The organism is Mesorhizobium sp. M1428 (assembly GCF_040317515.1).
In the GTDB taxonomy this organism is placed as follows: domain Bacteria; phylum Pseudomonadota; class Alphaproteobacteria; order Rhizobiales; family Rhizobiaceae; genus Mesorhizobium.
On sequence record NZ_JAMYKT010000004.1, the window covers coordinates 1 to 223607 of the forward strand.

222 protein-coding genes, 2 tRNA genes and 4 pseudogenes (1 of these 228 running past the window's edge) are annotated in these 223607 nt (G+C 63.4%); 119 read left to right on the top strand and 109 right to left on the bottom strand.

All coding sequences use genetic code 11. The features are described 5' to 3' along the window. Positions 1–333: pseudogene (locus NKG60_RS07060) on the bottom strand (transposase); the annotation flags it as partial. A 182-nt stretch (positions 334–515) separates the two neighbouring features. Here NKG60_RS07060 and NKG60_RS07065 point away from each other — a divergent pair. From NKG60_RS07065 to NKG60_RS07085, 5 genes are all read left to right on the top strand, one after another. After that, positions 516–1028: a hypothetical protein gene (locus tag NKG60_RS07065; protein ID WP_352862898.1), complete on the top strand. Its 513-nt coding sequence runs from the start codon at positions 516–518 to the stop codon at positions 1026–1028. 281 nt (positions 1029–1309) lie between these two features. Continuing rightward, positions 1310–1681, top strand: coding sequence for a hypothetical protein (locus tag NKG60_RS07070; RefSeq protein ID WP_352863084.1), 372 nt, complete (start codon positions 1310–1312; stop codon positions 1679–1681). 235 nt (positions 1682–1916) lie between these two features. After that, a complete protein-coding gene (locus NKG60_RS07075) occupies positions 1917–2543 on the top strand; it encodes a CDGSH iron-sulfur domain-containing protein (protein WP_352862899.1) in 627 nt (208 codons plus the stop codon). A 326-nt stretch (positions 2544–2869) separates the two neighbouring features. After that, complete coding sequence (locus NKG60_RS07080) at positions 2870–4897, top strand: hydantoinase/oxoprolinase N-terminal domain-containing protein (RefSeq protein WP_352862900.1); 2028 nt, start codon at positions 2870–2872, stop codon at positions 4895–4897. 300 nt (positions 4898–5197) lie between these two features. Further along, a complete protein-coding gene (locus tag NKG60_RS07085) occupies positions 5198–7372 on the top strand; it encodes a malate synthase G (RefSeq protein ID WP_352862901.1) in 2175 nt (724 codons plus the stop codon). Between the two features lie 237 nt (positions 7373–7609). Here the strand turns inward: NKG60_RS07085 and NKG60_RS07090 are convergent, their stop codons facing one another. From NKG60_RS07090 to NKG60_RS07105, 4 genes are all read right to left on the bottom strand, one after another. Continuing rightward, positions 7610–9142 (bottom strand): YifB family Mg chelatase-like AAA ATPase, encoded by a 1533-nt coding sequence (locus NKG60_RS07090; protein ID WP_352862902.1) that lies wholly within the window; start codon positions 9140–9142, stop codon positions 7610–7612. A 160-nt stretch (positions 9143–9302) separates the two neighbouring features. Continuing rightward, positions 9303–10244 (bottom strand): glutathione synthase, encoded by a 942-nt coding sequence (gene gshB / locus NKG60_RS07095; RefSeq protein ID WP_352862908.1) that lies wholly within the window; start codon positions 10242–10244, stop codon positions 9303–9305. A gap of 213 nt (positions 10245–10457) precedes the next feature. Then, a complete protein-coding gene (locus tag NKG60_RS07100) occupies positions 10458–10832 on the bottom strand; it encodes a GtrA family protein (protein ID WP_352862909.1) in 375 nt (124 codons plus the stop codon). 8 nt (positions 10833–10840) lie between these two features. Then, positions 10841–11848 carry a glycosyltransferase gene (locus NKG60_RS07105; RefSeq protein WP_352862910.1) on the bottom strand — a complete coding sequence of 336 codons (1008 nt, stop codon included), beginning with the start codon at positions 11846–11848 and terminating at the stop codon, positions 10841–10843. A gap of 129 nt (positions 11849–11977) precedes the next feature. On the opposite strand from NKG60_RS07105, the gene NKG60_RS07110 reads away from it, so the two are divergent. The 6 genes from NKG60_RS07110 (at position 11978) to NKG60_RS07135 (ending at position 18353) form a co-directional block, all read left to right on the top strand. Beyond that, a complete protein-coding gene (locus tag NKG60_RS07110; RefSeq protein ID WP_352862911.1) occupies positions 11978–13774 on the top strand; it encodes a GtrA family protein in 1797 nt (598 codons plus the stop codon). Positions 13775–13905: 131 nt separating this feature from the next. Next, positions 13906–14673, top strand: coding sequence for an SDR family NAD(P)-dependent oxidoreductase (locus NKG60_RS07115; RefSeq protein WP_352862912.1), 768 nt, complete (start codon positions 13906–13908; stop codon positions 14671–14673). Further along, the gene (locus tag NKG60_RS07120; RefSeq protein WP_352863086.1) at positions 14673–15623 is read left to right on the top strand and encodes a 2-dehydro-3-deoxygalactonokinase; all 951 of its coding nucleotides are present in this window, start codon (positions 14673–14675) and stop codon (positions 15621–15623) included. Before NKG60_RS07115 ends, NKG60_RS07120 begins: the two co-directional genes overlap by 1 nt. Continuing rightward, entirely contained in the window at positions 15620–16258 is a 639-nt protein-coding gene (locus tag NKG60_RS07125; protein ID WP_352663901.1) for a 2-dehydro-3-deoxy-6-phosphogalactonate aldolase, read from the top strand. The genes NKG60_RS07120 and NKG60_RS07125 overlap by 4 nt, the downstream gene beginning before the upstream one ends. Beyond that, positions 16258–17139, top strand: coding sequence for an SMP-30/gluconolactonase/LRE family protein (locus NKG60_RS07130; protein WP_352663899.1), 882 nt, complete (start codon positions 16258–16260; stop codon positions 17137–17139). Before NKG60_RS07125 ends, NKG60_RS07130 begins: the two co-directional genes overlap by 1 nt. A gap of 155 nt (positions 17140–17294) precedes the next feature. Then, positions 17295–18353, top strand: coding sequence for a D-alanine--D-alanine ligase family protein (locus NKG60_RS07135; protein ID WP_352663897.1), 1059 nt, complete (start codon positions 17295–17297; stop codon positions 18351–18353). On the opposite strand, the gene NKG60_RS07140 is transcribed toward NKG60_RS07135, so the two are convergent. The 6 genes from NKG60_RS07140 to dnaK form a co-directional block, all read right to left on the bottom strand. Further along, complete coding sequence (locus NKG60_RS07140; protein ID WP_023718908.1) at positions 18350–18637, bottom strand: DUF1330 domain-containing protein; 288 nt, start codon at positions 18635–18637, stop codon at positions 18350–18352. The two genes, NKG60_RS07135 and NKG60_RS07140, sit on opposite strands and share 4 nt — an antisense overlap. 27 nt (positions 18638–18664) lie before the next feature. Continuing rightward, positions 18665–19378, bottom strand: coding sequence for an orotidine-5'-phosphate decarboxylase (gene pyrF / locus NKG60_RS07145; RefSeq protein WP_352663895.1), 714 nt, complete (start codon positions 19376–19378; stop codon positions 18665–18667). Then, complete coding sequence (locus NKG60_RS07150) at positions 19375–19971, bottom strand: NADPH-dependent FMN reductase (RefSeq protein ID WP_352663893.1); 597 nt, start codon at positions 19969–19971, stop codon at positions 19375–19377. Before NKG60_RS07150 ends, pyrF begins: the two co-directional genes overlap by 4 nt. Positions 19972–20031: 60 nt before the next feature. Continuing rightward, positions 20032–20637: a phospholipid N-methyltransferase PmtA gene (gene pmtA / locus NKG60_RS07155; RefSeq protein WP_352663891.1), complete on the bottom strand. Its 606-nt coding sequence runs from the start codon at positions 20635–20637 to the stop codon at positions 20032–20034. A 115-nt stretch (positions 20638–20752) separates the two neighbouring features. After that, entirely contained in the window at positions 20753–21883 is a 1131-nt protein-coding gene (gene dnaJ, locus NKG60_RS07160; protein ID WP_352663889.1) for a molecular chaperone DnaJ, read from the bottom strand. Between the two features lie 213 nt (positions 21884–22096). Then, entirely contained in the window at positions 22097–24013 is a 1917-nt protein-coding gene (dnaK, locus tag NKG60_RS07165) for a molecular chaperone DnaK (protein ID WP_352663887.1), read from the bottom strand. A 571-nt stretch (positions 24014–24584) separates the two neighbouring features. On the opposite strand from dnaK, the gene NKG60_RS07170 reads away from it, so the two are divergent. The 4 genes from NKG60_RS07170 to NKG60_RS07185 all read left to right on the top strand — a co-directional run bounded on the left by NKG60_RS07170 (position 24585) and on the right by NKG60_RS07185 (position 32812). Continuing rightward, positions 24585–26561, top strand: coding sequence for a hypothetical protein (locus NKG60_RS07170; RefSeq protein ID WP_352974683.1), 1977 nt, complete (start codon positions 24585–24587; stop codon positions 26559–26561). A gap of 10 nt (positions 26562–26571) precedes the next feature. Beyond that, a complete protein-coding gene (locus NKG60_RS07175; protein WP_352862913.1) occupies positions 26572–30354 on the top strand; it encodes a DUF7929 domain-containing protein in 3783 nt (1260 codons plus the stop codon). Positions 30355–30570: 216 nt separating this feature from the next. Next, on the top strand, positions 30571–31248 hold the full coding sequence (gene rpe, locus NKG60_RS07180; protein WP_352663881.1) for a ribulose-phosphate 3-epimerase: 678 nt from the start codon (positions 30571–30573) through the stop codon (positions 31246–31248). A 40-nt stretch (positions 31249–31288) separates the two neighbouring features. Continuing rightward, complete coding sequence (locus NKG60_RS07185; RefSeq protein WP_352862914.1) at positions 31289–32812, top strand: malonate--CoA ligase; 1524 nt, start codon at positions 31289–31291, stop codon at positions 32810–32812. Here the strand turns inward: NKG60_RS07185 and nagA are convergent. The 4 genes from nagA to NKG60_RS07205 are packed head-to-tail and all read right to left on the bottom strand — an operon-like array spanning position 32809 to position 36672. Beyond that, positions 32809–33987 (bottom strand): N-acetylglucosamine-6-phosphate deacetylase, encoded by a 1179-nt coding sequence (gene nagA / locus NKG60_RS07190; RefSeq protein ID WP_352663877.1) that lies wholly within the window; start codon positions 33985–33987, stop codon positions 32809–32811. The genes NKG60_RS07185 and nagA overlap by 4 nt on opposite strands. After that, entirely contained in the window at positions 33984–35015 is a 1032-nt protein-coding gene (locus NKG60_RS07195; RefSeq protein ID WP_352663875.1) for an SIS domain-containing protein, read from the bottom strand. Before NKG60_RS07195 ends, nagA begins: the two co-directional genes overlap by 4 nt. Beyond that, positions 35012–35794, bottom strand: a complete 783-nt coding sequence (locus tag NKG60_RS07200) for a GntR family transcriptional regulator (RefSeq protein WP_352663873.1) — start codon at positions 35792–35794, stop codon at positions 35012–35014. The genes NKG60_RS07195 and NKG60_RS07200 overlap by 4 nt, the downstream gene beginning before the upstream one ends. Beyond that, positions 35791–36672, bottom strand: a complete 882-nt coding sequence (locus NKG60_RS07205) for a glucosamine kinase nucleotide-binding domain-containing protein (RefSeq protein ID WP_352663871.1) — start codon at positions 36670–36672, stop codon at positions 35791–35793. Before NKG60_RS07205 ends, NKG60_RS07200 begins: the two co-directional genes overlap by 4 nt. A gap of 199 nt (positions 36673–36871) precedes the next feature. On the opposite strand from NKG60_RS07205, the gene NKG60_RS07210 reads away from it, so the two are divergent. The 6 genes from NKG60_RS07210 to NKG60_RS07235 all read left to right on the top strand — a co-directional run bounded on the left by NKG60_RS07210 (position 36872) and on the right by NKG60_RS07235 (position 43181). After that, entirely contained in the window at positions 36872–37831 is a 960-nt protein-coding gene (locus NKG60_RS07210) for an N-acetylmuramic acid 6-phosphate etherase (RefSeq protein ID WP_352862915.1), read from the top strand. Between the two features lie 2 nt (positions 37832–37833). Then, positions 37834–39093, top strand: a complete 1260-nt coding sequence (locus tag NKG60_RS07215; RefSeq protein WP_352862916.1) for an ABC transporter substrate-binding protein — start codon at positions 37834–37836, stop codon at positions 39091–39093. Positions 39094–39333: 240 nt separating this feature from the next. Beyond that, positions 39334–40257 (top strand): carbohydrate ABC transporter permease, encoded by a 924-nt coding sequence (locus tag NKG60_RS07220; protein ID WP_023718922.1) that lies wholly within the window; start codon positions 39334–39336, stop codon positions 40255–40257. A gap of 12 nt (positions 40258–40269) precedes the next feature. After that, on the top strand, positions 40270–41109 hold the full coding sequence (locus NKG60_RS07225; protein WP_023718923.1) for a carbohydrate ABC transporter permease: 840 nt from the start codon (positions 40270–40272) through the stop codon (positions 41107–41109). Next, entirely contained in the window at positions 41106–42167 is a 1062-nt protein-coding gene (locus tag NKG60_RS07230; RefSeq protein ID WP_352663865.1) for a Gfo/Idh/MocA family protein, read from the top strand. The genes NKG60_RS07225 and NKG60_RS07230 overlap by 4 nt, the downstream gene beginning before the upstream one ends. Before the next feature lie 15 nt (positions 42168–42182). Further along, positions 42183–43181 carry an ABC transporter ATP-binding protein gene (locus tag NKG60_RS07235; RefSeq protein ID WP_352974688.1) on the top strand — a complete coding sequence of 333 codons (999 nt, stop codon included), beginning with the start codon at positions 42183–42185 and terminating at the stop codon, positions 43179–43181. A gap of 208 nt (positions 43182–43389) precedes the next feature. Here NKG60_RS07235 and NKG60_RS07240 read toward each other — a convergent pair whose 3' ends face one another. The 5 genes from NKG60_RS07240 to NKG60_RS07260 all read right to left on the bottom strand — a co-directional run bounded on the left by NKG60_RS07240 (position 43390) and on the right by NKG60_RS07260 (position 49600). After that, positions 43390–44235, bottom strand: coding sequence for a fumarylacetoacetate hydrolase family protein (locus NKG60_RS07240; protein ID WP_352663861.1), 846 nt, complete (start codon positions 44233–44235; stop codon positions 43390–43392). A gap of 29 nt (positions 44236–44264) precedes the next feature. Next, a complete protein-coding gene (locus NKG60_RS07245; protein ID WP_254815741.1) occupies positions 44265–44996 on the bottom strand; it encodes an SDR family oxidoreductase in 732 nt (243 codons plus the stop codon). Between the two features lie 177 nt (positions 44997–45173). Further along, complete coding sequence (locus tag NKG60_RS07250) at positions 45174–47546, bottom strand: aldehyde dehydrogenase family protein (protein ID WP_352862918.1); 2373 nt, start codon at positions 47544–47546, stop codon at positions 45174–45176. A gap of 13 nt (positions 47547–47559) precedes the next feature. Next, a complete protein-coding gene (deoC, locus tag NKG60_RS07255; RefSeq protein ID WP_352663857.1) occupies positions 47560–48609 on the bottom strand; it encodes a deoxyribose-phosphate aldolase in 1050 nt (349 codons plus the stop codon). 163 nt (positions 48610–48772) lie between these two features. Beyond that, on the bottom strand, positions 48773–49600 hold the full coding sequence (locus NKG60_RS07260; RefSeq protein WP_352663855.1) for a ferredoxin--NADP reductase: 828 nt from the start codon (positions 49598–49600) through the stop codon (positions 48773–48775). 218 nt (positions 49601–49818) lie between these two features. Between NKG60_RS07260 and NKG60_RS07265 the strand changes: the two genes are divergently transcribed. Both NKG60_RS07265 and NKG60_RS07270 read left to right on the top strand, forming a co-directional pair. Next, complete coding sequence (locus NKG60_RS07265; RefSeq protein WP_352663853.1) at positions 49819–51903, top strand: hydantoinase/oxoprolinase family protein; 2085 nt, start codon at positions 49819–49821, stop codon at positions 51901–51903. A 1-nt stretch (position 51904) separates the two neighbouring features. Beyond that, positions 51905–53647, top strand: coding sequence for a hydantoinase B/oxoprolinase family protein (locus tag NKG60_RS07270; RefSeq protein WP_352663851.1), 1743 nt, complete (start codon positions 51905–51907; stop codon positions 53645–53647). A gap of 38 nt (positions 53648–53685) precedes the next feature. Here NKG60_RS07270 and NKG60_RS07275 read toward each other — a convergent pair whose 3' ends face one another. The 4 genes from NKG60_RS07275 to NKG60_RS07290 all read right to left on the bottom strand — a co-directional run bounded on the left by NKG60_RS07275 (position 53686) and on the right by NKG60_RS07290 (position 57019). After that, entirely contained in the window at positions 53686–54342 is a 657-nt protein-coding gene (locus NKG60_RS07275; RefSeq protein ID WP_352663849.1) for a methionine ABC transporter permease, read from the bottom strand. Continuing rightward, positions 54323–55387 carry a methionine ABC transporter ATP-binding protein gene (locus NKG60_RS07280; RefSeq protein ID WP_352663953.1) on the bottom strand — a complete coding sequence of 355 codons (1065 nt, stop codon included), beginning with the start codon at positions 55385–55387 and terminating at the stop codon, positions 54323–54325. The genes NKG60_RS07275 and NKG60_RS07280 overlap by 20 nt, the downstream gene beginning before the upstream one ends. Before the next feature lie 132 nt (positions 55388–55519). Then, positions 55520–56368 (bottom strand): MetQ/NlpA family lipoprotein, encoded by an 849-nt coding sequence (locus NKG60_RS07285; RefSeq protein ID WP_352663847.1) that lies wholly within the window; start codon positions 56366–56368, stop codon positions 55520–55522. A gap of 351 nt (positions 56369–56719) precedes the next feature. Beyond that, positions 56720–57019: a DUF1236 domain-containing protein gene (locus NKG60_RS07290; protein ID WP_352663845.1), complete on the bottom strand. Its 300-nt coding sequence runs from the start codon at positions 57017–57019 to the stop codon at positions 56720–56722. Between the two features lie 203 nt (positions 57020–57222). Between NKG60_RS07290 and NKG60_RS07295 the strand changes: the two genes are divergently transcribed. Continuing rightward, positions 57223–58011, top strand: a complete 789-nt coding sequence (locus NKG60_RS07295; RefSeq protein WP_352663843.1) for a DUF1236 domain-containing protein — start codon at positions 57223–57225, stop codon at positions 58009–58011. A 104-nt stretch (positions 58012–58115) separates the two neighbouring features. On the opposite strand, the gene NKG60_RS07300 is transcribed toward NKG60_RS07295, so the two are convergent. Continuing rightward, positions 58116–58358: a polymerase gene (locus NKG60_RS07300; RefSeq protein ID WP_352663841.1), complete on the bottom strand. Its 243-nt coding sequence runs from the start codon at positions 58356–58358 to the stop codon at positions 58116–58118. Between the two features lie 234 nt (positions 58359–58592). Beyond that, positions 58593–59147, bottom strand: a complete 555-nt coding sequence (locus NKG60_RS07305) for a DUF4142 domain-containing protein (RefSeq protein WP_352663839.1) — start codon at positions 59145–59147, stop codon at positions 58593–58595. 245 nt (positions 59148–59392) lie between these two features. Here NKG60_RS07305 and NKG60_RS07310 point away from each other — a divergent pair, with 245 nt between their 5' ends. Beyond that, positions 59393–59623, top strand: coding sequence for a hypothetical protein (locus NKG60_RS07310; RefSeq protein ID WP_352663837.1), 231 nt, complete (start codon positions 59393–59395; stop codon positions 59621–59623). Between the two features lie 64 nt (positions 59624–59687). Here NKG60_RS07310 and NKG60_RS07315 read toward each other — a convergent pair whose 3' ends face one another. Next, a complete protein-coding gene (locus NKG60_RS07315; protein ID WP_023720549.1) occupies positions 59688–59999 on the bottom strand; it encodes a hypothetical protein in 312 nt (103 codons plus the stop codon). Positions 60000–60323: 324 nt separating this feature from the next. Here NKG60_RS07315 and NKG60_RS07320 point away from each other — a divergent pair, with 324 nt between their 5' ends. Continuing rightward, the gene (locus NKG60_RS07320; RefSeq protein WP_023677107.1) at positions 60324–60488 is read left to right on the top strand and encodes a DUF3309 family protein; all 165 of its coding nucleotides are present in this window, start codon (positions 60324–60326) and stop codon (positions 60486–60488) included. A gap of 292 nt (positions 60489–60780) precedes the next feature. Here NKG60_RS07320 and NKG60_RS07325 read toward each other — a convergent pair whose 3' ends face one another. Further along, a complete protein-coding gene (locus tag NKG60_RS07325) occupies positions 60781–60978 on the bottom strand; it encodes a hypothetical protein (RefSeq protein ID WP_292655400.1) in 198 nt (65 codons plus the stop codon). A gap of 557 nt (positions 60979–61535) precedes the next feature. On the opposite strand from NKG60_RS07325, the gene NKG60_RS07330 reads away from it, so the two are divergent. Together NKG60_RS07330 and NKG60_RS07335 are read left to right on the top strand one after the other, a co-directional pair. Further along, a complete protein-coding gene (locus NKG60_RS07330) occupies positions 61536–62210 on the top strand; it encodes a Crp/Fnr family transcriptional regulator (RefSeq protein WP_352492201.1) in 675 nt (224 codons plus the stop codon). Between the two features lie 171 nt (positions 62211–62381). Continuing rightward, a complete protein-coding gene (locus NKG60_RS07335) occupies positions 62382–62909 on the top strand; it encodes a YciE/YciF ferroxidase family protein (protein ID WP_292655403.1) in 528 nt (175 codons plus the stop codon). 136 nt (positions 62910–63045) lie between these two features. Here the strand turns inward: NKG60_RS07335 and NKG60_RS07340 are convergent, their stop codons facing one another. Together NKG60_RS07340 and NKG60_RS07345 are read right to left on the bottom strand one after the other, a co-directional pair. Next, entirely contained in the window at positions 63046–64044 is a 999-nt protein-coding gene (locus tag NKG60_RS07340; RefSeq protein ID WP_352663834.1) for an ATP-dependent DNA ligase, read from the bottom strand. Between the two features lie 29 nt (positions 64045–64073). After that, positions 64074–64241, bottom strand: coding sequence for a hypothetical protein (locus NKG60_RS07345; protein WP_352663833.1), 168 nt, complete (start codon positions 64239–64241; stop codon positions 64074–64076). A gap of 226 nt (positions 64242–64467) precedes the next feature. Here NKG60_RS07345 and NKG60_RS07350 point away from each other — a divergent pair, with 226 nt between their 5' ends. Continuing rightward, complete coding sequence (locus tag NKG60_RS07350; protein ID WP_352862921.1) at positions 64468–65172, top strand: MgtC/SapB family protein; 705 nt, start codon at positions 64468–64470, stop codon at positions 65170–65172. A 130-nt stretch (positions 65173–65302) separates the two neighbouring features. Next, positions 65303–66565, top strand: coding sequence for a DUF763 domain-containing protein (locus tag NKG60_RS07355; RefSeq protein WP_352663829.1), 1263 nt, complete (start codon positions 65303–65305; stop codon positions 66563–66565). 10 nt (positions 66566–66575) lie between these two features. On the opposite strand, the gene NKG60_RS07360 is transcribed toward NKG60_RS07355, so the two are convergent. The 7 genes from NKG60_RS07360 to NKG60_RS07390 form a co-directional block, all read right to left on the bottom strand. Then, positions 66576–67019: a PPC domain-containing DNA-binding protein gene (locus NKG60_RS07360; RefSeq protein WP_352663827.1), complete on the bottom strand. Its 444-nt coding sequence runs from the start codon at positions 67017–67019 to the stop codon at positions 66576–66578. Positions 67020–67043: 24 nt separating this feature from the next. Further along, positions 67044–67196 (bottom strand): peptide ABC transporter permease, encoded by a 153-nt coding sequence (locus NKG60_RS07365; protein ID WP_352663825.1) that lies wholly within the window; start codon positions 67194–67196, stop codon positions 67044–67046. 108 nt (positions 67197–67304) lie between these two features. Then, positions 67305–69020, bottom strand: coding sequence for an HAD family hydrolase (locus NKG60_RS07370; protein ID WP_352663823.1), 1716 nt, complete (start codon positions 69018–69020; stop codon positions 67305–67307). A 4-nt stretch (positions 69021–69024) separates the two neighbouring features. After that, complete coding sequence (locus NKG60_RS07375; RefSeq protein ID WP_352663821.1) at positions 69025–69996, bottom strand: SDR family oxidoreductase; 972 nt, start codon at positions 69994–69996, stop codon at positions 69025–69027. 187 nt (positions 69997–70183) lie between these two features. Next, positions 70184–70486: a hypothetical protein gene (locus NKG60_RS07380; protein WP_352663819.1), complete on the bottom strand. Its 303-nt coding sequence runs from the start codon at positions 70484–70486 to the stop codon at positions 70184–70186. A gap of 488 nt (positions 70487–70974) precedes the next feature. After that, positions 70975–72375, bottom strand: a complete 1401-nt coding sequence (locus tag NKG60_RS07385; RefSeq protein WP_352663817.1) for a phospholipase D family protein — start codon at positions 72373–72375, stop codon at positions 70975–70977. 63 nt (positions 72376–72438) lie between these two features. Further along, positions 72439–73254, bottom strand: a complete 816-nt coding sequence (locus tag NKG60_RS07390) for an endonuclease/exonuclease/phosphatase family protein (protein WP_473599676.1) — start codon at positions 73252–73254, stop codon at positions 72439–72441. Positions 73255–73435: 181 nt separating this feature from the next. Between NKG60_RS07390 and NKG60_RS07395 the strand changes: the two genes are divergently transcribed. Then, positions 73436–73846 carry a DUF427 domain-containing protein gene (locus NKG60_RS07395; RefSeq protein ID WP_352663813.1) on the top strand — a complete coding sequence of 137 codons (411 nt, stop codon included), beginning with the start codon at positions 73436–73438 and terminating at the stop codon, positions 73844–73846. Positions 73847–73877: 31 nt separating this feature from the next. Here the strand turns inward: NKG60_RS07395 and NKG60_RS07400 are convergent, their stop codons facing one another. The 4 genes from NKG60_RS07400 to ku form a co-directional block, all read right to left on the bottom strand. Next, positions 73878–74294 (bottom strand): HD domain-containing protein, encoded by a 417-nt coding sequence (locus NKG60_RS07400; RefSeq protein ID WP_352663811.1) that lies wholly within the window; start codon positions 74292–74294, stop codon positions 73878–73880. A 131-nt stretch (positions 74295–74425) separates the two neighbouring features. Then, on the bottom strand, positions 74426–74797 hold the full coding sequence (locus tag NKG60_RS07405; protein WP_352663809.1) for an avidin/streptavidin family protein: 372 nt from the start codon (positions 74795–74797) through the stop codon (positions 74426–74428). A gap of 75 nt (positions 74798–74872) precedes the next feature. Further along, positions 74873–76273, bottom strand: coding sequence for a PAS domain-containing HWE histidine kinase family protein (locus tag NKG60_RS07410; protein WP_352974696.1), 1401 nt, complete (start codon positions 76271–76273; stop codon positions 74873–74875). A 93-nt stretch (positions 76274–76366) separates the two neighbouring features. Then, positions 76367–77200 carry a non-homologous end joining protein Ku gene (ku, locus tag NKG60_RS07415; RefSeq protein WP_352663951.1) on the bottom strand — a complete coding sequence of 278 codons (834 nt, stop codon included), beginning with the start codon at positions 77198–77200 and terminating at the stop codon, positions 76367–76369. A gap of 127 nt (positions 77201–77327) precedes the next feature. Here ku and NKG60_RS07420 point away from each other — a divergent pair, with 127 nt between their 5' ends. Next, positions 77328–77792 (top strand): NUDIX hydrolase, encoded by a 465-nt coding sequence (locus NKG60_RS07420; RefSeq protein WP_352663805.1) that lies wholly within the window; start codon positions 77328–77330, stop codon positions 77790–77792. 48 nt (positions 77793–77840) lie between these two features. Here NKG60_RS07420 and NKG60_RS07425 read toward each other — a convergent pair whose 3' ends face one another. Beyond that, complete coding sequence (locus tag NKG60_RS07425; protein ID WP_352663803.1) at positions 77841–78446, bottom strand: alpha-ketoglutarate-dependent dioxygenase AlkB; 606 nt, start codon at positions 78444–78446, stop codon at positions 77841–77843. Between the two features lie 129 nt (positions 78447–78575). Between NKG60_RS07425 and NKG60_RS07430 the strand changes: the two genes are divergently transcribed. Further along, positions 78576–78791, top strand: a complete 216-nt coding sequence (locus NKG60_RS07430; protein WP_352663801.1) for a KTSC domain-containing protein — start codon at positions 78576–78578, stop codon at positions 78789–78791. A 114-nt stretch (positions 78792–78905) separates the two neighbouring features. Beyond that, positions 78906–79988, top strand: coding sequence for a sensor histidine kinase (locus tag NKG60_RS07435; RefSeq protein WP_352663799.1), 1083 nt, complete (start codon positions 78906–78908; stop codon positions 79986–79988). Between the two features lie 23 nt (positions 79989–80011). Here NKG60_RS07435 and NKG60_RS07440 read toward each other — a convergent pair whose 3' ends face one another. Both NKG60_RS07440 and NKG60_RS07445 read right to left on the bottom strand, forming a co-directional pair. Continuing rightward, on the bottom strand, positions 80012–81193 hold the full coding sequence (locus NKG60_RS07440) for an acetate/propionate family kinase (RefSeq protein ID WP_352663797.1): 1182 nt from the start codon (positions 81191–81193) through the stop codon (positions 80012–80014). Then, positions 81193–83604, bottom strand: coding sequence for a phosphoketolase family protein (locus NKG60_RS07445; protein ID WP_352974698.1), 2412 nt, complete (start codon positions 83602–83604; stop codon positions 81193–81195). Before NKG60_RS07445 ends, NKG60_RS07440 begins: the two co-directional genes overlap by 1 nt. 295 nt (positions 83605–83899) lie before the next feature. Between NKG60_RS07445 and NKG60_RS07450 the strand changes: the two genes are divergently transcribed. Both NKG60_RS07450 and NKG60_RS07455 read left to right on the top strand, forming a co-directional pair. Further along, positions 83900–85900: a protein-L-isoaspartate(D-aspartate) O-methyltransferase gene (locus NKG60_RS07450; protein WP_352663793.1), complete on the top strand. Its 2001-nt coding sequence runs from the start codon at positions 83900–83902 to the stop codon at positions 85898–85900. Positions 85901–85947: 47 nt separating this feature from the next. Then, entirely contained in the window at positions 85948–86193 is a 246-nt protein-coding gene (locus NKG60_RS07455) for a hypothetical protein (protein WP_023720508.1), read from the top strand. A 115-nt stretch (positions 86194–86308) separates the two neighbouring features. Here the strand turns inward: NKG60_RS07455 and NKG60_RS07460 are convergent, their stop codons facing one another. From NKG60_RS07460 to NKG60_RS07475, 4 genes are all read right to left on the bottom strand, one after another. Then, on the bottom strand, positions 86309–86800 hold the full coding sequence (locus tag NKG60_RS07460; protein WP_352663789.1) for a DUF1772 domain-containing protein: 492 nt from the start codon (positions 86798–86800) through the stop codon (positions 86309–86311). 97 nt (positions 86801–86897) lie between these two features. Beyond that, positions 86898–88436 (bottom strand): SpoVR family protein, encoded by a 1539-nt coding sequence (locus NKG60_RS07465; RefSeq protein WP_352663787.1) that lies wholly within the window; start codon positions 88434–88436, stop codon positions 86898–86900. Continuing rightward, positions 88436–89758, bottom strand: coding sequence for a YeaH/YhbH family protein (locus NKG60_RS07470; protein WP_352663785.1), 1323 nt, complete (start codon positions 89756–89758; stop codon positions 88436–88438). The genes NKG60_RS07465 and NKG60_RS07470 overlap by 1 nt, the downstream gene beginning before the upstream one ends. A 19-nt stretch (positions 89759–89777) precedes the next feature. Then, positions 89778–91727, bottom strand: coding sequence for a PrkA family serine protein kinase (locus NKG60_RS07475; protein ID WP_352449545.1), 1950 nt, complete (start codon positions 91725–91727; stop codon positions 89778–89780). A 270-nt stretch (positions 91728–91997) separates the two neighbouring features. Here NKG60_RS07475 and NKG60_RS07480 point away from each other — a divergent pair, with 270 nt between their 5' ends. Next, entirely contained in the window at positions 91998–92159 is a 162-nt protein-coding gene (locus NKG60_RS07480; protein WP_352492153.1) for a hypothetical protein, read from the top strand. 16 nt (positions 92160–92175) lie between these two features. Here NKG60_RS07480 and ocd read toward each other — a convergent pair whose 3' ends face one another. After that, positions 92176–93243, bottom strand: a complete 1068-nt coding sequence (ocd, locus tag NKG60_RS07485; RefSeq protein ID WP_352862922.1) for an ornithine cyclodeaminase — start codon at positions 93241–93243, stop codon at positions 92176–92178. Positions 93244–93246: 3 nt separating this feature from the next. Further along, positions 93247–94167: an arginase gene (gene rocF / locus NKG60_RS07490; RefSeq protein ID WP_352862923.1), complete on the bottom strand. Its 921-nt coding sequence runs from the start codon at positions 94165–94167 to the stop codon at positions 93247–93249. Positions 94168–94295: 128 nt separating this feature from the next. Here rocF and NKG60_RS07495 point away from each other — a divergent pair, with 128 nt between their 5' ends. Further along, complete coding sequence (locus tag NKG60_RS07495) at positions 94296–94733, top strand: Lrp/AsnC family transcriptional regulator (protein ID WP_292655471.1); 438 nt, start codon at positions 94296–94298, stop codon at positions 94731–94733. Positions 94734–94880: 147 nt separating this feature from the next. Here the strand turns inward: NKG60_RS07495 and NKG60_RS07500 are convergent, their stop codons facing one another. The 5 genes and pseudogenes from NKG60_RS07500 to cyoA form a co-directional block, all read right to left on the bottom strand. Continuing rightward, entirely contained in the window at positions 94881–96074 is a 1194-nt protein-coding gene (locus tag NKG60_RS07500; RefSeq protein WP_352862924.1) for a DUF3182 family protein, read from the bottom strand. 273 nt (positions 96075–96347) lie between these two features. Continuing rightward, positions 96348–96776: a cytochrome o ubiquinol oxidase subunit IV gene (gene cyoD, locus NKG60_RS07505; RefSeq protein WP_352862925.1), complete on the bottom strand. Its 429-nt coding sequence runs from the start codon at positions 96774–96776 to the stop codon at positions 96348–96350. Next, the gene (gene cyoC, locus NKG60_RS07510) at positions 96773–97426 is read right to left on the bottom strand and encodes a cytochrome o ubiquinol oxidase subunit III (protein WP_352663775.1); all 654 of its coding nucleotides are present in this window, start codon (positions 97424–97426) and stop codon (positions 96773–96775) included. Before cyoC ends, cyoD begins: the two co-directional genes overlap by 4 nt. Beyond that, a complete protein-coding gene (cyoB, locus tag NKG60_RS07515; protein WP_352863089.1) occupies positions 97423–99429 on the bottom strand; it encodes a cytochrome o ubiquinol oxidase subunit I in 2007 nt (668 codons plus the stop codon). The genes cyoC and cyoB overlap by 4 nt, the downstream gene beginning before the upstream one ends. Positions 99430–99519: 90 nt before the next feature. After that, a pseudogene (gene cyoA, locus NKG60_RS07520) lies at positions 99520–100356 on the bottom strand (ubiquinol oxidase subunit II); the annotation flags it as partial. Between the two features lie 613 nt (positions 100357–100969). On the opposite strand from cyoA, the gene NKG60_RS07525 reads away from it, so the two are divergent. The 13 genes from NKG60_RS07525 (at position 100970) to NKG60_RS07585 (ending at position 114194) form a co-directional block, all read left to right on the top strand. Continuing rightward, complete coding sequence (locus NKG60_RS07525; RefSeq protein ID WP_352974703.1) at positions 100970–102106, top strand: extracellular solute-binding protein; 1137 nt, start codon at positions 100970–100972, stop codon at positions 102104–102106. Next, a complete protein-coding gene (locus tag NKG60_RS07530) occupies positions 102106–102957 on the top strand; it encodes an IclR family transcriptional regulator (protein ID WP_352862927.1) in 852 nt (283 codons plus the stop codon). Before NKG60_RS07525 ends, NKG60_RS07530 begins: the two co-directional genes overlap by 1 nt. A gap of 23 nt (positions 102958–102980) precedes the next feature. Next, positions 102981–104012, top strand: a complete 1032-nt coding sequence (locus NKG60_RS07535) for a sugar ABC transporter substrate-binding protein (protein ID WP_352862928.1) — start codon at positions 102981–102983, stop codon at positions 104010–104012. Between the two features lie 140 nt (positions 104013–104152). Beyond that, a complete protein-coding gene (locus NKG60_RS07540; RefSeq protein WP_352862929.1) occupies positions 104153–105136 on the top strand; it encodes an ABC transporter permease in 984 nt (327 codons plus the stop codon). Continuing rightward, positions 105126–106658, top strand: a complete 1533-nt coding sequence (locus NKG60_RS07545) for a sugar ABC transporter ATP-binding protein (RefSeq protein ID WP_352974707.1) — start codon at positions 105126–105128, stop codon at positions 106656–106658. Before NKG60_RS07540 ends, NKG60_RS07545 begins: the two co-directional genes overlap by 11 nt. Positions 106659–106688: 30 nt before the next feature. Next, the gene (locus tag NKG60_RS07550; protein ID WP_352663759.1) at positions 106689–107684 is read left to right on the top strand and encodes an ABC transporter permease; all 996 of its coding nucleotides are present in this window, start codon (positions 106689–106691) and stop codon (positions 107682–107684) included. A gap of 1 nt (position 107685) precedes the next feature. After that, complete coding sequence (locus tag NKG60_RS07555; RefSeq protein WP_352663757.1) at positions 107686–108471, top strand: SDR family NAD(P)-dependent oxidoreductase; 786 nt, start codon at positions 107686–107688, stop codon at positions 108469–108471. A 17-nt stretch (positions 108472–108488) separates the two neighbouring features. After that, the gene (locus NKG60_RS07560; protein ID WP_352974710.1) at positions 108489–109694 is read left to right on the top strand and encodes a CaiB/BaiF CoA transferase family protein; all 1206 of its coding nucleotides are present in this window, start codon (positions 108489–108491) and stop codon (positions 109692–109694) included. 2 nt (positions 109695–109696) lie between these two features. Further along, on the top strand, positions 109697–110482 hold the full coding sequence (locus NKG60_RS07565; protein ID WP_352974712.1) for an enoyl-CoA hydratase/isomerase family protein: 786 nt from the start codon (positions 109697–109699) through the stop codon (positions 110480–110482). Continuing rightward, the gene (locus NKG60_RS07570; RefSeq protein ID WP_352974714.1) at positions 110479–112254 is read left to right on the top strand and encodes a CoA-transferase; all 1776 of its coding nucleotides are present in this window, start codon (positions 110479–110481) and stop codon (positions 112252–112254) included. Before NKG60_RS07565 ends, NKG60_RS07570 begins: the two co-directional genes overlap by 4 nt. Positions 112255–112268: 14 nt before the next feature. Continuing rightward, the gene (locus NKG60_RS07575; protein ID WP_352974716.1) at positions 112269–113099 is read left to right on the top strand and encodes an SMP-30/gluconolactonase/LRE family protein; all 831 of its coding nucleotides are present in this window, start codon (positions 112269–112271) and stop codon (positions 113097–113099) included. A 155-nt stretch (positions 113100–113254) separates the two neighbouring features. Continuing rightward, on the top strand, positions 113255–113998 hold the full coding sequence (locus NKG60_RS07580) for a DUF899 family protein (protein WP_352974718.1): 744 nt from the start codon (positions 113255–113257) through the stop codon (positions 113996–113998). 28 nt (positions 113999–114026) lie between these two features. Further along, positions 114027–114194, top strand: coding sequence for a hypothetical protein (locus tag NKG60_RS07585; RefSeq protein ID WP_352663747.1), 168 nt, complete (start codon positions 114027–114029; stop codon positions 114192–114194). Here the strand turns inward: NKG60_RS07585 and NKG60_RS07590 are convergent. Further along, complete coding sequence (locus tag NKG60_RS07590) at positions 114176–114517, bottom strand: hypothetical protein (protein ID WP_352974721.1); 342 nt, start codon at positions 114515–114517, stop codon at positions 114176–114178. The genes NKG60_RS07585 and NKG60_RS07590 overlap by 19 nt on opposite strands. Positions 114518–114666: 149 nt before the next feature. Further along, positions 114667–115143 carry an EF-hand domain-containing protein gene (locus NKG60_RS07595; protein WP_352663743.1) on the bottom strand — a complete coding sequence of 159 codons (477 nt, stop codon included), beginning with the start codon at positions 115141–115143 and terminating at the stop codon, positions 114667–114669. A gap of 85 nt (positions 115144–115228) precedes the next feature. Here NKG60_RS07595 and NKG60_RS07600 point away from each other — a divergent pair, with 85 nt between their 5' ends. After that, positions 115229–115579 (top strand): DUF3606 domain-containing protein, encoded by a 351-nt coding sequence (locus tag NKG60_RS07600; RefSeq protein WP_352862933.1) that lies wholly within the window; start codon positions 115229–115231, stop codon positions 115577–115579. A 32-nt stretch (positions 115580–115611) separates the two neighbouring features. Here NKG60_RS07600 and NKG60_RS07605 read toward each other — a convergent pair whose 3' ends face one another. Continuing rightward, entirely contained in the window at positions 115612–116160 is a 549-nt protein-coding gene (locus tag NKG60_RS07605) for a DNA-3-methyladenine glycosylase (RefSeq protein ID WP_352663739.1), read from the bottom strand. A 94-nt stretch (positions 116161–116254) separates the two neighbouring features. Beyond that, positions 116255–116584, bottom strand: a complete 330-nt coding sequence (locus NKG60_RS07610) for a hypothetical protein (RefSeq protein WP_352663737.1) — start codon at positions 116582–116584, stop codon at positions 116255–116257. A gap of 194 nt (positions 116585–116778) precedes the next feature. Here NKG60_RS07610 and NKG60_RS07615 point away from each other — a divergent pair, with 194 nt between their 5' ends. Both NKG60_RS07615 and NKG60_RS07620 read left to right on the top strand, forming a co-directional pair. Beyond that, complete coding sequence (locus tag NKG60_RS07615) at positions 116779–117297, top strand: metallophosphoesterase (RefSeq protein WP_352663735.1); 519 nt, start codon at positions 116779–116781, stop codon at positions 117295–117297. A 74-nt stretch (positions 117298–117371) separates the two neighbouring features. After that, positions 117372–117686: a hypothetical protein gene (locus NKG60_RS07620; protein WP_352663959.1), complete on the top strand. Its 315-nt coding sequence runs from the start codon at positions 117372–117374 to the stop codon at positions 117684–117686. A 106-nt stretch (positions 117687–117792) separates the two neighbouring features. Here NKG60_RS07620 and NKG60_RS07625 read toward each other — a convergent pair whose 3' ends face one another. From NKG60_RS07625 to NKG60_RS07645, 5 genes are all read right to left on the bottom strand, one after another. Continuing rightward, positions 117793–118026: a hypothetical protein gene (locus tag NKG60_RS07625; protein ID WP_352663733.1), complete on the bottom strand. Its 234-nt coding sequence runs from the start codon at positions 118024–118026 to the stop codon at positions 117793–117795. Between the two features lie 39 nt (positions 118027–118065). Next, positions 118066–118275 (bottom strand): hypothetical protein, encoded by a 210-nt coding sequence (locus NKG60_RS07630; protein WP_352474763.1) that lies wholly within the window; start codon positions 118273–118275, stop codon positions 118066–118068. Positions 118276–118566: 291 nt separating this feature from the next. Then, positions 118567–119556, bottom strand: a complete 990-nt coding sequence (locus NKG60_RS07635) for a DUF2332 domain-containing protein (RefSeq protein WP_352663731.1) — start codon at positions 119554–119556, stop codon at positions 118567–118569. 261 nt (positions 119557–119817) lie between these two features. Next, a tRNA-Arg gene (locus tag NKG60_RS07640) sits at positions 119818–119894 on the bottom strand. A gap of 156 nt (positions 119895–120050) precedes the next feature. Continuing rightward, entirely contained in the window at positions 120051–120971 is a 921-nt protein-coding gene (locus NKG60_RS07645; protein ID WP_352663729.1) for a zinc-binding dehydrogenase, read from the bottom strand. A gap of 195 nt (positions 120972–121166) precedes the next feature. Between NKG60_RS07645 and NKG60_RS07650 the strand changes: the two genes are divergently transcribed. Further along, a complete protein-coding gene (locus NKG60_RS07650; protein ID WP_352663727.1) occupies positions 121167–121973 on the top strand; it encodes an AraC family transcriptional regulator in 807 nt (268 codons plus the stop codon). 33 nt (positions 121974–122006) lie between these two features. Here the strand turns inward: NKG60_RS07650 and NKG60_RS07655 are convergent, their stop codons facing one another. After that, positions 122007–122897, bottom strand: a complete 891-nt coding sequence (locus NKG60_RS07655; protein WP_352663725.1) for a D-alanyl-D-alanine carboxypeptidase family protein — start codon at positions 122895–122897, stop codon at positions 122007–122009. 221 nt (positions 122898–123118) lie between these two features. Here NKG60_RS07655 and NKG60_RS07660 point away from each other — a divergent pair, with 221 nt between their 5' ends. Continuing rightward, a complete protein-coding gene (locus tag NKG60_RS07660) occupies positions 123119–124225 on the top strand; it encodes a hypothetical protein (protein WP_352663723.1) in 1107 nt (368 codons plus the stop codon). A gap of 335 nt (positions 124226–124560) precedes the next feature. Continuing rightward, the gene (locus NKG60_RS07665) at positions 124561–125181 is read left to right on the top strand and encodes a nucleoside triphosphate hydrolase (protein WP_352663721.1); all 621 of its coding nucleotides are present in this window, start codon (positions 124561–124563) and stop codon (positions 125179–125181) included. 35 nt (positions 125182–125216) lie between these two features. Here NKG60_RS07665 and NKG60_RS07670 read toward each other — a convergent pair whose 3' ends face one another. Next, positions 125217–125516 carry a hypothetical protein gene (locus NKG60_RS07670; protein WP_352663719.1) on the bottom strand — a complete coding sequence of 100 codons (300 nt, stop codon included), beginning with the start codon at positions 125514–125516 and terminating at the stop codon, positions 125217–125219. On the opposite strand from NKG60_RS07670, the gene NKG60_RS07675 reads away from it, so the two are divergent. Further along, positions 125509–125634, top strand: a complete 126-nt coding sequence (locus tag NKG60_RS07675) for a hypothetical protein (protein WP_352862935.1) — start codon at positions 125509–125511, stop codon at positions 125632–125634. The two genes, NKG60_RS07670 and NKG60_RS07675, sit on opposite strands and share 8 nt — an antisense overlap. Positions 125635–125655: 21 nt before the next feature. Here NKG60_RS07675 and NKG60_RS07680 read toward each other — a convergent pair whose 3' ends face one another. The 3 genes from NKG60_RS07680 to NKG60_RS07690 all read right to left on the bottom strand — a co-directional run bounded on the left by NKG60_RS07680 (position 125656) and on the right by NKG60_RS07690 (position 127962). Then, positions 125656–126360: a glutathione S-transferase family protein gene (locus NKG60_RS07680; RefSeq protein ID WP_352862936.1), complete on the bottom strand. Its 705-nt coding sequence runs from the start codon at positions 126358–126360 to the stop codon at positions 125656–125658. 134 nt (positions 126361–126494) lie between these two features. Further along, the gene (locus NKG60_RS07685; protein WP_352492188.1) at positions 126495–127703 is read right to left on the bottom strand and encodes a beta-ketoacyl-[acyl-carrier-protein] synthase family protein; all 1209 of its coding nucleotides are present in this window, start codon (positions 127701–127703) and stop codon (positions 126495–126497) included. 4 nt (positions 127704–127707) lie between these two features. Then, on the bottom strand, positions 127708–127962 hold the full coding sequence (locus tag NKG60_RS07690; protein ID WP_023677013.1) for an acyl carrier protein: 255 nt from the start codon (positions 127960–127962) through the stop codon (positions 127708–127710). A 202-nt stretch (positions 127963–128164) separates the two neighbouring features. On the opposite strand from NKG60_RS07690, the gene NKG60_RS07695 reads away from it, so the two are divergent. From NKG60_RS07695 to NKG60_RS07710, 4 genes are read left to right on the top strand one after another with little or no spacing between them, the layout of a single operon-like run. After that, positions 128165–129007 (top strand): urease accessory protein UreD, encoded by an 843-nt coding sequence (locus NKG60_RS07695; RefSeq protein ID WP_352663714.1) that lies wholly within the window; start codon positions 128165–128167, stop codon positions 129005–129007. A gap of 28 nt (positions 129008–129035) precedes the next feature. Beyond that, entirely contained in the window at positions 129036–129338 is a 303-nt protein-coding gene (locus NKG60_RS07700) for an urease subunit gamma (RefSeq protein ID WP_023693076.1), read from the top strand. An 18-nt stretch (positions 129339–129356) separates the two neighbouring features. After that, positions 129357–129611: a DUF1272 domain-containing protein gene (locus NKG60_RS07705; RefSeq protein ID WP_352663712.1), complete on the top strand. Its 255-nt coding sequence runs from the start codon at positions 129357–129359 to the stop codon at positions 129609–129611. 29 nt (positions 129612–129640) lie between these two features. Continuing rightward, positions 129641–129946 (top strand): urease subunit beta, encoded by a 306-nt coding sequence (locus NKG60_RS07710; RefSeq protein ID WP_352567600.1) that lies wholly within the window; start codon positions 129641–129643, stop codon positions 129944–129946. A 26-nt stretch (positions 129947–129972) separates the two neighbouring features. Here NKG60_RS07710 and NKG60_RS07715 read toward each other — a convergent pair whose 3' ends face one another. Further along, entirely contained in the window at positions 129973–130467 is a 495-nt protein-coding gene (locus NKG60_RS07715; protein WP_352663710.1) for a hypothetical protein, read from the bottom strand. A gap of 126 nt (positions 130468–130593) precedes the next feature. After that, on the bottom strand, positions 130594–130977 hold the full coding sequence (locus tag NKG60_RS07720; protein ID WP_352663708.1) for a hypothetical protein: 384 nt from the start codon (positions 130975–130977) through the stop codon (positions 130594–130596). 179 nt (positions 130978–131156) lie between these two features. Between NKG60_RS07720 and ureC the strand changes: the two genes are divergently transcribed. The 8 genes and pseudogenes from ureC (at position 131157) to NKG60_RS07760 (ending at position 137606) form a co-directional block, all read left to right on the top strand. Then, positions 131157–132869: an urease subunit alpha gene (ureC, locus tag NKG60_RS07725; RefSeq protein ID WP_502903371.1), complete on the top strand. Its 1713-nt coding sequence runs from the start codon at positions 131157–131159 to the stop codon at positions 132867–132869. Between the two features lie 4 nt (positions 132870–132873). Next, on the top strand, positions 132874–133650 hold the full coding sequence (locus tag NKG60_RS07730) for a hypothetical protein (RefSeq protein ID WP_352974728.1): 777 nt from the start codon (positions 132874–132876) through the stop codon (positions 133648–133650). Between the two features lie 115 nt (positions 133651–133765). Continuing rightward, the gene (locus NKG60_RS07735) at positions 133766–134359 is read left to right on the top strand and encodes a hypothetical protein (protein WP_352663704.1); all 594 of its coding nucleotides are present in this window, start codon (positions 133766–133768) and stop codon (positions 134357–134359) included. 57 nt (positions 134360–134416) lie between these two features. Next, positions 134417–135000: pseudogene (gene ureE, locus NKG60_RS07740) on the top strand (urease accessory protein UreE). Further along, entirely contained in the window at positions 134987–135682 is a 696-nt protein-coding gene (locus NKG60_RS07745; RefSeq protein ID WP_352974730.1) for an urease accessory protein UreF, read from the top strand. The pseudogene ureE and the gene NKG60_RS07745 overlap by 14 nt, the downstream one beginning before the upstream one ends. Next, positions 135679–136119: a DUF3995 domain-containing protein gene (locus NKG60_RS07750; RefSeq protein WP_352663698.1), complete on the top strand. Its 441-nt coding sequence runs from the start codon at positions 135679–135681 to the stop codon at positions 136117–136119. Before NKG60_RS07745 ends, NKG60_RS07750 begins: the two co-directional genes overlap by 4 nt. Continuing rightward, positions 136116–136757 carry an urease accessory protein UreG gene (gene ureG, locus NKG60_RS07755; RefSeq protein ID WP_352862938.1) on the top strand — a complete coding sequence of 214 codons (642 nt, stop codon included), beginning with the start codon at positions 136116–136118 and terminating at the stop codon, positions 136755–136757. The genes NKG60_RS07750 and ureG overlap by 4 nt, the downstream gene beginning before the upstream one ends. Positions 136758–136838: 81 nt before the next feature. Further along, positions 136839–137606, top strand: coding sequence for a class II aldolase and adducin N-terminal domain-containing protein (locus tag NKG60_RS07760; RefSeq protein ID WP_352663694.1), 768 nt, complete (start codon positions 136839–136841; stop codon positions 137604–137606). A 22-nt stretch (positions 137607–137628) separates the two neighbouring features. On the opposite strand, the gene NKG60_RS07765 is transcribed toward NKG60_RS07760, so the two are convergent. Then, positions 137629–138261: an HAD family hydrolase gene (locus NKG60_RS07765; RefSeq protein ID WP_352663692.1), complete on the bottom strand. Its 633-nt coding sequence runs from the start codon at positions 138259–138261 to the stop codon at positions 137629–137631. A gap of 361 nt (positions 138262–138622) precedes the next feature. Here NKG60_RS07765 and NKG60_RS07770 point away from each other — a divergent pair, with 361 nt between their 5' ends. After that, complete coding sequence (locus NKG60_RS07770; RefSeq protein ID WP_352862939.1) at positions 138623–139582, top strand: sugar-binding transcriptional regulator; 960 nt, start codon at positions 138623–138625, stop codon at positions 139580–139582. Positions 139583–139656: 74 nt separating this feature from the next. On the opposite strand, the gene NKG60_RS07775 is transcribed toward NKG60_RS07770, so the two are convergent. Continuing rightward, on the bottom strand, positions 139657–139842 hold the full coding sequence (locus tag NKG60_RS07775) for a hypothetical protein (protein ID WP_352663688.1): 186 nt from the start codon (positions 139840–139842) through the stop codon (positions 139657–139659). A 110-nt stretch (positions 139843–139952) separates the two neighbouring features. On the opposite strand from NKG60_RS07775, the gene gcvA (NKG60_RS07780) reads away from it, so the two are divergent. The 9 genes from gcvA (NKG60_RS07780) to NKG60_RS07820 all read left to right on the top strand — a co-directional run bounded on the left by gcvA (NKG60_RS07780) (position 139953) and on the right by NKG60_RS07820 (position 149873). Further along, entirely contained in the window at positions 139953–140864 is a 912-nt protein-coding gene (gcvA, locus tag NKG60_RS07780) for a transcriptional regulator GcvA (RefSeq protein WP_352663686.1), read from the top strand. Between the two features lie 213 nt (positions 140865–141077). Next, positions 141078–142388 carry an ABC transporter substrate-binding protein gene (locus NKG60_RS07785; protein ID WP_352663684.1) on the top strand — a complete coding sequence of 437 codons (1311 nt, stop codon included), beginning with the start codon at positions 141078–141080 and terminating at the stop codon, positions 142386–142388. Between the two features lie 120 nt (positions 142389–142508). Then, on the top strand, positions 142509–143381 hold the full coding sequence (locus NKG60_RS07790) for a carbohydrate ABC transporter permease (protein WP_352663682.1): 873 nt from the start codon (positions 142509–142511) through the stop codon (positions 143379–143381). 11 nt (positions 143382–143392) lie between these two features. Then, the gene (locus NKG60_RS07795; protein WP_352862940.1) at positions 143393–144217 is read left to right on the top strand and encodes a carbohydrate ABC transporter permease; all 825 of its coding nucleotides are present in this window, start codon (positions 143393–143395) and stop codon (positions 144215–144217) included. 51 nt (positions 144218–144268) lie between these two features. After that, positions 144269–145273, top strand: a complete 1005-nt coding sequence (locus NKG60_RS07800) for an ABC transporter ATP-binding protein (RefSeq protein ID WP_352663678.1) — start codon at positions 144269–144271, stop codon at positions 145271–145273. Beyond that, positions 145270–146040 carry an L-iditol 2-dehydrogenase gene (locus NKG60_RS07805; protein ID WP_352974735.1) on the top strand — a complete coding sequence of 257 codons (771 nt, stop codon included), beginning with the start codon at positions 145270–145272 and terminating at the stop codon, positions 146038–146040. Before NKG60_RS07800 ends, NKG60_RS07805 begins: the two co-directional genes overlap by 4 nt. A 72-nt stretch (positions 146041–146112) precedes the next feature. Next, positions 146113–147591, top strand: coding sequence for a mannitol dehydrogenase family protein (locus tag NKG60_RS07810; protein WP_352663674.1), 1479 nt, complete (start codon positions 146113–146115; stop codon positions 147589–147591). A 15-nt stretch (positions 147592–147606) separates the two neighbouring features. Beyond that, complete coding sequence (locus NKG60_RS07815) at positions 147607–148290, top strand: HAD family hydrolase (RefSeq protein WP_352663672.1); 684 nt, start codon at positions 147607–147609, stop codon at positions 148288–148290. After that, positions 148287–149873 (top strand): FGGY-family carbohydrate kinase, encoded by a 1587-nt coding sequence (locus tag NKG60_RS07820; protein WP_352663670.1) that lies wholly within the window; start codon positions 148287–148289, stop codon positions 149871–149873. Before NKG60_RS07815 ends, NKG60_RS07820 begins: the two co-directional genes overlap by 4 nt. Before the next feature lie 21 nt (positions 149874–149894). Here NKG60_RS07820 and NKG60_RS07825 read toward each other — a convergent pair whose 3' ends face one another. Next, positions 149895–150476, bottom strand: a complete 582-nt coding sequence (locus tag NKG60_RS07825; protein WP_352663947.1) for a histidine phosphatase family protein — start codon at positions 150474–150476, stop codon at positions 149895–149897. Positions 150477–150710: 234 nt separating this feature from the next. Between NKG60_RS07825 and NKG60_RS07830 the strand changes: the two genes are divergently transcribed. Next, positions 150711–152114 (top strand): MATE family efflux transporter, encoded by a 1404-nt coding sequence (locus NKG60_RS07830; RefSeq protein WP_352862942.1) that lies wholly within the window; start codon positions 150711–150713, stop codon positions 152112–152114. Positions 152115–152130: 16 nt separating this feature from the next. On the opposite strand, the gene NKG60_RS07835 is transcribed toward NKG60_RS07830, so the two are convergent. The 4 genes from NKG60_RS07835 to speB form a co-directional block, all read right to left on the bottom strand. Further along, positions 152131–152778 (bottom strand): amino acid ABC transporter permease, encoded by a 648-nt coding sequence (locus tag NKG60_RS07835; protein ID WP_352974738.1) that lies wholly within the window; start codon positions 152776–152778, stop codon positions 152131–152133. Further along, entirely contained in the window at positions 152775–153443 is a 669-nt protein-coding gene (locus NKG60_RS07840; RefSeq protein ID WP_352663666.1) for an amino acid ABC transporter permease, read from the bottom strand. The genes NKG60_RS07835 and NKG60_RS07840 overlap by 4 nt, the downstream gene beginning before the upstream one ends. A 6-nt stretch (positions 153444–153449) precedes the next feature. Then, complete coding sequence (locus NKG60_RS07845; RefSeq protein WP_352862943.1) at positions 153450–154259, bottom strand: transporter substrate-binding domain-containing protein; 810 nt, start codon at positions 154257–154259, stop codon at positions 153450–153452. Positions 154260–154395: 136 nt separating this feature from the next. After that, positions 154396–155457 carry an agmatinase gene (gene speB, locus NKG60_RS07850; protein WP_352974741.1) on the bottom strand — a complete coding sequence of 354 codons (1062 nt, stop codon included), beginning with the start codon at positions 155455–155457 and terminating at the stop codon, positions 154396–154398. A gap of 181 nt (positions 155458–155638) precedes the next feature. Between speB and gcvA (NKG60_RS07855) the strand changes: the two genes are divergently transcribed. The 8 genes from gcvA (NKG60_RS07855) to NKG60_RS07890 all read left to right on the top strand — a co-directional run bounded on the left by gcvA (NKG60_RS07855) (position 155639) and on the right by NKG60_RS07890 (position 164548). Beyond that, positions 155639–156613, top strand: coding sequence for a transcriptional regulator GcvA (gene gcvA, locus NKG60_RS07855; RefSeq protein WP_352862945.1), 975 nt, complete (start codon positions 155639–155641; stop codon positions 156611–156613). A gap of 193 nt (positions 156614–156806) precedes the next feature. Next, a complete protein-coding gene (pncB, locus tag NKG60_RS07860) occupies positions 156807–158111 on the top strand; it encodes a nicotinate phosphoribosyltransferase (RefSeq protein ID WP_352862946.1) in 1305 nt (434 codons plus the stop codon). 171 nt (positions 158112–158282) lie between these two features. Then, positions 158283–159716, top strand: coding sequence for a hypothetical protein (locus tag NKG60_RS07865; RefSeq protein WP_352862947.1), 1434 nt, complete (start codon positions 158283–158285; stop codon positions 159714–159716). Between the two features lie 163 nt (positions 159717–159879). Next, positions 159880–161184: an ABC transporter substrate-binding protein gene (locus NKG60_RS07870; protein WP_352467797.1), complete on the top strand. Its 1305-nt coding sequence runs from the start codon at positions 159880–159882 to the stop codon at positions 161182–161184. Between the two features lie 86 nt (positions 161185–161270). Further along, positions 161271–162152, top strand: coding sequence for a branched-chain amino acid ABC transporter permease (locus NKG60_RS07875; protein ID WP_352862948.1), 882 nt, complete (start codon positions 161271–161273; stop codon positions 162150–162152). Next, positions 162149–163111, top strand: coding sequence for a branched-chain amino acid ABC transporter permease (locus NKG60_RS07880; RefSeq protein ID WP_352974745.1), 963 nt, complete (start codon positions 162149–162151; stop codon positions 163109–163111). Before NKG60_RS07875 ends, NKG60_RS07880 begins: the two co-directional genes overlap by 4 nt. Next, the gene (locus tag NKG60_RS07885) at positions 163108–163836 is read left to right on the top strand and encodes an ABC transporter ATP-binding protein (RefSeq protein WP_352974747.1); all 729 of its coding nucleotides are present in this window, start codon (positions 163108–163110) and stop codon (positions 163834–163836) included. Before NKG60_RS07880 ends, NKG60_RS07885 begins: the two co-directional genes overlap by 4 nt. Then, positions 163829–164548: an ABC transporter ATP-binding protein gene (locus NKG60_RS07890; RefSeq protein ID WP_352974749.1), complete on the top strand. Its 720-nt coding sequence runs from the start codon at positions 163829–163831 to the stop codon at positions 164546–164548. Before NKG60_RS07885 ends, NKG60_RS07890 begins: the two co-directional genes overlap by 8 nt. Here the strand turns inward: NKG60_RS07890 and NKG60_RS07895 are convergent, their stop codons facing one another. Together NKG60_RS07895 and pncA are read right to left on the bottom strand one after the other, a co-directional pair. Then, a complete protein-coding gene (locus NKG60_RS07895; RefSeq protein ID WP_352974750.1) occupies positions 164549–165976 on the bottom strand; it encodes a sodium:proton antiporter in 1428 nt (475 codons plus the stop codon). A 40-nt stretch (positions 165977–166016) separates the two neighbouring features. Next, positions 166017–166616 (bottom strand): bifunctional nicotinamidase/pyrazinamidase, encoded by a 600-nt coding sequence (gene pncA, locus NKG60_RS07900; protein WP_352490552.1) that lies wholly within the window; start codon positions 166614–166616, stop codon positions 166017–166019. 272 nt (positions 166617–166888) lie between these two features. On the opposite strand from pncA, the gene NKG60_RS07905 reads away from it, so the two are divergent. The 6 genes from NKG60_RS07905 to NKG60_RS07930 are packed head-to-tail and all read left to right on the top strand — an operon-like array spanning position 166889 to position 173950. Further along, positions 166889–167749, top strand: coding sequence for an FAD binding domain-containing protein (locus NKG60_RS07905; RefSeq protein WP_352862953.1), 861 nt, complete (start codon positions 166889–166891; stop codon positions 167747–167749). Beyond that, complete coding sequence (locus NKG60_RS07910; RefSeq protein ID WP_352862954.1) at positions 167749–170502, top strand: molybdopterin-dependent oxidoreductase; 2754 nt, start codon at positions 167749–167751, stop codon at positions 170500–170502. Before NKG60_RS07905 ends, NKG60_RS07910 begins: the two co-directional genes overlap by 1 nt. Beyond that, positions 170499–172043 carry a 6-hydroxynicotinate reductase gene (locus tag NKG60_RS07915; RefSeq protein WP_352862955.1) on the top strand — a complete coding sequence of 515 codons (1545 nt, stop codon included), beginning with the start codon at positions 170499–170501 and terminating at the stop codon, positions 172041–172043. Before NKG60_RS07910 ends, NKG60_RS07915 begins: the two co-directional genes overlap by 4 nt. Next, positions 172040–172915: a UPF0280 family protein gene (locus NKG60_RS07920; protein WP_352974753.1), complete on the top strand. Its 876-nt coding sequence runs from the start codon at positions 172040–172042 to the stop codon at positions 172913–172915. The genes NKG60_RS07915 and NKG60_RS07920 overlap by 4 nt, the downstream gene beginning before the upstream one ends. Next, on the top strand, positions 172908–173492 hold the full coding sequence (locus NKG60_RS07925) for an amino acid synthesis family protein (RefSeq protein ID WP_352862957.1): 585 nt from the start codon (positions 172908–172910) through the stop codon (positions 173490–173492). Before NKG60_RS07920 ends, NKG60_RS07925 begins: the two co-directional genes overlap by 8 nt. Next, positions 173489–173950, top strand: coding sequence for a MarR family winged helix-turn-helix transcriptional regulator (locus NKG60_RS07930; RefSeq protein ID WP_352863092.1), 462 nt, complete (start codon positions 173489–173491; stop codon positions 173948–173950). The genes NKG60_RS07925 and NKG60_RS07930 overlap by 4 nt, the downstream gene beginning before the upstream one ends. A gap of 68 nt (positions 173951–174018) precedes the next feature. Here the strand turns inward: NKG60_RS07930 and NKG60_RS07935 are convergent, their stop codons facing one another. The 3 genes from NKG60_RS07935 to NKG60_RS07945 are packed head-to-tail and all read right to left on the bottom strand — an operon-like array spanning position 174019 to position 177874. Next, positions 174019–174984, bottom strand: coding sequence for a substrate-binding domain-containing protein (locus NKG60_RS07935; protein WP_352862958.1), 966 nt, complete (start codon positions 174982–174984; stop codon positions 174019–174021). After that, entirely contained in the window at positions 174981–176294 is a 1314-nt protein-coding gene (locus tag NKG60_RS07940; protein WP_023718176.1) for an ABC transporter permease, read from the bottom strand. The genes NKG60_RS07935 and NKG60_RS07940 overlap by 4 nt, the downstream gene beginning before the upstream one ends. Next, positions 176291–177874 (bottom strand): sugar ABC transporter ATP-binding protein, encoded by a 1584-nt coding sequence (locus NKG60_RS07945; protein WP_352862959.1) that lies wholly within the window; start codon positions 177872–177874, stop codon positions 176291–176293. Before NKG60_RS07945 ends, NKG60_RS07940 begins: the two co-directional genes overlap by 4 nt. Before the next feature lie 217 nt (positions 177875–178091). Here NKG60_RS07945 and NKG60_RS07950 point away from each other — a divergent pair, with 217 nt between their 5' ends. Then, positions 178092–179111: a LacI family DNA-binding transcriptional regulator gene (locus NKG60_RS07950; protein WP_352862960.1), complete on the top strand. Its 1020-nt coding sequence runs from the start codon at positions 178092–178094 to the stop codon at positions 179109–179111. A gap of 169 nt (positions 179112–179280) precedes the next feature. After that, a pseudogene (locus NKG60_RS07955) lies at positions 179281–179902 on the top strand (L,D-transpeptidase). 157 nt (positions 179903–180059) lie between these two features. Here NKG60_RS07955 and NKG60_RS07960 read toward each other — a convergent pair. The 4 genes from NKG60_RS07960 to NKG60_RS07975 all read right to left on the bottom strand — a co-directional run bounded on the left by NKG60_RS07960 (position 180060) and on the right by NKG60_RS07975 (position 184311). Beyond that, positions 180060–181061: an LLM class flavin-dependent oxidoreductase gene (locus tag NKG60_RS07960; RefSeq protein ID WP_352862962.1), complete on the bottom strand. Its 1002-nt coding sequence runs from the start codon at positions 181059–181061 to the stop codon at positions 180060–180062. Between the two features lie 6 nt (positions 181062–181067). Then, on the bottom strand, positions 181068–181895 hold the full coding sequence (locus NKG60_RS07965) for an arylamine N-acetyltransferase family protein (protein ID WP_352862963.1): 828 nt from the start codon (positions 181893–181895) through the stop codon (positions 181068–181070). A gap of 39 nt (positions 181896–181934) precedes the next feature. Continuing rightward, entirely contained in the window at positions 181935–183131 is a 1197-nt protein-coding gene (locus tag NKG60_RS07970; protein WP_352974756.1) for an AI-2E family transporter, read from the bottom strand. Positions 183132–183249: 118 nt separating this feature from the next. After that, a complete protein-coding gene (locus NKG60_RS07975; RefSeq protein WP_352663617.1) occupies positions 183250–184311 on the bottom strand; it encodes an LLM class flavin-dependent oxidoreductase in 1062 nt (353 codons plus the stop codon). A gap of 230 nt (positions 184312–184541) precedes the next feature. Here NKG60_RS07975 and NKG60_RS07980 point away from each other — a divergent pair, with 230 nt between their 5' ends. Beyond that, on the top strand, positions 184542–184970 hold the full coding sequence (locus NKG60_RS07980) for a DUF6481 family protein (protein ID WP_023718183.1): 429 nt from the start codon (positions 184542–184544) through the stop codon (positions 184968–184970). 82 nt (positions 184971–185052) lie between these two features. Here NKG60_RS07980 and sugE read toward each other — a convergent pair whose 3' ends face one another. Both sugE and NKG60_RS07990 read right to left on the bottom strand, forming a co-directional pair. Further along, on the bottom strand, positions 185053–185367 hold the full coding sequence (gene sugE / locus NKG60_RS07985) for a quaternary ammonium compound efflux SMR transporter SugE (protein WP_352862965.1): 315 nt from the start codon (positions 185365–185367) through the stop codon (positions 185053–185055). 151 nt (positions 185368–185518) lie between these two features. Continuing rightward, positions 185519–185644 carry a hypothetical protein gene (locus NKG60_RS07990; RefSeq protein WP_013528464.1) on the bottom strand — a complete coding sequence of 42 codons (126 nt, stop codon included), beginning with the start codon at positions 185642–185644 and terminating at the stop codon, positions 185519–185521. Between the two features lie 215 nt (positions 185645–185859). On the opposite strand from NKG60_RS07990, the gene NKG60_RS07995 reads away from it, so the two are divergent. The 3 genes from NKG60_RS07995 (at position 185860) to NKG60_RS08005 (ending at position 188226) form a co-directional block, all read left to right on the top strand. Continuing rightward, the gene (locus NKG60_RS07995; RefSeq protein WP_254815869.1) at positions 185860–186669 is read left to right on the top strand and encodes a transglutaminase-like domain-containing protein; all 810 of its coding nucleotides are present in this window, start codon (positions 185860–185862) and stop codon (positions 186667–186669) included. A gap of 122 nt (positions 186670–186791) precedes the next feature. Then, positions 186792–187754 (top strand): cation diffusion facilitator family transporter, encoded by a 963-nt coding sequence (locus NKG60_RS08000; protein ID WP_352663613.1) that lies wholly within the window; start codon positions 186792–186794, stop codon positions 187752–187754. 67 nt (positions 187755–187821) lie between these two features. Then, the gene (locus NKG60_RS08005; protein WP_352663611.1) at positions 187822–188226 is read left to right on the top strand and encodes a GFA family protein; all 405 of its coding nucleotides are present in this window, start codon (positions 187822–187824) and stop codon (positions 188224–188226) included. Positions 188227–188272: 46 nt separating this feature from the next. Here the strand turns inward: NKG60_RS08005 and NKG60_RS08010 are convergent, their stop codons facing one another. Beyond that, the gene (locus tag NKG60_RS08010) at positions 188273–189535 is read right to left on the bottom strand and encodes a DNA recombination protein RmuC (RefSeq protein WP_352862966.1); all 1263 of its coding nucleotides are present in this window, start codon (positions 189533–189535) and stop codon (positions 188273–188275) included. A 103-nt stretch (positions 189536–189638) separates the two neighbouring features. Between NKG60_RS08010 and def the strand changes: the two genes are divergently transcribed. From def to truA, 4 genes are read left to right on the top strand one after another with little or no spacing between them, the layout of a single operon-like run. Next, positions 189639–190169, top strand: a complete 531-nt coding sequence (gene def, locus NKG60_RS08015; RefSeq protein WP_352862967.1) for a peptide deformylase — start codon at positions 189639–189641, stop codon at positions 190167–190169. A gap of 16 nt (positions 190170–190185) precedes the next feature. Further along, on the top strand, positions 190186–191115 hold the full coding sequence (fmt, locus tag NKG60_RS08020; RefSeq protein ID WP_352663943.1) for a methionyl-tRNA formyltransferase: 930 nt from the start codon (positions 190186–190188) through the stop codon (positions 191113–191115). Further along, positions 191112–191621, top strand: a complete 510-nt coding sequence (locus tag NKG60_RS08025; protein WP_352455966.1) for a GNAT family N-acetyltransferase — start codon at positions 191112–191114, stop codon at positions 191619–191621. The genes fmt and NKG60_RS08025 overlap by 4 nt, the downstream gene beginning before the upstream one ends. 18 nt (positions 191622–191639) lie before the next feature. Then, positions 191640–192395, top strand: coding sequence for a tRNA pseudouridine(38-40) synthase TruA (gene truA, locus NKG60_RS08030; RefSeq protein WP_352663605.1), 756 nt, complete (start codon positions 191640–191642; stop codon positions 192393–192395). Here the strand turns inward: truA and NKG60_RS08035 are convergent. Then, the gene (locus NKG60_RS08035; RefSeq protein WP_352455970.1) at positions 192377–192985 is read right to left on the bottom strand and encodes a transporter; all 609 of its coding nucleotides are present in this window, start codon (positions 192983–192985) and stop codon (positions 192377–192379) included. The genes truA and NKG60_RS08035 overlap by 19 nt on opposite strands. A gap of 2 nt (positions 192986–192987) precedes the next feature. Then, entirely contained in the window at positions 192988–194187 is a 1200-nt protein-coding gene (gene dapE / locus NKG60_RS08040; RefSeq protein ID WP_352974761.1) for a succinyl-diaminopimelate desuccinylase, read from the bottom strand. Positions 194188–194316: 129 nt separating this feature from the next. Between dapE and NKG60_RS08045 the strand changes: the two genes are divergently transcribed. Then, a complete protein-coding gene (locus NKG60_RS08045) occupies positions 194317–194643 on the top strand; it encodes a 2-dehydropantoate 2-reductase N-terminal domain-containing protein (protein ID WP_352862968.1) in 327 nt (108 codons plus the stop codon). Positions 194644–194667: 24 nt separating this feature from the next. Here NKG60_RS08045 and NKG60_RS08050 read toward each other — a convergent pair whose 3' ends face one another. The 4 genes from NKG60_RS08050 to dapD form a co-directional block, all read right to left on the bottom strand. Continuing rightward, positions 194668–195768, bottom strand: coding sequence for a GGDEF domain-containing protein (locus NKG60_RS08050; RefSeq protein ID WP_352862969.1), 1101 nt, complete (start codon positions 195766–195768; stop codon positions 194668–194670). Between the two features lie 233 nt (positions 195769–196001). Beyond that, a complete protein-coding gene (locus NKG60_RS08055; RefSeq protein WP_352862970.1) occupies positions 196002–196790 on the bottom strand; it encodes a hypothetical protein in 789 nt (262 codons plus the stop codon). A 21-nt stretch (positions 196791–196811) separates the two neighbouring features. Then, positions 196812–197183: a DUF805 domain-containing protein gene (locus NKG60_RS08060; RefSeq protein WP_352862971.1), complete on the bottom strand. Its 372-nt coding sequence runs from the start codon at positions 197181–197183 to the stop codon at positions 196812–196814. 26 nt (positions 197184–197209) lie between these two features. Next, the gene (dapD, locus tag NKG60_RS08065; RefSeq protein WP_023677474.1) at positions 197210–198064 is read right to left on the bottom strand and encodes a 2,3,4,5-tetrahydropyridine-2,6-dicarboxylate N-succinyltransferase; all 855 of its coding nucleotides are present in this window, start codon (positions 198062–198064) and stop codon (positions 197210–197212) included. Between the two features lie 145 nt (positions 198065–198209). On the opposite strand from dapD, the gene NKG60_RS08070 reads away from it, so the two are divergent. Then, positions 198210–199055, top strand: coding sequence for an LOG family protein (locus tag NKG60_RS08070; protein WP_352663591.1), 846 nt, complete (start codon positions 198210–198212; stop codon positions 199053–199055). A 73-nt stretch (positions 199056–199128) separates the two neighbouring features. Here NKG60_RS08070 and NKG60_RS08075 read toward each other — a convergent pair whose 3' ends face one another. Beyond that, positions 199129–199833, bottom strand: coding sequence for a pyrimidine 5'-nucleotidase (locus NKG60_RS08075; RefSeq protein ID WP_352974765.1), 705 nt, complete (start codon positions 199831–199833; stop codon positions 199129–199131). A 161-nt stretch (positions 199834–199994) separates the two neighbouring features. Here NKG60_RS08075 and NKG60_RS08080 point away from each other — a divergent pair, with 161 nt between their 5' ends. Further along, a complete protein-coding gene (locus tag NKG60_RS08080) occupies positions 199995–200756 on the top strand; it encodes a GGDEF domain-containing protein (RefSeq protein ID WP_352862973.1) in 762 nt (253 codons plus the stop codon). A 31-nt stretch (positions 200757–200787) separates the two neighbouring features. On the opposite strand, the gene phhA is transcribed toward NKG60_RS08080, so the two are convergent. After that, a complete protein-coding gene (gene phhA / locus NKG60_RS08085; RefSeq protein WP_352862974.1) occupies positions 200788–201621 on the bottom strand; it encodes a phenylalanine 4-monooxygenase in 834 nt (277 codons plus the stop codon). 139 nt (positions 201622–201760) lie between these two features. Here phhA and NKG60_RS08090 point away from each other — a divergent pair, with 139 nt between their 5' ends. Further along, entirely contained in the window at positions 201761–202237 is a 477-nt protein-coding gene (locus tag NKG60_RS08090) for an Lrp/AsnC family transcriptional regulator (RefSeq protein ID WP_292655879.1), read from the top strand. 102 nt (positions 202238–202339) lie between these two features. Further along, positions 202340–203878, top strand: a complete 1539-nt coding sequence (gene bchE / locus NKG60_RS08095; protein WP_352862975.1) for a magnesium-protoporphyrin IX monomethyl ester anaerobic oxidative cyclase — start codon at positions 202340–202342, stop codon at positions 203876–203878. Positions 203879–203897: 19 nt separating this feature from the next. Here bchE and argB read toward each other — a convergent pair whose 3' ends face one another. Further along, positions 203898–204791: an acetylglutamate kinase gene (gene argB, locus NKG60_RS08100; protein WP_023677482.1), complete on the bottom strand. Its 894-nt coding sequence runs from the start codon at positions 204789–204791 to the stop codon at positions 203898–203900. Between the two features lie 156 nt (positions 204792–204947). Next, complete coding sequence (locus tag NKG60_RS08105; RefSeq protein WP_352862976.1) at positions 204948–206444, bottom strand: amidase; 1497 nt, start codon at positions 206442–206444, stop codon at positions 204948–204950. Between the two features lie 126 nt (positions 206445–206570). Between NKG60_RS08105 and NKG60_RS08110 the strand changes: the two genes are divergently transcribed. From NKG60_RS08110 to msrB, 4 genes are all read left to right on the top strand, one after another. Beyond that, positions 206571–207110 carry a sigma-70 family RNA polymerase sigma factor gene (locus NKG60_RS08110; RefSeq protein ID WP_352974768.1) on the top strand — a complete coding sequence of 180 codons (540 nt, stop codon included), beginning with the start codon at positions 206571–206573 and terminating at the stop codon, positions 207108–207110. Then, the gene (locus tag NKG60_RS08115) at positions 207107–207811 is read left to right on the top strand and encodes an anti-sigma factor (RefSeq protein WP_352863096.1); all 705 of its coding nucleotides are present in this window, start codon (positions 207107–207109) and stop codon (positions 207809–207811) included. The genes NKG60_RS08110 and NKG60_RS08115 overlap by 4 nt, the downstream gene beginning before the upstream one ends. 205 nt (positions 207812–208016) lie before the next feature. Beyond that, positions 208017–208574, top strand: a complete 558-nt coding sequence (locus NKG60_RS08120; protein ID WP_352862977.1) for a fasciclin domain-containing protein — start codon at positions 208017–208019, stop codon at positions 208572–208574. A gap of 175 nt (positions 208575–208749) precedes the next feature. Next, positions 208750–209250, top strand: a complete 501-nt coding sequence (gene msrB, locus NKG60_RS08125; protein WP_352862978.1) for a peptide-methionine (R)-S-oxide reductase MsrB — start codon at positions 208750–208752, stop codon at positions 209248–209250. Positions 209251–209463: 213 nt separating this feature from the next. Here the strand turns inward: msrB and NKG60_RS08130 are convergent, their stop codons facing one another. Both NKG60_RS08130 and NKG60_RS08135 read right to left on the bottom strand, forming a co-directional pair. Beyond that, entirely contained in the window at positions 209464–211017 is a 1554-nt protein-coding gene (locus tag NKG60_RS08130; RefSeq protein ID WP_352974848.1) for a DHA2 family efflux MFS transporter permease subunit, read from the bottom strand. Positions 211018–211084: 67 nt separating this feature from the next. Next, positions 211085–212263, bottom strand: coding sequence for an HlyD family secretion protein (locus tag NKG60_RS08135; protein WP_352862979.1), 1179 nt, complete (start codon positions 212261–212263; stop codon positions 211085–211087). Between the two features lie 143 nt (positions 212264–212406). Here NKG60_RS08135 and NKG60_RS08140 point away from each other — a divergent pair, with 143 nt between their 5' ends. Then, the gene (locus NKG60_RS08140) at positions 212407–213156 is read left to right on the top strand and encodes a TetR/AcrR family transcriptional regulator (protein WP_352490516.1); all 750 of its coding nucleotides are present in this window, start codon (positions 212407–212409) and stop codon (positions 213154–213156) included. Positions 213157–213177: 21 nt separating this feature from the next. On the opposite strand, the gene yihA is transcribed toward NKG60_RS08140, so the two are convergent. The 5 genes from yihA to rpmH form a co-directional block, all read right to left on the bottom strand. Continuing rightward, on the bottom strand, positions 213178–213837 hold the full coding sequence (yihA, locus tag NKG60_RS08145) for a ribosome biogenesis GTP-binding protein YihA/YsxC (protein WP_352862980.1): 660 nt from the start codon (positions 213835–213837) through the stop codon (positions 213178–213180). Further along, positions 213834–214472, bottom strand: a complete 639-nt coding sequence (locus NKG60_RS08150) for a CatB-related O-acetyltransferase (protein ID WP_023677492.1) — start codon at positions 214470–214472, stop codon at positions 213834–213836. The genes yihA and NKG60_RS08150 overlap by 4 nt, the downstream gene beginning before the upstream one ends. Positions 214473–214616: 144 nt before the next feature. Next, entirely contained in the window at positions 214617–216440 is a 1824-nt protein-coding gene (yidC, locus tag NKG60_RS08155; RefSeq protein WP_352663569.1) for a membrane protein insertase YidC, read from the bottom strand. Between the two features lie 13 nt (positions 216441–216453). Continuing rightward, positions 216454–216807, bottom strand: a complete 354-nt coding sequence (gene rnpA, locus NKG60_RS08160) for a ribonuclease P protein component (RefSeq protein ID WP_352862981.1) — start codon at positions 216805–216807, stop codon at positions 216454–216456. Positions 216808–216830: 23 nt separating this feature from the next. After that, positions 216831–216965 (bottom strand): 50S ribosomal protein L34, encoded by a 135-nt coding sequence (gene rpmH, locus NKG60_RS08165; RefSeq protein WP_008833937.1) that lies wholly within the window; start codon positions 216963–216965, stop codon positions 216831–216833. Positions 216966–217298: 333 nt separating this feature from the next. Here rpmH and NKG60_RS08170 point away from each other — a divergent pair, with 333 nt between their 5' ends. The 4 genes from NKG60_RS08170 to NKG60_RS08185 all read left to right on the top strand — a co-directional run bounded on the left by NKG60_RS08170 (position 217299) and on the right by NKG60_RS08185 (position 221646). After that, a complete protein-coding gene (locus NKG60_RS08170; protein ID WP_352862982.1) occupies positions 217299–218786 on the top strand; it encodes an ATP-binding protein in 1488 nt (495 codons plus the stop codon). A 324-nt stretch (positions 218787–219110) separates the two neighbouring features. Continuing rightward, positions 219111–219187 (top strand) — tRNA-Arg (locus tag NKG60_RS08175). Positions 219188–219509: 322 nt separating this feature from the next. Next, complete coding sequence (locus NKG60_RS08180) at positions 219510–220406, top strand: ankyrin repeat domain-containing protein (protein WP_352862983.1); 897 nt, start codon at positions 219510–219512, stop codon at positions 220404–220406. Between the two features lie 925 nt (positions 220407–221331). After that, positions 221332–221646 (top strand): antibiotic biosynthesis monooxygenase family protein, encoded by a 315-nt coding sequence (locus NKG60_RS08185; protein WP_352862984.1) that lies wholly within the window; start codon positions 221332–221334, stop codon positions 221644–221646. A gap of 47 nt (positions 221647–221693) precedes the next feature. On the opposite strand, the gene NKG60_RS08190 is transcribed toward NKG60_RS08185, so the two are convergent. Both NKG60_RS08190 and NKG60_RS08195 read right to left on the bottom strand, forming a co-directional pair. Next, positions 221694–222836: an alpha-hydroxy acid oxidase gene (locus NKG60_RS08190; RefSeq protein WP_352862985.1), complete on the bottom strand. Its 1143-nt coding sequence runs from the start codon at positions 222834–222836 to the stop codon at positions 221694–221696. A gap of 69 nt (positions 222837–222905) precedes the next feature. Next, positions 222906–223607: the 3' portion of a LacI family DNA-binding transcriptional regulator gene (locus NKG60_RS08195; protein WP_352862986.1), read on the bottom strand. 405 nt of this gene lie beyond the right edge of the window; 702 of the gene's 1107 nt are visible here — the last part of the coding sequence; the start codon falls outside the window, past its right edge; it ends in the stop codon at positions 222906–222908.

Below are 223607 nucleotides of genomic sequence, written 5' to 3' on the forward strand. Positions count from 1 at the left end.
CCCGCCGTTCGCTCATCCCGAAGCCTTCCTTCAGGCGAGCGACAGCTTTCCGCTTGGCCGCGGGCGTCACCATTTCTTTCCCACAAGATCCTTCAACGCCGCATTGTCGAGCATGGCGTCGGCCAGAAGCCGCTTCAGCCGCGTGTTCTCGTCCTCCAGCGCCTTCAGTCGCCGAGCCTCGGAGATATCCATCCCGCCGAAGCGGGCCTTCCAGTTGTAGATCGAGGCGTCGCTGACCCCGTGCTTGCGGCACAGATCGGCAACCGATACCCCGGCCTCGTGTTCCTTCAAAATTCCGATGATCTGCTCTTCAGAGAAGCGGCTGCGTTTCATGTCCTGGTCCTCTCGATGGCCAGAACGAACTTCAAACCGGATTAGATCAGAGGGGCAAGGTCACCGGGGACCAAGACGACGGAACCGGTTTGCATAGGACGCTCCAACCATTCCGCTTGAACCCTGTCCTTCACCATCCTACCGCATTGGCGTATCCTCTCCTAGGCTTGGGGAGACATAACATGCGCTCCACCTTCGACATCACCGCCGCGATCGGCCTTGCCATCGGCGGCGCTCTGGGCCTCGCCGGCACCTTCGTCGAGAGCGCGTCCCTTCGCGAAACATTCTGGACGATCGACGGCGTCGGACTCGTGGTGGCGACCGCGCTGTTGACGATGAAGTATCAGCGGCTGGGCAATGATTGGGTGGCGGCCGGTTTTCTGACCTTCCTTGCCGGCGAAAGCCTGCTGCTCGCCGCCAATGCGGCGGGGCTTGAGGCCAGCGTGCCCTCCTATGTCGGCGGCATCTCGCTCTGGGCGGCAGCGCTGGTCATGATCAGCGCGCCGAAAACCTTCGCGCTGTGGATGCGGCTCACCGCTGTCGTGGCCGCCCTGCTGTTTGTCGTCTCAGTGGGCCTGATCCTGTGGGGCGCGCCTTTGCTGCCGACCTCGGCGCCGCTGCCCGCTGCCGGATATCCCTTCCTGGTGCTCACATTCATCGGCTGGATCTGGACGCTGCTGAAGCCCGGGCGTTGAGCCCGGTCGGACCGCCCCCTCTCCGGCCGCTTCGCGCCCACCTCTCCCCCACTTTGTGGGGGCGAGGAACCCAGGTCCTGTGAGGCTTCGGCGGTTGGCATTCCTCGCCCCACGGCGTGGGGAGAGGTGGTTTGCGAAGCAAACCGGAGAGGGGTCTTGCTTAGCAACGCTGCGCCTTTCGCGATGCGCAAATGGCGCACCCCCTTCCACCCATCCCGCCACCATGCCATGTTCCCCCTCGCGGCCGGGCAGGCCGCTTCATTCCGGGGGGAATCATCATGTTGTCTTACGCTTTCGCGCGCCGCGCTGCCGCGGCGCTCTTCATAGCCGCGTTGTTTGCGCCGGCCGCACATGCCGGCGATGTCACTTTCGAGATCAGGAACAGCCATCCCAACGCCATGCGCGTCGAGCTCTACAGCCAGGACCGCGACCATGTCTGGCCGGGCAACAATCAGGATTATTATCTCAACGACGGCGAGACCAAGTCGATCCCGCTGTCCTGCAAGGACGGCGAATCGATTTGCTACGGTGCCTGGGTCGATGGCGACCAGAATACCTATTGGGGTGTCGGCCCCGGCAACACGGAAAAGTGCGACGATTGCTGCTACACCTGCAGTGGCGGCGAGACCGAGGAAATCGATCTGGTTCCGTGATGTGGCAAATCTCCCCCCTTGAGGGGGAGATGTCGCCAAAGGCGACAGAGGGGGTAGCCGCGCGTAGAGCGCCAACCTGTTCTGCAGCAGCAGGCCGAGCCCCGTCGGGCCGACCCCCTCTGGCCGCTATGCGGCCATCTCCCCCTCGAGGGGGGAGATAGCCCAGCCTCTCGGCCAGCTTGACGCTGTCAGGGCCGCCGCCATAACGTGATGCCTTCAGCGAGGAGTACAGCTAATGGCCGGCATGGTCGAAGGCGAGAAGATCGATATCGGCTTTTCCGGGCGCCGCTGCATCCATTCGCGCAATTGCGTGCTTGGCGATCCGCGTGTCTTCGTGCCCAATGCGCCGGGCCAGTGGATCCACCCTGAGGCGGCCAGCGTCGAGAAGATCGTGGCGCTCGCCGAAGCCTGTCCGTCCGGCGCCATCACCTATGTCCGCAAGGATGGCGGGCCGCAGGAACAGCCGCCGGTGGTCAACACCGTGCGCATAAGGGAAAACGGTCCGCTGGCCGTCCATGCCGAGATCGTGCTGGGCGGCGAGACGTTCTTCCGCGCGACGCTGTGCCGCTGCGGCGCCTCGGAAAACAAGCCGTTCTGCGACGGCAGCCACGCCAAGGCAGGCTTCACCGCCACCGGCGAGCCGGCGCTGAAGGATACGCCGGCGCTGGAAGCGCGGAATGGCCCGCTCACCGTCACGCCGACGACCAACGGCCCGCTCAAGCTCGAAGGCAATGTCGAAATCGTCACCGGCACCGGCCACACGGTCGACCGTACGCAACGCGCCTTCCTCTGCCGCTGCGGCCACTCCGCGAACAAGCCGTTCTGCGATGGATCGCACAAGCGCGTGGGGTTTGTGGGGTAGGCGGTCGTTAGGCGCGGCTCGCACCTGTTAGGGCGGCGATCCTTCCCACCCCCCTCTGTCCTGCCGGACATCTCCCCCGCAAGGGGGGAGATCGGATGACACCGGCGCTTTCGCAATTTGTTCAACGCTGCAAGCGAAGCGCCAACGGCGAAGCCGCCAATCTCCCTCCTTGCGGGGGAGATGTCCGGCAGGACAGAGGGGGGTGCTGTCCCGCCGGCATTGGGCGAGCCTGCAGCATATTCGTCGTGGCCCAGCGCTCGCGGCTTTATCGGCCGGCCCGTATCGGCTAAGGGCGGGGAACAAAATCTCCGGACCGCCGCCAGAATATGACCGCCAAGACCAAACCCTCACTCCTGTTCCTCGGCATAGACACCGGCGGCACCTATACCGACGCCGTGCTTTGGTCGGAAGCCGGCGGCCCCGACGGAAAAGTGCTGGCCAAGGCCAAGGCGCTGACAACGCGCCATGACCTGGCGGTCGGCATATCTGGCGCGGTCGATGCCGTGCTGCAAAAAGCCGGCACCGACCCGACCGCGATAAAACTGGTGTCGATGTCGACGACGCTCGCCACCAATGCGCTGGTCGAAGGGCAGGGCGGCCGGGTCGCGCTGGTGATGATCGGCTTTGCCGAGGGCGACCTTGCGCGCGACGGGCTGAAGGCGGCGCTCGGCTCCGACCCGGTGGTGTTCTGCCCCGGCGGCCACGATGTGCACGGCAACGCCGCGAGCCTCGATCTGTCCGGGCTGGAGGCAGCTTTGCCGGAATTGGAAAAGTCGGTCTCCGGCTTTGCCGTCTGCGCCTATTTCGCCACCCGCAATCCGGCGCACGAGCTAAGCGCGCGCGATTTGATCCGCGACAGGACCGGCCTGCCGGTTACCGCCAGCCATGAACTTTCGGCCAAGCTCGGCGGCCCGCGCCGGGCGCTGACGACATTGCTCAACGCCAGGCTGATCTCGATGATCGACAGGCTGGTCGCGGCAACCGAAGGCTTTTTGGCCGCACGCAACATTGCCGCCCCGCTGATGGTGGTGCGCGGCGACGGCGCACTGGTTTCCGCCGCCTTCGCCCGCCAGCGGCCGATCGAGACCATCCTGTCCGGCCCCGCTGCCAGCCTCGTCGGCGCCCGCCACATGACCGGCCTCGACGATGCGGTGGTCTCCGATATCGGCGGCACCACCACCGACGTCGCCGTGCTCGACAAGGGCCGGCCGCGGCTCGATCCGGAAGGCGCCACCGTCGGCGGGTTCCGCACCATGGTCGAAGCGGTCGCCATGCGCACCTTTGGCCTCGGCGGCGATTCCGAAGTGGCGCTGGAGGACGGCGTGCTCAGCCCGAAGATCCTGCTCGGGCCGCGCCGCCTGGTGCCGCTGGCGCTGGCCGGCATGATGCATGGCGAGGCCGTCACGGCGGAGCTCGAACGCCAGCTGCGCGCGCCCAACCCCGGCCGCATGGATGGCCGCCTGGCGGTGCGCACCGGGGTGCCGGAGCGTCTGGCGGCTGGCCTGACCGGCGCAGAGGCGAAACTCTATGAGCTGATTGGTGCCGTGCCGCTGGCTCTCGACAGATTGCTGACCTCGAATGCCCAGAACGCCACCTTGAACCGGCTGGTGTCGCGCGGGCTGGTGCATATCGCTGGCTTCACGCCGTCGGACGCCGCGCATGTGCTGGGCAGGCAGGCCAATTGGGATCCGGCCGCGGCGCGTCTGGGTGCCGAGCTGTTCGCGCGCAGGCGTGACGGCCGCGGCCAGTTCATCGCCGCCTCGCCGGAGGCGATCTCGGAACGGGTGCTGACCACGCTGACCCGCCTGTCGGCGGAAGTCATCCTGGAAACGGCCTTTGCCGAAGACGGGCTGGATGGCGCGGCGACCGTCGCCCATGCCCTGGTCCAGCGCGCCGTCGACGCGCATCCCGGCATCGCCCGTCTCAGCGTCGCGCTCGACCGTCCGGTCATCGGCCTCGGCGCCTCGGCGCCGCTGCACTATGCCGGGCTGGCCGAGCTGGTCGGCAATGACTGCGTGGTGCCGCAGGATACCGACGTCGCCAATGCGCTCGGCGCCGTCGTCGGCCAGGTCCGGGTCTCGGCCGAGGCGCGGGTCAGCCAGCCCAAGGAAGGGCTGTTCCGCGTCGCTTCAGGCGAAATCGTGCGCGACTTCAATGACGAGGCCGCGGCGATCGCCGCGGCGGAAAAAGATGTGCGGGCGATTGCCGCCGGGCGGGCGAAGGACGCCGGCACCGACAGCGCCGAGATCGAAATCGCCAGCGAGTTCCGCGTCTCCACCGTAGAGGGCCAGCGCATGTTCATCGAGGCGCATGTCGTAGCGGTGGCGTCGGGACGGCCAAGGATTGCGGTGTAACTAGCTGATCTCCCCCCTTGTGGGGGAGATGTCCGGCAGGACAGAGGGGGGCGCTGTCCCGCCAACGTCTCGGTCGTTTGCTGTTGTGCCCTCAGACTTGCGGCTGGTCGTAAATGGCAAGGTCCGCGATCCTTCACGCCCCCCTCTGCCCTACCGGGCATCTCCCCCACGAGGGGGGAGATCGGCAGCTTTGGCCGGCGGCGAAAATGCCCTACCTTCGGCCTAAGCGAATTGACCCTGTAGCCATGGCATGTCAAACGCCCGGTGCCGGCAACCCGGCCAAGCCCTGGAGAAGCCCTGATGACCGATCGCGTCGAGATCGCCGGATTGCGGATTGCCCGCGAGCTTCATGATTTCGTCGCGAACGAGGCGCTGCCGGGCACCGGCATCGAGGCGGAGGCATTCTGGGGCGGCTTTTCGGCGATCGTCCATGAACTCTCGCCAAAAAACCGGGCGCTGCTCGAAAAGCGCGATGCCATGCAGGACAAGCTCGACCGCTGGTATCGCGACAATGGCGCGCCCGTCGACATGGAGGCCTACAAGAGCTTCCTCCGCGAGATCGGCTATCTCCTGCCCGAGGGGCCGGCTTTCAGCGTGACCACCGAAAATGTCGACCCGGAAATCGCGCTGGTCGCCGGGCCGCAGCTGGTGGTGCCGGTGATGAACGCGCGTTATGCGCTGAATGCCGCCAATGCGCGCTGGGGCTCGCTGTACGATGCGCTCTATGGCACCGACGCCATTCCGGAGACGGACGGCGCCGAGAAGGGCAACAAATTCAATCCGGCGCGCGGCGCCAAGGTGGTCGCCTGGGTGAAAAGCTTCTTCGACGAGGCGGTGCCGCTCACGACAGGCAAATGGGCGGGGGTGAACGGGCTTTCGGTCGCCAACGGCCTGTTGCGGCTGGGCGAGGGTGCCGGCGCCACCACGCTTGCCGACCTCAAGCAGTTTGCCGGCTATCGCGGCGATGCCGCCAACCCAGAAGCCGTCCTTTTGGTCAAGAACGGCCTGCACATCGAAATCATTGTCGACCACAACAACCAGATCGGCCGCACCGATCCGGCCGGCATTGCCGATGTCGTGCTGGAATCGGCGCTGACCACCATCCAGGACTGCGAGGATTCGGTGGCGGCCGTCGATGCCGAGGATAAGGTGCTGGTCTACCGCAACTGGCTCGGCCTGATGAAGGGCGACTTGGCGGAAGAGATCACCAAGGCCGGCAAGAGCTTTGTCCGAAGGCTCAATCCCGACCGCACCTATACCGCGCCCGATGGCGGCACGCTGACCTTGCCCGGCCGCTCGCTGATGCTGGTCAGGAATGTCGGCCACGTCATGACCAATCCGGCGATATCAGACCGCGACGGCAACGAGGTACCGGAAGGCATCATGGATGCGGCGCTGACAGCGCTGATCGCGCTGCATGACATCGGCGTGAACGGGCGCCGCGCCAACTCCCGCGCCGGCTCGATGTATATCGTAAAGCCCAAGATGCACGGGCCCGACGAAGTCGCCTTCGCCGTCGAGATTTTCGACCGCGTCGAGGCGCTGCTCGGCATGGCCAAAAATACCATCAAGATGGGCATCATGGACGAAGAGCGGCGCACCACCGTCAACCTCAAGGAGGCGATCCGCGCCGCGAAAGACCGCGTCGTCTTCATCAACACCGGCTTCCTCGACCGCACCGGTGACGAGATCCACACCTCGATGGAAGCCGGCCCGATGATCCGCAAGGGCGACATGAAGCAGGCCGCCTGGATTGCCGCCTACGAAGCCTGGAACGTCGACATCGGGCTGGAATGCGGATTGGCCGGCCACGCCCAGATCGGCAAGGGCATGTGGGCGATGCCCGACCTGATGGCGGCGATGCTGGCCGAGAAAATCGCGCACCCCAAGGCCGGCGCCAACACCGCCTGGGTGCCATCGCCGACGGCGGCGACCCTGCACGCCACGCACTACCACAAGGTCGATGTCCACGCCGTCCAGAAGGCGCTGAAAAGCCGGCCCAAGGCCAGGCTCGACGACATCCTGTCGGTGCCGGTAGCAAGGCGGCCGAACTGGTCGCCTGAAGAGATCCAGAAGGAGCTCGACAACAACGCGCAAGGCATTCTGGGCTATGTCGTGCGCTGGATCGACCAGGGCGTCGGCTGCTCGAAAGTGCCAGATATAAACGACGTCGGCCTGATGGAGGACCGCGCCACGCTGCGCATCTCTTCGCAGCACATCGCCAACTGGCTGCATCACGGCGTCTGCACCCGCGAGCAAGTGATGGAGACGATGAAGCGCATGGCGGCGATCGTCGACCGCCAGAACGAAGGCGATCCGCTCTACCGGCCGATGGCACCGGATTTCGACAAGTCCATCGCCTTCCTCGCCGCCTGCGATCTCGTCTTCAAGGGCCGCGTCCAGCCCAACGGCTACACCGAACCGGTGCTGCACGCGCGGAGATTGGAACTGAAGGCGAAAGAGCAGGCGCGATAGTCGCCAGCGTTCCCCTCCCCCTCGAGGGGAGGGTGGCCCGAAGGGCTGGGTGGAGTCCTGCGTGAAGTGCGCCGACTCCCATTCCGGCGACAGGAACGGGAACGAGGATTGTCTTAGCGACCGATAACGGGTGCCATCTGATCTGCCGCATATCGAGGAGACGTTAAAGGCAGAGCACGTCACCGGCGACCCCACCCGGCTCTTCGCGGCCACCCTCCCCTCGAGGGGGAGGGAAACCTACGCCGCTTGTGCCATCCGCTCCGAGCTCATGCGGTAGGAAATCGCCTCGGCCAGATGGATGCGGCCGACCGTCTCGCTGGCCTCGAGATCGGCCAGCGTCCGCGCCACCTTCAAGACGCGGTGATAGGCCCGCGCGGAAAAGCCGAGCTTTTCGCTGGCATCCCTCAGCAGCGACAGGCCGGCGGCATCGGGCATGGCGATTTCCTCGATGACCGACGGCGAGCAATGCGCGTTGGTGGTGGCGGAGGTCGCGCCGAGCCGCTCGAAGCGTTCACGCTGGATCGTACGGGCACGAGCGACGCGCAGTGCCACGGCTGCACTCTTCTCCGCCCGGTCCGGCCGGATCAGATCGCTCGCCGAAACCGCCGGCACCTCGATCCTGAGATCGATGCGATCGAGCAGCGGGCCGGAAATGCGCGCCTGGTAGTCGGTGCGGCAGCGGTCGCCGCGCAGGCAGCGATAGCCCGGCTCGCCGGCCATGCCGCAGCGGCACGGGTTCATCGCCGCGACCAGCTGAATGCGCGCCGGATAGGTGGCGCGGTGGTTGGCGCGCGCGATCATGCAGTCGCCGGTCTCCAGCGGCTGGCGCAGCGCATCGAGCGCCTGCGGCGAGAATTCGGGAAACTCGTCGAGGAACAGCACGCCGTGATGGGCAAGCGAGGCCTCGCCCGGCCGCACGCGCAGGCCGCCGCCGACCATCGCCGCCATCGAGGCCGAATGATGTGGTGCCCGGAACGGCCGCCGGTCGGTCAACTTTCCTTCGCCGAGTTCGCCGGCCACCGAGGCGATCATCGAGACTTCGAGCAATTCCCTGGGCGCCAGCGGCGGCAGGATCGACGGCAGCCGCTGCGCCAGCATCGATTTTCCCGACCCCGGCGGCCCGACCATCAAAAGATTGTGGCCGCCGGCTGCCGCCACCTCCAGCGCCCGCTTGGCGGTCTCTTGGCCCTTGATGTCGGCAAGGTCGGGCAGGTCGCGCGCCGAAGCATGGATGCCGGCTTCCGGCCGCGACAGGACCTGCGTGCCGCAAAAATGATTGGCGATGGCGATCAGGCTGCGCGGCGCCAAGATGTCGAAATCCTTGCCGGCCCAGGCCGCTTCCGGCCCGCAGGCGAACGGGCAGATCAGGCCCTTGCCTTCGGCATTGGCGCCGATCGCCGCCGGCAGCGCCCCGGCCACCGCGGCAATGGTGCCGTCGAGCGACAATTCGCCAAGCACGACATAGCCGGCCAGCATGTCGCCCGGAATGGCGCCGAGCGCCGCCATCAGCCCGAGCGCGATCGGCAGATCGTAATGGCTGCCTTCCTTGGGCAGGTCGGCGGGCGCCAGATTGACGGTGACCTTCTTCGATGGCATCGACAGGCCGGATGCATGAAGTGCTGCCTGCACCCGCTCGCGGCTTTCGGCTACAGCCTTGTCGGCCAGGCCGACGATGTGCATGTTGACCTTGCCCGGCGCGATCATCACCTGCACGTCGACCGGCACGGCCTCGATGCCCTGGAAAGCAACCGTGCGAACCCGCGCCACCATGTCGTCACCCCGGATGCAGGCTTTTGCCCCAAGCCTTTGCGATCATGCCGCGAACGGCGTCACCGGAGACAACCACAGATTTCCGGCGAAGGCAAGAACATTTGGGGAACATGCTGAACGCAACGGCTGCAATGTTTGCAACGCGGCGCTCCCGAAGCGACTAGTTACGCTTGTCCTCCACCGCATCCCAGAACAGGCTGGCGATGTCGGCGCCGCCGAAGCGCCGCACTTCGCGTATGCCGGTCGGTGAGGTCACGTTGATCTCGGTCATGTAGTCGCCGATGACGTCAATGCCGACAAGGATGAAGCCGCGCTCCTTCAACGAGGGGCCGATGCGGGCGCAGATCTCGCGTTCGCGTTCCGTCAGCTCGGTTTTTTCGGCGCGGCCGCCGACATGCATGTTGGAGCGCGAATCATGCTCGGCCGGCACGCGGTTGATGGCGCCGACCGGCTCACCGTCGATCAGGATGATGCGCTTGTCGCCGGAGCGCACCTCCTTGAGGTAGCGCTGCACGATGTACGGTTCGCGGAACATCTGGCCGAACATTTCGAGCAGCGAGGCTAGGTTGCGGTCGGCCTCATGCAGATGGAAGATGCCGGCGCCGCCATTGCCGTAGAGCGGTTTGACGATGATATCGCCGAACTCCTTGCGGAACGCCGCGACCTCGAGCGGGTCCTTGGTGATCAGCGTGTCCGGCATCAGGTCGGGAAATTCGGTGACGAAGATCTTTTCCGGGCTGTTGCGCACCCAGGCCGGATCGTTGACCACCAGCGTTTTCGGATGGATGCACTCGAGGATATGCGTGGTGGTGATGTAGTTCATGTCGAACGGCGGATCCTGCCGCAAAAGGATGACGTCCATCTCCGATAGGTCGGTGCGGACTTCTTCGCCCAGCGAATAATGGTTGCCCTTCTCGTCGCGGACCTGCATCTCCTCGATACGGGCGAACACCTTGCCGTCGCGCAGCGACAGCCGGTCGGGCGTGTAGTGGAACAGCTGGTGGCCGCGCCGCTGCGCTTCCAGCGACAGCGCAAACGACGTGTCGCCGGCAATCGACACGGTGGAGATATGGTCCATCTGGACGGCGACTTTCAGGGGCATGGCAGCTCTCCGGCGCACTTGGGGCGATCCACTTGGATGCACAAAGTACGCTCCAACACTTTTGAATCCATGCATCGTGCTGTCGGAAAATCGATTCCGATTTTAGGGCCGATGCATCGACGACAGCGATATAAGGAAATCGGCGGCTTCTGCCAATCGGCCAAGGTCATGATGAGGCTGCGCTTCGCTTGGCGCAGATCCAATGCGATGCCTTCAGCGGTCGAAGACCAGCTTGGAATAGCCGAGGAAGGACAGCGCCATGGCAACCAGCGAGGCGGCCGCAAGAGCTATCAGCGGCGACACCATCGGCAGCGCGAACAGGATGGCGCAATAGACGAGATAATTGACGATGCTGGTGGCGATGCCGACGCCGCCGTAGCGTGCGCCCTCTTGCGCGATGCCGCGGCTGGAAGGCGAGAAGGTCAGATGGCGGTTGATCAGCCAGGTGACGGACAGGGCAAAACCGATCGAGATGATGCGAGCCGCGAAGGGGCCAAGCGGCGCTATCGTCAGCACCAGCCAAAGCACCGCCGCGTCGGCGACGAAGCCGATGCCGCCGGCGACAATGAAGCGGGCGAGGCGTCCCATTTAGAAATCTAAGCCGCCCGCGGGGTCTTGCGCGGTCCGGCCTTCAAAGTCGCGAGCGCGCTTGCACGTTCACGTTCGACACGACCGGAAGGCATCGACAGATAGAAGATGCGCTTCTGCTCGGCCCGGCCGCGCGACACCGAATCGAGGATTACCCCGGTCACCGCCGCCAGCATCGACAGCAGCAGCAGCCCGACCGACAGTACCCAGGTCGGCATGCGCGGCACGAGCCCGGTTTCGGCGAACTCGATCAGCACCGGCGCCATCAGGAACAGGCTCGATGCCAGGAAAAACACGGAAAAAGCGCCGAAGAAACGCAGCGGCTGCGTCTCCTTCATCAGCATGGCGAACATCCACAGGATCTTCGCGCCGTCGCGAAAGGTCGACAGCTTCGACGAGGAGCCTTTCGGCCGGCGGCCGTAGTCGAGCCCGATCTCGCTGACCGGCAATTTCAGCTGCGAGGCGTGCACCGACATTTCGGTCTCGATCTCGAAGCCGCCGGAAACGGCGGGAAAACTCTTGACGAAGCGCCTGGTGAAGGCGCGGTAACCCGAGAAGATATCGGTAAAGTCCGAGCCGAACAGCCGCTTGTAAAGGCTGTTGAAGATGCGGTTGCCGAAGGCGTGGCCCGTCCTGCCGGCATCGTTGGCGACGCCGCGCCTTGTGCCCACCACCATGTCGGAGCGCTCGGTCAGCAGCATGTTGATCAGTTGCGGCGCGTCCTCCGGCGCATAGGTGCCGTCGCCGTCGGCCATCAGGTAGATGTCGGCCTCGATGTCGGCGAACATGCGGCGCACGACATTGCCTTTGCCCTGGCGCGGCTCGCGCACCACGATGGCGCCGGCGGCGCGGGCTCGGAGCGCCGTCAGGTCGCGCGAATTGTTGTCGTAGACATAGATCGCGGCGGAAGGCAGCGTTTCGCGAAAGCGCCGCACCACTTCGCCGATCGTCAGCTCCTCATTGTAGCAAGGCAGCAGCACGGCGATGCTCGGCTCATGGCGCACTTCTTGTGGCATTTTCGTCTCCGGATGCCCTGTGAGGCCCCTGACCGCTCAAACGCCGGCCTCGCTCGGGCGGCTTTACTATTTATTGAAGCTGTTAAGGCTAGGTTTAAACCGCCCCGTATTCCTTCCAAAGGTCCTGATATGAGCACAGCCGACGATGGCGCCTCCAGTTGGAGGTCCGAGATCGCGCTGGCGCTGCTTGCCACATTGCTGGCGCTGGCCGTCAATGCCTTTGCCGGCTTCCCGGAATTGACCAATGCCGGCGGCGACAACGACAATCTGCTGCGCCTCGTCGAAGTTCGCGACGTGCTGGCCGGCCAGGGCTGGTTCGATCTGCACCAGTACCGGATGGGCCTGGAAGGCGGCTTCGTCATGCACTGGTCGCGGCTGGTCGATGCGCCGATCGCCGCCATCGTCATCGCCGTATCGGCCCTGACCGGCAGCGCGGCCCTTGCCGAGAATGTGGCTCAAGTGCTGTGGCCGGCGCTGCTCTTCTGCCTGACCGTGTTTTTCACCGCCCGCGCCGCGCGCAGCTTTGCCGGTGACGGCGCCGTGCTGCCGGCTGTCGTCGTCGGTGCCGCCGCACTGTATTTCCTCGGCATTTTTTCGCCTGGCGCACTCGATCACCACAATGTCCAGCTGATGCTGAGCATGGCCAGCCTGAGCCTTCTGCTTGAAGCGCCGTCGCGCAGGGCGGCGGCATTGCTCTCCGGCCTGTGCGCCGGATTGATGCTGGCCGTCGGCATGGAAACCGCGCCTTATGTCGCCACCGTCGGCGCCTCTGTCGCCACGCTGTTTGCCCTCGAGGCCAATGGCGAGAGGCTGATCGCCAGGGATTTCGGCCTCGGCTTTGCCGGCGTGTCCGCTCTCGTCTTTGTCGCCACCATTGCGCCATCCGCCTGGGGCCAGGCGCAATGCGACGCCTTCTCGACCGTGCAGTTCGTCGTCGCAGCGATTGCCGGAACCGGCCTTGCGGCGATAGCGTCGATCGAGCCCGCCGGCCGCACGCGTGGGCGGCGGTTCGCCTCGCTTGGCCTGCTTGCACTGGCATTGGGCACTGTCGTCGTCCTTTTGTTTCCGCAATGCCTGGCAGTGCCCTATGCCAATCTCGATCCGCGCCTCAAGGAGCTATGGCTTGATCACATCGACGAGGCGCAGTCGCTGTTCAAACTGCTCGCCGAGGATCCGGCCGAGGTGGTCGCGCGCTATGCCACGCCGCTCATTGCGCTCGTGCTGATGGCGCTTCGCCTTGGCCGTGGCGGCTGGCGACGGCAGGACAGCCTTGTCGGTGCGCTGCTTGTCGTGGCGTTCATCGTCAGCGCCTGGCAGGTGCGCGGTTCGACATTCTCGATCGCCTTCGCTGTCATCCCGCTTGCCGCCTGGATTGCCAAATGGCGTCAACGGGCCGAGGCCAGCCCGTCGCGTGGCGTGGCGCTGCGCATGGCTGCCGCCTGGCTGGTTTCGGTGAATGCGGTCTGGACTGGGGCTGCCGCGGCGACCTCGGTAGCCTTCGACGACAGCAAAGCCACGGCCGATAATGGCACCGATGTCGCTTGCCACCGCATGGCCTCCTTTGCGGCACTTGGCCGCCTGCCCGGCACCACGGTGCTGGCAATTTCCAATCTCGGATCGCCGATCCTGGCCTATTCCGGGCATCGCGTTTTCGCCGGGCCTTATCATCGCAACGTCGCCGGCAACCTCCTGGTGCTCGATGCCTTCCTTGGGTCCGATGCCGATGCCAGGACGATCCTGGCGGATCATCACGTCGGCCTCGTCGCGCTGTGCCCCGGCAGCGCCGAAAGCAAGCTCCTCGCCGCCAAGGCGCCGGCAGGCTTTCTTGCCGGGCTGATGCGCGGCAGCGTGCCGGAATGGCTAGCGCCGGTTGCTGGGACCAGCGGAGCTGCCGTCGAATTGTACCGCGTCCGGCCGGGCAGTTGATCTATCGGCGGGCCGTGCGGCCTTTTGTCGGACATAAGTCCTGATAATCCACTCTTTCGCCCTTGCCCGCCCGACACGGCTGGATAGGATGCGCGCCGGCCGACCGAGATCATTGGACCGGGAGAGAATTCATGACGCCATCGGCACGTTTTGCCGACCTCGAAGACGCTTCGGTGCTGATCACCGGCGGCGGCTCCGGCATTGGTGCTGCGTTGACCGAGGGATTTGCTCGCCAGGGGGCAAAGGTCGCCTTCATCGATATCGCCGACCGTCCGAGCCTGGCGCTGGCCGATCGGCTAGACAAGGAGCTCGGCCGGCGGCCGCTCTATCTCAAGACCGACATACGCGACATCGAGGCATTGCGGCTATCAGTCGCCAAAGCCGCCGAGGCGCATGGCGACGTCACAGTGCTGGTCAACAATGCCGCGCAGGATGACCGTCATGCCGTGGAAGACGTCACGGTCGAGTTCTGGGACAACAACCATGCCATCAACCTGCGCCCGCATTTCTTCAGCGCACAGGCGGTGGCCCCGGGCATGAAGCGGGCCGGCGGCGGCTCGATCATCAACTTCACCTCGACCTCGTTTCTCATCAACCATCCCGATATGCCGGCCTACACCGCCGCCAAGGCCGGCATCGTCGGTCTTACCAAGGGTCTTGCCGGCAAGCTCGGCGTCGACGGCATCCGCGTCAACGCGATCGCGCCCGGCTGGGTAATCACCGAGCGGCAGAGAAAGCTCTGGGTCACCGAAGAGGCGCTCGCCGCGCACGTCGCGAAGCAATGCATCAAGCGTGTGATGCAACCTGAAGATATCGTCGGCACCGTGCTGTTCCTGGCGTCGGATGCTTCACGCATGCTGACTGCGCAGATGCTGATCGTCGACGGGGGGTTCCTGTGATCTCACCGAGCAAGGCGGCGTCCGTCGCGGCCGTCGACTGGGGCACCACCCGTATGCGGGTCTGGCTGCTCGACGGCACCGGCAAGGTTCTCGCCGAGCGGCGCGGCGACGACGGACTGATCACCGCCCAGGCCAAAGGATTTTCGTCCATTCTCGAAGGGCATCTGGCCGCCATGGGTGCAGCCGAGGCGCTGCCGGTCATCATTTGCGGCATGGCCGGTTCGCGCCAGGGCTGGCTGGAGGCGCCCTATGTCAGCGTGCCGGCGCCGATCGGCGCTATCCTCGCCGGTGCTGCCCACATCCCCGGCCAGCGCCGTGATATCCGCATCGTGCCCGGCCTTGCCCAACGTCTTGCCGATGCACCTGACGTCATGCGCGGCGAGGAAACCCAGCTAGCCGGCGCCGGTTTGCCGGCAAAGGGACGTCACCTCGTATGCATGCCCGGCACCCATTCGAAATGGGTGCTGGTCGAGGACGGCTCCGTTGCCGGCTTCGGCACCTGGCCGACCGGCGAGCTGTTCTCTGTGCTCGCCGCGCACTCGATCTTGCGCCATTCGCTGGGCGAGCCGCCGAAGCCGGTTGCCCCCGAAAGTCCGTTTTTCCGGGACTGGTGCCTGAAGGCGCTGGCCGAGGGCGGTGACATCGTTTCAAGACTGTTCTCGATCCGCGCCGCCAGCCTGTTGCAGGACCTGAAGCCGGAGGATGCCGCCGCCTGCCTGTCCGGCCTGCTGATCGGCGGCGAGATCGCTTCGGCAAATCGCCGTTATGGAGCAAGCGCTGTGCCAGTCGTGCTGATCGCGTCGGGCGCACTTGGCACGCTCTATGCCGAGGCGCTCGGCCTTGCCGGGCTCGCTTTCAGGGCGGTCGACGCCGACGAGGCGGTGCGCGCCGGCCTTGCCGAAGCCGCGCGCGAAAATGGCATGATCGCCGGAAATGGAGTTGCCGCATGACAAAGACCGCACCTTTTCCAAAGCTCGAGCGGGGTCTGGTCGCGATCCTGCGCGGCCTCAAGCCAAGCGAAGCGGTTGCGATCTGCCAGGCGGTCTTCGGCGCCGGCATCGAAGCGATCGAGGTGCCGCTCAACTCGCCCGAGCCCTTCGTTTCGATCGCCAGCATTGTCCAAGCGCTTCCTCCGACAGCCCTGGTCGGCGCCGGCACGGTGCTCACCGCCGCCGATGTCGATGGCCTGCACAAGGCCGGCGGGCGGCTGCTGGTCAGCCCCAATATCGATGCCGAGGTCATGGGCCGTGCCATGCAGCACGGCATGGTGACGATGCCCGGCGTGTTCACGCCAACCGAGGCATTCCAGGCCATCCGGCTGGGCGCCTCGGCACTGAAATTCTTTCCGGCGAGCGTGCTTGGCGCGGCAGGCATTTCGGCGATGCGCGCGGTGCTGCCGGCCAGTGTGCTGGTCGGCGCCGTCGGCGGCGTTTCGGATAAGGATTTTGCCGGCTACAAGGCAGCCGGCGTCAGCGTCTTCGGTCTTGGCTCCAGCCTGTTCAAGCCGGGCATGAGCGTCGACGAAGTGGCAGCACGGGCGAAAGCCGCAGTTCAGGCCTGGGACGCGGCGTTTGGAGTGGCATGATGAGCGAGACCATCGTTTCGGTTTTTTCCGACCATGTCTGCCAACTCGGGGAGGGACCAAGCTATGACCCTGCCACGGACACGCTCTACTGGTTCGACATCGTCAACGGCCAGCTCCTGGAAAAACGTGTGTCCGGCGGTGCCGTCAAGATCCACGAGCTCCACCAGATGGCCAGTGCCATTGCCGTCATCGACGACCGGCGTCAGCTGATCGCCACCGAGACTGGCCTGCATGTCCGCGACGTCGCGACCGGCAAGCTGACGCTGCACACTCCCATCGAGGCCGACAATACGGTTACCCGCTCGAACGATTCACGCGTTCACCCTTGCGGCGCGCTCTGGGTCGGCACAATGGGCAAGGGCGAGGAGAAGGGCGCCGGTTCGATCTACTGGTTCTTCAAGGGCGAGCTGCGCCGGCTTTATGCCGACATTACTGTGCCCAACTCGATCTGCTTTTCCGAAGATGGGACCATTGCCTACTACACCGACACCAGCACCGGCCTGTTGATGCGCGTCGGCTGCGATCCGGCGACCGGCCTGCCGGTTGGCGAACCGAAGATCTTCGTCGATCACCGTTCGGCCAAGGGCTATATCGATGGTTCGGTGCTCGACCGCGACGGCATATTGTGGAACGCCTGCTGGGGCGGCAGCGTCGTCGAAGCCTATGGGCCCGACGGCAAGCTTGTCCGTTCGGTGGCGATGCCGGTCACGCAACCGTCCTGTCCGGCTTTTGTCGGCGGGAATGCCGACCGGCTGGCGGTCACCTCCGCCTGGTCGGGCAAGAGCGAGAAGCAGCGCCTGCTCGACCCGCAAGCTGGCATGACATTCATGCTCGACATTCCGGTCAATGGTCGCTTCGAGCCGCGCGTGCTGATCGGCTGACCATGATCCCGAACCTTTGGTTCGGAAAAGATCATGGTCAACAAGAGATGGGCACTTGCTGTCGTGCAGGCGTCCGATCGACGTCGGTTCCGCGCAAGCCGAATGCGTTCGCCGTGCGATGGTAGGCAATCGTGCTGCCAGGAGCCGTCCCGCCCATGTCAACCCGCAAGCCGAAACTGATCCTGGTTTATGAGCCGGAAAAGGCCTGCTTCGATCGGCTGATCGCCGATAACCACGTGCCGAAGCGTGCCGCCGAAATCGCCTCCTATCTGGCGCAATCGACCGATATGGCTGCTGAATTCGACGCACTTGCCACCGCTTGCCAGAAGCGCGGCTTGTCATTTGCGCCGGTGACGCTCGACGACGCCGCAAGCGTTCTCAGCGGCGAGGACCCGAAGACCACGCTTGTCTGGACGCTGACCGACGGCATTGCCTATTTCCGCGGCGGCGCAGCACCAGCTCTGGCGCGGCTGAACGGCCTGAAGGCGATCGGCGCCGACGATGCGGTGTTCGCGCTCTGTCAGGACAAGTTCCGATCCGGCGCCGTGCTCGGCGCGCTTGGCCTGCCGGTGCCGCAGGCGGGCCTCGCCCGTGACGGTGCCTGGCTTGTCGCGCCACCGACCTCGCCCGGCGGCTGGTTCGTCAAGCCGAACCGGCTCGGCGCCAAGATCGGCATCTGGCCGGATTCGCGCTGCGACGATCTCGGCCGTGCGCTGGAGCTTAGCCGGCGCGTATTCGCCGCCTATCGCGACGATGTCGTGGTCCAGCCCTATGTCGCCGGGCGCAACGCGCGGGCCAGTTTTCTCGGATTGAAGCCGGATACCGGCGTCGAGGCGTTGGGCATCGCCTTTGTCGATTCGGGCGGCGATTTCCAGACCATGCAGGACAGCCTGGCGCTTTACGGTAATACCGGCGAAGCGGCGAAAGCGTCGGGAACATACACAGAGCCGGCGCTGCTGCCGGTCGCCGACGGCCAGCCTCGAGCCGATGCCAGAATCCGTCGCATCGCCGAAAGCCTGATGGTCGGGCTTGGCCTGAGGGATGTGTTTTCCATCGACTTCCGGGTCGAAGCCGACGACAGCGTGCACCTCATCGAGTTCGAGGTCTGTCCCGGCCTGCCCTGCTTCGATTTCCGCGATTACTGTCGCCGGCAATGGGGCCTGAGCCTCGCCGATGCGATGGCGGAGGCAGCGGCGAACCGGCTTCTCGCCTAAATCCCTTCGACCAGAACGATTTCGCCGTCAGCAACCTTCTGGCGGATTGCGACTGCGCGCTGGTATTCGGGTGAGTGGTAGCAGTCATGCGCCGCCGCAAGCGACGGAAACTCGATGATCACGTTGCGGTCGCGGCCCGGCCCCTCTGCCTTCTCATGTGCGCCGCCGCGCGCCAGGAACTTGGCGCCGAAGCGGTCGAAGGCCAGCTTGGCAGCTGCGACATAGTCCTTGTAGCCTTCCGCATCGCGTACATCGACGCGAGCGATCCAGTATCCCTTGGGCATGGCTTTTCTCCGGGTTAATTCCTGGCGTCAGGCCGAGCGCATTTCATCCAGGATCGCTTCCGCCGCCGCCCGCCTGTCGGCCGCGCCGACGATCGGCCGGCCGACTACGAGGTGGCTGGAGCCGTTGCGGATCGCCTGGGCCGGCGTCACCACACGTTTCTGGTCGCCATGGTCGCTGCCCTTCGGCCGGATTCCCGGCGTCACGACGGCCAGGTCGGGGCCGACGATGCGGCGCACCGCCTCCGCTTCCTCGGCCGAGCAGACGATGCCGCCCATGCCGGCATGCAGCGCCTGCTCGGAGCGCCTCAGCACCAGCGTATGCGGATCATACTCATAGCCGGCGTCGATCACGTCCTGCTCGTCCATCGAGGTCAGCACAGTGACCCCCAGCAGGCAAAGGTCGCTGCCCTTCGCAGCCTCGACGGCCGCCTTCATTGTCTTCGGATAGGCATGGATGGTCAGCATGCTCATGCCCATTTTGACGATGTTGTCGACCCCTTTGGCTACCGCGTTGTCGATGTCCAGCAGCTTCATGTCGAGGAAGATCCTGGTGCCGCCGCTGGCCAGCTCGCGGGCGAAGTCGAGCCCGCCGGCAAAGGCGAGCTGGTAGCCGATCTTGTAGAATGAGACGATTCCGTCGAGTTCGCGCACCGCCTTCTCGGCTTCCCTCAAAGTCGGCAGGTCGAGGCCGACGATCAGCCTTTCCTGCATTGTGTCGGCATGCGCGGCGTCCGGGATCATGCCTCGATCCGCGTCGACAGCATGCGCGAGGTTTCGATCAGCGTGCGGCATAGGTGCTCCATCGATTGGTGTAGTCTCTCGTCCCTGAAGTTGCCCTCGTCGTCGAAGGCGTTGCCGCCCTCCGGCACCGAACACTCCGGTGTCACCACCTCCATCCGGCAGCGCACCAGCACGGCGCGCAGATGGTTGATGCAGCGTATCCCGGCGAAGGGTCCGTTGGAAGACGAGCACAGGCCGGCGACCTTGCCGGCAAACGGCCTGAACGTCCGGCCGCCATCCTTGCGCAGCTGGCTCACCCAGTCGATGGTGTTCTTGAGCAGCGGCGGAATGGAGCCGTTATATTCGGGCGTCGCGATCAGCAGCCCGTCATGGGCGGCGATCATCCGGCCGAGCTTGACTGCGTTTTCGGGAATGCCTTCGTCCTTTTCCAAATCCTGGTCGAGGATCGGCAGCGGATAATCGGCGAGCGAGATGCGGGTCACCTCGGCGCCCTGCATGGCAAGTTCCTTCTGTGCCACGTCGGCGGTCCTGCCGCTATAGGCGCCGCTGCGCACCGAACCGGCGAAGACAAGAATTTTCGGGATCACAGCCATGGGTCTGCCTTGTCACCCGATGGTATTAAGACAAGTGCTATTCAAACCCAACGCTTCAATTCATGCGGCCCGGCGCCGATAGATCCAAAGCTGCGTCGGCGGAATGTTGCGGATGACGAAATGGAAATGCTCGACCGTATAGTCGCCGCGGCCGGGCGGGATCGGCGACAGCGGCCCGTAAGTCAGCTGCACGATTGGCCGGCCTGCCGGGATGCGGTCGAGCAGGCTCTCGACATAGGCGATGCGCTGGGCGACCGGAAAATTGAGCAACGGCACGCCCGATATCACCGAATCGAAGATCAGGTCGCGCTTGTCGCCAAGCGTCGCGTCGAGGTTGAAGGCGTCGCCCTCGATGACGTTGACGCCTGGATAAAGCTGGCGCAGATGGCGCACGAAATCAGTGGAATATTCGACCGCGTAGAGATTTTCAGGCTTTATGCCCTGGGCGAGGATGGCGCGCGTGATGACGCCTGTGCCGGGCCCGACCTCGAGCACCGGCAGGCCGGATGTCGGATCGACGATCGAGGCCATCTTGCCCGCGGTGATGGAACTGGTCGGGACGATCGAACCGACCGCCTTCGGCTTGTCGATCCAGCCCTTGAAGAACTTCAGCTCGTCGTCGAACTTTTCTGCCAGCGTCTTTCGCAGTCCGGGACTACGCGTCATCGAAAGTCCTCCTCAACGCCCCTCGCACGCTACTTAGCAGTTACGAGGTGCAAGACAAGGCGAATCCCCGGATAAGGTGTTGATGACGCTCGGGAAGCGTTTCCAGGGATCAGCTTCAGTGCTCGCCGAACGTTTCGAAAAAGTCCTTCATGCGTGCGAAAAATCCGCTCGACTGAGGCGAATTGTCCTTTGAGGAAAGCTGCTCGAATTCCTCCAGCAATTCGCGCTGGCGGCGCGAGAGGTTCTGCGGCGTCTCAACTACGGTCTGGATGTAGAGGTCGCCGATGTTGGGCTGGCGCAGCACCGGCATGCCCTTGCCCTTGAGGCGGAACTGGCGACCGTTCTGGGTGCCTTCCGGCACCTTTACTTTCGTCTGGGTACCGTCCAGTGTCGTCACCTCGAACGAGCCGCCAAGCGCTGCCGTCGTCATCGAGATCGGCACCTTGCAATAAAGATCGGCGCCGTCGCGCTGGAAGAATTCGTGCGGCTTGACCGCGAGGAAGATGTAGAGATCGCCCGACGGGCCGCCGCGCAGGCCGGCCTCGCCCTCGTTGGCCAGACGGATGCGGGTGCCGTCCTCGATGCCGGCAGGGATGTTTACCGACAGCGAGCGCTCCTCGGTGACACGGCCCTGGCCGGCGCATTTCGGGCACGGATCCTTGATGGTCTGGCCGCGCCCCTGGCATTGCGGGCAGGTGCGCTCGATCGAGAAGAAGCCTTGCGTGGCACGCACCTTGCCGTGGCCGTTGCACATCGAGCAGGTGACGGGCTGGGTGCCTGGCTTGGCGCCGCTGCCCGAGCATTCTGAGCAGGAGATCGAGGCCGGCACGCGAATTTGCGCGGTCTTGCCGGAAAATGCCTCTTCCAGCGTAATTTCCATATTGTAGCGCAGGTCGGCGCCGCGCTCGCGGCCGCCGGACGAGCGGCGCTGGCGCCCGCCCATCATGTCGCCGAAAATGTCTTCGAAAATGTCGGCGAAGCCGCCAGCGCCAAAGCCTTGCGCCGCGCCATTCATACCGCCATGCTCGAAGGCGGCGTGGCCGAAGCGATCATAGGCGGCGCGCTTCTGCGGGTCCTTCAGCGTCTCGTAGGCTTCGTTGATTTCCTTGAACTTGTGCTCGCAGGCATGGTCGCCTGGGTTGCGGTCGGGATGGAACTGCATGGCCAACTTGCGGAAAGCGCTCTTGAGCTCCTTCTCGTCGGCGCCCTTTTGCACGCCCAGCGTTTCGTAAAAATCAGCTTTCATGTTTTCCCGCAGTCCGGATAGTCAACGTCTTGAAGCATCGTTGCGTCGTTTGCCGGCACGCTGTTCCGATTTAGGTGTGATGGAGCCGGGATGCCAGTGTCTACGAGGCTTTGTCCGCATTTTTTCGGGGAGCTCCGCGTTTTTCCGGCAAAGGGTTGCAAAAAAGCCCGGCTGCGCACCGGGCTTTTTCCCTTACCTGTACCGTCAGGCGGTTCAGGCCGACTTCTTCTTCTCGTCGTCTTCGTCGATTTCCTCGAAATCGGCATCGACGACGTCGCTGTCCTTGGCGGCGTCAGCCTTGGCGTCGGCCTCGGCGGCTTCCTTCTGCGAAGCCTCGTACATGGCCTGGCCGAGCTTCATCGAGACTTCGGCGAGCGTCTGCGTCTTGGCCTCGATGTCGGTCACGTCGTCGCCTTCGGCAGCGGTCTTCAGCGCCGCGATCGCATCGGCAATCGCCGTGCGGTCGGCCTCGGAAACCTTCTCGCCGTATTCCTTCAGCGATTTCTCCGAGGAATGCACCAGCGCCTCGGCCTGGTTGCGGGCCTCGACCAGCGCGCGCCGCTTCTTGTCGGCTTCGGCATTGGCCTCGGCGTCCTTGACCATCTTCTCGATGTCGGCATCCGAAAGGCCGCCAGACGCCTGAATGCGGATCTGGTGCTCCTTGCCGGTACCCTTGTCCTTGGCCGAGACGTTGACGATGCCGTTGGCGTCGATGTCGAAGGTGACCTCGATCTGCGGCACGCCGCGCGGCGCAGGCGGGATGCCGACCAGATCGAACTGGCCGAGCGCCTTGTTGTCGGCGGCCATTTCACGCTCGCCCTGGAAGACGCGGATGGTCACCGCCGACTGCGAATCCTCGGCCGTGGAGAACACCTGGCTCTTCTTCGTCGGGATCGTCGTGTTGCGCTCGATCAGCCGCGTGAACACGCCGCCCAGCGTCTCGATGCCGAGCGACAGCGGGGTCACGTCGAGCAGCAGCACGTCCTTGACGTCGCCCTGCAGCACGCCGGCCTGGATGGCGGCGCCCAGTGCGACGACTTCATCCGGGTTGACGCCCTTGTGCGGCTCCTTGCCGAAGAACTGCTTCACGATCTCCTGGATCTTGGGCATGCGGGTCATGCCGCCGACCAGGACGACTTCGTCGATTTCGCCGGCCTTCAGGCCGGCATCCTTGAGCGCCGCCTTGCAGGGATCGATCGTGCGCTGGACAAGATCCTCGACCAGGCTCTCAAACTTCGCCCGCGTCAGCTTCAGCGTCAGATGCTTGGGGCCGGTGGCATCGGCGGTAATGAAGGGCAGGTTGATTTCGGTCTGCGTGGTGGACGACAGCTCGATCTTGGCCTTTTCAGCCGCTTCCTTGAGGCGCTGCAGGGCGAGCTTGTCGTTGCGCAGGTCGATGCCCTGTTCCTTCTTGAACTCGGCCGCCAGATATTCGACCAGACGCATGTCGAAATCCTCGCCGCCGAGGAAGGTGTCGCCATTGGTCGACTTCACCTCGAACACGCCGTCGCCGATTTCGAGCACCGAAATATCGAACGTGCCGCCGCCAAGGTCATAGACGGCAATCGTCTTGCCTTCCTTCTTGTCGAGACCATAGGCAAGCGCGGCCGCCGTCGGCTCGTTGATAATGCGCAGCACTTCCAGGCCGGCGATCTTGCCGGCATCCTTGGTCGCCTGGCGCTGGGCGTCGTTGAAATAGGCCGGAACGGTGATGACCGCCTTCTCGACCTTCTCGCCGAGATAGGCCTCCGCCGTTTCCTTCATCTTCTGCAGGATCATCGCCGAAATCTGGCTGGGCGACTGCTTTTTGCCGCCGGCCTCGACCCAGGCGTCGCCATTGTCGCCCTTGACGATCTTGTAGGGGACAAGCTTCTTGTCCTTCTCCGTCACCGGATCGTCGTAGCGGCGGCCGATCAGGCGCTTGACCGCGAAAATGGTGTTTTCAGGATTGGTAACGGCCTGGCGCTTGGCCGGCTGGCCGACGAGGCGCTCACCGTCGCTGTTGATGGCGACGATGGAAGGGGTCGTGCGGGCGCCTTCCGCATTCTCGATGACCTTGGATTCCTTGCCATCCATGATGGCGACACAGGAGTTGGTTGTTCCCAGATCGATACCGATTACTTTTGCCATTGTTCTAATCTCTCCGCTAAGCAGGCTCTCAGGACCCGTACAGGCGTTCCGACGAAAGCCCCTGTTCACAAGAAATTCCGCTCCGGCAACCGGCATTCGGCGCTGGACGGCTTGGCGCGTATATAAGAACAGGCTGCGTGGCGCGCAAGCATTCTGCGCAAGGCGTTCACCATTCATCGCGGTTGATCGGATTCGGGACCGGCAGGCCGGTATTTTCCGGTGGTGATCCAGCCGGCCCGACCTCCGGCCCATGAACCTTTCCGCCTCGCCCCGCGACTGACGCTCAGGTGCCGCGTCGTGCGGCCCCGGAAAGGACAGCCCCATGACCACAGATCCAGAGGCTCCATGGTCTGCGGGAACAGCAGGAGCTCAGCGCGACCATCGCCTTCGGGACCGGGTCGATGCGCTGGGCTGTTCGCTGGTTCCGTTGACCCTGCGCGGACGCAGGCGTATCGTGACGTTGAGGAAAGCAGACAATTCGATCAGGGATGAACGTGCCGGAACGCCGCGCCTTGCCCTGATTTGCGCGCCGGGACCGGACGCTTCTCCCATGACCTGTGGGGGGCGATCCATGTCTTGCGACCATGGCGCGTTGGTGCGCTCTCGTGTCGGCCGTTTGCGCCGCGCCATCCAGGCTGCCAGCGGCCAGGCTGCCAGCGGATTGTCGATCTTGGCACTCGCCGCTGGGGTCTGGCTCGGCGGCTCGGCCCAGGCCCAGGAAACCCAGATCATCTATCCCGGCTCGATGGCAGTGACCGGATTCTCCGGCACCATCATTCCCAATTTCGAGCAAGGCCTGCCGCCGGGCGTCGATCCCGTCGACGAAACCTTCATCGACACGGCGCGCGCGACCTTGCGCGTCTTCGACGTCTCAAGGCTGGGCGGGCCGGCGTCTGGCCAATTGGTCTTCACCCCGCCACCGTTCGAGGTCACGGCCGGACAAATCGGCCAGGTTTTCGGCATCGCCTACGACGACGGCGTGCGCGACGGCGTTCCCTCGGCCATTCCAAACCTCTATGCCGGCGCCACGTCGCTGCACGGCATCCGCATCGTCACACCAGACGGCGACGCCGACGGCCGGCCGGAGCGGCAGCGCCGCGGCACGGCTGACGCGGTCTTCATGGACGGTCAGTTCGGCACCGAAAACGGCGGCGGTCCCGGAACGATCTGGAAGATCGACGGCATCACCGGCGCTGTCTCGAAATTCGCCGATATCGACGCCAATAGCGGTCCCGGCATCGGCGACGTCACTTTCGACAATATCCACCGCCAGTTCTTCGCCAGCGATCTCGACACCGGCCTCATTCACCGCATCGACGCCAATGGCGCTCTGCTCGACACGTTCGACCACGGCATAGCCGGCCGCCCGGCGCACGGGCTTGCTGCCCTTGCCGACGACGGCTCGGTGATGGACATACAGGGTGCCGCCTTCGACAGTGAGGACCCGGACAGCTGGGGCTACACGCAGGACGAGCGTCGCGTCTGGTCGGTCGCCTATCGCGGCGGCCGGCTCTATTACTCGGTCGGGGAAAAGGCGGAGATCTGGTCGGTGGGCATTGCCGGCGACGGCAGTTTCGCCGGCGACCCGCGCTGGGAACTGACGGTCAAGGCCGACAAGGATTACGCGGTCACCGACATCGCCTTCGACAACAAGGGCTTCATGTATCTGGCCCAGCGCGGCCCGGTGGAGAACCGCTACGACTACAGCCAGTTCGCCGATTCCGGCAAGGGTGAGGTCATCCGCTACTGGCGCGAAAATCCGGACGATGCGGCGACGGAATCGGCCTGGGCGGAAGTGCCACAGGAATATGCGGTCGGCTTCCCGCAAGACAACCGGCAGTCGGCCGGCGGCCTCGACCTGCAATATGGCTACGATGCCGAAGGCAATCTCGATACCGGCGTCTGCACCGACACGCTGGTCGATACCGGTGACAAGTTACGCGACAACCCGGAGCTTGCCGAACAACTCGCTGCCGGCGGGCCGCTTGCCGTGCACGGCATGCAGATCACGCCGACGGCGCTGGTCAAGCCGGCCAACGTGCCGCCTTTCGGCTCGTGGTTCGTCGACTTCGACACTTATTTCGAAGACCCGGAAGTCGAGGGCCATGTCGGCGACGTCGAGGTCTGGCGCCCCTGCGAAGGCCGTGCCGGCTATTACGAGCAGGTGCCGGGCGGCTATCTGCCACCGTTCTATCCGCCGGACTTCCCGCCTCCCGGCAATCTGCCTCCTTGCCTCGACGTCGAGGATGTCAGGTATTTCTGCACGCCTTCCGGCCTCGAGGCCGATCTCTATCTCCATGACCATGCCGGCTTCGGCGGCGATTCGATCAAGGCTCTGTCCAGGACGCCTGGCGTCGGGGTGACTTCACCTCTGTCGCATGCACCCGGCGCGCCATTCACGATCGGCATCACCGGCCATTATCCTGGCGACAGGGTCGATGTCGGGCTCTGCTTCTACAGGCAGTCCGACCGCGACAAGGGTGGCTACTACCCTTGCTGCAAGATGACCTTGCCGCTCAGAACCCCAGCCGTCAGCTGCGAACCGTGAGGAGGGGAAGATGAGCAATCTTGCACTTTTCCCGCCTGCGACGAGCAGCCAATCAACCGGCAAACAATCATTCGTCATGGAGACCATCATGAAACCCCTGTCACTCGCCAGGCGCGGCGCGCGCTGGCTGATGGCGGCCGGTATCGCGGTCGCCATGCTGAGTCCGCTGCAAGGCTTCGCTGAAGACCTCGCTCCGGCCAAGATCAAGCCTGCCGATGCGGGTGCTGTCATTCCAGATACCAAGCTCGATTTCGACAATCCTCGCATCGTCAATCCGGAGCCGGGCCGGATCGTGCCCTTCTTCACCAAGAAAGGCACCCAGCGAGGCTGCGACTATGTCGTATATTCGCTGAGCTTTGGCTTGCGCGGCAATCCGCAGGGTTTTGCCAGCCCCGGCCTCGCGGCCATGCTGAAAAAGGCCAGGCTCGATTTCAGGGACCAGCTCCCGCACGGCCTGCGCATCGTCGGCGTACATGTGACCGGCGACGGCACCGATGCGTCCGGCGGACCGCTGCCCGGCGCTGCGATCAGCAGTTCGGCTGGCCCGGACGATACCGCGACGGTGTCCGATTTCCGGATTTCCGCCAGCGACCTCGACGGCATCGGCGCTGCGAACGAGCGCGTCATCACGTTCCAGATCACCGCCAAGATCGACCATGCGGCGTTTCCGTCGCCGACGATCGTTCACAACCAGGGCATGGTCAAGGTGAGCCGCGAACGCGGCGCCGGCATGGAAATCCCGTCGCAGGATCCGGGCAAGCCGGACGACGGCAATTATCTCACGGGTGCAAAGACCTCGATCAAGATCAACGTCACCAGGTGCAACCCGCCGCCCCCACCTCCCGGCAAGGAATGCTTCAAGGTGGAGCGCGGCACGGTTGATTGCGTGCCCGGCGGCGGCGCCTTCATCTACCACATGCCGGTCGGCCCAGAGATGGCCGGCAAATGGGTGCAGCTTTCGACGACGACACCCGGCATCACCATCATTCCCGACACGCAATTGGTGCCGGTCGGCGGCGGTGTGCTCAATTGGAAGATCGTCGGCGCTTCACCCGGCGACGTCATCCACATCATCGTCACCGGTATCGAAACCTATGCCGGCCCGAAGGAGGGCTGGGGCCTGTGCTGCACGCAGACCATCGATATCGTCATCCCGCGTGGTCAGCGCTGCCCGCCGAAGGACAAGGAACCGGATCTGAAAGTCGAAAAGCACGCCGACGTGCAACGTTGCACGATGGGCGGCGGCTGCGACTTCACCATCAGGGTCACCAATGTCGGCGATGCACCCTACCACGGCAAGATCGTGCTCGACGAAGTTACCCTGCCGGCCGGCTCCACCCTCGATTCAGGGCCGAACCCGCCTTGGGTCTGCGCGCCTGGAACCACCCCGATGATTTGCACTCATCCGGTGACCACGCTCAATCCGGGTGCCTCTGTCGACCTCGAGCTCGGCTTCAAGCCGGCCGCAGGCTGGCGAGGCAGCGTCTTGCGCAACTGCGCCACCTACAATTATGGCGCCAGCGGCAAGCCGCTTTTCGGCAGCCAGCAAAACGATCGCGGCTGTGCTTCGATCCCGGTCTGCCGGCGTGGCGATCGTGACCGTGACTGCCGGCCGCCGGTGGAGAAGAAGGTCGACATGATTCTGAAGAAGCGCGCCCGCACCGAATTCTGTTCGGCCGATGGCGTCTGCACCTTCGTGATCGACATTATCAACAACGGCAGCGTCCCCTATAACGGGCCGCTGACGGTCGTCGATACCTATCCGGGCGGCGTGCCGGCATCCTCGACCTTCGGCCCGACGCCGCCATGGACATGCGGACCGAACGGCCCCGGCCAGTTCCACTGCGACAATGCCGGCATCGTGCTGTTGCCTGGCGCCTCGACGCCGATCTTCGTCAAGGCGGTGATGCCGGCCAACTACCGGCCCGATACCGTCGAGAACTGCGCCGAGGTGAAGGCTATTCCCGGTGAGGACGACCTCACCAACAACAGGACCTGCGCCAAGGAACGCATCCGTCATCCCAATGGCGGCCAGCCGGCCCTGCGCATCACCAAGGTGTGCAATGGTTCGCTGGCCGGCGCTGCGGTCGTTTCCTGCCGCATTACCGTCATCAGCCTCGGCACCACTGCCCCGACCGGTCCGGTGCGGGTCAACGATGCCGCGACGCTGATGGCCGGCGGAGCGCCGGTCCAGATCCAGACCGTCGCCCCAGACGGGCCGGAATGGGCTTGCGGACCGGTACCGGCCAACACACTGTCCTGCCAGATTCCCGGCGCCGTTATGACGCCCGGAACCAGCCGCCATTTCGACGTGACGGTTGCCGCGGGTGGCGAATTCGAGAACTGCGCACGCGGCTCCTACGGCCCGGCTCCAGGAGACGACATCGTCTATCCGATCGGCCAGGCCTGCGCCAAGGGCGGCGGCGCCTCGACTATCCGCGTCGAGAAGACCGGCGACGCCGAGTGCAAGCCCGGCCAGCCCTGCTCGTTCGAGATCACCATCACGAACGATGGCGCGAGCGCCTTCGCCGGCCCGGTTCGCATCGGCGATGCCATCGGCGTCGAAGGCCTCGGCCGGCTGGAAGGCGTCGCGATCACCTCGATCGATCCGCCCTTCGGCTGCTCGCCGGAGCCGGCAACCTTGCCGCTATCCTGCATCGCCAACTTGACGCTCGGCGCCGGGGAAAGCCACGTGCACAATGTGATCGTGACCATTCCTGACGACGGCCGCCTGGCCACTCTGCAGGGCACGGTCAATGGCCAGAACTGCGTCGGCGTGCTTTCTCCGAACACGCCGGTGCAAGGCGCGGGCGACGTGTTGTCCCGCGGTGCGGCCAACGTGCAGGGCGATCGCGGCAAGGCCTATGCCTGTCATCCCTTCACCATCAGGAATGAGGTGAAGAAGGAATGCTCAGCAGGCTTCGTCATGAACGACGCCGGCAACTGCGTCTGCCCGCCAGGCACCACCTTCCGCAACGGCCAATGCTCGTCCGGCGGCGGCACGGTCATCGTGCCGAAGCCAAGACCTTGCGTTCTGCTCAAAGGCCAGATCCGTACCGAAGACGGACGCTGCGTCTGCCCGCGCGGAACCGAACTGGAAAACGGCGCTTGCGTGGGGAAAGAGCCCAAGCCCGAGCAGTGCACGATCCGCGGCCAGATCCACGACGCTGCCGGCGATTGCGTCTGCCCGCGGGGCACCGAAGTCAGGGCTAGTGCCTGCCGGCCAATCCAGCCGAAGCCTGAGCAGTGCACCATTCCTGGCCAGATCCGCAACGCTGTTGGCGATTGCGTCTGCCCGAGGGGTACGGAAATCAGAGGCAATGCCTGCCGGCCAATCCAGCCAAGGCCCGAGCAGTGCACGATCCGTGGCCAGATCCACGACGCCGGTGGCGATTGCGTCTGCCCGAAGGGCACCGAAGTCAGGGGTAGTGCCTGCCGGCCAATCGAGCCGAAACCCGAGCAGTGCACCATCCGTGGCCAGATCCACGACGCCAACGGCGATTGCGTCTGCCCGAAGGGCACGGAAGTGCAAGGCAATGCCTGCAGGCGCAAGAAGCCTGTTGTGGTGGAGTGCCCGATACCTGGTCAGGTCCACAACAAGCGTGGCGTCTGCGTCTGCCCGCGTGGGACAGAGCTGCGCGACGGCGCCTGCCGCAAACCACGGCTGGAATGCGCACCTGGCGCGCGGCCGATCAATGGCCAGTGCCAGCCGATCCGCAACCCGAACCTGCTGCTGAATCCAAAGGTTCTTCAGCAGGTCGTGCCAAGGCGCAAGCCGCAGCTCGAGCAATAGGATCGCGCACGGAACTTCAAACGGTGATGGTTCGCGTCACCCAAACCCGCCGGAGCGGTCCGGCGGGTTTTTTCTTTGGCGGGCAGATGAAAGGGCAGCGCAAACCTGAAGCCGTGGCGTCGGCGGAAGGACAAACCGGCTTCCACTTTCCGCACTCATGGTCTAGGCAGTCGATACAGAGGGTCTGTAAACTGAGGCGTTCAGGAAGGCCGCACCATGAGCAAAAAAACCCTGATCGCGCCATCGGTGCTGGCTTCCGATTTCTCGAAGCTCGGCGACGAGGTCGAGGCGGTGGCGGCGGCCGGCGCCGACTGGATACATCTCGACGTCATGGACGGGCATTTCGTCCCCAACATCACCTTCGGGCCACCGGTGATCAAGGCGATCCGCAACCGCACCAAGGCCTTCTTCGACTGCCATCTGATGATCGCGCCGGCCGATCCGTATCTGGAGGCCTTCGCCGAGGCCGGCTGCGACGGCATGACGGTGCATGCCGAGGCCGGGCCGCATCTCGACCGGTCGCTGCAGACGATCAAAAACCTTGGCAAGAAGGCCGGCGTGTCGCTCAACCCGGCGACACCGGAAACGATGATCGAATACGTGCTCGACCGGCTTGATCTGGTCCTGATCATGACGGTCAATCCGGGCTTCGGCGGCCAGGCCTTCATTCCGGCGATCGTCGACAAGGTGAAGCGGGTGAAGGCGCTGATCGGTGGCAGGCCGATCAGGATCGAGATCGACGGCGGCATTTCGCCTGAAACTGCGCCCCTGGTCACCGCCGCCGGCGCCAGCGTGCTGGTCGCCGGTGCGGCCATCTTCAAGGGCGGCAGCGTCGAGGCCTACCGGGCAAATATCGAGGCAATCAGGGCGGCGGCGGACAAGGCGGCCGGCTGACCGCTGCCGCCTGGCCCGGAAACCGCGGCTCGGGGGACTTATGAGCAACCATCTGTTCGATGCTTTCCGTGCCCGGATGCCCGCGCCCGAACGCCTTTTGATGGAGGCAGAGGATCGGCGCTCGATCAGCTATGGCGAAATGCTGGCGCGCTCCGCTCAACTGGCACATGCGCTGTCGCAGCTGGGCGTCGAAGCCGGCGACCGCGTCGCCGTTCAGGTCGAGAAGAGCCCCGAGGCCATTTTCCTTTATCTCGCCTGCCTGCGTGCCGGCGCGATCTTCCTGCCGCTCAACACCGCCTATACACTGGCCGAGCTCGACTATTTCTTCAGGGATGCCGAGCCGCGACTGGTCGTCTGCGACCCGGCGCGACTGACCGAGATAGGCGCTTTGGCGCAGGCCTCGGGCGCTGCGGTCGCGACACTCGGCAGCAAGGGCGAGGGTTCGTTGACCGATCGCGCCTCTGAGGCGGCCGTGGACTTCCACGATGTGGCGCGCGGACCGGACGACCTTGCTGCGATCCTCTATACGTCCGGGACCACCGGCCGTTCGAAAGGCGCCATGCTCAGCCACGAAAACCTCGCCTCGAATGCGCGGGTGCTCGTCGACCTCTGGCGCTTCACTGCCGCAGACGTGCTGATTCACGCGCTGCCGGTTTTCCACACGCATGGCCTTTTCGTCGCCACCAATGTCGTCCTGATGGCCGGCGCCTCGATGCTGTTTGAAACCAAATTCGACCCGGCCTGCATCGTCTCGCTGCTGCCGCGCGCCACCGTCCTGATGGGCGTGCCGACCTTCTATGTCCGCCTGCTGCAGCAGGACGGTTTGAACCGGCAAGCGGCGAAAAACATCCGCCTGTTCATTTCCGGCTCGGCGCCGCTTTTGGCCGAGACGCACAGAACCTGGCGAGAGCGCACCGGCCACGCCATCCTCGAGCGCTACGGCATGACCGAGACCAACATGAACACGTCGAACCCGTATGAGGGCGAGCGGCGAGCAGGCACAGTCGGGTTTCCCCTGCCCGGCGTCTCCCTGCGCATCGCCGATCCCCATGGCGGCGAAACACTTGCCCGGGGCGAGGTCGGCATGATCGAGGTCAAGGGCCCGAACGTCTTTTGCGGCTACTGGCGCATGCCGGAAAAGACCAGGGCCGAATTCCGTGACGATGGGTTCTTCATCACCGGCGATCTCGGGCTGATCGATGCCGATGGCTATGTCCACATCGTCGGCCGCGGCAAGGACCTGATCATTTCCGGCGGCTACAATATCTATCCAAAGGAAGTCGAGAGCGAGATCGACGCGCTGCCTGGTGTCGCCGAAAGCGCTGTCATCGGCGTTGTCCATCCGGATTTCGGCGAAGGCGTCACCGCTGTCGTGGTGCGGGCGCCGGGCTCGACCATCAGCGCCGCAGGGATCATCGAGGCCATCGCCGGGCGCCTCGCCAGGTACAAGCATCCGAAACGGGTGGTCTTCGTCGACGAACTGCCGCGCAACACGATGGGCAAGGTGCAGAAGAACCTGCTGCGCGAAGCCTACAAGGACCTCTATACGTCCAAACCGGGCTAGGCCGGATGGATAGCGTTAGCTGCAAAAACCTTGGCGCCATCGATCCAGACGCTTTTAATGTCCAGATCGTCTGACAGCGAAACGATGTTGGCGGCGGTTCCCTTGGCGAAGCGCCCGTGCCGGTGCGACTGGCCGATCGCTTGCGCCGGATAGAGCGAGGCCATGCGCAAGGCTTCGTCGAGGCCGAGGCCGACGACGCGGTGCACGAAGCGCACCGCGGAAATCATGTCGAGATCAGCGCCCGCCAGCGTGCCGTCGGCAAGTGTCAGCCTGCCATCCTTGCGGTGGATGGTGCGGCCGTTCAACGTGAACGAGGTCATGTCTGTGCCGATCGTCGCCATGGCGTCGGTGACGAGCAGGATCTTGCCCGGCCCCTGCTTGGCGCGCAAGGCGATGGCCATGGTGGCCGGATCGACATGGATACCGTCGGCGATGATCCCGGCATAGAATGTGCCGGTATCGATTGCGGCGCCCGCCAGCCCCGGCTCGCGATTGCCGATCTGGCTCATTGCGTTGAACAGATGGGTGACCACCGTTGCGCCGGCCTCGGCAAAGGCGCGAGCCGCGGCATAGCCGGTATCGGAATGGCCGATGCTGACGACAATGCCGGCCTTGCTAAGTGCCGACACCTGGCCGGGCTCGACGGATTCGGGCGCCACCGTCGTCAGCAGCACGGGCAGGTTTTTCCGTGCGGCGATCAGCATCGCCTGGTCGGAGTCTAGCATCGGCCGGATCAAAGCCGGGTCATGCGCGCCCTTGCGGGCGATCGACAGATGTGGCCCTTCGAGATGCAGGCCCAGGAACCCCGGCACCTTCCTCCGTGCCGCCTCGGCTCCGGCCGCAACCGCCGCGGCGGTGATCCCGGACGTGTCGGTAATCAGCGTCGGCAACAGCGCCGTCGTGCCGAAGGGTGCGTGCGCCCGGCAGATGGCCTCGATCGAGGCGAGGTCGGGATGGTCGTTGAGCATAACGCCGCCGCCGCCATTGACCTGCAGATCGACGAAGCCAGGCGCCAGCATGCCGCCGCCGGTCTCGATACGCGCAACATTGGATGGAATGGCGCCGGCGGCAACGATGGCCTCGACGAGCCCGTCGCGCACGACAAGCGCCGCATTGTCGTGCCAGTCGTCGCCATCGAAAATCCGGGCGCCAGTCAGGGCAAAGCGATCGCTCATAGGGTTTCCGTCACCTTGCGCAGATTGGGCGGCGTGTCGGGGTCGAGGCCGCGATGGCGGGCAAAAGCCTCGACGAAACCATAGAACGACACGATCAGCGTCAGCGGGTCGGTCAGCGGATGACCGGTGGCGACATGCGGCAGCGGCCGCGCGCCCTTTGCCTTGTTCGACGTCACAAAGACGGCGGCGCCCTTGCCGGCCAGGCTGTCGGCGGTCTCGGCAACCGAAGGCTCTGAGGCGTCGCGAGCAGCCAGAGCCAGCACAGGGAAGCCGGGACCGACCAGCGCCAGTGGGCCGTGCATGACCTCGGCGGCACTATAGGCTTCCGCATGCATGCCGCAGGTTTCCTTGAATTTCAGCGCCGCCTCGTTGGCGATCGCCGCCGACGGGCCACGGCCAAGGATGAACAGAGATTTTTGCGTCTCGAGTGCCCCGGCCAGCGCCATCCAGTCGCAGGCGATCGCCTTGCGAAAATGCTCCGGCAGGCGGGCGAGTGCGGCGAGCAACTTGTCGTCGCCGGTGCTGTGCGCCATCAAGGCGAGGCCGGCGACCGCCGAATTGACGAAGGTCTTGGTCGCCGCGACGCTGAGCTCCGGTCCGGCCAAGATATCGATGGCGTAATCCGAGGCGCGCGCGAGCGGCGAATCGGCGGTGTTGGTGATGGCGACGGTCAGCGATCCGCCGGCCCGCGCCGCTTGAGCCATTGCGACGATGTCCGGGCTCTTGCCGGACTGCGAGATCGCCAGGCAGGCCGAGCCGCCCAGCTTCAGCTTGGCGCCATAGATCGAGGCGATCGACGGGCCGACCGATGCAACCGCCAGCCCGGCGGTCAGCTCCACGGCATATTTCATGAAGGTCGCGGCATGGTCGGACGAGCCGCGCGCCACGGTGACGACGAAATTCGGGTCGCGCTCGCGAATGCCGCGTCCGGCTTCCGTCAGCACCGCGGCCGAACCGTCGAGCAGGCGGGCGGTGGCCTCCGGGATCTCCTCGATCTCGCGCCGCATATGGGTAATTGTTGCGCTCATGGCCGGCCCTCTTCGCCCGGCCCGCTCAGCCGGAGTTCGGCGACAAAATCATAGGCGTCGCCCCTGTAGATGGAGCGGGTGAACTCGATCACCTTGCCGCTCGCCAGATAGGAGATACGCTCGATGTGCAGGCCGGCAATGCCCGGCGGCACTTCCAGCAGATGCGCGTCGCTATCGCCGAGATTGGTGGCGGAAATGCGCTGCACCGCCCGCACCGGCCTGTTGCCGGTCTTTTCCAGCGCGGCGTAGAGAGACGAACCGATCGCCGCCGGATCGGGCAGCACGCTTGTCGATAGCGAGGCGCGCTCGATCGCCAGCGGCGTGTCGTTGGCGATGCGAAGGCGCGCCACGCGCGCCACCAGTTCGTTCGACGCCAGGCCGAGCACCATCATCTCGTCGGGCGACGGCGGATAGAGGCCGCGGTCGAGCCAGGCCGAACGCACCGCCATGCCGCGCCGCGCCATGTCTTCAGTAAACGAGGTCAGCATCGACAGCGACTGCTCGACGCGCTCCATGCGCGGCGCAACGAAGGTGCCGGAACCATGCCGCTGGACGAGGATGCCGCCCTTGACCAGGTCTTGCACCGCCTTGCGCACGGTGACGCGCGAAATATCGGCCTTGCTGGCGATGTCGCGCTCCGATGGCAGCGCATCGCCCGGTCCGATCAGCCCGCGTTTGACCGCATCCTCGATGCTTTTCCTCAGCTGCAGATAGAGCGGTGCGCCGCTCTGCGACGATTGTCTCAGCGCCGCGAATATCTGGTCGGCGGCCTCGCTCATCGCGCTGCCTCCGCCGTGTTCGCAAAAATCCGAACCGCCATCTGCACCGCGCCGCCCAGCGCGTCGTCGAGCGGCGGTTTCAGCAGCGCCCGGTAGCGGGCCGACAGGCGCGGCGCGTAAAGCGGCGCCAGCCCGCCGAGCAGGCAGAGCGGATCGTCGCCACCCAGGTCGAGCACGCCAAGCGCTGCCTCGACATCGGCGACCGCCTTGTCGAGGATCGAGATAGCGACGGCGTCGCCTTTTTCGGCATGTTCGAACACCTTGGGCGCGAAGCCGCCGAAGTCGCCGGGCTTGGCATTGGTGGTGAACTCGACCACATCCTCGGGATTGTTGCGGAAGATGGCGAGCATGGCCTCTGTCAGCGGCGATCCCTGGCGGATGCCGTCATAGGCGAGCAGCGTCTGTTCGAGCAGGTCGCGGCCGATACGGGCGCCGCTGCCCTGGTCGCCGACCTGGAACCCCCAGCCGCCGATGGCGCGCGACTTGCCTTGTTTGCGCGCCATATAGGCGGTGCCGGTGCCGAGTATGGCCATGGCGCCGTCGCCGGAGCCGACCGCGCCTTCAAGTGCGATCTCGGCGTCGGTCTCGACACGGCTGCTGCGGAACGGCAGGATCGCTTCCAGCTGCTGCCGATAGGTGCCGACATTGGCGCCGGCAAGGCCGAGAACGGCCGGAGTTTGCGGGATCAGTCCGGGATCTCTGCCCGCGGCGACAAAGGCCTGGTGCGCTGCATCGACGATATTGGCCCTGGCGCCGGTGAGATCGGTGCGGATGTTGGCGGCACCGCTTTTGGCGCGGCCGAGGAGGCTGCCGTCGGCCGTTGCAAGGGCCGCCCTGCAGCTGGTGCCGCCGCCATCGATGCCGAGCACGAATTTCACGCGATTTCTCCTCCGGGCGGATAATACCAATAAAATACCAATAGCCAAGGATTAATTTCTGTTTCAAAAAAGTTAAGGCGTAGTTTGTTGGAAAATCAGCCAATTTCGTCCGCAAGCCTGCACCGCCGCAACGATTTCATTAATGCGTGTGGACAAGTGGTATTTTTTTGGTATGGTTTTCTCGATTGGAGGAAAGCGGATGGCCGAAACGCGCACCGAAGCGCTTCACCACAATGCCGAGGGACTGGATATCCAGGCCCCGGAAGCCGTCCTTTCCTCCTTGGCCAACGCACAGATCGAGGCCGCCAAGGCCGTGCACGGCGCCATTCCTGCCATTGCCGCGGCAGCCGAAATCATCGCAAGCAGACTGAAAAGCGGCGGCAAGCTCGCCTATGCGGCTGCTGGCAGTTCGGGCCTGATGGCACTGGCCGATGCGCTTGAGCTGCCGGGCACTTTCGGCATCCAGCGCGACCGCATCGCCATACTGATCGCCGGCGGCGAGGAGGCCTTCAAGACACTGGCCGGCGGGCCGGAGGACGACACCGAGGAAGCTTCGGCAGCAGTTGCCGCCGCCCGCATCGGCAAGGGCGACTGCCTGATCGCCGTCTCGGCCAGCGGCTCGACACCCTATGCTGTCAGGGCGATCGAGGACGCCAGGCGCCGCGGCGCGGCGACCATTGCCATCGCCAACAACAGGGATGCGCCGCTGCTGCGGCTGGCCGACATCGCCATCCTGCTCGAAACGCCGCCGGAGCTGATTGCCGGCTCGACGCGCATGGGCGCCGGTACCGCCCAGAAGATCGCGCTCAACATGCTGTCGACGCTCGCCGCCATCCATCTCGGCCATGTCCATGACGGCTACATGGTCAACCTCATGGCCGACAACATCAAGCTGCGCGACCGCGCCGCACGCATCGTTGCCGCCGTAAGCGGGCGCGACAAGGACGAGGCAGCCCGCCTGCTCGAAAAGAGCGGCGGCGTCGTCAAGACCGCCATTCTGCTCGCCGCCGGCGCCGCCAGCGCCGATGCAGCCGAGAAGATATTGGAAGGGACCGGCCACAAGCTGCGGCCAGCCCTTTCCGCGATCGAGGGGAGCAAGGGGCGCAATGCCTCTGTTCTCATCAAAACCGAACCTGAAAAAGGTCAACAGGGAGACTGAGCATGACAACGAAGCTACTGACGGCACTTCTTCTCGGCACCAGCATTCTCGGCTCCGCCGGGGTGGCTTATGCCGACGACGTAACGCTCAACATCGAAAGCTGGCGAGGCGACGACCTTGCCATCTGGAAGGACAAGCTGATCCCGGCCTTCGAAGCCAAGAACCCGGGCATCAAGGTGGTGTTCGCGCCGTCGGCGCCAACCGAATATGACGCCGCCCTCGGCGCCAAGCTCGCCGCCGGCTCGGCCGGCGACCTGATCACCTGCCGCCCGTTCGACAAGTCGCTGGAACTCTTCAAGAAGGGCAATCTTGCCGATATCTCGACATTGCCCGGCATGGAGAACTTCTCGCCAGTGGCCAAGGCGGCCTGGCAGACCGACGACGGCAAGGTGAGCTTCTGCGTGCCGATGGCCTCGGTCATCCATGGCTTCATCTACAACAAGGACGCCTTCGACAAGCTCGGCCTCAAAGTGCCGGAGACCAATGAGGAGTTCTACGCCGCGCTCGACAAGATCAAGGCCGACGGCACCTACATCCCTATGGCAATGGGCACCAAGGATCTCTGGGAAGCCGCGACCATGGGCTACCAGAACATCGGCCCGAACTACTGGAAGGGCGAGGAAGGCCGCCTGGCGCTGATCAAGGGCGAGCAGAAGCTGACCGATCCGCAGTGGGTCGAGCCCTTCAAGGAACTGGCCAAGTGGAAGGACTATCTCGGCGACGGCTTCGAGGCGCAGACCTATCCGGACAGCCAGAACCTGTTCACGCTCGGCCGCGCCGCCATCTACCCGGCCGGTTCGTGGGAGATCGGCCTGTTCAACACGCAGGCGCAGTTCAAGATGGGCGCCTTCCCGCCGCCGGTGCAGAAGGCCGGCGACACCTGCTACATCTCCGACCACACCGATATCGGCATGGGCCTCAATGCGGCCTCGAAGAATGCGGATGCGGCCAAGACCTTCCTGTCCTGGGTGGCCTCGCCGGATTTCGCCACCATCTACGCCAACGCGCTGCCAGGCTTCTTCAGCCTGAACAACACCCCGGTGAAGATGGAAGACCCGCTGGCCCAGGAATTCGTCTCCTGGCGCGGCAAGTGCAAGTCGACGATCCGCTCGACCTACCAGATCCTGTCGCGCGGCACGCCGAACCTCGAAAACGAGACGTGGGTTGAATCGGCCAACGTCATCAACGGCACCGACACGCCGGAAGCGGCCGCCAAGAAGCTGCAGGACGGCCTCGACAGCTGGTACAAGCCGGCGAAGTAAGAGCGCGGCGAAGCGTTGTCTCCCCCCTCGAGGGGGAGATGTCGCCGAAGGCGACAGAGGGGGTCGGCCGAGGCAGGCCGCGGCTTGATCGTTGCTGAAAGGCGCGGTCGAACGACGATGGCGCGCTGCCTCGGCCGACCCCACCTGCCTCGCTTCGCGAGGCACCCTCCCCTCGAGGGGGAGGGAGGCGCCGTGCCCTTTGACGGCAATTGCAAGACCTGATCGGCGGGGACCGAACGCATGGCCGCAGCACCGAAAAGACCATTCCGTTGGCATATCGGCGTTTTCCTGGCGCCGGCGTTGCTGGTCTATACGGCGATCATGATCCTGCCGCTGGCCGGCACGCTGCAGCTTTCCTTGTTCCGCAACATCAATCAGTCGCAGGTCTTCGTCGGACTGGAAAATTTCCGCATGCTGTTCGGCGATCCCAACTGGTCGGTCAATTTCTGGAATGCGCTCAGGAACAATGTCTGGTTCTTCATCATCCACATGCTGGTGCAGAATCCGATCGGCGTCCTTTTGGCAGCACTTCTGTCCAGCCCCAGGCTGCGGTTTTCCGCCTTCTACCGCACGGCGATCTTCGTGCCGACGATCCTGTCCTTCGTCATCGTCGGCTTCGCCTGGAAGCTGATCCTGTCGCCGCTATGGGGCGTGGCGCCGCATATGATGGACCTTGTCGGCCTGAAAAGCCTGTTCACGCCCTGGCTAGGCAAGGCGCAATACGCGCTGACCGCGCTCAGCCTGATTTCGGTCTGGCAGTTCGTCGGCATCCCGATGATGCTGATCTATGCGGCATTGCTGTCCATCCCCGAAGAGGTGATCGAGGCTGCCGAATGCGACGGGATCACCGGTATGGCGCAGTTCTGGAAGATCAAGCTGCCGCTGATCCTGCCGTCGATCGGCATCATCTCGATCCTGACGTTCGTCGGCAATTTCAACGCTTTCGACCTGATCTACACCGCGCAAGGCGCGCTGGCCGGACCGAACTATTCAACGGATATTCTCGGCACCTTCCTCTACCGCGCTTTCTTCGGCTTCCAGCTCCAGGTCGGCGATCCCAACATGGGCGCGGCGATCGCCACGATGATGTTCCTGATCATCCTCGGCGGCGTCTGCGTCTATCTGTTCCTCGTGCAGACGCGCTTGCGTCGCTACCAGTTTTAGGGGAGCGTGACCATGAGCACCGCAACCCGCTCGCTGCCCCGCACCATCGGCGCCCACGCGATCCTATTGACCTACACCGCGATCGCGCTGTTTCCGGTGATCCTCGTGATCATGAATTCGTTCAAATCGCGTGCCGGTATCTTCGGTGCGCCGCTGACGCCGCCGACGCCGGGGACCTTCGACCTGATCGGCTACACCACGGTGATCGGCCAGGGCGACTTCATCCACTATTTCCAGAACAGCCTTGTCGTCACCGTCGCCTCGCTGTTCTTCGTGCTTTTGTTCGGCGCCATGGCTGCGTTCGCGCTGTCGGAATACCGCTTTCGTGGCAATTCGCTGATGGGGCTTTACCTGGCGCTCGGCATCATGATCCCGATCCGCCTCGGCACCGTCGCCATCCTGCAGTTGATGGTGGCGAGTGGACTGGTCAACACGCTGACGGCGCTGATCCTGGTCTACACGGCGCAGGGCCTGCCGCTGGCCGTTTTCATCCTGTCGGAATTCATGAAGCAGGTCTCCGACGATCTGAAGAATGCGGGCAGGATCGATGGCCTGTCCGAATACACGATCTTTTTCCGGCTGGTGCTGCCGCTTGTGCGGCCATCGATGGCGACGGTCGCGGTCTTCACCATGATCCCGATCTGGAACGATCTGTGGTTCCCGCTGATCCTGGCGCCGTCGGAGGAGACCAAGACGGTGACGCTGGGCGCACAATTGTTCCTCGGCCAGTTCGTCACCAACTGGAACGCCATCCTGGCCGCCCTGTCGCTGGCGATCATGCCGGTGCTGATCCTCTACGTCATCTTCTCGCGGCAGCTGATCCGCGGTATCACTTCGGGAGCGGTCAAGTGAATTCGCAAACACCCCTTCGCGTTGTCGTCGCCGGCCTCGGCAATATGGGGCGCAGCCATGCGCTGGCCTATCACACTAATCCGGGGTTTCAGATCGCCGCGCTGGTCAACCGCTCCGATGTGCCGCTGCCGGAAGGGCTTTCGACCTACGCCATCCGGCGTTCCTTCGACGAGGCGCTGCGCGATGAAAAGCCAGACGTCGCCTGCATCGCCACCTATTCCGACAGCCATGCCGACTATGCCGTCAAGGCATTCGAGGCCGGCTGCCATGTCTTCGTCGAAAAGCCGCTGGCAACGACGGTCGCCGATGCAGAACGCGTCGTCGCAGCAGCCAAGGCCAACGGCAAGAAACTGGTGATCGGCTATATCCTGCGCCACCACCCGTCCTGGATCAGGCTGATCGCCGAGGCGCGGAAGCTCGGCGGCCCTTACGTGTTCCGCATGAACCTCAACCAGCAATCCTCAGGACATACCTGGGAGACGCACAAGCAGCTGATGCAGACGACGTCGCCGATCGTCGATTGCGGCGTGCATTATCTCGACGTGATGCTGCAGATCACCGACGCCAGGCCGGTCGAGGTGCGTGGCATGGGGCTGCGGCTGAGCGACGAGATCGCAACGTCGATGTACAATTACGGGCACCTGCAGGTGCTGTTCGACGACGGCTCGGTCGGCTGGTACGAGGCCGGCTGGGGGCCGATGATTTCGGAGACGGCTTTCTTCGTGAAAGACGTGATCTCGCCCAATGGCTCCGTGTCGATCGTCATGAAGGAGGGCGCCAGGTCCGACGACATCGATACCCACACCAAGACCTCGACCATCCGCCTGCACAGTGCGGCAACCGGCGCGGACGGCAAGTTCGCCAAACCGGATGAGATGCTGTCAATGCAAGGCGAGCCCGGCCATCAGGACCTCTGCGACCTGGAACAGGCGTTTGTGCTGAAGGCGATCCGCGAGGATCTAGACTTGACCCGCCACATGGATGACGCGGTGAAGTCGCTCGCCGTCTGCCTGGCCGCCGACGAGAGCGTACGCAGCGGCCTCGCCGTGAAACTCTAGAACAGGGACTAAGCCGTGGGCTCGCTGAACATCGAGAACGTGAAAAAGGCCTTCGGGCCGGTCGAGGTGCTGAAGGGCATCAACCTCGAAGTGACCGATGGCGAGTTCGTCGTCTTCGTCGGTCCATCCGGCTGCGGGAAGTCGACGTTGCTGAGGGTCATCGCCGGACTGGAGGACTCGACCTCGGGCCGCGTGGTCATCGACGGGACGGACGTCTCCGCAACGCCGCCGGCCAAGCGCGGCATCGCCATGGTGTTCCAGACCTACGCGCTCTACCCGCATCTGACGGTGAAGAACAATATGGGCCTCGGCCTCAAGCAGGCGGGCACGCCGACGGCCGAGATCGACCGCCGCATCGGCATCGCTTCCTCGATGCTGTCGCTAGAGCCCTATCTCGAGAGGCGGCCGGCCGAATTGTCCGGCGGCCAGCGCCAGCGCGTCGCCATCGGCCGCGCCGTGGTGCGCGAACCCAAGCTTTTCCTGTTCGACGAGCCGCTGTCGAACCTCGATGCCGCGCTGCGCGTCAACACCAGGCTGGAGATCGCGCAATTGCATCGCCGGCTGAAGGCAACGATGATCTATGTCACTCACGACCAGGTCGAGGCGATGACGCTCGCCGACAAGATCGTCGTCCTCAACGCCGGAAAAATCGAGCAGATCGGCGGCCCGATGGAGCTATACAATTCGCCGGCTAACGAGTTCGTGGCCGGCTTTATCGGCTCACCAAAGATGAATTTCGTCGACGGTGCCAGGCTTGGCGAAACGGCAAAGACCATCGGCGTCCGTCCCGAACATTTGACGGTGGATCCCAAAGCCGGCGCCTGGAAAGGCACGGTCGTCCACGCCGAGCACCTTGGCGCCGACACCAATCTCTATCTCGACTGCGAGAAGGCCGGTTTGATCACCGTGCGCATCTTCGGCGTCTACAACGCCGAACCCGGCGCCACGCTCTATGCGACGCCGGATCCGGCGAAGACATACCGGTTTGGAGCCGATGGCAAGGTGCTGGAGTAGGCGCCGACTCCCCTTCTCCCCTTGTGGGAGAAGGTGGCCGAGCGAAGCTCGGTCGGATGAGGGGTGCTGGAAGGATCGCTGCCCTGAAAGCGTACGTGCCTAAAATCCCCTGATGTTTTCATGCCTCGTTTCTTCCAACACCCCTCAACCGTCTCGGCGCTGCGCGCCGATCCACCTTCTCCCACAACAAGGGGAGAAGGGAAGGTTTCTACAAATCCGCCTTGAACGTCTGCTTCTGTATACCAAGCCCTTCGATACCGAGCTCGACCACATCGCCGGGCTTCAGGAACACCGGCGGCTTCATGCCGAGGCCGACGCCGGGCGGCGTGCCGGTCGAGATGATATCGCCCGGGTGCAGCGACATGAACTGGCTGAGATAGGAGACGAGATAAGCGACGCCGAAGACCATGGTCTTGGTCGAGCCGTTCTGCATCGTCTTGCCGTTGACCGTCAGCCACATAGGGATGTTCTGCGGGTCCTTGACCTCGTCCTTGGTCACCAGCCACGGACCGATCGGCCCGAACGTGTCGCAGCTCTTGCCCTTGGTCCACTGGCCCTGGCGCTCGGCCTGGAAGGCGCGCTCGGAGACGTCATGCGCGACGCAGTAACCGGCGACATAGTCCAGCGCCTCGGCTTCGGTGACATATTTTGCGGTCTTGCCGATGACCACGCCGAGCTCAACTTCCCAGTCGGTCTTCACCGAGCCGCGGGGGATCAGCACGTCGTCATTCGGCCCGACAATGGCCGAGCTTGCCTTCATGAAGATGATCGGCTCCGGCGGCACGGTGGCGCCGGTTTCGGCGGCGTGGTCGGAATAGTTGAGGCCGATGCAGATGAATTTGCCGGTGCCGGCGACGCAGGCGCCGATCCGCGGCTTGCCGGAAACCGCCGGCAAAGATTTCACATCGAGCTTCGACAATGTCTCAAGCGATGCCGGGTCAAGCGCCTTGCCGGCAATGTCGGTGACATGGGCGGAGAGGTCGCGGATCGTTCCATCGGCATCGAGCAGGCCGGGGCGTTCGCTCCCCGCCTCGCCATAGCGCAGCAGTTTCATAGAATTCCTCTCCTTGATTTGAGATGAGCTTAGATCGACCAGCCACCGTCGATATTATAAGCCTGCCCCGACGTATAGGTGGCGCCAGCGAGATAGACGGCGAGATCGGCGATTTCCTCGGGTGTGCCGAGGCGGCCCATCGGCTGGCGGGCGATGAAGGCCGCGCGAGCTGCTTCGTAATCGCCCTGCGCATGCATGCGGTCCTGCAGCGACGGGCTTTCGACCGTGCCCGGACAGATCGCATTGCAGCGTATGCCCTTGCCGACATAGTCGGCCGCGACCGATTTGGTCAGGCCGATGACGGCTGCCTTGGTCAGCCCGTAAACGAAGCGGTTCGGCACGCCCTTGGTCGAACTGGCCAGCGATGCCATGTTGATGATCGAGCCGTCGCCGCGCTCCAGCATGCCGGGCAGCACGGCGCGGATGGTGCGGATCATCGAGCGAACATTGAGGTCATAGGCAAAGTCGAGATCGCCGTCCTTCATCTCGAGGATCGACCCGGAATGGACGAAGCCGGCGCAATTGAACAGCACGTCGACGGCGCCGATCTCGGCAAAAGCGGCGTTCACCGCCTCGTCGTTCAGCACATCCAGCTTGCGGGTCTTGATGCCGGGCGTCTTGCCGAGGTCGGCGAGCACCACCTCGTTGATGTCGGTGGCATGGACGACGGCGCCGGCCTTGGCGAAAGCCAGGGCGCTCGCCCGGCCGATGCCTTGCGCCGCCGCCGTGACGACAACGATTTTGCCTGTCAGATCCGCCATGCTTTTCTCCTCGCCCGTCTATGATCGTTCGGCTTTTTACCGGCACAAGGCCGGGGCGCAATGTGCCAGGGGAGCACTACCATCCCGCCTGTTTCGATATTCGCCTGCCAGCCAAATGTTTTTTCTCGGTAAAGAACATCTTTTGGCTCGTCAAGCCCGGACGTCCTTCCGGGACATTCAGTCGCCGTAGGGCACCCAGACGTTCTTGACCTCGATCGCACGGCGCAGCAGGGTATCGCCGGCTGCTTCGTTCAACGCCCAGTCGAGGCTGTGGCCGTTGCCGGTCCAGACGCGTTTGAGATTGCCGATGGACTCGGCCTCGGCCTTGGCGCAAGTCTCGGCATCGGCGAACACCCAGAGCCCGTCAACATCGTCATGCTTGGCCAGTACGCCGGCCAGCTCGGCGCTACGGCCGGTGACGATATTGATGGCGCCCGCCGGAACGTCGGAATATTCGATGACCTGGTAGAGGTCGGTGGCAAGCAGCGGGTATTTTTCGGACGGCACGGCGACCACGGTGTTGCCCATGGCGAGCGCAGGCGCCACCAGCGAGATCAGGCCGAGCAAAGGCGCATTGTCCGGCGCGACGATACCGACGACGCCGACCGGTTCGTGCAGTGCCAGTGTGACGGCGCGGGCTGGCGGCTGGTGGACGCGGCCCTCGAATTTGTCGGCCAAGCCGGCATAGAGGAACAGGCGCTCGATCGACAGCTCGACCTCGTCGCGCGCCGCCTTGGCGGTCGCGCCGGTGAGCTGGGTCAAACGGGCGGCAAACTCGTCGGCGCGGCCGGAAAGGTTTTCGGCCAGGTAGTAGAGCACCTGGCTGCGGTTGTAGGCGGTCGCCTCCGGCCAGGCCTTGCAGGCGCGCGCGGCCGCGACGGCGTCACGGATATCCTTGCGGTTGCCGAGCCCGGCCTCGCCGGCAAGCTTGCCCTTGGCGGTGGCGACGGCGAAGGAATAATTTCCGTCCGGCCGGACCTGCTTGCCGCCGATGAACAGTTTTGCCGTGCGGTCGATGGCGTCGCCTTCCGGCTGCTCGACAGGTTGGGCCGAAGACGTTGCCGGTTTGATGGTCGGGCTGAGCGGCAGTTTTGCCGAGAGATATTCGAACATGCCCTCGCGCCCGCCTTCGCGGCCAAAGCCGCTCTCGCGATAGCCGCCGAAACCGCAGGCGGCGTCGAACATATTGGTGCCGTTGACCCAGACGACGCCGGCCTTCAATTGCGGCGCGACGTGCAGCGCAAGATTGATGTTCTCGCTCCACACCGAAGCGGCCAGGCCATAGCGCGTGTTGTTGGCAAGCTCGACCGCTTCCTCGGTGTTGCGGAAGGTCATGGTGGCGAGCACCGGCCCGAACACCTCTTCCTGTGCCAGAATGTTAGTCGGCGAAACACCTGTCGCCAGCGTTGGCAGATGGTAATAGCCCGAGGCGGGCAGTGCCGAGTCCGGCTGCCAGCAGATCGCGCCCTGCTTGGCGCCTTCGGCGATCAGGCCCTTGACGCGATCGAGCTGGGTCAAATCGACCAGCGGGCCGATGTCGGTGTTCTTGTCGAGCGGGCTGCCGACGCGCAGCCGGCTCATCCGCGTCTTGACCTTGGCGATGAAGGCGTCGGCGATGCCTTCCTGCACCAGCAGGCGCGAGCCGGCACAGCAGACCTGGCCCTGGTTGAACCAGATGCCGTCGACCAGACCTTCGACGGCGCTGTCGAGGTCGGCATCCTCGAAAACGACAAAGGCCGACTTGCCGCCAAGCTCCAGCGACAGTTTCTTGCCCGAACCGGCAGTGGCCTTGCGGATGATCTTGCCTACCTCGGACGAACCGGTGAAGGCAATCTTCTGGATGCCGGGATGGTTGACGATGGCCGCGCCCGCCTCCGGCCCGCCCTGGACGATGTTGACGACGCCCTTCGGCACGCCGGCGCGTCCGCAGATCTCGGCAAAGAGGATGGCGGTGAGCGGCGTGAATTCCGCGGGTTTGAGCACCACGGTGCAGCCCGCGGCGAGCGCCGGCGCGATCTTCCAGGCGAGCATCAAGAGCGGGAAGTTCCACGGGATGATCTGGCCGACGACGCCGACGCCCTTATGGCCTGGAAAATCCCTGTCCAGCGCCTGCGCCCAGCCGGCATGATGGATGAAATGGCGGATGGCGAGCGGCACGTCGATGTCGCGGCTTTCGCGGATCGGCTTGCCGTTGTCGATCGATTCCAGCACCGCGAACAGCCGTTGGTGACGTTGCATGGCGCGGCCGATGGCATAGAGCACTTTGGCTCGGCTGTAGCCGGTGCTGGCGCTCCATTTCGGCAGCGCTTTTGTGGCGGCCGAAACCGCAGCGTCGATATCGGCGGCACCAGCGTCCGACACCTTGGCCAGCAATTTGCCGGAGGCGGGATCGCTGGTGTCGAAGGTCTTGCCTCCGCTGGCTGCCTTCCAGTCGCCGCCGATGAACAGCGCTTTGCCGAAATCCCGCGCGGCAAGCCACCCATCGGCCTCGTTGCGGGCTTCCGGCGCCGGCCCGTAATCCATGGCGTGATAGCGTTCGAGAATGTTCATGAAGCGCTCCGATTCACGCCATCGCGTGGCGATGATTGGCCGAGTAGTGGCCTGTCAGATGATGCTCGAGTTGGCGCTCGATGTCGGTCAAAAGGCTTGATGCTCCGAAGCGAAACAGCTCCGGCTCCAGCCACGGCCGGCCCAGTTCTTCTTTCATCAGCACCAGCCAATCGAGCGAGGCTTTTGCCGTGGAAATGCCACCGGCCGGCTTGAAGCCGATGAGATAGCCGGTTTCCTCGAAATAGGCGCGGATGGCGCGCACCATGGCAAGGCCAACCGGCAGCGTCGCGTTGACGCTTTCCTTGCCCGTGGAGGTCTTGATGAAATCTGCGCCCGCCATCATCGCCACCATCGAGGCGAGCATGACGTTGCGCAGCGTCGCGAGGTCGCCGGTGCCGAGGATCACCTTCAGATGCGCCTCGCCGCAAGCGGCGCGCATCGAGACAATCTCGTTATAGAGCTCTTGCCATTTCGCCCCGAATACCAGGCCGCGCGGGATGACGACGTCGATCTCGTCGGCGCCGTCGCGGACCGATGCTTCGATCTCCTGCAGGCGCGTCGAAAGTGGGGCAAGGCCATGCGGGAAAGCCGTCGAAACGGCGGCGACATGGACGCCGCTGCCGCGCAGCGCCTCGACGGCAGTGGCGACGAAGGGATGATAGACGCAGACCGCCGCCGGGCGGATCTGTTCACCGGTAATGCCGAGCCCCTCGGCAATGTCGCGGCGGAACGGGTTGACTGCCTTGGCACAGAGCCGGCGCACGCGCTCTTCCGTGTCGTTCGAGTTCAGCGTCGTCAGGTCCATGCAAGCGACGGCGCGCAGCAGCCAGGCGGCCTGGTTATCGGCCTTGATCGAGCGTCGTTTGGTCAGGCTGGCGACGCGGCGTTCCAGCGCCGAACGGTTGACGCTGCGCACCGATTCCATGAAGCCGAGATCGAGCCTCATGCCGGGATTGCGGGCAATGCCATGGACCTGCGGCACCGGCGCATTGGCGGCGGCGCGCGCCGGCAGCGGCGTGATCTTGGACGTGCCGAGATCGGTTTCGCGGATTGTGCTGCTCATCTCCTGCCCCTTGTTCAGCGACTTATGCCGAAGATAGACCGTGAAGCAGCGCTTCACGAGTCCTTCAAGCGGTCATAGCGGAAAAAGGCAGTCAAGGCAGCCGATTTTTGACCGTATGATCAAAATCAAGGTCGCAAACCAGTGGACGCTGAGCTGCCGCGTCTCAGCCGACGAAGGCGCGCTCGACGACGAAGCTTGCCGGATGATGCAGCGAGCCTTCCTGGAAGCCGTGGCTTTCAGCCAGCTCCTTGACGTCCTTCAGCATATGCATCGAGCCGCAGATCATGATGCGGTCGGTCTCGGGATTGAGCTTGTCGATGCCGAGATCGGTGTAGAATTTGCCCGAGCCGATCAGCGCGGTGATGCGGCCCATGCACTCGGAGGTCTCACGCGTCGTTGAATTGTAGAGCGTGACGCGGCCACCGGTCAGCTCGCCGATCAGCGGATCATTCTCCAGTGCGGCCACCAGCTCCTGGCCGTAGGTGAGTTCAGCATTGTCTCGGCAGGTATGGGTCAGGACCACCTGCTCGAACTTCTCATAGGTGTCGGGATCGCGCAGCAGGCTGGCGAAGGGCGCGATGCCGGTGCCTGTCGAGATCATGAACAAGCGCTTGGCCGGCGTCAGTGCGTCGACCACCAGCGTACCGGTCGACTTCTGCCGCATGATGACGGTGTCGCCGATCTGGATCTTCTGCAGCTCCGAAGTGAGCGGGCCGTCCGGCACTTTGATCGAGAAGAATTCGAGTTCGTCGTCCCAGGCAGGGCTGGCGATCGAATAGGCGCGGAACACCGGCTTCTCGGCATTTGGCAGGCCGATCATGACGAACTCGCCGGAGCGGAAGCGCAGCGACTGCGGCCGGGTGATGCGGAACGAAAACAGCCGGTCGGTATAGTGCTTCACCGAGACGACAGTTTCGGCATAGACATTGGCCGGTATCGGGAACTGCAACGGCCGGGCGCCGGCAGTGTTGAACGCGGATGTGGTGTTCATCAAACCTAACCTTCCGGGCCAGCTCAGCGCCCGCGCCAAATCTTCACCTGCGCGCCCGAACCGGTCAGGTTCCAGCGTGCCGTTTGCACACTCCGAAGCGGTAAGCTCTTGTGTCCGGAATTTATTAGTATACAAACGATATTTGCGTCAAGACGCCGCCGTAAAACAGCTTTCCAAACTGAGGCATGTAAGCAGTTCGGGCATTTCGGGTTTCGACAATGGAACAGAATTTTTCGGCGCAAGCTCTGGATTCGGCGGGCAGTGTCGTCGCCGGCATAGATGTCGGCGGAACCTTTACCGACCTGCTTCTGATCGACGGCCGTGATGGTGGCCGGGTGCATATCGCCAAAACCCCGACGACGGTCGACAACCAGGCCTTCGGCGTCGTTGCAGCGCTTGGTGCCACCGGCTTTCCCGTCGACGGCATCGACCTCATCGTGCACGGCACGACGACCACGACCAACGCCGTTCTGGAGCGCCGGTTGGCCAAGACCGGCATGATCACCACGCGCGGCTTTCGCGACGTGATCGAGCTAGGCCGGCGGACACGGCCGCAACCCTATGGAATGACAGGCACCTTCGTGCCGATCATTCCGCGCAATCTGCGGCTCGAAGTGTCGGAGCGGGTCGAAGCCTCGGGCGCGGTGCGCATCCCGCTCGACGAGGCCGAGATGCGGACAGCGATTTCACAACTGATCGCGGCCGGCTGTGAATCCCTCGTCATCCATTTCCTGCATTCCTACGCCAATCCGGCGCATGAGCGGCGCGCCGCCGAGATCGCCGCCGAGCTTTGGCCGAACGGCTACATCACGACGGGCCACGCGCTGCTTTCGGAAGCGCGCGAATTCGAGCGCGGGGTGACCGCTTCGGTCAACGCTTCGGTGCAACCGATCCTCGAACGTTATGTCGAGCGGCTGCGTAAGGAGCTGGCATCAAAAGGCTACGCCCGCGACTTCCTGATCATGAACGGCAATGGCGGCATGATCTCTGCCCGTTTTGTCACACGTGAGTCGGCCAAGACCGTCATGTCCGGCCCCGCTTCCGGCGTCATTGCCGCCGCCTATACGGGAAAACGCGCCGGCTTCGAAAACCTGGTCACCTACGACATGGGCGGCACCTCGACCGACGTGGCGCTGATCCGCAACGCCGAGCCGGCGGTGTCGAACGAGATCGAGATCGAATATGCCATGCCGATCCATGTGCCGATGGTGGCGGTGCATACGGTCGGCGCCGGCGGCGGCTCGATCGCCCGCGTCGATGCGGCCGGCCTGATCCAGATCGGCCCGGAAAGCGCCGGCGCCAATCCCGGGCCGATCTGCTACGGACGCGGCGGCTTGGAGCCGACCATCACCGACGCCAATCTGGTGCTCGGTCGGCTAGCGCCGAAAAAGCTGCTTGCGGTGGAAAACCCGGTCACCGTCGAACGCGTCACCGGCATATTCGAGGACAGGATCGGCCGCGCCACCGGCCTATCCGGCGTCGAGGCTGCGGGTGCGGTGCTGCGGCTCGGCAACGTGAAGATGGCCGGCGCCATCCGCATGGTTTCGGTATCACGCGGCCACGACCCGCGCGATTTCGCGCTGTTCGCCTTCGGCGGCGCCGGGCCGCTGCATGCGACGGCATTGGCGCGCGAGCTCGGCCTGCCCAAGGTGCTGGTGCCGGCGCGGCCGGGCATTACCAATGCGCTCGGCTGCGTCGTCGCCGACCTCAGGCACGACTTCGTCAACACGGTCAACCAGCCGGTGGCCAGTCTCGATGAAACCCAACTCCACGACACATTGGAACGGCACCGAAACGAAGGCGAAGAGCTGATCGGCAAGGAAGCGGTGAAGCCGGAAACGATCCGCGTCACGCATTCCGCCGACATGCAGTTCGTCGGCCAGACGCATATCATCAACGTGCCGCTGCCGTCGTCTGCGGTGACGCGCGAGGTACTGCAGCAACTGTTCGAGAAGGCCTATTTCGCCCGCTTCAAGGTCCAGCTGCCGGAAATCCGCGCCAATCTGGTCAACCTCAACACCTCGGTCACCGGCGTGCGGGCGGCGATCGATCTGTCGCGGCTGATCGACCCGGCTGGCCGCGCCAAGACGCTCGAAGAGGCGCGGCGCGAAATCCGGCCGGTCTGGTATGGCGGGCGCTGGTACGACACGCCGGTCTACAGCAGGGAAAAACTGCCGCTCGACGCCGTCATCATGGGGCCGGCGATCCTCGAGCAGATGGACGCCACCACCGTGCTGGAGCCGGGCGACCGGGCGCGATCGGATGCCGATGGCAACATCATCATCGATATCGGTGAGGCCTGAGATGGAAAAACTCGACGCGATCACCCTTTCGGTCATCCAGGCGGCCCTGCAGCAGGTCTGCGACGAAATGGACCTGACGTTTTCGCGCGCCGCGTTCTCGCCTGTCATCGCCGAGGCCAATGACCGTTCGGATGGCATCTATTCGGCGCTCGATGGTTCGCTGATCGCGCAAGGCAGCCAGGGCCTGCCGGTGTTCGTCGGCGTCATGCAGTATTCGACCAAAACCGTGATCGAGATGATCGCCGACGGACGCTGCCTGCCGCCCGAGCCGGGCGATATCTACATCGTCAATGACCCCTATCTCGGCGGCACCCATCTGATGGATGTGCGCTTCGCCATGCCGGTCTACCGGGACGGCAAGATATTCTGCTGGCTGTCGAACACCGGCCACTGGCCCGACATCGGCGGTTCGGTGCCGGGCGGCTTCTCCGCCTCGGCAACGGCGGTCGAGCAGGAAGGTTTGCGGCTGCCGCCGGTGAAGCTGTTCAAGAAGGGCGTGCTCGATCGCGAAATCTACGCCATCATCTGCTCGAACATCAGGGTTGCCGACCAGCGCATCGGCGACATCCGGGCGCAGGCGGCGGCACTGCTGATCGGTCAAGATCGACTGAACGGAATCCTGGATCGTTACGGGGATGAAACGGTCGTCGATGCGATCGCCGAACTGCGCCGCCGCGCCGCCGAACAGATGCGCGCGAACATATCAGCCATTCCCAACGGCATTTATCGGTCGCGGGCTTTTGTTGATTCCGACGGCGTGGTCAACGAGCCGCTGACTATCGCGCTGGCGGTCGAAAAACAGGGCGACACGCTCAGCTTCGACTTCTCGGGGTCGTCAAAGCCTTGTGCCGGGCCGATGAACAGCGTGCTGGCGACGACCTTGTCCTCGGTGTATCTCGCCATGCGCCATATTTTCCCCGACGTGCCGATCAGCGCCGGCGCATTCGAGCCGCTGATCGTCAAGCGGCCGGAAGGCACTTTCCTCGACGCCAAATATCCGCGTCCGGTGTCGGGCTGCGCGGCCGAAGTCTCGCAGCGCATCGCCGAGGCGGTGTTCGCGGCGATGGTACAGGCGCTGCCGGACAAAGTGACGGCGGCTCCGGCCGGCTCCAGCGGCAATTTCGCGCTCGGCGGCAACGATCCGGCCCGCGGCCGCGATTATGTCATGTACCAGATCTCCGGCGGCGGCTATGGCGGCAATGCCGGTCACGACGGCCTGACCAATGGCTGCTCGACCATCGGCATTTCCAAGTCGCCACCGGTCGAAATCATGGAGCAGGCCTTCCCGGTGCTCTACCGCCACTACGCCCTGCGCGAAGGCTCGGGCGGCGCCGGCAAGCATCGCGGCGGTTTCGGACTTGCCTATGAGGTCGAGATCCTGCGCGGCGACGCCCGCGCCTCCTTCGTCATGGATCACGGCCGCTTCGGCCCGCAAGGCGCGCTCGGCGGCAAGGACGGTGCGGTCAACACGGTGACCGTGTTCCGCGACGGCGAGGCGCATGTGCCTGCGCATCTCTCCAAGGAGCAGGACATCACGCTGAAGGCAGGCGACCGCGTGCGCGTCGGCACGCCGGGCGGCGGCGGCTACGGCGATCCGTTGCAACGGGACGCCGATCTGGTGTCGAGGGATGTCGCGCTGGGCTATTACACGCCCGCAGAAGCCGCCGAAAAGTTCGGCGTCGCTCTCTCGGCGGATGGATTGGGGATCGACCGGGCAGCCACGGAAAAGAGGCGCGCCGGCTGACGGCGCGGCCCTGGATTTCCGTCATTTGCGGCCAACGATCAGTTGCGGTGGTCCAGCCTCGCGACCAGCCGGTCGCCGGCCCACTGGATGCCGCAGACCAGGGCGATCAGGACGATGACAACGGCGATCATGACTGACGTTTCGAAGCGTTGGTAACCGTAGCGGATGGCGAGGTCGCCGAGCCCGCCGGCGCCGATGGCGCCGGCCATGGCCGAGGCGCCGATAAGCGTCACCAGCGTCACCGTGAAGCCGGCGACGATGCCGGGCAACGCTTCCGGCACCAGCACCTCGCGAATGATCGTCCAGCGGTTGCCGCCCATGGCGCGCGCCGCTTCGATCAACCCGTGGTCGACCTCGCGCAGCGACACTTCGGCGATGCGGGCATAGTAGGGCGTCGCCGCGATCGACAGCGGCACGATCGCTGCCCAGGTGCCGATCGAGGTGCCGACGATCAGCCGCGTCACCGGGATCAGCGCAACCAGCAGGATGATGAAAGGCACCGAGCGGAAACCGTTGATGACCGCGCCAAGCGCGCGGTTCACCCACAGGTTTTCGGCGATGCCGCCGCGGTCGGTGGCGACCAGCGCCAGGCCGAGCGGCAGCCCGAAAACCAGCGAGATTAGGCCGGAGGCGGCCGTCATCAGGATCGTTTCCCAGATCGAACGGACGAGAAGCTCAAACAGAACCGGCGACATGGCCAAGCACCTCCACCCGCGCATTGCGGGCTTTCAAGAACGCGATCACCTCTGCCAGGTGAGCTTCATTGCTGCCGGCGATGGCCACGAACAGCGTCCCGACAGGCTGCTGCTGGACGTGATCGATGCCGCCATGCACGAGGCGGAACGAGCCGGGAACTGCCGAGGCAAGATCGGACAAAAGCGGGCTTCGCGCGGCCTCACCCGCCACGTCGATCCTGAGGATCGCTTCCACGCCGGCGTTCTGCGTTAGCCGGGTTGCGATCTCCGCCGGCAATTGCGGCCTGATGCCGCCGAGCAGGCTTTGCGTGATCGCCGACTTCGGATCGGCAAACACCGACCAGACCGGCCCTTGCTCGACGATCCGCCCGGCGTCGATCACCGCGACGCGGTCGGCGATCGAACGGATCACCTCCATCTCATGGGTGATGAGCAGGATGGTCAGGCCGAGCTGCCGGTTGATGTCTCTGAGCAAGGCAAGGATGGAGCGCGTCGTCTCCGGGTCCAATGCCGAGGTCGCTTCGTCCGACAGCAGCAGCGCCGGGCGCGCCGCAAGCGCCCGGGCAATGCCGACGCGCTGCTTCTGCCCGCCCGACAGCGAGGCCGGATAGGCTTTCGCCTTCTCCGACAGGCCGACGAGCTCGAGCAACTCGGCGGCGCGCGCCAGGCGTTCGGCCTTGGGCCGGCCTTCGATTTTGAGCGGCAGCGCTACATTGTCTTCGACCGTCTTGGCGGACAGCAGGTTGAAATGCTGGAAGATCATGCCGATGCGCCGGCGCAGCGGCTGCAATTCGCGCTCGCCGAGCCGGCTGATGTCGCGACCTTCGATGAAGACCTGTCCTGTATCCGGCCGTTCCAGGCCGTTCAGGCAGCGTATCAGCGTCGACTTGCCGGCGCCGCTGCGGCCGATGATGCCGAGGATCTCGCCCTGGCGCACGCTGAGCGATACGCCGTCCAGCGCCGCTGTCGCGCCAAAGCGGCGCTTCAGCTCGATTAGGCGTACGACATCGTCCGGTCCCGCGGCACGGTTGCCGGCGGAATGCATGACTTCGGCAACCGGGGCGAAATGCTGGTTCATGAAAGTTCCTGTTTAGTGTCCCGCAAACGCGATCGCGGTCCGCGTTGAAGCGCGGACCGCTTTATCACGCCGGGCTTCAGCGCCCAGTCGAGCTCGGCATCAATAGGCGCTGATGCCGGTTCCCTTGTAGACCAGGTCGAATTCGGCCTTCACCTTTTCGTTCTGATAGGAGGCGACCAATGTCTTTACCCAGGGCTGGTTTTCATTGCCGGCCCCGACCGCGATGAAGTTGCGGTAGGGATTGTCGGCCACCGCCTCCTGGGCGATGCGGTTCTCCGGCGTGAGCCCGCTCTTAAGCGCCCAATCCGTGTTGACCACGGCCCCGTCGAGGTCTTCCACCGAGCGCCCGACAATGCCGGCGTCAAGCTCCTTGACGACCAATTTCTTCGGGTTTTCGGCAATGTCGGTGGTCGTCGCCAGAATGCCGGTGCCTTCCCTGAGCTTGATCAGACCTTCGCTCTGCAGAACGCGCAGTGCGCGGCCCTCATTGGACGGGTCGTTCGGTACGCCAATGACCGCGCCTTCGGGCAGGTCGGCAATCCTTGTGTATTTCTTGGAATAGAGGCCGATCGGCCAAACCCCGGTATAGCCGACCGGCACGATGTGATAGCCCTGCGTCTTGATCTGATTGTCGAGATAGGGCTTGTGCTGGAAGGCGTTGGCGTCGATTTCGCCGCGTTCGAGCGCTTCATTCGGCTGGGTGTAGTCGTTGAACACCACGGTCTCGATCGTCAGTCCCCTCTCTGCCGCCTGGGCGGTGACGACCCGCCACACATCCTCGTCCTCGCCGCTCATGATGCCGACCTTGACCGCCGTCTTGTCTTCGGCGAAGGACGGCGCAGCAAGGCCGACAATCGCAACCGCCGACGCGAAAAGTACAGCCAGACCGGCGCGCCGGTTTATACTTGCGGAGAGAAATGAGCGCAAAGTGTTGGTGTTCCCAGACATGATCTATCCCATCGGTTCTGAAGTTGTTGCGGCCAGGCGGAGTGCCAAGCCTTCCCGGCATCATCGGGAATGCTGACCGTCGGATCAAAGCACCGAATTTCCCGCGAAATGCGAAGCCAGGAATATTCTCTCAAAGTTTCGGGCCTGGCGAGCACAGGGCGCGTGCTGGGATCATGCGTTATAAGCCAATGCTGGTTCAGAAATTGTCCAGGCGTCGTCTCCGCTACGAGGCCCGCCATGCATCGGAACGGCGGGCCTTTCTGCATTCGAATTGCCCAGCACGGGCAGCAGTTTGGGATGTCGACAATGCAGGGCGCGCCGCATGTCCCTTCAAAAAACGACGCGCATTGCTCACTGGATGACCTTCACGATCCTGCGTGTGCCCGGATCGACCAGGACGGTCTGGTTGTCGACGACGACGTAGCGGTATTTGACGTTGGGAACTTCATGAAGCTCGACGGTATCGGGCAGGGTCGAGCCGACATTGAGCTCCACGCCGGGAAGCTGGACGGACGCCAGGGGCTGCTTTTTCACATATTCGCGTACGATCGTCTCCTGCTGCGGTTCGATGACCACGTCCTGAGCGGCAGCGGCGCCAACACCCGCAAGCAGCAAGAACCCACCCGCGGCTGCCGAAAGATGCATTCTCATGATCGTCTCCTTTCGTCGTGAGCCACCTCTGCGCTGCGTCGCGTCATGCTGTTCGCAGCGGGGTCGCTATAGGCCGGTAACGTCATCAGGTGGAGCTTGTTCCGCCACTCGGATCGCTTGCCGTTTCCCTCAATTGTTTGGAACAAAGTTTTTTAGCCGCAGTTTTACGCGGTGAAGGGACGCATTTTCCAAGGAGATCTCTCATGAAAGGCGTTCTGATCACCAGCATGCTAGCAATCAGCGTCAGCTGCGGGGCTGCACTTGCCCAGACGCAGCAGTCGACCGATGACCAGTCCGGCGCCAATTGTGCAACCGGCACCGCCAACTGCCCAAATGGCGCCAAGATGGGCGAGCAGGCCCAGGGCAAGGCCGGCGCCACGACTGATCAACAGGCGCAGGGCAAACCGAAGCTGAAGACCGACGAGCAAGCCCAGGGCAAGGCCGGTGCCACGACTGAACAGCAGGCGACGGGCACCACCAAGATGAAGACCGACGAGCAGGCTCAGGGCAAGACTGGCCCTACGACTGAGCAGCAGGCCACGGGCACCACCAAGATGAAGACCGACGAGCAGGCTCAAGGCAAGGCTGGAACCACCACCACCGAGCAGGCCCAAGGCAACACGAAAATGAAGACCGAGGAGCAGGCTCAGGGCAAGACTGGGACCACGACCACCGAGCAGACTCAGGGCAATGCCTCGACGCAGACGCAAGACCAGAGTTCGACCGCTTCCATCAACAATGTGACCGTTGAACAGAAGACGGAGATCACGCAGGTCATCAAGGAGACCAACGTCCAACCGGTTTCCAGCGTCGATTTCGACATCTCTGTCGGTGTCGAGGTTCCGCGAAAGAAGGTCCGGCTGCATCGCCTGCCGGCGCGCATCGTCAAGATCGTTCCGGCTTACGAAAGCTATGAGTATTTCGTGCTCGCCGACGGCCGGATCGTCATCGTCGACCCGAATACCTACAAGATCGTGATTATCCTGACCTAGTCGTGGCCAGACGGTCTACCGTGGGTTGATGCACCAAAAAGCCCGCCGCGCAGCTCGGGCGGCGGGCTTTTCCGTACCCGGCTCCAGCGTCTGCAAATCGCAAATCAAGGTCCGTCCTCGGGGCGAGGAGCGAGCACGGTGTGATCGATGGTGTCGGGCAGGCAGGGACCGGGCACGCAGCTTGTTCGGACTGACGCGGTGGTAATGGCATCGATATCGGTGACCAGCACCATTCGCGCGTAGTGCCGCGGCCACAGCGGTTCTCCAAACAGGACGAAGACGCCGCCAACCATTAGCGCCAGCAACAAGAGTGCCGTTGCGTTTGCAAATATCTCGCCGTAGCGCATTGAGGTAACCTGTGCTGGCCGGAAGGCGATTCAGCCTGTGACAGCGGCGACCAGGACGGCGCCGAAAGCCGGCGCTACTATCCTTGAGGCCTCGCGAATGCCGCCTTCCATTGGATATTCCGCGGAATAGGGCGGGTGAATAACGGCACTCTCGGTGCTTTGTTCCCGGCCCGACGACAGCCGCTTCATTCATGCCGGGGCGTTTCCGTTGGCGAAGCCGCACGGTGTTCGCTCTCATTGATGCGCGGCAGCGAGATCCTTCACGTGACGTTCGTGCATTTGCAGCACCGGCAGCGTCTTCTTGGCAAACTCCTTCATCGCCGGATCGTCGCCGGAATTTGCGTAGGCGGAAAACAGCGCCACCGCTTCCTTATGCGCCTGGGTCTGCATGTCGATATATTTCGATTGGAAGCTGTCCCCGCTGGTCTCCTTGAGTTGGTCGAGCAGCGCCTGGTGCTTGGTGTCCAGCGGCGGGCCGGCTGGCTGGGTGGCCGAAGTCGTCTGACCCTTGCTGAGCGCCGCCTTGAAGTCCTCGCCGGCCTTGGTGTGGTCCGTGATCATTTGCGCCGCGAATGCCTTCACGTCGTCGGCCTTCGCCTGGGTCTGCGCAAGCCGGCTCGATTCGATTTCAAATGTATTGGCAATGGGCACGGTCTTGATGAACGTCGCGGTGTCAACCTTGCTCATGGTGTCGGTCGTCAGAGGCGTCAGCGTCGCCGATTGGGCGAAAGCAGCCAAAGATGCGCCAGCCATCATCGCTGCCGCAGTGATGGATAGAAGGGTTTTCATGGGGATTCTCCGAGGCTGATGTCATCCCTCCGATGGCTCAACGCGGAAGCTGCGGCGAGGTTGCCTGGTCGTGGGGGGCCCACCCCCCGCGCCGCAAAACAATGGTTTGGAAACGCAAAACAAAAGACGCCGGCTGCGTCCGGCAAAGTGCAACGCAAGCCACGAGATCGTACGGAATCGTACAAGCTCTTTCGCTTTACCGCAGTCTTGCTATCGTTGGCTGGGAGAGATGGGTGGAGGCTTCCGTGGGGCAGATCAAGTCGCCGCTTGGAATCGGTATTGATACCGACAAAGCCGTCCATACCGTCATGGCCGACTACCATCCGGGCGATATTCTCTCGACCACCGTCGTCATAGCCGATTTGCGCAAGCGCTTTCCCTGCTTCCGGCAAACCGACGAGGAGCTGGTTGGCTTCATCGTTCGGGCGCTGGACGGTCGGGAGATCGCGGTCAGCTTCGACCACCGCGGCCGTTAGGCGGCTGATCTTACGGCAACCGGCCGCGGAGCCTATGCTCCGCGGCCTCGTCAGGCTGTGGCGCTTACTTGCCGCAGTGGTTGTCGTTCACCGTCGGCGCCATCGTGCCCGGAGCCTTGCCGGTCGCATCGGGCAGAGCCCCTTGCGGGCCAGGCGGGCAATTCCGGTCGGCATTCGAATTCGTCGTTGAGAAATCGCGAATGCTGTTGGTGATGGTCGAATCCGTGCCGGTATCAGGGCCGCCATTATCCGGCACTACGACCGTCCGCCCGCTCCCGTCGGCAGCGGCTCCGGAGGGATCGCCGACGTTCTGGGCCATCGCTGACGTGGCCAGACCGATCGTAAGCGCCGAAGCTGCGAGTATTTTCGTGAGCATGATGCTTCTCCTTTTTACGAGGGTCGTCGCGTTGCGACTACGAAAACAACCGTTCGGGCGGGCGAAGGTTCCGACAAATTCCCCATGAAATTCAGCATGTTCTCAGGTGTTCAAGGCGGCCGCCATGCCATTCTCGGCTGGCATGCTTCTGTGGACTTTTCTAACGGCACAGCCCGGTATTTTGCTCGCCGCATAAGCGTACGCCTTACGTCCCGCCGGAACAGGAATGCTCCTTGTGAGTTCATACCTTTGTACGTTCATACCTTTGTACAATGCGACGCGCTGATGCGAATGGCGGCAGCGCAAACAAGGAGAGCAGACATCATGGGCCTTGGAACCATTCTCATCATAATCTTGGTCCTTGCCTTGCTTGGCGGCTTCAGCGGCTTGGGCGGCGGACCGTTCTATGGCACCGGCTATTACGGTGGTGGCGGCCTAGGCCTGGTGCTGCTTATCGTCATTATCCTGGTCCTGCTTGGGCGCATTTGAATGCATGTCGCGCAAAAGCATGCCCTCGGGCTTGAACCGAGGGTGTGCAGCGGTTTTGTGATAGCGACGTGCATAAAACAGGAACCTAAAGCACATCGCATGAGGCCAGTCGAACGCGACGGGCCTTAGTGTCACGCTCGCGACAAAAACGCCTGCCGCTTGGCAACAAGCGCCGGGCGTTTTGTCGTGAAAAGACAAGATTTCCACGATCCTTGGCCAACCAGGACCTTGGCTAAAAAGGGTGACTCGGTGCCGAACCTTTCGGCACCGAGGACACCACCATAGCAGCAGCTTAGTGTTGGCGATCGGCGGCCAGCGCTTCTTTCAGATCGGCGCTGAGCACACCCTCGTTGAACAGCGACATGATACGTGCGGCCAACCGCTCGCGGACAGGACTGTCGTCCGCAACACCCAACTCGCGGCAGCAGTCGTCGAGCGCTTTTTTCAGCACGCTCAGTTCGGCTGGAGTTGCTGCACCTTGCATCGACATGCCATCCTCCCTTGAAAAAGGGCGAAAGCGCGAAGCGTCTTTCAAGCGTCCACTCGCCATGTCTTGTGGACGACACCAATTCAATTAGCGCCGCTTTCGTCCAAACTCAATGTACGGAAATTACCAAGCAGACAGTTTGGGAACGACTGCCTTGCACCTGCATTGTTGCTGCGATCCAACCCACCCCTCATTTGGATCATTGGGCGTAGCCCACGACGCCCGAATGGAGCCCGTTGCATCCCTCGCGACGGGCTCTTTCGCATCCGGTGACCTCAATTGTCGTTTTCGTACCAAACGGTCTTTGGTACGTTTCCAACTCTAACTTTCAGTCGGATGTTTTCGTAGGCAAGCGGCAGGAGAAACTGCCGTGCATCGATTCATTTTTTTATTTAGTAGGCTCCATACCTTTGAGTCCATATATAAGCGCTATCGTCCGCAGGTTATACCGGGCGCGGACGGCTGGGAGATAAGAAAGCTCTTGCCCTGTTTTGGGGCTAGCTATGTCTGATCCAGCAATTTCCGATAGAACTCTATACAGAAACAAGCTGTTGCGCCGGATGAGCGCCGACGATTTCGCCTCTCTCGAGCCGCACATCGAGCGCTGTTCGCTGGAGTTACGGCAATCGCTCGAAGTGTCCGGATCGCCGATCGAGGCCATTTATTTCCTCGAGGACGGCATCGGTTCGGTGGTTGCGAAAATGCCGAACGGCAGCGATGCGGAAGTTGGCCTTGTCGGCTTGGAAGGTATGACCGGCTCGGCCCTGATAATGGGCGACGACCGTACGGTCCATGATTGCTATGTGCAGCTGGCCGGAGAGGCCGCCAGGATCGACGCCGAGCCGTTCAAGGCGGCGCTGACGCAAAGCCCGACGCTGCGGCTGTTCTTGCTGCGCTACGTGCAATATCTGCATGTCCAGACTGGCTATACCGCGCTGGTCAACGCACGATCGAAACTTGAAGACCGGCTGGCGCGCTGGCTGCTCATGTGTGACGATCGGGTGGACGGCGGCCGGCTGACGATCACTCACGAATTCCTGTCGATCATGCTTGGCGTAAGGCGCCCGGGCGTCACGGTCGCGCTGCAGCTGCTTGAGGGGCGAGGGCTCATCCGGTCCCGCCGCGGCGAAATTATCATCCGCGATCGCGATGGTCTCGTCGCACTGGCCGATGGCGGCTACGGCCTGGCGGAGGCCGAATATACCCGCCTGGTCGAGCATATCGGCGAGCGCTGACGGCACTTTCCTCGCCGATTGCTGCCGCAGGTCGAGACCCCTTGCGACACTAGACAGCGGGGTCCGAAAAAATTTTCGAAGCTCCCGGACCGTCAGGGAACTTGTTTCCCGTCGGAGGGTTATGGGACGCCTCTACTTTGCGAGGCGGCACGAACCATTCGGGAGAGGATCATGGCGACCACGAAAAAGGCCGCGAAGGCGGCAAGCAAGGGCCTTGAGGATCTGTTCCTCGACGGGCTCAAAGACCTCTACTACGCCGAGAAGAAGATACTGAAAACGCTGCCCAAAATGGCCAAGGGCGCGGAGTCGGAAGAAGTGACCGCCGCCTTTGAGAAACACCGCATGGAAACCGAAGGACATGTCGACCGCCTCGAGGAGGTGTTCGAGAAATTCGGCAAGCCGGCCCGCGGCAAGACCTGTCCGGCGATCGACGGCATCATCGAAGAGGGCTCGGAAGTGCTCGAGGAGTATAACGGTGCTCCCGCGCTCGACGCCGGGCTTGTCGGCGCGGCGCAGGCTGTCGAACATTACGAGATCGCTCGCTACGGCACTTTGATCGCGTGGGCGGAAGAACTTGGCAAGAGCGACGTTGTCGAGCTGCTCAGGGCAACCCTCAAGGAAGAGGTCGCGACCGACGAAGCGCTTTCCAAGCTCGGCGAAAGCGGCGTCAACGAACGAGCAATGCAAGAAGCCGCTTGATCTCAAAACCACAACCGAGCCTCGGAAATGGTTGCCAAGGCTCGGTTGGCCGCGGCGAACCGATGAATTCTGCATTGGTCCGTCATGAACGGTAGAGCGGGCAGCAAGAGCCTTGAAACGGTGCCTCGGAGCGGACTTACTCGATCTGCTCGAACGTACATTGCCGGGGTTCCTTGTCCGGCCGCCAGCGCAACAGCTTGGTACCGTGCCGGAACCGGTCGCCTGTCACATGGTCGAAACGAACCTCGACCACCAGTTCGGGTTTTATGGGCTCCCATTGCCCGCTGCGCTCCGTGCTCCAGCGGCTTGGTCCGCCCGGCGCCTTGCCGGTGAAACCCGGTTTGGCCCGCAGTTTTTCCAGCCGCCTGGTCAGCGCCGCCCGGTCGTCCTTGCCGATGGTCGAGGTGAAGCCGACATGGTCCAGCCTGCCTTCATTGTTGTAGAGCCCGAGCAGCAGGGATCCGACTTCGTTGCTGCCGGCGAGATAGCGAAAGCCGCCGACCACGCAATCCGCGGTGCGCAGCCGCTTGACCTTGACCATGGCGCGCTCGCCGGGCCGGTATGGCTCGGCGATCAGTTTTGCAACGACGCCGTCGGTCGAGCCGTGGCCGGCGCCCTGCAGCCAGCGCTCGGCGGTGGCGGCGTCGTGCGTATATCTGGACAGGTGCAGTGCGGGCCGTGCCGCCGACGCCACAAAGGCCTCAATCGCCTGCCTCCTGGTGGTGAGAGGCTCTTCGATGATGATCCTGCCGCCGGGTTCGGCCAGCATGTCGAACAGGACCAGCATGGCAGGCGTCTCCAGGCTCAACTTGCGGATCCTGCTTTCGGCGGGATGAAGGCGCATTTGCAGGGCCTCGAACGAGGACGATCCGTCGACCTCGATGACAATCTCGCCGTCGGCAACAAACCGTCGCGAGCTCACGTCCCGCAGCACCGCGACCAGTTCGGGAAAATAGCGGCCAAGCGGCTTGCCCGATTTTGCACGCAGATCGACGGCATCGTCGCCCTTGAACACGAGGCAGCGAAAGCCGTCCCATTTCGGTTCGTACTGCCAAAGCCCGTCGCCGCCAGGAATTGCGTCGGCGGCTTTGGCTTCCATCGGACGAAGGTCGAGCGGCAACGGAAATGCGGTCATGGCTGGTCCGCGCCCCGCTGAGGCATTCGCTATCGCCGTCGGCCATTCCCCTGTGCCCCGCTTTGCCGCCTCGGCGCCTTGCGGCCGGTTTGGTCGGGTGAAGGCGACCGCGGATAGACCTCGCCGAACCCACCGATCTCCTTGGTGATGCGATAGGCCAGATAAGCGACGGCTCCGGCAAGCAGCAAGCGGACCATGACTGCAAATCCTTCGTTGGCGTGAACCCACCAACCCGCAGGCCGAAGGTTTTGTTCCGCCGCTGCCCATCGCCGGGGTGAATCGTCGGCGGCGCAACCAAAATCCAGGCGCATCGTTTGTTGCTTATCGACGAAAAGAATTTGCGATGAAGACGCTCTTGCCCTTGTTCGCTTTGACCATGGCGCTATTCCTGGCCAGCCGCGCTTGGCCTGACGGGTGACCGCGATGGTCCTCGTTGTTCCGGTCTGGCAGGACATCGCGGCACGGTTGCTTCTGACCGCGCTCGCCGGCCTGTTGATAGGCCTCAACCGCGAGGCGCGCGGGCACGCGGCGGGGCTACGCACCACCGTGCTGGTCGGGTTAGCCGCTGCCATCGCAATGATCCAGGCCAGCATTCTGCTGGGGACCGTAGGCAAGCACCCGGATTCGTTTGCATCGATGGACGTCTTGCGCTTTCCGCTGGGCGTGCTGACCGGCGTCGGCTTTATCGGCGGTGGCGCCATTCTTCGCCGCGGCAATCTTGTCAGCGGCGTCACCACGGCGGCCACGTTGTGGGTGATGACGGCAATCGGATTGGCTTTCGGTGGTGGCCAATACGGCTTGGGCGCGGCCGGCACGGCGCTGACGCTGGCCACCTTGCTGGTCCTGAAATGGGTGGATCTTCGAATGTCGCGCGAACACCACGCCCAGTTGGCGGTGACGTGGAAGGCCGCAGCCCGACAGGAACTCGATACGATGATCGGGCCGCTTGGCTACCGGGCACGCCTCGTCGCGATAGAGAGGCGCCCGGATATCAAGGACCCCGTATTCTCGTTCGAGATCAGTTGGAGGCGGCCGGACACTGGCGCACCGCCAATGGATCTGCTGGCATCGGTGGGCGAGCATTGCGAGATCCAGAAGTTTGATCTCCTCAGCGAACCTGCCCGCTAGAGCGGTTCATCGTTTCACGGAAACGCCGGCTTGCAACGATCGCGGCCTGAATTCAGGCCATCGCTTCTTCGCGGCGCTTTCGATATCTATCTATCTGTCGAGGCAGGACTCAAGGAGCAAGCAAAAGAGCGTGGCACAGCGATCGGGAAGTGCTGATCTTCCACTTCACGGCGGGCGCGTACCGAAATGGCTCGGCGACCGCATGACGCGGCTTGGCGCGGTCATGTGCGAAGCGATCATCCACCATTACGGCCGCGATGAACTGCTGCGCCGGCTGGCGCATCCGTTCTGGTTCCAGTCCTTTGGCGCCGTGATGGGGATGGACTGGCACTCTTCCGGCATCACCACCAGCGTCGTCGGAGCGTTGAAGCGCGGCCTGTCGCCGCTTTCCGGCGAACTCGGCATCCACGTTTGCGGCGGCCGCGGCGCGCATTCGCGCAAGACCCCGCATGAGCTTGCCCTGATCGGTGAGCGCGTCGGCCTCGACGGGCAAGGCCTCGCGACCGCCAGCCGGCTTGTCGCCAAGGTGGACAGCGCTGCGGTCCAGGACGGTTTCGATCTCTATCTGCACGGCTTTATCGTCACCGACGACGGCAAGTGGGTGGTGGTGCAGCAAGGCATGAACGGCGACAGCAAGGTGGCACGCCGCTATCACTGGCTGTCCGAGGGCCTGACGAGCTTTGTCGACCAGCCGCATGCTGCCATCGAGGGCGCCAACCAGGGCGAGATCGTCAACCTGACCGACCGCCGCGCCGAAGCGTCGCGCCAGGGACAACTGGACCTTCTGCGCGACCTTGGACCGGATCGCATCGTGAGGGAGCTTGCCGCTTTGGAGCGGGGTTCAGCGCCAGCGCCGGAGCCGGCACAAAAGCTGCTGCCGCATCTGGTGATGCCGGCGCACCACGATGTACGCGAAAGCGATGTCGTCATGCGCCGCCTGCACGGCAACATCGCGGCGGCGGCCGAGCGCGGCCCGACAGATTTCGCCGGGCTTCTCCTGGTGCCCAATGTCGGCGCGCGCACTGTGCGGGCGCTGGCGCTGGTCGCCGAAGTCGTGCATGGCGCGCCGTGCCGCTTTTCCGATCCCGGACGTTTCTCGCTGGCGCATGGCGGCAAGGACAGGCACCCGTTCCCGGTGCCGCTGAAGGTCTATGACGAGACGATCGGCGTACTGAAGTCGGCAGTGCAGAAGGCCAGGCTCGGCCGTGACGAAGAGATCGGCGCGTTGCGGCGGCTGGACGACCAGTCGCGGCAGGTGGAGCGCTATGTCACCGGTCCAAGCCTGAAGGAAATCGTCGCCGGGGAGTTCGAGCAATCGCATCTGCTCGGCGGCCGCAGCGTTTTCGGTTGGGAAGGCGCCCCCGAGAAAGCCGCAGTTAAATCAGCGAAGTGATCGGGTCGGATCAAGCCTCCAAGTCGATCAGGGCGACGCCGAGTTCGGGACGGTGCCTCCGGCGCAGATGGCCAGGCGTCTCCACCAATGTGACCTCGAGCGTCGGCCGCACGATGCCGTCCAGCAGATGACCGCCCCTCGTGGTGCCGTCACTCAATCCAAGGACTGCGTGGACGTGCAGGCTGGGCCTGCCGTCGTCGCCGATGGCAACATCGCCGATCGCGCTCAGCACTTCACACTGTTCCCGGACGGGGATTTTCCGGTAGGTCCTTTCGCCAGGGTCGAACCAGCCGACGGTTGCGCTTTCGAAAGCGCCAAGCGCGGTCAGCGACGCACTGCCGACGCCACGGTCGACCGCAAACGACGTCAGCTGCGCAAACGCCTCTTCGCCGGGATCAAGCACAACGACGAACGTTCTCTGTCCGGCGCTTTCGGCAACAAGCTGTGATTTCATGATTTCGCTCCAGCCGTCAGGAATTCAAATCCACCACACCAGCCATGCCAGCAAGACGAGACCCACCAGGCCGGCGATGAAAATGATCCGGCGCGCCCGCGTCCGCAGGATGATCTCGCCCTGCCGCGCCTGTTCCGCCGAAAAGACAGGACCATCCTTGTCCCGGTCGTTGCTCATCCATCGTCTCCTTCCGGGGGCACTTGTTCGGCATTGAATAGATCGGGCGCCCGATAGAACACAATCTCGTTTGGCGGATGAGGTTCCACGGCTGGGCAGCGTCTGCATCTATTCCTTTGGCGCGGTTGCGGGCGCGGTATAGCGGCGGCGCACGGCGTCGAGGACGTGGTTGCGGCTCTCTTGCGCCGAAAGTGTGCCGTCTTTCTCCGCTTCGGCCGTTTCGCATGCCAGTTCCTTGTCCCTGATCTGGTGGCGAAACCATTCGGAATAGTCGCCGGCGCGCAGATGATGTTCCCAGGTCTTGTCGTCGATGCCTTCGGCGATCTGGGCGAAAATCATCAGATTATGGGCGCGGAGGTTCATCGCATTGTCGGGGCCGCGGAAATAGAAGCTGCCCTTCTCGTCGAGCTGACCCTCGGCATATTTTCGGCTGTGGCGCTTGAGCGACTGTCGCGGCTCGATCGGCTCGACCATGGCAGGCTTCTTGCGCGCCTGCGGCCGCCAGAACAGCACGCGCTCGTCTTTTGGAGAGTTCAGGTCCTTGTCCTTTGGCGGTTCGGTGCCGGTCTCGCGACAGAACGTCTTGATGACCTTTTTCGCCTTGGGACCGAGTGCGATGACGGCGGTGACCAGCCGCAATGCCTCGGTTGAGATCGCGTCCGGATGAACCGTGATCAGGATCGTGCCCGGCAATTCCATGGCCAGCACCATTGGCGTGTCGTCGCGCCGCTTCGGCAACAGGTGATGCGCCTCGTCGATGATCAGCCAGTGTGGTCGTGCGGTGCGGAAGCGAACACCGCCAAGGCCCGGCAGCAGGTCGGCAAAGAAGTCCGGCCGCTCGTTGACGCGCAGCGCCAGGCCATTGACGACCAGATTGTTGTCCGGCTTCTCCAGGAGATCGAGCAGTTGCGTCTTCGTCGGCGCGTTCGAGCCGTCGCCCAGCCGGACGGCGCCTTCGAGGCCGTCATAGTCGCCTTCCGGATCGAAGATGCAGAACTGGAACTTTCTCTCGACGAAGCGCTCCGTCAATGCGGTCGCCAGGGTCGATTTGCCGATGCCGGAGCTGCCGGCGATCAGCACCGTATCGGTTGGCGATAGATACACCTCCTTGCCATCCTCCGAGCCAAGCAGAATGCCGTCGCGGCTTGGCACAAGCTCGCGGTCGCGCTCGACCACCTTGGCGATCAGCTCCTCGACGCCTTTTCCGCGCGCGCCGCGTGTCACGAGATCCGCCGTACTCTTGACTGCCGGCAGTGCGTTGTCGACGGCGACGCTGAAGCCGCAGGCGCGCAGGAAGGCATGGTCGTTTTCGGCGTCGCCGACACCGACGACGTTGTGCGGCGACAATCTGAGGTCCTGAAGCGCGGCTGTCAGCCCCGTCGCCTTGTTGATGCCGCTGGGCAGGATCATCACCGCGCCTTTGTTGAAAATGATTTCCAGCTCCAGCCCCAATTTCTGGATGACCTCGAGCGCGGTAGTCTGATGCGGTTCCCAGGTTGCGACGATCGAGCGTCCGACCGAAAGCGGTTTGACACCGCGTTTCCTGAGTTTGGCGATGAACTCGGGGGCGGGCGGCGGAGATATCGTCCGCTCCTCCTCGCTGGCCGGCGTGTAGATCAGCGCCCCGTTTTCCGCGACCACCTTGTCGAAGATCGCGACTTCGGGAAAGACGCGTTTGAGGTCGGGCAGCTCGCGCCCGGTCACGAGAATGAGTTTGCGGCCGCTCTTCTTGAAGCGTTCAAGCGCCGCAAGCGTCTTCTCGGCAACGAGCCCTTCATGCGCCAGCGTGCCGTCATAGTCAGTGGCCAGGGCAATGAAATACATGCCGTCAGTAGCCGCCGACGATCGGCAATATCTCGCCGGTGATGTAGCTCGAGCAGTGTGGCGAGGCGAGGAACACGTAGGCCGGCGCGATCTCTTCCGGCTGCGCCGGCCGCTTCATCGGCGTATCGGCGCCAAATTTCGAGACATCGCCGGCTTCCTTGTCCGAGGGGTTGAGCGGCGTCCAAACCGGGCCTGGCGCCACGGCGTTGACCCTTATGCCCTTCTCGACAAGGTTGCCCGAGAGCGCGCGGGTGAAGGCATGAATGCCGCCCTTGGTCATGGAGTAATCGACCAGTTGCTTCGAGCCCTCGATGCCGGTCACGGAGCCGGTATTGATGATCGCCGAACCGGCTTTCATGTGCGGCACGGCCTCCTGCGCCATGTGGAAATAGCCGTAGAGGTTGGTCTTCAGCGTCGTGTCGAAATGCTCCTCGGTCAGCTCGCTGAAATCGCTGGAATGGATCTGGAAAGCGGCGTTGTTGACCAGCACGTCGATCCGCCCAAACTCCTGTACGATCTCAGCCACCGCGTTGTGGCAGTGGTCGCGTTCGCTGACGTCGGCCTTGATCAGGATGCAGCGCTGGCCTTCCGCTTCGACGGCCCTTTTGGTCTCTTCGGCGTCCTTGTCCTCCGAGAGATAGATGATCGCCACATCGGCGCCTTCACGCGCATAGAGCACGGCCACCGCACGGCCGATGCCTGAGTCGCCGCCGGTAATGACGGCCACTTTACCGTCGAGCTTTTTCGATCCGATATAGTACGGCGCATCGTAAAGCGGTGCCGGCTCGATCGCCCATTCATGCCCCGGCTTCGGCTGGTGCTGCTCGGGGAAGGGCGGCTCGGGATATTTGCGGGCACCGGCCTGCATAGCGCCTTTTTGCTTGCCATTGGACTTGGACTTGTCTCTCTCGTCGATGCGGCGCTGGATGTGCCGTTGCTTGGCGGCCTCGCCGGCGATTTCCGATTTCATCTGCATGGTCATCTCCCTGGCTTGAAACCCAACAACGCGTGTCCGGCGAAAAGGTTTATGCGACCAGGTCGTTCCTTCAGCCCGGGCGGATCGTGCGGAGTCTAACCCACGGCACCGGCTGCAGTACGGACCCGCTGAAAAGCCTAGGAGATTGCGGCTCCCTCAGCGGCGCATTCGTTCGACCCGCCCTGAGTCACAGATTGTTCTGCAGGGTCGCCGGCCCGTTGGCTCCATCCGTCCTATTCATGTCGCGCCCCTTGCCGTTGAGCTGCCTGGCCTCGTCCTCGGCTGCGTCTTCAAGCTTGGCGACGAGCAGGTCCTTGAGGTCGCCAACCTCTTCCTCGATGTCTTCTATGGGCACGCCGGCGTCGGCCGCCTCTTCCTTGCATTCCCTGGCGAGGATTTCCGCCTCCTTTTCAAGCTTGATCGAAGGCGGCGGTAGATGAACGTTTTCGTGGATCCAGTCCTGCAAGAATTCTATCGCACTAGCACTCATGGCGCTCACCTATAGCGGCAACCTGTAGTGCACATTAACGTACGTGCTGCAAAATGGATGCTTGGTAACGCCGGATTTCGAATAGCGACACTTGACGATAGCGTGATCGCCTAGGGCTAGAGCTTCTGCAGCCAAATGGGATCACTTGGCGTCGCGGAAATGCGGCTAGCCAGACAGTTGGAGCGGGATCTAATTTGAAGGCATCCCGCCCTTAGGACGTGTTGCGCCGCCGCGCCGGTGTTGCTCGACTAGGATCGCCAGACAGCCGACCATCGTCGTCCGCAGCAGCCGGTCGCGTCGGCCACTCAGCGGCGCGGTCGGCGCGCATTTTGCGTTTATGCGCCATCCAGAACGGCAAGAGCTCAGCAAGAAAACTGTATATGGTGGTCTTCATAGGCATGCTCCGGATACGGCTTACAACTCGTGATCCCCGAGTTGCGTTCCGACAAAGCGTTCCGTTCCGACAATGAGTTGCAAATCCGTCGCTTTTACAATTGCGATTCGATCGGCAGGCATCCAACCAGCGCTGCAACGATGCGCCGATAGAGACTGGCCTCGGGTTCACGCGAATATTGCCGCATCTCGCCATCCGCCATGCCGAGCCACCGCAAGGCGCCTTTGTCCAGGACCAGCTGATAGCTCGTCTGCGGTGATTTTTCGTGCTCGAACAGCCGGCGCAACTCCATCACCAGATTGGTATCGTGGAAAAGCACGCCCATTTCCGCATTCAACGACACCGAACGTGGGTCGAAATTGAAGGAACCGACAAACCCCAGCGTATCGTCGACCGTGAAGGCCTTGGTGTGGAGGCTGGCTCCCTTTGAACCGAAAACGGAGATGTTGGCCTGACGGTCGAAGGGCTGCAATTCGAAAAGCTGGATACCCTTTTTAAGCAGCTTGCGGCGGTATTTGGCATAGGCGCCGTGCACGGCGGCGACGTCCGTCGCGGCGAGCGAGTTGGTCAGTACTGCAACCTCGGCGCCACGGCCCACCAGCTTCGACAGGATGGCCAACCCGGTGCGGCTGGGGATGAAATAGGGCGAGACAATTTCGAGGCGCTGCCTGGTGGCCGCGATAGCGGGAAGCAGCTCCTTGGTCAGCCAGTTCCTGCGCCTTTTGCCGCGCACCTTTTCCGGCGGATCGGAAATGACGCGAACGCCTTTCGTCCAGCAGACGTCGCTGTGTGCTGCAATGAACTCCGTGATCGTGCGCCAGGCACTGAGGCTGTTCAACAGCCGGCCGTCCGCGGTCGCGTCGGGATTGTCGAGGAAATCGGCGCGCGAGCCCGCCGCAGCTGGACTGAGCAGCTGGATCGGCGTTGCTGCCTCGCAATTCCAGAACGCCTCGAAGATCTGCATCGTCTGCCCTACGGCAGGACCGAGAAGCAACAGGTCGAGATCGCGAAAATTCGTCTCCGCAGCGTCGAAATAGGCATCGCCGATATTTCTTCCGCCGACGATGGCCAAGCCCTCATCGGCGATCCAGGCCTTGTTGTGCATGCGGCGGGTCATCGCAAACAGCCGGGCGACCATCTCCAGCGAGCGAAAGATGCTGCCGTTCCTCATGCCGCTCGGGTTGAACAGCCTCAGCTCGATGTTCTTGTAGCTGTTGAGCGCCAGGTAAGCGGCGTCGCTGTTGCGCGGATTTATATCGTCCAGCAGCATGCGGACGCGGACACCGCGCTCCGCCGCCTTGACGACCTCCTGCATCAGCAGCCGGCCGCTATGGTCGTCGTGCCAGAGATAGTACATCAGGTCGAGGCTGCTTGTGGCACTGCGCGCAGCAAGGATTCGCGCGGCAAACGCGTCATAATTGTCGGCGATCAGCAGCAGCCCGCTATTGCCGGCAGCGATCTTGTCCCGGGCAAACCGCGAAATGGCTGTATCCATGAAGTGCACCGGCAAACATCAGCGAAGCAAACCGTCTGAAATCTGACTAACAACCCTTCAGGGTCATTCTGGTTGCAGTCGCGGCTGACGTATCGCGTCCAGGTTCAGCCGGGCCTTGATCGGCAGATGATCGGAAGCCCGTTGCGCCAGCGGCGTCTTGTGCACCTCGATGCTGGAAATCAGGTGCGGCGGCCTGGCCAGGATGCGGTCGAGCGCAAACAGCGGAAAGCGCGACGGAAAGCTCGGCAGAACCGCATCGATCGGACCGAAATGCGGAAGCAGGGCCAGCAGCGAAGACCTGTTGCGGACGCGCCATTCGTTGAGGTCGCCAAGCAGGATTGTTGGCCGCAGAACCGGGTGCGTGGCTTCGACCAGCGCGTTGGCCTGCTGCGAGCGCGACCGCCGCAGCAAGCCAAAATGTGCGGCTATGATCCTGAGCGAAACGCCCTTCAGTTCCAGGTCCACGATGACCGCACCGCGCGGCTCGAGGCCGGGCAGCCGGAGCTGGTTCACGCTTTCGACCACGCCACGGCGTGCCAGGATCAGATTTCCGTGCCAGCCATGGCTGCGGCGGTTTTCCGGGACATGGGTGGGGACGAGATCGCTGTCCCGCTCGAGCGCTGCGAGATCCAGCAATCCCTGCCTGCTTCCGGTTCTTTCGTCGGCCTCCTGCAAGGCAATGATATCGGCATCGAGTTCCCTAACCACGGCTGCGACCCGCTCCGGATCGAACCTGCCGTCGGTGCCGACGCATTTATGCACATTGTAGGATGCGACCGTGGTGCACGAAATTTCATTGCCGGGCGCGGCAAACCGCGGCACTTCCCTTCGCAGCGCAGCGCCAAGCGACCTTGGAAGGGTAGGCGATCGATCCAGCATGTGATCCATTTGCTGTTGAGTCGGTGAGTGGCGGCCATTGCGATTATGGCGCGTGCGGAGGTCTGAAACAACGGCGACCTTGCAAAACCGTTCCACCACCGGCCTCGGCGCGCCCGCCGTCTGGAACCCTGACGGGCAACAACACGTTTCGGGAGGGCAGCGCAGTCAACGGAGAAGTCGAATGCAGCCCTTAGCCGCAAATTCCGCCCCCCGGCCAGGCCCGCTCAGCATTGTCCCGTTCGACGGAACCGTAACCGTTCGGTTCTCCGACGCGATTATTGCGTCGAGCGACCGGGCAAAGCTGCTCTACGAAGACGGCCATGATCCTGTCTTCTACATACCCTTCGAGGACATCTATTTCGACCTTCTGGAGAAGGCGAACACAACGAGCCACAGCCCGCTGAAGGGCACGGCAAGCTATTGGCGTGTTCATGCGGTCGGTTCGTCGGCAGAAGACTTCATGTGGGCCTACGAGACGCCCGACACCCCGGCATTGGCGATCGCCCGCCACGGCGCGTTCGATCCCGGCAGGGCGCGGATCGAGGCCGATCCCGCGGAGGACAAGCGGCATACGCCGCACGTCACCGAATAGATCCAAATCAGCGACAGGCGCCAGCCTTCCGTCAGCTCGAGAACTCTTCTCTGAGAATACGCAAGCCGTCTTCGTATTTCGCTGTCGACGCCCCGATCTGCCGTGCCTGCCATAGATTGTCGACAAGATCGGCGCGCTTGACCGGCAATGCCAACGGATTGACCGCGGCCCTGCGAACGAAAGCGGCATCGTCCTCGTTCGGCAGCCGCGTCATGGCGTCGATGGCAGACACGATGGACGGCCCGAACCCGGCCGCCTCAAGCCGGTCGCGGTTCCAGCCGTCGCCTTTTTCGATGACATCGTGAAGATAGGCAATGGCTTTCTGGTCGAGCGTTTCGACGGCATCGACGACCCGGCGGCAATGTTCGATATAAGGCCGCCCTGTCTTGTCCGTCTGCCCGGCATGAGCCTGTTCGGCGATTTTTGCTGCGCGATAAAGCACGCTCATTGGGTCGATCCCCGTAACGAACAGCGCATGTCCTGGCGCACCAACGCGCCATCGTCAGTGCGAGTTCCTACGCGCCGCGGGACCCTACTGCCTCGCCTGCGCGCTGAGTGCCGCGGTGGCGGGCGCGATAGTCAGGCGACGCGTTCAAAACTGTCGAGGCTGGTTCCAAACGCGCGCCAGGCGGGGAGTTTCCTGGCACGGGCCGGGGCACCTTCCTTTTCCGCCGACAAAGCGGCATCTGCAACGGTGTGCCACAGCATCTCCAGCTTCCCGTTCCTGAGTATCCCGGTATAGCTCACCGCCGCGGCTCCGACCCGCCCTTCGGCCGCGCAGGTGAATCCGATGACGTCTCCATGGCAGGCTCCGAACAGCGGCACGGTCATGCCGAAGAAGGCGCTGTCCTCCAGCGCCGTCCTGAAGGTTCCGCTGATCCGTCCGCCCTCTTCGCTGGTCAGTTCGACGACCGACCCGTACTGGTTCCGCCAGGTGCCCAGCCAACTCATCGCTGCTCCTCCTGATTGCTACCATAGGGATTGCGCTGCCAGACGGCCGCCAAGCCGCGGCCGAGGTAGCGGCCTTTAATCAGCCGCGATGCCGGCCGTCGACATCTGAACGAAGCGCAGCGGCGCTTCCAGCGTCCAGGTGATGCCGTGCCTGGCGAATTCCAGGCGGCCCGTGCCGCTGAGCGCCTGCGGCGTGACGCGTTTGAGCACAACCGTTCCGAAACCGCGTCGCGCGTTTTCATCGACCAATGGTCCGTCCAGTTCCCGCCAGACAAGGCGGAAGCCATCGCTGCCGTCGGCGGCTGACGTCACGGTCCATTCGACCTCGACCCGTCCGTCATAGTACGACAGTGCTCCGTGCTTTACCGAATTGGTGGCCAGCTCGTGAAAGGCAATGCCGAGATATTGCACCGCGTTCGGCTGCAGCATGATCATCGGCCCGCTCATCGTCAGACGGGCCTGTGTCGCGAAGGCCTTGGTCTGGGCATGGATCAATTCGCCGATAGTCGCGCCACGCCATTCGGCATCGACCAGCAGATCGTGCGACTCCGACAGCGCCATGATGCGTTCCCGGACCTGTGAAAGGAAAGCCTCGGGCGTCCCCGCCAGCTTGCTGGTCTCGCGGATCATCGAGACGATCACCGAATACTGGTTTTTGACGCGGTGGTTGACTTCGCGCATGAGGGTGCGGATGCGCCGTTCGCTCTCCTTGTGCGGGCTGATGTCGCGCGCGATCTTGGAGGCGCCGATGATACGACCGATGCCGTCGCGTATCGGCGAGATGGTGAGCGAAACCGGTACCAGGGTGCCGTCCTTGCGCTGCCGGATCGTCTCGTATGAGGGAATCCGTTCGCCGACGCGAATGCGGCTGATGATCATGGCTTCCTCATCCAGGTGGTCGGGCGGGATGAGGATCGTCACCGGGCGCCCGATCGCCTCGGCGGGCGTGTAGCCGAACAGGCGCTGTGCCGCGTCGTTCCAACTGGTGATAATGCCGTTCAGGTCTTTCGACACGATCGCGTCCATCGAGGATTCGACGATGGCAGCGAGCCTTATGCCGGCGTCGTCAGCCAGCGCCTGGGTGCGCAGGTCGAGCAAGGTGTTGATGGCGCCGACGACCTCGCCGCGTACATTGCGAAGCAGGACCGGGTGCGCGCTGAACGGGATGAACTGGCCGTCCGGCCGCTCGGCGATCGCCCGGCCCCCACGAACGTCCCGCTCCTCCAGCAAGGCAACGGCCATCGGACATTCGTCGTGCGCCATCGGTCGCCCGTCAAGGTGGCGAAGCTTCCATGAACCGCACCAGCGGTCCTGGCCAAGCATCGGACGATGTCCCCAGAGATCGGCAGCGGCTTCGTTGAAGAAGGTGATGTAGCCTTGTCTGTCGGTGGTGTAGACGGCCACAGGCAACGCCTGCATCAGGTCGGCGGAAGAAACTTGCGGGATTCCGCCAGTCCTTAGTTCAACGACGTCCACCAGTCCCCCGCTCCGCTTAGCTTGCCGACGGATTGCTACGTCATCTAAATGCGTGCGAGTGTTTTCGGTTCCGTTCGATCTGCTTTCGGACATTCAGGCCGATTTGCGTTTCGCCGCCGCCCTCGGACTTTTGTTCGGAGCCTTGCCGCCCTCCTGCGCCAGGCTCTTGCGCAGAACATCGGCGAGATTGACGACGTTCGTCCTCGGCTCGGGTGCCGGCTTGGGCGGTTTCTTGCCCTTGCGCTTGGCTTCGATCATCGCAACCAGCGCCTGTTCATAAGTGTCTTCGAACTTCGACGGGTCGAATTTGGCCGGCTTCTTGTCGATCAGCAATTGCGCGATTTCCAGCATCTCGGGATCGACCTTGCGAGCCTTCAGCCCTTCGAACACCGTGTCCGCCGCGACCACTTCATTGTGGTTGCGTAATTCCGTCATCACCATGCCCTTGCCCAGCGGCTGGATCAGCACCTCTCGGCCACGCTGGTACAGCACGACGCAGGACCGGGCTGCCACTTTCTTCCTGGCCATGGCGTCCCGGATCACCGCGAATGCCTCCGTGGAGGGCACATCGGCCGGGACCAGATAATAGGGCTTTTCGAGGTAGCGTGCGTCGATTTCGGCGGTAGGCACAAACTCCCCGATCTCGAGCGTGTGCTGCGACACCATCTTTAGTTTCTTGATTTCGTCCGGCTCTATGCGGATGAATTCGCCCTTCTCGACCTCATAGCCCTTTACCTGGTCGGCAGCCTCCACCGTGTCGCCGGTCTCCTCGTCGATATAAGCGCTCTTGACGGGGAGACCGTCCTTGCGGTTCAGGATCCTGAAATGCACTTTCTCGGACTCGCTGACGGCGCCGATAATCTTGACGCCACAGGAAACCGATCCGACTTTCATAAAGCCCTTCCAGGCAGCTCGCGGCGTCGCCATGTCAATCACACTCATTTGCCGAACGGACGGAACGGCTGCGAGCAGAAATCGTTCCGCCGTGGGAGGCTGCTCCACATGCCGGCCAGGACGAGAACGTTCGTTTGATTTTCGTCAGGGGAATAGCGGAATGGCCAAACGCAGCGCAGGGTTGCTCATTTATCGCCAAAGCCGAGGTTCACTTCAGGTGTTGCTGGTGCATCCGGGCGGCCCATTCTGGGCGAAGAAAGACGACGGCGCATGGTCGATCCCGAAGGGCTTGGTCGACGAGAACGAGGACGAGCTGACGGCGGCCAAACGCGAAGCCGAAGAGGAGCTCGGCATCGCCATCGATGGAGTTTTCGAACACCTTGGCAGCTATCGGCAGCCGGGCGGCAAGCTCGTCGTCGCATGGTGCGTCGAAGCAGACTTCGACAGCGACGCCATAAGCAGCAACACCTTCGTCATGGAATGGCCACCACGGTCCGGCTCGATGAAGGAATTTGCCGAAGTCGACAGAGCGGGCTGGTTCTCCCTGCCGGAAGCCAACCTCAAGATTCTGAAAGGCCAGCGCGCCATGCTGGCGGATTTTGCCGGTCGGCATGGCGACCGATGAACCGTATCGGCTTGGTAGTTCAGGGCTGCGCCGGCTTGCCTCACCGTGCTATCCCAAGCGAATTTGAGCGCGCAGTGTGCGCAACGTGATCGAATAGCGATGCTCGGCAACCGGCGGAATGCTGTGCTCCCATTCGCTGCGCGCAGCGCCCGTCATCAGATAGGCCGACCTTGGCTCGACGGTGACCGTCTTGCGATCCCATCGCGTGCCGTTTTTCCGGCGCAGGCGGAAGCTGCAGGCGGCCAGCAGGGAAACGCCGGCGACCGCCTCGAAATGAGGCTTATCGCGGTGCCAGCCGATACCGGCGCCCGGCCGGTATTCGTTGATCAGCACCTGCACGAAGGTCTCGGCCGGCAGGCGGGCAAAGGCTGCAACCTTTTCCCTGAGCGGCAGCAGAAAGCCGGGTATCGGCGGTGCCTCGACGACTTCGCGCCGGTCGTAGTCGTAACGCAGCCCGAAGCCGACCACCCGCCGGTTTGCCAGATGGCCGTGAAAGTCGAAGGCCTGAAAAGGCAGGCTTGCCAGCTGGCTCGCCAACGCTGCTTCTTCCTCCGGCGTGATCATTTCAGGCTGGTAGTGAAATCCTTCCGGCAGGTCGTCGGTGGCGGCAAAGAGATCGCCCTGGCGGGCAGCCGATGTCTTGGGCGATGGCATCAACCGTATTTGGTGAAGCCGGCCCGTAGCGGCAAGGCTGCTTCGGCAGCAAGGAACCTCGCCCTCCGTGCAGGGTTATTCACACGGCGGCATGGAACGGAGCACTGCCGAGCATTGGACCTGTCGAGGATGCCTTCAACTGCGATCAGAAACATCGATTACCAGCCGGCGACGAGGGTACTCTCGGTATGGTTCGTCCCCAGCGGAAACCGCTATGACTACGAGGACGTGCCGCCGCAGGTCCACGCGGCATTCCGCAAAGCCTTGTCAAAGGGCCGGTTCTTCAACGAACATATTCGCGACCGGTACAAATACCATCTGGTCGAGCAGAGCCATTCGAGCTGAGCCTTCAGACGCTTCTCAACCACGATCTCGGCTCCGCGCGACAATGAGCGGACTTCGCAGTTGGCGAGTGACCTGATATTAATCATGGTCCCACCCGAAGACCGAAAGCCTGGAATGTCCGCCGAAGCTGAAAAAACCGAGCAGCTCCAGCAATTGCTCGACAACCTCGATCTGGCGGGCGCCCTGGACAGTGACGGTTACAAGCGGTTCCTCGACCAGCTGCCGATTGCGATCGCAATTTCCGATTTGAGCGGCGATGAACGTGTTGTCTATGTCAATTCCGAGTTCCAGAAATTGTCGGGCGTTTCCGTCGCAGAACTGGAGCGCCGCAACTGGGCTGCACTGAGCGGAGAAGGCTTGGGCGAGAACAAGGACCGGTCGCTGGCCCGCGCCATCGTCGAGGACATCGACCGGGCGGGAACCTTTAGCCTGCAACGTGCCGACACAGCGCCGGTCATCATCGATGTGTATTCGAACCTGATCGAGGACGAGCGCGGGCGACCGTCCTTTCGACTGGTCGCCCTTGTCGATGTTACCGCGCACAAGGCAAGTGACAGCGAAGCCTTCGAACAACGCATCCGGGAAAAGGACATGCTGCTGCGCGAGTTGCAGCATCGGATGAAGAACAATCTCCAGATGATCACAGCTCTCATCAGATTGGAGGCTCGCAGCGCGGCGTCGCCCGATCAGAAACGTTTCGAGCGCCTCGCCGGCCGCGTCGATGCGCTCGCAATTCTCTACCAGACGCTGTCGGTCGACGAACAGAAAGCCGAAGTGGACCTTGGCGTCTATCTCAGCCAGATCGCTTCCGCCGTGATGACCTCGCACGCCGTGCAAGGCATCCGGCTGGACATGAAGGTCGACACCTATCCGGTGTCCATCAATGTGGCGATGCCAACGGGTCTGGTGGCCAATGAGCTTTTGACGAACGCGCTAAAACACGCCTTTCTGGATCGCGAAGGCGGGACGATCACGCTGCGGAGTGTTGTCGACGACGATGGTTTTCGCGTCGTGGTCGCCGATGACGGCATCGGCCTGCCCGAAGGCGAGACCTGGCCGAAACCCGGCAAGCTCGGAGCATTGATCGCTCAATCACTGATCGAAAATGCCAAAGCCCGGTTCGAGGTGGATTCTGCCCCCGGCAAAGGAACGCGGGTGACCATCGTCTTCAACAGATCGGCCGCGCTCGCGACGTAGCCGGTCGAGCAAGGCCGTCCGCATCAGCCGAGCCCCTCCATCACCTTGCGGGTGTGGCGGGCGATGACACCTTCTTCGTCGGTTGCGATGACGCGGGCTTCGACCTTGCTGTCCGCTTGGCTTATGAGCGCTTCATGGGATTTGTTGGCGGCCTCGTCTATCGCCACGCCGAGCCAGCCAAGTCTGTCGCAAATCGCTTTGCGGGCCGGGGCAGAGTGCTCGCCGATGCCCCCACTGAACACTAGGCATTCCAGCCCGCCCAGCGTGTTGGCGAGGGCGGCAACTTCCCTGGCGGCGCGGAAGGCGAAAAGCTCCACCGCTTCGCGAGCCCGGCGGTCGTTGCTGGCTTCCAGCGTGCGCATGTCGCCGGAAATGCCGGACACGCCGAGCAAGCCGGATTCCTCGTACAGCATGTCTTGCAGCGCTTCTCCCGAAACGCCTCTTTCCAGCAGCAGGTATAAAAGCACGCCCGGATCGATGGCGCCGCAGCGTGTGCCCATGACCAGGCCGTCAAGCGCCGAAAAGCCCATCGTCGTATCGACGCTTCGCCCGTCGCGCATGGCGCACAGGCTCGCCCCGTTGCCGAGATGGGCGACGATGGTTCTTTTCGCCGCCAGTTCGGGCGATATCTGCTTGAGCCAGCCGGCGACATATTCGTAGGAAAGCCCGTGAAAGCCGTAGCGGTGGATGCCGTCCGCCTCGTAGCGGCGCGGCAGCGCGAAACGGCTGACCAGAGGCTCGATGGCCCGATGGAAGGCCGTGTCGAAACATCCGACCTGCGGCAGGTCGGGCCGCAACGCGGCAAGCGCCCGGATTGGTGCGAGGCTGCGTGGCTGGTGCAGTGGCGCAAGCGGGGTCAGCCCGTCGAGAGCCTCGATAACTGTCGGCGTCAGGCGGACAGGTTCGACGAACTCGCGTCCGCCATGGACGATGCGATGGCCAGCGGCAATCAATTTCCGTCCGCCAAGTTCGTTCTCGATCCATTGCAGCATCTGGCCGATGCCCATGTCGCGTGATGCGGCTGCGGCAAGCGGCCGATCGCACTGCAGCTCCCCATCGGCAGCTTTTGCGGTCAGCCTTGGCGCGTCGCCCAGATCCAGCGAACCGCGCGAGGCAAGATCCAGCTCGGCGGATGCCGCAAGGTCGTAAAGTCTGAACTTGATGCTCGACGAGCCGGCATTCAACGCAAGGATCGATCGTCGCATCAATCGTCGGCCCTCGTCGCGCTGTCCTGTGGCCAGGACCATTTCTGGATCTCGGGCATGTCCTCGCCTTGTTCGCGGACATAGGCCTTGTGCTCAGCCAATTTCGCATGCAGCGCCGCGGCAAGCTCCTTCGCCCGCTCGGCCAGCCCCGGCACGCGCGCGATCGCGGCGAGCGCCAGATGATAGCGGTCGAGCTGGTTGAGCACCACCATGTCGAACGGCGTCGTCGTCGTGCCTTCCTCGCGAAAGCCATGCACATGCATGTTGTCGTGATTGGCGCGCCGGTAGGTCAGACGGTGAATGAGATAGGGGTAGCCGTGATAGGCGAAGATGACCGGCTTGGCCCTGGTGAACAGTGCGTCGAATCTGTCGTCGGCAAAGCCATGCGGATGCTCGGAATTCGACTGCAAAATCATCAGGTCGACGACATTGACGACGCGGATCTTCAGGTCCGGAACGCCCGAGCGCAGGAGGTCGGCTGCGGCAAGGGTCTCCAGTGTCGGCACGTCGCCGGCGCAGGCCAGGACCACATCCGGGTCTTCGCCCTTGGCCACCGTCCCGGCCCATTCCCAGATGCCGGCGCCGGCCTTGCAGTGCGCTTCCGCGTCTTCGACGGACAGCCATTGCGGCGCCGGCTGCTTGCCGGCGACGATGACGTTGATGCGGTTGTAGGTTTTCAGGCAATGGTCGGTGATCCACAGCAGCGTGTTGGCATCCGGCGGGAAGTAGAGCCTTACCGTGTCGGCCTTCTTGTTGGCGACGAAATCGGCAAAGCCCGGGTCCTGATGACTGAAGCCGTTGTGATCCTGCCGCCAGACATGCGAGGTCAGCAGGTAGTTCAGCGAGGCGATCGGCTTGCGCCAGGCAAGTTCGCCGGAGGTCTTCAGCCATTTGGCGTGCTGGTTGACCATGGAATCCACGATGTGGACGAACGCCTCGTAGCACGAGAACAGGCCGTGGCGGCCGGTAAGCAGATAGCCCTCCAGCCAGCCTTGGCAAAGGTGCTCGCTGAGCACTTCCATGACGCGGCCGTCGCGGGAAAGATGGACGTCGTAAGGCTCGATCCGCTCCATCCAGACGCGGTCCGTAACCTCGAACACGTCGTCGAGGCGGTTGGAGGATGTCTCGTCCGGCCCCATCAGCCGGAAATTCCTGGCCTTGGCGTTCAAGCGTATCACGTCGCGAAGGTAGCTTCCGACGGTCCGCGTCGCCTCTCCGACGGTACCGCCCGGACGCGGTACGTCGAGCGCCAGGCCTTTCCAATCGGGAAGCACGAGGTCTTGTTTCAGCAACCCGCCATTGGCGAAGGGGATTGCGCCCATGCGTCTTGGCCCTGTCGGCGCAAGTGCTGCGAGCTCCGGCAGGAGATGCCCGCCTTTGTCGAACAGTTTTTCCGGCTCGTAGCTGCGCATCCAGTCTTCGAGGATCTGGCGGTGCGCCGCGTCGCCACGCGCGTTCGACACCGGTACCTGGTGCGAGCGCCAGAAATCCTCGACCTTCTTGCCGTCGACCTCTTTCGGCCCGGTCCAGCCCTTGGGGCTGCGCAGCACGATCATCGGCCACAGCGGCCGCTCTCCCTTCCAGCCCGCGGCTCGTGCAGGCTCCTGGATGGGGTGGATCCGGTCGAGCACGGTATCGAGCGTGCGCGCCATCTCGCGATGCATCGCGGCAGGATCATGACCTTCCACGAAGAAGGTTTCGTAGCCATAGCCGAGGAACAGGCTGCGCAATGCCTCGTCTTCCATGCGGCCGAGGATCGTCGGGCCGGCGATCTTGTAGCCGTTGAGATGCAGGATCGGCAGGACGGCACCGTCGGATGCCGGGTTCAGGAACTTGTTGGAATGCCAGGCCGCGGCGAGCGGGCCTGTCTCAGCTTCGCCATCGCCGACGACGCAGGCAACGACAAGGTTCGGATTGTCGAAGGCGGCGCCGAACGCATGGACCAGAGCATAGCCGAGTTCTCCGCCTTCGTGGATCGAGCCGGGCGTCTCCGGAGCCGCGTGGCTCGGCACTCCGCCGGGAAACGAGAACTGCCGGAACAGCTTTCGCAGGCCGTCTTCGCCCCTGCCGACCTCGGGATAGATCTCGCTGTAGGTGCCCTCGAGCCAGGTGTTCGCGACCATTGCCGGGCCGCCATGACCCGGCCCGCAGATGAACAGAACATCGAGACCACGTTCACGGATGATCCGGTTCAGATGCACATAGATGAAATTGAGGCCGGGCGTTGTGCCCCAATGGCCGAGCAGCCGCGGCTTGATGTGCTCGGGCCGTAAGGGCTCGCGCAAGAGCGGATTGTCGAGCAGATAGATTTGGCCAACCGAAATGTAGTTCGCGGCGCGCCAGTAGCGGTCCAACAGATCGACCTGGTCAAGGCCGGTTGTTTGCGCAGCGGTGCGAGCCTCGTCGTTCATGGACATGCCTCCGGAATACCCTCGTCCGTCGTTATCTGGAGTGGCGTCGCGCCGGAGAAAGGATTTGCCTCGAAATAAGTTTGGGCGGTGCAGCCAGCGCCCGCTTGCCGATCCTGCAACCCGCCTCGCCGGACAGAAAGCGGGTCTCTCTTTTGGGGAACCTCAGGGCTCGCCAACGGTTAGGAAGATGCACCGTATGCATGAAATCCAAGTGGACTGCCGAGGCCCGGCATAACGACCGGCCAAAGTGCCGCTGAGCAGCTTGGGTGGCGGAAGCCCTAGGAGGAGCAGAAAGATGCTCGATCTCTCCCATGCCCGCAACCAAATGGTCGATATCCACCTGAGCCGCCGTGGCATTCGCGACCGCAATGTCCTTCAGGCGATGCGCGAGGTCCCGCGCGAGGCTTTCGTCGAGCCTGGTTTCGAAGAATTCGCCTATGAGGACGGGCCGCTGCCGATCGCCGAAGGTCAGACGATATCCCAGCCCTATATCGTTGCGTTCATGATCGAAATGGCGGAGGTCGGAGCCGGTGACCACGTCCTCGAGGTCGGCACCGGATCAGGCTATGCGGCTGCCGTAATGAGCCGTATCGTCGAACGCGTCTACACAATCGAGCGCCACGCCGCGTTGGCTGAAACGGCGAGGCAGCGGTTCAAAAAGCTCGGCTATGACAATATCGAAGTCCGCATCGGCGACGGCACCAAGGGCTGGCCAGAGGCGGCACCCTTCGATGCGATCCTGGTTGCGGCCGCCGGACCCGGCGCACCGCTCGCTCTGCAGGAACAGCTCGACGTCGCCGGCCGGCTTGTCATCCCGGTCGGCGACGAATTCGACTCGCAGCGCCTGCTCAAGGTCACACGGACCGGCGCAGCAACTTACACCGAGGAGGATTTCGGCGGCGTGCGGTTTGTTCCGCTGATCGGCGAGCAAGGCTGGGGCGAGCCAGGCAGCGACAGCCAGATAGCGGCCGAGCTTCCGCACCGGCATCAGCGCAGGAGCAGCCTGCCGCAGATGATCGCGGCCGCCGCCGAACCGCTTCCGGATTTCGACGATCCGGCCTTCGGTGCGCTGTTCGACCGGTTTGCCGACCGCCGCGTCGTTTTGCTCGGCGAAGCCAGCCACGGCACGTCGGAGTTCTATCGTGCGCGCGTCGCGATCACTCGCAGGCTGATCGAGAAGCATGGCTTCACCATCGTCGCGGTCGAGGCCGACTGGCCCGATGCCGCGACGATCGACCGCTACGTCCGCCATCGGTCGCCGCGGCCGGGCGCCGCGCCGCCGTTCCAGCGCTTTCCCACCTGGATGTGGCGCAACACCGACGTCGCGGCGTTCGTCGACTGGATGCGACAGCATAATGGGCGGATCAGCATATCCTCCCGGCGGGTCGGGTTCTATGGCCTCGACATCTACAATATGGGCGGATCGATCGCGGCTGTCCTGCAATATCTCGACCGCGTCGATCCGCGGGCGGCAAGGATCGCACGCGAACGCTACGGCTGCCTGACCCCGTGGCAGAACGACCCGGCCACCTATGGCCGTGTCGCACTCACCTCCGGCTACCGGCAATGCGAGAAGGCCGTGCTCGAGCAATGCCGGGAACTGCTTTCCAGAGAGCTCGACTATGCCCAGCAGGACGGCATCGATTTCCTCGACGCCACCCAGAACGCCCGCCTGGTCGCCTCCGCCGAGCGCTACTACCGCACCATGTATTACGGCGGCGCGCAGTCCTGGAACTTGCGCGACACCCACATGTTCGAAACGCTGGAGCACCTGCTTCAGGCCCGCGGCCCGGACGCCAAGGCGGTGGTCTGGGCTCATAATTCCCATATCGGCGATGCCCGCTATACCGAGATGGGGATCGTCAGGGACGAATTGAACATCGGCCAGCTCTGTCGCCAGCGTTTTGGCGACGAGGTTGCCTTGATTGGGCTCAGTACTCATTCCGGGACGGTGGCAGCCGCCACCGACTGGGACGGCGACATGGAAGTGAAACCGGTGCGGCCTTCCCACAACGACAGCTATGAGCGGCTTTGCCACGACAGCGGCGTCTCGCCTTTCCTGCTCGATTTCGAGCGCGACGACACGCTGCGCGAACGGCTTCTGGAGCGCCGGCTGGAACGCTTTATCGGCGTCATCTACCGGCCCGAAACCGAGCTCCACAGCCATTATGCGGACGCCTCGCTCGCCCGCCAGTTCGATGCTTTCGTCTGGTTCGATGAAACCAGTGCCGTGACGCCGCTTGGGCCGGAACATGTGGGGACAGGCCTTCCCGAGACCTATCCTTTCGGGCTGTAGCGAATTGGACCCTGGGAAAGCGGAAAATAGAAAGAAGGAGGTCACCGATGGCCGGAAAAAAGACCCATGAGCAGCAATTGCGCATCATCGAAGAGCGCGAGAACACGAAAAACGCCGGCAAGGATTTCGACGCCGAAGCGGATTTGAAAAAGACCAGGCAAGAGCGCGAGGCGTTCCGGCGCGGTGCCGAGCTCAGATCGGACCCGAAGGATATTGCCGATCCCGACGATCGCAACATCATCCGCGGCGAGCACCAGGAAAGCGCTCACAACAAGCATCGCGCCGACCGCTGAGCGGCCGGATCGCTTGACGTTAAGACAATACGGCGCCGGGTTCGTTCTCTGATCTGACGGATGCAGCGTCCGCGGCCGCAAATTGGCGGACGAGGGCGCCGTCTTGATCCCGGGGCTATTCGGCAAAAAATGTCGCGGCGACAGCAATTGAGACGAGGCTCAGCATCGCCAGGCCTGCCCTGGCGACATGCGAAGCCTCCCAGACGTTGCGCAAATCTCTCCAGTCGCCGGCCTGCTTTCGAGAGAACATTGAAAAAAACGTCCCGGCTGATTTCGGCATGGCAACGTCTTGCACCCAGAAATTATTGACGGGATGCGTGACCAACCAATAGGTCGCATGCTCCGCGAGCAAGAAGACAAGCGCCGCCAAGGTCCACCAGAATCGGGCGCTTGGATAGGGCGTCAGGTAAAGCAGGACGGCGAGTGCAATGATGCCGCCGATCTCGGCGAACCCGCCGATCGTGAAGCCGGGATAGTAGATCGCCTGCACTGATCTGTAGGCGGCCGCGTTGAGGCGCAACTTGCCGGGCAATTCCAAAGCGTGCGCGAGCGAGAGCGCCATCGAGACGGCGACCAGAAGAAGGGCGGCGATCATCAATGCGCGCATGTTCCTGCTCCGACCATGCCAAGGTGCGCCCGTAGATAGGGTCGTTGGTGATCCGGCAAAGGCGATGACACCCGACGTCGGCGGCAAGCCGGTAGGGTCATTCCCCGATCTGGCTGGTAGACCGTTCGTGGAGCGTGGCGCCGGTCTGCGCGTCGACCGCGACCATGCTGACCTCGTAACCCCAGAGCTTGCGGATGTGGCGCAGCGTGGCGTCGCGGCTGCCGCCTTCCAGCACGATGCCGTCCTTGACCTTGTGCTGCAGGCGCAGATGCCGGTCGCCGAGCAGGTCCACATCCACCACCTGGATGTCGGGCCGGCTGGCGCCGATGTCGTAGCTGTGGGCGAGTGCGCCGCGGATGCTCTCGTAGCCGCGCTCATTGTGTATCGAGGCGACTTCGTAATGGGGGTCGTTGGCAGCATCGGCAAGCACAAAGAATCGCCATTTCCGTATCAGGGTAGGGCTCAGATATTGGCGGATGAAGGACTCGTCGCGATGGTTGGCCCAGGCGTCCAGCAAGGTCTGGCGCCAGTCGCCGTTGCCGGCGATGTCGGGGAACCAGTCGCGGTCCTCGGCCGTCGGCGCGGTCGAGATGCGCTGGATGTCCTGCATCATGTCGAGGCCCAGCGCGTAAGGGTTGATACCGGAAAAGCGCGGATCGTCGAACCCCGGCTGGAAGATCACATTTGAATGGTTGCGCAGGATCTCCAGCATGGCACCTTCGCCGATCAGGCCGCGGTCGAACAAAAGGTTCATCAGCGTGTAATGCACGAAGGTGGCGCAGCCCTCGTTCATCACCTGCGTTTGCCGCTGGGGATAGAAATACTGCGCGATGACGCGGACGATCCGGATGACCTCACGCTGCCATGGTTCCAGGATCAGGCTGTTCTTCTCCAGGAAATAGAGCAGGTTCTCCTCGGGCAGCTTGAGCGATTTCTTGCGCTCTGTCATGGTATCCGTCTCGCGGACCTTGGTGCCGTCCTTGGAAGGCGGCAGCGTGCGCCACAGATCGTTGTAGGAACGCTCCTCGTACTCCAGGCGCTCGCGAAGGCCCTCGCGCTGCTTTTCCGACGACAGCTTCGGCGGTCGGTGATATCTGAACACGCCCTGTTCCATCAGCGCATGTGCGGCATCGAGGATCTCTTCCACCGCATCGACGCCGTGCCGCTCTTCGCAGCGGGCAATATAGCCCTTGGCGAAGTCGAGATAGCTGAGGATGGCGCCGGCGTCCGTCCACTGCCGGAACAGATAATTGTTCTTGAAGAAATGGTTGTGGCCAAGTGCCGCGTGCGCCGTCACCAGAGCCTGCAGGGCCATGGTATTTTCTTCCATCAGATAGACGATGCAGGGATTGGAATTGATGACGAGTTCATAGGCCAGCCCCCGTCCGCCTTTGCGATAGAGCAGTTCCTGGTAGAGGTAGTGCTTGCCGAAGGACCAGTGCCGGTACATCAGCGGCATGCCGACCGAGGAATAGGCGTCGAGCATCTGTTCGGACGAGATGATCTCCATCTGCACCGGATAGATGTCGAGGTGGAGCTCTTCGGTGGCGATCGCCTCGATGGTCTCGTAGGCGCGCGACAGCGTCCTGAAATCCCAGTCGGAACCGGAAAATAGCAGCCCGGATCTGCTCGCCATCAGCCCCCTCTTTCGCCGCGCTTTTGATAACCCGGCTGTCTGGCGAAGAGCTGGCGGAAAACCGGGTAGATGTCGGCCGCCGTGGCGATGCGGCTCATCTGGAAATTTGACCATCTCAGCTTGACCGCACTGTAGGCACGCCATAGCGACGTGCCGTTGTCGGTAGCGCCGAAGATGTGGCTCTCGCGCTCGTCGAGGATCTCGACATAGGCGAAATACTGGCAGAGCCGCATGATCTGTTCGTCGAGCAGGGCGATGCAGCGCTCGGAATCGGTGACGAAATTGTCGCCGTCCGAAGCTTGGGCGACATAGATGTTCCATTCGCGGCTGGGATAGCGTTGCTCGACGATGCGGTGCATCTCCTCAAGCGCCGTGGAAACCACCGTGCCGCCGCTCTGGGTGTTGTAGAAGAAGGTTTCCTCGTCGACCTCCTGCGCCTCGTGCGTGTGGCGGATGAAGACCACCTCGGTCCGGTCATAGCGCCGTTTCAGGAACAGGTGCAGCAGCACGAAAAAGCGCTTGGCCAGATCCTTCTCGCGTTCGCCCATCGAACCGGACACGTCCATCAGGCAGAACATCACCGCATTGGCGTTCGGCACCGGCTGGGCGTCGAAGCGGTTGAAGCGGATATCGACCGGATCGACAAAGGCGATCCGCTTGCGGCGGCGCTCCAGCCGCTCAAGCTCTTCCTGCAGCGCCACGATGCGCTGGCGCAGCTCGGCGTTTTGCGGCTTCGCCTCCAGCGACGCGACCTCCTGCTCGATTGCGTCGAGTTCCTCCTGCTTGGGGCGCCTGAGCGCTATGCGGCGGCCATGGCTGTTGCGCATCGTGCGCCCGACATTGATGTTGGTCGGCGAGCCGGTCGCAGCAAAGCCGGCCCGGCGCGGCTTGAAGGCGAGGATCTCCTTGAGGTTGAGCTTGACCATGTCAGGCAGTTCGAGGTCTTCGAAAAAGAGATCGAGCACCTCTTCGCGCGACAGCACGAAACGGAAATCGTCCTCCGATTCGGTTCTCCCCGGGGCGGACCCCATGCCGCCGCCCTGGCCGGGCTTGGGCAGCCGGTCGCCTGGGGTGAAATGCTTGTTGCCGGGCAGGACGTGCTGGCGGCTGCCGCTGTTCCTGGCATCGTTGAAGCTCGGCTCGCCGGTACCCCGCGCCGGCATCGAAACGGCATGCTCGGCGTCCACGTCGGCGATCTTGCCGGCGCGGATCTGATCGCGGATGGTGCGCTTCAACTCTTCGCGCGCCCGCCGCAGGAAACGCTGCCGATTGCCGAGGCTTTTGTCCTTCGGGTTCAGTCGGCGATCGATGAAGATCGGCATATGTTACCCCGGGCTGGCTTCAACCCGCCTTGTTCACCCGCATGTACCAGTCCACCAGCCGGCGGACCTGGCGCTCGGTGTAGCCGCGCTGGATCATCCGCTGCACGAATTCGGTATGCCGCTTCTCCGTCACGCTGTCCTGCTTGGAGCCGAAGCTGATCACCGGCAGCAGGTCCTCGACCTGCCCGAACATCCGCTTCTCGATGACTTCGCGCAGCTTCTCGTAGCTTGTCCATGACGGGTTGCGGCCATGGTTTCTGGCCCGCGCGCGCAGCGTGAACTTCACCACTTCGTTGCGGAAGTCCTTGGGATTGGCGATGCCGGCCGGCTTTTCGACCTGCGACAGTTCGTTGTCCAAGACCTCGCGATTGAGGATCTGGCCGGTATCGGTATCCTTGTAGTCCTGATCCTCGATCCAGGCATCGGCGTAGGCGATATAGCGGTCGAACAGGTTCTGGCCGTATTCGCTGTAGGATTCCAGATAGGCCTTCTGGATCTCGTGGCCGATGAACTCGGCATAACGGGTGGCCAGCTCCGACTTGATGAAATCGAGATAGTCCGCCTCGGTCTCCTTCGGGAACTGCTCGCGCTTGATCGCCTCTTCAAGGATGTACATCAGATGCACCGGATCGGCCGCCACCTCTTCGGTGTCGTAATTGAAGGTCTGCGACAGGATCTTGAAGGCGAAGCGGGTGCTGACGCCGGTCATGCCTTCGTCGACGCCGGCGGCGTTTCGGTATTCCTGGACCGACTTCGCCTTGGGATCGGTTTCCTTGAGGTTCTCGCCGTCATAGACGCGCATCTTGGTGTAGAGCGGCGAATTGTCGTGTTCGGCCAGGCGGGTCGAGACGGTGAACCGGCTGAGGATATCGAGCACTTCCGGAGCGCAGGGGCTGTTAGCCAATTCGCTCTCGCGCAACAGCTTCTCGTAGATCTGCCGCTCTTCGGTGACGCGCAGGCAATACGGCACCTTGACCACCAGGATGCGGTCGAGGAACGCCTCGTTGTTCTTGTTGTTCTTGAACTGCAGCCATTCCGACTCGTTGGAATGGGCAACGATGATGCCCTGATAGGGGAAAGCGCCGAAATTCTCGGTGCCGTTGTAGCTGCCTTCCTGGGTCGCGGTCAGCAGCGGATGCAGCACCTTGATCGGCGCCTTGAACATCTCGACGAATTCGAGCAGCCCTTGCGTCGTCCGGTTCAGCCCGCCGCTATAGGAGTAGGCGTCCGGATCGGACTGGCTGAAGTTTTCCAGCTGCCTGATGTCGACCTTGCCGACCAGGGCCGACACGTCCTGGTTGTTCTCGTCGCCCGGCTCGGTCTTGGCGATGCCGATCTGGCGCAGCCGGGACGGCATCAGCTTGACGACGCTGAATTTGGAGATGTCGCCGGACAATTCGTCGAGGCGCTTTGCCGCCCAGGGCGAGATCAGGCCGTTCAGCCGCCGCCGGGCGATGCCGTATTTGTCCTCCAAAAGGTCGCCCATGCGGTCTGGATCGAACAGCCCGAGCGGCGATTCGAAGACCGGGCTGACCTGGCCGCCGACCTTCAGCGTATAGATCGGACGCTGCTCCATCAGCCTTTTCAGCTGCTCCGCAAGCGAGGACTTGCCGCCGCCGACCGGGCCGAGGAGATAGAGGATCTGCTTGCGTTCCTCGAGCCCTTGCGAGGCATAGCGGAAATAACCGGCGATACGCTCGATCGTATCCTCCATGCCGTAAAAGTCGGCGAAGGTTGGATAGATCTTGATCGTCCGGTTCGAAAAAATACGGCCGAGCCGCTCGTCCTTGCTGGTATCGACAAAGGTCGGTTCGCCGATCGCCTCGACCATCCGTTCGGGTGCCGAGGCGTACATCGACTTGTCCTCGCGGCAGGCAAGCAGATATTGCTGGAGGCTTATCTCCTCCTGAGCCGCATTCTTGTAAACCTCGGAAAACAGATCGAAGACGTCGGATTGATTCTCACGCATGGTATTCCTAGCCCCGGAGCCGGTGTGGCTGCACGTTTGTCTCTTGAACAACCAAATGTCAGAAAGCGCTTGTGGTTCCCTTCACTTCGCAGAGAGTGCATGTGATCGAAGGATAAGAGTCTAGATAAGGACATCCTGAGTGCAGACAAGGCGTGCAACGTCCTGACCGAGGCATAAAATCCTGAATTGCACCACGCCCCGCTGACGATTCCCAACAAGACGGAGGAACGGTTCGGGTCCTTCCCGGTTGTGAGGGAAAGGAGACGGTCGATGTCTGGGAATAGTTTGTGGTTGCTCGTCGTTGCAGGCGGTCCACTGCTGCTGGCAATTCTGATCGCCTACGCCCTGCTCACGCAGCGCCGTCGCGGCCCGGCGGAGCGCAGGGAAAGCGAGCGCGCAACCGAGCGCCTGTATCGGGAAAAGAAGGACTGACCGACAGGATCGCAGCTCAGCTGCCGGCAACCGCCAGCCCGGTCGCTTTTTCGGCCCGCAGCAGCATGCCGAACAGGTCGCGCGGCTCATCGGGATCGGCCAGAAGGTCTAGTTCCTCGTAAAGACCGGTCCGCTGAAGCTGATCGCGGACGTAGCGCAACGCGGAAAAATCCTCGATCGCAAAGCCGACGGAATCAAATAATGTGATCTGTAGGGCATCCGTCCGGCCTGCTGCCTTTCCTGTCATCACCTGCCACAATTCGGTAACCGGATGATCCGCATCGAGCTGCTGGCTCTCGCCTTCGATGCGCGTCTGCGGCGGATATTCAACGAAAATGTCCGAGCGCAGCAGAATGTCGCGATGCAGCTCGGTCTTGCCCGGGCAGTCGCCGCCCACGGCGTTGATGTGCACGCCGGATCCGACCATGTTGTCGGTTAGGATTGTTGCCGACCGCTTGTCAGCGGTGACCGTGGTGATGATCTCTGCACCTTCAACGGCTTCCTGCGCCGACGCGCAGAGCTTGATGTCGAAACCCATGCCGGCAAGGTTCTTCATGCATTTCGCCGAGGCCGCCGGGTCGATATCGTAGAGCCGCAGCCTGTCGACGCCAAGCAGCGCCTTGAAGGCAATCGCCTGGAATTCCGATTGCGCGCCATTGCCGATGATCGCCATGCACCTGGCGGCCTCGGGAGCGAGGTATTTCGCCGCGACGGCCGAGCTTGCGGCGGTTCTGAGCGCGGTCAGGATGGTCATTTCCGAAAGCAGCATCGGATAGCCGTTGCCGACATCGGCAAGCACGCCGAAAGCGGTCACGGTCTGGCGGCCGTCACGCGTGTTCTTCGGATGCCCGTTGACGTATTTGAACCCGTAAAGCTGCCCGTCGCTGGTCGGCATCAGCTCGATGACGCCGTCAACGCTGTGCGAGGCGACCCGCGGCGTCTTGTTGAACAGCTCCCAGCGCCTGAAATCCTCTTCGATATAGGCGGCAAGCTCGAGCAGGAAGCGCTCGATGCCGATGGCAAGCACCAGCTTCATCATGCGGTCGACGCTGACGAACGGGACGATGTTCAAATTGACGGTCATGGCTCAGAACCCCCTCGTCGGGCGATCCATGATCCGCCGGCCCATCAGGCTTGCGGTCAGGTCGACCAAAAGCGTGGCGGTGCGGCCGCGCTCGTCGAGAAAAGGATTGAGCTCGACCAGGTCGAGACTGGTGACGAGGCCGCTGTCATGCAGCATTTCCATCGCCAGATGTGCCTCGCGGAAGGTGGCGCCGCCTGGAACGGTGGTGCCGACCGCCGGGGCGATCGACGGGTCGAGAAAATCGACGTCGAGGCTGACGTGCAGCATCCCGTTGGCGGCGCTCACCCGTTCGAGAAAGGCGCGAAGCAGTTGCGCAATGCCGTGCTCGTCGATCGAACGCATGTCATGGACCGTCACGCCGGCTCTGCGCAACGCTTCCCGTTCCGCCAGGTCCACGCTGCGGATCCCCAGCGCGCATATGCGAGCCGGATCCACCTGCGCTGCAAGGCGGGGGAAATAGCCCTCGAAGCCGGGCTGCCCGCTGGCGTAGGCCAGCGGCACACCATGCAAATTGCCGCTGGTGGTCGTGTCGAGCGTATGAAAATCGGGGTGGGCGTCGAGCCACAGCACGAAGAGCGGCCGGCCGGCATTCGCCGCCCGGCGGGCAATGCCGGCGAGCGTGCCGGCCGAAATGCTGTGGTCGCCGCCGAGAAAGATCGGCATCGCGTCGGCGCTCGCGGCATAGGCCGTTTCGCTGATTGCCGCTGTCCAGGCGGCAATTTCCGGCAGCGCCTTAACCGCCGCGTTGCCATGTGCGACAGGACGCATGTCGGCAGGGACGATGGTTCCGAGGTCGGTCAACGTATGGCCGAGTTCGGTCAGCGCGCTGGCCAGGCCGGCGGTGCGCAGCGCACTGGGCCCCATCTCGCAGCCCATCCTGCCCGAGCCGGCCTGGATCGGCGCTCCAACGATCGTGCAATGCATGCTCATACCCCACCAATTACGATGCCTTTATTGAAGCCGGCATCGCTGGCAGAATGAACATGTCAAATTGGCAAATTTGTCGAAGTGCCTTACCATAGTGGCATCATCTACTTCCGTAGTGAGCAATCATGGACCAGCTCGACGAGCAGATCATCACCTCTTTGCGGCACGACGCCCGGCGCAGCATTTCCGATCTTGCCATCAGCCTGGGTGTCTCTCGGGCAACGGTAAGGTCGCGGATCGAGCGGCTTGAACGAGACGGCGTCATCGTCGGCTACACCGTCATTCTGCGCGCCGACGCGGTCGATCAGCGCGTGCGCGGCATCATGATGATCGAGATCGAAGGCCACGCCGCCGATCGCGTCATCCGGGCGCTGGGCGGCTTCTCCGAGGTCTCGACCATCCACACCACCAATGGCCGCTGGGATCTGGTGATAGAACTCGGAACCCAGACCCTGAGCGAGTTCGACGCGGTGCTGAGGCGCATCCGCCTGATCCCCGGAATTACCGGCAGCGAAACAAGCCTGCTCCTGGCGACGCCACGCACCACCAAGGCGCGGCTGTGATCTTCGCCCTTGACCTGTAGCGGCAACGAAATCCGAAGCCGCGGAACCTTCAATTGCCGCCGCGGTTAGAGCAATTCCAGGAAAAGTGTGGAACACCATTGGCGGATGTTCCCGGCCGGCGGCGTGTTTCGGCCCGACCTGACATGGCTAGAATGACGATCGGCCGGCCTCCCCGATCGGCTCTCGGATCGCCTGGGTGACGACGGTATAACGCGTGATTTGACCCTCCTCGGGGTCCTCCCCGTGGAAATGGATTGTTGCGTTCAGCGGCAGCCGGGCAGTGCTGCCGAACTGCTTGACGGCGGAGACATGCACGATCTGCATGTCGGGGTCGCGCTTCATGGCGTCCATTGCTGCCAGCTCGGCGCTGCTGCTGCCACCGATCCGCCAGCTGGCTTCCAGCACACCCGATCGCCAGATGCCCGAGGAATCGACACCTTGGCCGATGTCGTAGTTGCGTCGCGAGGCGAAGAATCCGGGATAACCATCCATCGCTGCGTCATAGGTTCTCGCCTGCGCCACGGCCAAACCCAGCGCCGGAGATAGTCCCAGCCCATCCAGCGCCTCCCATCCGCCGCGCACGACAACCAGATCGGATCCGCCGTAGACGGGCTGTCCGTCGTTGTCGGTCGTCGTCCGCTGGGTGCCGTAATAGCTGACCGACAATTCGTCGATCGTGGTTCTGCCAACGCTCAGCGTAACGATGTCGCGAAGCTGCGTTTCGAGAACAAGGCCGTATTCGCTTAGGTCAGAGGATGGATATTGGTCCAGCAGCCTTTCGACATCGCCGACCGTCGCGGCGGTGTGCTGGTCGCGGCCCCGCGAAGCGCGCGGTGGCTTGAACCGGACCAGCCCGAGCTCCAGCAGACGTTGCGCTGCGCGCAGCGCGTCACGGCGTGAAAATGCAGTGTAGCCGGGCAGTACGGCTGCGGCGACGGCGCTGCCGAAGCCGGCGGGCCATTCTTTTGGCCGTGCCGCCGATCCGTCCACCAGCTCGTGGGTTATGGCCTTGGTGGTTGCGAGGCGCCAGCGCACCACGCCGCCGAAGAGGTCGTCGGGCCCGTTGATGCCCAGTTGGGCCGCATCGGCGGCAAGCAGGCTGTCGTCCGGCACGAAATACAGCCCGCCGCTGTCACCGCCGCCGTCACGAAGGCCCTGGCGGAAGGAAAATCCCTTCAACGCTGCAATCGTGCGCGCGACGGCAACGACGGTTTCCCATTCGTGCGCGTAGATGGTCTCGCCGCCCGGCGCGGAGAATACGACCACAACACCTTTCGCCCCGCTTGGTTGCTTACCGCTTAGCCCGGTCATGTCGCGCCCTTCGTCCATTGCCGAGCCCATTGCCGTTATTCCGCGGCGATGCGTCCGAACCGAAAAACCCGTTTCCGCGGCGAATGTTCCGGGCAATGGCGGGCTATCCGGTTTGACCGAGTTGCGGCGAACGGAACATCGGCGGCTCATGGTTTTTATGCGGGAGCCTCAGACAGGGAGATGGATGTGCTCAAGGAGGCCGCGCCGCGCGCCCTGGGAGAGGCCGAGGTCGTCGGCACATTCGAACGGGCTTGAGACCGAGCTCGCTGTCGCATGAACTGCGGCCAACGGCCGGAATAATCCCTAGCGGTTCATGTTCATGTTAGCGTTCATCGGCATCAAATTGTGGTCGAGATTGGCCATGATCCAGATCGAGCCGCCGATCACCAGAACGACGATCAGCACGCCGAAGGCAAGCGCCAGGGCGTTGTTGGTGTTGTCCGGCCCCGTCGTGATGTGCAGGAAGAAGACGAGATGCACGCCCATCTGGGCGATCGCCAGCACGACCAGCGCCACCGGAATGCCGGGTGCCCATATCAGGTTCGTTCCGGGCAACCAGAATGAGGCGATGGTCAGCAGCGTTGCCAGCCCGAGGCCGATCACATAGCCGCGTAGCCCGGATCCGACCTCGGCGTCGCCGAGGTATTCGTCACCCGGCGCGGTATCGATGTCGTAGCGCTCCAGGCCATCGGTGTCGCGCCGTTGCGCGTGGCGATCATCCGCATTGCTCATCGACTTGCTCCCAGGAGATAGACCACTGTGAACAGGGCGACCCAGATGATGTCGAGGGCGTGCCAGAACAGGCTGAAGCACATGAAACGCCGAAGAATATCGTCGCGGAATCCCTTGGCGAAGATCTGCGCCATCATCGTGAGCAGCCACAGCAGCCCCGCCGTGACGTGAAGGCCATGGCATCCAACCAGCGTGAAGAACGCCGACAGGAAAGCGCTGCGCGTCGGTCCGGCACCGCCGGCAACCATATGCGCGAACTCGCGCAGCTCGAGCAGGATGAAGGTGGCGCCGAGCACGAAGGTGACAGCCATCGCGACATAGAACCAGGAGCTTCGCCGTGCTGTCACGGCGAGGCTGGCGAGACCGCAGGTAAAGCTCGACAAAAGCAAAGCGGACGTCTCGATCGCGACGTTGCGCAGGTCGAACAGCTCGGCTCCGCTTGGTCCGCCCGCCGTCTTGCCCGCCAGCACGGCATAGGCCGCGAAGAAGGCGGAGAACATCACGATGTCGCTCAGCAGGAAGATCCAGAAGCCGTAGCCGACGACGATCCGGATCGGTGCCGGGCCGCCGTCGCCATGGCCGGGTGCATGGCCGTGCCCGCGATGGCCGAGGCGGTAGGGATCACGCTCTCGAACGTCGATCGCGGTCATGGCCTTGGCCCCGTGTAGGTGGCCAGCGCCTCGCGGCGGGCACTTCGATTGGCGCGGTCGATCCGGGCGACTTCGGCGGCGGGAATGACGTATTCGGGGATGTCGCGCCACGCGAATACGACGAAGGTGGCGAAAGCGCCGAGCGCGCCGAGCGCCACCATCCACCAGATGTGCCAGATGAGGGCGAAGCCCATCACGGTCGCAAAGAAGGCGCAGATGAACCCGGTGGGACTGTTGCGCGGCATCTCGATCGGCTCGTATTCAGGCTCGTCGCGCAGCCGGTTTTGCTCGCGTGCCCGCTGCTTGATGCTCCAGTAGGGCTCTTCGCCCTCGACATGCGGAAGCGCGGCGAAGTTGAAGACCGGCGGCGGCGAGGGCGTGGCCCATTCCAGCGAGCGACCGTCCCAGGGATCTCCGGTGGCGTCGCGAAGTGCCGCGCGCTGCCGGATGCTGACGACGAGCTGTACGATCTGCGCGACCACGCCGGCGGTGGTGATTAACATGCCGGCGCCGGCAACCAGCACCCAGGGATGCCAGGCCGGAACGTCGAAATGCTGCATGCGGCGGGTCATGCCGAGCAGGCCGACGGCGTAGAGCGGCACGAAGGTGGCGTAGAAGCCGGTCAGCGTCAGCCAGAAGGCCAGCTTGCCCCAGCCCTCGTGCAGCCGGAAGCCGAATGCCTTGGGAAACCAGTAGGTATATCCCGCGAAGGCCCCGAACAGCACACCGCCGATGATGACGTTGTGGAAATGCGCCACCAGGAACAGGCTGTTGTGGAGCAGGAAATCGGCCGGCGGCACGGCCAGCAACACGCCCGTCATGCCGCCGATGACAAACGTCACCATGAAGCCCAGCGACCACAGCATCGGCGTCGCGAAGCGGATGCGGCCGCCATACATGGTGAACATCCAGTTGTATATCTTCACGCCGGTACCGACAGCGATGATGCTGGTGGCGATGCCGAACGCGGCGTTGACGTCGGCGCCGGCGCCCATGGTGAAGAAGTGGTGCAGCCATACCATGAAAGAGACGATGCAGATGAAGAGCGTCGCGGCCACCATCGAGCGGTAGCCGAACAGCGGCTTGCTGGAGAAGGTGGAGATGACCTCCGAGAAGATGCCGAACGCCGGCAGGACGAGGATGTAGACCTCGGGATGGCCCCAGGCCCAGATCAGGTTCACGAACATGAGCATGTTGCCGCCGGCTTCGTTGGTGAAGAAATGAAAGCCGAAATAGCGGTCGAGCGTCAGCATCGCGAGCGTGGCGGTGAGGATCGGGAATGCGGCGACGATGAGCAGGCTGGCGGCGAGTGAGGTCCAGCAGAACATCGACATCCTGAGGTAATTCATGCCGGGCGCCCGCATCTTCAGGATCGTGGTGACGAAATTGATGCCGGTGAGCAGCGTTCCGACGCCCGCTATCTGCACGGCCCACAGATAATAATCGACGCCGACGCCCGGCGAGTAGGCGGTCTCGCTGAGCGGCGGATAGGGCAGCCATCCGGTACGCGCGAATTCGCCGATCACCAGCGAGATGTTGACCAGCAGCGCACCGGTGGCGGTGAGCCAGAAACTCACCGAATTGAGCGTTGGAAAGGCAACGTCGCGGACGCCGAGCTGCAGCGGCACGACCAGGTTCATCAGGCCGATGACGAACGGCATCGCCCCGAAAAAGATCATGATGGTGCCGTGGGCGGAAAAGACCTGGTTGAAGTGGTCGGGCGGAAGATAGCCGGGTGCCTGGAAGGCGAGGGCCTGCTGCGACCGCATCATGACGGCGTCGCTGAAGCCGCGCAGCAGCATCAGCAGCGCCAGCAGCGTGTACATCACGCCAATCCGCTTGTGATCGACGCTGGTGATCCATTCGCGCCACAGATAGGGGAAATGGCCGGCCAGGAAGACCCAGGCCAGCACGCCGAGGATTGCCAGGGCGACGACCGCCGAGGCGATCATCGGCAGAGGCTGATCGAACGGAATGACGTCCCAGCTCAATTTTCCGAGCATTGTCAGCCCTCCTGTCGTGGGCGATACGCCCGGCTCGGGGCGACTGGCCTGGGGACCGGGCGCGGGCGGAACGCCCTGCGTCGCGATTTCATGGAAAAGGTCCGGCTCGACCGAGCGATAGGTCGAAGGCGGCACGTCCAGGCTCTGTCTGGCCAGTTCCTGGTAGCTGGCCTTGTCGAGTGCCTGCCCCTGGTTTCGCGCGGAATTGACGAATGCATCGAAGGCGTCCGCCGCGACGGCATGCAGCACGAATTGCATGCCTGGAAAACCGTCGCCGCTGAAATGGGCCGACCGCCCATAGAATTCGCCCGGCTGATCCGCCTGCAGGTGAAGCTGTGTCGTCATGCCGTTCATCGTGTAGATCATGCCGCCGAGCTGAGGCACGAAGAACGCGTTCATGACGCTTGCCGAGGTGAGCGAGAAATGCACCGGCCTGCCCGCCGGCACCACAAGCTGGTTGATGCTCGCGACATTCTGCTCGGGGTAGATGAACAGCCATTTCCAGTCGAGCGAGACAACCTGCACCTCAAGCGGCTTTTGCTGGGAATCCAGCGGCTTCATGGGATCGAGGTCATGCGACCCGATCCAGATAATGCCGCTCAAAAACAGGATGACGAGGATGGGGATCGACCAGACCACCAGTTCGATGCGTCCGGAATAGGCCCATTCCGGCAAATACTGCGCTCTTGTGTTGGTCTCACGGAACCACCAGGCAAAACCGAGCGTCGCCACGATCGTCGGGATGACGATGGCCAGCATGATGGCAACCGAATTGAGCAGGATCGTGCGTTGCGCGGCGCCGACCGGCCCTTGCGGGTCGAGCACGCCGCCCTGGCAGCCGGCAAGCAGCCCGGCAACAAGCATCGTCGCGCCGACGCGGCCAGGACGGATGGCGGCACAGTTTCGAACGATCGCCCTCAGCAACATGAGATCTCGCCGTTTTCTGAAAACCGATTGGAACGTTGCAGGCAGCGTGGCTGCCAACCCCGAATGTGCGCGTCGGTGTGCTCCTGGCGACAGTTTCTTCACGCACGGGGTTCCGGCTGGCAGAACCGCATGCGGCGGATGTCATCGTTAAGCGGTCGACCTGTCGAGAACCCCTCCAAATCCTAAAAACCAGCGGCAAATCCCGAGCAACCAGAGCCAAATCCTAAGAAACCAGAAACAGTACCCAGATCGAAGTTATCGCCAGAAACGTGGCGAATGCCAAGGCGGTAAACCGGTTCATGGCCGCGCCCATAGTTGGTCCATTTGGCCTGCTCCCTGCGACGTGGCTGCTGATTTCAGTGATGCTGCTCCAGATGACCGGCGCCAACCGAACGAATGTTCCTCGCGAAAGTTCCCAAAAAACCGGATCCATCGCAGCCTTTGGTTGTAGGGCCGGGCGGCAACGCGATGCGCACCAGGGACGGTTGGGCGGCTTCCTGCCAAACGGAAGTGGGGTCGGGCTTTGCGTATGTAAAAACTACTTGTCTAGGTGAAAATAGTTGCTACTAATCGGCTGGGCCGGCGCATGGCCGGCTCTGGGAGGAATTTCGGCATGACAAGGCTGCGCGGCCTCGCGTGGGATCACCGACGCTGCTGGGGTCCGCTCGACGCCAGCATCGGGCCGTATTGTGCCGCAAATCCCGGTCTTGAGATCGAATGGGACCGCCGCAGCCTCTACGAGTTCGGCGAGGGCGCGCTTGGTCCGGTGCTCGACGCCTATGATCTCGTCGTGTTCGACCATCCGTTCATCGGCGATATTGCCGAAGGCGGGCTGATGGTGCCGTTTGATTTGTCGGCTGAGCAGCGCCGCGGTTTCGAACAGGATTCAGTTGGCGCATCCTGGCAATCCTACGCAAGGGACGGGCGCCAATGGGCGTTGCCGATCGATGCTGCCTGCCAGGTTGCCTCGTATCGCCCCGATCTCCTGGAGCGCTACGGACCGCTGCCGCGCAGCCATGACGAGGTGCTGGATCTCGGCCGGCGCGCCTTGAAGGACGGCAAATGGCTTGGGCTGCCGTTGGTGCCGACTGACGCCATGTGCCTGCTTTTGACGCTGGGTGAGCCCAGCGAAGACGGCGACGAGTTCATCGTCAGGGAAAAAATCGAACGGGCCGTTGGGCAATTGCGCCAGCTTGCCGCGCTGTCGCACCCGAACTCGCCGAAATGGAACCCGATCCGCTGCTACGATCATATGATCGCGCATGACGACGTGGTCTACGTGCCGTTCGCCTTCGGCTATGTGAACTATGCCTCCAAGGCAGACAGGCCGTTTCTGCGCTTCGCCGACGTGCCGACGTCGCGATCCGCCGGCGCCTTGCTCGGCGGCGCCGGCATCGGCATCAGCGCCCAATCGAAACACAAGCAGGCAGCCATCGATTACGCGCTGTTTCTGTGCTCGCCCGGCTATCAGCGCGGCGACTATGTGAAATCCGGCGGACAGCCGGGATCGCTGGCGGCCTGGCAGGATGCCGAGGTCAACGCTCTCTCAGGCGGCTTCTTCGCCTCGACGCTGGCGACGATCGAAGCCTCCTATCTGCGCCCGACCCATCCGGGCTTCATCAGCTTCTTCCGCCAATGCGCCCCTCATGCCGCGGCGGCCATCGCCGGCGAATTGCCGGCGGCGGAGCTCGCGGACCGGCTGAACCGGCTCTATCGCGAAACCAGGCAGCCGCAACGGAGCGTCGCGTAATGGCCACCGATATTGCCCAGACCATCGACGAAGGCGAAAGCGGCCGCAACGGCTACCGCGTGCCGGCGGTGGAGAAGGCGCTCGACATCCTGGAATTCATGGCTGCCAGCGGCGAGCCGCTGACCCAGACCGAGATCGCCACCGGAATGGGGCGCTCCATTCACGAGATCTACCGCATCCTGCTGCTGCTGGAGAAGCGCGGCTACATTTTCCGGACCCAATCGGACCGCTTCCGCCTGTCGTTGAAGCTGTTCGAACTGGCGCATATGCATCCCCCGGTGAACCGCCTGGTCGAATGTGCGCTGCCGGTGATGCGCGGCCTCGCCGCCAACGCCGACCAGAGCTGCCATCTGGTCGTGCGCGAAGGCGAGAGCGCACTGGTCGTGCTGCAGATCGATTCGCCTTTGCCGATGCGGTATTCGGTTGCCCTTGGCTCGCATTTCCCGATCCTCGAGACGAGCTCCGGCGCGGTGCTGCTGGCGCATTCGAGCCGCGCCGAGCGCGACCGTATCGTCGAGCGGATCGTCGCTGCAGGCGAAGGCCAAGGCAGCCGGGCGGAAATCGAAGCGCGGCTGAACGAAGTCGCAAGGCTCGGCTATGAAATGCGCGCCTCGCTGGCTGTCGAGGGCTGCACCAACATCTCGATGCCGGTGCGCGACCATACCGGTGCGGTCATTGCCGCGCTCACCGTCCCGTTCCTGCCGCAAAAGGCCGCGCGCTTCGATCGCAAGACCGTCTTCGAGCGGACGAAGGCGGCTGCCGAGACAATATCGGCGGCGCTGGGCGCGGGCGAAGCTGCCGCCTCTTCACGTGCCGACCCGGAACGGCGGGACTATCCGTTCAGCAACTGACAAGAAATACAGGGAGAAGAAACATGAACTGGTCCAAATCGATGCTGTTTGCCTCGGCGGCGGTGCTTGCTCTGAGCGCCGCCGCGGCACACGCCGAAAACATGCCGAAGCGCATCGGCTACGTCACCAACTACGCTACGCATGAGTGGTATCAGAACGTCATCAAGGGCATGCAGTCCCGCGCCAAGGAACTCGGCATCGAGCTCGAGGTGCAGGACGCCAATCTGGACGTTGCCAAGGAGGTCTCCGCCGCCGAAGATTTCATGGCCAAGGGCGTCGACGTCCTGATCATCACGCCCGTCAACGAGGAAGGCGTCGTGCCGCTGCTGCGCCAGGCGAAATCCAACAATGTTCCAGTCGTGCTCGAAGGCAATCCGGTCAAGGGCATGACCACCATGGTCGCGATCTGCGACTACGACACCGGCTACACCGCCGGCGTCGAAGCCGGCAAATACGCCAAGGAAAAGCTCGAAGGCAAAGCCAAGGTGATGAATGTCGGCCTGCCGCTGCTCTCCGCCACCGTCCTGCGGTCGCAGGGTTTTATGGACGGCCTGAAGACCATCATCCCCGACGCGGTCATGGTCCACGACCTCGACGGCGGCGGCAATCCGGATCGCGCGCTCGAAGTCTCTTCGGCGGCCCTTGCCAAGAACGCCGACATCAACATCATCTACGGCATCAACGATTCCTCGTCGCTCGGCGGCCTTCAGGCCTGGAAAGCGGCCGGCAAGTCGCAGGACAGCCTGTTGACGGTCGGCACCGGCGGCGAAGGCCTCGCCTTCATCAATGCCATGCAGAACGAGCCGTCCTACCGCATCGAAGCCGCGATGTTCCCGGAAAAGGAAGGCTACACCGCCATCGATGCAGCGGTTAAGCTCTTCAACGGCGAAGAGGTGCCGGAACACATCGTCAGCCCGACCGCGCCGATGAACGGCGACGACTGGAAGAAGTTCTACGACTACGATGGCACCACACGAACGATCAAATGGGATGCCGTCAATGCGCTCCAGCCGCCGGAAAAGTGCATGAAAACGTCGGCTGACCTGAAGAAGTAAGGATTCCGGCTAGCCCTTCCCGCACGGCGGGAAGGGCATCGGATCGGATGCCGACGGCAAAACAGGTCAACCGTCCTGTTTTGACCCGGCAGGTTTCCGAACGGCGACGGCACCGATACGGGCCCGGAAATGAAATGGACATGAGCGAGCTTACGCAATCCTCCGCGCCAAGGCGTTTCATCGGCGGCCAGCTGCTGGGCAGCAGCCAGCTGGTGCTCGGCGTGATCCTGGCCGTGCTCTGCATCGCCATTTCGATTGCGGCGCCGCAATTCTATTCCGAGGCCAACATCATCGCCATCCTGCGCCAATGCGCGCTGGTGCTGATCGTTGCCTCCGGCATGACGATGCTGATCATCACCGCCGAAGTCGACCTGTCGGTCGGTGCATCGCTCGCCTTTGTCGGCTGCATCGGCATGGCCGTGCTCAATTCGACGCACAGCCTGACGCTCGGCCTGCTGGCGGCGCTCGCCTTTTCCGGTGCCGTCGGCCTTTTCAACGGCCTCGTCGTCACCAGGCTCAAGGTGAACTCGCTGATCGCCACCATCGGCACGATGATGATGCTGCAGGGCGGCGTCTATCTGTTCACGCGTGAAGCGGTGCAGAACCATCACCGGCTTGCAAGCTTCACCGATCTCGGCGCCGGCTATATCGGCGCGATCCCGCTGCCCGTGGTCCTTGCAGCGGTGATTTTCGCGCTGGCCGCGGCGACGCTGCGCTTCACCACGCTCGGCCGCTATCTCTATGCTGTCGGCGCCAACGAGCGCGCCGTTCGTCTCTCCGGCGTGCGCTCGCAACGCATGAAACTCTTCGCCTTCGTCGTCACCGGCCTGTGCGTCGGCATTGCCGGCATGATCCTGTCGTCGCTGATGAATGCCGGCCAGCCGACCGCCGGTCGCGGCTTCGAGCTGACGGTGATTGCCGCCGTCATCCTCGGCGGCACCAGCCTGCTTGGCGGCCGCGGCTCGCTGCTCGGCACATTGCTGGGCGTGCTGGTGCTGAAGGTCATCGACAACGGCATCATCATCCTCGGCTGGAACCAGGATCTGCAGATGGTGGTGCCGGGCATCGTCATCATCCTGGCGACCTATCTCGACATCGTGCGGAACAGAGCCAATGTCGGTTGATTTCCTCCACCCCGGCGAAACCGTGGCTGTCGACAAAAGCGTGCCGGCACTGGAGATGCGCGGCATCGGCAAGCGCTTTCCCGGCGTGGTGGCGCTGGACAATGTCGACCTCACCCTGGAACCCGGCAAAATCCACGCCCTGATGGGCGAGAACGGCGCCGGCAAGTCGACGCTGATCAAGATCATGGCCGGGGTCTACGGCAAGGATGCCGGCACCATCCGCCTGCGCGGCCGCGAGGCCGACATCAAGTCGCCGCGCGACAGCCTGAAAGAGGGCATCAAGGTGGTGTTCCAGGAGATCGCGCTGATCGCCGAATTCAGCGTCGCCGAAAACATCTTCCTCGAAGGCTATCCGACCGGCAAGGGCGGCTCGATCGACTGGAAGAAGATCCGTGCCGATGCGGCCGCTCTGTTCAAGCGCATCGGCTTCAATGTCGACCCGGCGGCACGCACGGGATCGCTGCCGGTCAGCCAGCAGCAGATGGTCGAGATCGCCCGCGCGCTCGCCCACGAGGCCCGCGTCGTGGTGATGGACGAGCCGACATCCTCGCTGACGCCGAACGAGGTCTCGCTGCTGTTCACCGTCATTCGCCGGCTGGCCTCGCTCGGCATCGCCGTGCTCTATGTCAGCCACAAGCTCGACGAGGTCTTCGAGATCGCCGACACCGTGACCGTCCTGCGCGACGGCCGCCACGTCTCGACCAGGCCGATCGGCGAACACACAAACGACACGCTGATCCACGACATGATCGGCCGGCGGATCGAAAACCTGTTCCCGCGCAAGCGCGGTGCGCCGGGCAGCAAGGTCGCGCTTTCCGTTGAAGGGCTCAGCACCGCCAAGAAGCTGAAGGATGTGTCGTTCGAGGCGCATGCCGGCGAGGTCCTCGGCTTTTTCGGCCTGATGGGGGCCGGCCGGACCGAACTCGCCAAGGCTATCGTCGGCTACGACCCGATCACTTCCGGCGCCATTTCGGTCGATGGCAGCCGATTGCTGCCGCACGACACGCACACCGGCGTCCGGCTCGGAATCGGCCTGCTCACCGAGGACCGCAAGAGCGAAGGGCTGATGGGCGAGCTGCCGGTCGACCAGAACGCCAGCCTCGCCTCGCTCGGCGCCTTCGCCAGAATGGGCTTCGTCGACAAGGCCAGGGAACGCAAGGCGGTGCAGGACTATGTCGACCGTTTCCGCATCCGGACGCCCAGCCTGTTCCAGCAGGTCAAGAACCTGTCCGGCGGCAACCAGCAGAAGGTGCTGATCTCGCGCTGGCTGATGCGAGGTCTCAAGGTGATCGTCGTCGACGAGCCCACCCGCGGCATCGACGTCGGCGCCAAATCGGAGATTTTCGCGCTCATCGACAGGCTCGCCGGCGAAGGCCTGGCGGTCGTCATGATGACGTCCGAAATGCCTGAGCTGCTGGGCCTTGCCGACCGTATCGCGGTGATGTGCGAAGGCCGCCTCACCGCGATCATGCCTCGCGACGAGGCCACGCAGGAGAACATCCTCAATGCGGCGATCGGCTAAGACGATGACGCTTCGCAAAGGGAGCAAGCGATGAGCCTGGCAAGCACCGACACCATGAAAGCTGGGCCGTCCATGCTGGCGCGGCTCGTCGCGCGGCAGGAATTGGCATTGCTCCTCTGCCTCATCCTGGTGATCGCGTTCTTTTCCTTCACTGCGGAGAACTTCTTCTCGGTGCGCAACATCACCAATGTGCTCGGTCAGGCTTCGCTGGCGCTGACCGCCGGTATCGGCTGCGCCATCGTTTTCATCTCCGGCGAGGTCGACATCTCGATCGGCTCACTGCTGGCGACGATCGCGCTGCCGCTTATCATCATCATGAACGACACCAACTCGCTTGTGCTCGGCATCAGTGGCGCGCTGCTGTTCGGACTGATCATCGGCGTCGTGAATGGCTATCTAACGGCCTATGCCGGCATCAACTCGCTGATCGTGACCCTGGGCACGATGTTCATCATGCGCGGCGGTGTCTACCTCTACACCGGCCAGCGCGCCATCCCCGACGATGCAGCGCTCGACAGCTTCATCGCGCTGTCGGACGGCCGCCTGTTCAATGTCGTTCCCTATTCGGCGGTCATCGCCATCGTCCTGCTCGCCGTCTTCGCCTACATGATGCAGCACCGGCCGTTCGGACGGCAGATCTATGCCGTCGGCGGCAATCCGGAAGTGGCACGGCTGGCGGGTTACGACGTGCGCCGCGTCAAGTTCATCTGTTTCATCATCAGCGCGCTGCTGGCAACGGTAGCCGGAATCATCCTGGCCGCCCGCGTCGGCTCGGCGCAGCATACGGCCGGGCTGAATTTCGAGTTCCAGGTCGTCGCCGCCACCGTGCTCGGCGGCGTGAGCCTTGCCGGCGGCATCGGCAGCCTGACCGGCATGGCGCTCGGCGTGCTGATCCTGCAGTTCCTGTCCAACGGGCTGCGCGGTCTCGGCCTGCCGACCGAGTGGCAACTGGTCATCACCGGCATGATCATCATTGCCGCCGTCGCCTTCGACGAAGCAAAGCGCCGGCGCGCCATTGGAGGCTGACATGGATCGTCTCAAAGGGAAAACCGCAATCGTCACCGGCGCCGCCGACGGTATCGGCCATGCGATCAGCGAGGCGATGGCAAGGGAAGGCGCGCACGTCTTCCTCGGCGACATCGCCGACGAGAAGGGTGAAAACTTCGCAGCCGAGCTGCGCGCCGCCGGCCACCGCGCCGACTACATCCATTGCGACGTGGCGGAGGAGGCCGACATCGCCGCCCTGATAGACGGCGCGGTCGCCAAGACCGGCCATCTCGACATTCTCGTCAACAATGCCGCCATCGCCATCGGCGGCATGCCGGTTCACGAAATGACCGACGAGCAGTGGCACCGGCTGATCGCGGTCAACCTCACCAGCGTCTTCCGCGGCTGCAAATATGCGCTGCCGCATATGATCGCGCAGAAATCGGGCTCGATCATCAACATGGCCTCGGCACAAGGGCATATCGGGCTCGACGGCTGGACCGCCTATGCCGGCGCCAAGGGTGCGGTGATGGCGATGACGCGCCAGATGGCGGTCGAGTTCGGCCCGCTCAACATCCGCGTCAACTCGATCTCGCCCGGCACCATCAACACGCCGATGAACGACAAATTGGTCAAGCAGATCGGCGGCAATCTCGCCAAGGCCTGGGTGAAGATGCATCCGCTCGGCCGCATCGGCAAACCGTCCGAAGTGGCCGAAGCCGCCGTCTATCTCGCCTCCGACGCCGCCGGTTTCACCACCGGCACCGACCTGCGCGTCGACGGCGGCCTCACCGCAGCACCCCGCTACGTACCCGACCTGCTTTGACAACCAACGAGACAAAAATGAACAAGGCCCTCGAAGGCGTCCGCATTCTCGATTTCAGCCATCTGCTGCAAGGGCCGTTCGCCACACAGCTGCTCGGCGACATGGGTGCCGACATCATCAAGATCGAGCGTGCCGGCGCCGGCGACATGTTCCGCGGCATGACCTTCTTCGCCAAATGGGTCGGCGGCTCCGAGAGCCCGAATTTCCTCGCATGGAACCGCAACAAGCGCTCCATCGCGCTCAATCTGAAAAGCCGCAAGGTGCATGCCATCATCATGGATATGGCCAAGAAGGCGGATGTGGTGGTGCAGAATTTCCGCCCTGGCGTGCTCGCCAGGCTCGGCTATGGCTACGAGGATTTCAGGGCGGTCAATCCCGCCATTATCTATTGCTCGGGCTCTGGCTATGGCGAGGAAGGCCCCTATGTCGAGCGCCCCGGCCAGGACATGCTGATCCAGGGACTGTCCGGGCTGATTTCCAACACCGGCCGCGGCGACCAGGCGCCTGTTCCGGCCGGCGCCGGCCTGGCCGACCAGATCGGCGCCATGAACATGGTCTATGGCATCCTGTCGGCGCTCTACTATCGCGAGAAGACCGGCAAGGGCCAGAAGATCGAGGTCAATCTGCTGGCCGGCATGCTGGCGCATCTCAATCAGGAATATGTCGCCGTGCTCAATCTCGGCGAGGATTTCGTGCGCCCGAATTCCGGCATCGGCCACCCCGGCATGCAGGCGCCGTTCGGCATCTACGAAGCGAAGGACGGCGGCTATGTGTCGATCGCCATGAGCCCGTTCAAGACGCTGTATGAAGTGCTGGAGGCGCCGCAGCTCTCTGTCTACGACGATCTGAAGACGCTGTTCGACAAGCGCGACGAGGTGTTCGACAAGGTCAACGCCGAAACCAGGAAGTTTGCCACGCAGGAGCTGCTGGCGCGGCTGCTGGCAGCCGACATCTGGTGTGCCGAGGTAAAGGACATAAGGCGCGCAGCCGAGGACCCGCAGGTCGAGCACCTGGGCATGATCACCAGCTACGATCATCCGCGCGGCGGCAAGGTCAGGGTGGTCGCACCGGCGGTCAAGATGAGCGAGACGCCGGCTACCATAGAGCGGCCGGCGCCGCTGGTCGGCCAGCATGGCCGCGAGATACTCGCCGAGTTCGGCCTCTCCAGCGGCGAGATTGCAGCACTTGAGGCATCCGGCGACATGACCGTGGATGCTGCCTGACGATGAGCATTTACCAGACACTCACCTTGGAAATATCCCGGCGCGTCGCAGTCGTCACCTTCCGGCGCGCCGATCAGCTCAACGCCATGAACCGGCTGATGCAAAGCGAGATCACCGAGGTTTTCGAGGCGCTGTCGCAGAATGACAGTATCGGCGCGATCGTGGTGACCGGCGAGGGGCGCGGCTTCATGGCCGGCGCCGACATCAAGGAATACGCCGCCCAGACAGCTGCCGAGTTCGACGCCTTCCAGATGGCGGGCACGCGCATGTATGCGGCTATCGAGCAGAACCGTAATCCGGTCATCGCCGCGGTCAACGGCTTTGCGCTCGGCGGCGGCATGGAGCTGGTGCTGTGCTGCGACATCGTCATCGCCAACCAGTTCGCGAAGCTCGGCCTGCCCGAAATCAAGCTCGGGCTGGTCCCCGGCGGCGGCGGCACGCAGCGCAGCGTCCAGAAGCTCGGCCGCAACCGCGCCAATTTTTTGCTGATGACCGGCGCCATCGTGCCGGCTTCCGAGTTCGTCGGCGCCGGTCTGGTCAACGAGATCGTCGATGCCGAAAGGCTGATGCCGCGGGCGCTGGAACTCGCCGAGATGATTGCCGCCGAACCGGCCGCAGCGATCGAGGGGCTGAAAGCGCTGACCGCGCATGCCGTGTCGGGCGATCTGGTCGGCGGCCTTGCCATGGAGCGCAATGTCCTGGGTGGCCTCTACCGCAGCGAGATCGGCCAGCGCCGGGTCAGGGAATTTGCTGAAAAGAGCGCGGCGCGGGGAAAGGCTGCAAAATGACGTCCCTGGTCAAGCAAAACCGGCCGCGCTTCACCGATGTTGAGAGCCTGGCGGCGATGGTCGGCGGCGGCGACGTCTTCGGTGTCGGTGGCCATCATTTTGCCCGGCTGCCGATCGCCTTGTTGCGGGCCATCGCCCGCTTGGGCGTCAAGGACCTTCGCTATGTCTGCTGGGCCGGCGGCCTGCCACTCGAACTGCTTCTTGAAGCGAATGCCGTGGCGGAGGTCGATATCTGCTTTTCCAGCCTCGATATTTTTGGCTTGCCGCCGCGCTTCCGCGCGGCTGCCGAGACCAATGCCGTGCCGGTCCGCGATTGGACGGCGCTGGCCATGATCCAGGCGTTGCGGGCGGCGCAGCAGAACCTGCTGTCGATGCCGTTTCAGCTTCCGGAGGGTTCGGACATGCTGGCGCGCGTGCCGGGCGCGATCGCCGTGCCCGATCCGATCGCGGGAATCACGACCGGGATCATCCCGGCCTTGCGGCTCGATACGTTCGTCGTCCATGCCCAGCGAGCCGATGAGAGCGGCAATGTCCAGATCATCGGACCACGAGCGCTGGATTTCGCCATGGCCGGCGCGGCGCGCCAGGTGCTGGTCACGGTCGAGGAAATCGTCCCGTTCGGAGCGCTGCGGCATGATGGCCGGCAGAGCATTTTGACCCGCAACCAGGTGTCGGCGATCGCGCTGGCGCCAGGCGGCGCCTATCCCGCCTCTTGCCTGCCATTCTATGTGACGGATTATCAAGCGTTGGCGGGGGCGTTCGCGGCCAAGGAAATACCTTTGTCGGACAGCCTGAGCATGCCTGCGGAAGGCGTGCCGGAGCGGGTTCAAGACGCTGCGAAAGTCCGCGCTGAAACAGTCCTCGCAATGCCTGCGCTCGTGCACGGCAAAAAGGCGGCGTCCATCGACGAGATCATCGCCGCCCGTATCGCTGCTGAGCTCGACAATGAGAGCTTTGCCAGTGCCGGTGCAGTGTCGCCACTGGCCAATGTCGCCTACCGGCTGGCCAAGGCGACGCACGCGCCTGATATGATCATCGCCACCATGAGTTGCGGCCATCTCGACATAGCGCCGAGCCCGATGATCCTGTCGCTGATCGAAAGCCTCGATTGCGAGACAGCGATGGCCCATGCCGGCGGCGATGACACCTATTCGACCTACTACCAGGCCGGCGCGGTGACGCATGAGATTGTCGGTGCCGCGCAGGTCGACCGCCGTGGGCGCGTCAACACCATTGCGCTGCGCAAGCGTGACGGCAGCCTTATCCGGCTGCCCGGGCAAGGCGGCATGGCCGATGTCGCCAACATGCATCGCGATTATCTGCTCTACGTCCCCCGCCATTCCGTGCAGTCGCTGGTCGAGACGGTCGAGATCGCCAGCTCGGCGCGCGGGCTGTTGACTGAGGCCGAACGCGAGCCGATGGGCTATCGGACCGGCGCGGCTCTGGTGTTCACCGACCTTTGCGTGTTTCGGCTCGACCGGGAGAGCCGCCAATTGGCCGTCATCGAGACCATGCCGGGCGTGACCCGCCAGCAGGTCCAGGATGCCACCGGCTTTGCCCTGACATTCGATGCCGATTGCCGCGAGGTTGCGCTACCCTCGAACGAGACGCTCGACATCCTGCGAAACCGCATCGACCCGCTCGGCCTGCGGCGCCTCGAATTCGTCAGCGCCAAGGAGCGCCGCGCGCTGATCGCCGAGATCCTGGCGGCCGACCGGCTGATGGTCGAGCGCTGCATTGCCGCACAGCGGTCGCATACTGCACCGGATTGAAGAGGGGGCGGCGCATGACAAAGCCGTTGCTCGAAATGTCGGCCGCAAAGGTCTTCTTCGACGGCATCTTCACCACCCCGCGCGTCGCGCATCCTGAAGGCGTGGCCGTCCATCGCGACGGCTCGATCTGGTGCGGCACCGAAACCGGCGACCTGCTGCGCCTGGCCGCCGATGGCAGCTCGGTCGAACGCATGGGCGGCACGGAGGGCTTTCTGCTCGGGATCGCCTTCGATAGCGCGGGAAACTGTTTTGCCTGCGATCTGAGACATGCGGCGATCTTTCGCTGGGATGCCGCGACGGCCGACATGCAGCGCTTCGCGGCGTCCGGCATCCGCGTGCCGAACTATCCGATAGTCGACGAGGCACGAGGCTGGCTCTACGTGTCGGACAGCGTAGGCGAAGACAACCGCTCCGGCATTTTTCGCTTCGATTTGAAGACCGGCGAAGGCGGCCTGTGGTGTAGCGAGGCCATGGCCTTCGCCAACGGCATGGCGATGGCGCCGGATGGGAGCGGGCTTTATGTGGTGGAAAGCCATGCGGCCTGCGTCAGCTATGTGCCGATCCGTGCCGACGGCACGGCAGGACCTCGCCAGCTCGTCGTCGACGGCGTGAACAACGTTCCCGATGGCGTCGCCTTCGCGCCGGACGGTTCGCTGTTCATCTCGTGCTACGAGCCGAGCCGCATCTATCGTTGGCGACAGGATAGCGGGCTCGAAGTGCTGATCGAGGATCCGACGGCAACCACGCTCGCCCATCCCACCAACATCGCCTTCAAGGGCGACAGGCTCTACACCGCAAATCTCGGCCGCTGGCATATTACCGAGATCGACCTACTTCGACGATGAACACGCAAGCTCGAGCCACTCCAAGGCTCCTCGGGCCAAAAGTGTCACCCATGTCTCCGGTCTAAACGGTAACCCGTGTCTCCGGGCCGTGGTCATTCCAGGCGGAACCCCAAGGCGGCTGGCCAGTTTAAGAGGTTTGAACTGGGAGATAAGTCATGGACTACGGTTCCGCCCTGCAACCCGCCGAAGCACTGGTTCGGAAGGCCGAAGCACTGGTTCGGAAGAACGGCGCCCACCAACCGAACGAGACCGCCGAGTACCGCAAGGCCCGCGAGGCCCTGATGGTCGAGGAAATCGACCTTCGCCGGCATATCGCGCGCGTCGCCGCGCAGCGCCGCGCCCTGCCGCCCGGCGGCGAGGTGAAGGGCGACTATCAGTTCATGGGCGAAGCCAGCAGCGTGGCCGGCGCCAATCCCGTCGGCGTCGCTGAGCTGTTCGGCGACAAGGACACGCTGTTTGTCTACAACTGGATGTACGGCCCCAAACGCGCGCGACCCTGCCCCATGTGCACGGCGCTTCTGAGCTGCCTGGATGGCAACGCCGACCACATCCGTCAGCGTGTCGCCCTGGCCGTCGTCGGCCTTTCGCCCATCGAGCGACAGGTCGCCTTCAAAGTCGAGCGCGGCTGGAAGAACTTGCCGCTCTACGCCGACGTGAACGGGAAGTTCAGCCAGGACTACCACGCCATCATGGATGACGGGACCGATACCGCCGCTCAAAACGTCTTTACCCGCCGTGATGGAACCATCCGGCATTTCTGGGGCGCCGAACTGGGTTTCGAGACTGCCGATCCGGGCCAGGACCCGACCACGCCGCCGGACTTGATGGTCCTGTGGAACGTCCTGGACCTGACGCCGGACGGCCGCGGGACGGACTGGTACCCGAAGATCACCTACTAACTGATCCTGCCGCCGCACGATCTGCGGAATGTCGAGCGTCGCCTGCTCGACGCCGGTGTCGCCTGCCTGGCTTAACACGATGCTGTCCGGATCGACCGCAAATCTCGGCCGCCGGCATATTACCGAGATCGACTTGACGGCGATGCCACGGATCGAGCCCGATGCGGCGGCGCCGGCCTATCCCAGCCGGCCGTGATTGGAGCGGATGCGCAACACCTGCACCCTCGACGGCAGCTCGATCAGGAACTCTTCATCCCGCTCGAGATGGTGGATTTTCGTCGGATCGCCGCCGGTGAACGCTGCCATCGCCTCGACGTTTTCCCAATAGGAGATCGTCACGAATTCCGAATGGGTCGGCGTGTCCTCGCGAAAGGTCTGCACGCCCAGGGCCTTCTCGATCAGCGGCTTGATGCCGGCCTCGTAATTGTAACTCTCATAGGCATCCGCCTTTTTAGGCACGGTTCTGCCGCGCCAGATACGAGCGATGGTCGGGGTTTTCTCTGTGGCTTTCTCTGTCATGGCCAACGAATTCCTGCTGGTTTGATTGGTCCGCGGCGTTCGGGCAAGGCCAGCCAAGGAACGCATCTCCCCGGCTGGCAGCCTGGTATCCCGTTGCCAGCGCTTTCATCCTCCCCGGCCGACAGGCCTCCTGCCGACCCGTAGGGGACTCACTCCTGATCCTCGGCGTCTGCTCCGTGGAAGAAGGATCGGATTTCCTGCATGTCGACGCTGCCGTCACCGTCCTCGTCGACGGCGTTGAATATCCGCCCGACGAAATCCTGGACTTCGCTTTGAGAAAGCGCGCCATCGCCGTCCGCATCTACTATGGCGAACATCATTCGCATCCTCGCGCCATGCATCCCGCCGCCGCGCCCTCCCATCTCCCAATCTCTGTGAGGCGGGCCCATCCTGTAGTCGCGATGCCAGTGACCTCGCCGTTCTCCCCGGGGCGCGCGATCTTCCTGCATTCTCTCTTCCAGCATCTCGGTCATCATCTGGCGCATCATGTCGCGCATGGCGTCCTGCCCGTTCACATTCCCCGGTGCCGGTGCCGGCGCTGCGGGCGGGCTCGTCTGGCCGAATGCCGGCGCGGCCAACATGGCCAGCGCCGCTGCAATTACAGTGGTTTTGCTTGCGAGCGTCATCGTAATCTCCATCGGTATGAATTGGGGGCTGCTGCATCCAAGCCAAACCGGCTGCTCGCCTCATGGTTCCTGGTCAGTCGCCACGATGGCGCAAAAGTCCGCCTGGTCGCGGCAACGAAACCCGCTTGCCCACGTTGCCATTGATGCGAAGCTCCACCAGGAGGAAAAAATGGCTGACGATAAGAGCAAGCGAGATTTCCGCGACCGCGATCGCGTTGCTGCGGAAGACGACCGTGAGGTCGAGTATTTTGCCCAACTGAACGGCATCACCGCCGACCAGGTCCGCCAGCTGATCAAGAGCTTCGGCAATGATCGCGGGCGCCTGATCGAAGCCGCGAAGGCGTTGCGAGGGATTTCACCTGCCGGAGCCGACGAGGTGACCAGCGAAGCCCGCCAACAGAGAACGCCTATGCATCTCGGCAAACCCGACGAGTGATGCCAGGCAGCTGCTCTGCCGCTGCCGCAGCGTCAGAATTTGCGACTCAAATAATCCGAGCCGCGCAGGCCGAACCGCCACTCCGCATCGACAGCCTTGGAAATGCCGATCCGGCGGCCTGTAAGAACGACGCTGGCGTCGCCCGGCTGTCTGAAGTCGAATGGCGGCAAGTCCAGCGGCAGCCCGTCATGGGATTTGTCGATTGCCAGCGCCTGGCAAAGGCGACCCGGTCCCGAACAAAGCAGCCGGGGATCGTCAACGCGGCGATTGGCCCGCATCACATCCAGCCCGGATTGCGGTTCGATTGCGCGGATAAGCACGGCACTGCCGGGCAGGCACACGGCATTGAGGCACCAATGCAGGCCATAGGAGCGATAGACATAGGCGCTGCCCGGGGCGCCGAACATGGCGCCGTTGCGCACCGTCCTGCCACCGAAAGCATGCGAAGCCGGGTCATCCGGGCGATACGCCTCGGTCTCGACGATGATGCCGCCAACGCCGTGCAGAAGCAGCGAGGCGCCAATGATGTCGCGCGCCACGATGGTGGCGTCACGGGCAAAGAATTGATGGGTCGTGGTCACTGTGCAGCAGACTCGTTCACGCCTGAACCTGGCGCGTCGGCAAGTTCCCGGACCGGACACAAAATGTCCAGCCACAGCTCACGGATAAAGGTATTCAGCGCAGAATGGCTGCGCCGATGAAAACCGCCGCGGCCAGCACGACGATGGCGGCAATCACCAGGACCGGCCCGTATCTGCGCGGTTGGACGGCGGGCTCGTCCCTCAGCGGGCGCATCGCATTGGCATAGCTCGCCTGGTTGGTGAACTCCGGCGTTTCATGGCGTGGAGACGGATCATCTGCGGAAGCGGTACCGGCGGATTCCGCGTCCGTTTCCATGGGAGCCGCAGCCGGATCGATGCCCGGTGTCTTGTCCCCCGCGCGCCCGGCGTCGATATCGCCCCGCGCCTGAGCCGGGCTCCGCCCAAGAGGTGCTGCGTCGGTCATCGTCGAGGTCCTTTCAGAGCATCGGCTTCAAGCATCCTAACCTGCGTCTCATTTCAAAGTTCCGGCGAGCGGAAACCGCTTGCCTGCCTACAGGAACAACCGGCGATCGAGCGGGTTGAGCAAGCATCGGGGAGAGCGAGATGGACTTGGTGCGCCACGCGCCCAGATCGGCAGGTCGAAACAGGCTCCAGCGCATGATCTACTTCACCGCCGACACGCATTTCAGCGACCCGCGCATCCTGCGCATCGACCGCCGCCCGTTCGGCTCGCTGGCGGAACATGACCGGGCGCTCGTTGCGTTCTGGAACGAGACTGTCGGGCCGGACGACGAGGTCTGGCATCTCGGCGATTTTGCCAGGGGATCGGCCGCGTTCGTGTCGTCGCTGCTGTCGTCTCTTCATGGCAGCAAGCATCTGGTCATCGGCAACAACGATGCTGCGGCCACCATCGAGGCCACGGGTTGGGCGAGCACGCAGCACTACAAGGAGCTGACGCACCACGGCAGCCTGCTGATCCTTTGCCACTACCCTTTTCGCACCTGGAACCAGATCGGCCGGAAATCGATCGACCTGCATGGCCATTCGCACGGCAGGCTCATCCCGGTCACGCGTCAATATGACGTCGGCGTCGACAGCTGGGATTTTCGTCCGGTCACGCTGACCACCATCCTTGCCAGCCGAGGCCGAAGGACGGCTCGGACAAAACCCGGCTGAAAGGCTGCCGGCCGCAACCGGAACCTCTGCGCAGCTGAGGCGTTCGAAAATTGCAAGGCGTAAAGGCAACTGCAATGGCTCAGAAGATCACGACAGGCGCGAACGACCGGCCGCGCAATGAAACCATCGGCCAATCCGGCGAAGGCCTGCCGGACGACAGCAGCAGGCCGCTCGAGGTCGACGAAGGCTGGGTCGCCCGGCTGAGAAACAAGCTGCAGGGCAAGCCCCGGCAAGCCGGTCAGACCAACGCGGACGAAGTCCCCGCAGGCACTCCAGGCGCTGGCGAGAATATCTGCCGCCGCTGTGCGGGGTCAGGCATGATCGACGGCCGCACCTGCCCCGAATGCGGCGGAACCGGCAAGGTGACGACACCGATCGGCGGAGGCTGAGCAATTCCAGGAAAGTTTGAAACGGGTTTTCGTGCGGAATTGCGTCAAAACACAAAAATGGACCAGTTCTGCGTTTCCGCGGAACGATGAACCGTTCCAGCGCCGGTCAGATCGCCGGCACCCACTTCCAGAACACGCCCTCTTTGCGCTCGGGATAGTGCTTGAAGTCGCATTCGAAGCGCCAGCCGTAGTTCTTGGCGGCGGCAAGCGCCTCCTTGCTGACCGGGTTCATGCCGGTTCCCGGCGCAAACCAGTCCTCCAGCAGATCGTCGGGGACATAGGCGCCGATCCTCAACGGCAGCTGTTCGAGGACGACATCCATTTCAGGTGGTGCAGGCACGGCGGCGCTCCCTTCGAAACCTACCGGCGAAGAAGTCGTTCAACGCCAGGCGGGTTCATTCTTCTGTTCATAGTCCTGGAACGCCTTCTGGAGGCCGCCGATCACCTCGGCGGACGTCTCGAACATCGCCTTCAGCTGCGGCTCATCGACCTTCTCGATGTCCTCGCGAAGGTGCTGCTTCACCTCCTCCAACTTTTTCTGCATTTTCTGCGTGTGATGGCGCGGATCGCGGTCGGCAGCGCTTGTCATGATCAATCCCCAATTTGTGGATCTCGGACAACTCGGCCCGGCCTCTGAGGATCGCCAGGCGGGTTTGCAGCGTAAACGGCTTGCCGACAGCTGTGGTTCCCGACTGTGGAGCGGTCTTCGTACGCCTCAGCGCGCCGTTCTCGCTCTCAGCCGTCCGGTAGAGGCGGCGACAAGGCAAGTCGGAGAGGTCGCTTCCAATGAATTCGAGACGCGAGCAGTCGAAACGCGCATAGATGAAGCTGAGAACTGATGGCGCCTCTGGCCAAGGGACGGCAATCCACCACCTATAGCCTACGCCGCGTCCGCGATCCATTCGAGCGAGGCGCCATGCGGGTCGGTCCAAGCTACAGGGGAGCCGTTCGCAGACAGGAGGAAGCGGCCGGGCGGCCAACTTGTTCCGGCGCGTGTGGCGATGGACGGGAAGACGCGAGGGAACTCGTTCGATACCCAATAAGGCGAGAGACGCATCGCCTGTTGGGCAAAAGCTTCTCTGTCACCAGGGTCGGAGACATAGTCGAGGACGGCTGTGTGAAAGATGACGAGTGTAGCGTCGTTTGGCGCTTCGTTGCAGAGTTGCACGAGGTCGCTCCCGCGCAGGTCGCCCTTCACCAGCCGAGGCTTGACTGTGGCAGCGATCTTCAGGGCCGCCCGCAGATTGGCGAGCCGTGCTGTCTGTTCCGGCCAGACCAGCGTCTCAAGCCATGCGACTTGCGTGTCGTCCGAAGCATCTATCGGGCTCAGGTCCAATCCCGCCCGCCAGACGACTTGTGGCAAGGCCGTCGGCAATGGCGTTGTTTCGCTGGCGAGGCAGCGGAAGACAGGCGGCTCCAAGGCCATCGCGGGTGCGCGGATCACCTTGCGTCCGTAGTCATAGCCATAGAGATCGGGCATGAGGCAGAGCCCTGCGGAGGTCCCGACCTCGATGAGGGCCAGCGGCTGCGGCAAACGCGCGAGCACGGGGAGCAGGGTGGCGCATCTTCCCGGCTCGTTGGTTTGCGTTGAGCGCTCGAGCATGAGCGAGCGGATAGCGTCGGGATTAGCCTGAAGCGCCTGGCGAAACTCGGTCCACCCTGTCGGCGTGGCGAACAGGTGACGCACCACGGCAAGTAGAAGGTTCGGTTGCCGCTTTAGGTCCGGAAGGGTCGACAGGAAACCGAGCGCCTCCCGATCCCCAGCGACTGCCCGAGCCAACTCCTCGTAGAGCGGCGAGCGACCGCGAGCTTCCGTATCGGCGAAGCGAATATATCGGGCTGAGATCTCGGCCAAGCCCTCCTCGTCCATATCCGCTGATCCTCGGTCCCGACGTCTCGTCACAGTATACGATCCACGGGTCTGATTGGAGCCAGGCCCGGCGTTTTTACACAGGCTTGGGAACCCCGCGGACTTCCCGCGGTCGCCTACTTAACCGTTGCGTTATGAGGCCGTGCGCAATCCAAAATCTGGGGAACTGTCCCTAATTGGTGTCTCACCCAAGGGGGTGCAGTCCACCATGTCTCCGGTATAAACCGCAACCTATGTGTCCGGGCCGTACATTTTGAGAGTTGGCGCACCCGACAGGATTCGAACCTGTGACCTCTGCCTTCGGAGGGCAGCGCTCTATCCAGCTGAGCTACGGGTGCTTTCAGGATCGGTGATCCCAAAAACGAACCAGCCGGTGAACCGGCCAGCCACGGCTTCTTAGCGGAAGCAGGCGCCGGCTTCAACGGGCAATCGCGGGCGGGCTTAAGTTGCCGTAGCAGGCTTGGTATAGACACCGTCCCGGCGGCCGCGCCTGCTCATCCGGTCATGGTAAGCACTGCCTTGCCGCTGATGCTGCGTTGCCGCAGCGCGTCGAGGGCCTGGCCGACGTCCCGCCATGGCACGGTCAGGACCACGCGCGTTTCGAGCCGGCCGGCTGCGATCAGCGCGAGCAGCGAGGCGATGTCGGCGCCTACCTCCGGACCGGAAGCGTAGTAGGCGAAGGTCTGCAGCCGCGCGCCTTCGTGGCCCGGAACGAACTGGCGGAAGCCGATCGGCGTGAGTTCGCCGCTGCTCGAGCCGAACATGACGACGGTCCCGCCGGGCGCGACCCGTTCGATCGCATGGGCGAGGCTATCGCCGCCGACCGATTCGGCAATCAGCGAGAACAGTCCGTCGGCGAGCTCGATCGTTTCGACGACCTGCTCGGCTCCGAGGCTGCGGAGATCTTCGGCATGCCGGGCGGCGGCGACCGCGACCACCGACGCGCCCTGCTGGCGGGCGATCTGGATCTGGAAACGGCCGACCGCACCGCTTGCGCCGGTAATCAGGACCCGCTGGCCGGCCAGGTCGCCGCCGAGGCGCAGGGTTCGCAGCGCGGTCGTGCCCGCGACCGGAACGGTGGCGGCGGCGCCGAAACTGACGTCGTCCGGCAGGACGGCGAGGTGGTCGGTTGGAACGGCGACATTTTCGGCCCACCCGGCCTCGTCGACCAAAGCCGCAACCCGGGCGCCGACGGCTGGCCCGGAGCCGTCGGCCGCAGCACGCTCGACGACCCCGGCGACGTCTTGGCCAGGTACCCAGCCGTTCGGGCGGATGTTGAGCAGGCGCAGTTCGCCGCGGTTCAGCGAGACTGCCCGGACCGAGACCAGCGCCTCGTGCGGGGCGGGCTCGGGCTCGCCAAGTTCGGCGAGCCTCAACCCGGTGGCGCTATCGAGAGATGTGATTAAGCCGAGCATGGTTCGTACCTTCCTGCTGCCTGGCGGACGCCAGCCTGTTTTCGTGCGGGCTTGTTGGTCCGACGTTCAGAACGCAAGCAGGGGACTGGAAGCCCCCTGCCGGCTCCTGAGTTACTCATCTGGAGGCCTAAGCTAGCGACTTTCCTGTTCGAGTAATTTAGATATCTTGGCATATCATCGCTAAGATCAGTCAATATGAGACAGCCTCTCCGCTACCCCTGGCCTTTCGATCCGGATGATGTCCTCGCGCCGGCAATCGCCGTGCGCGTTGACGTCACCGAGACCAGGGCGGAGGTGCCCGACCACCGCCACCGCAAAGGCCAACTTGTCTTCGCGCTCGGAGGTGGCGTCACATGTCGCGTCCCCAGCGGGCTGTGGATGGTGCCGCCGCATTGCGCGGTGTGGATTCCGGGCGACATGGAGCACAGCAATATCGCGACCGCCAATGCCCGGATTTTCTTCGTCTATATCGAGCCGGAAGCTGCCGACCTGCCGGACCGGTGCTGCACGCTGTCGATCTCGCCGTTGCTGCGCGAGCTCATCATCGAGCTGGCGGATCGCGGTGAGGACGATGATGGGAGGGGCGAGCTCCTGACCAGGGTTCTGCTCACCGACCTGCCGCGCATGCCTGTCCAGCAGCTACATTTGCCGATCTCGTCCGAGCCGCGCTTGAGGCGCATCGCCGCGGCACTGGCGCAAGATGCTGCCGACCGCAGCACCCTGGCGGAATGGGCCAGTCGCGTCGCCCTCAGCGAAAGCAGTCTCGCCCGTCTCGTGGTCAAGGAGACAGGGCTGACCTTCGGGCGCTGGCGCCAGCAATTGCACCTGATCGTCGCATTGCGCGAGCTGGCCTCCGGCGCCAGCGTGCAGCAGGTTTCGGCCGATCTCGGCTATGAATCGGTCACCGCCTTCATCACTATGTTCAAGAAAGCGCTTGGCAAGCCGCCGGCAAAATATCTCAGCAGTATCGCGCAAAACGGCGGTTCTGCGTTTGTCGCCTGAACCCGCACACGGTCAACACCCGGACTTCAACCGTCACTGCTCCTCGGCATACAGCAGCCGCGTCTTTGCCTCGGAGGTCGGCAACAGGCTGCGCTGGATCAGCGCCTCGACGTGGTCGTTGCGCTGGCGCGCGCTGTCGGCGCCCATCACCACGATGATCAGCCGGTGCCCGTCCGCATTATAGGAGGTAACGATGTTGAAGCCCGAAGCCCTGATGTAGCCGGTCTTGATGCCGTCGACGCCGCGCACCCGGCCGAGCATGTCGTTGTGGCCGCGCACCAGCCTGCCGCGGAACATGAAGTCGCTTTCGGAGAAATAGTGGAAATGCTGCGGGAAGCGGGCGTGCAGCGCCATGCCGAGCACCGCCATGTCGCGCGCGCTGGTGTGCTGGTCGCCGTCCGGCAGGCCCGAAGCATTGCGGAACACGGTGCTGCTCATGCCGATCTGGCGCGCCTTGGCGGTCATCATGCCGGCGAACGCCTGTTCGCTGCCGCCGAGATATTCGGCGACGGCGACCGCCACATCATTGGCCGATTTGACGACGATGGCGCGGATCGCCGAATCGACGTCGATGGTCTCGCCGCGCCTGAACCGCAGCTTGGTCGGCGGCTGCCGGGCGGCGTTGTCCGACACCGGGATTTGTGTCTCCTTGCTGATGCGGCCCTGCTCCAGCGCCTCGAACAGAAGGTAGAGCGTCATCATCTTGGTCAGTGACGCCGGATAACGCGGCGCCGTCGAATTGACCTCGAACAGCGTCTTGCCGGTGCCGGCATCGATGACCATGGCGGCATATTTCTGCGGCGGCGCCGGCACCGCCAGCACGCTGTCGGGAGGCGTGACAGTCGTGCAGCCGGCGACAAACAGCAGCAGCGCCAGCACAGCGACGCATTTGTGGATGAACGAAAAGAACCGGAAGGCGGACAAGTCAGTTCCGAAGGCAGGCTGTTTCTGAGACGAGGCGAAGCTATCTTAACGCAAAGGCACAGTCCATTTGGTTAATATCGGTCTGGGCCTGGATTGGTGCCCTGTCCACAGGCCGACGTGGCGGCTATGCCGCCGCCGTGTGATGGGAATTGCCGGCCGCACCGCTTGCGCAACCGGCGGCGAGTGGGCTTTGCTGGCGCCGGCAGAATCGGTAGGTGCACATGGATACGGTCACGATCACGGCAAAAGGCATTTCGGTATCGGTCGATCTTGCCGTCGGCCATCTCGCCGACATGGCGATCGATATCGATGGCCGCCGGCTGAAGCCGCTGCATCGCGCGCCCTGGGTCGGCGAGCCGCGCGAGACGCTGCCGAAAGACCTGCCTGAAGGGACGGTCCACCTGTCGGGCGATTTCCTGTGCGCGCCGTTCTCGGTCAGCGACGTCGAAGCGGCACCTTTGCATGGCTGGCCGGCCAATAGTCACTGGGATGTGGTCGACAACGCAGCAACGGCCGATGGCTGGCGCGCCGTCTTCCGCCTCCAGCGCCTGGTCATGGGCGCAACCGTCGACAAGATCCTGACCTTGCGCGACGACCATCCTTTTCTCTATCAGGAGCACGTCTTTTCCGATGGTGCCGGCGCCATTCCCGTCGCCCACCATCCGATGACGGTGATGACGGCCGGCGGCAGGCTGGCCTTCTCGCCGAAGCGCCTTGCCGCAACGCCGAACGAAGCGCCGGAACCCGATCTGGCTCGCGGCCGCTCTCTGCTCGCCTATCCGGCGCGAACCGACGACCTGACGCGCTTTCCCGCCGCCGACGGCGGCACGATCGACCTGACCACCTATCGCATGGATCAGCAGCGTGAGGATTTCGTCACGCTGGTCGAGGCCGATCATGGCGGGCCGGGCTGGACCGCGCTGGCGCGCCAGGCGGAAGCCGATCTCGTGCTGGTGCTGAAGAACCCAGCCGAACTGCCGGTCACCATGCTGTGGGTCAGCAATGGCGGGCGCGATTATGCGCCATGGAGCGGCCGCCACCGCGGCGTGCTCGGCATCGAGGACGGCCGCACCGCAGTTGGCCACGCCGCCTCGCTCGGCGACAACTGGCTGAAGCGCGAAGGCGTGGCGACCGCCTTTGCCCTTTCCGAAGGGCGCAGCTTTTCGTTCCGCCATGTCATCGGCGCACTGCCATGGCCATCCGGCGAGCCGCCGCGCGACGTCACGACCTCGCCGGGCCGCATGCGCATCCTGGCGGCCGATGATGCCGTGCGCGACGTCGGCTTCGACAGCGATTTCCTGCGGATCGGCAGGTCGGTCCCAGTTTGAGAGCTCGCCTCCCCACCTTCGTCATCCCAGGGCGGAGCAGGAGCGAAGCGACGTCGCGGAGACCATGGGATCCATGCCGCGACCGTCGTCGAGGAATGCGGCGGAACAGAATTCTGCGCCGCTGAGGCGCCCCTGATGTCACGGCATGGATCCCGGGGTCTGCGCTGCGTCGCTTCGCTCCTTGCTCCGCCCCAGGGACGATCGTTTCGGGCAATCTCAAAGCTTTGCGATTTGCCAACGGACGGTCAAAATCCCTGAGCGAGGAAACTAATCCCGGGTTTGAAATTCCCGCGAATTGTCGCCAAGATCGAAAACACTCAGCCAGAAAGGCTCCAATGTCAGAGATCGCTCATCTCGCCGCCACCATATTCAAGCGCGCCGCCAAGGCACCGCGCTTCATCGTTGCCATTGCCGGTCCGCCCGGCGCCGGCAAATCGACATTGTCGGCAGGTTTGCACGACCTGCTGCCGGAAGGCACGGCGGAAGTCGTGCCGATGGATGGCTTCCACTACGATGATGTCGTGCTCGAGCGGCGCGGCCTTCGCGCGCGAAAAGGTGCCCCGGAAACCTTTGATTTTGCCGGCTTCGAAACGCTGCTCAAGCGCATCCGGGCCGGCGAGCCGGATATTGCAATCCCGGTCTTCGACCGCAGCATGGAGCTGTCGCGCGCCGCCGCCGCGATCATCGCCGCCGAGACCAAATTCATCCTGGTCGAAGGCAATTATCTGCTGCTCGACGAAGAGCCATGGACGCGGCTGGCGCCGCTGTTCGACTTCTCGATCTTCGTCGATGTGCCGCGCGCCGAGCTCGAGCGCCGGCTGCTGGAGCGATGGCACGAGCACGGCCGGTCCGACGAGGACGCGCGCGCCTGGATCGCTTCCAACGACATGCCGAACATCGATCGGGTGCTTGCCCGTCGGCGACCCGCCGACCTGGTGGTCGGCGAACAGGCCTGATCTGTAAGGACTGTTCGGCCGGAACCTTAACACTTTCAGGCCGTTATCCCGGGACACGGCAATCGTGCCGTATGAGGGAACAGTTCGATGGAAACCATGGCAAGAAAGCCTGCGCCCGCCAAGGGCAGGGCAACACGATCAAAAGCCACTCGAGCGAAAACCGGCGCCGGCCCGGCAGCGGCGGCGCGTTCCAAGGAGGCGGCAAAGCCCAGCTTTGGCAAGGCAGCGCCGAAAAAGGTGATGCCTGCTGCGAGCAAGGCCGCAGCTCCCAAAGCCGCCAGCCCTAAAAAGCCGGCAAGCAGCAGAGGATCGATCGCAGGCAGCGCAATGCGCACTGTTAAAGCAACGGCCAACGTCGCCGCTGGTGCCGTGCTTGCGACCGCCAAAGGTGCGGCCTCGCTTGCCGCTTCCGTAGTCGGCAAGAGCTCGAAACGCCGTACCAAGGCAAAATAGCCGGTCCAGTCAGGCTTTCGATCAGGCTCTGGCCGGAATGGTGAGGCCCCTCTGTACCGCCGGCCGGGCGAGGCCACGCTCCAGCCATGCGCCCACGCTGGGGAAGTCGTCGAAACCGACGAGTTCCCGTGCCTCGTAAAAGCCGATCAGGTTGCGCACCCATCCAAGCATCGAAATGTCGGCGATGGTGTAGTCGTCGCCCATGATCCAGCTGCGGCCCTTGAGCCTCGTTTCGAGGACGCCGATCAGCCTCCGCGACTCGTCGCGATAACGTTCCAGCGGGCGCTTGTCGGCGATTTCGCGGCCGGCGAATTTGTGGAAGAACCCGACCTGGCCGAACATCGGCCCGATCGAAGCCATCTGAAAGAACACCCACTGGATCGTCTCGTAACGCAGCGTTGCGTCTGCCGGAACCAGCTTGCCGGTCTTGTCGCTGAGGTAGAGCAGGATGGCGCCGGATTCGAACAGGCCGATCGGCTTGCCGCCCGGGCCGTCCGGATCGATCATCGCCGGTATCTTGCCGTTGGGGTTCAAAGACAGGAATTCCGGGGTCCAGCTCTCGTTCTTGCCGATGTCGACGGCATGCGGCTCGTACGGCAGGCCAAGTTCCTCCAGCGCGATCGATATCTTCACCCCGTTCGGCGTCGGAAACGAATAGAGCTGGATGCGGTCGGGGTGGATTGCCGGCCAGCGCCTGGCGATCGGAAACGCGGACAGATCGGTCATCGAAAACTCCTGGTCGGCGCGCTCCGAACGGCGCAGTCATGGCGGGCCGCAGAGAGTTAGGCGCGACGCCTGGCGCGATCAATATGCGCATGGAAAGTTTCACCGGCCCCGGTGAAGGGCCGCAAGGTATGCGGTTACACGGCCTTGACCGCCAGCACCGCATTGGTGCCGCCGAAGGCGAAGCTGTTGCTGATCGCGGTGCGCACCGCGCGCTCGCGCGCCACGTTCGGCGTGATGTCGAGATCGCAGTCGGCGTCGGCTTCCCGATAATTGGCGGTCGGCGGCACGATGCCTTCGCGGATTGCCATCACGCAGGCGATCATTTCCAGCGCGCCGGACGCGCCGAGACAGTGGGCATGCATCGATTTGGTCGAGGACACCGAAAGCTTGTAGGCATGGCCGCCGAAGACACGCTTGATCGCCGCCGTCTCGATCTGATCGTTGGCCTTGGTGCCGGTGCCATGCGCGTTGAGATAGTCGACGTCCTCCGGATTGAGCCCGGCATCGACGAGGCAGAAGCGCATCGCCGCCTCGGGCCCTTCGATGGTTGGCGCGACGATGTCGGAGGCGTCGGCGGAAAGGCCGACGCCGGCGATTTCGGCAAGGATGGCCGCGCCGCGCGCCATGGCATGCTCATATGTTTCCAGCACCACCATGCCGGCGCCTTCGCCGAGCACAAGCCCTTGGCGGTCGGCCGAAAACGGCCGGCAGGTGTCCGGCGACAGGACCCGCAGGGCCTCCCAGCCCTTGAGGATGCCCCAGACCAGCGGCGCATCGGTGCCGCCGGCGACCATGACGTCGGCCCGGCCGAGCCTGATCTGATCGACCGCCGAGGCAATGGCGTGGTTGGATGACGAGCAGGCAGAGGTGATGCCGAACACCGGCCCGCGCAGACCAAGATTCATGCTGACGTGGCCGGCGGCTGCGCCCGGCATTACTTTCGGTACGGTGAAGATGCCGGCGCGGTTCTTGCCTTCGAGCAGGATGGCGCGATAGTTCTCTTCGATTGCCTCCCAGCCGCAGACGCCGACGCCGACGATGGTGCCCATCCGGTAGGTGTTGGCCGCGTGCGGGTTCAATCCCGCCTGCTGTGCCGCCTCCCGCGCGGCGATCGTCGCCAGAAGGCTGAAGCGGTCCATCGACACGACCTGCTTGCGGTCGATGCCGTGCTCCGGAAGCGCCTTGATTTCGCAGCCGACCTTGACCTTCAGATCATGCAACAGCGGATTGTCGATCGCGCCGATCGCCGAACGGCCGGCGCGCATCTCATTCCAGATTGCCGGTGCATTGGTGCCGAGGCCACATAATCCGCCGATGCCCGTGATGACGATGCGCTTGTGCATTCAGTCAGGCTTTTTTCGCGATCAGCGCGCGAACCGCCTCGACCATGTCGCCGACATTCTTCAGATTGCTCCAGGCATCGACCGTGTTCATCTCGATTTCGATGCCATACTCTTCCTCGAGATCGAAGATGATTTCCGTCAGTTCCAGCGAATGGATGCCAAGGGCAGTCAGTTCGGTACTGGTGGTGATTTCCTCGCCGCCCGGCTCGGCGTGAGCCTTGATCTTGGCGATGATATCGTTTGCCAGCTGGTCAGCCATTCGGTTTCTTCCCCAACTCTGTCGTTTCCCGACGCCAACTGATCAGCGCCCCTTTTGTCCTCGATTACGTCGTCATCGTCGCCCTTTACCCCCGCCGGGCGCCGGTGACCGTACCAAGGTGGCTCCCTCTATAGAAACCGAAACGCTGTCAAGCAACAAGCTATATATCGACAAAGCCGCCGCAGTGCTTAACGTTGGTGTCGTGGACACGATCGCATATAGCTTGACCTCAGTGCCGCCGGCCCAGCGTGTTGCCGGCGTCGCGCGGCTTGGCTGCGACTGGAAGGGGGGCCGCACGCGTCTTCGGCGCCTGTACCAGGACGGCTCGGCCAAGATCCGCATGCCGGCAGTCTCGGCCGATCCGCTCGAAGCTGTCCTGATCAACACCGCCGGTGGGCTGACCGGTGGCGACCGTCTCGCCTGGGAGGTCGATGTCGGTGCCGGCGCCTCCGCAACCATAACAACGCAGGCCTGCGAGAAAATCTACCGCGCCGCATCCGACCGTGCCGAAGTGCGGGTGCAGCTGACCGTCGGCGAAGGCGGCCACATTGCCTGGCTGCCGCAGGAAACCATCGTCTTCGACCGCTCGGTCTTTGCCCGCACGCTTGACGTGGAGCTTGCCGCTGGAGCCGAGGCGCTGATCCTGGAGGCTACCGTCTTCGGCCGCCTGGCCATGGGTGAACGGGCTTCGCAAGGCCAATTCCACGACCGCTGGCGCGTCCGCCAGGACGGGAAGCTAGTCCATGCCGAGGAGTTCCGTATCGGGCCGGACATTGCGGCCACCTTGAACCGTCCGGCGGTTGGCGGCGGTGCCGTCGCCGTGGCGACGCTGCTGATGGTGTCGCCGCGGGCAGAGGCTTTGCTCGAGCCGGCCCGGGGCATAGTCGGCGGCCAGGGCGCCGTGAGTTTCTGGAGTGTACGGAAATCTGGCAAGCTTCTTGCGAGGCTGTTCGCCGAGGACGGCTACCAGCTCCGCAAGCGGCTGGTGCCGCTTGTCGAATTGCTCAACGGACGGGCGGGCCTGCCCAAATTATGGTCACTTTGATTTTGATTATACCACCGCAGGAAAACGCATGAATCTAACGCCGAGGGAGAAAGACAAGCTGCTGATCGCCATGGCGGCGATCGTGGCCCGCAAGCGGCTCGAACGCGGCGTCAAGCTCAACCACCCGGAAGCGATCGCGCTGATCACCGATTTCGTCGTCGAGGGTGCCCGCGACGGCCGCCCGGTCGCCGAGCTGATGGAGGCCGGCGCCCATGTGGTCACCCGGGCCCAGGTGATGGAGGGCATTGCCGAAATGATCCACGATGTGCAGGTCGAGGCGACGTTTCCCGACGGCACCAAGCTGGTGACCGTGCACGAGCCGATCAGATAACACCGCAAGGAGAGGAAAATGCTTGAGCTGCGCCCCAACTGCGAATGCTGCGACAAGGATCTGCCACCTGATGCGACGGATGCGGTGATCTGCACCTTCGAATGCACCTTTTGCGCCGACTGCGCACAAAACGTGCTCGGCGGCGCCTGTCCGAATTGCGGCGGCAACTTCTCGGTCCGCCCGATCCGTCCGGCAGCGCTGCTGAACAAATATCCAGCCTCCACCAGACGTGTGCTGAAGGCCGAAGGCTGCGACCCCCGCAAGGCCGCCTGATCCGGCGACCGTGAAACGGAAGGCAATCAATGATCCCCGGCGAAATCATCACGGCAAGCGGCGAGATAGAGCTGAACAAGGGTCTGGCGACGGTCACCTTGAAGGTAGCCAACAGCGGCGACCGGCCGATCCAGGTCGGCAGCCATTACCACTTCTTCGAGACCAATGAGGGACTGAGGTTCGATCGCGACAAGGCCCGCGGCATGCGGCTCGACATCGCTGCCGGCACCGCCATGCGCTTCGAGCCGGGGCAGGAGCGCGACGTTACCCTGGTGCCGCTCGGCGGCAAGCGCGAGGTCTACGGGTTTCAGCAGAAGATCATGGGCGCGCTGTGAGATCGAAGGCGTCGAGCAGTTTCGGCTCAGCCGGGCGGCTTGGCCGCCGCGTAAATGACGACCTTTCCCGGATCGTCGAATTCTACCGCCAGAACGTCCTCGGTCTGCACACGCCGCGAGTCGATGGCGTTGAACAGCAATGCGTTCGCCTCGATCTCCTTGCGCAGCTCGGCAATGTCGTCCCGATGTTGCCTGACCTTGTTCTCGATCGCCGGCGGCGGGCCGCCTTCGGTGCGCGCGGCATCGGTAAGAAACACGATATCGACCCTGTCGAGCTTGGACGTCTTGCGCACGGCGGCGATGTTCTCACGCGTGCGGTCGATCGCCGAACTGACCTTGCCGGCTTCCGCATTTGTCTTGGTCTCTTCCTGGCCGACCTCCGAGCCGACGATCCGGTTGACGGTCTCGGCGCTGTCCAGGCTTTGCGCGTTCAGCGCGGCGTGCGGAATGCTGGCTGCCAGAAATGCGGTCGCGGCAATCCCATGCAGCCATCTGGTGTCGGACAAGGTGGTGATCGCCATCGCTCGTTCTCGGGGTCCTTTTCGAGGCTTGTGTCAGGGCGACAGGACCGAAACGTAACGTCCCCCGTGAAGGTTCCCTTTGCGATGCGGCGGGCTGGCGGGGCGCCCGCCCGCCGCCTCGTCTCGTCAGCTCGCTTTCTTGGTGATCAGCGTCAGCGCGCCATTGGTGCTCATGCTGGCGGCGATCACCTGCGCCGAGGTGAGCCCTTTGGCTTCGAGCGCGGACTTGACCTGCGGTGTCGCGTCGATCGAGCCGCGCAGTTTCTGCAGATCGGCATCGCTGCGCTTGGCGATCACCTCGTTGACCTTGGCTTGAGTGTCCGCCGGCAGATCCTTGATATCGACGACGTTGATCGCCTGGATGGTGGGCGCCTGCGGCTGCGCCCCGGGTGCGGCAGGAGCAGGCACGGCCGGCGCCGGACTGGGCTGCTGCGCAGGCTGCTGCTGGGCGCTGGCGGCGGTTGCGAGCACCAGCGTGGCGGCGGCTGCCAGAAGGGTCGTTTTGCGCATGGATGTTCCTTTCCATCGATTGGCAAATGGTCGTTTTGGGGTGACCTGGCCACCTCAACCGCCAAATGGGATCGGAAAGTGTCGCTCAGCGGGTCATTGCGTGACCATAGGATGGCGGCAATGTGGGCCCCGGCTTCGACAAGCCGTATTTTCGGGCTGTATTTCGGGAGCAATTGCTGATGGCTAGAATCACCCGCGCCGCCTATGCCCAGATGTACGGCCCGACCTTTGGCGACAAGGTCCGGCTCGCAGACACCGAGCTGTTCATCGAGGTCGAAAAGGATCTCACCCTTTACGGCGAGGAGGTGAAATTCGGCGGCGGCAAGGTCATCCGCGACGGCATGGGCCAGAGCCAGGTTTCGCGCGCGCAAGGCGCGGTCGACACCGTCATCACCAATGCGCTGGTCGTCGATGCCACCGCCGGTATCGTCAAGGCCGATATCGGCCTCAGGGACGGCCGCATCGCCGCGATCGGCAAGGCCGGCAATCCGGATACTCAAGGCGGCGTCACCATCATCATCGGCCCGGGCACCGAGATCATCGCCGGCGAGGGCAAGATCCTGACCGCCGGCGGCTTCGACGCGCATATCCACTTCATCTGCCCGCAGCAGATCGAGGAAGCGCTGATGTCGGGCATCACCACCATGCTCGGCGGCGGCACCGGCCCGGCGCACGGTACGCTGGCGACCACCTGCACGCCGGGGCCGTGGCATCTGGCGCGCATGATCCAGTCTTTCGACGCCTTCCCGATGAATATCGGCCTGTCGGGCAAGGGCAACGCGTCGCTGCCTGCCGCGCTCGAGGAGATGGTGCTCGCCGGCGCCTGCTCGCTGAAGCTGCACGAGGACTGGGGCACCACGCCGGCTGCAATCGACTGCTGCCTGTCGGTCGCCGACGATTACGACGTGCAGGTGATGATCCACACCGACACGCTGAACGAGTCCGGCTTCGTCGAAAACACGGTGGCGGCCATCAAGGGTCGCACCATCCATGCCTTCCACACCGAAGGCGCCGGCGGCGGCCACGCACCTGATATCATCAAGGTCTGCGGCCTGCCCAACGTCATTCCGTCCTCGACCAATCCGACCCGTCCCTATACGGTCAACACGCTGGCCGAACACCTCGACATGCTGATGGTCTGCCACCATCTGTCGCCGTCGATCCCCGAAGATATCGCCTTTGCCGAAAGCCGCATCCGCAAGGAAACCATCGCCGCCGAAGACATTCTGCACGACATCGGCGCCTTCTCGATCATCTCGTCGGACAGCCAGGCCATGGGCCGCGTCGGCGAAGTGGCGATCCGCACCTGGCAGACCGCCGACAAGATGAAGCGCCAGCGCGGTTCGCTGCCGCAGGAGACCGGCGACAACGACAATTTCCGCGTTCGCCGCTACATCGCCAAATACACCATCAATCCGGCCATCGCGCATGGCCTGTCGAAGGACATCGGCTCGGTGGCGGTGGGAAAACGCGCCGATCTCGTGCTGTGGAACCCGGCCTTCTTCGGCGTCAAGCCGGACATGGTGCTGATCGGCGGCATGATCGCGGCGGCCCCGATGGGCGACCCCAACGCCTCGATCCCGACGCCGCAGCCGATGCATTACCGGCCGATGTTCGGCGCTTATGGCAAGGCGATGACCAATTCGTCGGTGACCTTCGTTTCCAAGGCCGCGCTCGATTCCGGCCTGCGCGGCAGGCTCGGCGTCGACAAGCAGATGGTCGCCGTCGAGAACACCCGCGGCGGCATCGGCAAGCACTCGATGGTGCTCAACGACGCCACGCCGCATGTCGAGGTCGACCCCGAAACCTACGAGGTCCGCGCCGACGGCGAACTCTTGACCTGCGAGCCCGCAACCGTGCTACCGATGGCGCAACGATATTTTCTGTTTTGAGGTGATGAGTGTTCTGGCGCGCTCCCCGCTGGACGCCGACGACGAGAAGTGGCAGCTCGATTGCTGGGGTTGGCTGCTCAAGCATTTCGGCGGGGCGGCGGCACTGCGCAAACGTTCGCTGATCCTGCCGACGCGAGCGTTTTTCACCCCGTCCGAAGAACGGGGGCACGCCGCTGAATCGCACTATTTCAGGCAGGTGGCGGCATATTTTGACATCGATGCCGCCCGCTTCAATTTCGTGCCGCAGGAAGATTCAATCGATCCGGTTTTCGGACCGCTTCAGGTCCTTCAGAACGCGCCGCGAGAGCCTGCCGGGACCTTCTCCGTATCCCTGGGCGGTGCCATGACAATCACCTACAATCCGGCGATCGTTCCGAAGCCCATGAAGCTCATTACGACCTTCGCGCATGAGATTTGCCATCCGTTGCTGCTCTCGGTGTCTGAAGAACCGCCGGGCGGCTCCGAGATGGAGGAGTTCGCGACCGATCTCGCAGCCACCTTCTTCGGCTTTGGAATCTTCAATTCCAACACCGCGGCGAGTTTCACTCAGTACCGCGACACTGCCACCGGCACGCAAGGCTGGTCCTTCGAGCGACAAGGCTATCTGTCGCCAGCGGAACGCGCGTTTGCGCTGGCGCTGTTCATCCAGGCGCGTGGTCAGGGAGTACAAGAGGCAGGCGAGTATTTGGATTCCGGGCCGTTGGCCTATTTTCGTAAAGCAAGGAAGTATCTGGCGCAGACGCCATCCATTTCATCCGATCTGCTTGCGGCGAACCAATAACCAAGGTCTCAACGGACTCAAGATTCGAACGGTAGGTCAGCGACGCAGAAACCGGTTTTCACTTTTCAGGATCTTGGTCTAGAACGTTTGATGTAGAACATGCCGCGCCAGGCTTATGGACCAGCAACTCCCCTACGCCCACGACATTTTCCCGCATATCCGCATCGTCCTGGGCATGGTGATCGGCCTTGGCGTCACCCGCCTTTTGTCGGGGCTTGCCCGCATCGTCCAGCATCCCGGCCAGTACCGGCTCTATCCCGTGCACCTCGCCTGGGTTGCGTCGGTGCTTTTGATGCTGGTGCATTTCTGGTGGTGGGAGTTCGGTCTGTTCCAGATCGAGAATTGGACCTTCGGCAAATACTTGTTCATCATCTTCTACGCCGTCACGCTGTTCCTGCTCTGCGCGCTGCTGTTCCCGGATTCGATGCTTGACTACACCAGCTATGAGGATTTCTTTTATTCGCGCCGGGCCTGGTTCTTCGGCCTGCTGGCGGCGACCTATCTGCTCGACGTGATCGATACGCTGCTGAAAGGTCCGGAGCATTTCGCCCATTTCGGCGTCGAATATCTGATCCGCACGCCGGTTTTCGTCGCGCTTTGCGTCGTTGCGATCCTGCTGCGCGACCGCCGCTTTCACATCGCCTTTGTCGCCGGCGCGCTCGTCTATCAGATATCGTTCATCCTGCGGCTCTTCGACACGATTGTTTGAGCGCCATTGGGGCGGCTGATCTGATAGTCTAGGCTTTTTGCGAAAGGCAGTTTTTACATGAAGCTCGATATTCGCACCGACTTCACCAAATTCCCGCGCGCCGTCTCCGTCTTGGCCGCAGGCGAAGCCGGAACCACCACACCATACGACAGTGCGGTGCTTGCCCATGACGAGCGGCATCTGCGCCGTCGCGCCATCGAAACGGCCCGTAGCGACAAGGTGCTGGTCGACCTGCCCGAACCGGTGACCTTGAACCATGGTGACCGGCTGGTGCTGGAGGATGGCCGTCACATCGAGATCATCGCGGCCGAGGAGCCGCTCTACGACGTCCGGGCCAGCGACCCTGTCCATCTGGCCGAGCTGGCCTGGCACATCGGCAACCGCCATCTCGCAGCCGCCATCGAAGCTGGGCGCATCCTCATTCTGCGCGACCATGTCATCAAGGCGATGCTGGAGGGATTGGGCGCCGCGGTGAGCGACGTCTCCGAGCCGTTCAGGCCGATGCGCGGCGCCTATTCCGGGCATGGCGGGCACGGCCATGCTCATGCCGAGGCGCATACGCACAGCCACGCCGAATCGCATTCCCATAGCCTAGCGAATCGCATTCCCACAGCCATTCGCACGACCATGACCATGACTGACCAGCCCTCCAACGTGGCCCAGCCTTCCAACATTGCTTTGTTGCGGCTGATGGCGTGGCTGTCGCCCTCCTTCCCGGTCGGCGGCTTTTCCTACAGCCATGGCCTGGAACAAGCCGTGCACGCCGGGCTGGTTGCCGACAGCAAAGAGCTCGCCGCGTGGCTGGAAACGCTGGTCGAGATGGGTTCGGGCTGGAACGATGCGGTGCTGTTCGCCGAGAGCTGGCGCCGGGCGCGCGAAACCGGCGATCTCGATGAAATCGTTGCCCTTGCCGAAGCTCTGGCAGGCTCGCGCGAGCGTCATACCGAGACGATGCTGCAGGGCGCCGCCTTCCTGAAGGCGGCCTCGGCCTGGCCGTGCCAGGTGCTGGATCGCCTGCCGGCCGAATGTGCCTATTGCGTTGCCGTCGGCGCCGTTGCCGGCGATCACGGCATTTCGCTGCGGGATGCCCTGGCGGCCTTCCTGCAGGCCTTCTTCTCCAACCTCGTCCAGGCTGCGATCCGGCTTGGCGTCCTCGGCCAGAGCGCTGCGATGGCGCTGCTCGCCGCCTTCGAACCGCTGGCCTTGGCGACGGCCGACCGCGCCGCCCGCTCGACGCTCGACGATCTCGGCGGCTGCGCCTTCGTTTCGGATATCGTGGCGATGAAGCACGAGACCCAGTATTCTCGGCTGTTCCGCTCATGATCGTCCTCGCTTTCGCGCTCTCGCTCGTCCTGCTGTTGATCACCGCACTGCATGTCTATTGGGGCATTGGCGGCATCTGGCCGGGCAGGGACGCCGCCTCCTGCGCCCACGCCGTCATCGGCTTTCGCGGCGTCGACGAGATGCCGGCACCCTTCGCCAGCTTCGCCGTCGCCGCATGTCTCGGCCTGGCGACACTGTGGCCGATGGCGCTCGAGGGCGTCTTTGCCACGCCGTTTCCCAAGGCTGGGCTTGCCGCCACGTCACTGCTTATCGCGCTGGTTTTCCTGGCGCGCGGCATTGCCGGCTTCACGCCCTGGTGGCGCCGGCTGACGCCCGAACAGCCTTTCGCGAGACTCGATCTGCGTTATTATTCGCCGCTGTGCCTGCTGATCGGGCTTGGCTTTGCTGTTCTTGCCCTCACGGAGTTCCCCGCATGACATCGCCCAACGGTCCTCTTCGCATCGGCATTGGCGGTCCGGTCGGCTCGGGCAAGACGACGCTCACCGAAAAGCTCTGCAAGGCGCTGCGTGACGAGTTTTCGATCGCCGTCGTCACCAACGACATCTACACCAAGGAAGACGCCATGATGCTGGCCCGGCTGCAGGCACTGCCCGAGGATCGCATCGTCGGCGTCGAGACCGGCGGCTGTCCGCACACCGCCATCCGCGAGGACGCCTCGATCAATCTGCAGGCGATTGCCGAGATGACCAGGAAGTTTCCGGACCTCGATATCGTCTTCATCGAATCGGGCGGCGACAACCTCGCCGCCACCTTCTCGCCGGATCTTGCCGACCTGACGCTCTATGTCATCTCGGTTTGCCAGGGCGAGGAGATTCCGCGCAAGGGCGGACCGGCGATCACCCGGTCCGATTTCCTGGTCATCAACAAGAGCGACCTTGCGCCCTATGTGAACGTCAATCTCGACATCATGGAACGCGACGCTGCCCGTATGCGCGGTAAGCGGCCGTTCGGTTTCACCGACCTGTCGCGCGGCAAGGGACTGCAGGACGTGGTCGATTTCATCGTCGAACATGGCGGGCTCAGGGTCGGCACGGCCACCAGCACGGCGGCATAACGGCGCTCGCCTGCACCAAACGAAACCGGTTGCGCGTCTTCCAGCCGCGCGGCATCCTTGCTTCGTTCACGGAGGTTTACGATGAGCATCACGCGCCTGCAGAAGGAAGTGCTGACCAACCTGCCGTTCTATGAGGAGCGCGTCGATCTGGCTTGCGCCTTCCGCTGGACAGCGCGGCTCAACATGCACGAAGCGGTGGCCAATCATTTCTCGCTGGCCGTCAACGACGACGGCTCGCAATTCCTGATGAATCCCAACCAGGTGCATTTCTCGCGCATCAAGGCGAGCGACCTGTTGCTGATCGACGCCAATGATCCTGACACGCTGGTCGGCCCGAATGCGCCCGACCCGACGGCGTGGGGCCTGCACGGCGCCATCCATCGCAACGTCGGTCACGCGCGCTGCGTCATGCATGTCCACTCGATCCACGCCACCGTGCTTGCTTCGCTTGCCGACTCGACGCTGCCGCCGATCGACCAGAACTCGGCGATCTTCTTCAACCGCCATGTCGTCGACGCTCACTATGGCGGGCTGGCCTTCGAGGAAGAGGGCGAGCGCTGCTCGCAGCTTCTTGTCGACCCGAAGGTCAAGGTGATGGTGATGGGCAACCATGGCGTGCTGGTCATCGGCGACAGCGTCGCCGATACCTTCAACCGCATGTTCTATTTCGAGCGCGCCGCCGAAACCTATATCAAGGCGCTGTGGACCGGCCGGCCGCTGCGGGTACTGTCGGATGAGATCGCCGAAAAGGCGGCAAGGGAACAGGAAGACTATCCCGGCCAGGCCGAGCGCCACCTCTCCGAACTGAAGGAGATCCTCGACGAGCAGGAGCCTGCCTACCGGAATTGAGTGCGGTCCAGCCGGGCCTGGCCTAAAGCCCGAGTTCGGCCCGCAACTGGTCGGCGGTGTTGACGACAATCGCGCCCGGCGGCCCCTCCATGGGCACCTCTGGCCAGAAGATCGTCTTCATTCCAGCTGCCAGCCCCGCCGTGGCGCCGGTCACGCTGTCGTCGACCGCCACGGCCCCAGCGGGATCGACGTCGGCCAACCAGGCGGCGCGCAGGAAAGGTTCGGCATGCGGCTTGCCTTCGCGCACGTCGTTGCGGCTGATGGTCTTCATGCCGGGGTAGAAAAGGCCGACGGCGCGCAGATTGGCGTCGACGATCAGCCTGTCCGAGTTGGACACCACCGCTTGCGGCACGCCAAGCGCGCGCAGCTCATTGAAAATCTCGATCGCGCCGGTGCGTGGCATCAGCGTTTCGGCCATCGGCAGATAGTGATCGTATTTGCGCACGATCCAGTCGTCGAAAGGCAGGTCGAGGCCGAACTCGTCGCGCAGCATTTCGTAGACCGGCCATGCGGCGATGCCGAGCACCCGCTCGTGCAAGTTGGCCGGCGGTGCGATGCCGACGCTGTGCAGCGCCGCAATCAGCGCTGCCTCGTGCAGCGGCTCGCTGTCGACCAGCGTGCCGTCCATATCCCAGAAAACCGCTTTCGGCGTCATGCAAGGCTCCATTCACAAAAAATCCCTTAAAGCGTTTAGCGCGGGAGATAAACCGCCGCGTCCCCGCTAATGCATGTCGCGCAAAAATGTGCAGCGGTTTTGCGATGACGACATGCATAAAAAAGAACCTAAAGCGCGTCACATGAGGCCGATCGAACGCGACGCGCTTTAGAACCGAGATTGGTACGACCTCGACAGCCTTGCAGTTGCAACGAGCTGGCTCGACCCCCTCACTTCGCTGCAAACACCAAGTTTCAGCCCTAAGCAATTGCTCTTGCAATAGGCAATTGCGCGCAAGTTCATTCCCTGCGAAACTACGGCGCTCCGCCTCATATGCTCGGCGGGGCTGGGAGGCACGGACTTGAATTCGCGGCAGGATAGCGGCGGCAACAGGCTGGACGACGCGGCGCGCGCCGGCTGGCTCTATTACGTTGCCGGCAACACCCAGGACCAGATCGCCGCCACGCTTGGCATCTCGCGGCAGACGGCGCAGCGGCTGGTGTCGCTCGCAGTCTCCGAAGGGCTGATCAAGGTGCGCGTCGACCATCCGATCGCCAATTGCCTCGACCTTGCGGCACGGCTGAAATCGCGCTTTGCGCTTGATCTGGTCGAGGTGGTACCGAGCGATCCCGCTTCCTCCTCCACCGTCATCGGCGTTGCCGAGGCGGCGGCGGCCGAGATCGAACGGCGGCTGCGGTCGCCGACGCCGATTGTCATGGCGATCGGCACCGGCCGCACGCTGAAGGCCGCGATCGAGCAGCTGCCGCCGATGGAATGCCCGCAGCACAAGGTGGTATCGCTGACCGGCAACATCTCGCCGGACGGCTCGGCCGCCTTCTACAACGTCATCTTCACCATGGCCGACAGGGTCAAGGCGCGCTCGTTTCCGATGCCTTTGCCGGTCATCGCCTCCTCGCCGGAGGAGCGCGAGATGCTGCTCAGCCAGCCGATGATCCAGCCGACGCTGGCGCTCGCGGCCGAGGCCGACGTCACCTTTGTCGGCATCGGCGATCTCGGCCCGAAGGCGCCGCTTTACGAGGACGGCTTCATTTCGGAGGGTGAATTAAAGGCGCTGCAGAAGGCCGGCGGCGTCGCCGAGATCGTCGGCTGGGTATTCGATCGCGACGGCCGCATGATCGACGGCATCACCAACGACCGGGTGTCGTCGGCGCCGCTGCCGTCGCGCGAAAAGTCGCTGGTGATCGCGCTTGCCATGGGCGACCGCAAGCTGCCGGGCATCTTCGCCGCCGTCAACCGGCGGCTGGTCAACGGCCTCATCACCGATGAGCGGACCGCCGCCGCCTTGCTGGCGGGCGCATGATCTCCGAGCCGCTGGCGGTCGGAAACGATCATGTGAAATCGAAACGCATCTGAACCCCGATAAAACGAGCGACATTACTGGTGCCGGCCGCAAGGATCGTTGCCGTCGAGGAAGCCCATGTCGCGCTGCAGATGCGGCGGCAGTTCCCGGACGTCGAGATAGGCCCGTTTCCGCGCCGCGTGCCCTGCCAATCCCCGCGCCAGCCGTGAAAACCAGCCATGGGCTGGAGCAAGAAGCAGCTTTTCCTGTATCGTGGTCATGATCGTCAGCCTTCACTATCTCTAGGCGTAATTGATCTTCAATACGGAATATCGGTAGGACCGGCCGGTGCCGCCAATCAAACGTCGATCACTGCCCATAAGGAGGGCTTATGCCGGAGCTCAATTCACGACAGCTGATTTCGCAGCTTCCTCCGCTTCAGGCGATCCGGGTGTTCGAGGCGGTGGCGCGGCATCTCTCGTTCACCAAGGCCGCCCAGGAGCTTGGCATGACGCAGGCGGCGGCAAGCTATCAGATCAAGCTTCTGGAGGAGCGCATCGGCGCGCCCTTGTTCCTGCGCCAACCAAAACAGATCGTTCTGACCGAACCCGGCCAGCGCCTGGCACCTGCGGTCAGCGAAGCGTTCGCGCTGTTGAGCGGCGCCTATGCCGCCGCGCGCACCGGCGCAGACGGCGTGCTTTGCGTTTCGACGCTGCTGACCTTTGCCTCCAATTGGCTGGCGCAGCATCTCGGTTCGTTCCAGGTCGCGCATCCGTCGCTGGCGGTGCGCGTCGATACCTCGAACAGGGTTGTCGACTTTGCCAGAGAGGATATCGACATCGCCATCCGCTCCGGCGGCGGCAACTGGCCGGGCGTCGAGACCCATATGCTTTTCAGGGCCGATTTCACGCCCGTTCTTAGTCCAAAGCTCGCGGCAAGCATCGGCGGCGTCAAGGAGCCGGCCGACCTGCTGCGGCTGCCGATCCTCGACCCCGGCGACATCTGGTGGCGGGACTGGTTCGCCGCCGCCGGCCTGCCGGTCGAGGAGCTGGCCAAGCGCCCCGGCACCAGCATGGGCGCACAGGCCTATGAGGCCAATGCCGCGATTGCCGGCCACGGCGTGGCGATCGTTACCAAGGCGCTGTTCAAGACCGAACTTGCCGACGGCCGCCTGATCCAGCCCTTTGATCTGGTTGGTGACGACGGCCATGCCTATTGGCTGGTCTATCCGACGGCGCGGCGCAACGTGCCGAAGATCCGCGCCTTCCGCGATTGGATCCTGAGCGAGATCGCTTGCCAATAGGCTGAATCCCAGCAAGCCCGATAGCAAAGCTCCGGACCCAATCAGCCCGGCCGAATCCTTCATCAGACATGCCGCAAACGTCCCAGGCTTGTCGCTGCACCAGACCGGCGTGCTGCGCTGCAGCAACGAATCCGTCTTGACATAATTCAGCGCGAGTGAGTAATTGCTCACAGCCAAGGCAAATGCTCATCTTGGTTTATGGGAGGAATTTTGATGAAACTTCGCACGTTCACCCTAGGCCTGTTCTCGGCCAGCGCCCTCGCGTTCGCCGCGCATGCCGAATCCATCACCATCGCCACCGTCAACAATGCCGACATGATCCGGATGCAGACGCTGACGGACGACTTCAGCAAGGCGAACCCCGACATCACGCTGAATTGGGTCACGCTGGAAGAGAACGTGCTGCGCGAGCGCGTCACTACCGACATAGCCACCAAGGGCGGCCAGTATGACGTGATGACCATCGGCACCTATGAAGTTCCGATCTGGGCCAAGCAGAACTGGCTGCTGCCGCTCGACAAGCTCGGCGACGATTACGACGCCAAGGACATCCTGCCGGCCATCGCCGGCGGTCTGTCGGTCGACGGCAAGCTCTACGCAGCGCCCTTCTACGGCGAAAGCTCCTTCGTCATGTACCGCAAGGACCTGATGGATAAGGCCGGGCTGAAGATGCCCGACGCACCGACCTGGGACTTCATCAAGCAGGCCGCCGACAAGATGACCGACCGAGCCAGTGGCGTGAACGGCGTCTGCCTGCGCGGCAAGGCCGGCTGGGGTGAGAACATGGCTTTCCTGACCGCCATGTCGAACTCCTTCGGCGCACGCTGGTTCGACGAGAACTGGAAGCCGCAGTTCGACCAGCCCGAATGGAAGAGCACGCTGCAATTCTATGTCGACCTGATGAAGGCCGACGGCCCCGAGGGTGCCTCGTCCAACGGCTTCAACGAAAACCTGGCGCTATTCCAGCAAGGCAAGTGCGGCATGTGGATCGATGCCACGGTCGCGGCATCCATGGTCTCCGACCCGAAGAGCTCGAAGGTCGCCGACAAGGTTGGCTATGCGCTGGCGCCTGACAATGGCCTCGGCAAGCGCGGCAACTGGCTGTGGGCCTGGTCGCTGGCTGTTCCGGCCGGTACGCAGAAGACCGACGCGGCCGAGAAGTTCGTGGCCTGGGCAACCAGCAAGCATTACTCCGAGCTCGTCGCCTCCAAGCTAGGCTGGGCCAGCGCTCCTCCGGGCACGCGCACCTCGCTCTACGCCAATGCCGAGTACCAGAAGGCGGCGCCCTTCGCCAAGATGACGCTGGACTCCATCAACGCCGCCGATCCGACGCATCCGACGGTCAAGCCGGTGCCTTATGTCGGCGTCCAGTTCGTCGCCATTCCCGAGTTCCAGGGTCTCGGCACCACCGTCGGTCAGCTCTTCTCGGCGGCACTCGCCGGCCAGTCGAGCGTCGACGATGCCTTGAAGCAGGCCCAGGACGCCGCCACCGCGACGATGACCGAGGGCGGTTATATCAAGTAGGCTCCTCCCGGTGCCGAATGCCGGTCGTCGATCATGACCGGCAACGGCCGCCCGAATTCCCAGTTCGGGCGGCCAGCTTCTTACCGCCGAAAACTTGGCTGACCTCGAAGGGTGACCGTCATGGCTACTCAGCAGACCCGTTCGCTTGCCCGTTTCATGATGGCGCCATCCGTGGTGCTGCTCTTCGTCTGGATGATTGTCCCGCTGGTCATCACCATCTGGTTCTCCTTCCAGCAATACAACCCGCTCAATCCCGTCCGCGACGGCTTCGTCGGCTTTTCGAATTACGCGCTTTTCTACTCCAACCCGGCATTCCTGCAGTCGATCCTCAACACGCTTGTCCTTGTCGGCAGCGTGCTTTTGATCACGGTGATCGGCGGCATCATGCTGGCGCTGCTGATCGACCAGCCGATGTGGGGACAGGGCATCGTACGCATCCTCGTCATCTCGCCGTTCTTCGTCATGCCGCCGGTGGCGGCACTGGTCTGGAAGAACATGATCATGCATCCGCAATACGGCGTGTTTGCCGATATTGCGCGCTTCTTCGGCATGCAGCCGATCGACTGGTTCGGGCAGCATCCGATGACGGCGATCATCATCATCGTCGCATGGCAGTGGCTGCCGTTTGCAACACTGATCCTTTTGACGTCCCTTCAGTCGCTCGACGGCGAGCAGAAGGAAGCCGCCGAGATGGACGGCGCCGGCTTCGTCAGCCGCTTCATCTATTTGACTCTGCCGCACATGTCGCGCGCCATCACCGTCGTCATTCTGATCCAGACGATTTTCCTGTTGTCGGTCTATGCCGAAATCCTGGTCACCACCAATGGCGGCCCCGGCTACGCCTCCACCAACCTGCCCTTCCTCGTCTACCAGAAGGCGTTGCTGGAGTTCAAAATCGGCCAGGCATCCGCCGGCGGTGTCATTGCCGTCATTCTCGCCAACATCGTCGCCTTCTTCGCCATGCGCGCGGTCGGCAAGAACCTGGACAAATAAGGGAGGATAAGATGGCACGTGCAGTCACCACCCAGCACAAGACGATCGCGACCGCGGCCGCCTGGATCGTCGCGCTGCTGATCTTCTTCCCGATCCTCTATACGATCATCACCTCGTTCAAGTCGGAGCAGGAGGCTATCCAGGGCTTCAACCTGTTCCCGTCGGGAACCACGGAGAGCTATTCCGAGGTCCAGGCGCAGAACGGCTATTTCAAATTCTTCCTGAACTCGGTGTTCCTGTCGGTCGGCTCGACCATCCTGGCTCTGCTTGTCGCCATACCGGCGGCATGGTCGATGGCGTTTTCGCCAGGCAAATGGACCAAGGACATCCTAATGTGGATGCTTTCTACCAAGATGATGCCGGCCGTCGCCGTGCTGTTCCCGATCTATCTGATCTTTCGCGACACCGGTCTGCTCGACAGCCGCATCGGCCTGATGGTCATGCTGATGCTGATCAACCTGCCGATCGTGATCTGGATGCTCTACACTTATTTCCGCGAGATCCCGGGCGAGATCCTGGAAGCGGCGCGCATGGACGGCGCGTCGCTGTGGAACGAGATCATCTACGTGCTGACGCCGATGGCGGTGCCCGGCATCGCCTCGACCATGCTGCTCAACATCATCCTCGCCTGGAACGAGGCGTTCTGGACAATCCGGCTGACCACCACCGAGGCCGCGCCGCTCACCGCTTTCATCAGCTCCTTCTCCAGCCCGCAGGGGCTGTTCTGGGCCAAGCTTTCGGCCGCCTCGACGCTGGCGATCGCGCCGATCCTGATCATGGGCTGGTTCAGCCAGAAGCAGCTGGTCCGCGGCCTGACATTTGGGGCAGTAAAGTAACGGAAACTGCCTGACGCAAAACGACGAAATAGCCCTTCGGGGGAGGAAACCATGGGAAACATCACGCTCAAGAACGTCTCCAAATCCTTCGGGGCGACATCCATCATTCCCGGCCTCGACCTGGTCATCGAGAACGGCGAGTTCGTCGTCTTCGTCGGCCCGTCAGGCTGCGGCAAGTCAACGCTGTTGCGTCTGATCGCTGGCCTGGAGGATACCAGCGGCGGCACCATCAACATCGATGGCCGCGACGTCACCGGCGAGGCACCGGCCAAGCGCAAGCTGGCCATGGTGTTCCAGTCCTATGCGCTCTACCCGCACATGACGGTGGCCAAGAACATCGCTTTCCCGCTGAAGATGGCGGGCGAGGACAAAGCCACCATCGACAAGAAGGTGAAGGACGCCGCGCGGATTTTGAACCTCACCAACTACCTAGACCGCCGCCCCGGCCAGCTCTCCGGCGGCCAGCGGCAGCGCGTCGCCATCGGCCGCGCCATCGTGCGCCAGCCATCGGCCTTCCTGTTCGACGAACCGTTGTCCAATCTCGACGCGGCGCTGCGCGGCACCATGCGGCTGGAGATCAGCGAGCTGCATCATCAGCTCAAGACCACCATGGTCTACGTCACCCACGACCAGATCGAGGCGATGACCATGGCCGACAAGATCGTCGTGCTCAATGCCGGCAATATCGAGCAGGTCGGCTCGCCGATGGAGCTCTACAAGATGCCGAAGAACCTGTTCGTCGCCGGTTTCATAGGTTCGCCGAAGATGAACCTGATCGAAGGCGCGCCGGCCGCCAAATATGGCGCCAACACAGTCGGCATCCGCCCGGAGCATATGAACATTTCGAAGACGTCAGGCGACTGGAAGGCGACGGTCGGCGTTGCCGAGCATCTCGGCTCCGACACGTTCTTGCACGTCCAGGCGGATGGCGTCGGGCCGCTGACGGTGCGCGCCGACGGCGAATTGCCCGTCCATCACGGCGACACGATCTACCTGACGCCGGACAAGACCAAGCTGCATCGTTTCGGCGCTGACGGGAAGGCGATGCTGCAATGAGACTCCGGGGTAAATCGGCGCTGATTACCGGATCGGCGCGCGGCATCGGCAGGGCGTTTGCCGAAACCTATGTGCGCGAAGGGGCGACGGTCGCGATTGGCGACATCAATCTCGAAGCCGCCGAGAAGACGGCTTCGGAAATCGGCGGCAACGCCTACGCGGTGAAGCTGGACGTCACCGATCTCGCGTCGATCGATGCGGCCGTCAAGGCGGTCGAAGCCAGGGCCGGCGGCCTCGATATCTTGATCAACAACGCTGCCTTGTTCGACCTGGCGCCGATCGTCGAGATCACCAAGACAAGCTACGACAAATTGTTTTCGGTCAACGTCGCCGGCACGCTGTTTACGCTGCAGGCCGCCGCCCGTTCGATGATTGCCCGCGGCAAGGGCGGCAAGATCATCAACATGGCAAGCCAGGCCGGGCGCCGCGGCGAGGCGCTGGTCGCCGTCTACTGCGCCACCAAGGCGGCGGTCATTTCCTTGACCCAGTCGGCAGGGCTCGATCTGATCAAGCACCGCATCAACGTCAATGCCATCGCCCCGGGTGTCGTCGACGGCGAGCACTGGGACCATGTCGATGCCTTGTTCGCCAAGTTCGAGAACCGGCCGAGGGGCGAGAAGAAGAGGCTGGTCGGCGAAGCGGTGCCTTATAGCCGCATGGGCACGGCGCAAGACCTCACCGGCATGGCGGTGTTCCTGGCCAGCGACGAGGCCGACTACATCGTCGCCCAGACCTATAATGTCGATGGCGGCCAGTGGATGAGTTGAGGGGGCGAAGGCGCTCTTCTCCCCGTCTCCTCCACGGGGAGAAGAGCCGTCCTGCCAAAAGGGTAAAAGCAGATGACCGTGAAACTCTCTTCTTCCAACCTCGCCAACCTGCCGCCCAAAGTCGCCGGCCCGAAATATGATCGCGCCGCGCTCAAGGCCGGCATCGTGCATTTCGGCGTCGGCAATTTCCATCGTTCACACCAGGCCGTCTATCTTGACGACCTGTTCAATTCGGGCGTCGGCCACGACTGGGCAATCGTCGGCGCCGGCGTCTTCGAGGGCGAGAAGGTCGGCCGCGGCAAGTTGCAGGAGCAGGACTGGCTGACCACCGTGGTCGAGCAGGACAGCGGCCATATGAGCGCGCGCGTCACCGGCGTCATGATCGATTTCCTCATGCCGGGCGACGCGGCCGCAATCGTCGAGCAGCTTGCCGATCCGGCGATCAAGATCGTTTCCCTGACCATCACCGAGGGTGGCTATTTCATCGATCCGGCTTCCGGCGTCTTCAATCCGACACATCCCGACATCATTGCCGACGCGCAACCCGGGGCGACACCGAAGACCGTTTTTGGGCTCATCCTCGCTGGGCTGGTGCGCCGCCGCGCCGACGGCATCGTGCCCTTCACAATCATGTCCTGCGACAACATCCCCCATAACGGCCACGTCACCTCGGATGGCGTCATCGGCCTTGCCCGGCTGATCGACGAAGGTTTGGCAAACTGGGTGAGCGAGAACGTTGCCTTTCCCAATGGCATGGTCGACCGCATCACGCCGGCCACCACCGACCGCGAGCGCGGCATTCTCTCCAGCGAGTTCGGCCTCGACGACAATTGGCCGGTGTTTTGCGAACCGTTCAAGCAATGGGTGCTGGAGGACCGTTTCACCGACGGAAGGCCGCCGCTGGAAAAGGTCGGCGTGCAGTTCGTCAGCGATGTCGCGCCCTATGAGCTGATGAAGATCCGCATCCTCAATGGCGGCCACGCGACCATCGCCTATCCGGCCGGGCTGATGGACATCCATTTCGTCCATGAGGCAATGCAGGAGCCGCTGGTACGCGGCTTCCTCGACAAGCTCGAGCATGACGAAATCATCCCGACCGTGCCGCCGGTTCCGGACACCGACCTCGAAGATTACTACCAGCTTATCGAGCACCGCTTCTCCAATCCGAAGATCGGCGACACCATACGCCGGCTTTGCCTCGACGGCTCCAACCGCCAGCCGAAATTCATCATTCCGACCATCGCCGACCGGCTGAAGGCTGGCAAAAGCGTCACCGGCCTGGCGCTGGAATCTGCGCTCTGGTGTCGCTACTGCTTCGGCACGACGGATTCCGGTGCCGTCACCGAGCCCAACGACCCGAACTGGGGCCGGCTGCAGGCGACGGCCAAGGCGGCCAGGGACATGCCTGCCGCCTGGCTTGCCATGGAAGACATCTATGGCGATGTCGGCCGCTCGCGGCCGTTCGCCGAAGCGTTCGCCCATGCGCTCAAATCGCTGTGGGCGGACGGCGCGCGCGCGACACTGACGCGCTATCTCGCCGGCGACCTCTGAAGCCGATCCAGCGCGATGACGCCTGAACTGGTCATTTTCGACTGTGACGGCGTGCTGGTGGATAGCGAGATGCTGTCGGTCTCGGCATTGCTGGAGATGATCGCGCTTGCCGGCGGCAACGTCAGCGAGGACATTGCCTACGAGCACTTCCTCGGCAAGAGCATGAAGAGCGTCCGCGAAATCCTCGCAAGCGACTTCGGGCTCGATCTCACCGACCAGCATCTGACCGAGATGCGCTCCGAACTGATGCGCAAGTTTCGCCAGGAGCTGAAACCGATGCCAGGCATCGCACAGGTCCTGCCGACGCTCGGCGTGCCGTGCTGCGTCGCCTCCTCCGGCACGCTGGAGCGGATCCGCTATGCGCTCCAGGTCACGGGGTTGCTTGGGCTGCTGGAGCCGCATTTGTTCAGCGCAGCCATGGTGGCGCGGGGCAAACCGGCGCCCGATCTCTTTCTCCATGCAGCCGATAAAATGAGAGCAGCCCCGCGAAACTGCCTCGTCGTCGAGGACAGCCCGGCCGGCATCGAAGCGGCGCGGGCGGCCGGCATGCGCGTCCTTGCCTTCACCGGCGGCTCGCACACCGGCAACCCGGCATTGAAAGCGCGGCTTGCGTCAAGTGAGCCGGACTTTATATTCGCTGACATGCTGCAATTGCCCGATCTGATTGCAGGCCTGGGAGCGAGAGCAAGAACACCTTGACCAACAGTTTCGTTTGCGCGGTCGATGTCGGCACCGGAAGCGCCCGTGCCGGCATTCTCGACACCGGTGGCGCCTTGCTCGGCCGCGCCGAGCACCCGATCGCCATGCAACAGCCGAAGGCCGACCATGCCGAGCACGATTCGCAGGATATCTGGTCGGCAGTGTGCATGGCCGTGCGCGCTGCCCGCGAAAAGGCCGGCGTGAAGGCTGAGGATATCGTCGGCATCTCTTTTGACGCCACCTGCTCGCTGGTGGTGCGGGACCGGCATGGCGGCCAGCTCAGCGTGTCCGTCACTGGCGAAAGGCGCTGGGACACCATCGTCTGGCTCGACCATCGTGCCATTGCCGAGGCCGACGAATGCACCGAAAGCGGCCATGCCGTGCTCGACTATATCGGCGGCGTCATGTCGCCGGAAATGGAGACGCCCAAGCTGATGTGGCTGAAGCGCAACCTACCCGGAACATGGAACGAAGCCGGCTACCTATTCGACCTCACCGACTTCCTCACTTGGAAGGCGACCGGCTCTCTCGCCCGTTCACAATGCACGCTGACCGCCAAATGGACCTATCTGGCCCATGAAGAGACCGGCTGGCGGCGCGACTTCTTCGAAGCCGTGGGGCTCGGCGACCTTTTCGAGCACGGCAATCTGCCGGGAAAGGCAAGCCCGGTCGGCGCCGATATCGGTCCGCTTGGCGCACAAGCCGCGGCGGAGCTTGGCCTCACCGAAAAATGCCGGGTCGGCGCCGGCGTCATCGATGCCTATGCCGGCGCGCTTGGCGTGCTCGGCGGCTTCGCCGGTGACGCGAAGGACATCGGCCGCCATCTGGCCCTGATCGCCGGCACCTCGAGTTGCGTCATGGCGATGTCGCCCGACCCACAGCCTTTCGCCGGTGTCTGGGGGCCGTATTATGGCGCCGCCCTTCCCGGTCTGTGGCTGTCAGAAGGCGGCCAGTCGGCCACCGGCGCGCTGCTCGATCACATCATCCGCTGGCACGGCGCCGGCGGCGAACCGGATGCCGCCATGCATGCCAGGATCGCCCGCCGCGTCGCCGAGCTGCGCGCCGCCGAGGGCGGCAACCTCGCCGCCAGGCTGCACGTGCTGCCCGATTTTCACGGCAACCGTTCGCCGCTCGCCGACCCGCATGCCGTCGGCGTCATCAGCGGGCTGACGCTGGATTCCTCCTTCGACAGCCTGTGCAAGCTCTACTGGCGCACCGCCGTCAGCATCGCGCTTGGCGTCCGCCATGTGCTGGAAGCGCTGAACGAAAACGGCTATCTGATCGACACGCTGCACGTCACCGGCGGCCACACCAAGAACCCGCTATTGATGGAACTCTATGCCGACGCCACCGGCTGCACAGTGGTCGAGCCGCTGGCGGATGAAGCGGTGCTGCTCGGCACCGGCATGATTGCGGCCACCGCGGCCCGACTTTTTCCCGATTTGAACGCCGCCTGCGTCGCCATGCAGCAAGGCGGCAGGACGCGCGAGCCCAATCCGGCTGCCGCCGGCCGGTTCGACCGCGACTATCGCGTGTTTCTCGAAATGCATCGGCAAAGGCACGCGCTGGACGCGATCCGATAGGGCCGAACGGCCTCGAGACAGCTATCTCTGGTTCCAGCGCCGGACTACCGGTTCGTCAAAATCGTGCTCGTAGCCGAGCACGCTTATGCTGGCGGTGTCCAGAACGAAAAGCGCGCCACCTTGCGGCGGCAGGCCGAGCCAGCGTGCGGCCAGCACCCGCAGGAAATGCGAGCTTGAGAAGACCAGGACGTTGCTGCCGGCCTCGCGCAACTGGCTGACGATCCGGTCCGCCCTCGAGCCGACATCCGCGGCCGACTCGCCACGCGGGCAGCCGTCGCGAAAGAGCCGCCAGCCGGGACGCTCGGCGAGGATTTGCTTGGTGGTCAATCCCTCATAGGCACCATAATCCCACTCCGCCAGATCGTCATTCTTCACGCCGGACGAGCCGAAGCCGGCCAGCGCACAGGTGTTGAAGGCGCGCTGCGACGGGCTTGACCACACCGCCGAGAAGGACAGGCCCTTGAGCCGGTCGACGAGTTGCCTCGCCGCGTCCTCGCCGGCCGGCGTCAGCGGTATGTCGGTCCGGCCGGTATGTTTTCCGGACGCGCTCCATTCCGTCTCGCCATGCCGAACCAGATAGATTTCGGGAAACGCGCTCATCAGGGTGCCTTTTCAAATGAATCCGCCGTGACCATAGCGGCTTCCATAGCCTCTCCAATAGCGTGCGTTGAGCAGACTGGCTTAACCCTTCCGCAAGTCAGCCTCTTGCCACCAGTGCCCATTTGATAGACAAACCCGTCGTAATGCGGAATCCGGCCGATCTTGGCCATTTTCCGCGCTGAGACGCGGCTTCCGGCTCTTGCCGACGTGCCGCAATCGGATAGGCGGAAAACTAGAATGTCTGCGATCGAAGCCGACGCTCGCGCGCCGGAAAACCTTTGGCGTCGGGAAATCAGGGCGATGCTGGCGCTCGCCTGGCCGATGGTGCTGACCAATCTCGGCCAGACCGCGATGACCGCTACCGACGTCATGATGATGGGGCGGCTGGGGCCGGACACGCTGGCCAGCGGTGCACTTGGCGCCAATCTCTATTTCATGCCGCTCATCTTTGGGCTCGGCTTGATGCTGGCGACCTCGCCGATGATGGCGACCGAGCTCGGCCGTCGCCGCCACTCGGTGCGCGATCTGCGCCGCACCGTGCGCCAGGGTCTGTGGCTGGCGATCCTCATTTGCATTCCGATATGGGTCCTTCTCTGGCACGGCGAGAGCGTGTTGCTGGCCATGGGTCAGGAACCGGCGCTGGCGCACCAGGCCGGCGTCTATCTGCGCTGGCTTGAATGGGCGGTGCTGCCCTTTTTCGGCTACATCGTCCTGCGCTCGTTTATTTCGGCCCTGGAGCGGCCGGGCTGGGCACTGATCATCGTTTTCGTTGCCGTCGCCTGCAACGCCTTTTTCAACTGGCTGTTCATGTTCGGCAATCTCGGCATCCAATCGATGGGCATCGCCGGCTCCGGCCTTGCCACCACGCTGTCCAGCACACTTATGTTCGCCGGCATGGCGGTGGTGGTGATGCTTGAGAAGAAATTTCGGCGCTATCGTCTGTTCGGACGCTTCTGGCGGGCCGACTGGCCGCGCTTCAAGGGCCTGCTGCGGCTCGGCCTGCCGATCGCGGGCCTGCTGGCCTTCGAGGTGACGATCTTCAACGCGGCGGCCTTTCTCATGGGCCTGATCGATGCGGCTTCGCTTGCCGCCCATGCGATCGCCATCCAGATCGCCTCGATCACCTTCATGGTGCCGCTCGGCCTCAACCAGGCGGTGACGGTGCGCGTCGGACTTGCCCACGGCGCCGGCAATCCGGAAGGTGTCAGCCGGGCTGGCTGGACCGCCTATGTCGTCGGTGTCTCCTTCATGGCGCTGATGGGGCTGGTGATGATCCTGTGGCCGCATCTCCTGATCGGCGCCTTCATCGACCTGGGCAATCCGGCGAATGCCGAGGTGGTGGCGCTTGCCGTGTCGTTCCTCGCCTTTGCCGCGCTGTTCCAGGTTTTTGACGGCGCGCAGGCGGTGGCCAGCGGCATGCTGCGCGGCCTGCACGACACTAAGGTGCCGATGATCTATGCCGCGATCGGCTATTGGGGCATCGGCCTGCCGCTCGGCGTGCTGCTGGCCTTCCGTTTCGGCTTCAATGGCGTCGGCATCTGGATCGGCCTGTCGTCGGGACTGGCGGTGGTTGCCGCGCTCCTGCTGGGGCGCTGGCTGCGGCGCGACCGTATAGCGCCGCCTCAGGTATTCGGGCGTTGAAGCGCTGGTCGCCCGCTCAGCGGGCCGCCGCCCGCTGCTCGAGCGAACGTGCGTATTGCGTAAGCGGAAAGCACATGACGAAGAAGATCAGCGCTACCAGCCCATAGACTTTGAACGGTTCGAAGGTCGCATTGTTGATCGCGTTGGATATCCTCACCAGCTCCTCGAAACCGATGATCGAGGTCAGCGCGGTCGACTTGATCAGCTGCACCAGAAAGCCGACGGTCGGCGCGCGGGTGATCGAAAACGCCTGCGGCAAGATGATCAGCCTGAGCTCCTGCAAATAGTGCAGGCCGAGGCTGGCGCCGGCGTCCCACTGGCCGCGCGGCAGCGCATCGACGCCGCCGCGCCAGATCTCGGCGAGATAGGCGCTGGCGAAGAAGGTCAGGCCAAGCACCGCCGCGGTCCACGGCTCGATGCGCAGGCCCAACATCGGCAGGCCGAAGAACATCAGGAACAGCTGCATCAGCAGCGGCGTGCCCTGGAAAAGCGCGATGTAGCCGGAGGCAAGCCGCCGCGCCCATTTATTCTTGGCGATCCGGAAGAACAGCACGATCATGCCGACCACGGCGCCGCCGACAAAGGCAGCCAACGACAAGAGCACCGTCCAGCGCGCCGCCAGCAGCAGGTTGCGCAGAATGTCCCAGAAGGTGAATTCGATCATGACACGCCGGCTCCAAGAAGCCGGCGCCCGCCGCCGACCAGCAGCCGGCGCAGCCCAATCGACAGGGCGAGATAGACCATCGTCACCACGAAATAGGTCTCGAAAGCCCGGAACGTGCGTGCCTGCAGCATGTCGGCTTCGTAGGTCAGCTCGCGCACCGCGATCTGCGACACCACGGCGGATTCCAGCATCATGATGACGATCTGGCTGGTCAGCGCCGGATAGATCACCTTGAGCGCCTGCGGCAGCACGATCTTGATGAAGACCTGGCGCGGCCTGAGCCCAAGGGCGAGAGCCGCTTCCGTCTGCCCGGGCGGCACCGCGTCGAGCCCGGCGCCAACGATCTCGATCGTGTAGGCGGCCATGTTGAGCGTCATCGCCAACATGGCTGCCAGCACCGGATCGAGCCTGACGCCGATGCTGGGCAGCCCGAAGAAGATGAAGAACAGCTGCACCAGGAAAGGCGTGTTGCGGATCACCTCGACATAGACGCCGATCGCCCGCTTGAGCAGCAGCGGGCCGTTCCGCCGCCCTGCGGCGCCGAGGATGCTGAGCAAGGTTCCCGCCAGCGTGGTCACGGCGATCAACAGGATCGTCGTGGCCGCGCCGCGCGCGATCGCCCCTGTCGCCCCGGCAAGCCAGCCGAAGTCGAGGCTATAGGTCACTGGCCGTCAATCCTTGAGATTGGCGGGATCGAGCGGTGTCTTCAGCCAGGCCTTCGAGCTTTCGTCCAGTTTGCCGTCGGCCAGCATCTTGGCAACCGCATCGTTGACCGCTTGCTTCAGGCGGTCTTCCTTCTTGTTGAGGCCGATATGCGAGGGCGAGGTGAGAAGCTGGAATTTCTGCTCCGGCTTCAGCGCCTCCTGGCGGGCGAGCACCTGGGCGCCGACATCGTTGCCGACCACCATCAGCTGGGTCTGGCCCGAGATGAAGGCCTGGATGACGGAATTGTAGTTGTCGAAACGGCGGATGTCGGCCGAGGCGGGTGCTACCTCGGTCAGCGAGGTGTCCTCCAGCGTGCCGCGATTGACGGCGATCGACTTGTCGGCGAGGTCTTCCTTGCCTTTGATCGCAAGTGCTGCCGGGCCGATGACGGCGATGTAATAGGGCGCGTAGGCGGCGGCGAAATCGATCACCTGCTCACGCTCCTTGGAATAGCCGACGCTCATCAGCAGGTCGACGCGCTTGTCGGTAAGATACGGGATGCGGTTCTGGCCGGTCACGCTGACCAGATTGAGCTTGACCTTGAGCTGGTCGGCGATGAATTGCGCGACGTCGATGTCGTAGCCCTTGATGCTCATATCGGCGCTGGCCGAGGAGAAGGGCGGGAAATCGGAAAAGATGCCGACATTGATGGCGCCGGCCTTGACGATGTCGTCGATCGCGTCGGCATTGACGGCCTGGGTGGTGAAACCAAGACCGGCCGCACCGAGCATCAGCACGGCGGCGATAGATGATTTGAGTTTCATGTGAAGTGTCATTTTTATTCCCCTGCTGGAAGCTTGTTTGTTTGAGTGCAACCGCCGGCTCCAGCGCGGCGGTCGCTTTGGATTCTCTAGTGGACCATGATCTTCTCCGAAAACCGGTTCCCACTTTTCGGGATCATGGTCGAGCGTGTCAGCCCGCCTTGCCGGTGATTGCCGGGCTGAAAACCATCAGGCTGAGGATCTCGAACAGCACCTGCGCGCCGGCGTGGGCGGTGTTGGTGGTTGCGTCGTATTGTGGTGCCACCTCGACGACGTCGCCGCCGACGATGTTGAGGCCCTTCAGGCCGCGCAGCAGCTCGAGCACTTCGCGCGTCGTCAGCCCGCCGACTTCCGGTGTGCCGGTGCCCGGCGCGAAGGCCGGGTCGACGCTGTCGATGTCGAAGGAGACATAGGTCGGGCCGTCGCCGACTATCCTGCGCGCCTTCTCGATAATGGCGGGGATGCCGAGGCCGGTCACCTCTTCGGCATGCACCACGGTCATGCCGGACCCATAGGTGAACTCCCAAAGGTACTCGGCCGAGCCGCGAATGCCGATCTGGATGGTGCGGCTCGGGTCGAGCACGCCGTCCAGCACCGCGTTACGGAACGGCCCGCCATGGTGGAACTTGGTCATGTCGAACAGGCCGCTGGTGTCGCAATGAGCGTCGATATGGATCATGCCGACCGGCGCCTTCTTGCCGACAGCCTTCAGGATCGGGTGGCTGATCGAATGGTCGCCGCCGACAGATAAGGGCAGCACGCCGGCATCGACGATCTGGTTGGTGCGGCGTTCGATGTCGTCATGGCTGGTCTCCAGCCGGTAGCGGCTCTGGAATGGCACGTCGCCGATGTCGGCGACCTTCAGCTCATGCGTCGGCGCGCATTCCAGCACATGGTTGTAGGGGCCGATGCGCTCGATGGCGCGCAGCGCCCTTGGCCCGAAACGGGCGCCCGGCCGGTTGGTGACGCCCAGATCCATCGGCACACCGATCATCGCCACCTGAAGATCGCCGAAATCCGGATTGTCGGGGGCGATTTCACGATAGGGCGCCGCGAGGAAGGTCGGGATGCCGGAATAGGGCGCCAGCCGCGTGCCGCTCTTGGAGAAGATCTTGTCGGCGACACGCTGGAATTTCGGGTCGAACATTTCGCCGCCATGGCTCTCGCCGTATTTGCGGCGCAACGCTTCGAGCTTGCCGCGGTCGTAACCCATGTCGGTCCTCCATGGCTGGTGAAGCGCGCGGACGACGCCTCGATAGCCGCAGCCGTCGGCTGCCTGCAGCTTTCACGTCTTGATGCAATGCCTGGGCAAAGTGTCCTGTAGCTGCATTGAAAAATCAATTGATATTGTTAGGGTGTTTGTTGTGAGAAAATCTCACAGAGTTCAGGTTCCAATGGCCAAGCGTTTGCCACCGCTCAATCCGCTGCGCGCCTTCGAGGCGACGGCGCGCCACGCCTCGCTGACCAAGGCGGCGGCTGAGCTCAACGTCACCCATGGCGCCATCAGTCATCAGATCAAGGCGCTCGAACAATCGTTGGGCATCAAGCTGTTCGAGCGTTCCGGCCAGCGGGTGAAGCTGACGCCGCACGGCGCCGAATTGCTGCCGGCGGTGTCGACCGCCTTCGACGGCATTGCCGCCGCCACCCAGCGCATGACACGGCCGGCCAGCACCGGCGCGCTGTCGGTATCCTGCGTGCCGGCGCTGCTGTTGCTGTGGATGATCCCGCGGCTGGGCAGCTTCACTTCGCAATATCCGGATATCCGGCTGACGCTGATCCCATCCAATGATGCCAAGGACGTCCGCGCACCGCATATCGATGTCTGCGTGCACTATGGTGACGGCAGCTGGACCGATTGCTGGATGCGCAAATGGTCGGGTCTCGAACTTTTCCCGGTGGTCAGCCCGACGCTGATCAACAACCGCCCGATCCGCACCGTCCGCGACCTCGCCGATCACGTCTTCCTGCATGGCGACGACGGCCGCGAATGGCACACCTGGCTGGCTGCCGCCGACGCGCTAGACCTGGAGCGCGGCCGCCGCCACCATCTTGGCGACGCGCGCATGGCGACCGAGGCCGCGGTCCACGGCCATGGCGTGGCGCTCGGCGATACAGTGACGGCAAGCGGACTGCTCGCCAGGGGCCTGCTTGTCGCGCCATTCAGCCTTTCCGTGCCGGCGGTCGACGATTTCTACGTCGTCTGCCGCAACGAGATGCGGTCGGCGCCGATCGTGCAATTGTTCATCGACTGGCTGTTTGCCGAGAAAGAGCAGGCCGACCGCCGCGCCGATGCGCCGGTGGCGGGCCGCATCGGCACTCGTCGCAAGCGTCCGGCGCTCAAGGTGGTCGGCGCCAAGACCGCATCCTGAGGCCGACACTGCCGTGGGCGCCGCTTGCCGCAGGGGCTTCTTTTTGTCGGGCCAGTCCGCAAAGCGGGAGGCGCTTTCAAAAATTCGATGCTAAGAGGCATTTGGAGCAATTCCGGGAAAACTGCGCAGCGGTTTTCCGTCCGGAATTGCGCTAGACAAAAGCTAGAGCGAGCAGCGAAGGCGGCATTGAGAGATGGCAAAGACCGATATAGCGCGGCGCGTCTACAACCACACCTGGAAGCTCGACCCGATCGTCCGCAGCTTGCTCGACACCGATTTCTACAAGCTTCTGATGCTGCAGATGATCTGGGGCATGTATCCCAAGGTCGACGCCACCTTCTCGCTGATCAACCGAACCACCTCGGTCCGCCTTGCCGAGGAGATCGACGAGACGGAGCTGCGCGAGCAGCTCGACCATGCCCGTACCTTGCGCTTCTCGAAGAAAGAGATGATCTGGCTCGGCGGCAACACCTTCTATGGCCGCAAGCAGATCTTCGAACCGGAATTCCTCGCCTGGCTGGAAAATTTCCGGCTGCCCGAATACGAGCTTTCCAAGCGCGACGGCCAATACGAACTCGCCTTCAGCGGCCCGTGGATGTACACGACGCTGTGGGAGATCCCGGCGCTGGCAATTATCAATGAACTTCGATCTCGCGCGGCCATGCGGGCGTTCGGGCCGTTCGCGCTCGACGTGCTCTATGCCCGCGCCAAGGCCAAGATGTGGGCCAAGACCGAGCGGCTGAAGGCGCTGCCCGGCATCCGCATCTCGGATTTCGGCACCCGCCGCCGTCATTCTTTCCTGTGGCAGCGCTGGTGCGTCGAAGCGTTGAAGGAAGGCATCGGCGAGGCCTTCACCGGCACTTCCAATGTGCTGCTCGCCATGGACAACGATCTCGAGGCGCTCGGCACCAACGCGCATGAACTGCCGATGGTGTTCGCCGCGCTCACCAATTCGGAAAAGGAATTGAAACAGTCGCCCTACAACGTGCTGCAGGACTGGCAGCGCTACTACGGCGGCAATTTGCTGATCGTACTGCCGGACACCTTCGGCACCGCGGCTTTCCTGCGCGATGCGCCGGACTGGGTCGCCGACTGGACCGGCTTCCGCCCCGACAGCGCGCCGCCGATCGAGGGCGGCGAGAAGATCATTTCCTGGTGGCGCGAAAAGGGCAGGGACCCCAAGCAGAAGCTGCTCATCTTTTCCGACGGGCTTGAGGTCGAGACCATCGAGGAAACCTACCGCCACTTCCGCGGCAAGGTGCGCATGTCCTTCGGCTGGGGCACCAACCTGACCAACGATTTCGAGGGCTGCGCGCCGACCGAGACCAACCGGCTAGACGCCATCTCGCTGGTCTGCAAGGTCACCGAAGCCAACGGCAGGCCGGCGGTCAAGCTTTCCGACAATCCGGCCAAGTCGACAGGCTACGAGAAAGAGATCGAGCGCTATCTGCGCATCTTCGGCCAGAAGGACCGCGTGGAGCAGTTGGTCAAGGTGTGAGGGTGTGGGGAACTCTTGCGTAGTATGAGTTCCTTCGCGCCCCCCTCTGTCCTACCGGACATCTCCCCCACGAGGGGGGAGATTGGCCATCACCCCCGCTTTCGCCAATCTTGCATGTTGCAAGAAAAGCGCCGACCCCACAGCCAGCCGATCTCCCCCCAAGTGGGGGAGATGTCCGGCAGGACAGAGGGGGGCGCCGTAGAGCGCTGTTGTTCGTCAGCCATTCCTGGCCTCGTCGCTTCCTTGGCATTCCTGCCCACGCCCGCGTTCGCCCACGCCTCCGACCGCGGCCACGTTCTGCTGCTTCCCACCGGCTACTATGTCGCCGGCGGCGCGCTCGCCATTGCCGCGAGCTTCCTGATCCTGGCTCTACTCCCGCCGGACTCCCTCGACCGCTTCTGGCGCAAACGCCTGCCGCTTTTCGCCTTCGGCGACGGAGCGCGGACTGCCGTCAGCCTGGTATCCTTTGCCGGCTTTGCAATTCTCATTGCCGCCGGCCTGTTCGGCAGCCGCGATCCGCTCTCCAACCCGCTGCCGCTGACCGTATGGACATTGCTCTGGGTTGGCCTGGCTCTGTTGCAGGGGCTCGCCGGCGATCTCTGGTCGTGGCTCAATCCCTGGTACGGGCCGTGCCGCGTCGCCTCGCGCCTGTCCGGCAGAACGCAGCCGTGTCTGCTCCCCCGGTGGCTCGGCTATTGGCCGGCTTTCGTGCTGTTCTTCGCCTTCGCCTGGTTCGAGCTGATCGACCCGGCGCCCGACGATCCGGCTCGGTTGGCCTGGGCCGCCGGCGCCTACTGGCTGCTGAGCTTCGCCGCCATGCAGGCCTTCGGCTACCGCGACTGGAGCCTGCGCGGTGAATTCCTGACCGTATTCTTTTCGATGGTGGCGCGCTTCGCCATCGTCGAGCGTGGTGCAGACGGCCGACTCAAACTCTGCTGGCCGGGCGCCAAGCTGCTTGGTGCCGCGCCGCTGCCGCTCAGCGGCGTCGCTTTCCTGCTGCTCTCGCTGTCGTCGGTGTCCTTCGACGGCCTGTCGAAAACCTTCTTCTGGCTAGGCTGGTTCGGCATCAATCCGCTGGAGTTCCCTGGACGCACCGCTTTGATCGGCATCGGCAGTTTCGGTCTTGTGCTGAGCTTTGCCGTGCTTGCGGCCGTGTTCGCGCTCGCCGTCTTTCTTGGCCAGCACCTTGCCGGCAGCAAGCATTCGCTTGGTCACGCCGCCGGGCTTTTGGTCTGGTCGATCGTGCCGATAGCGCTCGCCTACCACTTCGCACACTATCTGACGGCACTGCTGGTCGACGGCCAATATGCGATTGCCGCTCTCTCCGACCCGTTTGCGCTGGGCTGGAACCTGTTCGGTAGCGCCGACATGTCAATTGAAGCCGGCGTCGTCGCCGGCGCCGGTTCGGCGTGGTGGCTGTGGAACCTCCAGGCCGGCGTCATCATAGTAGGCCACATATTTGCAGTGTTTGTCGCCCATGGCTTGGCCTGGCGGCTGCACCCCATTCCGGTTCGCGCCGCGCTCAGCCAGTTCCCGCTCACCGTGCTGATGATCGCCTACACCGTCCTCGGCCTATGGCTGCTTGCGACGCCGAGCGCCGGATGAACGAGGTGTGCGATGCCCGTCGATCGAACCTTGGGGAAAGCTCGCTTGCCACGTCGGAGCTTTGGTGATTTAGTTTGTACACATGCAATTTTCTGCCCTCTTAGCAAGAGTGGTCTGCCTCGCTACAGCCATTGGTCAAAGCTCAAAAACAAGGGGAACTGCCGTGACTGACAAGAATGGGTTTTTCGATCTCTCCAGATCCGCTCTCACCCGCCGCACGGCGCTAAAAGGCCTGGCCGCGGGCGCTGGCCTCGCCGTCGCGCCTGGGTTCGTGCGGTACAGCCAGGCGCAGAGTTCGGCGCCGATCAAGATCGGCTTCCAGTCGCACCGCACCGGTATCGGCGCCGCCTACGGCCGCTGGTACGAGAAGACCACGGCGGCTGCGGTCAAGGCGATCAACGATGCCGGCGGCATCAACGGCCGGCCGGTCGAGGTGATCATCGAGGATGACGGCACCGATCCCGGCCGCGGCGCCGAAGTCGTCGGCAAGTTCGCCTCCCAGCACAAGACCGACATAGTCTACGGTACGCTGTTTTCGCATGTCGTCATCGGCTCGGCGCCGGCCGCCGGCGAGGCCAAGATGCCTTATTTCGTCGTTAGCGAAGGCCACCACGTCGCCTCGACCAAATTGAACCGCTACGTCTTTCAGCCCGGCATCACCGATGTGAAGAGCCAGATCCAGTCGATGGCGCCGTGGATTGCCGCCAACGCCGGCAAGAAGGTGACGCAGATCTTCCCCGATTTCGCCTTCGGCTACGACCATCGCGACTACCTGCCGCCGGCGCTGAAGGCGCAAGGCGCCGAGGTCATCGCGCAGATCGCGATTCCGCCGACGGAATCCTCCTTCACCAAATATTTCCCGCAGATCCCCGCGGAGACCGAGGTGATCTACCACGTCATGGTCGGCCCGGCGGTGCTCACCTTCGTCAAGGAGCTCGGCGAGTTCTACGGCTCCAATCGGCCGCAGCTGTTCGGCTTCATCGATTCGCTCGAAGCCACCGACATCAACAGCCCCGGCCTCGAATTCCTCGACGGCAGCCATTTCTGGGAAGGTTCGCCGCGTTATGCGCAGCCCGATGACTCCCCTGCGCAGAAGGCCTACCGCGCCGCCGTCGGCATCGACGACAATGGTGCCGCTGTCGGCGACCCCAAGGACGTCTCCACCGCCGCGCACATGTTCGGCTGCTGGGAAACGCTCTACGTCGTCAAGAAGGCGATGGAGGACGCCGGCTACAAGGGCCCGGAAGACCGCGCCAAGCTGGTCGAGGCGACCGAGGCGTTGACCGAGTTCGCCGAGGGGCCCGAGCATCCGCAGGGACCGAAAACCTTCAACGGCAAGATCCACCAGTGTTTTGGTATCCAGAACATCTCCAAGGTCGAAGGCGGCCGGCTGAATGTCGTCCACAAGACCAAGATCGAGGACGGCCTCTACGAGCCGGAAGGGGATTACACCACGCAGGCGCTGTGAGCTTGGCTGCTGCCGCAAGCGTGAGCGCCGAGACATTCCCCTCAGGCCAGAGGGGGGTGCTTCGCGCATCCGCCGGTACTTAGCCGATGCACTTCGGACCACACCTGCTCCTCGCCGCCCTCGAAGGCCTCGTCACCTCCGCCGTGCTGGCGCTGACGGCGCTTGGCCTATCGCTGGTGTTCGGCGTCATGCGCGTCGTCAATGTCGCGCATGGCGAGTTCTTCATGCTGGGCGCGGTGCTTGCCTGGGCGATCTCTACGGCGATATCCGGCCATCCGGCGCTTGGCTTCCTGGCCGCCCTGGTGCTGGCGCCGCTAATCGTCGGCCTGATCGCGCTGATCGCCGAACGGCTGGTGCTGCGCCGGCTCAACTACAATCCGGAAGCCACCATCGTCGCCACCATCGGCATGCTCTACATCATCCAGCAACTGGCGCTGACCTTCTACGGCCCGGAGGCGCGGCCGGTGGAGCCGCCGTTCAGCTACCGCATCCTCCTGCCGTGGTTCGGCTATTCCGGCTACAAGCTGTCGATCATCGCCGCGTCGGCGCTGCTGCTGGTCGCGACCTGGCTGGTGCTGACGCGCACGAAAATCGGCCTCATCATGCGCGCCACACAATATGACAGCGAGACGGCGCAGGCCTTCGGCATTCCGGTGACCAAAGTCTATGCCGGCGTCTTTGCCCTCGGCGCCATGCTGGCTGCTGTCGCCGCGGTGCTGATCGTGCCGATCAGCCAGGCGCATTATCTGATGGGACAAGACCCGCTGCTGCTCTCGTTCATCGTCGTCATCATCGGCGGCCTTGGTTCGTTGCGCGGCACGGTCGTCGCCGCGGTGCTGATCGGCCTTTCCGACGGCATTATCTCGGTGTTCTTCTCACCGACGCTGGCCAAGATCATCGCCACCTTGCTCGTCGCCATGGTGCTGGTGTTCCGGCCGCAGGGCCTGTTCGGGACGACATCGCGATGAAGGATGCTTCGCCGGCAAAGCCATATGCGCTGCATCTCGGCGTCATCGCCCTGCTTTTGGGGCTTAGCTTCATCCTGCCGGAATACCATCACGGCCTGCTCGCCCGCATCATGGTGCTGGCGGTCTTCGCCATGGGCTATAATCTGCTGTTCGGCTATGTCGGGCTGCTCAGCCTCGGCCATGCCATGTTCTTTTCGGCCGGGCTCTATGGCGCCGGGCTTGCCGTCATCCATCTCGGCTGGAGCGTATCGGCCGCCTTCGCAACCGGGCTTGCCTGCGGCGCGCTTCTCGCGCTGGTGATCGGGCTGCTGGCGCTGCGCACCTCCGGCGTCGCCTTCATGATCGTCACAATGATGTTCGCGCAGGTATTCTATCTCGTCATCCTCTATCTCGCCGCGTGGACCGGCGGCGACCAGGGCATGGTCGTGCCGCAGCCGATGCGTGTCCTGGTCCTGGGCAGCACGTCGCTCGACCTCACCAACCCGACCGTGCGCTATATGAGCGCGCTGGCGATGTTCTCGATCGTGCTGCTTATAAGCCTGGCCATAGTCCGCTCCGGCTACGGTCGCGTGCTGGTCGCCATCCGCGAGAACGAGGAGCGGACCAAGATGCTTGGCTACGATACGTTCTCCAGCAAGCTTGCCGCCGTCGTCATCTCCGGCAGCATCTGCGCGGCGTCCGGCGCGGCCTATGCGCTGCTGTTCGGCTATGTCGGCTCGAGCTTCGCCTCGGTGCAATATTCCATCCTGCCGCTGCTCTGGGTGCTGCTGGGCGGCGCCGCCACCACGCTCGGGCCGCTGATCGGCACGCTGTTCATGTATTACGTCATCGACGTCGCCAGCGGCTACACCTCGGCCTATTTGCTGATCGTCGGCATAGCACTGATCCTGCTGGTGCTGTTCTTCCCGAAAGGCATTCTCGGCAGTATCCGCCAACGCTGGGTCGGGTGGTTGCCATGATGCCGCTTTTGACGACCAAAGGACTGTCGCGCAGTTTCGGCGGCTTGCGCGCCGTCGACGGCGTCGACTTCGCGCTGATGCCGGGCGAGATCCGCGCCGTCATCGGCCCCAACGGTGCCGGCAAAACCACCTTCGTCAGCCTGGTCAGCGGCCGCATCCAGCCCTCGTCGGGCACGATCGTTTTCGATGGCGCCGACATCACCAGCCTGCCGGCCTACGCCAGGGTTCGCCTTGGCATCGCCTACACGTTCCAGATCACCAGCGTCTTCGCCAATCTCAGCGCCTACGACAATGTTGCCCTGCCGGTGCAGCGCACGCTGACCGACGGCCGCTCGAAGAGTGCGGTTCACACCGGCGTCATGGCCGCCCTCGAGCGTACCGGCCTTGCCGACCGCGCCCACATGCCGGCGGGGCAATTGTCCTACGGTCACCAGCGCCTGTTGGAAGTGGCGATGGGGCTGGCACTGAAGCCGCGGCTGCTGATCCTCGACGAACCGACGCAAGGGCTGGCCGACAGCGAGATCGACAATTTCATCGAGCTGGTGCGCGAGATCGCCGATAGCGCCACCGTGCTTTTGATCGAGCACAACATGCCGGTGGTCATGCAGCTCGCCGACCGCATCACCGTCTTCAACGCCGGCAGAATTTTAGCTGAAGGCACACCCGAGCAGATCCGCGCCAATGCCGCGGTGCAGGACGCCTATCTGGGGACGACCAATGGCTGAGGCCCAGTCCAAGGCACTGACGATCTCCGGGCTCGACTGCTTCTATGGCGAGGTCCAGGTGCTCTATGGCCTCGATCTCGTGTTGAACGAGGGCGAGGTGCTCTGCCTGTTCGGCCGCAACGGCGCCGGCAAGACGACGACGCTGAAGGCGATCATGGGCCTGGTGCCGGCAAGCGCCGGCTCGATCAAGCTCGAAGGGCGGGAGTTGACAGGCCTGCCGGCGCATGAGGTGCCCAAGGCCGGCGTCGCCTACGTGCCGCAGGGCCGGCGGCTGTTCGCCGAGATGACGGTGGCGGAAAACATCGAGATCGGCCTGATGGCCCGCAACAAGGGCAAGGCGACGCGCGAAAACGTGCTCGATCTTTTCCCGCTGCTGCGCCAGCGCCTCAGGCAGCGTTCCGGCACGCTGTCCGGCGGCGAGCAGCAGATGCTGGCCATGGCGCGCGCCTTGTGTCTGGAACCGCAGGTGCTCCTGCTCGACGAGCCGACCGAAGGGCTGATGCCGTCGATGATCGCCAAGATTCGCGAAACCGTGTCGAAACTGCGAGCGCTCGGCGTGTCGACAATTCTTGTCGAGCAGCGCGTCGATGCTGTGCTGTCGGTCGCAGACCGCGTTTGCTTCATCGAAAACGGCCGCAACCGCGAGACGGTCAATGTCGAGGAACTGCGTGCCGATCCCTCGGCGGTCCGTCGCTATGTCGGCGTCGGATGATCAGGCAAAGAACAGCAAGCCGGCAAGCAGGAACGTCGGGATCAGCACGGCGCCAGACCACGCCATATAGCCAAAGAAGCTCGGCATCTTGATGCCGCGATGCCTGGCAATGGCATAGACCATGAAATTCGGCGCATTGCCGACATAGGTGTTGGCGCCCATGAACACCGCGCCGGCCGAGATCGCCGCCAGCGTCGAGGCGAGTTCGGTCATCAGATGCTGCGCATCGCCGCCGGCCAGTTCGAAGAACACCAGATAGGTCGGCGCATTGTCGAGGAAGGACGACAGCGCCCCGGTCAGCCAGAAATAAGCAAGGTTGTCGGGCGCGCCGGTCGGGGAGCTGACCAGCAGCACCAACGGCGCCAGCGCGCCGTCGAGCCCGGCCCGCAATATGGCGACGACCGGCACGATGCAGATGAAGATGCTGGCGAACAGCTTCGCCACCTCGGCAATCGGCCCCCAGCTGAAGGCGTTTGCGCCGCGAAACTCCTTCGGCGAGACGACAAGCGAAGTGAAGGCCAGTATCAGGATGGCGGCGTCGCGCACCAGGTTCTGCAGCTCGAGGCTGACGCCCTGAAAAGAGAAGCTCACTTCCGGCTTCCAGGCAGCGGAAATCAGGATCGCGGCGATCACCCCTGCCAGCAGCGGGATGTTGGCCAGGCCGCGAATGCGCACCTTGCTGTCGGGCGTCGGATCCTTGATCTTCGGCGCGCCTTCCTCCCGGTGATGCATGAAGATGTCGACCGCCAGGAAAACCACCAGCACCACGCCGGCGACGAACAGCGTCTCGGGCAACAGGTGAACTGTCGTCCAGAAGAAATCGACGCCGCGCAGGAAGCCGACGAACAGCGGCGGATCGCCGAGCGGCGTCAGCGACCCGCCGATGTTGGACACCAGGAAGATGAAGAAGATGACGACATGGGCGTTGAAGCGCCGGTTGTCGTTGGCGCGGATGAGCGGCCGGATCAGGATCATCGAGGCGCCGGTTGTGCCAATGATCGAGGCAAGCACCGCCCCGCCCAGCAACAGCCCGGCATTGACCAGCGGCGTGCCGTGTATGTTGCCGGCAACGAAGATGCCGCCCGAAATGGTGAACAGCGCAAACAGCAGGATGATGAACGACATGTATTCGGTGAGCAGCGCATGCAGCACCACCTGCGTGGCCGACGGGATGCCGAAGGCGATGGCCAGCGGCCCGATCACCAACGCTGCCCAGAAGGCAGCGATCTTGCCGTAATGGTGTTCCCACGCATGTTGGAAGAGCAACGGCCCGGTCGCGATGCAAAGCAACAGCCCGGCAAACGGCAGCACCCACCACAGCGACATGGCGGCGCCCGGCAATTCGTGCGCTTCGGCCGCAAGAACCGCTCCCGGAGAAAGAATTGCGGCAATCAGTACAGCACTTGCCGTCAACGCCGCAAACCGCATGAAGCCCCTCAAAAGTCTGTCAGCTTCGGCTGGATGACGTTCAAATCAGTGCCACGCCGGCATCGCGCATCCGGCCCAGCATCCTCTCCACGGAGCCGTTGAGATCGATGCCGCGGCAGGCGTCGAGCCGCACGGACGTCGCAAAACCGAGCTTGACCGCGTCGAGCGCCGAAAAGGCGACGCAGAAATCCGTCGCCAGGCCGACCAGGGTCAGCGTCTCGATGTTCCGATCCCGGAGATAGCCGGCAAGGCCGGTCGGCGTCGTCCGGTCGTTCTCGAAGAATGCCGAATAGCTGTCGATCGCAGGACGGAACCCCTTGCGGATCACCAGCTCGGCCTTGCTCCAGGCGAGGCCCGAATGGAAATCCGACCCCAGGCTGCCCTGGATGCAGTGATCCGGCCACAGCGTCTGGTGGCCATAAGGCACATCGATCGTTTCGAACGGTTGCTTGCCGGGGTGGCTGGAGGCAAAACTGGAATGGCCGGCAGGGTGCCAGTCCTGCGTCAGCAGGACGTGCTCGGTCCGCCGGATCAGGTCATTGACCAACGGCACGATTTCGTCGCCACCAGCCACTTCCAGGGCGCCACCCGGGCAGAAATCGTTCTGCAGGTCGATGACGACAAGCGCTTCGTCGGCCATGGAGCCCTCCTTATGTTCTGGTCTTGAGCTTAGGCTCCAATGAAAACGCGACCGGACGCAGAAACTTGACCAGATGGCCGGCTGCGTCAACCTCTCATGGCACAACAAATGCGTTCCGGGCGCACCGGTGCCAACAGTCGTACAAACTCTGGCTTTGACAATTCCTGCCGGCTTGATATCATTTGCATACGAATGAATTTCCTGCCTTGAATGCTCGGGAAAATCTTTCGGCAGGATCCCCTCTCGGGAAGCCCATTCTGGGAAGGCAAAGCGTGATCCGTTACGCAAAACCCACCACGGTCGACGACGCCCTCGCTTTGCTGGGCGAAGGACAATGGCGCATCCTCGCCGGCGGCACCGACTTTTATCCGGCACAGGGCAGCAAGCCTTTCCGCGACAATATCCTCGACATCAATGGCCTGGCGGCGTTGCGCGGCATTGCCGAAGCCGAGAACCATTGGCTCGTTGGCGCGCGCACCACCTGGACCGATCTCGTCCGCCATCCGCTGCCGGCGGCCTTCGACGCGCTGAAGCAGGCGGCGCGGGAAGTCGGCTCGGTGCAGATCCAGAACACTGCCTCGATTGCCGGCAATCTTTGCAATGCCTCGCCGGCCGCCGACGGCGTGCCGGCGCTGCTGGTGCTCGATGCCGAAGTCGAACTGCGTTCCGCGGTGGCGACCCGGCATCTGCCCCTTGCAGAATTCATCCTCGGCAACCGTCGCACCGCACTGCAGCCCGGCGAAATGGTCACGGCAATCCGCATTCCCAAACCTGCGACCGCCGGCGGCTCCGCCTTCGTGAAACTCGGCGCGCGGCGTTATCTCGTCATCTCTATCGCCATGGCCGCCGCCCGCCTGGTCGTCGAAGATGGTGTCGTCAGGAACGCTGCCGTCGCCGTCGGGTCCTGCTCGGTCGTCGCCAGGCGCCTGGCGGGTGTCGAGGCGGCGCTGCGCGGCCGGCCCGTCGGCCACGCGTTGGCCACTGCGATCCAATCCGCGCCAATGGACGAGCTGTCGCCGATTGCGGATGTTCGCGGCAGCGCCGAATACCGGCTGGATGCTGCGCGCGAGATCGTTGCCCGCGCCGTGCTTGGTACGATGGGCGCTATTCCTGGCGAAAGGGCGGCAGCCTGATGGGCATGGAGCGCGCCGATATCGCCTTCGAGGTCAACGGCGCCGCCGTCAGCGTTTGCGTGCCGCCGGTGCGACGGCTGTCCGCGGTGCTGCGCGACGAGCTGCGGCTGACCGGCACCAAGATCGGCTGTGATGCCGGCGATTGCGGCGCCTGTACGGTGCTGGTCGACGGCGAGCCGGTCTGCGCCTGCCTGATGCCCGCGGCTTCCGCCTCCGGCACCGTGGTGACGACCGTCGAAGGCCTCGCCAATGGCAGGCTGTCGGCGCTGCAGGCTTCGTTCCTCAGCCATGGCGCGGCACAATGCGGCGCCTGCACGCCCGGCCTGCTGGTCGCGGCAACGGCACTCCTGGACAGGACGCCTTACCCGAGCGAGGCCGAAACGCAGGATGCGCTGGGCGGCGTGCTCTGCCGCTGTACCGGCTATCGCAAGATCGTTGCGGCGGTAATGGATGCTTGGCGCTATACCGATGGTCTCGATCCGCGCATGCCATTGTCCGGCCATGCCGTCGGCTCCTCTCCGATCCGCCTCGATGGCGTGCCGAAAGTCACCGGCGGCGAAAAGTTCGGCGGCGATTCCTTCCCCATGGATGCATTGTCTGTGCTGGTGGTCCGCTCGCCGCATTATCATGCGGCCTTCAGCTTCGGCGATCTCGATGGCTGGGTGAAATCCCATCCCGGCATTGCCGGCGTCTTCACCGCCGCCGACATTCCGGGAAAGAATTGTTTCGGCGTCATCGCGCCCTTCGCCGACCAGCCGGCGCTGGCTGAAGGATTTTCGCGCTTTCGCGGCGAGGCGGTGGCGCTGGTTGCCGGCGAATGCGAGGCTATCCTCGATCTCGACCTTGCCGATTTTCCGGTCAGTTGGACCGAATTGCCGCATTTTCTGGAAACTGGCGAAGCACGGGCCGGCGGTGCGCCACTGGTCCATGAAAACCGGCCGTCGAACCTGCTCACCTCCGGCTTCGTCGAGCGTGGCGACCCGGAGGCCGCGCTTGCCGGTGCGGCTTTCGTCGTTTCCGGCGCCATCGACACCTCCTATGTCGAGCACGCCTATATCGAACCGGAAGCCGGCTATGCCTTCATGGACGGCGACACGCTGGTCGTCGTCGCCTGCACGCAGGCGCCCTATATGGACCGTGACGACACGGCAAAAGTGCTCGGCTTTGCCCCGGAAAAGGTGCGTATCGTGCCGACCGCCACCGGCGGCGGCTTCGGCTCCAAGCTCGACGTCTCGCTGCAACCGCTCATCGGCCTCGTCGCCATGAAAACCGGTCGACCGGCGGCGCTCGCCTATACCCGCACCGAATCGATGATCTCGACCACCAAGCGCCATCCGGCTCAGATGAAAGCGAGCATCGGCGTCGATGCCGACGGCCGTGTCACCGGCATGGTCTTCGCCGGCGATTTCAACACCGGCGCCTATGCCAGCTGGGGGCCGACGGTCGCCAACCGCGTGCCGGTGCACGCCTCCGGCCCCTATGCGACGCCGAACTATCGCGCCGAAGGCCGCGCCATCCACACCAATGGTCCGATTGCCGGCGCCTTTCGCGGTTTCGGCGTGCCGCAGGCGACGATCATGCAGGAGACCCTCTATGACGAGCTCGCCGACAAGCTCGGCATGGACCGGCTCGACTTTCGCCTGAAGAACTGCCTTCGTAACGGATCCGAAACAGTCACCGGGCAGCGGCTCGAGTCGGGCGTCGGCATCGGCGACTGCCTGGAGGCCCTCCGCTCACATTGGCAGCGTGCCCTTCATGATGCCGAAGCGTTCAATGCCGGTAGCAGCGTCAAAAAACGCGGCGTCGGCGTGGCCTCGTGCTGGTACGGCTGCGGCAACACCTCGCTGCCCAATCCGTCGACCATCAAGGTCGGCATCTCGGTATCGGGCGAAGTCGTCCTGCATCAGGGGGCGGTCGATATCGGGCAAGGTTCGAACACCGTCATCGCGCAGATCTGCGCCGACGCGTTGGGTCTTCCGCTTGAAAAGCTCCGGCTGAAAGGCGCCGACACGGCGATCACCCCCGACGCCGGCAAGACCTCGGCCTCGCGCCAGACTTTCGTCACCGGCAAGGCCGCCGAAAAGGCCGGCCGCGCCTTGCGCGAGGAGATCTTGCGTTTCGCCAATGTCTCGGAAAAGGCGGCGATTGCGCTGGACGGCACAAGTCTGAGCATCGGGGAAGGCGAAGCGACGCGCCGCATCGATCTTTCGTCGCTGAAGGCAGACGCCGAAGGCTTCGTCTTCCGGGCCGAGGAAAGCTACGACCCGCCGACGCAGCCGCTCGATGCAAAAGGTCAGGGCAAGCCTTACGCTGTCTATGGCTATGGCGCCCAGATCGCCGAACTGGAGATCGACCTCAGGCTCGGCACCGTGAAGTTGATAAAAATCACCGCCGCGCACGATGTCGGCAAGGCCATCAATCCCTTGCTTGCCGAAGGCCAGATCGAGGGTGGCATCGCCCAGGGCATCGGCATGGCGCTGATGGAAGAATACATCCCCGGCCGCACCGAAAACCTGCACGACTATCTGATCCCCACCATCGGCGACGTGCCGCCGATCGAGACCATCCTGATAGAAGTTCCGGATCCGGAAGGACCCTTCGGTGCCAAGGGTTTGGGCGAGCATGTGCTGATCCCGACGGCGCCGGCGATCCTCAACGCGTTCCGCCACGCAACCGGCGTCCTGGTCACCAAAATTCCGGCGACGCCGACCCGCATCCGCGCCGCCATCCTCGACAAGGAGGCGCGCCGATGAGCGAGCTTGCCGAACGCTTCGAGACACACGATCCTGGCGAGAAGCTGGTGGCCGAGAAGATCCGCTGCGATGCCTGTCCGGTCATGTGCTACATCGCCGACGGCCGCACCGGCGCCTGCGACCGCTACGGCAATGTCGGCGGCAGGATCGTGCGGATGGATCCGCTGACCATCCTCGACCACGCGGCCGAGACAGGCGGCGCGGTCGTGCCCTTTGCCGAGGAAGGCGAGGCATGGGACGGCGAACTGGTCAACACCGGCCGCCGCTTCGTCACCGCGATCGGCGCCGGCACCACCTATCCCGACTACAAGCCGGCGCCCTTCATCGTCAGCCAGGAGGTCGAAGGCGTCGATCTGGTCACCGTCGTCACCGAGGGCATCTTCTCCTATTGCGGCGTCAAGGTGAAGATCGACACCGACCGTCATATTGGCCCCGAAACGGCAACGGTCCGTGCCCAAGGCGAGGCGATCGGCCATGTCACCACCGGCGAATACGGCTCGCAGATGCTGTCGCTGGGCGGCGTGCATCATTTGACCGGCGGCTCGAAGGCTGAAGGGCGCGCCACCTGCGACGCCATGCTCAGCCTGTGCAACCGCAAGCCGGTCGAGCTTGTCATCGACGGCGGCGCCACCGTCATCGTCGAAGCCGGCAAGCCGCCGGTCATCGACGGTAAGCTCGAACAGCGCATGCGCGTCGGCTGCGGCTCGGCCACGATCGGCATGTTCGCCACCCAGTGGCGGGGCCTTGTCGACGAGGTGGTGGTGGTCGACGACCATATCACCGGCGTCGTCTCCGAGCATCAGGCCGGCAAGGTGCTTGGCTGGCAGGATACCGGCATCAAGATCATCGGCCGCCGTTCGACGCCTGGCCGCTATTTCAAGGTCTCGGAGCCCGGCCTCGGCTGGGGCGGCACCAGCATTTCCGACCCGCTGTCGATCCTTGGTGAATGGAACGCCAAAAAGGGTGCGCGCCCCGGCATGTCGCTGCTGATGGTCTCGACCACCGGCGAGCAATTCGCCTATTACGAGCTCGACGACGAATTGAAGCCGGTCCAGAAACCGTTCCCGGAGCGGCTGCGGAAGTCGGTTGAACTGATCGAGGACAATTGCGAGCCGGCGCTCTGCACCGTGCTTTTCGTCGGCGGCGCCGGCGGCTCGCTGCGCGCCGGCGTCACCGAGAACCCGGTCAATCTGACCCGCTCGGTGCAGGGCTTGACGACTTATGTGACGGTCGGCGGCGCGCCGGTCTATGTCTGGCCGGGCGGCGGCATCACGCTGATGGTCGACGTCACCCGCGTGCCGGAAGGCGCCTTCGGCTATGTCCCGACGCCGGCGCTGGTGGCGCCGATCGAGTTCACCATGCGCCGCGACGATTATGTCAGGCTCGGCGGCTACGAAGCCGAAATCCGCAGCGTCGATGATATCCTGGCTAAGGGCGGCGAGTATCTCAACCCGCGCCAGGGCACGGCCGCACCCGGCGACAATCCCTGGCCGCCGCTGGCGCAGTTGCGTCGCGCGGTGACGAACGGAGCCGGGCGATGAACGGCCCGCAGGCGCATTGGCTCGAGGACGGCCGGCGGCTTCACCTCAATCATGGGCCGATCGATCTGATCGTCGAGGCCTTCGGCGAGGCGAGTGAATGCAGCGCCGCCTATCGCCAGGCAGTGGCGCGCTTCCAGACAATCCTGGTTGAACTGGTCGAAGAGTTGCCCGAGCTGCGCTGCCCGGCCTCCTCGCGGCCACGGACTTTCGCTGGCCCGACAGCGCGCCGCATGGAAGCGGCGGTCGTTCCGCTAGCGAAACAATTCATCACACCGATGGCGGCCGTCGCCGGCTCGGTAGCCGATGAAGTACTTTGTGCGCTGCTTGCCGGCCGCCGGCTCGATCGCGCCTATGTCAACGATGGCGGCGACAGCGCGATCCATCTCGGCAACGGCCGGTCGATGACGCTTGCCATTGCCGGGACAGGTCATGGGCTGGCAGACCGTCTCACGATCCGGGCCGAAGACGGGATCCGCGGTGTCGCGACAAGCGGCTGGCGCGGCCGCTCCTTTTCGCTCGGCATTGCCGACGCCGTCACGGTGCTGGCGCGGACGGGTGCTGAAGCCGATGGCGCCGCGACCTTGATCGCCAACGCGATCGATCTGCCCGGTCATCCGGCCGTTACGCGCGTGCCGGCGCGCGATCTCGCACCTGACAGCGATCTCGGCGACCGTTTGGTGACGCAGGGCGTCGGGCCGCTTTCCGCCGCTGAAATCGCTATTGCGCTGGAAGGTGGATTTGCCGTTGCCGAGGAGTTTCGGCGGCGCGGCCTGATTGTCGCCGCGGCGCTCTTCCTCGGCGGTCAGGCGCGCATCGCAGGTCGGGTGGCGCTCGCCAATAAAGTTTTAGAGAGGGAAATTGCTCATGCCTGAGTTTCCGATCCGCAAGATCGCCGTGCTGACCGAAGAGATTTTTCACGAAGGCGGGCCGGTGGCGAAGGTGCCGCGGCGCCGCGCGGCGGCCATGGCTGTGGTGAAGAACCCGTTCGCCGGCCGTTACGTCGAGGAACTGCAGGGCGCCATGGAAGATCTGAAGCCGCTCGGCCTGATGCTCGCTGACCGGCTAATTGCCGCCTTGGGCGGCGACGCCAAGCAGATCGACGGTTACGGCAAGGGTGCCATCGTCGGCTCCGCAGGCGAGCTGGAGCATGGCGCGCTGTGGCATGTGCCGGGCGGCTACGCCATGCGCGAGCGGCTCGGCGACGCCAAGGCGATCGTGCCCTCGGCGAAGAAGGTCGGCGCTTTCGGTGCGCGGCTCGATGTGCCGCTCGGCCACATCAACGCCGCCTATGTGCGCAGCCATTTCGACGCTATGGAAATCGGCATCAGCGATGGCCCCCGTCCCGACGAGATCCTGTTCTGCCTCGCCATGACCTGCGGCCCGCGCGTGCACGACCGCATGGGCGGACTGGCGGCCAAGGACATCAAGGCATGGGATGGGCTGCGGTGAGCGCCGACGACAATCTGCTCAAGCTGGTCGAGGCCGAGGAGCCTGACGAAAACGACTATCGCTTGCAGGAGCAGGTCGGCTTCATCCTGCGCAAGGCGCATCAGCGCCACGTCTCGATCTTCGCCGCACACATCGCCGATCTGACGCCGCCGCAATTTGCCGCTTTGGCCAAATTGCGCGACGTCGGCGAGACCTCGCAGAACCAGCTTGGCAGCCTGATCGCCATGGATGCGGCGACGGTGAAGGGCGTCATTGATCGGCTGAAAGCGCGTGGCTTTGTCGAACTTAGCAAACACGAAGTCGACAAACGGCGCCTGCTGGTCAGTCTGACGGCCGAGGGGCGCGACGCGATCGATCGGCTGATCCCGCTTGCCCGCGAGATTACGCAGGAAACGCTGGCGCCGCTTTCCGCCAAAGAAGCGGCCATTTTCATGAAGCTGCTGGCCAAGCTGGCTTGAGCTGCTGCCTGCCGGCGTTTGGTTGTTGTTCCTGCCGGGCGCTGAACGCCCGGCAGGAAAGCCTCGTCTCAGAGGCCGTTGTCCTTCAGGATCTGGGCGGCATTTTCCTTGGTGATCTTCTGCGTCGGCAGGGTGATGGTCTTTTCCACCTTCTCGCCGTTCAGGAACTTGATCGCCTGCCGCAGCCCTTCGGCGCCCGGCGTCACATAAGTGAACGTCGCCGTCAGCTCGCCATTGGCGACCAGCTGCACGCCTTCATTGGGCAGGCCGTCGATGCCGATGAACTTGATGTCCTTCTCACGTCCGACGTCCTTGGCTGCGAGATAGGCGCCATAGGCCATCGGATCATTGTGGCCGTAGACGAGATCGATCTTCTCGTTGTTGCGCAGCGCGGTCGCCATGATGTTGTAGGCCTGGTCCTGCTTCCAGTCGCCCGACTGCTGGTCGAGCAGGTATTTTATGCCCGGCTCCTTGTCGGTGAATTCATGGAAGCCGTCATGGCGGTCGTGTGCCGGCTGGGTGCCCATGCCGCCCCAGATCTCGACGACGTTGCCGGCGGCCTTGCCCTTGCCGCCAAGCAGCTCGACGGCATATTCACCGGCAGCCCGGCCGATCAGCTTGTTGTCGCCGCCGACGAACTGCGTGTAGTCGTTGGTTTCGACGTTGCGGTCGAGCACGAAGACCGGGATCTTGGCATCGATCGCCTGCTGCACGACACCGGTCAGGCCGGCGGATTCTTTCGGTGATACCAAGAGCGCATCGACCTCCTGACGGATCAGGTTTTCGACATCGGCGACCTGCTTCTCGGTCTTGTCCTCGCCGTCGGTGATGATCAGCTCGACTTCCGGATGCTTGGCCGCTTCGGCCAGGATGTCCTTGTTGAACTGGGCGCGCCAGGGTTCGATGGTCGTCACCTGCGAGAAGCCGATCTTCCACTTCTTGTCCTGCGCATGGGCACCGCCAGCAAACATGGCGGTCGTGGTCAGGAGTGCCGCTGTCAGCCCGGCGAGCTTCAACAATTCACGTCGTTTCATTTCTTGTTTCCTCCAATATTCAGAGACGCGGTCTCTTGCGACGGCCGCTTTGCCGCGGCCGTTTCCTTGTGCGCTTGCCCACCGGGCAGTCGCAGATAGAAGAGAAGATCACCGGCATTGCGCTCCTGTACGAGCACGGTACCGATGATGATCATCCCCTTCAGCACCAGCTGAAGGTTCGAATTGATGTTGTGCAGCTGCAGGATGTTGGAGAGCAGCCCGAAGATCAGCACGCCGCAGAACGTCCCGGTGAGGCTGCCGCGTCCGCCCATCAGGCTGGTGCCGCCGATGACCACGGCGGCAATCGCGTCGAGCTCCAGCCCGGCGCCGGCGTCCGGCTTGCCTTGCCGGTACTGCGCGACATAGAGCACCGCCGCGATGCCGGCCAGCAGCCCTGACACGGCATAGGTGGCGATCTTCACGCGGCCAGCGGCGATGCCCGACAGCCGCGCCGCCTCCTCATTGCCGCCGATTGCGTAGACATAGCGGCCGAACGGGGTGAAGCGCAGCACGGCGCCGTAGATCAGGATGGCGCCGAGGAAGAACAGGCCCGGCATCGGGATCACGCCGAACACCAGCGAGCGCAGCATTTCGAAATCGGCGGTGGCGTTCGACCCGGTATAGACCGGCAGCACCGCATTGTTCTGGCCGGCTGTCAGCCGGGCGATACCAAGCGCAGTGACCATCATCGCCAGCGTCACGATGAAGGGCTGCAGCCGCCCGGCGACGATGATGAAGCCGTTGAGCGCGCCGAACAGCAGGCCGACGCAAGGCGCCACCAGCAACACGCCGAGCACGCCGAATTTTGAGCCTACCTGCGGCAGCAGGAACCACAGCACCAGACTGCACAGGATCACCCCGACAATGCCGGGCGTGACCAGCCCGCGAACGCTGTCCAACCTGATGTCGTGCGTGGCCTGCGCGCCGGCGCGGGATTTTTCGATGTTCAGCAGGATGAAACGAGTGACGAGAATGCCGAGGCAAAGGGCTGCCACGGCAACTGTCGGCACCCCCAGCACCACCGCCGGCGTCACGCCGGGGACCGTCAGCAGCATGGCACAGACGACCGTGCAGATTGCCATCAGCGAGCCGACGGAAAGGTCGATACCGCCGGTGATGATCACCGCCGTCATGCCGGTGGCAATCAGGCCGGTGGTCGACACCTGGCGCAGCACATCGAGCAGGTTGCCGTAGGACAGGAAAATGTTGTTGCCCTTGGAGCTGATCGGCGAGCCGAGCACGCCGATCAGGAAGATGGCGATCAGGCCCCAATAGAGTTTCGTCCGGGACAGGATATGCAAAATGCTCATGCGGCAGGCCTCGTCATGGTCCGTCGCGGCGCCGCAAGTCGCATGATGGCCTCCTCGCTGGCTTGCGCGCGAGACAGCATTCCCGTCTGGCGGCCGTCGGCCATGACCAGGATACGGTCGGAAAGATGCAGCAGCTCCGGCAATTCCGAGCTGATGACGGCGATCGCCAGCCCGTCTCGCGCCAGCTTGAAGATGAGATCGTAGATTTCCCGCTTGGCGCCGACATCGATGCCGCGCGTCGGCTCGTCGAGCAGCAGTACCCGCGGCCTCGTCGCCAGCCACTTGCCGATGACGACCTTCTGCTGGTTGCCGCCGGACAGCGTGCCGGCCGACTGCTCGACGGTCTCGCAGCGAATGCCGAGCGCCTTGACGGCGTCCTGTGCCAGCCCTTGCTCGCCGGCCAGCGAGCGCAGGCCGAACCGCGCCAGCGCGCCGACCAGCGGCAGCGCGACATTGTCGGTGATCGAGGCCTCGAGATGCAGGCCTTGCGTCTTGCGGTCTTCTGTGACCAGGGCGATGCCGAGCCGGCGCGCATCGCGCGGCGAACGGATTTCTACTGCCTCGCCATCGAGCCTGATCTCACCGCCAGCACGTCCGCCGCTGGACCCGAAGATGGTTTCCAGGATTTCGGTACGGCCCGAGCCCAGCAACCCACCGATGCCGAGGATTTCTCCCGCGGCAAGATCGAAGCTGACGCCGTCGAGCACGGTGCGCCAGCCATGGCGATTGGGCTTCGACAACGACAGCTCGCTTACGGAAAGGACCGTGTTGCCACCGGGGATGCGGTGCTCCTGGAAGGAAGCAAGCAGGTTTCGCCCGACCATCGCTGAAATTATGGCCTCTTCGTCGAGCTTGTCCATCGCCTGCGTCAGGACGTGGCGTCCATCGCGAAAGACCGTGACCCGGCTGGCTAGATGCATGACTTCGTCGATGCGGTGCGAAATGTAGACGATCGCCACGCCGCTATCGGCGAGCTGGCGGATGATGCGGAACAGCCGCTGGCATTCGGCCGGCGAAAGCGCCGAGGTCGGCTCGTCCATGATCAGGATGCGTGCCGACATCGACAGCGCCTTGGCGATCTCGACCAGTTGCTGTTCGCCGACGCGCAAGGCACCGACGCGCGCATCCGGGTCGAGCTCGATGCCGAGCCTTTGCAACAGCGCGCCGGCACCGCGGCTGCTCGCCTTGCGGTCGACGATCAACCCGGCGATCAGCTTCTCGCGGCCGAGAAAGATATTGTCGGCGACGCTGAGTTCGGGGACGAGGTTCAGCTCCTGGTGGATGATGGCGATGCCGGCACGCTCGGCTTCGCGGACCCCGGCAAAGCGCACCGCGTGGCCATCGATACTGACCGTTCCGTTATAGTCCGTATAGACGCCGGACAGGATCTTCATCAGCGTCGATTTGCCGGCGCCGTTCTCGCCCATCAGCGCATGGACCTCGCCGCGCCGCAGCTCGAAACCGACATCGACAAGTGCGGCGATGCCGCCGAAGGACTTGGAGATATGTTCGGCGCTCAGCACGATAGCCGAGCCGCCCGCCATAACGCCTTGCGCAGGAATGGAATTGCCGTGCTGCATGACAAGGACGGCCTCCCTCCGTCGTCACCGAAGACCTCAAACGCTAATCTAAACGTTTCGATCATGTCAAGGCAATATCTGGAGCCTAAGATTGATTCATTTCAATTCTTGCGCAAAATCATAAGATTCCGTACTTATTGCTGCCGTGGAGTGGTTAAACGTTTCGAAAATGACAGCGTCAGGACGAAAAAAGCAGCGCAAATTCACTGCTCCGACCATGCTTCATGTGGCCGAGGCGGCGCGTGTTTCCGTGGCCACCGTATCGGCGCTGATCAACGGCACCGCGACCGTCAGCCCCGAGCTCAGCCAGCGCATCGAACAGGCGATCCGCGACATCGGCTACAAGCGCAATGCCATCGCCCGCAGCCTGAAGATGGGCACCACACGCACCATCGGGCTCACCGTCCCACACATCACCAACCCGTTCTTTACCGACGTGGTCTCGGTCATCCAGCAGGCTTTCGACCGGGCCGGCTACGCCGTCATGCTGTGCTGCACCGACGAGCACCTGAATACCCAGGACGATCAGATCAGGCTGCTGCTCGACCGGATGGTCGACGGACTGATCGTCGCGCGTGTCGGCGACGGCGCGATCCTCAAACGGATTGTCGACGACGCCAATGTGCCGGTCGTGCTGCTCGACCGTGTTTGCCAGGGTGTCGACACCGATGCCGTCGTTCTCGACAATCAGCGCGCGGTGTTCGACGCCATCACCTATTTGATCGATCTCGGCCATCGGCGCATCGGCTACATCTCCGGCTCGTTCGATATCTCGCCGATGCATGACCGCATGGCGGGATACCGCGAGGCCCTTCAGGCCGCCGGCCTGCCGGGCGAGCCCGAGCTCGTCCGCTTCGGCAATTTCCACGAAGTCGATGGCTACAACGCCACCATGCAGTTGCTTTCGCTGCACGACCGGCCGAGCGCCATCTTTTCGGCCAACAACCCGATGGTGATCGGCACCATGAAGGCCATTCGCGATATCGGCCTGTCCTGTCCGGAGGATATTTCGGTCGCCTGCTTCGACGATTTTCCGTGGTCGGATGTGTTCCGGCCGCAATTGACCACGGTCGCACAGCCGGTGCAGGCGATTGGCGAACAGGCGGCCAATCTGCTGCTCGACCGGCTCGCCGGAAACAGGGATGCGCCGCCGCGCAAGCTGACGCTCAAGGGACGCTTGATGATCCGCAATTCATGCCGTCCGCTAGGCGCCACTGCGCAGAGCGTCAGCGCGTAGCGCTTGGGCACTGTTCAGAAACTTTGTAATGCCGGGCGGACAGCGCTCCCACTGTCCTGCCGACTGCGGCAGCCCGCCGACAAGCAGGAAAATCTTGGCAATCGAAGCATGTCGGATTAGGAATATGACGAGATGCGGCTGATCGCTCACACGGGCGCCGGCTTGAGTCATGCGCGTGAAATCGATCCTAATCGGGCTGGTACTTGCTGGGATGGTCGCATTCTTCGGCTGCACCACCGGCGGCGCATTAAAGACTTCCCCCTCGGCCTATGGCGGCCTCACCGATGCCGGTTTTCGCGTTCCGCCGGTTCCGATCTACAAGGTTGACCAGAAGTTCCTTCGGCAGACAGTGCCTTATGCGACTGAAGAGGCGCCTGGCACCATCATTGTCGATACAGGAGCGAAGTTCCTCTACTACGTGTTGGGAGATGGTCAGGCGCTGCGCTATGGAATCGGCGTCGGCAAGGCGGGCTTCGAGTGGCATGGCACTGCTCACGTTGCGAGGAAGCGCGAATGGCCGGATTGGAGTGCGCCGTCTGCGATGATCGTGCGCGAGCAGAAGCGAGGCCGCATCATACCGGCCCATATGGAGGGCGGACTCACGAACCCGCTCGGGGCGGGCGCTCTATCTTTTCAACGAGAAAGGCGACACTGGATATCGGCTGCACGGTAGCCCTGAATGGTGGTCCATCGGCAAAGCGGTGTCGGCTGGCTGCATTCGCCTCATGAACCAAGACATCATCGATCTCTATAACCGCGCCACAATCGGCACCAAGGTGATTGTCATTTAGTAGACGCCGCGGTTCCGTCTAACGGACGAGCATGACGGATCGAGAACCTCCGCGTAAAACGCGCGAACTGTTCGCAATGTCTTCGCACAGCTGTTCGCGATGTTCCCTGCCTAAGGCCGGCCTTGCCCGCAAACAGTGCCAGGTGGCGAACCAACTCTCAGGCAGCTTCCGACAGCGATTTGTGAGCGTCGGCCAGGATCTCGAACGAGCGCACCCGCGCCGCATGGTCGAAAATCTGCGCCGTGACCATCAGTTCGTCGGCGCCGGTGCGGCCCACGAATGCCTCGATGCCTTGCCTGACCGTTTCGGGAGAGCCGACGACGGCGCAGGAAAGCGCCTGTCCGAGCATGGTCTTGGCCATCGGATCGAGGTCGCGCTCATATCCTTCGACCGGCGGCGGCAATCGGCCGGGCCGGCCGGTGCGCAGATTGACGAAGGCCTGCTGCAGCGAGGTGAACAACAGCCGCGCCTCGGCATCGGAAGAAGCGGCGAAGACGTTGAGGCCGAGCATCACATAGGGCTTGTCGAGCTGCTCCGACGGCTGGAAGCGCGAGCGGTAGATCTCCAGCGCATGGTCGAGCTCGGCCGGCGCAAAATGCGAAGCGAAGGCGTAGGGCAGGCCGAGCATGGCGGCAAGCTGCGCGCCGTAGAGGCTGGAGCCCAGGATCCAGATCGGCACCTTTTCGCCTTCGCCGGGCACCGCGCGGATGCGTTGACCGTCTTCGGCCGGCTGGAAGTAACCCATCAGCTCGACGACGTCCTGCGGGAAATTGTCTGCGCCGGCGTCGAGGTTGCGGCGCAGCGCCCGTGCCGTGGCCATGTCGGTGCCGGGCGCCCGGCCGAGGCCGAGATCGATGCGGCCGGGATGCAGAGCGTTGAGCGTACCGAACTGCTCGGCGATTACCAGCGGCGAATGATTGGGCAGCATGATGCCGCCGGCGCCGACGCGGATCGTACGGGTACCTCCGGCGACATGGGCAATGACCACCGAGGTGGCGGCGCTGGCGATGCCCGGCATGTTGTGGTGCTCCGCCAGCCAATAGCGCCGGTAACCCAGCCGCTCGGCATGGCGGGCGAGATCGAGCGAATTGGCGAGTGACTGGGAAGCGTTGCTGCCTTCGACGATCGGCGACAGGTCGAGAACGGAAAGAGCGGTCATGGCGTCTTAGGCCTCCAGGATTTTCTTCTGTCGCGCCATGGCCTCGAAGGCTGCACGGTCGGGAATGGCGATTTCGAGCGGGCCTTCCAGCACGTCGGCGAGTTCGGCGGCTGTTGCTATCTCCATCTGCTCGGTACCGCCGCCGAGATGATGCGTCGACAGCCGGTTGTTGCGGAGCGCATAACGGCGATCCGGCAAGGCCCGTGCCGCGGCTACGGAGGAAAGGAAGTGCGAGGTTGGGTGGGTCGACAGGAAATAGTTGCTGACCGAATAGTCGACCTCATAGTTCTGCTGCATGTCGAAGCGGTACATCGTACGCCAGTCGCCGCCGACATTGGCCTGCAGGCGAAAATGATCGCCTGTCTCAACCATGCGGAATGTCTCATGTGGGGTCTTCTGCTCGAGACCCGGTCGAAGCAGGAGCGGTGCCGTCAGCGTCAGCCCGCCGAAGCCGACGTCGGCAATGTAGGTTCGGCCGTCGAGTTCGACACGCAGCAACATATGGCTGCGTGCAGTTATGGCATCATCGGGCTGGCCCCAAAGAACGCGTGCTGCAAGGCCGCTGACGGCGAAGCCAAGCGCCTTCAGCACATGCATGAAAATGAGATTGTGCTCGAAGCAATAGCCGCCGCGACGCCGAGCGACGATCTTTTCCTGCAGCGAGGCAAGATCGAGACGAACCGGGCGGCCTAGAAACGGATCGAGATTTTCGAACGGGATTGCCTGCGGGTGCAAGAGATGGAGCGACTCCAGCGTGTCCAGCGAAGCGTCCCTCGAGCCGGTGTATCCGATGCGGGCGAAATAGGCATCGATGTCGAAGGAGATATCGGTCATGGAAGGGAGTCCGAGCTTTGACCGGCTCGATATAGGCATTCAATCCGGGCGCCGCAAACGCCGCGCGTCGGTTTGCGCTGCAGTGCTGTCCTCGATGAGTTCTTCTTCAGCCACCGCCGTGTGTTGCGCCGCCAGGAAATTGCCGACATGGCTGAGACCGTCGAAATGATCGCAGAACACCTTGATGACGACCAGCAGCGGCACCGCCAGCAGCGCGCCGACGAAACCCCATAGCCACGACCAGAAGGCGATGGCGATGAGAATCGCCACTGCGTTGATCTCGAGACGGCGGCCGACCACCGTCGGCGTCACGAACTGGCCTTCGACGACGTCGCACAAAAGGACGAAGGCCGGCGCCAGCAGCGCATAGGAAATCGTGTCGAAGCTTATCAGCGCGATGATCGTGACCAGTGTGATGGTGGTCAGCGCCCCGATATAGGGCAGGAAATTGAGCAGAGCCGCTGCCGCGCCCCAGACCTGAGCGTTGGGCACGCCGAGCGCCCACAGGCCGAGCCCGATGACCACGCCGAGACATGTGTTGATGACCGTGACGGTAAGCAGATAATGCGAGATTTCACGTTCGACGTCGTAGACGACGCGCAGCGCCCGCTTCTTTTCGCTAAGACTGGGGAAGGACTGGACGATCTTTTCATAGAACATCGTGCCCGAGGCGAGCAGGAACAGCGACAGGACGAAGACGATAGTAACGCTGGCGCCGGCCGACAGCACATTGCCGGCGGCCTGCGAGAGAATACCGGATGGCGCCATCGCCACCCTCTGAACGCCCGGCTCCTGGGATGTCTGTGTCAGGCCCTCGATCTGGCGTGAAATCTCCACGATCCTTTCGAACGGACGGCGCAGTTGTGCCAGACGTTCGGTAAGCTGCTGGCCGATCGTCGAGGTGTTGTTGATGAGATCGATGACCGGGCCGCTGAGCAGATATCCCGCGACGGCGACGAGGCAGAACGAAAGCAGCACCAGCAGTGTCGCCGAAATGACATCGGGCATGCCATGCTTGCGCAGGAAGCGAACGATCGGCGTCAGCGTCAGCGCCAGCAGGAAAGCCAGAACGACCGGCATGAAGAAGGCGCGGGCGAAGTAAAGCGCGTAGATCGCCATGAGGATGAAGATGCCAACGAGCAGCGAACGCATCAGATGCGCATCCGCCCGCGCCTCGACGCGCGGATCCGGGCTTTCGGCAGCGCTTGCGCCCGAAGCGGCGGGTTCGGCTTTCATTCTGACCCTCGGCGGCACACCGCGATTGGTGCAGACCGTTGGCGAAAACGCCTCTGTCGCTTCAAGGTTCCGTTAGCCGGCGTCACCGGCAAGGCCGCCTCGCGGCCTTGCCGGTCAATCAGGCAACCGGCGCCGCCACGGCGGGAACGGCCTTCGCCGTTTCCCGGCGCACGATCGGCGCCACCTTGGTGCCGTAGAGTTCGATGGCCTTCATGACCTTGGCGTGCGGCATGGTGCCGATCGCCATTTGCAGCAGGAAGCGGTCGTTGCCAAATATCCTGTGCTGGGCAATGATCTTCTCGGCCACCTGTTCTGGATTGCCGACGAACAGCGCGCCGTTCGGGCCGCGCGATTGGTCGAAATGCGCCCGCGATGTCGGCCCCCAGCCGCGCTCGCGGCCGATGCGGTTCATCACCTCGGCCTGCGGCCCGTAAAAATCGTCGGCTGCCTGGTCCGTGGTCTCGGCGATGAAACCGTGCACGTTGAGGCTGGTGGCAAGGCTCGCCGGATCGTTGCCGGCCCGCCTGGCTGCATCCCTGTAGATGTCGAACAGCGGTGCGAACCGCGCCGGCTCGCCGCCGATGATCGCCAGCGCCAGCGGCAGCCCGAGCACGCCCGCGCGGGCGACGGATTGCGGTGTTCCACCGACGGCGATCCAGATCGGCAATTTGTCCTGCACGGGCCGGGGATAGACGCCGCGATCGTTGATCGGCGCGCGCAGGCTGCCCGACCAGGTCACCTTGACATGATCGCGGATGGCGAGCAGCAGGTCGAGCTTCTCGGCGAAGAGCTCGTCGTAGTCTTCGAGATTGTAGCCGAACAGCGGAAAGGACTCGATGAACGACCCACGCCCGGCCATGATCTCGGCCCGGCCGCCGGACAGAAGATCGAGGGTGGCAAACTGCTGGAAGACGCGCACTGGATCGTCGGACGACAGCACGGTGACAGCGCTGGTCAGCTTTATGCGCCTGGTTCGTTCGGCAGCCGCCGCCAGGGCCACCACCGGGGCCGAGGCAGCATAGTCGGGACGGTGGTGCTCGCCGAGACCAAAGACGTCCAGCCCGACCTGGTCGGCGAGCTCGATCTCCTCGATCAGGTTGCGCAACCGCTCATGCGCACCGATCGCACCGGGACCCGGTTGCGGGCTGACGTCGGCGAAGGTGTAGAGACCGAGTTCCATAGTGTGTCATCCCAGCGTTTTGTCTTGCCGCTACAGGTAGCGATCAGTCCGTCGCCCCGCCAGAGGCCTGGATGGTGAACAGTGCGGGTGGCTTTCAGCCGAATTCAATCGAAATGGCGTCTCCTGGTTGCAACAGATCAGAATTTCATGGCTGGCATACCGTTTTGGCGCTTGAACTCTCGGTTTTCACGCGTATGTAAGCCTCGCAAATTGACTTCAGGGAAGTGGACTTGGCTATCTATAGGGAAAAAGACGTTTTCGAGCGGCGCAATGCCGCAAACGAGGCAAAGAAGGCGCTTCTGGAGCGCTTCAAGGCAAAGCCGGCGGCAGATGATCCAGCGGTGCTGGCACGGCAGGCCGAGCGCAAGGCGATCCTCGAGGCCCGCGCGATACGCGAGGCCGAAAAGGCCAGGCTGAAGCAGGAAAAGCTGGCGCGCGAAGCGGCCGAAAAGGCCGAGCGCGAGGCAGCTGCCGAAGCGGCACGCATCGCTGCGGAAGAAGCCGCACAGGCCGAAGCGAAGATCCGGGAAGCTGAAGAGAACGAGCGCATCGCCCGTTTTCTTGCTGACGAGGCCGAGCGCAAGGCCAAGCGTGACGCACGCTATGCCGCGCGCAAGCAGCGCACCGGCAGGACGCCGCCCGGCTTCTCCGCCCGATAGCGCCTTCCGGCGCTAATCAGTCGAATTCAAGAATCAGGGCCGCCTTGCAGCGGCCCCGAACGCGTTCGTCTGTCAGAATCGGCTAGGCCGCGAGCTTCAGTCCCATGATGCCGCAGACGATGAGGGCGATGCAGGCCAGCCTGATCGCCGTCGCCGGCTCCCCGAGCAGCCATATCCCCAACAGCGTCGTGCCGACGGTGCCGATGCCGGTCCACACCGCATAAGCGGTGCCGACCGGCAATGCCTTCAGCGCCAGGCCGAGCAAGGTCAGGCTGACGATCATCGAGGCTACCGTCAGGACGGTCGGCAGCGGCTTCGAGAATCCGTCGGTGTATTTGAGGCCGATCGCCCGGCCGATCTCGAACAGGCCGGCGAGGAACAGGAAAATCCACGACATCGGAACGCTCCGTTTCGATGGCTTCCGGCCGATTTCTTGAAGGCGCAAAAACTATCTTCGCCGCATCCATGGGGATGAGCGTGAGCTTAATGAACATCATACCGGCCGCGTTCGCGGCCGGTCGAAATGAGCCGAAACGGTAGCTGCGGCCCTACTTGTCCTTCAGCTTCATCGCCTTCACCGGCGGTGCCTTCAGGGCCGGCGCCGGAGCGGGTTTCTTCGCGTCCTTCTTCGGCTTGCGGGCTTCCTTGCCCGCCTTCATCGCACCCTTAGCCATGATTCGTTCCTCCAGTTGATGCCTAGCGAAGTGAAACAAGAGAAAACGCTCGACTGCAAGAGGCCGTTGCCGTGCAGTCGCCCTAGCCGATGGCTGTTAACCGGTTTCTAATTCCCTCGTAAACCGCAGCGGTCCGTGCCATGGTCTTCTTCGCACTGCAGCATCAGCCCTTGCGTTTCGCCAGCTGATGATCAGGCAGGCCGGTCAGGACGACAATGCGGATCCACATCGGTTGCCAGATGAGTTTCGATTTCCCGCAGGAAACACCGCTGATCGCGATGCTAAATGTCCATTATTCGCGCGCATCCGATCTTGAGCGGCCGGACTTCCTGACGTCGAACCCGCCGGTGCCAATCGAAAGCTACCGCGACAGTTTCGGCAATTGGTGCAACCGTCTCGTTGCGCCGGCCGGGCGCTTTGCGTTCGGCACTGACGCGGTCATCCGCGACCCCGGCTCCTTCGAGACGCGCGAGCTGACGGCGTGGCAGCACGAGGTGCGCGATCTGCCGTCGGAGACGCTGCTGTTCCTGCTGCCCAGCCGTTATTGCGAGAGCGACGTGCTGTCGAATGAAGCATGGCGGCTGTTCGGCAGCACCCCGCTCGGCATTCCGCGCGTCCAGGCGGTCTGCGACTTCGTCCATAACCACATCGTCTTCAACTATTTCAATGCACGCCCGACACGCACCGCCGCCGAGGCCTATCGCGAGCAGAGTGGTGTGTGCCGCGACTTTGCCCACCTCGCTGTTGCCTTCTGCCGCGCCCTGAACATTCCGACCCGCTACTGCACCGGCTATATCAGCGATATCGGTCTGCCGAAGCCGTGGTCGGACATGGATTTCGCCGCCTGGATGGAGGTCTATCTCGGCGGCCGCTGGCACGCGTTCGACCCGCGCAACAACGCGCCGCGCATCGGCCGTATCCTGATTGCCTCCGGACGCGATGCCGCCGATGTGCCGCTGACCCACATTTTCGGGCCGGGCGCGCTGGCTGGCTTCAAGGTCTGGACGGACGAGGTCGTCGAATAGCCCCGCGCCGCCCTTTTGAACAACTGACCTTGTGAACAACTGGGCACTTCGGGCGTTGTGGGGACTGTGGAGCGTGGGCGGGCGCTCCGCCAATCTCGGTGCATCAACCAAGGCAGCACACCATGGCGGCGCATGGCGGGTCGAAAAAAGTGATCTATGCGGCGCTCGCCGGAAATCTTGCGATCGCACTGACCAAGTTCGCCGCTGCGTTGTTCACGGGCAGCTCGGCAATGCTCTCGGAAGGCGTCCACTCGCTCGTCGATACCGGTAATGGCAGCCTGCTGCTTTACGGCATGCACCGTGCCGCCCGGCCGGCCGACCGCACGCATCCGCTCGGCCATGGCCGCGAGCTGTACTTCTGGAGCTTCATCGTCGCGCTCCTCGTCTTTGCGCTGGGCGCCGGCATATCGTTCTACGAAGGCGTGACGCACATCATGGCGCCGGAGCCGATCGCCAACGCCAAGGTGAACTACGCTGTCCTTGGCCTTTCCTTCCTCTTCGAAGGTACCTCTTGGCTGGTGGCGCTGAAGGAATTCCGTCACCAAAAAGGCAGCCACGGCTGGCTCGAGGCGGTGCAGCTCAGCAAGGATCCGAGTGTCTACACCGTACTCTTCGAGGACAGCGCGGCACTTCTCGGCCTCGTTGTCGCCTTCGCCGGCATATTGGCGGCGGAACGGCTGGACATGCCGAAGCTAGACGGCACCGCGTCGATCGGCATCGCGCTCATCCTGGGCGCGACCGCCATCTTCCTGGCGCGCGAAAGCAAAAGCCTGCTGCTCGGCGAGCCGGCCTCGCCCGAGGTGCAAACAAAGGTGCTGGCCATCGTCCAGCAGGACCCGGCGGTGCAACGGGCAAATGGCGTGCTGACGCTGCATATGGGTCCGCAGGAGATCGTCGCCGCTTTGAGCATCGAGTTCGAGGATCATTTGTCGGCGCCGGAGATAGAGACCTGCGTCGAGCGCCTCGAGACGCGACTGAAGGCGGAGATGCCGGAGGTGACGCGGCTCTTCGTCAAGCCGCAGACCACCGGCACCTGGGAACGCCGGAGCAAGGCCTTGGCGGCGTCCGGAGGCGAACCGGTCTGAGGAAAATGGCTGCGCCATCGGGCAGTCCCGGTTATGATTGCGGGCAAAAGCTCCAGGAGGAACGAAGATGAAAATCGACGGCGGGTGTCATTGCGGCGCCATCACTTACGAGGCCGAAGTCGATCCGGAAAAGACCACCATTTGTCACTGCGTCGATTGTCAGAAGCTAACCGGAACGGCCTTTCGCGTCACCGTGCCGGCGTCCGAGGACAATTACAGGATCACCAAGGGCACGCCGAAAATCTACATCAAGACCGGTTCGAGCGGCGCCAAGCGCGCCCAGGCATTTTGCGGTGAGTGCGGCTCGCATCTCTACGCCACGTCGGCGGGCGCGGGACCGAAGGTTTACGGCATCAGGGTCGGCACGACACGGCAGCGCGATCAACTGGTGCCGAGAAAGCAGATCTGGCATCGCTCGGCGCTGCATTGGCTGCCGGAATTCGAAGGCACAATCATCATCGAGGAGCAGTAGCGCCGGACCCGGGCGAAGCGCTCGGCTCCGGGTTCCAGCATAGCTCTCAATCGTCGCCTTCGACGACCCTCAGCCTCAATTGCCCGGTTTTCGAATCGGCGACGCGCGGGCTGCTTTCCGCTATTGCTCCGCTGCCATTCGAACCAGCGGTGTCCTCTGCCGGCTGTACGCCAAACTCCAGCGCCTCGATCTTTTGTCCGCGCCTGGTCACCTTCGATGTCGAGACGAGGATGTCCTCGATATCCCTGGCCGATTGACCGAAATGCGTCTGCAATTTGCGCACCCGCTCGTCGAGCCGGGAGACGTCTTCCATCAGCCGGATGACCTCGCCCTGGATCAGGTGGGCCTGCTCGCGCATGCGTGCGTCCTTGAGGATTGCCTGGATGACCTGGATCGACAGCATCAAAAGCGATGGCGAGACGATGACGATCCGCGATCGATGCGCCTTTTGGACAACGGCCTCGAAATTCTCATGGATTTCCGCGAACACCGATTCCGAGGGCACGAACATGAAGGCGGTGTCCTGCGTCTCGCCCTGGATCAGGTATTTTTCGGCGATGTCGCGGACATGCACCTCGATGTCGCGGCGGAAAGCCTGAGCGGCGGACTTCTGCAGGTCGGCGCCTTCGGCGGCACGGATGGCATTCCAGGCCTCGAGCGGAAACTTTGCATCGATGGCAAGCGACGGTGCGCCGTTCGGCATCTTCACCAGGCAGTCGGGCCGGCTGCCATTCGACAAGGTCGCCTGGAATTCATAGGCGCCGTGCGGCAATCCGTCGGCGACGATGGCTTCCATGCGCGACTGGCCGAAGGCGCCGCGCGTCTGCTTGTTGGAAAGGATCGCCTGCAATTGCACGACCTGGCCGGCCAGCGACTGGATGTTGCCTTGCGCGATATCGATGACCGCCAGCCGTTCCTGCAGCTTGGCGAGGCTCTCATGCGTCGATCTCGTCTGCTCGGTCATGGTCTGGCCCAAGCGGCCGGTCATGGCATCGAGGCGCTGGCCGATCGACTGTGTCAGTTCCGCCTGGCGCGCCCCGAACACTTCGGCGATGGCGCCCATGCGGCCCTGCATTTCCGCCTGGCTTGCCAAGATGCCGGCCATCCTCGCCTCGGCGTCGCGGGCGTGGTCGGCGGCTTCGGCAGCCGCCATTGCACGCGCCTTGGCCGATCGCCAGAGCGCAACGACGAGCGCCACGAACAGTCCGAGGAACAGCATTGCGCCGAAACCCAGGGCATGGCCGAGCGTGATCGTGGTGGCGCCGAGGCGGGCGACAGGTTCGGACAGGATGATGGCCAGATCGTTCATGCCAACAGCATAGATGATTCGGTCTGCCGGCACAGATCAAAACGTGAACGACCCGAAGGCGTCCCGGTTGACGCTTTTCCTGCGAGGTCTTAGGTGAGACGCCATGTCGATCAAGCCGCTTATCATCCTTCCCGATCCCGTCCTGCGTCAGGTGTCAAAACCGGTCGAGCGTGTCGACGGCAATTTGCGCAAACTGGCCGGCGACATGCTGGACACCATGTACGACGCGCCCGGCATTGGCCTCGCTGCGATCCAGGTCGGCGAACCCTGGCGCATGCTGGTCATCGACCTCGCCAAAGAGGACGAGACGCCGGCACCGCACGTCTTCATCAATCCCGAAGTCCTCGAAAGCTCCGACCAGCGTTCGGTCTATGAAGAAGGCTGCCTGTCGATCCCGGACTACTACGCCGAGGTCGAGCGGCCGGCGGCGGTGCGGGTGAAGTATCTCGATCGCGACGGCAAGCTGCAGGAGATCGAGGCCGAAGGGCTGATGGCGACCTGCCTGCAGCACGAGATCGACCACCTCAACGGCGTGCTGTTCATCGACCACATCTCAAAACTGAAGCGCGACATGGTGGTCAAGAAGTTCAAAAAGCTCGCCAGGGACAAGGCGCCGGGCAAGATGGTGGGGTAGGGGTCGACGAATGCCCCTGCGTGTCATCTTCATGGGTACGCCCGAATTCTCCGTGCCGACCTTGCGGGCGATTGCCGGGGCAGGGCATGAATTGGCAGCCGTCTACACGCAGCCGCCGCGCGCCGGCGGCCGGCGCGGGCTCGAGCTGACGCCGTCGCCGGTGCAGCGCGAGGCGGAGCGGCTGGGTGTCGAGGTCCGCGCGCCGGTGTCGCTGAAGAGCGAGGCGGAGCAGGAGGCGTTCCGCGCGTTGGGTGCCGACGTCGCCGTGGTCGTCGCCTACGGGCTGCTTCTGCCCAAACCCATTCTCGAGGCGCCGCGGCTCGGTTGCCTCAACGGTCACGCGTCGCTGTTGCCGCGCTGGCGCGGCGCTGCCCCTATCCAGCGCGCCATCATGGCCGGCGATACCGAAACGGGCATGATGGTGATGCGGATGGAGGAAGGCCTCGACACCGGCCCTGTGGCAATGGTTGAAAAATGCGCCATTGGACCCGACATGACGGCCGGCGATCTGCACGACCGGCTGATGGTGTTGGGTGCGGCTCTGATGGTGCAGGCGCTCGAACGGCTGGAGCGGAATACGCTGACATTTACCACTCAGGCGGAGGTGGGGGTGACCTACGCCAAGAAAATCGATAAATCGGAGACTCGCATAGACTGGCCGCGACCTGCCGGCGACGTGCACAACCAGATTCGCGGCCTGTCGCCCTTTCCCGGTGCATGGTGCGAGACCGAAATCGGCGGCCGCGTGGAACGGCTGAAACTGCTTCGCTCGACGCTCTCGCAAGGCGCCGGCGAACCGGGAGGAATTCTCGATGACCGGCTGACGGTCGCCTGCGGGTCAGGCGCGATCAGGCTGGTCGAAGTTCAACGTGCGGGCGGAAGGCCCATTGCCGCGCAGGAGTTTCTGCGCGGGGCCAAGCTCGAAAAAGGAATGAAATTGTCATGAGCATGATGTCCATACGCGCGGCGACGCCGCGGGACCGCGAGGCGATCCGCCTTGTCGAAGAACACGCATTTGGCCAGCAGACGGAGGCCGGACTGGTCGACGCGCTGGTCACCGGCGGTGACGCCGTCGTCGAACTGGTGGCGGACGAAGACGGGCAAGTGGTTGGCCATATCCTATTTTCACGGCTTTTCGTGCAGAATGGCGGCAAGAGCTTCCCGGCGGTGGCTTTGGCTCCTTTGGCGGTCGAGCCGTCGTTCCACGGCACCGGCATCGGCGGTGCGCTGGTCCGCGAGGCGCATATCCGCCTGAAGGCTGCCGGCGAGACGCTCGCCGTGGTGCTCGGCGATCCGGCTTACTATGGCCGTTTCGGTTACAGCCGCGCCCGTGCAGCAAAATTCGAGAGCGACTACCAAAGCGAGGCTCTGCAGGCGCTTGCCTGGGGCGAGGCGCCGGAGACCGGCAGGCTGGTCTACGCCTCGGCCTTCGGCTCAGCCCTCGCCGCCTGATTTCGCCTCGATCCGGGAATGCCGCGTTTTCGCCTCGACATCGAATATGACGGCAGTCTCTTCGCCGGCTGGCAGCGCCAGGCCAACCAGCCTTCGGTGCAGCAGGCGATCGAGCAGGCGATCGAGAAGTTCTGTGGTGAGCAGGTTTCGCTGCGCGCCGCCGGCCGCACCGATGCCGGCGTCCATGCGACCGCTCAGGTGGCGCACGTCGATCTGATCAAGGCATGGCCCGGCGACAAGGTGCGCGACGCCGTCAACGCGCATCTGCAGGCGGCCAAGGTGCGCATCGCCATCCTGAAGGCCGCCGTCGTGCCGGATGGCTTCGATGCGCGTTTCTCGGCGATCGGCCGCCACTACCTCTACCGCATCGTCAACCGCCGCGCGCCGGCGGCGCTCGACAAGGGCAAGATCTGGTGGGTACCGAAGCAACTTGATGCGGCTGCCATGCACGAAGCGGCAAAGGTGCTGCTTGGCCGGCATGATTTCACCACCTTCCGCTCGACCCAGTGCCAGGCCACCAGCCCGGTCCGCACGCTCGACCGGCTGGAGGTCAGCCGGGCGGGCGATTTCATTGAAGTCCGCGCGTCGGCGCGGTCATTCCTGCACAACCAGGTGCGCTCGATGGTCGGCTCGCTCAAACGTGTCGGCGAAGGCGGCTGGACTATTGCCGACCTCAAGGCGGCGCTCGACGCGCGCGACCGTGCGGCCTGCGGTCAGGTGGCGCCGCCCGACGGGCTGTTTCTCGTTGGCGTCGATTATCCAACGCCTGGCTGATCCGGAACGCTGATCCCGAGCAGCGCCTGCAGGCCGAACAGGACGATCAGCGACGCCACGAACATACCGGCAAAAACAGCGCTGCCGGTGGCCGCACCCCTGCCGATCGCAACATTGGTCATCCGCCAGGTCAATACCATCGACAGCGCGAACAACAGCAGCGACACCAGTCCGGAGACTTCGTTGGCCGACGTCAGGAAAAGCCGGATCAACGCCGATGGCAGCATCATCCAGGCGATGATCGCCGAGGCCCAGTTGCTGGCCACGACATAATGGACGAAACGGCCGCCGACGCCGACCCGCGGCGCCACCAGGGCGAGGCCTATGAGCGGCAGCACCCAGGCGCCGATATCGACGGTGGCCAGGCGGATCAACATGCTGAAACGGCCGACGAATGCGTTGGGATCGCCGATCTCGTTGGCAATACCGACCCAGCCGACGATCAGTGCCGGCGCCGCGACGACGATGGCAAAAAAGGAGTTCCAGAAACCGTCCGCCGAAAGGTCGAGCAGGCGAAATCCGTCGGCCTTGCCGAGCATCAGCCGCCAGGCACCGGCAAGCGAAGCGTAGGTTTCATCCGCTGAAAGCATCACTAGGATATGTCCTGCGCAAACCAGTCTTCAACGAAGCGCAGATAAATCTGCGTCAGCGTCTCAAGGTCGGCAATCGCCACGCGTTCGTCGACCATGTGCATGGTCTTGCCGACCAGGCCGAATTCGACCACCGGACAATAATCCTTGATGAAGCGGGCATCGGAGGTGCCGCCGGAGGTGGAGAGCGCCGGCTTCCTGCCGGTCACCTCCTTGATCGAGCCGCCAAGCGTTTCGATCAACCTGTCGTCGCGTGTCAGGAAAACATGGCTCGGCCCGTCGCGCCAGACGATCTCGTAGTCGACCGGCGTCTTCTTGCCGGCGCGGTATTTCTTGCGTTTCGCCGCCCGATCGAGGCGGTTGTGGATCTCGGCCTGGATCGTCTCGGCGGTCCATGTGTCGTTGAAGCGGATATTGAAGGTAGCTGCTGCCTTCGCTGGGATGACGTTGGTGGCAGGATTGCCGACATCGATGGAGGTCACCTCAAGATTAGTCGGCTGGAAATCCCTTGTTCCGTTGTCGAAGACGGGGTGCAGCAAGGCGTCGACCAGCGTCACCAGGCCGCGCACGGGATTGTCGGCTAGCTGCGGATATGCGGCGTGGCCCTGGCGGCCGTTGACGACGACCGTGCCCGACAGCGAGCCGCGCCGGCCGATCTTGATCATATCGCCGAGCGCGTCGGGATTGGTCGGCTCGCCGACGATCGCGGCATGCCATTTCTCACCCTTGGCGGCCGCCCATTCGAGCAGTTTCGTCGTGCCGTTGATCGCCGGCCCTTCCTCATCGCCGGTTATCAGCAGCGAGACCGATCCCTTCGGGCCGCCCTTCTGCGCGATATGTCGCGCTACCGCCGCGACGAAACAAGCAATGCCGCCCTTCATGTCGACGGCGCCGCGGCCGAACATCTCGCCATTGGCGGTTTCGGCGGCAAAGGGCGGGTGCGTCCAGGCGGTTTCATCGCCCGCCGGCACCACATCGGTATGGCCGGCAAACATCAGATGCGGGCCGTTGCCGGAACGCCGCGCGTAAAGGTTCTCTATGTCAGGTGTGCCGGATTCGGAAAACACCGGGCGCTCGACGGCAAAGCCGAGCGGCTTCAACATTTCTTCCAGCTCGCTCAGCGCACCGCCCTCGGCGGGCGTCACGGAAGCGCAGCGGATGAGAGCAGCCAGATTTCGGGCTGGATCGGTAGGCAGCATCATGGGCAAAAGCGATAGTCGAAAGCGCAAGGCCTGTCACGGCCAGACATAAGGGCCAGCCATGCCGCCGACAGTATGGTTTTCATGTCGTATAATTGCGGCAAGGCTTCTCGACCAGGACAGGGCCATCGCATGGTCAGGCATGGCAAGACGATTGTAATCGCCGGTGCCGGCAGTATCGGCTGCTACGCAGGCGGCTGCCTGATACTTGCCGGGCGGAAGGTGGTTCTGCTGGCGCGACCGCGCATCGAGCAGGCGCTGCAAAAAGGTGGATTGCGCATCACCGACCCTGATGGCCGCGACCGTTCCGTCAAGCCGGAGGCATTGTCGGTCACGGCCGATCCGGCCGCAGCATTGCCCGGTGCCGATGTCATCCTGGTAACGGTCAAGAGCGGCGCGACGCAAGACATGGCCGGGCTGGCGCGGCCGAGCAGGAGAGAAGCGGATCGCCCTGCCTGACGCCGGAAGCCGTCGTCGCGACCGTCAGATCGTAGCCCGCACAGGCGCCCAGTAACGGCCCTTGCCGGTGCGCTTGGCTTCGTAGAGCGCATGGTCGGAACAGGTGAGCAGGATTTCCGGATCGCCGCCGTCGGCGGGTGCGAAGGCGCTGCCGACACTCAAGCCGACATGGATGGCGGAACCGACCCCGAGGTCGAAGGGCACCGAGACCTTTTCGATGGCGCGCTTTGCCAGGTAGGTAGCCTCGATCTCCGAGGTTGCGGGCAAAACGATGACAAATTCGTCGCCGCCGATGCGGAAGACCACGTCCCCCGGACGGAAGCCGCGCTTCAAGCGTTCGGCCACCTTGCACAGCAGCACGTCGCCGACGGCGTGGCCAAAACGGTCGTTGACCTGCTTAAAGCCGTCGAGATCCATGCTGAGCACTGCAAACGGCTTGCCGCCATTGGCGGCCGGCGCCGCAAGGTCGCGGCACATGTCGCGCAATTTCTCCTGCAGGAAGATCCGGTTTGGCAGGCCGGTCAGCGCGTCCTTGATCGCCAGGTCGCGATTGTCCAGTTCGGCGCGGATCATGCGCGCGTTGATTGCGTGGTTCTGAAGAAGCACGATGATGACGCCGGCCAGATAGAACGGCGTCTGAATTCCGACGATCGGCATTCCGGGCGCCGCAGAAAACAATGCACCGACGACGTAAGGCAGACTTACGGCCAACATGACGAATATAGCGAAGCGCGGGGTCGCCGCATTGCGTGACGACACCACGCCAACGACACCTGCGACATTCAAGGCGGCCAGTACGGAAAGCGCCATATTCCCGCTGGCAACACAGCCATAGCAGCCGAGGCCGAAAACAACCGACCAGATACCGCTGGCTGCCATCAGGCCCGCCAGCGGCCCTTTCGAGCCGCGCCTGCGGGCCTGCTCGCATTCCCGCATCAGCAGAACACGGACGGTGAAAAGCATCAGGTCGGCTGCGATCCAGGCGTAGGGCCACCAATTCCCGGTGGCAAATGCGGCGCTGACCGCAACCACCAGAACGCTGATGGTGCCGAACAGGACTGCGAATTTGCGATCGAAAGTGGTGTCGAGAAGCCGGGCGCGGACGGCTTCCGGTTCCAATCTCATCGGCGAAGAGAACCAGGCAAACAGGCGAGCGGCGGCGCTCCGCGTTTTGCGCAGCTCCTTGGTGGTCAGGGATAGGTCGCTTGCCAGTCGAGCGCTCCGTGCCGGTCGACACAGTCTTCGCCGGCATGCTGGGCGAGGGTGATTAACATTCGCTTAGAGCATCCGGCGCAAAACCGGGGTTTCGGAACTCCCCGTTCTGCCGCTCTCGCGGATCTGCCGCCGGCTCGCGGGTTTTAGCTTGCCGGCCCCGATTGTTTGCGGACCGCAGGCTGACGCGGCGGACCCGGCTCGGGATCGGTCTTCGCCGCGCGTGCCGGCTGCCCATGAGGGGTTTCGATCAGCGTGATCTTCTGCCAGATCTTTCGCGACAGGTTCGAAGCCAGGTTCTCGATGTCGTTGACGCCGTCGATCACCACGGCGTCATTGACCGATTGCGCAAACAGCGCGGCGATCTTGCCGGTGATCGACAGCATTTCGGAGCAATAGTCGAGATAGCGGGCAAGGTCGGCGGCGTTGGTGATGCGGGCTGGCGAATGCGCAGTCGGCTTGAAACTGGCTGAAAGTGCTGCCGGATCCTTGGTCAGCTGGTGCATGTCGATGACGTGGATCAGCGACCGCAGCCCGTGGAGCTGGCGGAACACCCGCTTGCGCTTGATCTGCTCCTCGGAGCGGATCAGGGCAAGGAAGCCCAGCACGGCGAGGATGATCATGTTGAGTGAAGCTTCGATGCCTTGCACGGATTGGAAGGCGTCGTGGTTTCCAGAAATGCGGCCAAGCGGCAGGATTGTGCCGACGAACAGGAACATCAGCGCTCCGACGACGAAAGCGGCGATGATGAGGCCGCGCAGCCACCAGATTGGCGCCTCCAGCGCCTTGGCCGCCTTTGCCAGATCGCGCGACAGGGACACGAGCTCGGCGGCAACGCCGCGCAAGCCTGCATCGGGAAAGCGTTCGGCGACGCGGCCCTCCAGCCGTTCGGCGGTTTCGAGGATCAGTTTCGGATCAAGCGAGCGATAGCGCATGACGAAATGTGCGATCGGCGCTCAGGGTTCGGCCGGTGCGTTGGTGCGCTTGCCGTAGCGGTTGGGGCCGGCGTCACTTTTGAAAAAAGCCAGGATAAAAAGCAGGACAAAGCCGATAATGAGAGAGACCAATGCGTAGTAGGTAGGCTTGCCGAAATCATGGAACCGCTTCGCCGTTAGCGCAAAGGTCGACCATGTCGAGACGAACATACCGATCCATAAGGCGAGCGCCCAGTACTGGCTCGCGGCAGTGCCTAACGGCGTTCGTGCGAATTGGTAGAGCAGAAAGAGTTGAACGATGACCGGCAAGAGGCCAGCCAAAACGTAAGCGCTCGGATTCACTCGCCCGGAAAGGCTGAAGAAAAGCCACAGGAATTGAGGTTTGTCAGTCAACCCGGTGCATCCGTTTCTTGGGAAGATCAATCGCGCAGCAATTCGTTGATCGAGGTCTTGGAACGGGTCCTGGCGTCGACCCGCTTGACGATGACGGCGCAGTAGAGGCTGGGGCCGGGCTCGTTGTTTGGAAAAGGCTTGCCCGGCAGCGAGCCGGCGACGACGACGGAATTAGGCGGCACCTCGCCGTAGAATATCTCGCCGGTGGCGCGGTCGACGATCTTGGTCGACTGGCCGATGAAGACGCCCATGCCGAGCACCGAGCCTTCGCGAACGATGCAGCCTTCGACCACTTCGGAACGGGCGCCGATGAAGCAATTGTCCTCGATGATGGTTGGGCCGGCCTGCATCGGCTCCAGAACGCCGCCGATGCCGACGCCGCCCGACAGATGCACATTCTTGCCGATCTGGGCACAGGAGCCGACCGAAGCCCAGGTGTCGACCATGGTGCCGCTGTCGACATAAGCGCCGACATTGACGAAGGACGGCATCAGCACGGCGCCGGGCGCGACATAGGCGGAGCGGCGCACGATCGACGACGGCACGGCGCGGAAGCCGGCCTTCTCGAAATCGACGGCGCTCCAGCCGTCGAATTTCGAGGGCACCTTATCCCACCATACTGCCTGACCGGGACCGCCCTTGATGATCTCCATCGGGGTGAGCCGGAAGGACAGCAGCACCGCTTTCTTCAGCCACTGGTTGACGTGCCATTTGCCGTCGGCCTGCCGCTCGGCGACGCGGGCGACGCCCCGGTCGAGCAGGTCGAGCGCCGATTGGATGGCCTCGCGCGTCTCGCCGCGGGTTGCGGTCGAAATCGTGTCGCGTTCCTCGAAGGCGTTCTCGATAATCTCCTCGAGGCTCGCGAGATCGGGCTTCGACATGAATTCGCTCCATTACCAAGCTGTTAAGGGCCGGCGCCTTAACCTGTTTGAAAGTCGCGCGGACCCTATGTGAAGGCTTGGGGAGGGTCAATCGCGGCAGCGTCACGGGACGGCGCAAGTGAATGATTGGACGGGTAAAGCAAATATGACTCCCATGGAAAAGGCGGGATGGACACCGCTGCCGCATTCGGACGAGGATCTGGAGCGGTCGAGAAGCGTGCCGGACACGCCGCAAACGCGGGCGGAGACATATCGGCTGGCCTGGAACGACCCCGATTTCATGACGCGGCGCGAGTTGCGAGCTGTCAGGCTGCAACTCGAACTGCTGAAACCGGAGATGATCCTGGCCGAGCGCGGCATCCAATCGACCGTCATCCTGTTCGGCGGCGCCCGCATCCCCGAGCCCGGCGGCGAAGCCTGGGCGGCCAAGAACGAGACGCAGAAGAAGAACCTCGAGCAAAACAGCAAATACTATGAGGAGGCGCGCAAATTCGCCCGTCTCTGCTCGCAGCAATCGGCCACCTCGTACTATCGCGAATTCGTCGTGGTGACCGGCGGCGGGCCCGGCGTCATGGAGGCTGGCAATCGCGGCGCCGACGATGTTGGCGCGCCGTCGATCGGTCTCAACATCGTGCTGCCGCACGAGCAGGCGCCAAACGCCTACGTGACGCCGGAACTCTGCTTCAACTTCCACTATTTCGCGGTCCGCAAGATGCATTTCGTCATGCGTGCCAAGGCCGTTGCGGTATTTCCCGGCGGCTTCGGCACGATGGACGAGTTCTTCGAGACGCTGACCCTGATCCAGACCGGCCGCATGGAACGCGTGCCGGTTATTCTGTTCGGCAAGGCTTTCTGGGCAAAGGCGATCGACCTTGATTTCCTCGCCGAGCAAGGCACGATCACGCCCGGCGACCAGGATATCATCGATTTCGTCGACACCGCCGACGAGGCCTGGGGGATCGTTAGCCGTTTCTACAAGTTAGGGGAGTAGGGGAGTAGGGAATAGGGAATAGGTGGTTACAGCCGCCGCTTTTCAGGTCAATTTCCCCTACTCCCCTACTCCCCTACTCCCCTACGACGATCGCCGTGAGAAAGCCGGCGAGATCGTCGGTGACGAAGTCCACATCGTCCTCGTTGGCCGGGTCGCGTTCCCAGATTTCCGAGAAGGTTGGCTCGAAATTGCGCGGCACCACCAGCACTGTGGTCATGCCCAGCGATTTCGGTACCGACAGGTTGCGGGCGAGATCTTCGAACATCACCGCATTTTGCCCGGTAACGGCGTGGAGTTCGGCAAATTTCTCATAGGATTGCCGCGCCGGCTTGGGATTCAGTCCGGCTGCGACGATATCGAAAATATCGTCGAAATGCTCGAGAATGCCCAACTGCCGCGCGGTGCGTTCGGCATGCCGGCGATCCCCGTTGGTGAAGATGAATTTACGGCCGGGAAGCTGGCGAATGGCGGTGCCGAGGACGGGATCTGGAACCAGCCAGGAATAATCGATGTCGTGGACCTTCTCGAGAAAATCATCGGGGTCGATGCCGTGGCGCATCATCAATCCGTTCAGTGTCGTGCCGTATTCGCGGTAGAGCTCCTTTTGCAGCTTGCGTGCTTCCTCGCGCGGCAGCGTCAGCAATTCTCCGACATAGGCGGTCATTTTCACATCGATCTGCGAGAACAGATTCGAATGATGCGGATAAAGCGTGTTGTCGAGATCGAACACCCAGTCGGTGACATGGGCAAAGCGGGCGGGGTCGGGAAGTGTGGTCATACCGTCCTTATGGCACGAAACGGTCTTTCTAACAGGAGGTTTATCCACAACCTATGCGCGCCCTGGGTGGTGAAAATGGCGCCATAATTAAAATCTTAAGCATCACCGAAAGGGGACATTCAGCGCTTGCTGGGACCAAGACGGACCAGTGGGAGCAAGCGATGAATCGCATATTTCTAAAATCTGCCGCCATCGCTTTCGCCTCTGTCGCGGTCTCGCTTTTGCTGACGCTGATCGTCGTGCCGGCAATGGGTTTTCCGATCAATCGCACCATCTGGCTGACATCCACCGTCTGCCCGCTGGCCCTTGCCTGGGGCGTCGGCGCCTATACGTTCTGGCAGGGCGAAAGGTTGCAGACCGCGCATCGCGAGCTCGCCCGCGCCCATGCCCAACTAGCCGCCGCGCACAGGCGCTTGGCGGAAAAGGCGAGCCGCGACGACATGACCGGCATGCTCAACCGCGAAAGCTTCTTTGCCGCGCTCGACGGCTCCCGGCGTAAATTCGATCGCGGGGCATTGCTGATCATCGATGCCGATCATTTCAAGACCATCAACGACAGCTACGGCCATCTGATCGGCGACGATGCGTTGCTCCTGATCGCAAACGCGATAGAGCGTGGCGTGCGCAGCGGCGACGTGCTTGGGCGCATCGGCGGCGAGGAATTCTGCGCCCTTCTGATCGGCGCCACCGAACCCGAGGCCAGGCGCGTCGCCGAGCGCATCCGGCGTGAAGTCGAGCGTATCCGTTTCCGGCCCGTCGACGAACGAACGGTTCCGCTGACAGTCAGTATTGGCGGCATCACCTGCGGCAGGGACGCCGCAGTGCCGGAGCTGATGCGCGCCACCGACCAGCGGCTTTACGAGGCCAAGCATCGCGGCCGTAATCTGTCGATCATCGACCGCGATATTTCCGAAGCCGCCTGAGCCTTGGCGGTCGCTAACAAGAACTAACCCTTCAGACCTTTGCTGGGTCGAGCGCTGGCTCGCCTTTGCGGCGCGCCACGATCGCCGCAAGATCGGCGGTCTCGAAAGCATCACGCAGCGCGTCGAACGACGGCAGCACGAAATAGGCACGCTGGAACTTGTCGATCTCGTAGCCGGTGCGCATTACGGTTTCCAGGTCGAAGGGGACATGGTGCGCCTCGCCGCCTTCGACCGCGAACTGAAGCTCGGTGAAGGATGACATTAGCCCGGCGCCGAAAGCCTTCAGCGGCTGGCCCGGCTCGCGTATCAGCCCGTATTCGACGGTGTACCAGTAAAGCCTGGTGATCATCTCGTCGCCGCCGAGCGCAATCACGCCATCGGCCTTCTTGCCATACATCTGCATGAAGTCGGCAAAGACCGGCTGCGTCAGGATCGGCACGTGACCGAAGAAATCGTGGAACATGTCGGGCTCGACGATGTAGTCGAGCTCCTTTTGGGTTCGCAGCCAGTTGGTGACCGGGAACCGGCGGTTGGCGAGGTGGTCGAAGAACGGCTGGGCGGGGATGAGCCCCGGCACGGCGACGATCGCCCAGCCGGTGAGCTTGCGCAGCTTCTCGCTGACTTCACCGAAATCCGGGATCTTGTCGAGAAGGCCGAGCGCCGCAACGCCATCGAGATAGGAGTGATGGGCGAGCTTCCTGGTCAGCTTCGTCTGGCGGTCGCACAGCGTGCGCCACACCGCCTGTTCTTCGTCGCTATAATTGTAGCCCTGCGCCACGGTGAAATCGCCACGGCAGACCGAATAATCGCCGCGGAGGCCTCGCGCCGCGCATTCGCGGGCATAATCGGCAACGTTCATGGTCATGGCTGCTCTCCCTGGAAATCATGATCAGCGAATTGTCGGCAATTTTAGCCGGATCGCGCGAGGCAAATCAGCTTTGATGGTGGCTCAAATGCGGGGTTGGAGGTAAAAGACTCCACGATCAAGCTTTGGGAGAGTGAAAATGCCTCAGTTTGACGAATTCGAGATCAAGATGCTCGACATCCTGCAGCGCGACGGGCGCAAGCCGGTATCCGAACTGGCGCAGCAGATCGGCCTGTCGACGACACCTTGCGCGCGGCGCTTCGAAGCTCTTCAGCAGGCGGGCATCATCAAGCGCTTCGCCGCGGTGCTCAGCCGTCGCGCCGTCGGGCTGATGGTCGAGGTGTTCATCCAGGTGCGCCTGACCAGCCACAGCGACGGCTCGCCCGAGAGCTTCATCGCCGCCGTCCAGCGCATGGACGAGGTGTCCTCATGCTGGACCATGACCGGCGACCATGATTTCCTGCTGCATGTCATGGTGCCGTCGGTCGACGAGCTCAATGCCTTCGTCATGCACCGGCTGATGCGGCTCGAAGGCGTGCGCGACGTCCACACCCAGCTTGTGCTGCAGAACATCAAGGGGCCCGGCCATGTCCCGCTTGCACATCTCAGACGATAGGTAGTTCTGCGGGAAAGCTGCACAAAAACTGCTGAAGCTGGCCAATCTCCAGAGCTAGATTGCCGACTACGACATGCGGACCGCCATAGCATAAGGCCCGCCATGAAAATCGTCCTGATCAACCCGCCGCATACCGCTATTGGCAGCCGTGTGCCGGACGACCATCTGCCGCCGCTCGGTTTGCTGGCACTGGGCGGCCCGCTGATCGACGCGGGACATCAAGTGCGGCTTGTGGACGCCGAATTCGGGCCGATGCCGCTTGCCACGCTGGTCCGGGACGCCTTGAGCGACCATCCCGACTGCATTCTGATCGGCCATTCCGGCTCGACCTCTGCACATCCGACAGCCCTGCTGATCGCCGGCATGGTCAAGGACATCGATCCAGCGACAATCCTGATCTACGGCGGCGTGTTTCCGACCTATCACTGGCGCGACATACTGGCCGAAACGGATGTCTTCGACTTCATCGTGCGCGGCGAGGGCGAGGCGACTATCGTTGCGCTGATCGAAACCCTGGAGAAACGCAAGCGGCTGTCGGACGTGGCGGGCATCGCCTTTCCTGACGATTTGCGCCGGCCCTTTGCCACCTGCCCGGCACTGACGATCGCCAACCTCGACGACTACCGCATCGGCTGGGAACTGATCGACTTCAATCGCTACAGCTATTGGGGCGGCAAGCGCGCAGTGGTCATGCAGTTCTCGCGAGGCTGTCCGCATCTGTGCAACTATTGCGGCCAGCGCGGCTTCTGGACGCGCTGGCGTCACCGCGACCCCGTGAAGTTCGCGCGGGAGATTGCCTGGCTGCACCGCGAGCACGGCGTCGAGCTGATCAACCTTGCCGACGAGAACCCGACCTCGTCCAAAAAAGCCTGGCGCTCCTTTCTCGATGCGATGATCGCCGAGAACGTGCCGGTGCTGATCGTCGGCTCCACCCGCGCCGACGACATCGTCCGCGACGCCGGCAGCCTGCATCTCTATCGCAAGGCCGGCGTCATTCGCTGGCTGCTGGGCATGGAAAACACCGACGAACAGACGCTCCAGTTGATCCGCAAGGGCGGCAGCACCTCATCCGACCGCGAGGCGATCCGGCTGTTGCGCCGCAACGGCATCCTGTCGATGGCGACCTGGGTGGCCGGTTTCGAGGACGAAAGCTTTCGCGACCTCTGGCGCGGCTTCCGCCAGCTGATCGCTTATGATCCCGACCAGATCCAGGCGCTCTATGTGACGCCGCATCGCTGGACGCCGTTCTTCAGGATTGCCAGGAACCGCAAGGTGATCCAGCTGGACCCACGCCTGTGGGACTACAAGCACCAGGTGCTGCAGATGACCCGCCTCAAGCCGTGGATGCTGTTCTTCGCCGTCAAGCTGATCGAACTGGCCGTGCAATCGCGGCCCAAGGCGCTGGCGCGTATCCTGTTCCACAAGGATCCGGAGCAACGGCATTCGATGCGCTGGTACACCAAAATGGGCCGCCGCGTCTGGTTCCGCGAAGTCTGGGGCTTTCTGGTCCGCGACCGCCGCCTGAAAAATGGCCCGACGCTCGCCGAATTCTGGGGCGCGCCGCAAGACGGGGAAGAGGAATCGATGGTGGTCGAACGCCTGTCGCGTCAGTCCGTGACCGCTATTTCGCCAAACGCTTGAACCCCTCAGACACCCGGCCTTACGGCACGATCAGCGTGCCAGCGCCGTGTTCGGTGAACAGCTCGAGCAGCACCGCATGCGGCGTCTTGCCGTTGAGGATGACGACGCCTGCGACGCCGCGCTCGATTGCCTCGATGCAGGTCTCGACTTTGGGGATCATGCCGCCCGAGACCGTGCCGTCCTTGATCAGGGCCTTGGCCTCGGCCACGGTCAGCTCGTCGATCAGCTTCTTGTCCTTGTCGAGCACGCCGGGCACGTCGGTGAGGAACAGCAGGCGCGTCGCCTGGCAGGCGCCGGCGATGGCGCCGGCAAAAGTGTCGGCGTTGATGTTGTAGGTATGGCCGTCGCGGCCGGGCGCCACCGGCGCCAGCACCGGGATCATTTCGGATCGTGCCAGGAGGTCGAGCAATGTGCGGTCGACCTCGACAGGTTCACCGACGAAGCCCAGGTCGAGCACCCGCTCGATGTTGGAATCCGGATCGATCATGGTCTTGCGCGCCTTTTCGGCAAACACCATGTTGCCGTCCTTGCCACACAGGCCGATCGCCCACTCGCCCTCGGCATTGATCAGCGCGACGATCTCCTTGTTGATCGAACCGGCCAGCACCATCTCGACTATCTCGACGGTCTTCTGGTCGGTGACGCGCAAGCCGCCCTCGAATTTGGATTCGATGCCCATCTTGCTGAGCATGGCGCCGATCTGCGGCCCACCGCCATGCACAACGATCGGGTTGACGCCGGATTGCTTGAGCAGTGCGATGTCGCGGGCGAAAGCCTTGCCGAGCGCGATGTCGCCCATCGCGTGGCCGCCATATTTCACCACGACCGTCTTGTTCTCGTAGCGCTGCATGTAGGGCAGCGCCCTTGAAAGCAGCGCGGCCTGCATTTCGGCGGTGGCGGCGACATCCGTCATCGGCGTGGTTCCCAGCTTGGCATGAACGGCGGCGTCTTAGCGGGAATTGGACGAGGGGGCAAACGGCTTTGCTGTCACGATCGATCAAATCGGTACTACTATTTGTTTGACCATGATCTTGTCCGAAAACCGGTTCCCACCTTTCGGGATCATGGTCTATGCCGGCACCTGTAGCGGCGCGCGCCGTCCCAGCCAGCCCGAGATCTTTTCCATCTGCGCGGCGAACGACAAAAGCGTTTCCTCATCGCCGGGGCGGCCGGCGGCCTGGACCCCGAGCGGCAGGCCGGCATCGGTGACGTAGACCGGAAGCGTGATCGACGGTTGCCCGCTGACGTTCTGGATCGCCGGCCAGTGGGTGAACCACAGGCTCTTGTCCATCAGCTGGCCAAACAGCGGCTTGAACTTCAGCAGGCCGGCGAGGCGCAGTCTGTCCAGGACATTCTCGATGAATTCGTCGGCGCCTTTCGGGTCCATGGTGCCGCAGGCGAGCGGCGGGTGCGCGATGACAGGCATCAGCACTGCATCATAGTGCGCGGTTTCGGTGATAAGCCGGCGCGAGGCGGCGTGCAGCCGCTGCAGGCCGGCATAGATTTCGCCGGCCGAGAGGATTTCACCGAACCGGCTCATCACGCGCGTGGCGCGTTCGATATCGCCTGAGATGGAGCGGCCGACGCGCAGGGCCTCGCCACGCATCGTGCCGGCCACCGCCGCGGCGACGGTTCTGGCGAAATCGGCGATGAAATCGCGATCGATATAGGGCAGGTCGATCTCCTCGACGCTGTGCCCGCCTTCGCGCGCCAGCGCAATCGCCGCATCCAGAGCTTTCAACGTCTCTTCCGATATCGGCAGGCCGAGCGGCGATTTTCGATAGAAGGCGAGCTTGAGCTTGCCCGGATCGCGCCCGGCCGCCGCGGCGAAACTGCCGTTCGGCGACGGTGCCGCGTAGGGCGACAGCGGGTCGGGCCCGTGGGTCAGGTCGAGCAGCAGGGCCGTATCGCGCACCGAGCGGGCCAACGCATGGTCGACGACGAAGCCGTACCAGCTTTCGGTGACGAGCGGCGTCAAGGGCACACGGCCGCGCGAGGTTTTCAGCCCGACCAGCCCGGTGCAGGCTGCAGGCACCCTGATCGAGCCGCCGCCATCCGAGGCATGCGCCACCGGCACGATGCCGGCCGCGACCAGCGCAGCCGCACCGCCCGAGGAACCGCCGGTCGTGTGCGCGGTGTCCCATGGGTTGCGGGTGACGCCGTAAGCCACCGACTCGGTCACCAGCCTCAACCCGTGTTCGGGTGCGGTGCTGGTGGCGATCGGGATCAGGCCGGCGGCCAGATAGCGATCCGTCATGACCGAGTTGAAATCGGGGGTGTAAGCCGGAATGCGGCTGCCGCCATGCGTCGGCACGCCCTTCATGGCGATGCCGAGGTCCTTCAAGGCAAAGGGCACTCCGGCAAGCGGCAGCTTGTGGTCGACGGTTCTCGCTCGCGCCCGCGCCGCCTCAAAAAGCGGTTCGGCGATGGCGTTGATCTCCGGCCGGGTGGCCTCGGCCCGGGCGATCGCCGCATCGACGAGATCTTGCGGTGTGATCTCTCCCTTGTGCACGAGTGCGGCCTGGCCGGTCGCGTCATGCTCCCACAGGACCCGCTCGATCGACATGGTCGCCCTCCCGCTCATGACAAGCTAGCGGGCGGCGATTTCATTGGCAATCGAGGCTGGCGCTGCCGGTGCGCAAGACCATTTCAGTCGTTGCAAATACATTGCAATCACCTAATTTGGCGGCCGATGACGCCGCAGGACATCAGCAACCTGATTGTCCGGACTTCGATGAAGGACCGGGCTGCGTTCGATCTGCTGTACCGGCAGACCAGCGCGAAACTTTTCGGCGTCTGCCTTCGTGTATTGAAGGATCGGGGAGATGCAGAAGAGGCGCTTCAAGAGGTCTTCGTCAAGATATGGACGAAGGCGGACCGTTTCGCAGTTTCGGATCTGAGCCCGATCTCCTGGCTGGTGGCCATTGCGCGCAATCATGCGATCGATCGGATCAGGGCGCGGCGAGAGCCTGCCGCCTATATCGATGCCGCGCTCGACGTGGCCGATCCGGCGCCGGGGCCGGAGGCCATGGCCGTGGCGGGCGGTGAGTCCGGACGCATCTACCATTGTCTCGAGGAATTGGAGAAGGACCGGGCGGCGGCCGTCCTGGGCGCCTATCTGGATGGCAAAAGCTATGCCGAACTGGCGGAGCGCTATGGCGTACCGCTGAACACGATGCGGACCTGGCTGCGTCGCAGCTTGTTGAAACTGAGAGAATGCCTGGAAAGATGACGCTGGCTGACGACAATGGACCGGAACGTGGGGGCGACGACCTGTTCGCCGCCGAATACGTTCTTGGCGTTCTGGCCGCCGATGAACGCGAGATCGCGTCGCGCCGCATCGATGCGGACGCCGCCTTCGCACGCCTTGTCGATGCCTGGGAGGCGCATCTTTCGCCGATGGCCGCCGCCTATCCGGAGACAGAGCCTCCGATCAGGGTCAAGGAAGCATTGGACCGCCGGCTGTTCGCTGCAGAGCCGCGCGCCGGCCTCTGGTCGAGCCTTGGCTTCTGGCGCGGTCTTGCCGCCGCCGCCATTGCGGCGCTGGCGATCTACCTCGCCGTGCCTTACTTCCGCCCGCCCACCGAACCGCCGCAGGCGCGGCTTGTCGCCTCGCTGGCGGCCGAAGGCAGCGACGTCAAATATCTCGTCGTCTACGATGCCGCCCGTCACGAGGTCGGTCTTTCCCACGTTTCCGGCGAGCGGGCCGCCGGCAAGGACTTCGAGCTGTGGATGATCGAAGGCAAGAAGGCGCCGGTGTCGATGGGCGTCATCCCGGCCGGTGCGACCGCGCATTTGGCCATCCCGCCCGCCGTCCAGGAGAAATTGGCGCAAGGCGCCGTGCTTGCGGTCAGCATCGAGCCTGCCGGCGGTTCACCGACCGGCCAGCCGACTGGACCGGTGGTCGCAGCGGGCGATCTGAAGAGCATCTGACTGCTTCTCATCTGTGGAAGCAGACCTGAAATCTATCTCCCGCGATTTAAACGCCTGAAAAGCGTGTTGGCGGCTGTCGATCGACGCCGGACAAATTGCAGCGAAACAATATTTTTTTGCGCAGAGGACGAAACTCCGGCATTTGCTATCGCGTATCTCCTTGCGTTCCAGAATGAGGGAACGATAACCCGAGGAGATTGAAATCATGCGTAAATTCGCCACACTTTTGCTTGCCGGCACGGTCACCATTTCTGCGCTCGCCACCATTGCTTATGCCCAAAATCCGATGGTCGGCGGCGCCGCCATGTATGCCCAGAAAAACATCGTCGAAAATGCGGTCAACTCGAAGGACCACACCACACTCGTCGCTGCCGTCAAGGCAGGCGGCCTGGTCGATACGCTGCAAAGCGCCGGCCCCTTCACCGTGTTCGCGCCGACCAACGAGGCCTTTGCGGCACTTCCAGCCGGCACGGTGGAGACGCTGCTCAAGCCTGAAAACAAGGACAAGCTCGTCAAGATCCTGACCTGCCATGTCATCGGCGCCAAAGCGATGGCCGCCGACGTCGCCAAGATGGTCAAGGATGACGGCGGCACCCACAAGGTCAAGACGGTCGGTGGTTGCGAACTGTCGCTCAAGGCCGACGCCGGCAAGGTCACCGTGACCGACGAAAATGGCAACGTCGCCAATGTGACGATCGCCGATGTCGAGCAGTCCAACGGCGTCATCCACGTCGTCGACAAGGTTCTCCTGCCGAAGATGTAACAAACGCACGCTGCCGGCGAAGATATCGCTGAGGGCCTCCCTGCGCACGCTCCGCGCCGTTCACGCAAGATGTGGACAGGCGCGGAGTCCCGCTTTGAGGACAGCGATCGTCACCGGCTTTTGATTTCCGTGTGGCGGTCGAATTTGGCACAAGCAGCAACAGGAGGAAATGGCCATGAACCGTCGCGAGCTTCTTTTGAGTGGGGCGGCAGCCATTGGCGTTGTCGCAGGCGCCACCGCGCTGCGCATGGGCGAAGCCCAGGATGCACGCGCGGCCGAGACTTTCGAGGTTACCAAGACCGAGGCCGAGTGGCGCGCCATCCTGTCCGACGCGGCCTTCAATGTGCTGCGCAAGGAGGGCACCGAATATCCGGGCACCAGTCCGCTGCTCAACGAGCACCGCAAAGGCATCTTCGCTTGCGCCGGCTGCGGCCTGCCGGTCTATTCGTCAGAGACCAAGTTCGATTCCGGCACAGGCTGGCCGAGCTTCTGGCAGGAAATCCCGAATTCCATCGGCAAGACCGTGGACAGGTCGTTGGGCATGACCCGCACCGAGGTCCATTGTCGCCGCTGCGGTGGCCATCTTGGCCACGTCTTCGACGACGGTCCGCCGCCGACCGGGTTGCGACACTGCATCAATGGCGTCGCCTTGACCTTCAAGCCGGCGACGGCGTGAGGACGGCCGCGCCCCTTACTTTGTCGGAGCGCGCTAGAGCATCGGACCCTAAAGTGCGAAGCGGTTTTGGGAAAATCCGATGCTCAAACAAAAAGTTGGAGCGGTGGAGTGTCCGCCGCTCCAAGACTTCGTGATGGTTGATTTTGCGCATGACCCCGAAAATCGCTTTTCGGGGTCATGCGCGAGGGCGCCAGGCGGGGGATCCAGCGCGCCTCAATGGCCTCCGCCACCGCCGCCCTGAGCGGCTGGCTTGCGGATCACCAGGGTGAAGAGCCCAAGCGTCGCGAACAAAACCGTCAGCATGAAGAATACGTCCATGAACGACAGCAGCGATGCCTGCTGCTGGACCATGCCTGACAGTTTGGAGATGGCCGCCTTGGAGGCGTCGAGCCCGGCGGTCTGCTCGAAGTTGACCGTCATGTTCTGCAGCTTCTGCTGCGCAGCGGCACTTCCCCATTGCACGTGCTCGGAGAGCCTGGCGTAGTGGAAGGCATTGCGGTCGATCAGCACGGTGTTGATGACGGCCAGGCCGACGGCGCCGCCGAGATTGCGGGTCAGGTTGAACAGGCCAGACGCATTCTTCAGCCGCTCCGGCGGCAAGGTTCCGAGCGCAATGTTGTTGATCGGCACCATGCACAGCATCATCGAGCAGCCGCGCAGGATCTGCGGGATCAGCAGTTCATAGAAATCCCAGTCGGCGGTGAGATGCGTCATCCACCAGGTCCCCGTGGCAAAGCCGAAGAAGCCGATCATCATCATGATGCGCGGGTCCATCTTGTTCGACAGGATGCCGGAGATCGGCGCGGTGAAGAACATGGCCAGGCCACTGACGAACAGCGCCTCGCCGATCATCATCGAATCGTAGCCGCGGATGCGCCCCAGGAACACCGGATAAAGATAGGTCAGACCGTAGAGGCCGATGCCGACGACGAAGGAGAACAGCGAGCCGAAGGCAAAATTGATATTGCTGAAGGCCCTCAGATCGACAATCGGCTCCTCGGCGGTGAACACGCGCCAGAAGAAAAGCACCGCGCCGAAGGTCATGATGACGGCGCAGACGAGCACCGCCTGATCCTGCAGCCAGTCGTTGTTGGGACCTTCCTCCAGCACATATTCCATGCAGCCCAGGAAGGCGGCCATGCCGGCAAGCCCCCACCAGTCGAACTTGCTGAACAGCTTGAGATTGGGTTTGTCGAAGTCGATCAGCGACCAGGCGGCCGTCGTCACCAGAATGCCGGGCACGACGTTGACCAGGAACAGCCAGTGCCAGGACATGGCATGGCTGATATAGCCGCCGACGGTCGGGCCGATAGTCGGCGCCAAGGTCGCCACCAGGCCGATCATCGGCGAGACGACGGCACGGCGCGACGGTGGGAAGATGGTGAAGGCGGCTGCAAAGACGCTCGGGATCATGCCGCCACCGATGAAGCCCTGCACGGCGCGGTAGACGATCATCTGGTCGATATTGGTTGCGGTCGCGGCCAGCGCGCTGGCCGCGGTGAACCCTGCCGCCGAGATCGTGAACAGCACGCGCGTCGACAGCATCCGGCTGAGGAAACCCGACAGCGGGATCATCACGACCTCGGCAATCAGATAGGCCGTCTGCACCCACGGAATCTCGTCCGAACTGGCACTCAGGCCCGCCTGGATCTCGGCCAGCGAGGCCGAGACGATCTGGATGTCCAGGATGGCCATGAACATGCCGAACACCATCGCCAGGAAGGCGATGACGCGGCGTGTCGAGATGTGGTCGACCGGCACCGGCATGGCTGGCGCCGGTGTCGATCCTGCAGTCAGAGTTGCGGTCGCCATGAGCTTTGCTCCCGGATCCGCTTTACTTCGATGCCGAAGGCGCCGTGCGGCTGTCGACGGCGACGACGACGCTCAGGCCGGCGCGCAGCTTGCCCGTCTTCAGCACATCCGCCGGCACGTCGATGCGAACCGGAACGCGCTGCACCACCTTGGTGAAATTGCCTGTGGCGTTCTCCGGCGGCAGCAGCGAGAACACTGCTCCCGAAGCCGGCGCCAGCGACGACACGGTACCCTCGATGTCCTGGCCGTCGATCGCGTCGACCGACACCCTGACCTTTTCACCAGGCACCAGCCGGGCAAGCTGGGTCTCCTTGAAGTTGGCGACGATGTAGAGCTTGTCCATTGGCACGATGACGGCGAGCTTCTGTCCGGGGCTGATCAGGTCACCCTGCTCGACCGAGCGGTTGCCGACCACGCCGTCATAGGGTGCGCGCAGCACGGTGAAGGACAGATCCCGCACCGCCTTGTCGTGGGCAAGCTGCAGCGAGGCCAGCGTGCTGGCCGATTCCGCGCGCTGCGCCTGGAGCACGCCGATATTGGCCTGAGCCGCCGCGATCTGCGCGTCGGCGCCGGCTAGCGCGGCATTGGCTTGCTCGACCGCCGTCTGGGCATCGTCCAACTGGGCCTGCGTACCGACGCGGGTCTTGAGCAACTGGGCGGCACGAACCTGAGCCCGCTTGGCATTGTCGGCCGCGGCCTGGTCGGCGGTCTTCTGCGCCTGCGCCTGCTTGAGCGAAGCGCGCGCCGCCTCGGTCTGGGCATCGATGCGGTCGAGCGTCTTGCTCAACGTGGCGATCTGCGCCTCGGCCTGGGCAACGGCTATCTTGTAGTCACCGTCATCGACGATCAGCAGCGGGTCGCCGGCCTTCACCTGCTGGTTCTCGGTCACTTTGACCTGATCGACATAGCCCGAGATTTTTGGCGAGATGAACGCCGTGTCGGCCTGGACATAGGCGTCGTCGGTCGTGATCATGAAGCGCCCGTCTGTCCAGTAATCATAGCCATACCAGGCGCCGGCGCCCAGCAGGGCCAGGCCGATGATGGGCAGCAACATCGAGCGCATCGAGCGCTTCTTTTTGGCGGGAGCCAGCGGGGTGACGTCGGCGGGCTTGAGAGGGGCTTCCGGCGCTTCGATCGCAGGCTGGACCTTGGCATTGGGGAAAGGGCGGACTTCGGCACTGGTGGGCGCATTCGAGGACATGATATCTCTCTAAATTAACTGGCGCTGAACTTCATCAGACTGAACCGTTCGGTTCGAACTCGACGTTGACTTAGCGCTTAAAGAGGACCATATCAAGAGCAATCGAACCGGATGGTTCGAATTATTTTACGAGGTGTGACATTATGGCCGAAGCCCCCAAGGCCGCTCCTTTGCCTGATTCAGGCCCATTGCCCAGCGCTGGCAAGGACCAGTGCGATTTGCTGGACAGTCTGCCGCGCGGCCGCCCGGCCGCGGGGCAAGACCCGGTCAAGCGCAGCCAGATCATCGACGGTGCGCGCCGTGTCTTCATCGACAAGGGCTTCGAAGCCGCGTCGATGAACGACATCACCCGTGAGGCCGGCGTGTCCAAGGGCACCATCTATGTCTACTTCGCCAACAAGGAAGAGCTGTTCGAAGCGCTGATCGAGGAAGAGCGCGGCACGATCTTCAAGAACATGTATGAGGTGCTCGACCAGATCGGCGACCTTCGCCAGACGCTGGTGAAGTTCGGCATTGTGCTGTCCATGAAGATCACTTCGGCGAGGGTCATCCTGGCGCAGCGGACGGTGATCGGCGCGTCGGAACGTATTCCGGAGCTTGGCGCGCGATTTTACGAACGCGGGCCGAAGCGCGGCCATGACAGGGTTGTCGTTTTCCTCAACATGGCTATCGAACGCGGCCTGCTGAAGATCGACGACGTCGAGCTTGCCGCCTATCAGTTCACCGAACTGTGCCTGGCCGGTCTTTTCCGCCAGTGCATATTCGCCTATCGCACCAAGGCACCAAGTGCGGCCGAGATCGAACATATCGTCAGGTCGGGCGTCGATGTGTTCCTGAAGGCCTACGGCACCGAACAGCTTGCAGAGCAGGAACGGGCCTCCAGCCTCGCCTGACCAACCGTCGGAGTCCGTTGCCTATCCGCCATTGGCGGCGAGCACGATCGCCGCACGCAATTCCTCGAGGCCCTCGCTCTTTTCCGACGACGTGGCAAGCACGAGGGGAAAGGCCGCCGGGCGTTTCTTGATCTTCTGGAGCGTTTCCTCGATCAGCCGCGGTACCCCCGCAGCTTTGATCTTGTCGGTCTTGGTCAGCACGATCTGATACGACACCGCCGCCTTGTCGAGCAGCGACAGAACCTCGTCGTCCTTGGCCTTGATGCCATGGCGGGCATCGATCAGCACGTAGACGCGCTTCAGCGTCACCCGGCCCTTGAGATAGTCGAACACGAGCTTCGTCCACTCGTCGACCTTTTCCTTGGGCGCCGTGGCGTAGCCATAGCCCGGCATGTCGACCAGCGCCATTGGCGGCAGGTCGGCGCCTTCTCCCGAAAATCCGCCCGGCACGAAATAGTTGAGCTCTTGCGTCCGGCCCGGCGTGTTGGAGGTGCGCGCCAGCCCCTTCTGGTTGACCAGCGCGTTGATCAGCGACGATTTGCCGACATTGGAGCGGCCGGCAAAGGCGATCTCGGGCGGTCCCTCCGGCGGCAGGAATTTCATCGCCGGCACGCCGCGGATGAAGATCCAGGCTCGCGTGAACAATTCGATGCCGATCGTGGTCTTGCTCAACGCGTTCAAACCGCTGCCTCCAGGAGAAAAATATTGCTGCCACGAATGGCATCGAGATTGCGGCTGATCTTTTCCACCGGCCAGTGCCACCACGCCAGCGCCAGCAGCCGCCGGATGGTCCTGTCGTCGAAGCGCATCTTCACCACCTTCGCCGGGTTGCCGGCGACGATCGCATAGGCCGGCACATCGTGCGTCACCACCGACTTTGCCGCGACAATGGCGCCGTCGCCGATCTTCACGCCCGGCAGCATCACCGCTTCCATGCCGATCCAGACGTCGTTGCCGACGATTGTGTCGCCACGCACCTCCTTCGACCATGTCGCCGGGTCGAAACCCTCTTCCCAGCCGTGGCCAAAGATGTTGAACGGATAGGTCGAAAAGCCGGACATGGCATGATTGGCGCCGTTCATGATGAAGCGCGCGCCTTCGGCAATGGCGCAGAACTTGCCGATGATCAGCCTGTCGCCGATGAACGGATAATGATGCAGCACGCATTTTTCGGCGAATTTGTCGGGTCCGTCAGGGTCATCATAATAGGTGAAGTCGCCGATCTCGATATTCGGCGCCGTCACCAGCGGTTTCAGAAAGCCGACGCGCGTGTGCAACGGGATCGGATGCTTGATCGATGGATTGGGTCCGGTCATATCGAGCTCCGTCGGGCAACTGCCAGCCAGGTCAAAATAGCGCGATCCGTCCGGCAGTACCAATCGCTTAATCCAGGCCGGCTGCTTGTGCAAAAAGCCCCGGACGAACCGGGGCTTTCTGGTTTCGCATCATCGGAGCGCCGGCTATTCCGCCGGCGACGGTTTCTTGCGGAACAGCGCGACCAGATTGTCCCACAATTCGATCTTGGCGCCTTGCCGTTTCATGATCACGCCCTGCTGCAGGATCGACAGCGTGTTGTTCCAGGCCCAGTAGATGACCAGCCCGGCCGGAAAACCCGCCATCATGAAGGTGAAGATCACGGGCATCCAGGTGAAGATCGCAGCCTGCGTCGGGTCCGGCGGCGTCGGGTTCATGCGCATCTGCAGGAACATCGTCACGCCCATGATCAGCGGCCAGATGCCGATCATCAGCATGTGCGGCAAGGTTACGGGGATCAGCCCGAACAGGTTGAAGATTGATGTCGGGTCCGGCGCCGCCAGATCCTGGATCCAGCCGAAGAACGGCGCGTGCCGCATCTCGATGGTGATATAGAGCACCTTGTAGAGCGAGAAGAACACCGGGATCTGCAACGCCACAGGCCAGCAGCCGGCGAGCGGATTGATCTTCTCGGTCTTGTAGAGCTCCATCATCGCCTGCTGCTGCTTCATCTTGTCGTCCGCGTATTTCTCGCGGATCTCGAGCATCTTTGGCTGCACCTTCTTCATGTTCGCCATCGACGCATAAGACTTGTTGGCGAGCGGGAAGAACAGCGCTTTCACGATGACGGTGGTGGCGAGGATCGCCAGGCCGAAATTGCCGAAGAATTTGTAAAGCGTGTCGATCAGCCAGAACATCGGCTTGGTGATGAAATAGAACCAGCCCCAGTCGATCAGCAGGTCGAACTGGCGAATATGACGGTCCTTTTCATAGGCGTTGATCGTCGACACTTCCTTGGCGCCGGCGAATATCTCCGACTCTACCGTCGTTGACTGCCCGGGAGCGATCGTGACCGGATCGGACAGGAAATCGGACTGGTAGCTATGCGGGTGGGGCCCGCTTTTGAACTCGAAATAAGAGAATTTGGGCTGAAATTCGCGGCCGCCCGGCGGCACCAGGGTCACCGCCCAGTATTTATCGGTGATGCCGAGCCAGCCGTCGGTCGACTTGCCTGGCTTGAATTCTCTTTCCGATTCGACCTTGGAGTATTTGTACTCTTGCAGGCCTTCGCTGCCGGTAACGCCGATCAGGCCCTCGTGCAGCACATAGGTGCTGGCGATAGCCGGCTTGTCGAAACGGGTGACGCGGCCATAGTTCGACAACGTCGCAGGTGCCGAGCCGCCGTTCTGGACAGTGTCGGACACGGTGAACATATATTGGCTGTCGACCGAGAAGGTGCGCTTGAAGGTCAGGCCCTTGTCATTGGTGAAGGTCAGCGTCACCGGCGTCGCCGGTGTCAGCGTCGCATTGCCGTCGGTCTGCCAAACGGTGTCTGGGCCGGGCAGCCTGCCGACATCCGGTGTGCCGGAAAAGCCGATCTCGGCGAAATAGCCATTAGGTAGGGACGCCGGATTGAGCAACGCGATCTCGGGCGAGGTCTTGTCGACCGTCTCTGTGTAGTGCTTGAGCTTGAGATCATCGAGGCGCGCGCCGGTGAGGTTGATCGAGCCTTCGAGGCTCGGCGTGTCGATCTTCACGCGCTTGGTCGAGGCAATCGCCTGCTCGCGGCCGGCCGGCGTTACCGCGTCGCCGCCAGGTGCGTTCGGAATGGCGCCCGGCTGCACCGGTGTTTCGCTGGCTCCCGGGCTGGTGCCTTGGGCGGCCTTCTTCTGCTCCGCCACACGCTGTTCTTCGATGCGGGCGGCCTCGCGCTGCATCTCGCTGCGCGGCATCACATAGAAATATTGCCAAAGCGCCAGGATCAGCACCGACAGTGCGATGGTGATGAAGAAGTTGCGGTTGTTTTCCATCGAAGCCCTTGGCCTATCGTGTTCCACGCAATCTGCGGGAGAGTTCGGCCTTCAGCTGGCCGAACGGAGTGGTAAGCACGTCTTCGCGCCCGACGATGACATAATCATTGCCCGGCACCATGTCATCCGCGGCATACGTGCGCACGGCCTCTCTCAGCCGCCGCCGGATGCGGTTGCGGACGACGGCGTTGCCGACCTTCCTGGTGACGGTATAGCCGACGCGCGGCGCCTCGCTGTCGTCGCGGCCCAGGACCTCGACGAGGAAAAGCCGCCCGCGGCGCTTTTCACCACGGCGGACAGCCAGGAATTCCGCGCGCTTCAGAAGCCGCTTGGGATGGGGACCCGTTGGCTTGCCGGTTGCGGGCAACGATCTTGTCTCTCGCTTGATGCTCAGGCGCTGAGACGCTTGCGGCCGCGGTTGCGGCGGGCTGCGACGACGCCGCGGCCACCTTTGGTGGCCATGCGGGCACGGAAACCGTGCCTGCGTTTGCGGACGAGTTTGGACGGCTGGTAAGTACGCTTCATTTGTTTAAATACCGCGGGGTGCGGCCCTTCTTGATTCTGTCACTTTGTAACAGGAGCTTTGCCGGGCCGGTTTTGGCGCGATCGAAACCGCGCCGGGACGAATGGCCCGAGCGTGAGCGGGCTTATAGAAAGAAGGGTTTTGGAAGTCAATCCAGCGCGTCGGGCCGGCATTGTCGGACCGGCAGGGAAGTCTTGTGGCCCTTTGTCCGGCTTCGACCAAGGATGAATTTGGCAAAAAAGCCGCAATCGCCTAATCTCACCCGATCAAGCGATCGTGAAGACGAGCAGTCCTTAAGACAAGCAGCCGTGATACAGGCAGCCGTGACGACGAGCATGAGTGAAGTCCCAGCAACCGACGAAAGCATCGCCCAGGCGAAAGCGGCCACCCGCAGGGTGCCGCTGGCGCGCGGCCTGTCGACCAAGCTGCTGCTGCTCACAATCGTCTTCGTGCTCTTGGCCGAAGTCCTCATCTTCGTGCCCTGGATTGCCAGCTACAGGCTGAGCTGGCTGAAAGAGAGGCTGAGCACGGCCGCCGCGGTTTCAATCGTCCTGGTGCAGGGCGAACCTGCCTCGCTGTCGCGTGCCGCCCAGAACGACGTGCTGATGGCGATCGGTGCCAAGGCGATCGCCGTGCGCGACGGCGGCGTCTCGCGGCTTCTGGTCGTGGCCGAAATGCCGCCGCAGGTCGACGAGCATATCGATATCGCCAATGTCGGCATGATCAAGGGCATGACCGGAGCGCTGGACACGCTGTTTTTCGGCGGCAAGCGGATGCTGCGCGTTTTCGGGCCGGTCGGCGACAGCGACAAGGAATTCGAGCTGATCATGCCCGACCACCGCCTGCGCAATGCCATGCTGATCTATTCGCGCAACGTCGCCTTCGTCTCGCTGCTGATCTCGCTGTTCACCGCCATGCTGGTTTACGCCGCGATAGACCTGATCATGATAGGCCCGATCAGGACGATGACACGCTCGATGCTGTCCTTTTCCGAGGCGCCCGACGATCCCGGCCGCATCATTCACCCCGCCGCCCGGGCCGACGAGATCGGCGTCGCCGAACGCGAGCTGTCGCAGATGCAGGAGCGGCTGCAAAAGATGCTGACCGAGCAGAAGCACCTGGCCGATCTCGGCCTGGCCGTGTCGAAGATCAACCACGACATGCGCAACATCCTCGCCTCGGCGCAGCTGATGTCGGACCGCCTGCGCCAGGTCAAGGACCCGACCGTGCAGGCGTTCGCGCCAAAATTGCTGCGCGCGCTCGACCGCGCCGTGTCCTATTCGGAGGGCGTGCTTGCCTACGGCCGCACCCAGGAGCCGCCGCCGTCGCGCCGCAGGCTGCGGCTGCGCCAACTGGTCGAAGACGTCCAGGGCCTGCTCGACATCGAATGCGGCATCGAATTCGTCAATGCCGTCGATCCGGTGCTCGAGGTCGATGCCGATTCCGACCAACTGTTCCGCGTGCTCACCAATCTTAGCCGCAACGCCGTGCAGGCGATGGCGGCCGACACCGAGAGCGCCGTGGTGCGCCGCCTGACCATATCGGCCGAGCGCATCGGCAGCGTCAGCCGCATCGTCGTCACCGACACCGGCCCCGGCCTGCCGCCGAAGGCGCGAGAAAACCTGTTTGCGGCATTTCGCGGCTCGGCCCGCAGCGGCGGCACCGGCCTTGGCCTGGCGATCGCCCATGAATTGATCCGCGCCCATGGCGGCACGGTGGAGCTGGTCGAAAGCATCGGCGGCCGCACCACATTCGCGGTCACCATTCCCGACCAGCCGGTCCGGCTCGACCAGGCCCGCAACGGTCTGCGCCGCCCGGCGTAACGAACCGTTTCGTTACGGGCTGTTTCAATTCGCAAAGGGTTGGTCCGAGGCTACGAGCCATCGGCTCGGCCGCCGTGCAACGGCGTGTTTCGTTACGGACCGTTTCGATTGGCAAATGACCGATCCGAGACGACGACCTATCGGCTCGGCCGCCGCGTGACGCGGTCTTGCCTTCGCCGGCCGGCGCATGACGGCAAAACGTGACGGCAAAACTTTTGGCCAGGATCGGCTTGCTTTTCGCAAATTCAGTCGCTAGGGAACACGTCACATCGCGGCCGGTCGCCAGGATCGGATCGCGGGGCCATGCAAAGCATGGCCTGTTGCGCGCCCGTAGCTCAGCTGGATAGAGCACCAGACTACGAATCTGGGGGTCAGGAGTTCGAATCTCTTCGGGCGCGCCATTTGTAATGCACATCCCAATACACCGGGCATCGATGGGCCGCTTAGCCGCTCATCACTGCCACCATGGTGGCGCTTTAGCGGTCACCGGCAAATCTGCGGGACTCCCGGCGCTGAGAAACGACTTCTCCATGAGGGATGAGCCACGGCTGGTCGGCTGATGTTTAGGACCGCCTTGCATGCAGGCGACTGCATACGCTGCCGCCGCCCGCCACGGCGGCGGCGAACCCGATCACACGTGCGTTGCCGCTATCGAGCATTCGTACTAAACTCTGCCCTTCTTGAAATCGTGCCGGGTCCTCAGGCTTGCCTTGGGAGACGCTAATGCGCGGGTTCTTGCCTTTCATTCTGTTGGTGCTTCTACTCGTTCCGATTGTATCGCATGCCGCCGCCATCCACGACGCCGCCATGAAGGGCGATGTCGCGGGGATCACGGCAGCGCTCGACGCTGGTGCTGGCGTCGATGAGAGCGACGGAGGTGCGACACCGCTCTATCTTGCGGTTAGGGGCGGGCATTTTGCGGCGGCAAAACTGCTCATGGAACGCGGTGCCGACGTCAACGCCGCCCCGACGCCGCTTTTGGGGCCTGCGCTCATGCCGGCTTTGGCAAAACGCAGGATCGACCTGATCAATCTGTTGCTGGACGGTGGCGCAAATCCAAATTCGCGCCGCAACCGCGAAAACGCACTCCACATCGCGGTCATATCCGGTTGCCTCGATTGCGTGAAGGCACTGGTCGAGGCCGGCGCGGACGTGAATGCGACGACAAAGGACGGCAAGACACCGCTCCATCTGGCAAAATTGAAGGGGCAACGCGAAGTTGCCGACTATCTCATGTCGCACGGCGTCGTCTTGCCAACACCAGGTCCGATCTCGATGAAGTTGGCTACTGCCGATGTCGAGAAAGGTCGAACCTACTTCACCCGCCTGTGTGCCGGTTGCCACAATGCCGAGCCACAGGGAGGGACCAAGACGGGACCCAACTTGTGGAGCGTCGTCGGTCGTGACAAGGCGTCTGTGGCAAAAATGCGTTACTCCGACGCTTTGCTCGACTGGGAGGGTGCATGGACGTACGAGGATCTGAACAGATATCTCTTCGGACCCATGCTCACCACGCCGGGCGTTTACATGGAGACGCCTGGTGTTCCGGACGAGACCGAACGGGTCGACCTGATCGCCTACTTGCGCACACTCAGCGACAAGCCGATCCCGCTGCCCTGAACTTTCGCCCCAGGAGGGCCGCGGCCGGATTGCGCCCAACGCCGATGAGCGCTCGAATTCTGCATGGAGGTCACTTCGCTTCCCCTTGAGGAATGACCGGTCGGATCCGATTTTGGCTGTTCAGGGGTGGCAAGGGACAGTTTATGGCGCGCAAGGCGGACCTTCGGCTCCGAGCGGTGATCTCAGAAATCGATAGGCGCAGCAATAACATACGAGTTCCCAGTTTCATCCTCTTCGGGAGCGCCATCAATCCAATGCACGGTCCGCCTCATGGAGCCTCTCGGGCGCGGTGAGCTAGTAGCCGCCCGACTATGACCGTGACCGGCGCCAGTGGTCGGAAGGTCGCGAGACGTGAGCGCTATCCATGCCAAAAAGGGGATCGTCAGCTGATGCCGCTCAGTCGGCCTGCTCAATCTCCGGACCCGGTTCAGTCGGCGGAGCTGGAGTGCAATCCTGGCCAGTGCATTCCTGCACGGGATCTTTCGCCGGCGGGAGACAATTTTGGCCTTCACAATGAACGGGCGGCTGCGTTGTTGCGGCTTTATTGTTCTGCGGCACAGGCTGATCCTCAGCGCGAACGGCCGGCATTGCAAGATCGATCATGGCCGTGCACAAGAGCGCAATCCGAAGCAAATTCATTTTCGCCTCCGCAACTGACAGCGAGACGCAGATTATACCTTCGAACTGCGGCCAACATCCTGTCACCCGCGAACGGCGTTAACAGCGCGTTTCATTGCCGGTCGGAAGGGCATACCGATTGAGATCGAGCGTCGTCCTCTTCCTGGCAAATAGCGCCAGAAACGGGCTTTCGGCCAGAGGTGACTGAAGCCAACCTTCCGATTTTCCTGTACACGTGTTCGAAGGGTTCGAGGTGCGTTAGGGCTTCGCATATTCGAGGTTTTCAGTTCTTTCACGGGGGACGTACATGACGGCATTCAACAGCGTCCGCTTCCGGGTCAAGCCGGGTAGTGAAGACGAATTCGTCGAACTGTTCAGCAGCGCTCCGCGCAATTTCGAGGGATTGCGAAAAATGGCTCTCATCAAATCGGGAGATGGCGCCTTCTTCTCGATTGGAGAGTGGGACACTTTTCAGCACATGGTCGATGCCAGGCCTAAAATGCTGGGCAATCTTGATCGGTTCCGCCATACGTTGCGGCAGCTTGAGGGCGGATATACGGATGCTGTTTCGGGCGAGACTGTCTTCGACACGGACGGCAGGAGCGACGGCCGGTCGGTATAGTGTTCGCACTTCGAAAAGCTTATGCCGTGCGCCACTTCCCAGCCCCCTCACCTAAACCGCACATTCCCCCTGGAAAGCTCTGCCACCGACCTGCATCCCATCAGCCGCATGTCGCGTTCGATCTCGGTTCGCATCAGGCCGAGCGCCCGTTCGACGCCTGCCTGTCCGGCGGCTGCCAGCGGGAAGAGGTAGTAGCGCCCGACGCCGACGGCCTTGGCGCCCAACGACAGGGCTTTCAGCACATGGGTGCCGCGCTGGACGCCGCTGTCGATGATCACGTCGATCCTGTCGCCCACCGCGTCGACGATCTCCGACAGCTGGTCGAACGGGCTGCGCGAGCCGTCCAGCTGCCTGCCGCCATGATTTGACAGAACGATGCCGGTGCAGCCGATGTCGACGGCTTTTCTGGCATCGGCGACGCTCATGATTCCCTTCAGGCAAAACTGGCCGTTCCAGAAGCGGACCATGTCTTCGACGTCTTTCCAATCCAGCGATGGATCGAGGATCTCCGTGAAATAGCGGCTGATGGAAAGCGCTCCGCCGCCGAGATCGATATGGCCGTCCAGCTGCGGCAGGCTGAACTTTTCGTGCGTCAAATAGTCGATGGCCCATCTCGGCTTGATCGCGAACTGCATCATGCCGCCGAGCGTAAGCCGAAAGGGGATCGAAAAGCCGGTCCGCAGGTCACGCTCGCGGTTTCCGCCGGTGACGCTGTCGACAGTCAGCATCATCACCTCGACGCCGGACGCCTTGGCGCGCTCCATCATGGCGCGGTTCAGGCCGCGATCCCTGTGGAAATAGAACTGATAGACCTGCGGCGTCCTGTGCTTGCGAACTTCTTCCAGGCTGACCGTGCCAAGCGACGAGACGCCGAACATCGTGCCGAACTTCTCCGCTGCCGCGGCGACGGCGCGCTCGCCGCTATGGTGAAACAGTCGCTGGAGGGCCGTAGGCGAACAATAGACCGGCATCGCCAGCTTCTGGCCCATGACGGTGACCGACATGTCGACCTGTCCGACGCCGGCAAGGACGTTGGGGACGAGATCGCAGTCCTCGAACGCCGCCGGGTTGCGCCGCAGCGTCGTCTCGTCGTCCGCGCCGCCATCGATATAGTTGAAGATCGGGCCTGGCAGGCGCTGTTTTGCCAGCCGGCGGAAGTCCTGAAAATTGTAGCAGCTTTGCAGTTTCATGAGATCAATCGGGTATATGCCGGGCCCGATGTCAAGCCTGTGCCACTGTCGATCGCCGGCGCTCTCGCCTCAGCCCGCCACCGCGCCAACCGACTCCCGCTCCACCAGCGGGCATTCGAGCTTGGTGATGGGATAGCGGCCGCGACCGGGAGCAGCCGGGACTTCGAGCTGCTCGATCGCCCATTGTCCCATTGCCATATGCGGCAGGATCGACGTCGTCAACGGCGGGAACAGATGCCGGGCGATCTCCTCGTCGTCATAGCCGACCACCGAAATATCCTGGGGGATGTGCAGGCCGGCCTCCTTTAGCGCCTCATAGCAGCCGATCGCGGTGCGGTCGTTCTGGCAGAAGATGGCGGTCGGCCGGTCCTTCAGCGCCAAAAGCTTGATGGTCGCGGCATAGCCGGCGCTCGCCGACCAATCGCCTTCGACGACCAGCGCCGGGTCGAACGGGATGTCGGCCGTCGCCAGTGCCCGGCGGTAACCCTTCAGCCGGTCCTGCGCCGCCTGCATCCAGGGCTCGCCGGTAATGGTGGCGATACGCCTGTGGCCATGGCTGATCAGGTGCCGGGTCGAGCTCTGGCCGCCGGCGATTTCGCTCGGCACCACGGCGGGAAAGGCATAGTCGGCGGTGTAGCAATTGAGCAGGATGACCGGGATGTCGAGGCCGTAGAGATAGTCCGGCGCGACGATCTCGCGGGTGAAGATGGTCATATAGATCAGCGCCGAAATTCCCCGCTTGGCCAGCGCCGCGATGGCCCTGGGCTCCAT

Coding starts and splice junctions, on each gene's coding strand:
- NKG60_RS07960 (WP_352862962.1), bottom strand. CDS start 181,061: ATGACCGCTCTTTCCGTTCTCGACCTGTCGCCGATCGTCGAAGGCAGC.
- NKG60_RS07250 (WP_352862918.1), bottom strand. CDS start 47,546: ATGAACATTCTCGAACGCTATCACGCCATGGATTACGGGCCGGCGCCG.
- NKG60_RS07650 (WP_352663727.1), top strand. CDS start 121,167: ATGAGACAGCCTCTCCGCTACCCCTGGCCTTTCGATCCGGATGATGTC.
- NKG60_RS07790 (WP_352663682.1), top strand. CDS start 142,509: ATGGCTACTCAGCAGACCCGTTCGCTTGCCCGTTTCATGATGGCGCCA.
- NKG60_RS07585 (WP_352663747.1), top strand. CDS start 114,027: ATGTCGAGCGTCGCCTGCTCGACGCCGGTGTCGCCTGCCTGGCTTAAC.
- NKG60_RS07675 (WP_352862935.1), top strand. CDS start 125,509: ATGCGCACTGTTAAAGCAACGGCCAACGTCGCCGCTGGTGCCGTGCTT.
- NKG60_RS07125 (WP_352663901.1), top strand. CDS start 15,620: ATGACAAAGACCGCACCTTTTCCAAAGCTCGAGCGGGGTCTGGTCGCG.
- dapE (WP_352974761.1), bottom strand. CDS start 194,187: ATGATGCTGCCTACCGATCCAGCCCGAAATCTGGCTGCTCTCATCCGC.
- NKG60_RS08140 (WP_352490516.1), top strand. CDS start 212,407: ATGGCCGAAGCCCCCAAGGCCGCTCCTTTGCCTGATTCAGGCCCATTG.
- NKG60_RS07345 (WP_352663833.1), bottom strand. CDS start 64,241: ATGGTCCGCTTGCTGCTTGCCGGAGCCGTCGCTTATCTGGCCTATCGC.
- NKG60_RS07940 (WP_023718176.1), bottom strand. CDS start 176,294: ATGAGCATTTTGCATATCCTGTCCCGGACGAAACTCTATTGGGGCCTG.
- NKG60_RS08090 (WP_292655879.1), top strand. CDS start 201,761: ATGCCTCAGTTTGACGAATTCGAGATCAAGATGCTCGACATCCTGCAG.
- NKG60_RS07535 (WP_352862928.1), top strand. CDS start 102,981: ATGAACTGGTCCAAATCGATGCTGTTTGCCTCGGCGGCGGTGCTTGCT.
- NKG60_RS07550 (WP_352663759.1), top strand. CDS start 106,689: ATGAGCCTGGCAAGCACCGACACCATGAAAGCTGGGCCGTCCATGCTG.
- truA (WP_352663605.1), top strand. CDS start 191,640: ATGCCGCGTTTTCGCCTCGACATCGAATATGACGGCAGTCTCTTCGCC.
- pncB (WP_352862946.1), top strand. CDS start 156,807: ATGGCAAAGACCGATATAGCGCGGCGCGTCTACAACCACACCTGGAAG.
- NKG60_RS07525 (WP_352974703.1), top strand. CDS start 100,970: ATGACAAGGCTGCGCGGCCTCGCGTGGGATCACCGACGCTGCTGGGGT.
- NKG60_RS07530 (WP_352862927.1), top strand. CDS start 102,106: ATGGCCACCGATATTGCCCAGACCATCGACGAAGGCGAAAGCGGCCGC.
- dnaK (WP_352663887.1), bottom strand. CDS start 24,013: ATGGCAAAAGTAATCGGTATCGATCTGGGAACAACCAACTCCTGTGTC.
- NKG60_RS07735 (WP_352663704.1), top strand. CDS start 133,766: ATGGACCAGCAACTCCCCTACGCCCACGACATTTTCCCGCATATCCGC.
- dapD (WP_023677474.1), bottom strand. CDS start 198,064: ATGTCGAAGCCCGATCTCGCGAGCCTCGAGGAGATTATCGAGAACGCC.
- NKG60_RS08050 (WP_352862969.1), bottom strand. CDS start 195,768: ATGAGATTGGAACCGGAAGCCGTCCGCGCCCGGCTTCTCGACACCACT.
- NKG60_RS08110 (WP_352974768.1), top strand. CDS start 206,571: ATGACGCCGCAGGACATCAGCAACCTGATTGTCCGGACTTCGATGAAG.
- pyrF (WP_352663895.1), bottom strand. CDS start 19,378: ATGATCCCGGACGCCGCGCATGCCGACACAATGCAGGAAAGGCTGATC.
- NKG60_RS07645 (WP_352663729.1), bottom strand. CDS start 120,971: ATGCTCGGCTTAATCACATCTCTCGATAGCGCCACCGGGTTGAGGCTC.
- NKG60_RS07380 (WP_352663819.1), bottom strand. CDS start 70,486: ATGAGTGCTAGTGCGATAGAATTCTTGCAGGACTGGATCCACGAAAAC.
- NKG60_RS07635 (WP_352663731.1), bottom strand. CDS start 119,556: ATGGACGAGGAGGGCTTGGCCGAGATCTCAGCCCGATATATTCGCTTC.
- NKG60_RS07385 (WP_352663817.1), bottom strand. CDS start 72,375: ATGGATACAGCCATTTCGCGGTTTGCCCGGGACAAGATCGCTGCCGGC.
- NKG60_RS07170 (WP_352974683.1), top strand. CDS start 24,585: ATGTCTTGCGACCATGGCGCGTTGGTGCGCTCTCGTGTCGGCCGTTTG.
- yidC (WP_352663569.1), bottom strand. CDS start 216,440: ATGGAAAACAACCGCAACTTCTTCATCACCATCGCACTGTCGGTGCTG.
- NKG60_RS08170 (WP_352862982.1), top strand. CDS start 217,299: ATGAGTGAAGTCCCAGCAACCGACGAAAGCATCGCCCAGGCGAAAGCG.
- NKG60_RS08150 (WP_023677492.1), bottom strand. CDS start 214,472: ATGACCGGACCCAATCCATCGATCAAGCATCCGATCCCGTTGCACACG.
- NKG60_RS08080 (WP_352862973.1), top strand. CDS start 199,995: ATGAATCGCATATTTCTAAAATCTGCCGCCATCGCTTTCGCCTCTGTC.
- rpmH (WP_008833937.1), bottom strand. CDS start 216,965: ATGAAGCGTACTTACCAGCCGTCCAAACTCGTCCGCAAACGCAGGCAC.
- NKG60_RS07875 (WP_352862948.1), top strand. CDS start 161,271: ATGCACTTCGGACCACACCTGCTCCTCGCCGCCCTCGAAGGCCTCGTC.
- NKG60_RS07140 (WP_023718908.1), bottom strand. CDS start 18,637: ATGCCCAAGGGATACTGGATCGCTCGCGTCGATGTACGCGATGCGGAA.
- NKG60_RS08185 (WP_352862984.1), top strand. CDS start 221,332: ATGACGGCATTCAACAGCGTCCGCTTCCGGGTCAAGCCGGGTAGTGAA.
- NKG60_RS07405 (WP_352663809.1), bottom strand. CDS start 74,797: ATGAGTTGGCTGGGCACCTGGCGGAACCAGTACGGGTCGGTCGTCGAA.
- NKG60_RS07750 (WP_352663698.1), top strand. CDS start 135,679: ATGATCGTCCTCGCTTTCGCGCTCTCGCTCGTCCTGCTGTTGATCACC.
- NKG60_RS07395 (WP_352663813.1), top strand. CDS start 73,436: ATGCAGCCCTTAGCCGCAAATTCCGCCCCCCGGCCAGGCCCGCTCAGC.
- NKG60_RS07150 (WP_352663893.1), bottom strand. CDS start 19,971: ATGGCTGTGATCCCGAAAATTCTTGTCTTCGCCGGTTCGGTGCGCAGC.
- NKG60_RS07700 (WP_023693076.1), top strand. CDS start 129,036: ATGAATCTAACGCCGAGGGAGAAAGACAAGCTGCTGATCGCCATGGCG.
- NKG60_RS07760 (WP_352663694.1), top strand. CDS start 136,839: ATGAGCATCACGCGCCTGCAGAAGGAAGTGCTGACCAACCTGCCGTTC.
- NKG60_RS07435 (WP_352663799.1), top strand. CDS start 78,906: ATGTCCGCCGAAGCTGAAAAAACCGAGCAGCTCCAGCAATTGCTCGAC.
- NKG60_RS07330 (WP_352492201.1), top strand. CDS start 61,536: ATGAGCGCCGACGATTTCGCCTCTCTCGAGCCGCACATCGAGCGCTGT.
- deoC (WP_352663857.1), bottom strand. CDS start 48,609: ATGAGCAGCACAATCCGCGAAACCGATCTCGGCACGTCCAAGATCACG.
- NKG60_RS07710 (WP_352567600.1), top strand. CDS start 129,641: ATGATCCCCGGCGAAATCATCACGGCAAGCGGCGAGATAGAGCTGAAC.
- NKG60_RS07630 (WP_352474763.1), bottom strand. CDS start 118,275: ATGACAAGCGCTGCCGACCGCGATCCGCGCCATCACACGCAGAAAATG.
- NKG60_RS07280 (WP_352663953.1), bottom strand. CDS start 55,387: ATGCATTCCGCCGGCAACCGTGCCGCGGGACCGGACGATGTCGTACGC.
- NKG60_RS07135 (WP_352663897.1), top strand. CDS start 17,295: ATGTCAACCCGCAAGCCGAAACTGATCCTGGTTTATGAGCCGGAAAAG.
- NKG60_RS07185 (WP_352862914.1), top strand. CDS start 31,289: ATGAGCAACCATCTGTTCGATGCTTTCCGTGCCCGGATGCCCGCGCCC.
- NKG60_RS07975 (WP_352663617.1), bottom strand. CDS start 184,311: ATGGAACTCGGTCTCTACACCTTCGCCGACGTCAGCCCGCAACCGGGT.
- NKG60_RS07245 (WP_254815741.1), bottom strand. CDS start 44,996: ATGGCGGATCTGACAGGCAAAATCGTTGTCGTCACGGCGGCGGCGCAA.
- NKG60_RS07575 (WP_352974716.1), top strand. CDS start 112,269: ATGACAAAGCCGTTGCTCGAAATGTCGGCCGCAAAGGTCTTCTTCGAC.
- NKG60_RS07200 (WP_352663873.1), bottom strand. CDS start 35,794: ATGAGCGAGGCCGCCGACCAGATATTCGCGGCGCTGAGACAATCGTCG.
- NKG60_RS07895 (WP_352974750.1), bottom strand. CDS start 165,976: ATGCGGTTTGCGGCGTTGACGGCAAGTGCTGTACTGATTGCCGCAATT.
- NKG60_RS07370 (WP_352663823.1), bottom strand. CDS start 69,020: ATGTATTTCATTGCCCTGGCCACTGACTATGACGGCACGCTGGCGCAT.
- NKG60_RS08120 (WP_352862977.1), top strand. CDS start 208,017: ATGCGTAAATTCGCCACACTTTTGCTTGCCGGCACGGTCACCATTTCT.
- NKG60_RS07130 (WP_352663899.1), top strand. CDS start 16,258: ATGAGCGAGACCATCGTTTCGGTTTTTTCCGACCATGTCTGCCAACTC.
- ku (WP_352663951.1), bottom strand. CDS start 77,200: ATGGCGACGCCGCGAGCTGCCTGGAAGGGCTTTATGAAAGTCGGATCG.
- argB (WP_023677482.1), bottom strand. CDS start 204,791: ATGACGGATGTCGCCGCCACCGCCGAAATGCAGGCCGCGCTGCTTTCA.
- NKG60_RS07215 (WP_352862916.1), top strand. CDS start 37,834: ATGACAACGAAGCTACTGACGGCACTTCTTCTCGGCACCAGCATTCTC.
- NKG60_RS07665 (WP_352663721.1), top strand. CDS start 124,561: ATGTCAGAGATCGCTCATCTCGCCGCCACCATATTCAAGCGCGCCGCC.
- NKG60_RS07715 (WP_352663710.1), bottom strand. CDS start 130,467: ATGGCGATCACCACCTTGTCCGACACCAGATGGCTGCATGGGATTGCC.
- NKG60_RS07080 (WP_352862900.1), top strand. CDS start 2,870: ATGACCGCCAAGACCAAACCCTCACTCCTGTTCCTCGGCATAGACACC.
- NKG60_RS08115 (WP_352863096.1), top strand. CDS start 207,107: ATGACGCTGGCTGACGACAATGGACCGGAACGTGGGGGCGACGACCTG.
- NKG60_RS08005 (WP_352663611.1), top strand. CDS start 187,822: ATGAAAATCGACGGCGGGTGTCATTGCGGCGCCATCACTTACGAGGCC.
- NKG60_RS08045 (WP_352862968.1), top strand. CDS start 194,317: ATGGTCAGGCATGGCAAGACGATTGTAATCGCCGGTGCCGGCAGTATC.
- NKG60_RS07945 (WP_352862959.1), bottom strand. CDS start 177,874: ATGCAGCACGGCAATTCCATTCCTGCGCAAGGCGTTATGGCGGGCGGC.
- NKG60_RS08055 (WP_352862970.1), bottom strand. CDS start 196,790: ATGCGCTATCGCTCGCTTGATCCGAAACTGATCCTCGAAACCGCCGAA.
- NKG60_RS07545 (WP_352974707.1), top strand. CDS start 105,126: ATGTCGGTTGATTTCCTCCACCCCGGCGAAACCGTGGCTGTCGACAAA.
- NKG60_RS07320 (WP_023677107.1), top strand. CDS start 60,324: ATGGGCCTTGGAACCATTCTCATCATAATCTTGGTCCTTGCCTTGCTT.
- NKG60_RS08000 (WP_352663613.1), top strand. CDS start 186,792: ATGGCGGCGCATGGCGGGTCGAAAAAAGTGATCTATGCGGCGCTCGCC.
- NKG60_RS07565 (WP_352974712.1), top strand. CDS start 109,697: ATGAGCATTTACCAGACACTCACCTTGGAAATATCCCGGCGCGTCGCA.
- NKG60_RS07885 (WP_352974747.1), top strand. CDS start 163,108: ATGATGCCGCTTTTGACGACCAAAGGACTGTCGCGCAGTTTCGGCGGC.
- ocd (WP_352862922.1), bottom strand. CDS start 93,243: ATGACCGTCAATTTGAACATCGTCCCGTTCGTCAGCGTCGACCGCATG.
- NKG60_RS07685 (WP_352492188.1), bottom strand. CDS start 127,703: ATGCACAAGCGCATCGTCATCACGGGCATCGGCGGATTATGTGGCCTC.
- NKG60_RS08105 (WP_352862976.1), bottom strand. CDS start 206,444: ATGTCGATCGAGCGGGTCCTGTGGGAGCATGACGCGACCGGCCAGGCC.
- NKG60_RS07305 (WP_352663839.1), bottom strand. CDS start 59,147: ATGAAAACCCTTCTATCCATCACTGCGGCAGCGATGATGGCTGGCGCA.
- NKG60_RS07110 (WP_352862911.1), top strand. CDS start 11,978: ATGAGCACAGCCGACGATGGCGCCTCCAGTTGGAGGTCCGAGATCGCG.
- NKG60_RS07220 (WP_023718922.1), top strand. CDS start 39,334: ATGGCCGCAGCACCGAAAAGACCATTCCGTTGGCATATCGGCGTTTTC.
- NKG60_RS07835 (WP_352974738.1), bottom strand. CDS start 152,778: ATGATCGAATTCACCTTCTGGGACATTCTGCGCAACCTGCTGCTGGCG.
- NKG60_RS07260 (WP_352663855.1), bottom strand. CDS start 49,600: ATGAACACCACATCCGCGTTCAACACTGCCGGCGCCCGGCCGTTGCAG.
- def (WP_352862967.1), top strand. CDS start 189,639: ATGTCGATCAAGCCGCTTATCATCCTTCCCGATCCCGTCCTGCGTCAG.
- NKG60_RS07720 (WP_352663708.1), bottom strand. CDS start 130,977: ATGCGCAAAACGACCCTTCTGGCAGCCGCCGCCACGCTGGTGCTCGCA.
- msrB (WP_352862978.1), top strand. CDS start 208,750: ATGAACCGTCGCGAGCTTCTTTTGAGTGGGGCGGCAGCCATTGGCGTT.
- NKG60_RS07580 (WP_352974718.1), top strand. CDS start 113,255: ATGGACTACGGTTCCGCCCTGCAACCCGCCGAAGCACTGGTTCGGAAG.
- bchE (WP_352862975.1), top strand. CDS start 202,340: ATGAAAATCGTCCTGATCAACCCGCCGCATACCGCTATTGGCAGCCGT.
- NKG60_RS07450 (WP_352663793.1), top strand. CDS start 83,900: ATGCTCGATCTCTCCCATGCCCGCAACCAAATGGTCGATATCCACCTG.
- speB (WP_352974741.1), bottom strand. CDS start 155,457: ATGGGTTACGACCGCGGCAAGCTCGAAGCGTTGCGCCGCAAATACGGC.
- sugE (WP_352862965.1), bottom strand. CDS start 185,367: ATGTCGTGGATTTTCCTGTTCCTCGCCGGCCTGTTCGAGATCGGCCGG.
- NKG60_RS07925 (WP_352862957.1), top strand. CDS start 172,908: ATGCCTGAGTTTCCGATCCGCAAGATCGCCGTGCTGACCGAAGAGATT.
- NKG60_RS07195 (WP_352663875.1), bottom strand. CDS start 35,015: ATGAGCGCAACAATTACCCATATGCGGCGCGAGATCGAGGAGATCCCG.
- NKG60_RS08135 (WP_352862979.1), bottom strand. CDS start 212,263: ATGTCCTCGAATGCGCCCACCAGTGCCGAAGTCCGCCCTTTCCCCAAT.
- NKG60_RS07085 (WP_352862901.1), top strand. CDS start 5,198: ATGACCGATCGCGTCGAGATCGCCGGATTGCGGATTGCCCGCGAGCTT.
- NKG60_RS07455 (WP_023720508.1), top strand. CDS start 85,948: ATGGCCGGAAAAAAGACCCATGAGCAGCAATTGCGCATCATCGAAGAG.
- NKG60_RS07915 (WP_352862955.1), top strand. CDS start 170,499: ATGAGCGAGCTTGCCGAACGCTTCGAGACACACGATCCTGGCGAGAAG.
- NKG60_RS07555 (WP_352663757.1), top strand. CDS start 107,686: ATGGATCGTCTCAAAGGGAAAACCGCAATCGTCACCGGCGCCGCCGAC.
- NKG60_RS07240 (WP_352663861.1), bottom strand. CDS start 44,235: ATGAAACTGCTGCGCTATGGCGAGGCGGGGAGCGAACGCCCCGGCCTG.
- NKG60_RS07470 (WP_352663785.1), bottom strand. CDS start 89,758: ATGCCGATCTTCATCGATCGCCGACTGAACCCGAAGGACAAAAGCCTC.
- NKG60_RS07995 (WP_254815869.1), top strand. CDS start 185,860: ATGCGGATCCACATCGGTTGCCAGATGAGTTTCGATTTCCCGCAGGAA.
- NKG60_RS07075 (WP_352862899.1), top strand. CDS start 1,917: ATGGCCGGCATGGTCGAAGGCGAGAAGATCGATATCGGCTTTTCCGGG.
- NKG60_RS07270 (WP_352663851.1), top strand. CDS start 51,905: ATGGAAAAACTCGACGCGATCACCCTTTCGGTCATCCAGGCGGCCCTG.
- NKG60_RS07805 (WP_352974735.1), top strand. CDS start 145,270: ATGAGACTCCGGGGTAAATCGGCGCTGATTACCGGATCGGCGCGCGGC.
- NKG60_RS07965 (WP_352862963.1), bottom strand. CDS start 181,895: ATGACCGATATCTCCTTCGACATCGATGCCTATTTCGCCCGCATCGGA.
- NKG60_RS07440 (WP_352663797.1), bottom strand. CDS start 81,193: ATGCGACGATCGATCCTTGCGTTGAATGCCGGCTCGTCGAGCATCAAG.
- NKG60_RS07460 (WP_352663789.1), bottom strand. CDS start 86,800: ATGCGCGCATTGATGATCGCCGCCCTTCTTCTGGTCGCCGTCTCGATG.
- phhA (WP_352862974.1), bottom strand. CDS start 201,621: ATGACCATGAACGTTGCCGATTATGCCCGCGAATGCGCGGCGCGAGGC.
- cyoD (WP_352862925.1), bottom strand. CDS start 96,776: ATGAGCAATGCGGATGATCGCCACGCGCAACGGCGCGACACCGATGGC.
- NKG60_RS07105 (WP_352862910.1), bottom strand. CDS start 11,848: ATGCCACAAGAAGTGCGCCATGAGCCGAGCATCGCCGTGCTGCTGCCT.
- NKG60_RS07880 (WP_352974745.1), top strand. CDS start 162,149: ATGAAGGATGCTTCGCCGGCAAAGCCATATGCGCTGCATCTCGGCGTC.
- gcvA (WP_352663686.1), top strand. CDS start 139,953: ATGCCGGAGCTCAATTCACGACAGCTGATTTCGCAGCTTCCTCCGCTT.
- NKG60_RS07890 (WP_352974749.1), top strand. CDS start 163,829: ATGGCTGAGGCCCAGTCCAAGGCACTGACGATCTCCGGGCTCGACTGC.
- pncA (WP_352490552.1), bottom strand. CDS start 166,616: ATGGCCGACGAAGCGCTTGTCGTCATCGACCTGCAGAACGATTTCTGC.
- NKG60_RS07950 (WP_352862960.1), top strand. CDS start 178,092: ATGCTTCATGTGGCCGAGGCGGCGCGTGTTTCCGTGGCCACCGTATCG.
- NKG60_RS07730 (WP_352974728.1), top strand. CDS start 132,874: ATGAGTGTTCTGGCGCGCTCCCCGCTGGACGCCGACGACGAGAAGTGG.
- rocF (WP_352862923.1), bottom strand. CDS start 94,167: ATGCATTGCACGATCGTTGGAGCGCCGATCCAGGCCGGCTCGGGCAGG.
- NKG60_RS07560 (WP_352974710.1), top strand. CDS start 108,489: ATGAACAAGGCCCTCGAAGGCGTCCGCATTCTCGATTTCAGCCATCTG.
- NKG60_RS07680 (WP_352862936.1), bottom strand. CDS start 126,360: ATGACCGATCTGTCCGCGTTTCCGATCGCCAGGCGCTGGCCGGCAATC.
- NKG60_RS07300 (WP_352663841.1), bottom strand. CDS start 58,358: ATGCGCTACGGCGAGATATTTGCAAACGCAACGGCACTCTTGTTGCTG.
- NKG60_RS07225 (WP_023718923.1), top strand. CDS start 40,270: ATGAGCACCGCAACCCGCTCGCTGCCCCGCACCATCGGCGCCCACGCG.
- NKG60_RS07540 (WP_352862929.1), top strand. CDS start 104,153: ATGAGCGAGCTTACGCAATCCTCCGCGCCAAGGCGTTTCATCGGCGGC.
- NKG60_RS07335 (WP_292655403.1), top strand. CDS start 62,382: ATGGCGACCACGAAAAAGGCCGCGAAGGCGGCAAGCAAGGGCCTTGAG.
- pmtA (WP_352663891.1), bottom strand. CDS start 20,637: ATGACGCGTAGTCCCGGACTGCGAAAGACGCTGGCAGAAAAGTTCGAC.
- NKG60_RS07400 (WP_352663811.1), bottom strand. CDS start 74,294: ATGAGCGTGCTTTATCGCGCAGCAAAAATCGCCGAACAGGCTCATGCC.
- NKG60_RS07600 (WP_352862933.1), top strand. CDS start 115,229: ATGGCGCAAAAGTCCGCCTGGTCGCGGCAACGAAACCCGCTTGCCCAC.
- NKG60_RS07210 (WP_352862915.1), top strand. CDS start 36,872: ATGGCCGAAACGCGCACCGAAGCGCTTCACCACAATGCCGAGGGACTG.
- NKG60_RS07350 (WP_352862921.1), top strand. CDS start 64,468: ATGGTCCTCGTTGTTCCGGTCTGGCAGGACATCGCGGCACGGTTGCTT.
- NKG60_RS08190 (WP_352862985.1), bottom strand. CDS start 222,836: ATGAAACTGCAAAGCTGCTACAATTTTCAGGACTTCCGCCGGCTGGCA.
- NKG60_RS07325 (WP_292655400.1), bottom strand. CDS start 60,978: ATGTCGATGCAAGGTGCAGCAACTCCAGCCGAACTGAGCGTGCTGAAA.
- NKG60_RS07845 (WP_352862943.1), bottom strand. CDS start 154,259: ATGACACTTCACATGAAACTCAAATCATCTATCGCCGCCGTGCTGATG.
- NKG60_RS07795 (WP_352862940.1), top strand. CDS start 143,393: ATGGCACGTGCAGTCACCACCCAGCACAAGACGATCGCGACCGCGGCC.
- NKG60_RS07275 (WP_352663849.1), bottom strand. CDS start 54,342: ATGTCGCCGGTTCTGTTTGAGCTTCTCGTCCGTTCGATCTGGGAAACG.
- NKG60_RS07445 (WP_352974698.1), bottom strand. CDS start 83,604: ATGAACGACGAGGCTCGCACCGCTGCGCAAACAACCGGCCTTGACCAG.
- NKG60_RS08075 (WP_352974765.1), bottom strand. CDS start 199,833: ATGACCACACTTCCCGACCCCGCCCGCTTTGCCCATGTCACCGACTGG.
- nagA (WP_352663877.1), bottom strand. CDS start 33,987: ATGAGCGATCGCTTTGCCCTGACTGGCGCCCGGATTTTCGATGGCGAC.
- NKG60_RS08025 (WP_352455966.1), top strand. CDS start 191,112: ATGAGCATGATGTCCATACGCGCGGCGACGCCGCGGGACCGCGAGGCG.
- NKG60_RS08010 (WP_352862966.1), bottom strand. CDS start 189,535: ATGAACGATCTGGCCATCATCCTGTCCGAACCTGTCGCCCGCCTCGGC.
- NKG60_RS07090 (WP_352862902.1), bottom strand. CDS start 9,142: ATGGTGGCGCGGGTTCGCACGGTTGCTTTCCAGGGCATCGAGGCCGTG.
- cyoB (WP_352863089.1), bottom strand. CDS start 99,429: ATGCTCGGAAAATTGAGCTGGGACGTCATTCCGTTCGATCAGCCTCTG.
- NKG60_RS07705 (WP_352663712.1), top strand. CDS start 129,357: ATGCTTGAGCTGCGCCCCAACTGCGAATGCTGCGACAAGGATCTGCCA.
- NKG60_RS07375 (WP_352663821.1), bottom strand. CDS start 69,996: ATGCAGATGAAATCGGAAATCGCCGGCGAGGCCGCCAAGCAACGGCAC.
- NKG60_RS07830 (WP_352862942.1), top strand. CDS start 150,711: ATGTCTGCGATCGAAGCCGACGCTCGCGCGCCGGAAAACCTTTGGCGT.
- NKG60_RS07265 (WP_352663853.1), top strand. CDS start 49,819: ATGGAACAGAATTTTTCGGCGCAAGCTCTGGATTCGGCGGGCAGTGTC.
- NKG60_RS07465 (WP_352663787.1), bottom strand. CDS start 88,436: ATGGCGAGCAGATCCGGGCTGCTATTTTCCGGTTCCGACTGGGATTTC.
- NKG60_RS07775 (WP_352663688.1), bottom strand. CDS start 139,842: ATGACCACGATACAGGAAAAGCTGCTTCTTGCTCCAGCCCATGGCTGG.
- NKG60_RS07990 (WP_013528464.1), bottom strand. CDS start 185,644: ATGGCTAAGGGTGCGATGAAGGCGGGCAAGGAAGCCCGCAAGCCGAAG.
- NKG60_RS07910 (WP_352862954.1), top strand. CDS start 167,749: ATGGGCATGGAGCGCGCCGATATCGCCTTCGAGGTCAACGGCGCCGCC.
- NKG60_RS07115 (WP_352862912.1), top strand. CDS start 13,906: ATGACGCCATCGGCACGTTTTGCCGACCTCGAAGACGCTTCGGTGCTG.
- NKG60_RS07100 (WP_352862909.1), bottom strand. CDS start 10,832: ATGGGACGCCTCGCCCGCTTCATTGTCGCCGGCGGCATCGGCTTCGTC.
- NKG60_RS07810 (WP_352663674.1), top strand. CDS start 146,113: ATGACCGTGAAACTCTCTTCTTCCAACCTCGCCAACCTGCCGCCCAAA.
- gshB (WP_352862908.1), bottom strand. CDS start 10,244: ATGCCCCTGAAAGTCGCCGTCCAGATGGACCATATCTCCACCGTGTCG.
- NKG60_RS07420 (WP_352663805.1), top strand. CDS start 77,328: ATGGCCAAACGCAGCGCAGGGTTGCTCATTTATCGCCAAAGCCGAGGT.
- NKG60_RS07175 (WP_352862913.1), top strand. CDS start 26,572: ATGAGCAATCTTGCACTTTTCCCGCCTGCGACGAGCAGCCAATCAACC.
- cyoC (WP_352663775.1), bottom strand. CDS start 97,426: ATGACCGCGATCGACGTTCGAGAGCGTGATCCCTACCGCCTCGGCCAT.
- NKG60_RS07595 (WP_352663743.1), bottom strand. CDS start 115,143: ATGACGCTCGCAAGCAAAACCACTGTAATTGCAGCGGCGCTGGCCATG.
- NKG60_RS07425 (WP_352663803.1), bottom strand. CDS start 78,446: ATGCCATCGCCCAAGACATCGGCTGCCCGCCAGGGCGATCTCTTTGCC.
- NKG60_RS07360 (WP_352663827.1), bottom strand. CDS start 67,019: ATGAAATCACAGCTTGTTGCCGAAAGCGCCGGACAGAGAACGTTCGTC.
- ureC (WP_502903371.1), top strand. CDS start 131,157: ATGGCTAGAATCACCCGCGCCGCCTATGCCCAGATGTACGGCCCGACC.
- gcvA (WP_352862945.1), top strand. CDS start 155,639: ATGGCCAAGCGTTTGCCACCGCTCAATCCGCTGCGCGCCTTCGAGGCG.
- NKG60_RS08130 (WP_352974848.1), bottom strand. CDS start 211,017: ATGCCGGTGCCGGTCGACCACATCTCGACACGCCGCGTCATCGCCTTC.
- NKG60_RS07315 (WP_023720549.1), bottom strand. CDS start 59,999: ATGCTCACGAAAATACTCGCAGCTTCGGCGCTTACGATCGGTCTGGCC.
- NKG60_RS07290 (WP_352663845.1), bottom strand. CDS start 57,019: ATGAGAATGCATCTTTCGGCAGCCGCGGGTGGGTTCTTGCTGCTTGCG.
- NKG60_RS07500 (WP_352862924.1), bottom strand. CDS start 96,074: ATGGGCTCGGCAATGGACGAAGGGCGCGACATGACCGGGCTAAGCGGT.
- NKG60_RS07480 (WP_352492153.1), top strand. CDS start 91,998: ATGTCTGGGAATAGTTTGTGGTTGCTCGTCGTTGCAGGCGGTCCACTG.
- NKG60_RS07340 (WP_352663834.1), bottom strand. CDS start 64,044: ATGACCGCATTTCCGTTGCCGCTCGACCTTCGTCCGATGGAAGCCAAA.
- NKG60_RS07690 (WP_023677013.1), bottom strand. CDS start 127,962: ATGGCTGACCAGCTGGCAAACGATATCATCGCCAAGATCAAGGCTCAC.
- NKG60_RS07295 (WP_352663843.1), top strand. CDS start 57,223: ATGAAAGGCGTTCTGATCACCAGCATGCTAGCAATCAGCGTCAGCTGC.
- NKG60_RS07800 (WP_352663678.1), top strand. CDS start 144,269: ATGGGAAACATCACGCTCAAGAACGTCTCCAAATCCTTCGGGGCGACA.
- NKG60_RS07935 (WP_352862958.1), bottom strand. CDS start 174,984: ATGAAACGACGTGAATTGTTGAAGCTCGCCGGGCTGACAGCGGCACTC.
- NKG60_RS07815 (WP_352663672.1), top strand. CDS start 147,607: ATGACGCCTGAACTGGTCATTTTCGACTGTGACGGCGTGCTGGTGGAT.
- NKG60_RS07065 (WP_352862898.1), top strand. CDS start 516: ATGCGCTCCACCTTCGACATCACCGCCGCGATCGGCCTTGCCATCGGC.
- NKG60_RS07970 (WP_352974756.1), bottom strand. CDS start 183,131: ATGAAAGCCGAACCCGCCGCTTCGGGCGCAAGCGCTGCCGAAAGCCCG.
- NKG60_RS07475 (WP_352449545.1), bottom strand. CDS start 91,727: ATGCGTGAGAATCAATCCGACGTCTTCGATCTGTTTTCCGAGGTTTAC.
- NKG60_RS07610 (WP_352663737.1), bottom strand. CDS start 116,584: ATGACCGACGCAGCACCTCTTGGGCGGAGCCCGGCTCAGGCGCGGGGC.
- rpe (WP_352663881.1), top strand. CDS start 30,571: ATGAGCAAAAAAACCCTGATCGCGCCATCGGTGCTGGCTTCCGATTTC.
- NKG60_RS07430 (WP_352663801.1), top strand. CDS start 78,576: ATGCCTTCAACTGCGATCAGAAACATCGATTACCAGCCGGCGACGAGG.
- NKG60_RS07285 (WP_352663847.1), bottom strand. CDS start 56,368: ATGTCTGGGAACACCAACACTTTGCGCTCATTTCTCTCCGCAAGTATA.
- NKG60_RS08180 (WP_352862983.1), top strand. CDS start 219,510: ATGCGCGGGTTCTTGCCTTTCATTCTGTTGGTGCTTCTACTCGTTCCG.
- ureG (WP_352862938.1), top strand. CDS start 136,116: ATGACATCGCCCAACGGTCCTCTTCGCATCGGCATTGGCGGTCCGGTC.
- NKG60_RS07660 (WP_352663723.1), top strand. CDS start 123,119: ATGGATACGGTCACGATCACGGCAAAAGGCATTTCGGTATCGGTCGAT.
- NKG60_RS08070 (WP_352663591.1), top strand. CDS start 198,210: ATGACTCCCATGGAAAAGGCGGGATGGACACCGCTGCCGCATTCGGAC.
- NKG60_RS07590 (WP_352974721.1), bottom strand. CDS start 114,517: ATGACAGAGAAAGCCACAGAGAAAACCCCGACCATCGCTCGTATCTGG.
- NKG60_RS07620 (WP_352663959.1), top strand. CDS start 117,372: ATGGCTCAGAAGATCACGACAGGCGCGAACGACCGGCCGCGCAATGAA.
- NKG60_RS08035 (WP_352455970.1), bottom strand. CDS start 192,985: ATGCTTTCAGCGGATGAAACCTACGCTTCGCTTGCCGGTGCCTGGCGG.
- NKG60_RS07390 (WP_473599676.1), bottom strand. CDS start 73,254: ATGCTGGATCGATCGCCTACCCTTCCAAGGTCGCTTGGCGCTGCGCTG.
- NKG60_RS07920 (WP_352974753.1), top strand. CDS start 172,040: ATGAACGGCCCGCAGGCGCATTGGCTCGAGGACGGCCGGCGGCTTCAC.
- NKG60_RS07785 (WP_352663684.1), top strand. CDS start 141,078: ATGAAACTTCGCACGTTCACCCTAGGCCTGTTCTCGGCCAGCGCCCTC.
- NKG60_RS07615 (WP_352663735.1), top strand. CDS start 116,779: ATGATCTACTTCACCGCCGACACGCATTTCAGCGACCCGCGCATCCTG.
- NKG60_RS07865 (WP_352862947.1), top strand. CDS start 158,283: ATGTCCGGCAGGACAGAGGGGGGCGCCGTAGAGCGCTGTTGTTCGTCA.
- NKG60_RS07745 (WP_352974730.1), top strand. CDS start 134,987: ATGACCATGACTGACCAGCCCTCCAACGTGGCCCAGCCTTCCAACATT.
- NKG60_RS07495 (WP_292655471.1), top strand. CDS start 94,296: ATGGACCAGCTCGACGAGCAGATCATCACCTCTTTGCGGCACGACGCC.
- dnaJ (WP_352663889.1), bottom strand. CDS start 21,883: ATGAAAGCTGATTTTTACGAAACGCTGGGCGTGCAAAAGGGCGCCGAC.
- NKG60_RS07765 (WP_352663692.1), bottom strand. CDS start 138,261: ATGACGCCGAAAGCGGTTTTCTGGGATATGGACGGCACGCTGGTCGAC.
- NKG60_RS07570 (WP_352974714.1), top strand. CDS start 110,479: ATGACGTCCCTGGTCAAGCAAAACCGGCCGCGCTTCACCGATGTTGAG.
- NKG60_RS07365 (WP_352663825.1), bottom strand. CDS start 67,196: ATGAGCAACGACCGGGACAAGGATGGTCCTGTCTTTTCGGCGGAACAG.